We start from the raw sequence: 226,114 nt of genomic DNA on the forward strand, positions 1-226,114 counted from the left end.
GGTGGAGCGCTACCTGCAGGCCGGTACCTGGCGCGACGCACTGGGAGGCGGCACGGTGCAGGTCAAGCGCCAGCTGAAGGCTGACGTGCCGGCGCATGGGGTGAAGGTCTACGTGCTGGATGCGCCTGTGCAGCAGCCTGCGCTGCAGGCCGAACTGGACAAGGCGATGGCCGACCAGCAGGCGCGGGACCAGCGGCTGGGGCGTTGATGGGCCTGGCCCAGGCGGCTGTAGGGCCGAGCCCATGCTCGGCTGCGCTTCTGAGGAACGCAGATAGGGGCAGCCGAGCGTGGGCTCGGCTCTACAATAGGAGCCCCTATCTCCCCGCCGTTGCCATGACCGACCTCGCCCCGCAGACCCCGATCGAAACCCTGCTGAAGGCGGCGATGGACGGTGCCGTGCCGATCCGCGCCTTCATGGAGGCCTTCGTTGCCTCCGAGGTGGTGCTGCTGACCGGCAGCCTGGTAACCCCCGACGGCAGCGGCTTCGACCCGTTGCTGTTCGACAAGCAGGGCACCCTGCACGTGGCAGTGTTCACCGACCCGTCGCGGGTCGGCATTTACAGCCAGCAGGTCCCCCACCAGATCCGCTGGCTGATGCTGGACGTGCTGCGCCGCGTACCGGGTGGCTACGGCGTGGTGATCAACCCCGGCACGTCGCTGGGCTTCGAGATCTCGCCCAGCGGTATCGGCGAAATCCTGAAGGACTTCGCCCAGGGCTGATTGTCCTGTAGAGCCGAGCCCATGCTCGGCTGCCTTCCGCGCAATGCCTGATCAGTCGAGCACGGCTCGACGCTACAGAAGGCTTCCTTTCGAACGCCGTCCGTGATCCCCTTGGGCGACATCGGGATCGAGGCTTCGCCATGGAACTCAGAGGACTACCCGCCGACGCGCCGGCACGATCACGCCATTCCCGCTCGGCCCTGATCTTCCTGATCGCGGCCATCGTTGCCGCCCTGGTGGCCATGCCGCTGCTGCGCGCGGTGGGCATGGTGCTGTGGCCGGTGTTCGTCATTGCCTGGCTGATCAACCTGGGCGCTGCCTGGCATCTGGCCCAGTGGGCGCGGCAGCAGGGGCGCTCGGCGTGGGCATTCGGATTGTTGGCGGCGCTGGGTACCGTCGCCTCGATCGTGGTGTACGTACTGCTGGCGTTGCTGGGACCGAAGGCCGCGCGCTGAATCCGCGCGGCCAGTCCGGGCCATGTGCCGAGCATGGCTCGGCACTACAGTAGAGCCGAACCATGCTCGCCTGCTTGGGGCCTCACATCGTCACCTTGCGCCGGTTGTCGTCGCTCACCCGGTCGATCAGCTTGTTGTACGGGTCGAAGCCTGCTTCGTCCGGCTTTTCATCCACGGTCACCGTAATCTTCGGCTCGGCGCTGGTGATGTGGTGGCGCTGCAGGTACAGCACCTTCTGGTCGCGTTCCTTGCCGGAGGGGCCATTGGCGAACACGCCGATCTCGACCCAATCATCCATCTTTCCGTCGCTTTCCTTGCCCTTGCCATCGGCATACTGCTTGGCCGCATGCAGGTCCAGGGTCACGTCGTAGCGGCCGTCCTCACGCTTGCGGGCGCTGGCGGCCATCACCCGGTTGTCGTAGAAGCTGATCTTCTCGAACAGGTCGGTGACCAGCTGCTGGCGGTCGGCCGGGGTCTCGGCGCGGATGTAGCCCAGCAGTTCGCGCGAGGTGGTGTAGGGCGGTTGCTGGTAACCCTTGTCCTGCAGGAATCGCTTCAAGGCGCGGTTCAGGGCCTGCTCGCCGATCTCCTCGCGCAGCCGGTAGAACACCAGCGACCCCTTCTGGTAGTGGATGTACTGCTGGTTCTCCACGCGCTCCAGCGGCTGCTCCTCGATGGCCTCGCCACCGCGCCCGGACAGGTAGCCGTCCAGCTCGCGCTTGAGGAACTGGCGCATGTGCTGGCGGCCGTATTCCTGCTCCATCACCATCAGCGCCGAGTACTGCGACAGCGACTCGGACAGCACCGTGGCGCCCTGCACGTTGGCGCCGATCACCTGGTGTGCCCACCACTGGTGTGCGATCTCGTGCGCGGTCACGTAGAAAACGTAGTCCACCTTGTCCGGATCGCGCAGGTCGGCGATGAAGCCGATCGCTTCGGAATACGGAATGGTGTTGGCGAACGACTGCGCGAAGCGCGCATAGCCCGGGAACTCGATGATGCGTACCTGGCGATGCTGGTACGGCGTGAAATTGGCTTCGTAGTAGGCCAGTGACTTCTGCACCGCCTCGATCATCCGGTCCACGTTGTAGCCGTGTGCCGGGTCGAAGTAGACCTCGATCGGAATGTCCTTGTACTTGCCCTTGCGGACCTCCCAACGCGCCGACAGGTAGGCGTAGAAATTCAGCATCGGGCGGTCCATGGCATAGCTGAAGCAGCGCCGGCCATTGACCGTGGTCTCGTGCTGCAGGTAGCCCGGGGCCAGCGCGACCTGGTCCGGCGCGGTGCAGACCGTGGTGCGGAAATCGAGCCAGTCGGCATCGTTGGAAATGTAGGTGTTGGCGCGCGCGGCTTCATCTTCCAGCTTGGGCATGCGCCGCGGCTCGCCCAGGTCACGCTTGCGCCGCTCGTTGCGGTCGGTGATCTCCGCGCCCTCGTTGTAGCCGAACGAGGGCAGCACGCGGCTGTTGAAGAACGTGCCGTTGTCCACAAGGTTGCTCGGCGCCTGGCCGGCGGTGATGCCATTGGGCTTCTGCACTACCCGGAAATGTACGCTACGGCTTTCGCCCGGTTGTAGGGGTGTGTCCAGCCGGTAGATGCGGTAGCCGAGATCCTTGTCGTGGAAGGTCAGCTTCTGTCCGCCAAGATCGGCCGCCACCAGCTGCTTGTCGTCACCCATTGAGACATGCAGTTCCGGAATGGGCTGGGCGTGCAGGTTGCGCACCGTCCAGTTCGCATCGATCACCATCGACTGCGATTCGGGGGACAGGTCCACGCGGTTGTCCACCGCCACGACGCGGGGCTGTGGCAGATTTCGGTACTTCGACAATTCGCGTTCGTAGCGGGCCTGCAGGTCCAGCTGTTGATCCGGAGAAAGGAACTCGTTGCGGATGTTGGTGCTCCAGTACAGCCAGCCGCCCACGGCGACGAACGCCACTGCTGCCAGCGCCGCAAAGGCACCGGTCGGGCCGCGCAGGCGGCGGCCGGCCAGGACCAGGCGCTGGCGCAGCCCCTGGCTGACACCGCGCACCCAGAAGGCGGAGGCCACGCACATCAACGCGAGCAGGAACAACGCCCAGTAGCCCTGGAACGCCAGCTGTCCGGTGAGGAAGTGGCCGTAGCCGTTCATGTCCGAATAGGGAGCGATCGGCCAGCTGCCGAAGTTGTAGATGTTCTGCGTGTAGTCGAGCATGCCCAGCACGCCCTGGCCGATCATCACCACGATCAGCAGCGCGTAACCGACGAACTTGTTGTTGGTGAGCACCTGCAGCACCAGCGCCAGGCCCCCCATCAGGATGTAGACCACCGAATCCAGCGCCAGGCTGCGCAGGTAGAGCAGCGGCTCCAGGTGCGTATAGCCCTTGGCCAGCTGCACGCTCATCGCGGCCAGCGCGCCGGCCGCCTGGAAACAGGCGATCACCGCCAGCAGTGCGGTGAACTTGGCCAGCAGCGGTACCCAGTTCGGCACCGGCATGGCGTCGGTCACTTCATTGATGCGCGCGCCGCGTTCCTTCCAGACCAGCTCACCGGCGAAGAACAACACGATGATCACCAGCAGCCAGCTGAAGGCGCCCTGCAGCCCCATGATCATCTGCGAGGTGACCGGCCAGATCGAGGTGCCGTACAGGGTCTGCCGGAACAGCGCGCTGGGCAGGAAGTTGGCCAGGCCCAGTACCAGCAGCACGATGAACGGCACGCTGCGCAGGACGCCGCGTGTATCGAAGCGGACCTGGCGCAGGAACTGCTGCCACGCGGTGGTGGCAGTGAACGCCGGTACCACGCGCGGCAGTGTCGCGCGGCTGGGGCGGATGCCGGCGGCATCGGCAACCGGCTGCGCCGGCCTGCGTCCCCAGCGCCGGCGGCCGCTGCCGCTGCGTTCGGTGCGGAACAGCGCGAACGTGGCGGCGAACAGCACCGCGGCCACGCCCAGCCACAGGGCGCGGTTGGCCAGCAGGTAACCGGCCAGCGCCGGAATGCCGCTGTTGCGTTCGGCGGTGGACCAGTAGCGGATGGTGCGGCCCAGTGCACGCATGCCGAGCGGCTCGCTCAGTACCGCGATCCAGGTGTTGTCGATGTCGCGCAGCAGGGCGGCACTGGCGCCGTACAGCACCAGGTAGGCCACCAGGCCGATGTAGACCCACAGGATCGAGCGGGTCACCGCGGCCAGCAGTGATAGCAGCGCGGTGGTGAACAGCAGGTTGGGAATGACGATGACCGCAAAGGTCCAGGCATAGCCCTGCCAACTGATCGGGCCCATGCGTTCGGGATCGACCCAGGGCATGAACGGCGCCAGCCACAGGCCGAACGCGATCACCACGTAGACCAGCAGTCCAGCCGCCAGTGCTGCGGCGATGCGTCCGGCCAGATAGTCGTGGCGCTTCACTGGGCTGGCGAAGATCAGTTCGGCGGTGCCGAGCTCGAAGTCACGCAGCAGCGCATTGCTGACGAACAGCGCGGTGACCAGCATGCCGAGCAGGGTGAAGATGCCCAGCATCTGCGCGATCACCGTCGGCGCGTTGCTGTGCACGTTGCCGGTGCCGCCACCGATCTGCACGGCGTCGCTGGAGGCCGCGGCGAAGGCGAGCACGGCGAACAGCCCGGCCAGCAGCCACAGCAGCGGGGAACGCAGCTGCTCGCGCAGCTCGAAGCGGAAGAAGTTGAGGATCATGGCGTACTCCGCTCAGGCTGCCGCGCGGGTACGGGCCTGCAGGCGCAGGCGCTGGAAGTACACGTCCTCAAGGTCGGGAGCCACGGCCGCGAAGCCATCGCCGGGATCATTGGCGCTGTGCACGTGGATCACCGGGCGGCCCCCCACCAGACGGGTCGACAGCACCACGTAGCGCGCCTCGTGGTCGGCCAGCTCGGAAGGATCGACCTGCTTGCGCCAGACCTGCTGCTGCAGCGCGTCGATGGCATCGGCCGGGCGCCCGGTCAGCAGCACCTGGCCCTTGTTCATGATCGCCATCGTCGGGCACAGATCGGTCACGTCCTCGACGATATGGGTGGACAGGATGACTGCCACGTTCTCGCCGATGGCCGCCAGCAGATTGAGGAAGCGGTTGCGTTCTTCCGGGTCGAGGCCAGCGGTGGGTTCGTCGACGATCACCAGCCGCGGGTCGCCGAGCAGTGCCTGGGCGATGCCGAAGCGCTGGCGCATGCCGCCGGAGTAGGTGCCGAGCTTGCGCTTGCGCGCGTCCCACAGGTTCACCTGCTGCAGCAGGCCATCGACCATCTCGCGCCGCTGGGCGCGCTGGGTCAGGCCCTTGAGCACCGCGAAATGCTCCAGCAGGTCCAGCGCGCTGACCTTGGGGTAGACGCCGAAATCCTGCGGCAGGTAGCCCTGGCGGCGACGCACCGCGTCCTTGTCGCGCAGTACGTCGATCGGCGCCTCGCCTGGAATGCTGAGGGTGGCCGTGCCACTATCGGCCTCCTGCAGGGTCGACAGCGTGCGCATCAGCGACGACTTGCCAGCGCCGTTCGGGCCGAGCAGGCCGAACATGCCGCGCGGGATGTCCAGGCTGACATTGTTGAGAGCATGCACGCCGTTGGCGTACGTCTTGGACAGCGAATCGATCTTCAGCATGCGACGTACACCTTTCCATGGGCGATGTCTGCGCGTTATCCGCGCATCGGCTTCCGTGCGCATCCGCCGTTGGTCATGGGGGGAGAATTCCGCCGTCGCACGTTGAGGCGTGGCGGGAGGTCTGGTGGCGCTTACCGGCGCAGCGATGATTCCCGCACCACCAGCTTCACCGGGATGCTCTGGCTCTCCACCGGTTGCCGGCCGATCAGCGTCAGCAGGCGCTCCACCAGCAGCTGGCCGGCCTGTTTGGTGTCCTGCTGGACCGTGGTCAGCGCCGGGGATACCGAGGCCGCCAGCGGGATGTCGTCGAAGCCGGTCACCGCCACGTCCTGCGGCACCCGTAGCCCGGCCTCGCGCAGGGCGCGCATCGCACCGATGGCGATCAGGTCGCTGGCGGCGCAGATCGCATCGATCGGTTCGCCGCGCGCCAGCAGCGCCTGGCAGGCCTCCTGGCCGGAAGCCTCGGTGGTGATCGCATCGTGCTGCAGCGCCGGTTGGGCGGCCAGGCCGTGGTCCTGCAGGGCCGCGACATGGCCGCGGTAGCGCTCCTGGAATTCGGGGTAATGGCTGGAGGCATGGCCGAGGAAGGCGATGCGGCGGCAGCCCTGCTGCAGCAGGTGGGTGGTGATGTCATGCCCGCCCTGGAAGTTGTCGCTGCCGATCGACACGCCGGGCTGGCCGGGCAGGGCGGCGCCCCAGCGCACGAAGTGCGTGCCCTGTTCGACCAGCCGCTGCAGGCGGTCGCGCGATTCGTGGTAGTCGCCGTAGCCGAGCAGGATGATGCCGTCGGCCTTGTTGCTGTCCTCGTAATCGGCCTGCCAGTCGGTGGACAGTTGCTGGAACGAGACCAGCAGGTCCTGCCCGTGCAGCGCGCAGGCGCGGGTGATCGAGCCCAGCATCGAATGGAAGAACGGGTTGATCAGCGAGTCGTCGTTGGTCGGGTCCTCGAAGAACAGCAGGGCCAGCGTGCCGGCGTTGCGCAGGCGCAGGCTGGAGGCGTTCTTGTCGACCTTGTAGTTCAGCTCGCGGGCGATGCGCAGGATGCGCTCGCGGGTCTCGGCATTGACCATCGGGCTGCCCCGCAAGGCTCGCGACACGGTCGGCTGGGAGACCCCGGCCAGGTGGGCGATGTCCAGGGAGGTGGCTTTGCCTTTGATCGTCATGGGCACGCGGGAGGGGGCAGGGGGAAGGTGCCTGGGCATGATGCCATGGGTAGGTGCCAATACCCCTCTGGAGGTCCGCCGAAGCGAGGGTAAGTCATTGCCGGACAAGGAAATCAGTTCAATCCCCCTGCGCGGACGGGGTCTTCTGACCGGGCGGATGGCGGTGGCAATGCTAAGATGCATAGTTCTTGCATTCCCCCAAATTTCAACAGGGGCGGCCCAGCCTACTGCACCCCCGCCCGGGGCTGTGCTATCACTGGCGGTCTGCCCTTGGACAACGGACGAAGGTACCTATGGCGCGCGGCATCAACAAAGTCATCCTGGTCGGCAATCTCGGCAACGACCCGGACGTGAAGTACACCCAGGGCGGCATGGCGATCACCCGCATCAGCCTGGCCACCACCAGCGTCCGCAAGGACAAGGACGGCAACCAGCAGGAACGCACCGAATGGCATCGCGTGGTGTTCTTCGGCAAGCTGGGCGAGATCGCTGGCGAATACCTGCGCAAGGGCAGCTCGGTCTACGTCGAAGGCAGCCTGCGTTACGACAAGTACACCGGCCAGGACGGCGTGGAGAAGTACTCCACCGACATCATCGCCGATGAAATGCAGATGCTGGGCGGCCGCGGTGAAGGCGGTGGCGGTGGCGGTGGCGGCGGCGGTGGTGGTGGCAACTACGGCGGCGATCGTCCGCAGCGCCAGCAGGCCCCGCGCCAGGAGTACGGCGGTGGCGGCGGCCAGCGTGGCGGCCAGGGTGGTGGTTATGGCAACCAGGGCGGCAACCAGGGCGGTGGCTACGGCAACCAGGGTGGCAACCAGCGCCCGCAGCCGCAGCAGGCGCCGCCGATGGACGACTTCGCTGACGACGATATTCCGTTCTAAGCGCACCCTCGGTGCATCCCGACAAGGGCTCCTGGCATGTCTGCCTGGGGCCCTTGTCGTTTTTGAGGCCCTGCCGGGATCCTGTTGTCTGACGGCCGGCGATGCGGACGTTCCTCGATGTTGTCACTGATTGCCGAACACACCCTGGTTCAGCAGGCAATCAATGAACGCCCCCAGCAGGGCGGGGCGATGCCGCCTGTTCGGGTAGTAGAGAAAAAGCCCGGGGCGCGAGACCGACCAATCCGCCAGTACCCGTACCAGCAATCCCTGGGCCAGCAGTTCGCCCACGCGATCCTGCTCGAAGTGATAGGCGATTCCAAGGCCGGCAAGTGCCGCCGCAATCCCGACGTCAGCGTGATTGGTGACGACAGGACCGTCCACGGCGACCTCCAGGTGACGGCCTCGCTTCTTGAACTCCCATCGATACTGCCTGCCGTCACTCTGCAGCCGCCAGTTGATGCAGGCATGGTCCTGCAGTTCCGTTGGAGATCGCGGCGTTCCACGGCGTGCGACGTAATCCGGTGACGCCACGGCGACCATGTTCAGGTCGGGAGTGAGGCGGATGGCCACCATGTCCTTCTCGAGCTGCCCGCCCACGCGGATGCCTGCATCAAACCGCCCACTGACGATGTCGCTGAGCGCGTCGTCCACCACAATGTCGACCACGACATCGGGGTAGACCTGATGGAAGCGGGCAAGCCGCGGGGCAATCAGTGTTCTCGCGGCGATGCCCAGCGTATTGATGCGCAGCGTCCCATTCACCCGTCCGGTCGCCTCGCGGGTTTCAGCGACCGCTACGGCCAACTCCTCGAACAGCGGCGCTATGCGTGCGTACAGTCGCCCGCCACTCGCTGATGGCGCGACGCTTCGGGTCGTGCGATTGAGCAGGCGGGTGCCGAGGCGGCCTTCCAGTTGACGGATGGTCTGGCTCAGCGCCGAGGGCGATACCCCCAGATGTTCCGCAGCCCGCGCGAAGCTCTGGCGTTCCACCACCGCCACGAAGGCCTTCAGTTCAGTGAACTCGGATCCGCGCATTAGGTAGGCTTTTCGACATAACCCATTCGGATTATAGGGCATTCACTTAACTGGCCTGCGTGCACATCCTGAGCGCCTCACCACTGCAGAAGCCCAGCAATGAATGCACTGACACTCCCAGAGCCCATTGCCGCGTACTTCGCGGCCGAACATGACCCCGAAGCCCTCGGGCGTTGCTTCACCACCCAGGCGATCCTAAAGGACGACGGGCACACGCTCACCGGCGTCAACGCGATCAAGGTCTTCCTGGCCGAGGCATCGGCCAAGTACCGTGCCACCAGCATGCCATGCGCCATCGCGCGGCAGGAACACTGTCACGTTGTCCGCGCCACTGTCAGTGGCAATTTCCCAGGCAGCCCGATCCAGCTGACCTACCGTTTCGAATTGCAACGAGGCCTGATCGCAGCGCTGGAGATCACGGCATGAGCTTCGATCTTCAACTCGGTGGCCTGCGGGTCGTGGTAACCGGCGGCACGTTGGGTGTGGGGGCTGCGGTGGTCAGGACCCTGGCCGAGGCTGGGGCCCGGGTGATGACGTCTGCGCGCAGCTTGCCGGCGCGGCCGTTCGAAGGGGTCGCGTACGTGGCAGCCGATCTGTCGACGGCCGAGGGCACCGGCATCTTCGCCAACGCCGTGCTGCAGGCGTGGGGCGGCGCAGACATCTTGGTCAATGTGCTGGGGGGATCAAAGACACCCAGCGGCGGCTTCGCGGCGATCAGTGATGCGCACTGGTTTGCCGAGCTGAACCTCAATCTGATGCCAGCGGTTCGTCTGGATCGCGCCTTGCTGCCAGCAATGCTCGCGCAGCGCGCCGGAGTGATCATCCACGTCAGTTCGATCCAGCGCATGCTGCCTCTGCCGGAGTCCACTACCGCTTACGCGGCGGCCAAAGCGGCACTTACGACGTATAGCAAGTCGCTTTCAAGAGAGGTCACCCCCAAGGGCGTGCGCGTGCTGAGTGTTGCGCCGGGCTGGATCGAGACAGAGGCGTCCCGGGAATTTGCAGAACGGATCGCGGCAGAAGCGGGAACCGACTATGAGGATGGCAAGAGGCTGGTCATGGACTGGCTCGGGGGGATCCCGGTGGGGCGTCCCGCGGCTCCGCAGGAGGTGGCCGATCTGATCACGTTCCTGGCGTCTCCCCGGTCTGCGTCGATTTCCGGAACGGAGTATCGGATCGACGGGGGCACGGTCTCGACCCTGTAGCCAACACGCGTCGTCCCGCTGCCACCGCCCAGAAAGAAAGCCCGCCTCATACGGGGCTTTCCTTTGTCCACAATTCCTGCGGAGTTGTGCTTCGCAGCATCAGTTTTCGTGCACCGCGACTTGCAAACAGACAAATTCCTCCCCTATGGTGCAATCGATTGCATTGCTGTGAATCGTTGCGTTTGATACCGGTTGGGAGGCCGGTAGGTGGATGTCCATCCATTCGATCAGACCGGTTCTTTCGAGGGGGCTCACGCGGCGCGATGCGTTGCGCATGGCCGTCGCTAGCAGCGTGGCCCTGTGTACCGCGGGGACGATGCCTGCGTTTGCCGCCACGGCGCAACTCAAGGGCAACCTGAAGCACTCCGTCGCCCGCTGGACCTTCCCGCAGCTGTCCGTCGCCCAACTCTGCGCGACGGTGAAGGACATAGGTTTTGCCGCAATCGACCTGGTCGGCCCGGAAGACTGGCCCACGCTGAAGGCGAATGGTGTCTACAGCTCGATGTGCAACGGCGCGGAGCTGGGCCTGACCAAGGGCTTTGCCGGGCGTGAGTTCCACGACCAGCTGGTGGAGCGCTACACGCGGCACATCGATCTGGTCGCCGATGCCGGTTACCGTAATCTCATCTGCTTCTCCGGCAACCGCAACGGTATGGATCCGCAGGAAGGCATGGCCAATGCGGAGGCTGGCCTCAAGCGCATCCTCGGGCATGCCGAGAAGCGCGGCGTGGTGCTGGTGATGGAGTTGCTGAACTCCAGGGTCGACCATCGCGACTACCTGTGCGACCACTCTGCGTGGGGCGTAGAGCTTTGCCAGCGGCTGGGCTCGGACAACTTCGGCCTGCTCTACGACATCTATCACATGCAGATCATGGAAGGCGACATCATCGCCACCATTGGAAAACACCACGCCTGCTTCAAGCATTACCACACCGCAGGCGTGCCTGGCCGGAACGAGATCGGAGACCAGCAGGAGCTCCACTATCCGGCCATCTGTCGCGCGATCCGCGACACAGGTTTCAAGGGGTATCTGGCGCAGGAGTTCACGCCTGCAGCCCCCGATCCCGTTGCCTCATTGCGCGAGGCGATCCGCCTCTGCGACGTCTGAAACGATATCCACCCAGGTAAGAAACCCATGGCAGATAATCACTACGACGCCATCGTTGTTGGCTCGGGAATCAGTGGCGGTTGGGCGGCGAAGGAGCTGACCGAAAAGGGCCTGAAGGTCCTGATGCTGGAACGCGGTCGCAACATCGAGCACGTCAAGGACTACGTCAACGCGATGAAGGAGGCGTGGGATTTCCCGCATCGCAACCGTCCGACGCAGGCGATGAAGGCCGCGTTCCCGGTGCTGATGCGTGACTACGGCCTGGCCGAGAACCTGGAAGGAATGTGGGCCAACGAACAGGACTCGCCCTACATCGAGACCAGGCGTTTCGACTGGTTCCGTGGCTACCATGTCGGCGGCCGTTCGCTGCTGTGGGGGCGGCAGAGCTATCGCTTCTCCGATCTGGATTTCGAGGCGAACCTCAAGGACGGCATCGCCACCGACTGGCCGATCCGCTATGCCGACATCGCGCCGTGGTACGACCATGTCGAGAAGTTCGCCGGCATCGCCGGTACGCGCGAGGGACTTGATGTGCTGCCGGACGGCGAGTTCCTGCCGCCGATCCCGTTGAACATCGTCGAGAAGGATGTGGCCGCACGTATCAAGAAGGCCTTTGGCGGAACGCGGCACATGATCCACTCGCGCACCGCCAACATCACCAAGCCGATGCCCGAGCAGGGCCGCGTCAACTGCCAGTACCGCAACAAGTGCATCCTGGGCTGTCCCTTCGGTGCCTACTTCTCGACCCAGGCGGCGACGCTGCCAGCGGCGATGAAGACCGGCAACCTGACCTTGCGTCCGTTCTCGATCGTCAAGGAAGTGCTCTATGACAAGGATCGCAAGCGTGCGCGTGGCGTGGAGGTCATCGACGCCGAAACCGGCCAGACCTACCAGTACACCGCCAAGGTGATCTTCCTCAATGCGTCGTCGTTCAACTCGACGTGGCTGCTGATGAATTCGGCGACCGATGTATGGGACGGCGGGCTGGGCTCTTCGTCCGGTGAGTTGGGGCGCAACGTGATGGATCATCATTTCGGTGCGGGTGCCTCGGGCCGGGTCGAGGGCTACGAAGACAAGTACTACTTCGGCCGCCGTCCCTGCGGTTTCTACATTCCGCGCTTCCGCAACGTCGCAGCCGACAAGCGTGGCTACCTGCGCGGGTTCGGCTACCAGGGCGGTGCCAGCCGAAACGGCTGGTCGCGCGAGATCGCCGAGCTGAACATCGGCGCCGACCTGAAGGAAGCGCTGACCGTGCCGGGTGACTGGCGCATCGGCATGACCGGGTTCGGTGAAATGCTGCCGCACCACGACAATACAATCCGCCTGGACCACGACCGCAAGGACAAGTGGGGGCTGCCGGTGCTGGCGATGGACGTTGCCATGCGTGCCAACGAACTGGCGATGCGCAAGGACATGGCCGCCGACGCGGCCGAGATGCTGGAAGCGGCCGGCGTCAAGGACGTGAAGATGCACGACAACGACTACGCCCCGGGCAAGGGCATTCATGAAATGGGAACGGCACGGATGGGACGTGACCGCAGGAGCTCCGTATTGAACGCACACAACCAGGTCTGGGATGCGCCCAACGTCTATGTGACCGACGGCGCCTGCATGACCTCCAGCGCCTGCGTGAATCCGTCGCTGACCTACATGGCGCTGACCGCGCGGGCCGCCGATCATGCCGTGCGCGAACTGAAAGCGGGGAACCTGTGATGGATCGTCGCGAACTGCTGAAGATGATCGTCGCCGCCACCGGCGCGGCCATGGTTGGATTGCCTGCGCTTGTGCAGGGGCAGGCACCGGCGGGCGCCACGAAGATCCATTTCTCCGATGCCGATGTCGGCACGCTGGACGAGATCGCCGAGACCATCCTGCCGCGGACCCGGACACCTGGCGCGAAGGACGCCGGTGCCGGGTTGTTCATGGCGACATTCGTCAGCGATTGCTACACCGCCCGGCAGCAGGCGGCGTTTCGCGCCGGCCTGGCCGACATCGACAAACGCGCAGGTGGCCGCTTCGTATCGCTCACACCGGAAGCCCGCACCGGGTTGCTGCGAACGCTGGACGCTGAAGCGAAGGCACGTCCTGCCGACGTGACCGAGACCGGTACACCAGAAGAGGGCGAAGCGATGCCGCATTACTTCACGATGATCAAGCAGTTGGCCATCTTCGGCTTCTTCACTTCCAAAGTCGGTGCGACCGGCGTGCTGCAGTACGTCGCCGTGCCGGGTCGCTATGACGGCGACCTGGCCTATACCCCCGGCACGCCTGCATGGGGAACCAGCTGATGGAGACCGTGATGATCAGGGCTCTGGTGATCGCCGCTGGCCTTCTGGCTGCTGCACCTGCCCTCGCGCAGGACGCTGCCGATCCTGCACGCGATCCGAAGAAGACCGAGGTGTGGACGCCGGTGCCCGCAGTCGTGGCGACGCCCGCGGGCAAGGCGCCGTCCGACGCCATCGTGCTGTTCGATGGCAGGGATGCCTCCGCATGGGAGGCAGAGCAGGGTGGGCCTGTGCCCTGGAAGATCGCCGATGGCGCGATGACCGTGGTGCCGGGCAGCAAGGGCATCCGCACCCGGCAACGCTTCTGCGACGTCCAGCTGCATGTCGAATGGCGTACCCCCACCGAGACGAAGGGCTTTGACGGCCAGAACCGGGGCAACAGCGGCATCTTCCTGCAGGAACTTTACGAGCTGCAGGTGCTCGACAGCTACAACAACCCCACCTACGCCAATGGACAGGCCGGTTCGATCTACAAGCAGGCCCTGCCACGGGTGAACGCCTCGCGCGCACCGGGCCAGTGGCAGGCCTACGACATCATCTGGAAGGCGCCGCGCTTCTCGCCGGGCGGCGGGCTCGTCTCGCCTGCGCGCATCACGGTGCTGCACAACGGCGTGCTGGTGCAGGATGACACCGTGCTGGCGGGCAGGACCGAGTATATCGGCGCACCGTCGTACTCACCCCACGCGTGCGCGCCGCTCTATCTGCAGGAGCATGATTCCAGGGTCAGCTACCGCAACATCTGGGTGCGCGAGCTGTAACACCCGCCGACTACTTCGCCAGGTAACTGGCGATGTCGTCGATTTCCTGCTGCGAAAGCTGGGGAAAGGGCGGCATCAGTCCGCCGCCCTTCCTGATCTTGTCCTTGATCTGCGCGGCATCCAGGCGCTTGCTGACATCGGTGAGCGCCGGGAACGCACCCGGCATGCCGGCGCGATCAGCGCCGTGGCAGGCCATGCAGTTCGCGCTGTAGAGCTTGGCGCCGGCGGCAGGATCGTCCTTGCACCAGGCAGTGGTGGCAAGCGTCGCGCCACACAGCATCACAGCCAGTTTCAGCATCGTCTTCAAGCGGGGGCTCCTTCGCGGGCTAGCGTTGTGCGCTGGCGTGCGGGCTGACGGTCAGGTGTTCACGCAGGTAGTCCGCACCGGTCTGGATCACCTTGGCCGGATCACGCGGTTGGTCGTGTTCGAGGATGTACCAGTGCACGCCCGCGGCGGCCGCGGCTGGCAGGATCGCGTTCCAGTCCAGCACGCCCTGGCCGACGGCGGCGAATCCACCTTCGTCCCGGGCCTGGCCCTTGGGCGCATTGTCCTTGGCGTGCACCGCGAACAGGCGGTCACGGAACTTGCCCAGCATCACCGCCGGGTCGTGTCCGGAGCGCGCCACCCAGGCCAGGTCCAGTTCGGTCTGCAGGTCGGGGCCGGCAGCAGCGAACAGCAGTTCCAGGCCGGTCCTTCCGTTGAAGTCGACCAGCTCGAAGTCGTGGTTGTGGTAGGCCAGGCGCATGCCCTTGGCGCGCACCTGTTTCGACAGCCGGCCCAGCTCCTGGCCCAGTGCGGTCCAGCCCGCCGCATCGGTGGGCCGGTCCTTCGCGTCCAGGTAGGGCACGACCAGCGTGGTGTTGCCGATCGAGCGGTTGAAGGCCACCACGCCGTCCAGGTCCTTGCGCAGCTCGGCCAGCGCCACGTGCGAGGAGATCGCCTTGATCGAGTACCGGTCCAGCAGCTGCTTGAGTTCGCTGGCGCTGACGCCCTGGGTGCCCACCGTTTCCACCGCGTGCACGCCCGCGTCGTGGACGATCTTCAACTGCTGGTCGAGCGAGCCGGCGTTGCGCAGCGAGTACATCTGCACCGCGATCGGCATCTGCGGCGCGGGGGCTTCGCCGGCAAAGGCGGGCAGCACAGCGAACAACAGGAGTGCGAGGGCTGCGGTTCTGCGAACAGGGGTGTTCATCAAGCGTTCCTCCCGGGATTCAATCGATGGTGGTCCAGGCGCGGGTCCTGGCCGATGCAATGACGCGGTCGACGATCCGTGCCGAGCGCACGCCGTCGTTGAAAGTGGGCAGGCCCTCGGGCCGTTCGCCGTCGATCGCGCGATAGGTGTCGGCGACAAACGCCTCGAAGCAATGCCCGTAGCCCTGCGCGTGACCGGCCGGCAGCACCGACAGCCGCCGTTGTTCGACACCGCCTGCACCAGGACCGCGCACGAAGATCTCCTCGCGCTGGCCAGGTCTTCCGATCCACAGCCGCTCGGCATCCTCCTGGTTGAAGGCCACGCTGGCCCTGGCACCGTCGATCTCGAACCAGAGGCGGTTGTGGCGTCCTGCGGAGACCTGGCTGACCGTCAATGACGCCAGTGTGCCGGCACCGGTCCTGAACATCGCCGCGGCCACGTCTTCGCTGGTGACCGTCTGCATCGCGTCGCTGGCTGTGGGCGTGCTGAAGCTCTGACCGGTGATGGCGCCGCGTTCGGCGATCACCGTCTCGAACGCCGCGTTGACCTCGGCGAAGCGCTCGCCGCTGATCCATTCCACCAGGTCGCACCAGTGCGAGCCGATGTCGGCGAACACGCGCGACGTACCGCCCAGTGCCGGATCCACGCGCCAGTTGTTGCTGGCCGGGTCCAGCAGCCAGTCCTGCAGGTAGCTCCCGTGGATCAGGTGCAGCGGCCCCAGCTCGCCGTGTGCGATGCGTGCGCGCGCCTCGCGCACCACCGGGTGGTAGCGGTAGACGAAGGGTACCGTGGCCACAAGGCCGCGCGAGGCGGCCAGCGCAGCCAACGCCTGTGCATCTTCCAGCGAGGTGGCCAGCGGCTTCTCGCAGATGACGTGCTTGCCGGCTTCCAATGCGGCCTGTGCCATCGGCCGGTGCAGATGATTGGGCGTACAGACGTGCACGACCTGCACCTGCGGATCGGCGATGACCTCGTCGATGTCCCGATAGGCGCGCGGGACATTCCAGGACTGCGCGACCTCATGTGCACGCTGCGCGGACGAGGCGGCCACGCCGCGGATCTGCGCACCGGCCAACAGCGCCGCGCGACGATGCACGGCGCCAATCATGCCGGTGCCGACGATGGCGATTCCAAGCGTCGCCATCTACTGGATTCCTCGGGACGCAGACGGTGCGGCTGCGACCAGCGGCCGGTCGCGGAACAGCAGCAGGAAGGCGATCAGCACGACCAGCGCGACACCGGCCGGGAACAGCCAGATCTGTTGCCAGTCAGGTCCCGCCGCCGTGGTGAAGTGCTCCACCACCGCACCGGACAGGAAGGTGCCGATCAGCATGCCCACGCCATAGGTCGCCAGGGTGATGAAGCCCTGCGCGCTGCTGCGCGCGTCGGGGCCGGCATGCGCATCGGTGTAGATCTGGCCGGTGACGAAGAAGAAGTCGTAGCAGATGCCGTGCAGCACGATGCCGATCACCAGCAGCGAGAAGCCGCTACCGGCATCACCGAAGGCGAACAGGGCATAGCGCAGCACCCACGCAGCCATGCCCACCGCCAGCATCGTCTTCACCCCCAGCCGCACGAACAGGAATGGCATCGCCAGCATCAGCAGCACTTCGGACACCTGGCCCAGCGACTGCAGGCCCGCAGCGCCGCGCACGCCCAGGTCATTGAGGTACGGGTTGGTGAAGTTGTAGTAGAACGACAGCGGGATGCAGATGGCGATGGAGGCCAGGAAGAACACCAGGTACGCGCGTGACTTCAGCAACCGCAGCGAATCCAGCCCCAGAATCTGCCCGAGGCCGGCATCGCGCTGCTTCGCCAGCGGCGGCGTGTGCGGCAGGGTGAACGCGTACAGCCCCAGCACCAGTGATGCCACCGCCGCCATCTGGAAGGTGAGTTCGAGCCGATGCGCCTGTTCCCAGCCCAGCCAGCCGATCAGCACACCGGCCACGATCCAGCCGACGCTGCCGGCCACGCGCACCAGCGGGAACTGCTTCTCCGGCGACTGCATGTGCCGCATTGCCACGCTGTTGGCCAGCGCCAGCGTCGGCATGAACAGCAGCATGTAGCCCATCACGCAGGCGGAGAACGTGCTGAAGCTGTCCGCTGTGGAGGCCATCCAAAGCAGTACTGCGCCGGCCAGGTGCAGGACCGCAAGGATGCGCTGCGCGGCGAAGTAGCGATCGGCAATCAGGCCAACCAGGAAGGGTGCGACGATGGCGCCGATGGACTGGCTGAGGAAGGCCGTCGCCACCTGGCTGGCGCTGGCCTGCAGCGGGCCCTGCACCAGGTAGGTGCCCAAGGTCACGAACCACGCTCCCCAGATGAAGAACTGCAGAAACATCATCGCGCCCAAGCGCGACATGGCGTGCGTCATGGCTTGCCCTCCCGGGGCGGTATCGGCTCAGAGTCCCAGCATGCGGTGCAGTGATGCAGCGTCGGTGCCGCTGTCGGCAAAGTCGTCGAAGGCGCGTTCGGTCACGCGGATGATGTGGTCGCGGATGAAGGCCGCGCCCTCGCGTGCGCCGTCCTCCGGGTGTTTCAGGCAGCACTCCCATTCCAGTACCGCCCAGCCGGGGAAGTCGTACTGCGCGAACTTCGAGAAGATCGACTTGAAGTCGATCTGGCCGTCGCCGAGTGAGCGGAACCTGCCCGGGCGATCGATCCAGTCCTGGTAGCCGCCATACACGCCACTGCTGGCGCTGGCGCGGTACTCCGCGTCCTTGACGTGGAAGATGCCGATGCGCGCGTGGTAGCGGTCGATGAAACCGAGGTAATCCATCTGCTGCAGCAGCAGGTGGCTGGGGTCGTACAGGATCTTCGCGCGCGGATGATGGTCGACCACGTCGAGGAAGCGCTCGAAGGTCGCGCCGTCGTGCAGGTCCTCGCCGGGGTGGATCTCGAAGCACAGGTCCACGCCGGAGTCATCGAAGGCATCGAGGATCGGGCGCCAGCGCCGGCCGAGTTCGGCGAAGGCCTCTTCCACCAGGCCGGGCGGGCGCTGCGGCCAGGGATAGAAGTACGGCCAGGCCAGTGCGCCGGAGAAGGTCGCGTGTGCGGTCAGTCCCAGCCTCTGGCTGGCCTTGGCTGCCAGCAGCAGCTGCTCCACTGCCCAGGCTTGGCGCGCGGCCGGGTCGCCGCGCTTTTCCGGCGGTGCGAATCCGTCGAACAGGCTGTCATAGGCGGGATGGACGGCGACCAGCTGCCCCTGCAGGTGGGTGGACAGTTCGGTGATCTGCACACCCTGCCCGGCCAGCATGCCGGCAAGGTCGTCGCAGTACGCCTGGCTGCGTGCGGCCTCGGCCAGGTCGAACAGGTGGGGCGCGCTGGTCGGCACTTGTACGCCAGAATAGCCCAGGCCCGCGGCCCAGCCGGCCAGCGTGTCCAGCCGATCAAAAGGAGCTGTGTCGCCGATGAACTGCGCCAGGAACAGCGCTGGACCCTTGAGCGTCTTCAACGTGATTCGCCCTCGATGCAATCGATTGCATTATCCTAGCAGGGGCTCACGCAGGACCTGTTGTGCACTGCACAGCGGGCAGGAGAACTAACGCCATGGCCACCATCTACGACATTGCAAAGCACGTCGGCGTCTCTGCCGGCACCGTGTCACGTGCACTTTCGCGGCCGGACAAGGTGCTGCCGGCGACGCGCGCACGCATCGAGCAGGCCGCCGCAGCGCTGGGCTACGTGCCCAATACGGTCGCGCGCACGCTCAAGACCCAGCGCAGCGGCAAGATCCTGGTCACGGTACCGGATATCGCCAACCCGTTCTTCGCCCAGATCCTGCAGGGGGCGGAAGACGCCGCACAGGCTGTCGGCTATGCGGTGCTGCTGGGCGATACCCAGGACCAACCCGACCGCGAGGAGCGCTACGCGCAGATGCTCCGGCGCAACGAGGCCGACGGCATGATCGTGCTCGGCCATCGCCTGCCACCGACGGCGCGCGAGATTGTCCAGCAGAGGGGAGCTGCTGCGCCGGTGGTCAACGGATGCGAGTTCGACCCCGCGCTGGGCCTGCCCAGTGTGCACATCGACAATGCCGCCGCTGCACACGCTGTCATGGAGCATTTGTACGCGTTGGGCCATGAACGGATCGCCGTGGTCGGCGGGCCGCCGGATAATCCTCTGCACCAGCAACGTCTGGAGGGGGTGCGGGCAGCCGGCAAGGCGCGCGGCCGCCTGCGCAAGCTGAGCGTGGTGCCGGGCGACTTTTCGGTGGAATCCGGGCATGCCGCGGTCGTGGCGCTGCTGGCCGATGCGTCGGCACCGACCGCAGTCTTCTGCTTCAGCGACCAGATGGCGCTGGGTGCGCTGGCGGCCTGCCGCGACCGGGGCATCCGCGTGCCGGACGAGCTGTCCATCGTCGGCTTTGACGATCTGGCCTCCTCGCGCTACCTCACGCCGCCGCTGACGACGATCAGGCAGCCGATGCGGGAAATCGGTGAGCGCGCGGTCAACCTGCTGCTTGCCATCATCGAACACGCGGATGTGCCGCTGCAGCAGACGCTGGATTTCAGCCTGATGGTGCGGGGGTCGACGGCGGCGCCTGGGCCCAGGTGAGGCCAGGGACGCTGCAGGTTCGAGTCCTTGATCCCGAATTGACGTAAAGCTGTCAGACTCACGACTGGCAGCCCGGCAGGGGCCGGGGTGGAACGTGCGATCGCGCAGGGGGGTCGGCAATGCCGTTCTTGACTGACTCGACGGAGGTCGCGGTCGAAGGCGTCGGCGCGGCACGGCGCATCGGCTGGATGCGCTTCGTGGGCAATGGCTTGGGCGCGATTCCCATCGGCTCGATCATGCTGGAGCGCCAAGATGGCGCGCTGCCCTGGGTCCTGTTGCTGCTCAATGCGCTGGCATGGCCGGCGCTGGCGCTGGTGCTGACCCAACGCTCGCGCAAGCCGGCTGCGGTCCAGTTCCGCTGCATGGTGGCCGACTCCTTGTTCGGCGGCGGCTGGATCGCGTTCATGGCCCTGAGCGCCGTACCCAGCGCGTTGTTCGCCGCACTGCTGGTGGCCGACAAGATCGCGGCCGGCGGCGTGCGCCTGGCGATGCGGGCCACGCTGGCTCTGGTGGTGGGCTTCGCGCTCACCTGGTGGGCGCTCGGGTTTCCTTACCAACCCGTGTCGTCGCAACGCACGATCGTGCTCAGCGTGCCGTTCCTGTTCGTCTATGGCATCGGGCTCAGCATCCTCAGCTGGCAGCTGGCGCGTCGGGTGAAGTCGCAGAACCGCCAGCTGCAGCGCCTGAGCCGGATGGATCCGCTGGTCGAACTGGCCAATCGCGGCTTCCTGATCCTGCGTGCGCAGCAGGCGCTGGACAAGGCGCAGGGGCAGGGCGGCTTTGCCTGCCTGTTGATGCTCGATGTGGATGACTTCAAGCGCATCAATGATTCGCACGGGCACCGCGCTGGTGATGAAGTACTGCGGCACATCGCCTCGACCCTGCGCGCCTTCGCCCGGCCCGGTGATACACCGGCGCGCCTGGGCGGCGATGAGTTCGTCGTGCTGCTGCACGACTGCGCGCCCGTGGATGCGATGCACGTAGCCGAGCGGGTCCGCCTGCACCTGCTCGAAGCGGCGCGGCAGGCTACGCCAGGGGTGGAGTTCAGCGTGAGCATCGGCATTGCCGCCACGCCGCGCGGCGGCAGCGTGGAGGATTGGCTGGCCTTGGCCGACCGTGCGCTTTACCACGCCAAACGGCAGGGCAAGAACACCGCCAGCTATGGCGAATGAGTCGGCGCGGGCTGCAGCAGTGCTGTCGCAGCACGAGGCCTGATGCCCGTTCATCCTGCACCCGGAATCGTCGCCGCCAATCCTCTACCATGGGCCACCCCGCCCGGACGTGCCCCCATGCAAGACGCCCTCGTTGCCCAGTCCAAGCCCCCTGTTCCGAGGATCGCGGCCTGGTTGATGATGCTGCTGGGCATGTGGCTGGCGCTGAAGCTGGGCCTGGTGGTGACCCTGCTGTCGGGCCTGCTGGTGTTCCAGCTGACCCACGTGCTGGCGTCCACGGTGGAGGGCAAGCTGCCGCCGGGAAGGGCGCGGGCAATCGCGGTGATCGTGCTGTCGGCGATCATCATCAGCGGACTGGTGCTGGCCGGCATTGGCGTGGCGTCGTTCTTCCGCAACGAGACCGGCGGGCCGGACGCGCTGCTGGCGCGGCTGATGGACATCCTCAATTCGTCGCGCCACCAGGTACCGGCGCTGCTGCAGCCGTATATCCCCGAAGACATGCCGGCGCTGCGTGCGGCGCTGAATGACTGGGCCGCCGAACACCAGCGCCAGCTGGGCGTGGCCGGCACGTCGGTGGTGCAGGTGGGCGTGCGCGTACTGATCGGCATGGTGCTGGGGGCGATGATCGCGCTGTACGACGAACTTCCGCTGCCGAAAATGGGGCCGCTGGCGCAGGAACTGATCGGGCGCACCAGCCGCCTGGCCACCGCGTTCCGCCAGGTGGTGTTCGCGCAGGTGAAGATCTCGCTGCTCAACACCGTGTTCACCGCCATCTTCCTGCTGGGCGTGCTGCCCCTGTTCGGCGTGCATCTGCCGCTGTCCAAGACGCTGGTACTGATCACCTTCATCGCCGGCCTGCTGCCAGTGGTGGGCAACATCATCTCCAACACGATCATCACCATCGTCGCGCTGTCAGTCTCGTTCTACGTGGCCGTGGCCGCGCTGCTGTACCTGATCGTGATCCACAAACTGGAATACTTCCTCAACGCGCGCATCGTCGGCGGTGAAATCCAGGCCCGCGCATGGGAGCTGCTGCTGGCCATGCTGGTGATGGAAGCGGCGTTCGGCCTGCCCGGGCTGGTGGCGGCACCGGTGTTCTACGCTTACGTGAAACGCGAACTGGTCGACCAGCGCTGGATCTGACCCGGCGTGACCTGTCGCATCTGACCGGCTGGACGGGGGGCGCCGGCGTTGTCGGCGCGTTCGCGCGCGCTGCGCTATATCCACCCCGGCGGATCGTACGGCGCTGGCTTGGCGCCGCCGGAGCCGCTCGCTACAGTGAGCCGCACTTCAGGGGAATTCTGCATGGCCGGCAAGGCATCGCCCATCAGGTTGCGGACCTGGGTCTGGATCCTGGCTGGGTTGTTCGTGGTGTGCACGCTGCCGTTGATGGCCATCGCCCTGGTCCAGGGCACGCTGCGCTACACCGGCGCCGAAGACAACCTGGCCAGCCTGCGCCAGCTGCGGCAGACCTTCGATCTCGCCAACCTGGCTTCGGCCGAGCGCGGTCCGGCCAACAGCCTGCTGGGGGCTGACCCGGCCGACGCCGCCGAACAGGCGCGGCTGGCCGCGCAGCTGGCGGCCGCGCGCAAGCGGGTCGACACCGCCATGCTGCAGCTGGAGACCGTGTTCAAGAACGACCCGGGCGTGCTGGATGAGCGTGGCCTGCTGGCCGACGCGCAACGTCGCCTGCAGTCGGCGCGGGCTGCGGTGGACCGGGTGGTGGCGCAACCGCACGATGCGCGCCGGGTGGAGGCGGTGGAGCGTGCGATCAGTGGCATGTTCGCCGTGGTTGATCGCCTGCACCTGCTGACCTCGGCACAGATCAACGTGCTGGTCAGCGCCGACCGTGAAGCGGCGATTCCGGCGATGCAGGGCCAGGTGCTGATCGATCTTCGCGAACATGGCGGCCGCCTGGCCTCGAACGTGATGGCGCCGGTCGCGGTACCGGGGGCATGGCGCGAGGAGCAGGCACGCGCTGCACTGCAGACCGAGGGCCGCCTGCTGGAGCTGTGGCGGTTGGCGGGCAGCCATGAGTCGGTGTTCCGCAGCGACGCGGAACTGTCATGGCACTGGGACATGGCACGACGGCAGTTCTTCGGCGAATCGCTGCCGATGATCGAGCAGTTGATCGAGGATGGCCGCCGTGGTGTACCACCGCCGTGGACCGCTGCCGAGTTCACCACGCGCTACGTGCCTACCCTGCAGTCGCTGGAAGCCCTGCGTGATGGCTACCTGAGCGTGTCCATCGCCCGCTACGAACGCACCCGCAACCGCGAGGCCATGCGCCTGGCTGTGCTGGTGGCGACCGCGCTGGGCACGCTGGTGGTGCTGGGCGTGGCCCTGCGCATCGCCCACCTGCAGATCCTGCAGCCACTGCTGCAGGCGCAGAAGCAGGTGATCCAGCTCGCCACGGATGCACCTGGCCCGGAGCAGCATGTCACCCATCCGCTGGCCGAGATGCAGCGCCTGTTCGACGCCATCGAAGTACTGCGTGAGAAATCGCGCGAGCGCTCGGCACTGACCAGCGAGCTGCGCCAGCTCGCCGGCACCGACGAGCTGACCGGACTGTTGAACAGGCGCGCGCTGGATGAGGTGGTGCAGCAGAGACACGCCGGAGGCGATGCAAGCGCCGTGGTGATCCTGCTGGATGTGGATCGCTTCAAGGCGATCAACGATGGCCATGGCCATGAAGCCGGCGACGAAGTGCTGGTGCAGGTGGCGCAGTTGCTGCAGCACCACCTGCGCCGCAGCGACAGCATCGCCCGCTATGGTGGTGAGGAGTTCCTGGTGCTGCTGGCCGACGGTGATCTGGCCGGTGGCCGCCAGCTGGCCGAGTCATTGCGATTGGCCCTGCAGCAGATGGACATCGCGCTGGCCGGTGGCACCGTGCTGCGGGTGACCGCCAGTTTCGGCGTGGCCGAGGGCGGCACCGACGCGCTGGGCTGGCGCACCCTGCTGCGTGCCGCCGATGCGGCCATGTACCGGGCCAAGGCGCAGGGGCGCGATCGGGTACGGGTCGCGGGTGGCGGTCGCATCACGCGCTGATGGCACGCGTCAGCCAATGCGTGCATGCACCCGTCGCAGCGTCTGCAGGATCGCCCGGCGCGCGATGGGGCGTGCAGCTGCTGCAAACGCAGGTGGGGTGGTGAGCAGCGCGTCACGCACGCGCCACGCGCCCTATCTCGCTTTCTGTGAAGAAGCCGACATTGACCTTCCACGCTTCGGTCACCACTCTGCGCAGACGCTGGGATTTCACTTGATGAAGGACGACACCATGACCCAGCTCACACTGCCCGAACTGGCCAAGAAGATGGCCGACATCGATTTCACCATGCTGCAGACCCGCGCCGGCGGAGAAATTGCCGGTCGTCCGATGAGCAACAACGGTGACGTGGACTACGACGGTGACAGCTGGTTCTTCACCACAGAAGACACCGACATGGTGCACGAGATTGAGGCTGACCCCGCCGTTGCGCTGGGTTTTTCCGGCAGCAGGTCACTGCTGGGCAAGCCGCCGTTGTTCGTGCACGTGCAGGGAAGGGCGGCGCTGGTTCGCGATCGCGCTGTGATGCGCGCGCACTGGGTGAAGGATCTTGAGCGCTGGTTCGAGCAGGGCGTGGATACACCGGGGCTGGTACTGATTCACGTGCGCGCCAGCCGCATCCACTATTGGGATGGCGAGGACCAGGGTGAAATGGCAGTCTGACCCGGCAGCGGGAGGCTGGTGGCCATCGCGGCCATTGCGCGGCGCGCCAGGCCTTTGCCATCCTCCCTGCTGTTTTCCGTAGCGTGGAATCCCGATGCGTCCTGCGTTCTTCTGGCTGGCTTTGGCCCTGCTGCCCACCCTGGCGGTGGCGCAACCCGCGCGTACGCCCAAGGCCAAGGCCCCGGCGCAGGATCCCTTCAGCGAGCTGTTCGATACCGCCTGCATGCAGCACATCGGCGCGCCAGCACGGTTGCAGTCGCTGATGGAATCCAACGGGCTGTCACCGCTGCAGCCCGCCGAGGCTGCAACGTTGCTGCAGGGCCAGCCGGGTGTGGCCTGGATGGTGCCGCTGGCCAGCGGGCGCTATGCGGTCAGCTGGGCCGACGATGGCACCTGCTCGGTGTATGCGGAGAAGGCCGAGGCGGCGGTGGTGCAGAAGGGGTTCGCGCGGCTGGTGCAGGCGGCACCAAAGCCGTTGCAGGTACGCTCGTTGCCGGGCCGCGGGCCGCTGTCGGCTGATCAGGTGGCGATCCAGTACGGCTGGGCCACGCCGGGGCAGGCCAAGCTGCAGGTGCGCTTCCGGCTGGTCACGCGGCAGGCGGCCGAGGCCGGCGTGCAGGCGATGGCCTCGGCCACGCCCGGTGAAGCGATGCTGGAGCCCGCTGCGCCCGGGCCCTGACCGACGGAAGGGGCAGGCTTGCGATTCAGCCTTTCACGCGGGATGTGGTATATCGTTTATCGATAAATCCACTCCGGGGCGGCGAGGCCACCCCAATGCCGGAGGCCGCTTGACCGCTCGTCCCGCCCGCGCCAGACCCGCGCGAGGCCTGTTCACCCTGGCCCAGGCCGCCGTACAGGCCGTCCGGGCGATGTGCTGGCTGGGCATCCTGGCCGCACTGCTGGCCGTGCCGCTGGTCGCCCATGACCGCCGCTGGCTACTCGACAGCGTCCATGATGCCGGTGCTGTTGCCGCGCACGGCAACGACCTGTTCCTGCACTTCTGCCTCGGCCTGGGCGCGATCGTCGCGCTGCTGGTGCTGTGCCTGCTGTTCCTGCGCCATCTGCTGCGGCTGCTGAAGTCGGCGGCGCGCGAGCGGCCGTTCACCCACGCCAACGCGCAGCGCCTGCAACGCATGGCGTGGTTGATGCTGGCGATGGAGCTGCTGTCGATCCTGATCGGCGCTTACGCGGCCTGGATGGGGCCCGACTTCACCTGGATGGAGGTGGGCGGCGGCATGTCGATCACCGGCCTGGTGGCGGTGCTGATGCTGTTCGTGCTGGCACGCGTGTTTGCCGTGGGTGCGGCGATGCGCGATGACCTCGACGGTGTCATCTGATGGCGATCGTCATCACCCTGGACCGCATGCTGCAGGAACGGGGCATGACCCTGTCCGAACTGGCCGGGCGCATCGACATCACCCTGGCCAACCTGTCGATCCTGAAGACCGGCAAGGCGCGCGCCATCCGCTTTTCCACCCTTGATGCGATCTGCCGCGAGCTGCAGTGCACGCCCGGCGACCTGCTCGGGCATGACCCGGCGCAGGCACAGGACGCTGACTGAGTGGTCGCTTTTTTCCCTTACCTACTGACGAAACGGACCTGAAATGGAATGGTTGGCTGACCCCTCGATATGGATGGGCCTTGCAACCCTGGTCGTGCTGGAGATCGTTCTCGGCATCGACAACCTGGTGTTCATCGCGATCCTTGCCGACAAGCTTCCGCCGCACCAGCGCGACCGCGCGCGCGTGATCGGCCTGGCGCTGGCCCTGCTGATGCGGCTGGTGCTGCTGGCGGCGCTGGCGTGGATCATGAAGCTGACCGAGCCACTGCTGACGCTCTTCGACCACAGTTTCTCCGGGCGTGACCTGATCCTGCTGGGCGGCGGCCTGTTCCTGCTGTTCAAGGGCACCATGGAGCTGCACGAGCGGCTGGAAGGCCGCCAGCATGAGGACAATGGCAAGAAGGTCTACGCCAGCTTCGCGATGGTCGTGGCACAGATCGTGGTACTCGATGCGGTGTTCTCGCTGGACTCGGTGATCACTGCGGTCGGCATGGTCGACAACCTGGGCGTGATGTACGCCGCGGTGACCATCGCGATGGCATTGATGCTGGTGGCCAGCAAGCCGCTGACCCGCTTCGTCAACAAGCATCCCACGGTGGTGGTGCTGTGCCTGGGCTTCCTCCTGATGATCGGTTTCAGCCTGGTGGCCGAGGGCCTGGGCTACAAGATCCCGAAGGGCTACCTGTACGCGGCCATCGCCTTCTCGATCCTGGTCGAGGCATTCAACCAGTGGGTACGTTTCAACCGCGAGCGCAACGAGCGCCGCCAGCCGTTCCGCCAACGTACTGCGGATGCGGTGCTGCGCATGCTGGGCGCGCGCCCGACCAATGGCCACGACGACGAAAGTGCTGACGAACACGTCGATGCCGAAGAGCGCCTGCAGCCGGCCGAGCACGAGATGATCCGCAGCGTGCTGGGGCTGGCGGATCGCCCGGTGTCGAGCGTGATGACCGTGCGCGCCGACGTGCAGTGGATCGACCTGGCGCGTGGACAGGACGACGTGGTGGCACGCCTGGTGGCATCGCCGCACACCCGCCTGCTGGTCGGCGATGGTGATCTGGACAGCCTGTGCGGTGTGGTGCAGAGCCGCGACCTGCTGGCCGACCTGCTGCAGGGCAAGCCGCTGCAGCTGGAAGGCAACCTGCGTGAGCCGCAGTACGTGCTGTCCAGCGCCAGTGCGCTGCAGGCGCTGGAACTGATCCGCCAGCACCCGGTGCCGTTGGCGGTGGCGGTGGACGAGTACGGCAGCGTGGAAGGCCTGGTGACGGCCAACGACCTGCTGGCGGCGATTGCTGGTGATCTGGTCGATACCCAGGGCGAGCGCTATGGCGTGGTCGCGCAGGGGGAAGGCCAGTGGGAGGCCGATGGTGCCTTGACCCTGGACGACCTGCAGCGACTGGCCGGCGTGTCGCTGCCGCGCAGTACCGACTACATGACCATCTCCGGCCTGGTGCTGGAACAGTTGGGTCGCCTGCCGGACATCGGTGATGCGGTGGACGTGGCCGGCGTGCGCATCACCGTGCTGGCGATGGAAAAGCGCCGCATCGCCCGCCTGCGGTTGGAGCGCCTCGACCAGCCGTTGTAGAGCCGAGCCCATGCTCGGCTCCGCGGATGTAGCCGGGCATGCGCTCGGCTCTACATTCAAAGCAGCGCAGCATGGCGCGGCTCTACACAACATGGCCCGCAGCCGTCACCATGGCGGGCCCGCTTTCTGTCATGGATGGTTGCAGTGCTGAGTACGATCGGTTTGTTGATGGGCCTGTATGTGGCCTGGCGCCTGTTCTGGCCGCTGCGCATGCCCATCGGGTTGAAGGTCGTGCTGTCGCTGCTGGTGGTGGCCGTGGCCGTGCAGCTGCGCATCGTGGCCACCTTCTGGGGCACGATGGCGTCGCCGGAAATTCCGAAAATGGCGATCGCCGTGTTGGCGACCTGCTCCACTGCCGTGCTGCTGCTGGCGTTGGTGATGCTGGTACTGGACGCCGGCCTGCTGGTTTCGCGCCTGCTGCGTTGGCCGCGCATGGTATCGGCGCTGCGTGCACCGCAGCTGCGGCCGCTGGCCGGCCTGCTGGCCCTGCTTGTGAGTGGCTATGGGATCAGCCAGGGCATGGCCGTACCCAAGCCCCGGCAGATCGACGTGGCAATCAAGGATCTGCCGGCCGCATTCGACGGCTATCGCGTGCTGCAGCTGACCGACATCCACGCCAGCCGTCTGCTGACCGGCGAGTGGGTGCGCAGGGTGGTGGCCGAGAGCAACGCGCTGAAGCCGGACCTGATCGTGATCACTGGCGATCTGATCGACGGCAGCGTCGAGGCCCGCCGCGACGACGCGCGACCGTTGGCCGATCTGCAGGCTCCGGATGGCGTCATCGCCATCACTGGCAACCACGAGTACTACGCGCAGTACCAGGACTGGATGCAGGCGTTCCGCACGCTGCACATGCAGGTGCTGGAGAACAGCCACCTGCAGGTACGACGCGGTGATGCGGCGCTGACCATCGCCGGTGTCACCGACCCGGTGGCGGCACGCTACGGCCTGCCGTTGCCGGATCTGGATGCCGCGTTGGCCGGTGCTAATCCGTCCGCACCGGTGATCCTGCTCGATCATCGCCCACGCAATGCGCGTGAGGCGGCCGCGCGCGGCGTGAAGCTGCAGTTGTCCGGGCATACCCACGGGGGGCAGATCATCGGCATGGACCAGCTGGTGAAGCGGGCGAACGGCGGCTACGTCTCCGGCCGCTACGAGGTGGACGGGATGACACTGTACGTGAGCAATGGCGCTGGCCTGTGGGGCGGATTCCCGGCACGCATCGGCGTGCCTTCGGAAATCACCCTGATCACCCTGCGCCGCGCCCCGTGATCTGAAGTGGGGTCAGATCCCTTTCCGCGAGGAATTCGCTGTCTATCGTGCTGGGATCCCTCTGTAGAGCCGGGCCCATGCTCGGCTGAACCAGAGGCAGCCAAGCATGGGTTCGGCTCTACAGGTAACCGCGTCCTCAAGAACTCCGCAGCGGCGGCCGCGCATGCGTATTGCGCCGCAGCGACTGCGCCCGCTTGGCGATCGCGCGCACCACGACAGCGGTGAAGAGCAACGCGGAGGGCACCGCGTACCCGAAGTTGCCGGGCACGCGCTTGAAGTACGAATAGGTGAACACTGCGGCGATGATCCACATGCCGGTCACGTGCAGGCGACGCCACGCGGTGGGGCCCATGCGGCGGGCGATGCCACGATGCGAGGTGATGGCCAGGGCGAGGATGGCTACATAGCCGATCGTGCCCGGCAGGTTGGCCAGGGCCGAGCGCGCCGGCCAGAACGCGGGGTTGAGGATGCCGAAGGCGGTGATCGCCACCGCATGCAGCAGGTGCGAGAACGCGAACGACAGGCCGACGATGCGACGCTCGCGCAACAGGAAGCGGGTGACCAGGCCGGGCAGCAGGCTGGCGAACGAGGAGGCGGTGAAGGCGGCCAGGAACAGCAGGAACGATGTGCGTGCCGTCACCCGGATCGCCGTGCGGCTGCCCTCGACCACGTCGGGCTGCAGGGTGAATGCCGCCAGTGCGAATGCGATCAGGACCACGGCGATGGCCACGAACAGGCGCCAGCCGTGCAGGAAGGAGGTATTGGAAACAGCCATGATCAGACCTCGAAGAATGGAGATGGGGGGGCACTGGCCTCTGGCCGGCCAAGGAGTGGGTAGTGCCGGCCGCTGGCCGGCACCTTCAACAGTCGCTAGGCACCACCAGCACGCCGGCCGCGCACAGCTCGCCCAGCAGCGGAATGCAGGCTGTGCGCAGTTCGTCGGCGGCCACGCCATGCAGATCGGCCAGTACCTGCAGCGCGTCTTCCGCACGGGCGCCGTCATCGCCGAACGCCGACAGCAGCGCATATGCCAGCGGTGAAAGTTCCTGCACCTGCAGGCTGAAGTCACCCAGGCGTCGCAGCAGCAGCAACGTCGGCATCGCGGTAGGCGCGCCGTTCTGGCCGGCGTCCTCATGCACAGGCCACTGGTAGCCCAGCACCCGCACCAGTGGAGACAGCGCCAGCACGCTGCCTGCCTGTGGCGCATGCAATGGCTGCTGGCCGGTGTCCCGCGCTTCAATGTGCAGTGCCTGCTGCGTGCTTTCGTAATGCGCCAGTTCCGCCACCCAGCCCGGCAGCGCGAGGTCTGCCTGCACGCCCAGCCACGCGGCGAATTCGCCGGCGATCTGCGGGAACAGTGGGGTATGGCAGGCATGCCGCGCGTAGTAGTGCTCCACGGTGTCGCGCCAGCAGGCATCACCCAGTTGCGCCTGCAGGCGCGGCAGGCTGCCTGCCAGCAGGCTGTCCAGGCTGTCGATGCAGAGGCGGCGGTAGACCGCCATCCGCCGTGCATCGATGCCCTCAGGCGCGGGCATCGATGGGTCGCGTACATGGTCGGCCCAGCGCTGCTGCAGGGTGGCCAGCGGCTCAGCCATGGGCCACCTCGGGCAGCAGCACATCGGCCTGCGCGTGGCGGATCTGCTCGACCTCGGCCAGCAGCTCGGCCAAAGGCGGGAAGTTGAAATCGCGCTCCAGCAGGGTGGGGTGGACGCCGACACGTGCATAGGCCTCACGCAGCAGCGCCCAGACCACGCCTTTCACTGGCGCACCGTGGGTATCGATCTTGAAGCCATCGTCCTCGTCGAAGTGGCCGGCCACGTGCAGCGAGGCGACGCGATGCGCCGGCACGCGGGCCAGGAAATCGAAGGCGTCGTAACCGTTGTTGCAGGCGTTGACGAAGACGTTGTTGACGTCCAGCAGCAGGTCGCAGTCGGCTTCGGCGAGTACGGCGTTGATGAAGTCGATCTCGCTCATGTCCGCACCGGCAACGGCGTAGTAGGAGATGTTCTCCACGGCGATGCGTCGGCCCAGCATGTCCTGCACCTGGCGGATGCGAGCGGCAACATGGTGCACGGCCTCGGTGGTGAACGGCAGCGGCAGCAGGTCGTAGACATGGCCGCCGGCGGCGCAGTAGCTCAGGTGTTCGCTGTACAGCTGCACCTGGTGCAGATCGAGGAAGGCGCGCGTCTGTCCCAGCAGCGTGCGATCCAGCGGGTCCGGACCGCCCAGCGACAGCGACAGGCCGTGGCAGGTCAGGCGATGGCGCTCACTCAACTGGCGCAGCGCCGCGCCGTGGGCACCGCCAACCCCGATCCAGTTGTCCGGCGACACTTCGAGGAAGTCGATGGCATTGGCCGGCATCGCCAGCAGTTCATCGATCAGGCCACGGCGCAGGCCGAGACCAGCGCTGGCGGAAGACAGGGGCAGGGACATGCGACGGTACTCCAGGGCAGTGGCGCCGCCGCAAGGGCGGCGCCGGGTGGGGAACGATCAGTCGTTGACGCGGGAGAACAGGCCCTTCGGCATCGGCTTGCCGTTGGCGGTGTAGACACTGCGCAGGTAGTCGTGCGCTTCCTGTTCGCTGATGTAGCCGTCGTGGTCGGTGTCGATGCGGTCGAATTCGGCGGCGCGCTTGGCCGCCACGGCGTTGAACTCGGCACGCGAGACCCGGCCGTCGTGATCTCGGTCGGTGCGGGCAAACGAGGCGTCGCCGCACTTGCCTTCGCCACACTGGCCTTCGACCACCTTGGCCTTGCCGGCAGGCTTGCCGGTGGCAGCCTTGTTGGCGCCGCACTTGCCTTCACCACACTTGCCTTCGGCGGCGGCGCTCATCGCCACGGCACCGATGGCCATTGGCTGGATCGCGGCGGCCTGGCCAGCCAGCAGCAGGCCACCGGCCAGGGCGATGCCGATGGCGCCGATGCGCGGCAGGCGGGAGGAGGGGGTGTTCTTGGTCGAGACGGACATGATGATGACTCCTTGGGATTGGCACGCAGGGCGTGCGGGATGGACGCCGCCTGAAGGCGACGGAAACGAAGGGAAGAAGCGCGGGAAGGGGCGATGCGGATCAGGCGTTGCGGCGACGGCGCAGTACGTAGCCCAACAGCAGGGCGCCGCCGAGCAGCGCGCCACCGAAGCCGACGCCGGGCAGCAGCGCGGCGACCGGCAGCAGCAGGGCGATCAGGCTCACGCCCCAGCCGAGACCGTCGTTGCCCGCCGTGGGGCGCTGCGGGCCGGCCAGCAGGTGGTCCAGGCTGAGCGCACCGCCGCCGTTGAGGATCAGTGGGAGCAGCATGGCCAGGAAGAGCAGCGGCAGCTTGAAGTTGCCGTAGCCCTGGTCGGTGATCGCATAGCCCTGCCAGAGTTCGCCCAGGCCGTTCCACTGGTCGGGCCAGTGCACAGCGGCGATGGCAACAAGGGTCAGCACCCAGAAGATGTAGGCCACCGAGCGCGTGGCCAGGCCCAGCAGCAGCATTACAGCGCCCACCAGTTCCAGCCAGGTGGCCAGCTGCCAGTTGAGTGACGCAGGCAGGGTGGAGAACGGGAACGGGAAACGCCCTTCCAGGTCGGCGAACCAGTTCTGGCCGGCCAGCTTCTCGCGGCCGGATTCAAAGAACTCCCAAGCCAGCAGGATGCGCAGCGCCAATGGCGAGAGCCAGCGGCCGACGGCGTCCAGGCGGGGGGTAACGACGGAAGAGGCAGTGCTGATCATGGTGGTGTCCTGCGGGCCAGTGGTCGATGGAGGCCATTTCAGTCGGCGCAGGTATCGGCAACGTGTGCCGTTGCCCGGGGTTTTGTCAGCGACTGTGGCCGCAGCCCGGGTTTCGTACAGTCGGATACAAAGACGATGCCTGGATGCACATCGGGGCGTTGCGCGCACGCGTGCGGGGAGCCTGATCCACCCGGTAGCACCCAGCAAGGACCGGCGCGCGAATGTATCCCACTGTAGAAACCCGCCTGCGCCCTACAGTCCGGTACAACTCCGCGCCGTGGAGAAACAGCGCCGATACACCGGCAGATGGAAATGGCCACTCCCAACACCGGAGTGCCACCCATGATCCGTACCTCGTTGCTTGCCGCTGCTCTCGCCCTTGCCGGCGCCGCCGCCCCCGCCTTCGCTACCCAGGCCGATACCGCTGCACCGCCCACCGTCATCCTGGTGCACGGCGCCTTCGCCGATGGCTCCAGCTGGAGCAAGGTCATCAGTACCCTGCATGACTGGAAGCTGCCGGCGGTGGCCGTACAGAATCCACTCACCTCGTTGGCCGACGATGTCGCCGCCACCCGCCGCGCGATTGCCGCCGCGCCCGGCAAGGTGGTGCTGGTCGGCCACAGCTGGGGTGGCACGGTCATCACCGAAGCGGGCAATGACCCGAAGGTGCAGGCGCTGGTGTACGTGGCGGCCTTCGCGCCGGATGCAGGGCAGTCTTCGGCGCAACAGGGCGAAGGTTTCCCGGTCGGTCCGGGCTTGGCGCGACTGCAGGAAAGGGATGGCTACCTGACCTTGCCGGCGGATGCCATCGCCCAGGACTTCGCGCCGGACGTGATGAAAAAATCGGCCGCATTGCTGTACAGCACGCAGGTCCCGTTGAAGGCCAGTGCACTGGGCGAGGCGGTGAACGTTGCGGCGTGGCGCAGCAAGCCGAGCTGGTACGTGCTCAGCCGCGATGACCGCATGCTGTCGCCACAGCTGCAGGCCGCGACCGCACGTCGCATCGGTGCACAGCTGCAATCGATCGGCAGCAGCCATGTGTCGCTGCTTTCGCATCCGGCGCAGGTGGCCGACAGCATTCTGGAAGCGGCAGGGGTGAAGCCGGCGGAACTGCCGCTGGCCGAGCAGGGTGGCTGAGCGATGGCCGCACTGCGAGGGTACGCATTGCCGCTGTTGTTGGGCCTGCTGGGCGGAGCGGCGCTGTTGCTGGCATGGCCCGGCGCGGATGCCGGTGCGCAGCCGCTCGCTGCAGCACCGATGGCGGGGTTCGACGGTGGCGGACCCTGGCACAACAGCCCACCGCTCACACTGAAGCAGTTGCAGGGGCAGGTGGTGCTGGTCGAGTTCTGGACCTACACCTGCAGCAACTGCCTCAACGTGGCGCCCTACGTCCACCAGTGGCATACGCGATACGCGCCGCAGGGCCTGAAGGTGATCGGCGTGCACACGCCGGAATTTGCCTATGAAGGGCTGCCCAGCAACGTGCGCAGGGCCATCACACGGTTGGATATCACCTGGCCGGTGGTGCAGGATAACCAGTACCGGATCTGGAATGCCTGGGGCAACCGCTTCTGGCCGGCGCTGTACCTGCTCGACGGGCAGGGGCGGGTGGTCTACCGCCATTACGGCGAGGGCGACTACGCACGTACCGAAAGCGAGATCCAGCGCCTGCTGCCCAGCCCCTGAGCCGCGCTACCATGGCCGCGCAGCGCGGCCCTGACCGCCGTCTTCATCGAGAACGCAATGAACCACGTACCGCACATCCTGGTCGTCGACGATGACAGCGAGATCCGCCAGATGCTGGCCGACTACCTGCAACGCAGCGGCCTGCGTGTCAGCCAGGCCGATGGCGGCCGTGCGATGCGCGCGCTGATGGATACCCACGCGGTGGATCTGGTGGTGCTGGACGTGATGATGCCCGGCGAGGACGGGCTGAGCCTGTGCCGCAACCTGCGTGCCGGCAAGCATCGCGCGGTGCCGGTGGTGCTGCTGACCGCCCGCGACGATGAAACCGACCGCATCATCGGCCTTGAAATGGGCGCCGATGACTACGTGACCAAGCCGTTCTCCTCACGCGAACTACTGGCGCGCATCAATGCGGTGATCCGACGCACGCAGATGCTGCCGCCGAACCTGCAGGTGAGCGAAGCCGGCCGCCAGTTGGCCTTCGGCGACTGGCGCCTGGATACCACCGCCCGCCACCTGCTGGATGCGCAGGACACCGCCTATCCGCTCAGCGGTGCGGAATTCCGCCTGCTGCGCGTGTTTCTCGACCACGCCAACCGCGTGCTCAGCCGCGACCAGCTGCTCAGCCTTACCCAGGGCCGTGATGCAGAACTGTTCGATCGTTCCATCGATCTGCTGGTCAGCCGCGTGCGCCAGCGCCTGGGCGATGACGCGCGTGAGCCCACCTACATCAAGACCGTGCGCAGCGAAGGCTACGTGTTCAGCGTGCCGGTGCAGTTGCTGGGGCCGGACGAATGAATATCACCGCACGCCGCCCACGCTGGCCGCGCACGCTGTCGGCGCGGCTGCTGCTGGTGCTGCTGGGCGGACTGGCGCTGGCCCACGCACTGTCGTTCGGCCTGCTGTTCTTCGAACGCGACCAGTCCACCCGCAGCATGATGCTGCGCAACCTCGACGAGGATGTGGCCGTGAGCGTCGCGTTGCTGGAACACCTGCCCGCAGACCAGCGCGCGGCCTGGGTGCCGCGGCTGGAGCGGCGCACCTACCGTTACCTGCTGCGCCCGGTTGCGGCCGGACCCGGGCTGCAGACCGATCGCGCACGCCAGGTCACCACGGTCATCGATGACAGCCTGCAGCACCGCTATCCGTTGCAGGCGCGCCAGGTGGCTCGCCTGCCGGAGCGGTTCGAGGTGGAACTGCGCCTGCACGACGGCACCCCCGTGACCATTGAAGTCACGCCGTCGGGGCTGCCGCTGGCGCGTTGGTTGCCCGCCGTGCTGCTGGTGCAGCTGGCGCTGCTGCTGGTGTGCGCGTGGCTGGCGGTGCGCCTGGCCATGCGGCCGCTGCAGCAGCTCTCGCATGCGGTGGAGCATCTGCAGCCGGGCAAGGACGGGCCGGCACTGCCTGAAGATGGCCCTGCGGAAGTGGGCGGCGCGGCGGCCGCGCTCAACGCACTGCAGGCACGCATTCGTGGCCATGTCAGTGAGCGCCTGCAGATCCTGGCCGCGATCTCGCATGACCTGCAGACCCCCATCACGCGCATGAAGCTGCGGGTGGAGGCCCTGCCTGAAGACAGCACCCAGCAGCGGCTGCTGGCCGACCTCGACCACCTGGGGCAACTGGTGCGTGAGGGCGTGGCCTATGCGCGCAGCAGCCACGTCGCCAGTGGCGAGCCAGTGGCGATGGACCTGGGCGCATTCCTGGCCAGTGTGGTCGGCGACTACGAGGACATGGGCAAGCCGGTCAGTGGCGGTGCGCCCGCTGGACTGGTCGTGCAGACCTGGCCGCAGCCGCTGCGACGGGTGGTCGGCAATCTGGTCGACAACGCACTCCGCTACGCCGGTGCCGCCGAGATCGAGGCCGGCCGTGATGACGCCGGCAGAGTGTGGATCTGCATTTCCGACCGTGGCCCTGGCATTCCCGAGGACCAGCTGCAGGCAGTGCTGGCGCCGTTCCACCGGCTGGAAAGCTCACGCAATCGCGATACCGGCGGCACTGGCTTGGGCCTGGCCATCGCGGTGCAGCTGGCGCAGTCGCTGGGCGGCTCGCTGCGGTTGCACAACCGCGAGGGTGGCGGCCTGCGGGCGGAGCTGCAGCTGCCGGGGTAACTGGCGGGACCAGAGCATCCACACATAACGCGGATCCATGGCAATCCTGCACGGCTCCGGGATCGGCGATCATCTGCAGGGAGTGTCGAAATCAGGAAACACGCAATGCAGGGAACGCAGCATTCAATCCGGCGTCCGCGCCACGTCGCGCTGCTGGCAGGTCTACTCGTGCTGGCGGCCTGCCAGCGCACACCGGATGCACCAATCGAGGCACCCGTAGCGGGCACAACCCTTGCCGCCCCGGCCACCGCAACAGACCTCTCTCCGTTGCTGGATGCGCTGCCGACCTGTGCGCTGGACGGCTGGTATATCGACCCTCAGGCCGATCGCCCGGTCCATCCCTGGCTGGCCGCGAACGCGCCGAAACCCTGCAAGGTGGACGAGGAAAACGAGATCGCCACGTTCTGCATGCGTGGGCAATGGAAGGGATTGCCGGTGGAGGAGGTGATCCTGCCGACGATGACGCTCGTTTCGTTCCGCGGGGCGAAGATCGGCCTGCCGTTGGAGACCGCGCGCGTGATCGTTCACCAGCGCTTCGGCCGGGACTTTCCGGGTGGTACGGCTTACGAGCAGGGCAGGGAGCCGAAGCTGATGGCCGATCCCGAGGATGCACAGCGCTCGTGGCTGCTGTGCAGCACACCGGAACCGGGAGACGACCTGGGCAGCCAGGCAGGCGTGAGCTATTCGGGCATGAACCTGCCCTACGACCACAACGGGTGCAGCTATCGCTACAGCCCGGTCGATTTCTGCGATGCGCAGCACGTGGCGCGCATCGAGGAAGCCCTCAGGAACGAGACACCCAACTTCAACCAGCACTACCTGCTGGTGCAGGTCGATGATCGCCCCGAGTTCTTCCAGCGCTCGGTGGTACTGATCGACACCCGTACCGGACGCGCCACGCCATTGCCGATCGATGCTTTCACCGGGCCGGCGGGGAAGGGCGGAGACGCTACCCGCTATGGGACCCTGGACACGGGCGTGGACCAGCAGCAGTTCTGCCTGGATGGCGCGTTGCTTGTCTATCGCGCGTTTGAGGAGGGGCGGTTCTGCTTCGGCTTTGACGGTGAGCGCTTCACCGGGCATGAAACCCAGTACATGCAGCCGATGGATGGCCGATGACCGGCATTTCACCCCGGCCGTGACACCCTGCCTGGCACCTGCACCCACGGGAACGAGGCTGTTGAAGGCGAACACGCAATGACCGCGGCGCGGCAGCGCTCGATGTGGGTGGCCGGCCTGTCCACGGTAGTGGAGTGGTACGACTTCACCCTGTACCTGTACTTCGCCACGGTGCTGTCGCGGGTGTTCTTCGGCGGTGGCGAGCAGGCGCTGCTGGTGACACTGGCCGGCTTTGCGGTGTCCTACCTGATGCGCCCGCTGGGCGCGCTGTGTTTTGGCCATCTGGGCGATCGGCTCGGCCGGCGCTGGATGCTGCTGGCGTCGATGGCGTTGATGGCAGCGGCGATGCTGGCTACCGCGCTGCTGCCGACCGCCGCCACCGCCGGCGCCACCGCCGGCGTGCTGCTGCTGGTGCTGCGCTGCGTGATGGCGTTTTCGGTGGGCGGCGAATACACCGGCGTGGTGGCCTACCTGCTGGAAAGCGCACCCGTGCGGCGACGAGGCCTGGTGACCTCGCTGGCATCGGCCGCCAGTGAAGTGGGCGCGCTGCTGGCGGTGGCGATTTCCGCGCTCACGGTCGCGCTGCTGCCCGCCGCGCAGCTGGACAGCTGGGGGTGGCGCATTCCGTTCTTCGTCGGTGCCGCGCTGGCGCTGGTGATCCTGGTCGCGCGCTCGGGCATGCACGAATCGCCCGAGTTCGAGCGCCAGCGGCGCGAGGGCAGCATTCCCGCCACGCCGTTGCGGCATGTGCTGCGCAACCATCCGGCAGCAGTGGCGCGCACCTTCGCGATCTCGGCGCTGGGTTCGATCACCTACTACGTGGGCATCACCTACGTGCCGGCATTCCTGCATGCGCAGGGCCACGACGAAGGCGACGCGCTCTGGTTGTCGACGATTGCGGCGGTGGCGGTGATTGCGATCACCCCGCTGTGCGGCGCCTTGTCCGACCGCGTGGGGCGCCGGCCGATGCTGCTGGGCCTGACGTTGCTGGCGGCGCTGCTGCCGCTGTCGCTGTTTGCGTGGATGGCGCAGGCTTCGGTGTGGGGCATCGCGCTGGCCGCGGTGCTGCTGGCCTGCGTGGCCGGTGGTGTAAGTGCGGTCGCGGCCCCGGCCACGGCCGAGCAGTTCCCGGGCGAAGGCCGGGTCAGCGGGTTGGCACTGGGCGTGACCATGGCCACCGCGGTGTTCGGCGGCGCGACACCGTGGCTGGCGCAATGGTGGGTGGAACGCAGCGGCTGGGCGGCGGCGCCGGGCGCGATGATCGCGCTGGTGGCGGTGCTGGTGCTGCCGGTGCTGTGGACCCTGCCCGAGACCGTCCCGGGCAGGGCCAGACGCTAGCCGATCAGACCTTCAGGGTCTGCTCGATGTCGGCCAGTACCGCGGCCGCATCCACGCCGATGGCGACGGACTGCAGCACGTGGCCATCCCACACGCTGGGGCCGAAGCCCATGCCTTCCGGCTTCGGAATGGTCATGCCACGGGCAACGCCGTCGGTGGCCACGCGCACGCTGGCACGTTCGAACTGGAACAGCTCCGGGCGGGTCAGCGCGATGCAGGCGCAGCAGTCGTGCACGACCATGCCCTTGTGGCCAGCCTGCAGGTAGAAGTCCACGTAGTCCTGCGACAGCGCACGCACCAGCTCGGCGTCGGTACCGCCGAGGGCGGCCAGCTTGTCCAGGCCGTCGCGGTCCATTTCCACGCGGGTGGTCACGTCCAGGCCGATCGCGGTGACCGGCCAATCGGTGGTGAACACCACATCGGCCGCTTCGGCATCGCCCCAGATGTTGGCCTCGGCGGCCGGGGTGATGTTGCCGTTGACGTGGAAGGCGCCGCCCATGATCACCACGCCACGTACAAGCCCGGCGATGTCCGGCGCCTGCTGCAGGGCCAGGGCCAGGTTGGTCATGCGGCCCACGGCGACCAGGGTCACTTCGCCCGGATGGGCGCGGACCAGGTCGATGATCAGCTGCGCGGCGGAGCGCGCATCAGCGGCCACGTCCAGGCTGGCCGGCACCGGGTGGTTGCCCAGGCCGTTGTGGCCGTGGATGTGCACCGGCCAGGCTTCCGGGGTGGCTTCCGGCTGCAGCGGGCCTGCGGCGCCGCGTGCGACCGGGGCGGCAAAGCCCCAGGCCTGCTTCAGGTACAGCGCGTTGTGCGTGGTCGACTCCACCGAGGCGTTGCCGAAGGTGGTGGTGACGCCGATCAGGTCGATCTGCGGGTGCTTGTGCAGGTACAGCAGGGCCAGGGCGTCGTCGACGCCCGGGTCGGTATCGAAAATGACTTTCAGCATGTTGTTGTTCTTCTTCTTCCGTGTGGTGCGGGGGGCGCCGGCGGCCCGGAGACAGGCCGGCGCGCCCTACATTGTCCCATCTTCATGACAGGCAGGGCCAATGCCGGCGCGGCGGGCCATAATGCCCCCAGGTCCTGGCACGGAACTGCCGCATGCTGATCGTTGCCCTTCTGCTGGTCCTGCTGGTGCTGGGCCTGAACGTGGTAGCCACCGTGGTCATCATCAGGCGCGACGGGCTTTCGGCGGGCGGCCGGACGGTGCAGCTGTTGCTGGTCTGGTTGTTGCCGCTGGTGGGCGCAATCCTGTGCATGGCGGTAGCCACCGCCGATGGCTCGGGAAGCCGCGGGGAGGGGGGCGCAAGCTACGACAGCTCCGGTGGGTATTCCGGTGACAACTACAGCCATCACAGCCACGGCAGCTCCGACTGCAGCAGTGATGGGGGGAGTAGTGACAGCGGCAGCTGCGGCGATTGAAGCCCGGCGCCCGGCTGTAGCGCCGAACCATGCTCGGCGGCTTCTACCGCTCGCGTCGGGTGCCAGCCGAGCATGGCTCGGCTCTACAGAAGCCTGCTCAGCCGCCGCCCTCGGTCGGCAACGGCGCTGGCACGTTCAACAGGCCTCCCGCGGCCACATAGGCGGCCAGCGCCTGGCCCTGGCTGAGCAGGTGGCGCTCCATGGTGCGTTCGGCCGCGGCGGCATCGCGCTTGCGGAAGCATTCCATCAGTTCGCGGTGCTCGGCCAGCGACTGCGCGGTACGGCCCGGGGTCAGCAACTGGCGGCCACGGTGCATCTTCAGGATGCGGTGCAGGTCGTGGGTGATGCGGATCAGCCACGGGTTGCCGGCATAGTGCTGCACGGTTTCGTGGATGAGGTAGTTGTTGCGGTAGTACTCGGCGATATTGCCCTCGGCCGCAGCCGTTTCCATCGCCGAATGCAGGTCTTCCAGCCGCTGTACCCCAGCATGATCGATATGCCTGACCGCTTCATGCGCGCAGCGGCCTTCCAGCATCGCCATCACCGGGAACAGCTGGTTGAGATCTTCCAGCGTAAGCCGGGTGACCCGCGCGCCACGACCGGCATCGATCTGCACCAGGCCTTCGGCGGCCAGCAGCTTCAGCGCTTCGCGCAGCGGCGTGCGGCTGATGCCCAGTTCCTCGCACAGCGCGGGCTCGTCAATCCACTCGCCCGGCGGCAGCCGGTAATCGTAGATGTGCTCGCGCACGTGTTCGGCCACCTCTTCATACAAAGGGGCGCGCTTCTTCGGGGACCGTGGAGCAGGGGCAATGGCCATGCGCAGAGTGTAACGCCAGGTCGCGCCGGCCAGCGGCCGGCACGACCGGGTAGCGGCTACATCCAGCCCGGTACCACGAACACCAGCCAGGCCAGCAGCGGCCCCAGCGCGACCACCAGCCCGCTGTAGACCAGGAAACGACGGAACAGGGTTTCGCGCTCTTCCTTCGCTGCCGATGCCACCACCAGGGCGCCATTGGTCGAGAACGGGCTGACATCGACGATGGTGGACGACACTGCCAGTGCACAGATCACGCCGGCCGCGCTGAGGTGGCCCTGCATCAGGAACGGCACCGCCAACGGAATCGTGGCGCCCAGTACTGCGGCCGATGAAGCGAATGCAGAGACGATGCCGCCGACGTAGCAGACCAGCAGCGCACCGAGCAGCGGGATTCCGATGTCGGACACGCCGTTGCCGATGAAATCCACCGCGCCGGCATGTTCCAGCACGCCGATGTAGGTCACCACGCCGCAGATCAGCAGCACGGTGGACCAGCTGATGCCATCGACCGCGCCCTTCTGGCTCTGCGGTGACAGCAGCGCCAGCGCCACCGCCACGGTGATCGAGACCAGGCCAACGTTGAGGTTGTAGATCAGCGCAGCAACGCCCAGGCCCAGCAGGCCGATCAAGGTGAACAGCCGCTCGCGGGTCAGGTTCACTGCATCCAGCGCCGCCGGATCATTGGACAGGGTGCCCCCGCCAGCGGCAACCAGCGCGCCGTGGCCTTCGATGGCGAACTGGCGTGACGATGCCTGCGGGCCGCCGGCCATTGCCAGTTCGGCAGTGCCGATCGTTCCGGCCGCGGTGATCGAGCCACGCCGCAGCAGGGCAATACCGCCGAACGCGAAGAAGCAGATCGTGGCCATCATGAAGTTGAAGCCCAGGCTGGTCAGGAACACCGCCATCTCAGTCACTTCCAGCCCGGCTTTCTGCACCACGCCGTTGGTGATGCTGCCGTACACGCTGATCGGCGAGAAGCCGCCGGCCTGCGCACCGTGGATCACCAGCAGGCCCATCATCAGCGGGTTGATGTTGTATTGCTTGGCAAAGCGCAGCGCGACCGGCCCGATGATCGCCACCGCGGCGGGACCGAGTGCGCCGAAGGCAGTGAGGACCGCGGTGATGACGAACATCACCCACGGAATGGCCACGATATGGCCACGTACCGCTTTCACCGCCCAGTGCACCAGCAGGTCGATGATGCCGTTCTTCTGCGCGATGGCGAACAGGTAGGTGATACCGACCAGGGTCAGGAACAGATCGCCGGGGAATCCGGCCAGGACCTCCTTGCCCCCCATGTCGACCCACAGCCCGCCGATGATGAAGGCCAGCGCGAAGGCGACAGCACCCATGTTGATCGGCATCGCGGTGGCGACGATGAACATGATCACCAGGCCGATGATCGTTGCGATTTGTGGACTCATGCGCCCTCCCAGACACGTGACTCACTTACAGCGCGGATGGAGACCCGCCATCCCGGGGTAAGGCGACGTACTGCGTGTTGCGTGATACGTACTGCTCGAACCCGTTACTGCAGCCGTTCCAGCGCGCTGCGGACCCATGCCGCGGCGCCGTCCAGGCTCTGGAACTCTTCCACCGCGCGCACTTCACAGCACGGATAGTCGGACGCGACCATGCGCGCCAATGCGTTGCCCGGGCCCAGCTGCAGGAACACCCGCGCGCCGCGCTCGAAGGCCTGGCGCATCACCTGCGCCCATTCGATGGTCTGGGCCAGCTGTGCCGACAGGGTGTGCACCGCTGCGGCGCGATCACGTACCGGTCGTGCATCGATACCGGCCAGCAGCGGCAGGCGCGGGGCCTGCAGCGCGGAGGCATCAAGGGCCGCAGCGAACGGTGCGACCGCCGCTGCCAGCAGCGGTGTGTGCGCCGGAACGTGCACCGGCAGCGGGCGGATGTCCGCCCCCTGTGCACGCGCTGCATCGGCAAGGCCCTGCAGCGAGGCGGCCCTGCCGCCGACGATGAAATGATCCTGGCCGTTGGCGATGGCCACGTATGCGCCCTGCGCATCGCAGAGTGCCTGCAGGCTGCGGCGGTCCAGGCCGAGCACCGCCTGCAGGCCTGCATCGGCGGGACTGGCGCTATCCATCAACTGCGCGCGCCGAGCTGCGAGGGCCAGGCAGGTGGCGGCATCAACGCTGCTGGCGATCGCATGCGCGGCCAGTTCACCGATGCTGTAGCCGGCCACCAGCACCGGTGCTGGCACCGCCTCGCGAAGTCCCAGCCAGTGCGCGAGGCTGGCTGCACACAGCAGGGGCTGCGCGAGTGCATTGTCGAAGCGCGATTCGTCAGCGGCCGCCGCGAACACGTCGCGTCCAAGCAGTGTGCTGGCAGCCTCAAGTACGTTGCTCGCGGCAGGCAGCTCGCGCACGCGCTCGAACATCGCGGCGTGCTGCGCGCCTTGTCCGGGGCAGAGCAGGGCAAGGCTCATACGCCCTCCTGTTGCAGCAGGAACCAGCTGCAGGCCAGCAGATCAGCACTGCCACCGGGGCTCAGGCGGCGTGCGACGAAGCGCTCACCGATGCCGTGAAGGCGTGCCTGCCAACCGACTGCGAAGGCACCGCCGCTTTCCAGAAAGCCACGTGCCTGCTGCTGGGCCCAGTGCAGGCCTTCGGCGCCGCCACGGTGCAGCAGGTTGAGGTCATCGATCTGCGCGACCAGCTGCATCAGGGTCTGGCATAGCGCCGCATCGTGCGTCAGGCCTTCCTCCAGTGCATGACGCAGCGTGGGCATCGCCAGCTCGCGCAGCACCGGGTAGCCGGCCGCCGCCTGCTCGCGTACGCCCGGCACGCGGTGGCGCATACGTGCCCGCTGGCCCGGGCTGCTGGCATCCAGTGGCGCGCTGGCGAAGTCGGCTGCCCAGTGCGGCACGGCCAGGCACACCTGTGCAGCCGAACCCGCATGGCCGTGCAGTTGGCGGTAGCGTGCCGATGCAGCGACCAGCAGGCCCAGGCTGAAGATTGCACCACGATGGGTATTGATGCCGCCGGTGGCCCGCAGCATCGCGGCCTCGGCGGCCAGCCCATGCATGCGCAGGACCGCGAAGGGCGCATCGTCGACGCCAGCATGGGCGATCGCGGTGAAGTAGTGGCGCAGGGCAAACAGGCTGCGCAGGAAGGTGCCGGCGTCCATGTCGTCATGGCTGCCGGTATCAAAGGGGGTGACCAGCCCAGGCTTGGGTGTGCAGGCCAGTTCGGCGTGCAGGCTGGCGATGGCCAGGCGGCCCAGTCGCGCGCTGTCCACGGGGGGGCGACAGGGCCGCTCGGCGTGGACGACGGCGTTCATGCGGCCACCCCGTTGGCGATGAACAAGCGATCGCGGGCTTCCAGCGCAGCACCATCCACACGCTTGACCAGTACCTCGCGGCTGCATCCGGCGTACTCGCGCCAGTTCACCGCGCCACCGTCGGCCAGGCACAGCTCGCCATCGACGCGGCGCGCGTGCGTGCGTTCCCAGTCCTGCAGGCGCTCGACCAGGGCATCGGCCTGGCCTGCGGCCCTTATCTGCCACAACAGATCGATGTCCGAGCGCGGATGCACATACGGCAAACCGCTCAGATGCTGCCAGGCGAATGCACCGAACACGCGTGCCGGTGCCAGCCGCTGCATCGCCTGCAGTGCGCTTCGCCAGTCGTCGGGTACGCCGCTGGCAACGACCTCGTCCAGCGCGGGCGGTGGCTGCAGTCGACGTGCCTCGTGCGGAGCCACGCGCAGCGCCAGCCGCAGCTTGCCCTCGCTCGGCGGCAGCGGCACCCCCAGGCGCAGGCGCGGGTCGGGGTCATCCGCGGCGCGGCGCGCCACCATTGCAGGCAGGCCCTGCGCGAACCACGCCGCCAGGCGGGGTTCCTGCGCAGCCACGTCGGCGCGCCAGTCGGCGTGGGCCGACAACCAGGCCAGGGTGTGGCGGGCGGGCTGCTCAGGCATCGCCGCGGGCCACCGCATCGGCAACATCCGCCGCCAGTGCACGACCGCCGCGCTGTGCAGCCAGCGCGGCGCGCGCATCGCCGTCGCTGGGTGTGCGCAGCGCCTGCAGCAGGTGCTGGGCACGATCGCCATCCCACAGCGATTCCACCGCACCCATCGCCACGTAGTTGGCCACACCCGGTGCGAACACCGGTGAGCTCTGGCTGAGCGCCTGCAGTTTTTCCAGCGGCTGCTTGGTCACTCGCGCCATCGCACGTATGTCCATCACGCGTACCTGTGCATCGGGCAGGGCATGGATGTGGTCGGCCATCAGGCCGAAGGACAGGAATCCGCCGCTTACCGATTCGCCGTACACCAGGGTGACCAGGCGCGCGCCACGGCGGCGGGCCAGGTCGAGGGTTTGAGCCAGGTGCGCGAAGTAGCCATTGATGCCCAGCAGTTCATCGCGACGGGCCAGGCGCTGGCCGGCGGTGTCGACCAGCATCACGATCGGCCGCTGCGGGTGCGCGGCGGTGCTGGCAAGCACGGTCCCGGCCAGCGCCAGCGCGTGGTCGACGCCGACCTCGATGCGGTCGGTGGTGCCGATCACGGTCACCTCGCCATCCTCGGTGGTGGCCGTGCCGGTCAGTACCGAGTCGTGGATGTCGATGTGGTGGCCGCGCGGGAAGAGTGCATCGAGCAGGGACTGCAGCGGTGCGCTCATGGCAGCCTCCGGTCGGCGGTGGCGGCAAGGAAGGCGTCGGTGTCCAGTAGAGGCAGTCGTTCGGGCTCGGCGATGCCCTGCCAGGCCCAGATTTCCAGCCCATCACGGCAATCGCCCCAGGCCTGCACGCGGGCTTTCAATGCCGCATGGCGTTCCTGCAGCGCGGCCAGTGCAGCCTCGGTATCGGTGCTGGCGGCATCGGGCTGCAGCGCATCGCCTGCGGCCTGTGCGAAGGCTTCGATGGCGTCGGGTACCAGCACCTGCGCCTGGTCGATCAGATAGCGGTGCTTGCCACCGGTCACGCGCCAGACCAGCGCGCGGTCACGCGAGTCGAATTCCTCCACGCCGCGTACGGTCTCGATCACTTCCGGCCCGGACAGCGACAGCCGGCCTTCCTCGGACATGATCACCGTGGTGCAGCAGCGGGCGACGATGCCCATGCCGCCGAATGCGCCGTTGCCGCTGCCGATCAGCGCGACGACCGGTACGCCGGCCGCGCGTGCGCCAAAGGTCGCACGCATGATTTCGGAGATCGCGATCAGCCCGGCATTGGCTTCATGCAGGCGCACGCCACCGGTATCGAGTAGCAGCAGCACGCCATCGGGGCGGGTTTCCGCCGCGCGACGCAGCAATCCGGTCAGCTTGGCACCGTGTACTTCGCCCACGCCACCGCCCATGAACTGCCCCTGCTGCGCGGCCAGCAGTACGCGCTTGCCGCGCAGCGTGGCTTCGCCCACCACGACGCCATCGTCGAACGCGGCCGGCTGGTCCAGCTGGGCCAGGTGCGGGCTCATCGTCCTCCGCGCCGGGCCAAGGAATTCGCGGAACGAACCGGCGTCGACCAGTCCGGCGATGCGCTCGCGCGCATCGGCTTCGTAATAGCTGTGGCGCTGTACGTGGCTCATGGCGTGCCCCCGGCCAGCAGGGTTTCCACGGCCTGGTCCAGGCGCAGGCTGACTACCGCCGGGGTCGCACCGGCATCGTTGATGGATACGCGCACGTCGCGCAGCGGATGGCGCTGGGCGAAATCGGCGATCACCGCCTGCCAGATGGTGCCGAAGCCCTGCGCGGCGGTGATGATGCGCACGGTCATTGCGCCGTCCAGATCATCCGGTTCCAGCAGGATTTCCAGGTTGCCCGAGGCCAGCACGCCCACCAGCACCGCATCGCGCGGGAAGTGCACAGCGGTGCGGCCGTCGAATCGATAGTCGAGGGTTTCCATGCTCTTTCCCTTACCAGTTGCGGAAGCGCTTGGGCGGGTCGTACAGGCCGCCGGACCAGCGCACCAGGTCCTTCACCGAGCGCGCGGCCAGCAGGTCGCGGCTGGCATCGCGCGGCGAAATGCCCAGATCTTCCGGGCGGCGGATCACGCCACGGTCGCGCAGGTTTTCCACCATCGCGCGGTCGCGGCCAAGGCCGACGGCGGTGTAGCCGGATACGCCGCGGATCGCCTGTTCGCGTTCTTCCGGCGTGCGGCACAGCAGCAGGTTGGCGATGCCTTCCTCGGTCAGTACGTGGCTGACGTCGTCGCCGTAGATCATTACCGGCGGCAGCGGCATCTGTGCGCGCTCGGCCAGTTCCCAGGCGTCAAGACGTTCAACGAAGGCCGGTGCCATGTGCTCGCGGAAGGTTTCCACCATCTGCACCACCAGCTTGCGCCCGCGCGGCATTTCGCCAGGGCGGGCGGCCTGCTGGCCGGCCTTGGTCCAGGCATCGCTGGCGTGGCGGCGACCGCGTGCATCCGAGCCCATGTTCGGCGCGCCGCCAAAGCCGGCGATGCGGTCGCGGGTGGCGGTGGAGCTGTTGCCCTGCAGGTCGATCTGCAGGGTGGAGCCGATGAACATGTCGCAGGCGTACAGGCCGGCAGTCTGCGAGAACGCGCGGTTGGAACGCATCGAGCCATCGGCGCCGGTGAAGAACACATCGCCACGGGCAGCGATGTACTTCTCCATGCCCAGTTCCGAACCGAACGAGTGCACCGACTTCACGAACCCGGATTCAATGGCCGGAATCAGCGCCGGATGCGGGTTCAGTGCCCAGTGCTGGCAGATTTTTCCCTTCAGGCCGAGTGACTCGGCGTAGGTGGGCAGCAGCAGTTCGATCGCGGCGGTGTCGAAGCCGATGCCATGGTTCAGGCGGTTCACGCCGTACTCGGCGTAGATGCCCTTGATCGCCATCATCGCCATCAACACCTGGATCTCGGAAATCTGCGCCGGATCGCGGGTGAACAACGGCTCGATATGGTTCGGCTTCGGTGCCTGCACCACGAAGTTGACCCAGTCGGCGGGTATATCGACGCGGGGCAGGGTGTCGACGATCTCGTTGACCTGGGCGATGACGATGCCGCCCCGGAACGCAGTGGCTTCGACGATCACCGGGGTGTCCTCGGTGTTCGGGCCGGTGTAGAGGTTGCCGTGGCGGTCGGCGGCCTGCGCCGCCACCAGGGCCACGCGCGGGGTCAGGTCGATGAAGTACCGGCCGAACAGCTCCAGGTAGGTGTGGATGGCGCCGATCTGGATGCGCCCTTCGGCCACCAGGTTGGCCAGCCGCACCGACTGCGGACCGGAGAAGGAGAAATCGAGCCTGGAGGCGACGCCGCGCTCGAACACATCCAGGTGCGAGGGCAGCGACAGCACCGACTGCACCATGTGCAGGTCGTGCACCCGTGCCGGGTCGAGGCCGGCCAGCACCTGGGCCAGGAAGTCGGCCTGCTTCTGGTTGTTGCCCTCCAGACAGACCTTGTCACCCGGCTCCAGCAGCGCGTGCAGCAGTTCGCGCACGTCGTCGGCCGCGACCTGGTGCCCGCGCGCCCACGGCACGGCACGTTCCAGGCGCGCCTGGCGGCTGCGTTCCAACGTATCCCAGCTCGGGTTCATCGACCGGCGTCCGATTGGCGTTGTAATAATTACGGCATAATTACGACGTGGGGTGCAACTCGCAGTGCAGCAAAAGGAAGGGCCCGCGCGGAGGCGGGCCCTTTCGTGTTGCCTGGGGTCAGAGCCCTTTTCTGCGGAAAGGGATCCGACCCCGGGGCGCATCTACCGTGTCGACCAAGGTCGACACCTACCGGCGGCAGCGCGGATCTGCGGCCGGTAGTCCGGCCGCCTCGCAGCTGCCTCAGAACGTCCAGCGCAGGCTGGCCGACACGAATCGCGGCTCGCCGAAGTTGTTGTAGTCCAGGTTGGCCCAGTAGGTCTTGTCCAGCGCATTGCGCACGCTCAGCGTCGCCGTCCAGTTGTCGCTGATGCGGTAGTTGGCGTTGAACTGCACCAGCGAGTACGCCGGCTGGTTGACCGTGACCGTGCCGCCCAGCGGGTAGGCGATGTTGTAGCCCTGTACCTTGCTCTGCCACTGCACGCCGCCACCGATGCTCAGCCGTTCCAGCGCGCCGCGCAGCTGCAGCTGCGTGTTGAGCTGCAGCAGATCCTTGGGCGGGTTGGCGTACAGCAGGTCGGTGGCGGCGCGGGTCACTTTGACGTGGGTGTAGCCGGCGTTGACCGTCCAGCCCGGCAGGATCTCGCCGTTGACGTCCATCTCCCAGCCGCGCGCCTTGGTGCCGTTGACGCCGATGTAGGCCGAGGTGCCATCGCTCAGCGAGCCTTCCGGCACGCCCATGTCACGCACCGCGTAGTTGTCCTGCTTGGCTTCGAACACGGCGGCATTGGCGGTCAGGCGGCCATCGAACCACTGCGTCTTGATGCCCGCCTCCAGGTTCGAGCCCTGTACCGGTGCCAGCAGGTTCTCGTTGCGGTCCTTGTAGTTCTGCGGATTGAAGATCTCGGTGTAGCTGGCGTAGGCCGACACGTTGGGGGTGATGTCGTAGACCAGGCCCACGTACGGAGTGACTTCATCGCTCACCTTGTAGGCGCCGCTGGTGCCGGTATATGCGCCTGCCGCGTTGTAGGAGCGGCTGAGGGTTTCCCAGCGGCTCAGCCGCGCACCGGCAATCAGCGACAGCGGATCGGCCAGGCGCAGGCGGGTGGCCAGGTAGACGCCACTCTGCGTGGTCTTGGCGACGCGACGTGCGCCGGTGCGACGGTAGGTCACTTCGGAGATGTCGCCGTTCCAGCTGTACACATTGGGGATGTAGTAGCAGCGTTCGCTGCCACAGCGCGCCCAGTCGGTCGGGTAGTTCAGCGCCAGGGTGTTGGTGGTGCCTTCCAGGTCCGACCACTGTGCGCCGAGGGTCACGTCGTGATCACGGCCGAACAGATCGAAACTGCCGGCCAGGTAGGCATCGACATTACGGCGGGTGTCCTTGGAATCACCGGCGGCCGCGCGCAGGAAGATGCCCGAGCCGGTCACCGGGTCCGGGTTGCCGGTGCCGTACAGGCGCACGTTCTGTACGTTGCCACGGGTGTAGGCGGTGTTGATCTTCAGCAGCCAGTTGTCACCGAAGCGCTGTTCGAGGTTGGCGAACGCGGTGTTGCTCTCGCGCTTCCAGTAGCTCCACTTCGGCGACAGGTTGGTCGAACGCGGCAGGTGGGCGAAGTTGCCCTGGTTGTCGAAGAACGGCACGGTGCCCCAGGTCGAGCCGGTCGGGTTGTTGTCCTGGCTCTGGTAACCGAGGGTGATCGTCGTGCTGTCGGTGACGTCGCCCTCCAGCACCGCCATGCCGGCCATCTTGTTCTCGTCGTAGCGGTCGTAATACAGGCCACGATCGGTATAGGCGGTGACCACGCGGCTGCGGAAACGGCCGTCATCCGTCAGCGGTGCGGTCACGTCCGCCTCCATGCGCCGATAGTCCCAGCTGCCGGCGCTGACCGCGAACGAGGCATCGAACTCCTTGCCCGGGCGCTTGCGCAGCAGGTTCACCGTGGCCGACGGCACGCCGGCGCCACTGAGCAGGCCGTTGGCGCCGCGGATCACTTCGATGCGGTCGTAGAAGGCGGTGTCGTATTCCTGGTTGGTCGAACCGCTGTAGGTCGGGATGCCGTCGACCTGGAAGTCAGTGATGGCGAAGCCGCGTGCGTAGTACAGCGGGCGCTGGGTGTCATAGAAGGACACGCTGACGCCGGTGACGTTGCGCATCACGTCGTTGATGCTGAACAGCGATTCGTCCTGCAGGCGCTTCAGGCTGATCGCAGTGGCCGACTGCGGGGTTTCCTGCAGCGTGATCGGCAGGCGGGTGGTGCTGGATGGCGGAGCGGACTGCTCGGCATGGACGCTGACCCGGTCCAGGGTCTTGGCATCGGCGGCGCCATCGGCCGCAGCGAACGCACTGGCTGCGGCCAGCAGGGACAGCGACGAAAGCAGGGCAGCCGGCAGCAGCGCGCGGCGGGGCAGGCGGTTGGGCAGGGTCGGAAACATGGTGGGCTCGAAGCTCGGAAGCGGGGGAAGGGCGGCAACAGTCGTCAAGCACCCGGGGCGGCGGCTTCGGGCACATCAGGTCCATCTGGGAGGGGCGCGGTCACTGCGCAGGGTGCAAATGTAAATACTTCTTAACAACATTACAATTCGCGTTATTGTGCGCAGGGTTCCCGGCACGGGGCATCGCTTTCTGTAGAGCCGAGATCCTATGTTCGCGGTCAAGCCTGCTGGAAGCAGGCTTGACCCACTTTCAGCATGGCTGGGTCAAAGTCCCGACCGCTTTTGAAGACCCCCCAGGCGATCCTGGCCAGCTTTCTGGCCAGGATGTTAAAACTGGCGGTACTGCTGTGGCCACGTTCGCGGATGGCCGTATAAAGGGCTTTGCCGCCTTTGGATCGGGTCAGGCCCATGGCCGCCATGTAGAGGATCTGGCGCAGGCTGGCGTTACCACGCTTGGACAGGCGCCGTCTGCCGATCCGCGCACCGGATTCGTTGGGTCGCGGATCCAGACCGCTGCAAGCAATCCAAGCGTCTGAGCTGGTCAAGGGCCAGCGCGTGATGTGATGGGTGATGAAGGCCGCAACCGTCGGTCCGATCCCCGGGATGGTCATGATCCGCCGATACAGGTCGCGCTGTTCACCGCTGCGGCACAGTTGCTGAATCTGTTGGTCGAGCATGGCAATGGCCTCTTTCAGACCAACGAAGATGCGCCCAAAGATGGCCGACTCCGACGCTCCCGCGCCTAGCGAGAGATTCAACTTCGCCTTGCTCCGGACCAGGCTGTCGCGTTGCTGGAGTAGCACATGCAGCTGCTCCTGGGCAGGTGAACGGGCGACATGCTCATGCAGATTGTCGGCCTCCTTAGCGATGTAACGCGCGATAACCTGCGCGTCACCTGAGTCGGTTTTGCCGCGGCAGGCCACGCCCTTGGCGTAATGTTTGATGTCGCGCGGATTGAGCACAAAGACGGCGTGCCCGGCCTTCTGGGCAGCTTGAACCACAAGCTCGTGGTAGCGATTGGTTGCCTCCACTCCAATGCGAGATCTGGCCGGCAGGCCGGACACCCACTTAGTGATGGCCGACGCTGAATTGGTGATGCGGGCGCTGCCCTTGGTGCCGTGACAGGCCACCACAAGGGTCTTTGAATCGGCATCGATGCCGACGGCCAAACGATCTGACATCTGAGCAACTCCCAGCTATTGTTGAGGGGCTGGGGTGGTACCGCACCACGTTGCCTTGCCTACATCGGCGGTCCTCAAAGGCCGCTAGATCCTTTATCGACGTTAAGGTGCGGGATGGGGATCGCTCGGCTCGTCTGTCGGCTGGTACCCGCAGATATCATGTTGACGGTCCCTCCACCCTGGCTCCTACATACCTCGTAGGAGCCGGGAGGAACATACAAGCCATGCTCGGCTGCTTTTTGCCGGAGCCGAGCATGGGCTCGGCTCTACAGGCGGTGGCCCGCCCAAACGCAAACGGCCACCCGAAGGTGGCCGTCCGTCTGCATCTCAAGGAACGCGCAGGCTTACAGTGCCTGCAGTTCCTCATTGGCGTTGCGCTTTTCCTTGGCCGGCGTCGGAACCGGGGCCGGAACTGCGGCCGGTGCAGGCGCTGCCGCGTTGCCATCCACCGGTACTTCAAGGTAGGGCAGGTGCAGGGTCTGGCTGGTCAGTGTGCGGATCTCGTTCACCAGCGCCGCGCTGTCGTTGAGCTTGCGCCCGTACGACGGCACGATCTCGCGCAGGCGGGTCTCCCAGCCGGCCTTCATCTGGTCCGGGAAGGCCTTGGCCATCAGGTCCAGCATGATCGGCGGCGAGGTCGACGCACCCGGCGAAGCGCCGAGCAGGGCGGCGAGGGTGTGGTCCTTGTCGGTCACGATCTCGGTACCGAACTGCAGCACCGCGCCCTTCAGCGGGTCACGCTTGATGATCTGCACGCGCTGGCCGGCGGTGACCAGCTTCCAGTCGCCCGGCTTGGCGTTGGGGAAGTACTTGACCAGCTCGGCCTGGCGATCGGCATCGTTCAGGCGCGCCTGGCCCATCAGGTACTGCACCAGGTCCAGGTTGTCCTTGCCCACTTCCAGCATCGGGCCGACGTTGTTGTGGGTGACCGACGAGTACAGGTCCCACCACGAGCCGTGCTTGAGGAACTTGGTGCTGTACAGCGCGAACGGCCCGAACAGGACCACCGGCTTGCCATCCAGCTTGCGCGCATCCAGGTGCGGCACCGACATCGGCGGCGAACCGGTTTCGGCCATGCCGTAGGCCTTCACGCCGTGGCGCGAAGTCACGTCCTGGCCCTGGAAGGCGAGGAACTGGCCACCGACCGGGAAGCCGGCGTAGTCCTTCGATTCCGGGATGCCCGACATCTGCAGCAGCTTCAGCGCGGCGCCACCGGCACCGATGAACACGAAGCGGGCGTGGGTCGTGGACTCGGTGCCGGCCTTGAGGTCCTTCACCGTTACGTTCCAGCTCTTGTCGGCGTTCTGCCGCAGCGCGCTCACTTCATGGTTCAGGTGCAGGCTGAAGTTCGGGCTGCGCTGCAGGCCGGTGGTCAGCTGGCGGGTGATCACACCGAAGTTGACGTCGGTGCCGAGCGGCATCCAGGTCGCGGCAACCTTCTGCTTCGGGTCACGGCCTTCCATCAGCAGCGGGGCCCACTGCTTGATCTGCGCCGGATCTTCCGAGTACTGCATGCCGTAGAACAGCGGATTCTTCACCAGGGCCTGCTGGCGCTTGTGCAGGTAGGCGATGTTGTCATCGCCCCAGACGAAGCTCATGTGCGGGGTCGGGTTGATGAAGTCGCTGGGCTGGCTCAGCCGGCCTTGCTTGACCTGGTGCGACCAGAACTGGCGCGAGACCTCGAACGATTCGGCGATGCCGACCGCGCGCTTGGTCTCGATGCTGCCGTCGGGCAGTTCCGGGGTGTAGTTCAGTTCGGCGAACGCCGAGTGGCCGGTGCCGGCGTTGTTCCAGCCATCGGAGCTTTCACCGGCGACGCCGTCGAGGCGTTCGTAGACCTGGATGTTCCAGTCCGGCTGCAGTTCCTGCAGGTAGGTGGCCAGGGTGATGCTCATGATGCCGGCGCCGACCAGCACAACGTCGACGGGCTTGTCGTTGCTGGCGGCGGGCACCGAGCGCTGGGTCAGCGGCCAGTACAGGAACAGCGCGGCGGCCAGCAACAGCAGCACGAGCAGGGCGAGAAGAGCCTTGCCAAATTTCTTCATGGGGGCGGGATCGTTGGCGGAGGGGAGGAGTTCAGGATGCGCATGCAGCAGGGAAAGGGCGTGAAGAAACAACGCCTTGCAGCATCCAGACGCGATTCTAACCGGTTCCGGTCCTTTTTTGATGCAACGCAGCATCCGGCGCTTCGCGCCATCCTCACCCGGTAGCGCCGGGCGATGCCTGGCGGCGCCGTCAATCAAACCAACTCAAGAATCTCGTCACCGGCCTCGTCGATGTCTCCGGTCGGGCGCCAGCCCAGGCGCCGATAGAAGCCGTGCGAGCGCGATCGCGGGTCGGCCGAGCAGGCCAGGAACAGGCGCCGGTGGCCGGCGTCGCGGGTCAGGCTGACCACCTCCTGCAGCAGCTGGCGGCCGATGCCACGGCCTTCGTAATCCGGCAGCAGGGCCAGCACCAGCACTTCACCGCTGTCGCGGTCGGCGAAGCAGTAGCCGGCCATGCGCTCGCCGTCCCAGGCGATGCGGCCGATGAAATCGCCACCGGAGATGCCTTCGGCCCATGTCTGCGCGGTGATGCCCAGCTCCGCCAGCTGCAAGGCACTGAAGGCGTTTTCGCGGGTACGCCCACGCAGGTCGATGCAGGCGGCAGCGTCTTCAGGGCGCGCATCGCGGACGAATACAGGCATGCAGGGCTTCCTTGCAGTGATCGGCCGGCCAGTATCCGCATCACGCATGGACCTGGTGTGTAGGGCGCATGGAGATTGGATGGAGAAAAAGGGGACGGAGGGGATTAAGTCGTTTAAGGCCCAAACGTCATACAGGGCAAAGACGAATTAATCCCCTCCGTCCCCTTTTTCTCAGCGCTTGCGCCGGATCAGCGCGGAGGACGCGTCCAGCACCGCGCGGGTCAGCAGCGCCATGGTCTGCACGTCGCCTTTCCAGTGCTGCCAGTACAGCGGTACGTCTTCCCACGCGCGCTGGCGCACATAGACCAGGCGTCCAGCATCCAGGTGCCGCTTGACCAGCGGCAGGGGGTTCATGGTCCAACCCATGCCGCCCAGGTTGGCCTGCACGAAAGCGCGGGTGGACGGGATCCACCAGGTCGGCGCGGTGCTGGGCAGATCGTCGCCGGCCATGCGCCGGGCAAAGCGCGACTGCATGTCGTCCTTGCGGTTGAACACCAGCACCGGGGCCTGTGCCAACGCCTGCGCGGTCACGCCCTTGGCGAAGTGGCGCTCGCGGAACTCGGGCGTACAGGTCGCTGCGTAGCGGATGCTGCCCAGCGCGTGGATCTGGCAACCCTGCACCGGCTCGTCCAGCGTCGTCACCGCGCCCAGCACCGTGCCCTGGCGCAGCAGTTCGACGGTGTGGTCCTGGTCCTCCACGCGCAGGTCCAGGGTGGTGCCGGTGGTCTGCGCGAACTGGTAGGCCGCCTGCGGGAACCAGGTTTCCAGGCTGTCGTGGTTCACCGCCACCGGGATGCTGGCCTGTGGCAGATCCTCGTCGGCCAGGCCCATCCGGTGCAGTGCATCATGCTCGAGCAGGGCGGTCTGCTCGGCCAGCTGCACCAGCAGCTGCCCCTCCGCGGTGGCGGTGGCCGGGGTGCCGCGCTTGACCAGCAGCCGGCCGATCCGATCTTCCAGCGCTTTGACCCGCTGCGAGATGGCCGAGGGCGTGACATTCAGCGACTGCGCGGCGCGGTCGAAGCTGCCTTCGCGGATCACCGCGGCCAGGGCGCGCAGCTGGGCATGATCGATACGCATCGAATTAAGCTCCGCTAATGTTGGTTTAGAAAGTTTAGCTCGTCTTTTTCATGTTGCGGCGCGACAATGGCGCTCGTTCCGGTGCTGTCCGCCTTCGCGAGGCACCGTCCCCCAAGCAAGTAAAGGCAGTGAATCCCATGTTCTCGGTCATCTCCGCCAGCACCGGCCTCGGTGCCTGGTTCTCTGGTGCAGCTACCGGCATCGGCCTGTTCGCCGTGGTCGGGGCCCAGAGCGCCTTCATCCTGCGCCAGGGCATCCTGCGCAAGCACATCGTGCCGGTGGTCGCCACCTGTGCGGCCATCGATGCGATCTTCATCTTCGCCAGCGTGGCCGGCCTGCGCACGCTCACCTCGGCGCTGCCGTGGCTGACCACTGCCGTGCTGTGGACCGGTGTGGCGTTCCTGGCCTGGTACGCGATGAAGTCGGCGCGCCGTGCGATCGCCGGTGGCGGCGGCATGGGCGAGGCCGACAGCGACGACGGCAGCCGCCGCGCGGTGCTGATGGCCGCGGTCGGTTTCTCGCTGATCAACCCGCACTTCTGGCTGGACATGATGGTGATCGGTTCGATCGCCGAGAACTTCGGCAATGCCCGCATGGCCTTCGCTGCCGGCGTGGTCACCGCCAGCTGCCTGTGGCTGACCGCGCAGGGCCTGGGCGCGCGCCTGCTGGCGCCGCTGTTCACCAAGCCCAGCACCTGGCGCGTGCTCGACGGCACCATCGCGGTGATCCTCAGCATCCTGGCCCTCACGTTGGCGGTGCGCGGGGTCCATTGACCTGGCGCACGCCCCCCGAACCCACGTCCTGACTCTCTCTCCAAGGTAGTGGTAACGACGGCACCGGCAACGGTGCCGTCGTTTTTTGTGCGCCAGTGGCGGGCCGGGCACCGGCCTGCCTAGAATCGGCCAGCCGGGACAAGGGGTCCAGGCAGGGGAGAGAAGGATGCACAAGCGCTGGCTGGCCGCCCTCATCGTGGCGGGATTGTGGTGTGGAACCGCTGCTGCGATCGATCTGGGCGCCTATGTGCGGGCGGACAAGTTCGGCGATGTCGTGCTGTCTCCCGGGGGCGACTATCTGGCCGCGACCGTGCCTGCGGACGGCTTCACCGCTGTGATCATCCTTCGTACGGACGACAACACGCCGGTGGGCAACCTGCGCCCACCCCTCAATTCGCATGTCTTCAACATGCACTGGGTCAACAACGATCAGGTGATGTTCGGTCTGGCGCAGAAGTTCGGCACCCGCGATGCGCCCTTGGCCACCGGCGAACTGCTGACACTCGATGCGCGCACCGGGCGACCGGAACTACTGGTGGGCTACCGCGATCTTGGCCTGCGCGTGCGGCCCAAGTACCGGACGTCGGCTGCGGCGTTCCTCAGTGACGCCCTGCCCGGCGATGATGCCCACGTGGTCATCGCGGTAGGCGGATCGCGGCTGGATGCCAACGGCTATGCGGCCCAGCTGGAACTGGCAAGCGGCAAGCAGCGGCTGCTGGCCCGCGCGCCGATGCCGGGTGCCTCCTATGTGGTGGATGCCCGAGGCGACGTGCGTTTCGTCCAGGGCGCCGGTACCGATAATGTCCATCGGCTCTACCACCGCAACGGTGGTGACTGGGTGCTGGTCAATGATGAGAAACGCAGCGGCCGCGCCGAGGCGGCGCTGGGCTTTTCCGCCGACGGCCAGTTGGCCTACCTGCTCAGTGAGCAGGCCAGCGGCCCCGATGCCATCGTCAGCTGGAACCCGGCCACGCAGGAGCGCAAGGTCGTGCTGCGCGACGAGGTCGTCGATCCAGCGCGACTGATCCGCCGCCCGGGCAGCACCGTGCCGGTCGGCGCACTGTTCCAGGGAAACACACCGCATACCCGGTTCTTCGACGAAAGCTCGGACGAGGCGCGCCTGTACCGCAGCCTGGAAGCAGCCTTCCCCGGCCGTGCAGTGTTCATCACTTCCAGTACCCGCGACGGTCGCCGCCTGCTGGTGGAAACCGGGTCCGGTTCCAATCCGGGCGAGTTCTACCTGTACGACCGCGACCGCAACCAGGCGCGCTTCCTGATGGCGCGCAGCGAATGGATTGACCCGGAGACCACTGCGTCGGTGCGGCCGGTCCTGCTGAAGGCGCGCGATGGGTTGGAGCTCCATGGATTCCTGACAGTCCCGCATGGCAGTACCGGCCGTGACCTGCCGATGGTGGTGGTGCCGCATGGTGGGCCGATCGGGATATTCGACAACGGCAGTTTCGATCACGAGAACCAGTTGCTGGCCGCTGCCGGCTACGCCGTGCTGCAGATCAATTTCCGCGGCTCGGGCAACTATGGCCGTGCCCACAGCCGGGCAGCACTGAAACAGTGGGGTGGCGCGATGCAGGACGACGTGACCGACGCGACGCGATGGGCAATCAGCGAAGGCATTGCCGATCCCCGGCGCATCTGCATCTACGGTGCCAGCTACGGGGCCTACTCGGCGATGATGGGTGCTGCCCGCGAGCCAGGGCTGTACCGGTGCGCGGCCGGCTATGTGGGCGTCTACGACCTGCCGCTGATGTTCACCGGCGGCGATATCCAGGGCCGGAACTCCGGGATGAGCTACCTGCGCGAGTGGCTGGGTGATCCAGCCACGTTGGGCGCGGTCTCGCCGGTCAACCTGGCCGGTCAGATCAAGGTTCCAGTGTTCCTGGCGGCCGGTGGTCAAGACAAGCGCGCCCCGATCCAGCATACCGAGCGCATGGAAGCGGCGCTCAAGCGTGCCGGTACGCCGGTGGAAAGCCTGTACTACAAGACCGAAGGGCACGGCTTCTATACCGAAGCCCATCGCAGCGAGTACTACGGCAAGCTGCTGGCGTTCCTGTCACGCAGCCTGGGTGGCAAGACCGCCACGACTGCGGCTGCGGACGGCAAGGGCAAGGCGCCGTAACGCAAAGGGCGGCGGATGGTTCCTCCGCCGCCCCGGTTCCTGCCTCTGCGTGGGCTTACTTCACCCCGTGCATCATCTTCTTCAGCAGCGGAGCGGCGATGAAGGCGGCCAGCGCGCAGCCGAGGCCGATCCACATCAGCAGCCAGAACAGGTGCGCATAGGCACCAGCCGCGGCGACCATGTCCAGCGATTCGCCTTCCGGCACCTCGATCGCGGCCAGCTTGCCGAACAGTGCGGCCAGCGTTTCCGAGAATGCAGTGGCCAGGAACCAGGTGCCCATCATCAGGCTCATCACCCGCGGCACCGCCAACTGGGTCACCGCCGACAGGCCGACCGGCGACAGGCACATTTCACCGCTGGCCAGCAGGAAGTAGGCCAGCACCAGCCACCACACGCTGGCCATCTCGCCGGTGGCGCCAACCTGCTGTGCAGCCAGTGCCAGTGGGACGAATGAAAGCGCGCCGATCACCAGGCCCCAGGCCGACTTCACCGGCTTGCCCGGCTCCCAGCCACGGCGGTCCATCCAGGTCCACAGTGCGGCGAAGGCCGGGGCCAGCAGCACCAGGAACAGGCCGCCGAGATAGGTGAGCGAGCCGGCGGTCTGCGGAATCACCAGGCAGTCGCGCACCAGCAGCACCAGCATCAGTACGACGATGGCGGCGAAGAAGGTGCGCGGCGCCGACGACCCCGGACGGCGCTCGGACAACCGCGCGCTGACCACGAAGCCGAGCGGTGCCAGCAGCAGCGAGATGATCGACCACGGCAGCGGCGTGCCACCGGTGATCACCAGCGACGGCACGATGTCCTTGGTCAGCAGGCGGTCGGTGAAGGTCACCCACGAGCCATAGGACTGCTCGTACATCGTGAAGAACACCAGCGCCATGAAGATCAGCACCATCAGCGCGATCATCTGCTGGCGCTGCACCGGCGTGCACTTCGTGCCGGTGAACCAGGCGAACCAGACCAGCACGCCGCCCAGCACCACCAGCATCAGCATCAGCGCCAGGCTGATTTCGCCGCCCAGCGCGAACGCGCCGTTGCCGGCCGCCCACATCAGCCACGCCACTGGCAGTACACCGAGCACCGCGCACAGATAAATGAGCCATTCGCGCGGCAGTCCCAGCACCTTCTGCTTCAGCGCGGCCGGCTGTGGCGGTTCGGCATGGCCCTGCAGGTACTTCTGGCCCCACAGGAACATCGCCAGGCCGGCCAGCATGCCGATGCCGGCGGCGCCGAAGCCGTATTTCCAGCCATAGGCCTCGCCAAGGAAGCCGCACACCAGCGAGGAGAACAATGCGCCGAGGTTGATGCCGGCGTAGAACAGCGAGAAGCCCGAATCGCGGCGCGGGTCGTCCTTGGCGTACAGCTTGCCGACGATGGTGGAGATGTTCGGCTTCAGGAAGCCCACGCCCATGATGATCAGCGCCAGCGACAGGTAGGTCACCGCCAGCGCGGAGGTATCGCGCACCACTTCGCCGTTGACCCGGTAGGCCGCGTGGCCCTCGAAGGCCATGCCCAGATGGCCGAGCACCAGCAGGATGCCGCCGAACAGCACCGCCCGGCGCATGCCCAGCCAGCGGTCGGCCAGCATGCCGCCGAACACCGGGATGCAGTACACCAGGCCACCGTAGGCGCCAAGCAGGTCCAGGCCGGCCTTGTCGCCGAACAGGTGGTACTTGGTCAGGTACAGCAGCAGCAGCGCCTTCATGCCGTAGAAGGAGAAGCGCTCCCACATCTCGGTGAAGAAGCAGACGTAGACACCCTTGGGATGGCCCAGGAAATCGTCGGAAGCGATAGCGGTGGAATTCATCGCGGAATTATAGGCCTGTGGCACGATCCGCTTTCAGTGGATCCACGCCATGCGTGGATTGCCGGACTGGTCTGGGCGATCACAGGTATCGCAACCACGGCAGATCGCGCCTTCGCGCTTTGAACCGCGCGAAGGCCCGCGTCGGCGGGTACAGCACCACCGCCAGCGCACAGGCCACCAGCAGCAGGCCGGCCACCGAATCCAGTGCGTACAGGTCACCGTGCGTCGGTCCCCAGATCGCCAGCGCGGCCAGGTACAGCCCCTTCAGCACATACAGGTGCAGCAGGTAGAAGAACATCGGCGCGGCGCCAATATCTGCCAGCGGGCGCAGCGCACGCGCCAGAGGTGGCCATTCGTACAGGCGCAGCAGCAACAGGCCCACGCCCAGGGTCAGCAGCAGGAACTGCAATGACGGCGGATACTTGGTGATGTTGAGGATGCTCAGCCAGGTGCGCAGCGTCGTGGTCTGGTACTGCCACGGTGCATCCCCGTACTGGTTGGCGAATCGCAGCAGTGCGAACAGGGCCAGCGCGCCGATGCCTGCCCACAGCAGCCAGCGCTGGCGCTGCTCTGGCGCGCGCTCGCGACCGAACCACGGCCCCATCAGGTAGCCCAGTGCGATCACCCCGATCCACGGCAGCAGCGGATAGGACGTGCGCAGGCGCAGCGCACCGGCCTCGATCCAGTCGCGCTGGTGCAGCACTTTCCACAGCACCGGCAGCAGGCCATTGCCTTGCACCCGTAAGCCGTCGAACAGGTTGTGCCCGGCCACCACCGCGATTGCCAGCACCAGCAGGGCCGGGCGTGGCAGCCAAAGCAGCCCGGCCAGCGCGATCATGCTCAGCCCGATGGCCCAGATCACCTGCAGGTACAGCGTGTCCGGCGGCAGCTGGAAGGTCCAGGCGAAATTCACCAGGGTCAGTTCCAGCACGACCAGGAACAGCCCGCGCTTGAGCAGGAAGGCTGCGGTGGCCCGGCGCGGATCCGCCTGGCGCTGGCCGTACAGCCAGGCCGACAGGCCGGTCAACAGGACGAACACGGGCGCACACAGGTGCGCCAGCAGACGGCAGGTGAACAGCGCAGGGGAGACCGTCGCCGCGTCCATCGGGTCGCTTACCTGGTGCTGCAGGAAGAAGGTCTCGCGCACGTGGTCGAGCAACATCAACAGCATCACGGTGCCGCGCAGCTGGTCGATGGAGGCCAGGCGGAGGGAGGGGGAAGGGACCACGTGGGATGCTCGACCGGCGTGACAGGATATAACATAACGTTCTGCCGCGTAGCCCGTCAGGGTTGGCAGACAGCTGCGCTCCAACCCGTCCGCTTGTCGTACCTGATGGGGATCACCCGAGTCGATCCGTCAGGCGCAGCTTTCAGGCAGAACTTCGCCGTGTAGCCCCTGATTGGGCCATTGGTGGGAGCGTTGAGGTAGACCTCATACAAGGTTGCAGGAATCAATGGCTGTGGAGAGGTGCGCAGCGTGGCCGAGGCTGGCAGATCACCGTAGACGATGCACTGGCCCGGCGCCAAAGGCTCTGCGGGAGTCAGGTCGTACATGAACGACCATGCCTTCACCGTGTCGTGGTGATAGACCATCACCGCTTGCAGGATACGGGGCGATCGGACCCATTCCAGTGCCCGCGGAGGCAGGCCGAAACAAGGTATTCCTTCCCGATCCTCGATCACCGCGGTGCCAAACCCGCTGTAGGCGTTGACGTTGCCTATACCCAGCAGCAGGCACAGCATCGCGCCCGCTGCAACGAGGAAGGCTCGCATCATCGTGATCAATGGTGCGTCTGCCATGCGGTCTCCTTGCCGACGATGTGTTGGTGGCAGTGCACGGTGTTGGATTCCGGGAATCGACTCAAGCAGGCGCTGAGCCGCAAACCCCATCGCCTGGCACGCATCGCCCGGTGGGCCGGGGGCGTCGGGGGATTGGGGTCAAGGGACCCCCGCTCCGACAAACCGGTGCACTGTGCACAACTTGGTCAAACACGACACATCTGAAGGGGCCAAGGGCCTGCTGGGGCGCAGTGCTGGGCGAGGGCTTGCCAGCCGGTACCAACCGCACTGGACTTGCCGCCCCCTGAACGCTAGCGTGGCAGGGATTTTTTGCCAGCAGGGGCTTCCATGAACCACGACGCTGCGCCCAAGCAGCTCACCTTCCGCGCAGTGGCCCTGGCCATCGTGCTGGCGGTGGTGCTGTCGGCCGCAAACGCCTACCTCGGTCTGTTCGCAGGCCTGACCATCGCCACCGCCATTCCCGCCGCGGTGATTTCCATGGGCGTGCTGCGCCTGCTGGGCGGTGGCTCCATCCTTGAAAACAACATCGTGCAGACCGGTGCCTCGGCCGGCTCGTCGATCGCCGCGGGTGTGATCTTTACGATTCCGGCGCTGGTGATCATGGGCTACTGGCCGGACTTCAAGTACTGGTGGGTGCTGGGCATCGCCGGCCTGGGCGGCCTGCTGGGCGTGCTGTTCTCGGTGCCTCTGCGCCGTTCGATGATCGTCGAAGACCCGCTGCCGTTCCCGGAAGGCAAGGCCGCGGCCGAAGTGCTCAAGGCCGGTGAGAACCCGGGCCCGGGCCTGAAGATCCTCGGCCTGTCGGCGGTGATCGGTGCGTTCGTGAAGCTGGCCGCGGAAAGCGGCATGCGCCTGATCCCGGACGCCTGGGCCACCTCGGCCTATGTCGGCAGCTCCAAGGTCACCGCCTTCATCGGCACCAACCTGTCGCCGGCGCTGCTGGGCGTGGGCTACATCGTCGGCCTCAACGTCGGCATCGTGGTGGTGTCCGGCTCGATCCTGACCTGGCACATCGCCATCCCGATCTACCAGGCGTTCTTCATGAACACCGATCCGGCATTGGCCGCGTCGGTTGCCGCAGCGTCCTCCACCGAAGCCGCGTTCGCCATCTGGGGCGCGAAGATGCGTTACCTGGGCGTTGGCGCCATGCTGATCGGTGGCATCTGGACCCTGATCTCGCTGCGCAAGTCGCTGCTGAACGGCGTCAAGAGTGGCTTCGCCGCTGCCCGCAAGAGCGGTGGCCCGGTGCTGGCGCACACCGAGCGCGACCTGCCGATGAAGTGGATGCTGGTCGCCCTGGTGGCCTTCGTGCTGCCGCTGCTGGCCCTGTACCAGGCCATCGTCGGCCAGTGGCACGTGTCGATCCCGATGACCCTCATCATGATCGTCGCCGGCTTCCTGTTCGTGTCGGTCTCGGCCTACCTGGCCGGCCTGATCGGTTCGTCCAACAACCCGGTTTCGGGCATCACCATCTCCACCATCCTGTTCGCCTCGGCCGTGCTGGTCGTGCTGCTCGGTGCCGATGGCCTGAAGCCGGTCGGTGCCGGCGGTGCGCCGCTGGGTGCGGTGGCCGCGATCATGATCGGTGCGGTGGTGTGCTGCGCCGCCGCGGTCGGCGGTGACAACCTGCAGGACCTCAAGGCCGGCTACATCGTCGGTGCCACCCCGTGGAAGCAGCAGCTGATGCTGGGCATCGGTGCGTTCTCGTGCGCGCTGATCATGGCCCCGGTGCTGAACCTGCTGGCCACCGCCTACGGCATCGGCGTGAAGTCCGAGCTGCATCCGAACGCGCTGGCTGCGCCGCAGGCCAACCTGATGGCCTCGGTGGCCAAGGGCCTGTTCGGTGGCGAACTGCCGTGGACCTTCATCGGCATCGGTGCCGTGGTCGGCGCCGCCATCATCGCCTTCGACAGCTGGCTGAAGGCGCGCAACGCCCGCTTCCGCGTGCCGGTGCTGGCCGCCGCCATCGGTATCTACCTGCCGCTGGAGCTGATGGTGCCGATCTTCCTTGGTGGCCTGATCGCCTACCTGGTCGAGCGCTTCCACAAGGTGCGTGCCGATGACGAGGAAGGCCGCGACCGCGTGCACAAGCCAGGCGTGCTGTTCGCCGCCGGCCTGATCACCGGCGAGGCGCTGATGGGCATCGCCATCGCGATTCCGATCGTGGTCAGCAGCCGCGCCGACGTGCTGGCCGTGCCGTTCCACCTGCCGGGCGCACAGTGGATCGGCCTGGCCGTGCTGTTCCTGGTCGGCTGGCTGATCTACCGCACCGGCAAGCGCGCAGTCGCGTAAGCAATGCGGTCGGATCCCTTCCCGCAGGAAGGGCTCTGACCCCGCGCTGACAGCGTCTGGGGTCAGAGCCGATTCCGCCGGAATCGGATCCGACCCCGGTGTCCCCGCAAACCCCGCCCCGGCGGGGTTTGCTGTTTCTGGCGGCTGCCCGCCCGCAGCCATGACCGATGGCCTTGGCAGCCCCGGCCGCACGGGCCTAACATCGGTTTTTTGCCGTCCTGCGGAGACTCCGATGAAACTGCGTCATGCCCTGCTGCCACTGAGCCTGCTGGCCGCCCTTCCCAGCGTTGCCGCTGCCCGTGGCCTGGAAGTCCGCGACATGGTGGCGATGGACCGCGTCTCCGCGCCGGTGCTGACCGCGGACGGTGGCATCGTGGTGTTCGCCAAGCGCAGCGTGGACGCCAACCTGAAGGCCTCCACCGCGCTGTTCGCGCGCAACCTGCGTACCCGCGACGCGGCACCGCCGAAGCAGATCACCCCGGCCGGCTGGAACGTCAATTCCGCCTCGCTGTCTGCTGATGGCCAGACCGTGTACTTCCTCAGCGCGAAGAACGGCAGCCAGCAGCTGTACGCCCAGCCGCTCAGCGGTGGCACCCCGCGCCAGCTGACCGATTTCGCGGTCGACGTGGACAGCTACCACGTGTCGCCACAGGACGACCGCGTGCTGTTCAGCGCCGGCGTGTTCCAGGCCTGCGCCTCGGACCTGGCCTGCACCGAGAAGAAGCTGAAGGATGTGGCCGGCGCCAAGGCCAGCGGCAAGGTCTTCGATTCGCTGTTCGTGCGCCACTGGGATACCTGGAACGACGGCCGCCGCAACACCCTGTTCGTGGCGCCGCTGCCGGTCGCCAAGGCCGGTCCGGTCAAGGGCGCTTCGGCGCTGAGCGCCACCATCGATGGTGATGCGCCGTCCAAGCCGTTCGGTGGCAATGACGATTTCGCTTGGTCGCCGGATGGCGCCAGCGTGGTGGCCAGCATCCGCGTGGCCGGCAAGCAGGAACCGTGGTCGACCAATTTCGATCTGTACCGCTTCGACGCTGCCGGCAAGCAGGCGCCGGTCAACCTGACCGCGTCCAATCCCGCCTGGGATGCCGGCCCGGTGTTCAGTGCGGACGGCAAGACCCTGTTCTACCGTGCGATGAAGCGCCCGGGCTTCGAGGCCGACCGCTTCGGCCTGATGGCGATGGACCTGGCCAGCGGCAAGACCCGCGAGATCGCCCCGCAGTGGGATCGTTCGGCCGGTGGCATCGCCCTGTCCGCCGACGGCGCCAGCATCTACACCACCGCCGATGACCTTGGCGAGCACCCGCTGTTCCAGATCGACGTGGCCAGCGGCAAGGCTACCAGGCTGATCGGCGACGGCAGCGTGACCTCGGTCGACGTGGCCGGCACCAGCGTGGCCATCACCCGCAACAGCCTGAAGAGCAACGACCAGGTGCTGGTCGGCCTGCTCCCGGCCGCGGGCCAGCCGATCGGCGAGCTGCGCGCGCTGACCCCAGCCGCTGGCGACGTACTGAAGGACGTGTCCTTCGGCGACTACGAGCAGTTCGAGTTCAAGGGCTGGAACAACGACACCGTGCACGGCTACGTGGTCAAGCCGCACAACTACCAGGAAGGCAAGTCCTACCCGGTCGCATTCCTGATCCACGGCGGTCCGCAGGGCAGTTTCGGCAACGGCTGGAGCTATCGCTGGAACCCGCAGACCTACGCGGGCCAGGGCTACGCGGTGGTGATGATCGACTTCCACGGTTCCACTGGCTACGGCCAGGCCTTCACCGATGCGATCAGCCAGCACTGGGGCGACCGCCCGCTGGAAGACCTGCAGAAGGGCTGGGACGCGGCGCTGAAGAAGTATTCCTTCCTCAACGGTGAAAAGGCCTGTGCGCTGGGCGCCAGCTACGGCGGCTTCATGGTCAACTGGATCGCCGGCAACTGGAACAGCCCGTTCAAGTGCCTGGTCAACCATGACGGCGTGTTCGACCAGCGCATGATGGGTTACGCCACCGAAGAACTGTGGTTCACCGAGTGGGAGCAGGGCGGTACGCCGTACCAGAAGGCCGCGAACTATGAGAAGTTCAACCCGGTCAACCACGTGGCCGACTGGAAGAAGCCGATCCTGGTGATCCACGGCCAGCAGGACTTCCGCATTCCGGTCGAGCAGGGCCTGGCTGCGTTCACCGCTGCCCAGCGCCAGGGCATCGAATCGAAGTTCCTGTACTTCCCGGATGAGAACCACTGGGTGCTGAAGCCGAACAACAGCATCCTGTGGCACGACACCGTCAATGCCTGGCTGAGGCAGCACATCGGCGAATAAGCCGGTCCAGCGCCGCCCCCCGGGGCGGCGCTCTGCTTGTTGTAGAGCCGAGCCATGCTCGGCTGCTCTGTGCCTCCTTTCCCGCCAACAGCAGCCGAGCATGGCTCGGCTCTACATGAGCGCATGCATGCCTTCGACTGCTCTGATCCAGAACGACATCGTCGTCTTCGGTTTGATCGCCGCCACCCTCGGCGCCGTGTTCTGGACCGCCTCGCGCGAGCAGGGCCTGTGGAAACGCTTCTACACCTTCGTGCCGGCGCTGCTGCTGTGCTACCTGATTCCCGGCATCTACAACACCGTCGGCCTGATCGACGGGCAGAACACCAGGCTCTACAACCCGATCGCGCGCGACATCCTGCTGCCGGCGGCGCTGATCCTGCTCACCCTGGCGGTGGACATCAAGGGCATCCTGCGGCTCGGCCCGAAGCTGGTGCTGATGTACCTCGGCGCTTCGGCCAGCATCATGCTCGGCGCGGTAGTGGCTTTCCTGCTGATGCGCGCCGTACATCCGGAAACCGTGGCCGGTGACACCTGGGCCGGCATGGCCGCGTTGGCGGGCAGCTGGATCGGTGGCGGCGCCAACATGCTGGCGATGCGCGAAGTGTTCGACGTCAACGCCACCACGTTCGGCCAGTTCGCGGTGGTCGACGTGGGTGTCGGCTACGTGTGGATGGCCGCTCTGATCTTCCTGGCCGGGCGTGCCGCGAAGATCGATGCACGCAGCGGCGCAGATACCTCGGCCATCGATGAGCTGAAGGAGCGCATCGCGCGCTTCCAGGCTGAGCATGAACGCATTCCCAGCCTCACCGACCTGATGTTGATCGTGGCGGTGGCCTTTGGCGGTGTCGGGCTGGCCCACGCCATTGGCGCGCCGCTGGCGGCGTGGTTCAAGGCCAATGTCAGCTGGGCTGCGCAGTTCAGCCTGGATGCGCCGTTCGTGTGGGTGGTGGTGCTGTCGACCACGTTGGGCCTCAGCCTCAGTTTCACCCGTGCACGCAATCTCGAAGGCGCGGGCGCATCGCGCCTGGGCTCGCTGCTGCTGTACTTCCTGATCGCCTGCATCGGCATGCAGATGGATCTGCTGGCGCTGCTGGACCGTCCGTGGCTGTTCCTGCTGGGCATCATCTGGATCAGCGTGCACATCGTGCTGCTGTGGTGCCTGGGCAAGCTGCTGAAAGTGCCGTTCTTCTACTTCGCCATCGGCTCGCAATCGAACATCGGTGGGCCAGCCTCGGCACCGGTGGTGGCCGCGGCGTTCCATCCGGCGCTGGCGCCGGTGGGCGTGCTGCTGGGCACGATGGGCTACGCCACCGGCACCTATCTGGCCTACATCGTCGGCATCACCCTGCGCGCGCTGGCCGGGCAGGGTTGATCCTGTAGAGCCGAGCCCATGCTCGGCTGCTCTTCGTCGTCACCTGCACGAATGCAAAAGCAGCCGAGCATGGGCTCGGCTCTACAGTAGATCCTCGCCATGCGTGGATGGTGCGGACCACGGTCCGCACCCACCAGCGGCGGTTACGCCGCCTGCAGCAACCCGCGTTCGATCAACCAGGCTCTGGCGTCTTCGGCATCCTGCTCGAACCACGCCTTCGTAGACCCCAGCCGATACGTATACCCCCAGGCATCCATGTCGGCCATCAGCCGCGCACTGCCGACACCCGGCAACCGCCCGGCCAGCACGATCTGCAGGTAGCAGGTGGCATCTTCCTCGGCCACCGAGTCGGTGGCGTCGGTGTGCACCTGCGCGCGCCGCTCCGGCGGCAATACGATCAGGTGGCAGGCTTCGTGCAGCATCGAGTGCACGGGGGTGTCATCGCGCACATAGACATTGCTGGCGATGATGCCCGCCTCGGGCTCGCCCCAGTAGCTGCCGGGAATCGGTTCGCCGGCCGCCACGTGGTGCAGCAGCAGGCCATGCGCGGCGAGCAGGCACTGCGCGTCGGCGAAGGCGATGTCGCCCACGCAGGTGATGTCCTCGGCGGTCGTCGTATCGGTCATGCAGGTCACGCAGCCCCGCCCATGCAGGCACGGGCGGGGCGGGGCATCAGGGTTTGTCCGGGCCTTCAGGCAGCGCCACGGAGATGTCCAGCACATCGTGCTGGCCATCCTTCACCAGGTCGACCTTCACTGCATCGACGTCGATGTTCACGTACTTCTTGATCACTTCCAGCAGCTCGCGCTGCAGCAGCGGCAGGTAGTCCGGGCCACCGCGGTGGCTGCGTTCCTGCGCGATGATGATCTGCAGGCGGTTCTTTGCGGTTTCGGCGGTGGTCTTCTTCGCTTTGAGGAAATCGAACAGGCCCATGCTTACCCTCCGAACAGCTTGCTGAAGAAGCCCTTCTTCTCGACGTTGGTGAAGCGCATCGGGCGATCTTCGCCGAGGATGCGCGCGACGGCGTCGTCATAGGCCTGGCCGGCAGCGGATTCGACATCCAGGATCACCGGTTCGCCCTTGTTGGACGCGTTGAGCACGTCGCCCGATTCCGGAATCACGCCGATGGCCTTCAGGCCAAGGACTTCCTCGACGTCGGCGATGCTGAGCATCTCGCCGGTTTCCACGCGCAGCGGGGTGTAGCGGGTCAGCAGCAGGAACGCGGGCACGTTCTGCCCGGATTCGGCCTTGTGGGTCTTCGAGTCCAGCAGGCCGATGATGCGGTCGGAGTCGCGCACCGAGGACACTTCCGGGTTCACCACCACCACGGCGCGGTCGGCGAAATACATCGCCAGGAACGCACCCTTCTCGATGCCGGCCGGCGAGTCGCAGATGATGTAGTCGAAGCCATCGGCGGCCAGGTCCTTCAGTACCTTGCCCACGCCTTCCTGGGTCAGTGCATCCTTGTCGCGGGTCTGCGAGGCGGCCAGCACGTACAGGTTGTCGAAGCGCTTGTCCTTGATCAGGGCCTGCTTGAGGGTGGCTTCGCCGTGCACGACGTTGACGAAGTCGTACACCACGCGGCGTTCGCAGCCCATGATCAGGTCGAGGTTGCGCAGGCCGACGTCGAAGTCGATCACCGCCACCTTCTTGCCGCGCCGCGCCAGGCCACAGGCCAGGCTTGCGCTGGAAGTGGTCTTGCCCACGCCGCCCTTGCCGGAGGTGACTACGATGATTTCAGCCAAAGGACTTCTCCTGGTTCTGCATTAGTTTGGGGCTGCGTCAGTCCAGCGCAGCGATCTTGATCTGGTCCTGTTCCAGCCACACCTGCACGGCCTTGCCGCGCAGGTTGTCCGGTACATCGTCCAGTACCTTGTAGTGGCCTGCAATGGCCACCAGTTCCGCATGGAAATCACGGCAGAAGATGCGTGCCGCGGTGTTGCCCTGGGCCCCTGCCAGCGCGCGGCCGCGCAGGGTGCCGTAGATATGGATGCTGCCATCGGCGATGACCTCGGCGCCGGCGCCGACGGTGGCCATCACGGTCAGGTCGCAGTTCTCCGCGTACAGCTGCTGGCCCGAACGCACGTTGCCCAGCTGCATGCGGCCCGGTTGCGGTGCGGCTGCATCGGCGACCTTGGCCACCGGTGCGGCCGGGGCCGGCTTCGGCTCGGCACGAACGGCGCGGCGCGGTTCCGGCGCGGGCGGCGGGGCCGGTTCGGCCTCGGCACGCTCGTACTGGGCGCGGAACTTGGCCAGCAGCGGCAGGCCGAGCTGCTGCGAGAGCAGGTCGACCGCGCTGGTGCCATAGGCCAGCGCCACCGGCAGCACGCCGGCGCTGCGCAGGCCATCGACCAGCGCCTGCGCGGTGGCCACGTCCGGCACCTGGCTCAGGCCGCCGAAATCGAGGATCACCGCCGCGCGGCCGAACAGCTTCGGCGCGCGGGTCACGCGCTCGCGCATTTCCTGCACGAGGCGTTCGACATCAAGGGTACGGATGCGCAGGTTGGCGATGCCCACCTGGCCGATCTTCAGTTCACCGGCCTGTTCGTAATCGAAATTCACCGCCACGCTCAGGTCCCCGTCGGCCGCTGTGCCTGCGCCGGCAGCTGCCGGGCGCGTGTCCATGCCACATCCGGCAGCTTGCCGCCGTAGGTCTCCTGGACCCACGGGTAGCTGCACAGTTCCTTGGCCAGCATGCTGGCACGCACATCGACCTGGGCCATGGTGTTCTGGCCCAGCTCGCGGAAGCCGAAGCTGCCGTGGAAGAGCAGGGCGGCATCGGCGCCATGGTCGAGGAAGACTTCGCAGGTCATCTGCGGGTAGCGCAGCTCGGCAAAGCTCTGCGCGTCGGCATAGAACGCACGGCCGACGCCACCGCCGCGGCGGCGGCTGGCGACCACGATGCGGTCGATGTAGAAGAACGGGGTGTCCAGATGCTGCTTGAACCAGGCGAAGTTGCTGCTGTCGTGCTGGCTGTCGCTGCCGAAGCCGATCAGGAAGCCGGCCAGGTTGCCGTCGCGCTCGGCGACGCGGAAATACTCAGCGGTTTCATAGAACAGGCGCAGGCGGGCCGCATCCAGGGGAAGGATGGCCAGGCCAGCGTTGTTGTTCAAAGCCAGGACGGAATCGAGCTCGTGCTCGCGCACGTCGCGGATGACAATCGACATTGTGACTCCGTGGGGTAACGCGGTTGGTCCATCAAGGGACCCTGCGCACGATTATTGCATGCCCGGGGTGGGCTGCGGCATGAACAGGCGACCGCGGAGGCATGACTTCCGTGGGAGTGCGTGACGCAGGCCGGCCCCGTAGAGTGCTGGCATGTTGGGAGTCCTCAGCCATACCCGCGTCCTCCGCCTGGCCGGCCTGTTCACCTGGGTCATGGTCGGCCTGCCCCTGGCGTACTCGCAGTTCGAGAACCTGCACAGCCGCAGCGACATGGGCGGCTGGGCGATCCTGCTGTTCGTCGCCTACCTGTCCTTCGGTACGGCCTACTACTGGTTGACCCGCATCCTGCGCAGCGACAGCCACACCAGCTGGCTGGACCGCGGCCTGCTGTTGTTGCTGACAGCCTCGGCGCTGGGGGTCAGCTTCCTCAGCGGTTCGGGCCTGGGCAGCATCCTGATGATGGTGGCCGCCGGGGTCATTCCGTGGATGTTGTCGGTACGGCTGGGGGTGCTGTGGCTGCTGGTCAGCCAGTTGGCGGTCGCTCCGGTCTATTACATGCTGCTGCGCTTCCCGCTGTTCGAAGCGGTGATGCAGTCGCTGCTGTACGGCGGCTTCTCCATGTTCATCTTCGTGACCAGCCTGGTGGCGCGGCAGCAGACCGAGGCCCGCGACGAACAGCGTCGGCTCAATTCAGAGCTGCGTGCCACCCGCGCCCTGCTGGCCGAGAGTGCCCGCGTCAACGAGCGCACCCGTATCTCGCGCGAGCTGCATGACCTGCTGGGCCATCAACTGACCGCGCTGACCCTGAACCTGGAAGTGGCCGGGCACCTGGCCGAAGGGCAGGCGCTGGAGCATGTGAAGCGCTCCCACGCCCTGGCCAAACTGCTGCTGGGCAACGTGCGCGAGGTGGTCAGCCAGCTGCGCGAGACCGGCGCGATCGATCTGGCCGCGGCGCTGCGCCCGCTGACCGAGAACGTGCCTTCGCTGGACATCCAGCTGGACATCGAGGATCCGCTGAACGTGGAGGACCCGCAGCGGGCCCACGTGCTGCTGCGCTGCACCCAGGAGATCATCACCAACGCGGTGCGCCACGCCGGTGCCCGCCACCTGTGGATCAAGGTGTACCGTGAAGCCCCGGACCGTGTGGTGGTGGAGGCCCGCGACGACGGTGTCGGCGCGGACATGGTCAACGTGGGCAATGGCTTGCGCGGCATGCGCGAGCGCCTGCAACAATGTGGCGGCCAGCTGCAGATCGAGACCCGTCCCGGCGAAGGCTTCCGCCTGCGGGCGACGGTGCCGGCAACGGTGCTGGTGGCCGCCCTTACCAAGGTTCCTGAAGGAGTACGTTGATGATTCGCGTCTGCCTGGTTGATGACCAAACCCTGGTGCGGCAGGGAATCCGCTCCCTGCTGGCACTCGACGATGGCATCGAGGTGGTGGCCGAGGCCGGCGATGGCCGGCAGGCGGTGGAGCTGATCCCGCAGGTGCGCCCTGACGTGGTCCTGATGGACATGCGCATGCCGGTGATGTCCGGACTGGAAGCGCTGCAGGTGCTGTCGCGGCAGGAACAGCTGCCGCCGACCATCATCCTCACCACCTTCGACGACGATCAGCTGGTGCTGGCCGGCCTCAAGGCCGGTGCCAAGGGCTACCTGCTCAAGGATGTGACCCTGGCACAGCTGGTTGGTGCCATCCGTACCGTGGCCGAAGGCGGTTCGCTGGTGCAGCCGGCGGTCACCCAGCGCCTGTTGTCGGGCCTGGAGCACATGCGCAACGAGTTCGTCAGCCTGGACCGCCCGGACCCGCTGACCGACCGCGAGACCGAGATCCTGCGGCTGATGGCCAGCGGTTTCTCCAACAAGGAGATCGCCAACTCGCTGGGCGTAGCGGAGGGAACCATCAAGAACCACGTGTCCAACATCCTCTCCAAGCTGGGTGTGCGCGACCGTACGCGCGCGGTACTGAAGGCGTTCGAACTCCAGCTGGTCTGAGGAAAACCGTTTCGGTACAAAGACTTGGGTGGTAGCTGGGGGTTCCGGCCAAGGTTGCCCCCTACTTGCCGGGTAGCGGTATGCGTTACCCTTCGAATTCTTTGTCCATACAAATACGCAGCCGGCAGGGAAACCGGTGCGCCAATCCCGATAAACAATGCCCGCGAAGCCTGCTAGGATTGGCGCTTCGCTTCAATCAACCCGGCCGTGGGATCGGCCCCGGAGACTCTCTGAATGACCCGTATTATCGAGTTCCTGATCGCCTTGGGGATCGTGGCTGGCCTGTTCGTCATCATTGGCGTATGTCTGCCGGGCGAGCGTCACATCACCGAAAGCATCGAGACCAACCGCAAGATGACGATCGTGTACGACACGGTCAGCAGCCTGCGCCGCTTCAAGGACTGGAACCCGCTGGTACTGCGCGATCCCGCCGTTGAACTGAAGCTGTCCGGCCCGGCCTCCGGCAAGGGCGCCACCCTCGACTTCACCTCCAAGGATCTGGGCACCGGTTCCTGGAAGATCACCGACGCCGAAGAGAACAAGCGCGTTGCGATCGCCATCGAAGACGGCACCAAGGGTCACGACAAGGTCACCACCTTCACCCTGGAGCCGACCGGCAAGGGCGGCCGTAACGTCAAGATCACCCAGGACTACTCGGTGAAGTACGGCTTCGACCTGTTCGGCCGTTACGCCGGCCTGTATGTCAGCCGCCAGATCGGCGACGACATCAAGATGGGTCTGTCGCGCATGGCCAACATGCTCGCCAGCGTGCCGAACGTCGACTACCGCACCCCGGAAGCGCCGCTGACCGATCTGGCCATCGTCGATGTGCCGGCCGAGGACCTGCTGGTCGTCAACGCCGGTAACGTGGATCGCGGTCAGGACACGATCACCAAGTCCATCAAGGACAACCAGGAATGGATCAAGCGCGTGATGGAGGCCAATGGCCTTGAAGCCGCCGGTCCGTTCCGCATCATCACCACCGACTTCGGTCAGGAGAAGTACGCCTTCGACATCGCCCAGCCGGTGAAGAAGAAGGGTGCCGAAGGCGCTGCTGCTGAAGCCCTGACCGTCAAGATCGACGGTGGCGCTCCGGTCAAGTACGTGCACGTCGCTCCGCACCGCTCGGCACATGCGGCCTACACCGGCCACATGGCGGGTCTGGACGTGGCCCGCAACGGCCTGCGCGCCTGGGCTGTGACGGCGGGCAACGAAGTGATCGACCGTCCGTATGAATCCTGGAAGGACGGCATCGACAAGTCGTTCACCCCGGAAGGTACCTACGACATCTACTGGGCCGTCAAGTAAGCCTCGGCTGACCCATGTAATGTTGGACACGAAAACGCGCCGCTCACTGCGGCGCGTTTTTTTTCATCTGGCGCCCGGCAAGGGGCGCTGCGCAAGGAGCCCTCATGTTCAACCTGGAACGTCGCGCACGTAAGCCTTCCCTGCTAGCCTGTCTCGGCGCGCTGCTGGCGGCCGCCTCGATCGGCCTGTCCGCCTACGCATCGCACGGTGTGGCCGACCCGCTGGCGCAGCAGCATCTGAACATGGCGGCGCTGTACGCGTTCGCACATGGTGCGGTGCTGGTGGCGCTCGGGCCGCGCGCGCAGGGCGCGATCGCGCATCTGGCGCTGTACGTGCTGCTGCTGGGCGTGCTGCTGTTCTCCGGCAGCCTGGTGGGTGGCGCGCTGTGGCAGTGGCCGACGCGGATGGCACCGATCGGTGGCACCAGCATGATGGCCGGATGGGTGTTGCTGGCGATCAATGCGTTGAGGCGGTAACGGTAGCAGGGCCTTTGCTTCGATCCATGACAATGCGATCGTGAGGGTTCACGGGCGTTACTTTTCCTTTCGCGCGAAAAGAAAAGCAACCAAAGGAAACGCGCCGCCGGCCGCGAGCCGGTGCTGCGCACCGGTCCCCTGTGCTCCTGTGCCCGTCGAGGGACGGTGCGGAGAGCAGCCGAGCATGGCTCGGCGCTAGAGAATCGCAGGCACCTCTTCGCCCTCGCCGGACCTGCGGTGCTCGGCTCGCTTGAAGGCGGACCCAACAGCCGCGCGCTGATCCGTTGCAGGGTCTCGGAGTGAAGCGACCCGCTCTTGCCTTTGTTCTGTTGTTCCATCCCGGGGCGGACGCGCGCGGAAACTCTCCGTGGCCGGGCGGGTGGGTTGCGCAGGTGCGTAAGCGCCACGGATGGCGCGCCCGGGCCTACAAGGACGTATTTACGGCGTCCCCTGCCACCGGACCCCCCCCGCCATCCCACGGAATGCACGCTGTTGCTGTTGTCGTTGCGTCGGCCGTTGCCTCTGCAGGTGCAGGGCTGCAAGCCCTGCCAAACAAGCCTCAACTCTCGCAGTTGGCGAACAGGTCGCGGTCGCGCTCGTACAGCGAGGTCTTCACCTGCATCAGGCCCAGCACCGACGGGAACAAATTGTCATGGTCGGTATAGGCCGCCGACCGCTTGCGCACGCACTGCAGGTCCAGCCCGCGGCTGCTGGCGAAGCCCGGCGAGAACCACATCGTCATCGGAACGCGGGTCTGCTCGGCCGGGGCGATCGCATACGGCACGCCGTGCAGGAACAGGCCCTTCTCGCCCAGCGATTCGCCATGGTCGGACAGGTAGATCATCGCCGTGTCGTAATCCTCCATGCCCTGCAGCGTGCCGATGGTCTTGCTCAGGAAATGATCGGTGTACAGCACGGCATTGTCGTAGCTGTTGGTGATCTCTTCGCGCGAGCAGCGGCCGATGTCACGGGTGTCGCAGGTTGGCTTGAAGCGGGCGAAGGCGGCCGGGTAGCGCTCGAAATACGCGGGGCCGTGGTTGCCAAGCTGATGCAGCACCACCACCCGGTCGCCGGGTTTGGCCCGCACCTGGGTGGCCAGGTCCTGCAGCAGGATCTCGTCCATGCAGCGGCCATCGGCACACAGCCCCGGTGTGGTCGCATCGGACAGCGACTGGAACTCCAGGCCTTCGCACACACCCTTGCAGCCGGACTGGTTGTCACGCCACAGCGGTGCGATGCCTGCACGGTTCAGTACGTGCAGCAGCGACTGGTGCGCGCGTATTTTCTTTTCGTCGTAGTCGTGGCGCCCCCACGGCGAGAACAGGCACGGCAGCGACACTTCGGTGCTGGTGCCGCAGGAGTGCATGTCGGGGAAGTTGATCACCGGCGCCTGGGCCAGTTCCGGGGTGGTGTTGCGGCCACCGTTGAGGCCCCAGTTCTGCGCGCGCACGGTCTCGCCCATGACGATCACCAGCAGGCGAGGCTTGCTGGCCGCACCGCGCGGCGTAGCCTTGGCATCGGTGCCGATCGGCAGCTTCGGCGCGCGCTGCACCGGGTTGTCGCCACGCAATGCACGCGGCAGGCCCAGCAGCACATTTGCAGGCGTAGCGAGGTAACGCACTTCGCGCTGGTTGCGCATCAGTGCCGAGACATCCTGGAACGAGATCAACGCACCGCCCACGGCGGTCACTGCCGCCACCACCAGGAAGCCGACGCGCCAGAGCAGGCTGCGGCCCCAGCTGCGCCGGCGCAGCTGCACACGCCACAGCACCACCATCGGCAGCACTGCCAGCAACAGCACCGGCCACAGCAGCGACACGGTCATCAACTCGCGGCTTTCCTTGGGGTCGGTCGCCAGCACGTTGCGCAGCATGTCCGCATCCAGGTAGATGTGGTAGCGGCTCATGTAGTGCGCGGCGAATGCGGTCACCAGCAGCAACAGGCTGATCACCACCTTGGCATTCCAGCGCCAGACCAGGATGCCCAGCAGTACGCCGTGTGCACCCAGCAGCAACAGCAGCAGCGAAAGCCCGTAGCGCAGGCTGCCCGGATGGCTGGCCATTGCGCTGTGCCAGAACAGGCCGTTGCCGGCCACCGCGAAGAACAGGCTGGTCAGCGCGATCAGTGCTTCGGTGGAAAGCTGCGGCCGCCAGTGGCGAAGACCCGCAAGGGCGGGGAGGCGGGCGGGGCGTTGGACCGATGCACTCATGCGTTTGCCTCCTGGCGGTTGGGACGGTCCAGCTGACGGCGGATCAGAACATACAGGCCCAGCGAAAGCAGCCAACATATCAACGCAGTGGCAACGTCATGCGAAAGGAAATGGGCGCCCCGCAGCTGCTGGCTGATGCCGAACACCAGGCCGGTGCCGAGGCCGATCCACAGCCCGGCCCAGCGCCAGGACGGGCGCCACAGCAGCGCGAAGAAGTACAGGCAGAGCCACGCGTAGCCTGCGCTGGCATGCCCCGCCGGGAAGCAGGCTTGCGCGGCCATGCCTGCGGGGCGCGCCGTGAAAAGCCCGATGAAAGGCTGGTGGCCGCCGTAGCGGAGCAGGTCCCACGGGCATTCCATCGGTACCAGCGACTTCAGCAGGGAGATCACGCCGGTGCCCAGCGCCATGGCAATCACGACATAAAGCAGCGCCCATTGCAGGGTGCGATCACGTCCTTTGCGCCAGTGGTGGAAGCACAGCAGGATCACGACCAGCGCCGCTGCCGTGCTCAGCCATTTGCCGGCCTTGTGCACGACGCTGCGGGTGATCCAGGCGTCCTGCAACGCCCAGTGGCCGCCTTCAAGGCGAAACAGATGATCGGCCACCCATTGATCGCCGCCGAAGCCCATCAGCAGCGTAAACAACGGCAGACCGATTGCGACAGGCAGCCAGAGGTGAATTACGGCAAATCGAGACGCCAGTGGCGATGTCGCAAGCGGCGCTACCGAATCAAGGGGACGGACGGGCATGCTGGGAAGGGGCGGTTCGGGAATCCGCGGTCATGCTCGTCACCTGGATGTCGGAGAAGGGTCGGACGCTCGTTCGTGCCGGGTTAATGTTCGTCCTGCACGTGTCAACGTTCAGTCTTCTTCGGCGGTCGATCCTGTCCGCTCGGCGTGGCATTCCGGGTTCCAAGCGGTACCGGGAAGCAGTTGCCAACGGTTCCTGTTGGCAACACCGATGTCGATCACCTTGGCCGGATCCACGCAGGGGCTCATCGCGTCGTCCAGCACCAGCAGCCAGCGCTTGTCTGGCGCCTCGGCCAGCCACGGGCCGGCGTCATGCCATTGCTCGGCCCAGGGGCGCTTGAAGCCGAACTCGCGTACCGGGCGGTCGGCCTGCAGCAGGTTCTGTTCGCGCCAGGCCACCAGCGCCAGTTCGGCGTCTGGTCCGATCCGCGCGCCGACCCGGCGCATCAGCGCCGACGCCGAGGCGTAGGGGTCCAGCGCCGGGATCAGCACCAGGCCGTAGAGCATCCACAGCATGCCGTGGGTCAGCAGCACCAGCGTTGCCGCGCGGCGTACCCGCAGCCACACGATCAGCGTGGCCAGGGCAATGGCAAAGGTCAGCAGGCCATCCCCCAGCACTGGCAGCAGGGTGTCGGGCATCGCCCGGCGTTCCAGCTGGGCTACCGCCCAGGGGTGTTCGGTCATCAGCATCACGCCCAGCGTGCCGGTGGCCAGCATCAGCACCACGCTGTAGCCGAACAGGTAGCGGCGCACGCACAGCCGCCGCAACAGGCCGGGCAGCAGCGGTGCCACGGCCAGCGCCATGGCCGGCAGCATCGGCAGCAGGTACACCTCGCGCTTGCCCGGGCTGGCGCTGAAGAACACCAGCACCAGCACGGCCCAGCCCAGCAGCAGCCACTGGCGGCGGTCGCCTCGGCGGATACGGCGCCACCAGGGCTTGAACAGCATCGGCAGCAGCAGGCTGCCCGGCAGCCACAGGGTCAGGATCACCTGCAGGTAGTACCAGGCGGGCTGCCGGTGGTGCCAGGCATTGGCGTAACGGGTACCGGTCTGCTTGAACAACAGCTCATGCGCGTAGGCCTGCAGTTCGGCCGTGGGCGTGTGCAGCAGGGCCCAGCCCAGCGGCGCCAGCCACACCCCTACCCCCAGCAGGAAGGCCGGGATCAGCCACAGCAGGGTGGCCGGATGCGGGCCTTCCACCGTGTACCCCCGGCGACGCTGGTACAGCCACCAGCCAAACCAGGGCAGCACCATCAGCAGCGGCAGGAAGCCCACGCCCTTGGTCACGGTACCCACGCCGGCGGCAAAGCCGGCCAGCCACAGGGCGGGCAGATTGCGGCGTTCGCACAGGTGGCGCATCAGGCCCCACAGGGCCACGGTGGTCATGCCCACCAGCACCATGTCGATCTGCGCGCGCTTGGCCATCAGCCCGAACTGCAGGGTGCAGAACAGCGCCGCCAGGGCGTAGATGGAATGCCGTGGCGACCACAGCCGCCGTGCCAGGTCCGACACCAGCCACAGGCTGAGCAGGGCGCCCAGCAACGACGGCAGCAGGAACGACCACTGCCAGCTGCCGACGATCTCGTAGGCGGCCGCCTGCAGCCACATGAAGACCGGCGGCTTCTCCGCATACAGCTCCACGCCGCGGTGCGGCAGCAGCCATTGTCCGCTCTCGACCATGGTCCTCGCCGCCAGCACGAAGCGCGGCTCGTCCGGCGGCTGCGGTTGCCGAAGGCCGATCCCCGCTGCCAGCGCAGCAATGATCAGCAGCCACAACAGGGGCAGGCGCCAACGGCGGGGCAGGGCTACGGGCACGGCAGGCTCCGGGAGCAAAACGGCCATTCTGAGGTGGCAGGGGTGGGAAAAGCGTCAGAGCGGCGCCGGGGCGACCGCATTCCGACATGTGCGGCGCTACCATGGTACGAACTTCCGTGGATGTTTCGTGCATGCGTCTGTTGGTGATCGAGGACAACCGCCAGCTGGTGGCCAACCTGTTCGACTATTTCGAGTCGCGCGGGCACGTGCTCGACGTGGCGCCGGATGGCATCACCGGACTGCACCTGGCCGGAAGCCATCCATATGACGCGGTCATCCTGGACTGGATGCTGCCGCGCATGGAGGGCCCGGAGGTGCTGCGCCGGCTGCGCACCGAGCATGCATCGGAAGTGCCGGTGATCATGCTGACCGCGCGTGACGAGCTGCCGGACAAGATTGCCGGCTTCCGTGCCGGCGCCGACGACTACCTGACCAAGCCGTTCGCGCTGCCGGAACTGGAGGTGCGGCTGGAAGCGCTGCTGCTGCGCGCGCAGGGCCGCAACCCGCGCAAGCGCCTGCAGGTGGGCGACCTGGTGCTGGATCTGGCCACCCTGGAAGCCCAGCGCGGCAACCAGGTGCTGCACCTGTACCCGGCCTGCCGCAAACTGCTGGAGGTGTTGATGCGCGCCAGCCCGGGCGCGGTCACCCGCCAGCAGCTGGAATTCGCCCTGTGGGGCGACGAACCGCCGGATGGCGATCTGCTGCGTTCGCATGTCTACGAACTGCGCCGCAGCGTCGATGGTCCGTTCGCCGAGAAACTGATCCATACCCTGCCGCGGGTGGGCTACCGGCTGGCGGTGACCACCGCCAGCGATGCGAGCAAGGATGGCGATGAAGGCGCGTAAGCCGGGGCCGCTGTACCGGCGCGTGGTGTGGTGGTTGCTGGGCTATCTGGCGCTGCTGTCGATCGCGGTGTTCAGCGTCGGCAACTATGTGCATGAACATGCCGAGCATGCCGCCTGGCGCGCACTGCTCAATTCCGAACTGGACAGCATCGTCGAGCACGTCGAGCACGAGCCGCATTACCGCTGGCAGGATTCGGACACGCTCAGCCTGTACCGCTTCGATGCGGTCAACCTGCCCCAGGGCCTGCGCACATTGCATCCGGGGCTGCATGACGGCGTGATGGTCAAGGGGCGTGAGACGGCGGTGATGGTGCGCGAAACCGAGTCGATGGGCCGGGTCGCGCTGGTTCTGGACATCTCCGACTTCCATGACCTGGAACAGTTCGCCACGCGCTGGGTGATGCTGGCCGGGGTGATCATGATCTTCGTCACCGTGCTGATGGCGTCGTTCGGCATGGAACGCATGGTGCGTCCGTTGAGCCTGCTGGCGCAGCACATCGCCGCGCTGCGGCCGGGCGTTCAGGGCCAGCGCGTCGAGGTCGATCCGCGTGGCAGCTCGGAGCTGCACACCATCGCCGATGCGCTGAACGACTATCTGGACCGCAACGAGCAGTTCGTCGAACGCGAGCGGGTCTTCATCAGCACCGCCAGCCATGAACTGCGCACGCCGATCGCGGTGATGACCGGCGCTGCCGAGCTGGCGCTGGAGCAGCCGGGGCTGCCCGAGCGTGCACGTCAGCAGATGCAGCGCGTGCTGCGCACCGCGCAGAGCGTGGAGCAGCTGATCGAACTGTTGCTGGTGCTGGCCCGTGATCCGGCGCGCCTGGCCGCGCGCGCCGAGCGCATCGCGCTGGACCAGCTGTTGCCGGAAATCGTTGACGACCATCGTCACCTGCTCGGCGACAAGGACCTGAGCATCGGCATCCAGGCTGCGCCGGTGGACATCGTCGCGCCGCTGGCCGTTGTGCAGGCGGCGATCGGCAACCTGCTGCGCAATGCCATCGAGAACAGTGGGCGCGGCCATATCGAACTGCGGCTGAGTTCGTCGGCGGTGTTGACCCTGCAGGATCCGGGGCATGGCATGAGCCCGGAGGAGATTGCGGCGATCCACGCGCGCATGGCCCGTGGTGAACGCGCGGACCGTGGCGGCGGCATCGGCCTGGATCTGATCGCACGACTGTGTGAACACCTGGGCTGGACCCTGCAGCTGCATCCCTGTGACCCGCGCGGAACGCGCGCCACGCTCGATTTCAGCGCCTCACGTCCGGCCTGAACCGGCCGTCCTGCGGGATGCCAACCTCGGTTGGCATGCCGTCCATCGACCAAGGTCGACGCCTACCCACGCAATGGCTGTCCGCATCAACGCCCGTTTGGCCGCGCCACGTGCTGGTCGATCAGGATCACATTGCCATCAGGATCGGCCAGCTGCAGATAGCCGGTGCCCTGCCCATCAGGGTCGGTGCGCACCGCCAGTTCGATGCCCTTCGCATCCAGTTCCGCCTGTAGCTCGCGCACGTCCTGGAAGTGGGGCAGTTCCTGCTTGTGCTGGTCCCAGCCCGGGTTGAAGGTGAGCAGGTTGCCTTCGAACATGCCCTGGAACAGGCCGATGACAATGCCGTTGTTGCGCATCACCAGCCAGTTCTGCGCCGGCTCGCCGCCGGTCACCGAGAAGCCCAGTGCTTCGTAGAAGGTGCGGGAGGCCGACAGGTCCCGGACCGAGAGGCTGACGGAGAAGGCGCCGAGCTGCATGGGAGAGGTTCCGGCAAAGGGCAGCCGGCACTGCAGCATGACCCGGCGTGAAGACAATGTTAATCTGCGGATGCGCCGCTTTATGCGGCGCTTTTTTTTCCCGCTCTTTCGATCGACAGAGGATCCCATGCCGACCGAACCCGCTACTGCCCTGATCAGCAACGACATCGTTGGCCTGGGCCTGATTGCCGCCACCCTGGCCCTGATCTTCTGGGCTGCCAGTGGCCCGACCCCTCTGCTGAAGAAGATCTTCGCCTGGGTGCCGGCGCTGCTGCTGTGCTACTTCATCCCCGCCATCTACAACACCGCCGGTGTCATCGATGGCCACAACACCTCGCTGTACAACCCGGTTGCACGCGACGTGCTGCTGCCGGCCGCGCTGGTGCTGCTGACCCTGTCGATCGACCTGAAAGGGGTCATCAAGCTCGGGCCGAAGCTGCTGCTCGTGTTCTGCGCCGGTACCGCCGGCATCATGCTCGGCGCCATCGTCTCGTTCCAGCTGATGAAGCTGATCCACCCGGAAACCGTGGCCGGTGATACCTGGGCCGGCATGGCCGCATTGGCAGGCAGCTGGATCGGTGGCGGCGCCAACATGGTCGCCATGCGCGAGGTGTTCGGCACCGATGCCACCACCTTCGGCCAGTTCGCGGTGGTCGACGTGGCCTGCGCCAGCCTCTGGATGGCCATCCTGTTGTTCCTGGCCAACCGCGCACAGCAGATCGACACCCGCAACGGTGCCGATACCCGTGCCATCGACGAGATGAAGGCGCGCATCAGTGCCTACGAGGCGCAGAACGCACGCATTCCGAGCATGACCGACCTGATGGTGATCGTCGGCGTGGCACTGGGCGGTGTCGGCCTGGCCCACGCCATCGCTGCGCCGCTGTCCGGCTGGTTCAAGGCCAACGTCAGCTGGGCAAGCCAGTTCAGCCTGGACAGCCAGTTCGTGTGGGTGATCCTGCTGTCCACCGCGATGGGCCTGGGCCTGAGCTTCACCCGCGCGCGGCGGCTGGAAGCGGCCGGTGCGTCGCGGCTGGGCACAGTGTTCCTGTACTTCCTGATCGCCTGCATCGGCATGCAGATGAACCTGCTGTCGCTGCTGGATCGGCCGTGGCTGTTCCTGCTCGGCGCGATCTGGATGGCCACGCACGTGCTGGTGCTGTGGGTGGTGGCCAAGCTGCTGCGCGCGCCGTTGTTCTTCTTTGCCATCGGTTCGCAGGGCAACATCGGTGCGGCGGCGTCGGCACCGGTGGTGGCGGCGGCGTTCCACCCGACGCTGGCGCCGGTGGGCGTGCTGCTCGGCACGGTGGGCTATGCCACCGGCACCGGGCTGGCCTATGTCACTGGCTTGATCCTGAAGTGGATGGCCAACGGCTGAGTCCGGGCCTCCGTGGGATCGCATTCCCGTATGGAGCCGAGCCCATGCTCGGCTCTTTTTTTGCCGGCCGCAGGTGGAACTGTGCAGTACATACCGGCACGCATGGTGTCAGCGTCGTAGCGTAGGCAGCACCTGTCGCTCATCCGCAGCGACGTTGCCGGGGGGCTGGAATGACGCAACGACAGATGATTCGCGGGGTTGCAGTACTGGCGCTGCTGCTGGCCAGTGCGGGGGCAACTGCACAAGGTGCTGCAACTGCGCGTGGCGCCCAGGTTCAGGCCGTGACCGAGGCGAGCGCGCGCGAGGTGGCTTCGCTGATCACGCAACCGGGCTTTGCCGAGATCGTGCGCGGCACGCTGGTGGCATCGCCCGAGCATGCCGTGGCCCTGGATGCGGTGATGGAGCGCTTTGACCCGGATGTTCGTACCCGGGCCAGTGCCGCCTTGGCCAGCAACGATCAACGGTTGCGCCAGGCCAAGGGATTGTCGGAGCAGGGTGAGGGCCTGCTGCAGCTGCGCGCCTATGTTCCTGAGGGCCAGTCGCTGGCGGACACCGCTCCGCAACAGCTGTGGGTGGCCAGCCTGCCGCGCGGCAATGACCGGGACTGGACCACCTTGACCGCCTACGACGCGCAGGGCCGCGCGCATGTGCTGGATGCGAAGCGTGCGCCGTCATTTCCGGTGCTGATCGTCGATATCGATACCCGCCGTTCGGTGCAGGAGGGCATGGCGCTGGTCAACGCCGGGTTGCGCGCACGGGGCCTGCAGTCACCCGAGCGCATCCAGCTGTCGGCCGATGGCGCGCGCGCGTCGCTGGATATCACCCGTCTCGACCGCATCCGCCTGGCCGATGACCAGGAGCCGTGGGCATTGGGCGCGGCCGAGGTGTTCGCAGTGGTGTCCGGGCTGCAGGTCGGCAAGGCCGAGCCGGAAATGGCTACGGTCGACATGCCCTACCTGGACTATGACAAGACCGACTACACCCCCCGGCAGGCGCTGATCCTGTGGGGCAACTACCGCTTCAACGCGGCCAATGTCCAGCTGTTCGAGGATGACGGCGACACCAACTACCAGGACCTGTTGGTGGCGCTGAGCAACGGTGTGAAGGCGGCACTGGGCGCGTTTGCGCCGGAGTATTCGGTGATCGCCGATATCGCAGGTGCGATTCTGAAGGCGATGCCAACGTCGTGGTTCTCCAACGACATCGATTACGTGGACAGCTTCTACCTGGTACAGCGTGGCCAGGCGTACACCGATCGCATGGGCGCGGCGAACAACGCCAGGGTCACGCTGACGCCGATCACACTGGTGGAGTAGGCCAGCAGGGCTTGCAGCCCTGCACCCGCTCAGTGCAACGGCAACAGCAACGGCTACAGCGGGCATTCCGTGGGATGGCGGGGTGGGTCCGGCTGCGGGGGACGCCGTAAATACGTCCATGTAGGCTCGGTCGCGCCATCCATGGCGCTCACGCCCCCGCAACCGGACCCACCCCGCCTTCGACAGGTTCACGCGGCTGTGGGTAACGGCGACTGCTGGCACGCGTGGCTTTGGATAGGTGTCGACCTTGGTCGACAAGATTTTTCTGTCAGATATCGATAAACAAAATGGGGTCAGATCCGTTTTCCTTCGGAAAATGGATCTGACCCCGCATGTGTGTCGCCGTCACCGGCAATCTGTCGAAGGTGGGGCGGTGTGGGCTTGCAGGACCGTTGGCGGCATGGATGGCGCCATCGAGCCCCCATGGACGGGTTTACGGCGTGTCCTGCAAGCCCACACCGCCCCGCCAAACCCACAGAAAGCCAGAGCAGACGCTCCCGCAGTTGCAGTTGCTCCGGCCTCTGCGGGCGCCGGGCTGCAAGCCCGGCACCCACCCAGAACCTCAACAGCAACGACCACCGTTGCGTCCGCCGTAGCGCGCTTCCTGGCGCTCGCGGAAGAACGTCTTGTAGTCCATCGGCTCCTGGTCCGGATGCTTCTCCAGCATGTGCCGGACGTAGTTGTCGTAATCAGGAATGCCACAGCACAGCCGTGCGGTCTGCACCAGGCGCCGCCAGATGCGGCGGTGCGCCTGGTACTGGCCGGCGGGAACCAGTTGCGTGCTCATCACAGGTCCACCATTTCATGCGGCTTCAGCGCCACGTACGGGGTCTCGCGGTCGCTGCGCTGCGGGTTGCGGCGTGCCGCCAGGATGGTCTTGATTGAATACACCAGCACTGCGCCCACCACCATCAGGAACAGCGCGGTCAGGCCGGTGTTGACGTAAGCGTTGACCACGATCTGCTTCATCTGCGCCACCGACTTGGCCGGTGCGGTGATGGTGTCGCTGGCGAGGGCGGCCTGGAACTTGTGTGCCTGCGCCAGGAAGCCCTGTGCCGGGTTGCTGTCGAAGATCTTGATGAAGCCGGCGTAGGTGGTGCAGATCAGCAGCCAGATCGCTGGCACCGCCGTCACCCACGCATAGCGGTCACGCTTCATCTTGAACAGCACCACCGTGCCCAGCATCAGCGCGATACCGGCCAGCATCTGGTTGGAGATGCCGAACAGCGGCCACAGCGTCTGGATGCCACCGAACGGATCGACCACGCCGGTGTAGAGCAGGTAGCCCCACAGCGCCACGCAGCCGGCGGTACCGATGATGTTGGCGGTCCACGACTCGGTCTTCTTCAGCGCCGGCACGAAGTTGCCCAGCAGGTCCTGCAGCATGAAGCGACCGGCACGGGTGCCAGCGTCGACTGCAGTGAGGATGAACAACGCTTCGAACAGGATCGCGAAGTGGTACCAGAACGCCATCATCGCGTCGCTGCCACTGGGAATCGCTTCGTGCAGGATCTGCGCGATGCCCACCGCCAGTGTCGGTGCGCCCCCTGCGCGATGCAGGATGGTCGGTTCACCAATCGCCGCCGCAGTCGCGGTCAGCTGTTCGGGGGTGATGGTGAAGCCCCAGGTGTTGGTGATGTAGTGCGCCGCCGATGCAGCATCGGCACCGATCACTGCCGCCGGGCTGTTCATCGCGAAGTAGATGCCCGGATCGATGATCGAGGCCGCGACCAGTGCCATCACCGCCACGAACGATTCCATCAGCATGCCGCCGTAGCCGATGTAGCGCATGTGTGCTTCATTGGCCAGCAGCTTCGGCGTGGTGCCCGAGGAGATCAGCGCGTGGAAGCCGGACACCGCACCGCAGGCAATGGTGATGAACAGGAACGGGAACATGCCGCCCTTCCACACCGGGCCATCACCGCTGGCGGCGAACTGGGTCAGCGCCGGCATCTTCAGTTCCGGCATCACCACCAGGATGCCGATGGCCAGCGCGATGATGGTGCCGATCTTGAGGAAGGTCGACAGGTAGTCGCGCGGTGCCAGCAGCAGCCACACCGGCAGCACCGAGGCGACGAAGCCGTAGCCGATCAGCATCCAGGTGATCTGGGTGCCGGTGAAGGTGAACGCAGGGCCCCACACCGGATCGGCGGCGACCTTGCCGCCGTACCAGATCGCGGCCAGCAGCAGGATCAGGCCGACCACGGAGATCTCGCCGATCTTGCCGGGGCGGATGTAGCGCATGTACACGCCCATCAGGATCGCGATGGGCATCGTCGCGATCACCGTGAACATGCCCCACGGGCTTTCGGCCAGTGCCTTGACCACCACCATCGCCAGCACTGCCAGGATGATGATCATGATCAGGAACGCGCCGAACAACGCGATCGTTCCAGGCACCTGGCCCATTTCCTCGCGCACCAGATCACCCAGCGAACGACCGTTGCGGCGGCTGGACAGGAACAGGACCATGAAGTCCTGCACCGCGCCGGCCAGCACCACGCCCACCACCAGCCACAGCAGGCCGGGCAGGTAGCCCATCTGCGCGGCCAGCACCGGGCCGACCAGCGGGCCGGCACCGGCAATGGCGGCGAAATGGTGGCCGAACAGCACGTGCTTGTTGGTCGGCACGTAGTCCAGGCCATCGTTGTTGATCACCGCCGGGGTGGCCCGGGTCGGGTCCAGCTGCATCACCTTGTTGGCGATGAACAGGCTGTAGAAGCGGTAGGCCACCAGGTACAGCGAAACCGCGGCGACGACGATCCACAACGCATTGATGTGTTCGCCGCGGCGCAGGGCCACGGTGCCCAGACAGAAGGCGCCGAGCAGGGCGAGGGCCGCCCAGCCTATTTTGGAAAACCCTTTCATGAGGTGCTCTCTCCCGGAAAGACAGTCAAAGAGTCCCGCGTGCCCTCGGCAGGGTCAATTGGCACAGGACGAATCGGCGGTAGTACTTTGGTCGTACGCTTGTTGTGCTGACGTGCAGCGAACATCAGGGATGGAACAATCGGTTGCGGCGCCGTCCATTGGCACGCAGCCGTGTGGCGTCCATCTTCAGTGGCATCCATCCAACAGGAGTCGCCATGAGCTTTCCCGAACCGGCCCGCGTGCTGCGGACCATCCGTGGCATGCCCACCTCCGACGGTGCCGGCGTGCGCCTGACCCGCGTCATCGGCGGCCCCACGCTGCCGGACCTGGATCCGTTCCTGCTGCTCGACGAATTCGGCACGGACCGTGCCGAGGACTACATCGCCGGCTTCCCGGAGCATCCGCATCGTGGTTTCGAGACCGTCACCTACATGCTCGACGGGCGCATGCGGCATCGCGACAACCACGGCAACGAGGGCCTGCTGACCCCGGGCAGCGTGCAGTGGATGACCGCAGGCCGCGGCCTGGTGCATTCGGAAATGCCCGAGCAGGAAAGCGGGCAGATGCGCGGCTTCCAGCTGTGGGTGAACCTGCCGGCGAAGGAGAAGATGACGGATCCGAAGTACCAGGAATTCGCCCCTGAGCGGATTCCGGTGGTGCATCCGGAAGCGGGCGTGGACGTAAAGGTCATTGCCGGCACCGTGGATGGCACGCAGGGCCCGATCGTGCAGCCGGCCACCGATCCGCTGTACCTGGACATCACGCTGGCGCCGGATCGCGCCTGGACCTATGCCTTGCCGGAAGGGCACAACGCGTTTGCGTATGTGTTCGAAGGTGCGGTGACGGTGGGTGAGCAGGATGCGGCGCGCGACGTCGCCCGACAGGAACTGGCGGTGCTGGGCGGTGGCGAGCAGCTGCATCTGTCGGCAGGCAGCGAGGGTGCGCGGCTGATCCTCGTGGCCGGTCGTCCGCTGCGCGAACCGGTGATGCGCCATGGCCCGTTCGTGATGAACACGCGGCAGGAACTGATGCAGGCCTTCGTCGATTTCCAGGAAGGCAAGTTCTGAGGGATTGCGCCGGGCATGGCCCGGCGAAAGAAGCCGGTAACGCCGCCGGGCCATGCCCGGCGGACGTCCCGCGCGTCGGATCCTGCGGGGATGCTGCCAGGCAGTCATCCCCGCCATCGTCAGTTCCCGGCAGCCACGGCCGACGGGGTCAGGCTCATGCCCTGCGCCAGCTGCTGCAGCGAGCCCAGTTCCTGCGCGCTGTCCGGATACAGCGAAATCTGCGCGTAACGTCCTTTGTCGAGCTTGACCACGCTGATGCGGCGCTCGGCATAGCCGGGCGGCTGCTGGCCTCCCAGGTCGGGCTGGTACCAGTACAGCGATTCACCGCCGAAACTGCCCTTTTCCTGGCGCAGCGAGCGGTTCAATGGAAGGTTGGGATCGCGCGTACTGAGCATCAGGCTCAATACCTCGCGGCCATCGCCGGTGCTGGCGCGGCAGACCAGGAAATCGGCCTGTGCCTGCTGTTGCCACTGCAGGCCGCTGCTGGCCGGCAATGAAGGACATTCGGTAGGAGCCTGCGCGGCGGCCTGGGCCGCAGCGAACAGCAGGCTCGACAACACTACAGGCGCGAACTTCATGCATCCCCCAAGGTGGTGTGTCGTTGGCTCCGCCGGATGGACCGGCAGCCTTGGCATCCCATCCCCGGATGCCACCCCGGCCGGCATGTGCACGGACGGTCAACTCAACCTTAACGGAACGTGAGCGATCGCACAAATTGCGGTTACAAGCGTAACCATTGCGGCCGAAGATCGGCCGCAATGGTCCGCACAGGCCTCAGCGGTCGTTGCCGATCCACTTGTAGATGATGCCGCCGATCGCGCCGCCCAGCAGCGGAGCGACCCAGAACAGCCACAGCTGGCTGACCGCACCGCTGCCGGCGAAGAAGGCCACGGCGGTGGAGCGGGCCGGGTTCACCGAGGTGTTGGTGACCGGGATGCTGATCAGGTGGATCAGGGTCAGCGACAGGCCGATCGCCAGCGGCGCGAAGCCAGCCGGTGCCTTGCCATGGGTGGAGCCCATGATCACGATCAGGAACACGGCGGTCAGCACCACTTCGCACAGGAAGGCCGCGGCCACGCTGTAACCGCCGGGCGACAGCGCGCCATAACCATTGCTGGCGAACGCACCGGCCTGGCTGCCATCGATGGCGAAGCCGCTGGCCCCGGAGGCGATCTGCAGCAGGATGAAGCCGGCCAGCAGGCCGCCAGCCACCTGGGCGATGATGTACGGCACGAGGTCCTTGGTCGGGAAGCGGCCGCCGGCCCACAGGCCGACGCTGACCGCCGGATTGAAGTGCGCGCCGGAGATATGGCCGAACGCATAGGCGCCGGTCACCACGGTCAGGCCGAAGGCCAGGGCGACGCCGAGGAACCCGATACCCAGCGGATTGCCATCACCGCCGAACTTGGCGGCCAGCACCGCACTGCCGCAGCCACCCAGAACCAGCCAGAACGTGCCGAGGAATTCGGCGGACAAGCGTTTACCCATGCTCATGTGTTGCACTCCTTTGACGGTGAAAGTGTGATTTATGTCACATTTCAGTGATCAGCGGGTGACTGTAGCGTCAACGCCGGGTGCAGGGATACACCCTCGGATGTGTGCAACACGCGATGTTCAGTACTGCGGCAGCGGGATGAATTCCTTGTCGTCGCCCGGAATGGTGCCGAAGCGGCCGGCCTCCCAATCGTGCTTGGCCTGCTCGATACGCTCCTTCGAGCTGGATACGAAGTTCCACCACAGATGACGCGGGCCATCCAGCGGCTCGCCGCCGAACAGCATGGCCTTCACCGGCGTCTTCGCGCGCAGGCGGCCACGTGCGCCGGCTTCCGGAATCACCAGGTGCTGTGCGGGGATGTCCACGCCATCCAGCTGCGCCTCGCCCTCGAGGATGTACAACGCGCGTTCGCGATGGCCGTCGTCGATGTCGATCTCCGCATCCGGGTCGAGATCGATCGCCACGTTGAGGGTGTCGGCGAACACCTTCACCGGCGATTCCTCGCCATAGGCGCGGCCGGCGATCACGCGCAGCCAGGCACCGTTGCGGCGCTGCTCGGGCAGGGTGGCCGCCGCGTGGTGGTAGAACGCCGGTTCGATTTCCTCGTGCGACTTCGGCAGCGCCACCCAGGTCTGCATGCCGTGGATCGGGTTGTCATGGTCGCGGTCCGGTTGCGGCGTGCGCTCGGAATGAGCGATGCCGCGGCCGGCGGTCATCCAGTTGACGTCACCGGGACGGATCACCTGGTCCGAGCCGAGCGTATCGCGGTGTCCGATCGCACCCGACCACAGGTAGGTCACGGTGGCCAGGCCGATATGCGGATGGGGGCGCACGTCGATGGCGGTGCCGGGGTGCATGAGTGCCGGGCCCATCTGGTCGACGAACACGAACGAGCCGATGCTGCGGGCCTGCAGGGTGGGAACGGCGCGACGGACTTCGAGGCCGCCGATGTCGTGCACGCGCGGGGCGATGATGGTGGTCATGCGGGCGTTCTCGCTGGCAGGGATAAGGGGGGCAGCATCGCATGCAGCTGTGACGGGCACATGCCCCGTATGGGTAACAGGTTGTTCCAGCCAACGGCGCAGCCCCTCGTGGCTGGCTGCTTGGTCGCTGAAGGCAGAAGCAAAAGCAAAAGCAGAAGCAGAAGCAGAAGCCGCGCTTGGCCGGGCGGGTGGGTGGCGCAGGGGACGCTGCAAGTACGTCCATGTAAACTCGATCGCCGCATCCATGCGGCTCACGCCCCTGCGCCACCCACCCGCCCGGCCTCTGACAGTTTCCGTGTGCGTCCAGCCACGGAGAAGAAAAAAGAAAATAAAAATCAAACGCCGGTCGCTTCGCTCCTGGTGGCAACCAAGGTAGCCACCCACCAGTTCGCAGTAGCCATCAACCAGATTCGCGGTTCACCGACCGTCACCGGGAAGCTGTCAGGGGCGGGGCGGTGTCGGGTTGCGGGGTGTCCGCGGCATGGATGCCGCGGCCAAGCCCCCAAGGACGGGTTGTGGTGGTCCAGTATTTTTGGACACTCCCAAAGGGAGTTCAGGCCACCTGCTCTTCACAAAGCGCAGGTGGCACAAGGCCGTTGGCACTGTGTAGCCGACGGTGGTTGTACCAGTCCACGAACTGCTCGATGTCTGCTGCCGCCTCCTGTCGAGTGGGGTATTTGGAGTAAAGCCATTCCCCTTTGAGGGTGGCGAAAACCCGTTCCACCACCGCGTTGTCCCAGCAGTTGCCCTTCCGGCTCATGCTCTGGGTGATGCCGTTGTCACGCAGGATTTCGGCCATGGCATGGCTGGTGTACTGCCGACCTTGATCCGAGTGGAAAAGTAGTCGCCCGTTGGGACGACGCTGTTTCAGCGCCCCGCGCAGGGCTCTGACGGCCAGCCAGGCATCCCCTTCGTGAGAGTGAGCCCAGCCCACGATCCGGCGGGCAAACAGATCCACCACGATGGCCAGATAGAGCCAGCCTTGCTGGGTCGGGATGTAGGTGATATCCCCTGCCCAGACCTGGTTGGGGGCCGCCGGGTTGAATTGGCGTTCCAACACGTTGGGCGCCGTCAGTGCCTGCGGCCCAAGGCTGTGGTACTTGTGCCGCCGGTGCTGTCGCGCCCTGACACCGGCTCGGCGCATCAGCGTCCGGGCGCGGTAGCGCCCCATGGGTAGGCCGCAGTTGGTCAGCTCCCTGGCCATCTTGCGAGAGCCACAGCTCCCCCGATGGGACTGATGAATGCGACGAACCAGATCAACCTGGGCCAGCAGCGCCCGGTCAATCCGGGGCTCCCGGTGCAGCCAGGCGTAGTAGCTGCTACGGGGATAGTCCATCAACTGACACACCAACCGGATCGGAGCGACCTTCCCCAATTCCTGGATCACCTGTTCCGGTGATCGCTGTCCCGAATGAAGAAGGCGATGGATTTTTTTAGCAGGTCGCGCTCCTCCTTGAGCCTGCGATTCTGGGCCTCCAGCTCGGCGATTCTGACCTGGGCATCCACCGGCGGTGCCTCGGCCTGAGGGTCATGCTTTCGCCGCCATTGCTCGATCCAGCGCCTCAGCGCCGTCGGGCCGACATCCATCAGCTGGCAGACGTCCCTGACTGTCTGCCCCTCCACAACGACAAGGCGAACCGCCTCATCCCTCATGCCCTGAGTGATCTGTTTTGCCATGGGTCTACCTCGATGCTCGAAATTGATCCTATCGAGTGTCCAAGTTGATTAGACCACCACAGGTTTACGGCGTCCCCGCAACCCGACACCGCCCCGCCCAACAAACAGAAAAGCCAGAGCCGGCTGTTGCTCCGGCTCTGGCTCTGGCTTTTGCTTCGGCGGCTGCCTCTGCGGGTGCCGGGCCGCAGGCCCGGCCGATAAAACCCCTTACACCACCGGTTCGCGCAGGGCGGGGTTGTCCCAGCCCGGGCGCGGGGCGAAACGGTCACCGTGGCGCTGCTGCAGCGCCTTCAACCGCTCGACGATCGCATCGGCACCCACCGCACGGATGTGCTGGATCGGACCGCCACGGAACGGTGCAAAGCCGGTACCGAAGATCACGCCCGCATCCAGCAGGTCCGCATCGGCCACCACGCCTTCGTGCAGGCACGCCACGGCTTCGTTCAACAGCGGCAGGATCAGGCGGTCTTCCAGATCGGCCGGGGCCTGGTAATCGCTGGCCACGTCCGGCTTCTTCGGCTTGCCGTTTTCCCAGGTGTAGATGCCCTGGCCATCCTTCTTGCCACGCTTGTCCGGCTCCACCGTCTGCAAGGCCGCCGGAATCTGCAGGCCGAGGAACGGCGCCAGTTCACGGCCCACGCCCGCCGCCACGTCCAGGCCCACGGTGTCGATCAGTTCGATCGGGCCCATCGGCATGCCGAACTTCACGGCGGCCTTGTCGATCACCGGGCCTGGAATGCCTTCGGCGTACGCAGTGGCTGCTTCCAGCATGTACGGGAACAGCACGCGGTTGACCAGGAAGCCCGGGCTGCCGGCCACCGGTACCGGAAACTTGCCCAGCGCCTTGCAGAACGCGGCGAGGCGTCGCTCGGTCTCCGGCGCCATGCCGTCGTGATGGATGATCTCCACCAGCGGCATCTGCGCCACCGGGTTGAAGTAGTGCAGGCCGGCGAACTGCGCCGGGCGCTGGATGTGGTCGCGCAGCTCCACCAGCGGGATCGACGAGGTGTTGGTGGTCAGCAGCGCGTCCAGCTTCATCTTCGGTTCCAGCGTCTGGTACAGCGCGCGCTTGGCTTCCGGATTCTCGATGATCGCTTCGATCACCAGGTCGGCTTCGGCCACCCCGTTGCCTTCCAGGTCGGCACGCAGGCGTGCGGCCACGGCGGAGCGCTTGCTCTCGTCGCGCACCTTCTTGGCGAACAGCGCCTGCGCGCGTTCCATGGCAGGTTCGATGAAGCGCTGCTCGCGGTCCTGCAGCGTCACCTCGAAGCCCTTGTAAGCGGCCCATGCGGCGATGTCGCCACCCATCACGCCGGCGCCGACCACGTGCACATGGCGGATGCCGGAATCACCGCCGCCCAGACCCTTCAGGCGCTCGGTCAGGAAGAAAATGCGGATCAGGTTGCGCGCGGTCGGCGTGCTGGCCAACTTCACCACCGCACGGCGTTCGGCGTCCAGGCGGGCCTGGATCGGCTTGCCGCCGCTGCGCTGCCAGGTGCTGATCAGCGCATACGGCGCCGGATACTGGTCCTTCTTCGCCTTGCGCGCGACCTGCTTGACCATCTGCGGCGCCAGCAGGGTGCGGGCCAGCCAAGTGTTGGTCGCCCACGCCGTGGTGCGCTGCTTGAACGGGCGGGTGGTGCCGGACAGGGCCAGCGCCACGGCGGTATCGAGCACCACTGCCGGTGCCACCACCTTGTCGACCAGGCCGATGCCACGCGCGGCCGAGGCCGACAGGGTGCGGCCGGTCAGCATCATGTCCATCGCCGCCGGGGCGCCCACCAGCTGCGGCAGGCGCGCGCTTCCGCCCCAGCCGGGGAAGATGCCGAGCTGGGTTTCCGGCAGCCCGATGCGGGTGCTGCTGTCATTGGAAGCCACGCGGTAGCGGCAGGCCAGTGCCAGCTCGGTGCCGCCGCCCAGGCAGTGGCCGTGGATGGCCGCCACGGTCGGGCAGGGCAGCTCGGCCAACTTCTGGTAGGTGGCCTGGCCGCGGCGGATGGCATCGTTGACGGTGCCGCGACGATCGAATTCCTGGAACTCCTTCAGATCCGCGCCGGCAATGAACCCGGCCTTCTTCAACGACTGGATCACCACGCCCTTGGGTGGGTCCAGTGCGATGCGTTCCAGCAGGTCCCCCAGTTCCAGCAGCACGTCCTGCGACATCGCATTGACGCTGCTGTCCTGACGATCCAGGGAGAGAACCACCACGCCGTCGTCGCGGATCTCGGGGTGCCAGTGGCTGAAGCGGAGACCATCGAAGCCTGAGAGCATGGACGTTCCATCCGGTTGTGTATGGAGAAGCGGCTATGATCCAGAGGTTGTTTCCCCCGCGTCAAATCCCAATAGCAGGGGAGTGGCGACCCCGGATCCATGGCCGTGGACCGGGACGCTAACGGAACGGTGGTTAAAAGCTGGTGCGGCGCCAAGTGATCGGCGACTGAACTTTTCCCGGGATTGGCAGTCTCATTGCCCGACGTCGGTTGGGCTGACAGGAGTGCGGCCCCTCATGGCCGATGTTGATACACCTCAGGAGCTGGACCTGGAGCTGGTCCGGCGCGTGCAGCACGGCGAGAGCGCCGCGTTCGATGTCCTGGTGCGCAAGTACCAGCATCGCGTGGTGGCCCTGGTCGGTCGCTACATCGCCGACTGGAGCGAATGTCAGGACGTCGCCCAGGACACTTTCATCCGTGCCTACCGCGCGATCGGAAGTTTCCGTGGCGATGCCCAGTTCTCAACCTGGTTGCATCGAATCGCCGTGAATACCGCCAAAAACTACCTGGCTTCACACAATCGACGGCCACCGACCGATGACATCGACATCGGCGATGCCGAACAGTTCGACAGCGGTACGCGCCTGCGCGACACCGACACGCCCGAACGCGAGTTGATGCGCCAGGAGCTGGAACAGACGGTGATGAAGGCCGTCAACGCGCTGCCGGAAGAGCTCCGGTCGGCGATCACCCTGCGCGAGGTCGAAGGCCTGAGCTACGAGGAAATCGCGCAGAAAATGGGGTGCCCGATCGGCACCGTGCGTTCACGGATCTTCCGGGCGCGCGAGGCGATCGACACCGAACTCCGGCCGCTGTTGGACATCGGCAGCGCCACCCGTGAGAAGAGCCGCGTATGACCAGTAATCCGTTCAACGAATCGCAGAACCATCAATCGCCCGCCGGGCAGCGCCTGGACCAGCGCCATCGCGAGCAGCTGTCGGCCCTGGTCGATGGCGAGCTGGGCGCTGATGAAGCGCGCTTCCTGCTGCGCCGGATGGAGCATGACCCCGAACTGGCCGGCTGCCAGGAGCGCTGGCAGCTGCTGGGCGATGTGATGCGCGGGCAGGCGTCGGCACTGGCGCCTGCCGGGTTCAGTGCCGCCGTGGCTGCCGCCATCGCCGCCGAGCCTTCGCCGCAGGCCGAGCCGCGCCGTCAAGTGCGTCGCAGTGGCTGGCGGGCTTGGGGCGGTGGTGCCGCACTGGCCGCTTCGGTGGCGGCGGTGGCGCTGTTCATGGGCGGTGAGAAGCTGAAGGAAGCCACCCCGGGCGAGCCGCTGGCACCGCAGGTGATCGCCAGCCAGGCAGAGCTTCCGGCCGCACCGACCGATCCTGCCCCGGTGACCGAGGCCTCTGCAGACACTGCGGCGATGGCCGTGGCGGCGGCTCCCGCCCTGGCGATGGCCGCTGCCAGTCGCCGCCAGGACAGCCGCCGCGCCAGTGCCACCCGCAGCCAGCAGGCCGCGCGTGCCGCCCAGCGCGAGGACGTGCCACAGCGCACGGTGGCTGCTGCGCAGGCGCCGCTGATCCCGACCGTACCGGCCAGTGCCGGCCGCGACATGCCGTTTGGTGAGGTCAGTGGGCTGCAGGCCCGGCCGTGGCCGCGTTCCAGCCTGGCGCCTGCCGCCGGCGGCGCGCTCAATGCCAGTTTCCCGGCCCATACCGGTGGCGCCGCGTTCTACCCGTTCGAGCCGCGCCTGCAGGACGACCTGCCGGTGCCGCCGCGCCCGCGCGACTGAGCCGGGCGCCTTCACGCCCCGCCATCGGCGGGGCCCGTATTCCTCTTTCCATCCGATCCGGAGGTTGCCGTCCGATGACTCCCCGACTCCGCACGCAGGCCATGGGCCTGCTGGCCCTGACCCTGCCGCTGATGGCCTGCGCGCAGGCCCCGGCTCCGGCCGCCCCGACCCAGGCTGCGCCGGCCGCCGCGCCGAGGGTACCGGCGCAGCCGCTGGTCAGCGGCCTGCCCGATTTCACCAACCTTGTTGAACAGGTCGGGCCGGGTGTGGTCAACGTCGACACGACCATTGTCCGCAACAACCGTCAGGCTTCGCGGGGCCCGATGGGCGGTGACGACGACATGCCGGAGTTCTTCCGCCGCTTCTTTGGCCCGGACTTCCCGATGCCGGGGCAGGGACCAGGTGGGCAGGACGGCGGCCCCAGCATCAAGGGCCGTGGCATGGGCTCGGGCTTCATCATTTCGCCCGATGGCTACGTGCTGACCAACTACCACGTGGTGGCCGATGCCAGTGACGTGAAGGTCAAGCTGGGCGATAGCCGTGAGTTCAACGCCAAGGTGGTGGGCAGCGACCAGCAGTACGACGTGGCGCTGCTGAAGATCGATGGCAAGAACCTGCCGACCGTGCGCGTGGGCGATTCCAACACGCTGAAGCCGGGTCAGTGGGTTGTCGCGATCGGCTCGCCGTTCGGCCTCGACCATTCCGTCACCGCCGGCATCGTCAGCGCACTGGGCCGCAGCACCGGCGGTGCCGACCAGCGCTACGTGCCTTTCATCCAGACCGACGTGGCGATCAACCAGGGCAATTCCGGTGGTCCGTTGCTGAACACCCGCGGTGAGGTGGTCGGCATCAATTCGCAGATCTTCTCCGCCTCCGGCGGCTACATGGGCATCAGCTTCGCGATCCCGATCGACCTGGCGATGAGCGCGGTCGAGCAGATCAAGAAGAGTGGCAAGGTCACCCGCGGCCAGCTCGGCGCGGTGGTCGAACCGATCGATGCGCTGAAGGCGCAGGGCCTGGGCCTGCCGGACAGCCGTGGTGCGCTGGTCAACCAGATCGTGCCGGGCAGTGCCGCGGAGAAGGCCGGTGTGCAGATCGGCGACGTGGTGCGTTCGGTCAATGGCAGTCCGGTCAACAGCTGGTCCGACCTGCCGCCGCTGATCGGCGCGATGGCGCCGGGCAGCCGGGTCACCCTGGGCGTGATCCGCGACGGCAAGCAGCGCGATCTCAGCGCCACCCTTACGGCGCTGAACGAAGACGGGCAGGGCAATGTTCGTGCGGCCGCTGCCGCCAAGCCCGATGCGGCACCGCAGGCCGGCGCCAATGCCCTGCTGGGTCTGGACGTGAGCGACCTGACCGCGCCGCAGCGCAAGCAGCTCGGCCTGGATGGCAACGAAGGCGTGCGCATCACCGGGGTCAAGGGCCAGGCAGCGCGTGATGCCGGCCTGTCTCCGGGCATGGTGATCCTGCAGGTCGGCCGCACCCCGGTTGGCAGCATGGAGGCCCTGAACCGGGCGCTGTCCAGCTACAAGAAGGACGATGTGGTGATGCTGCTGGTGCGCACAGGCAACGGCAACAGCGCCTTCGTGGCGGTGAAGGCCGGCCAGTAAGGCTCGCCCGGGGCCGCCCACGCGGCCCTTGTTCGTCCCCCGAAGCCCCGCCCTGGCGGGGCTTCGGCCGTTCCGGGCCCACCCCCGATGAGACCGCTTTCGCGGCGGGGCGCCGGGCATGCGATAATCGACCGTTACCCTGACGACGCCGCGCGCCGCCGCCACCTATGTCTTCTGATTCGATGCGGAACATCCGCAACTTCTCCATCATCGCCCATGTCGACCACGGCAAGTCCACGCTGGCCGACCGCATCATCCAGCTTTGTGGTGGCCTGCAGGCCCGCGAGATGGAAGCGCAGGTGCTCGACTCCAACCCGATCGAACGCGAGCGTGGCATCACGATCAAGGCGCAGTCGGTGTCGCTGCCGTACCTGGCCAAGGACGGGCAGACCTACCACCTGAACTTCATCGACACCCCCGGCCACGTCGACTTCTCCTATGAAGTCAGCCGTTCGCTGGCCGCCTGCGAAGGCGCGCTGCTGGTGGTCGATGCGGCCCAGGGCGTGGAAGCGCAGTCGGTGGCCAACTGCTACACCGCGGTGGAGCAGGGCCTGGAAGTGGTGCCGGTGATCAACAAGATCGACCTGCCGACCGCCGACATCGAGCGTGCCAAGGCCGAGATCGAGGCCGTGATCGGCATCGACGCCTCCGATGCCGTGCCGGTCAGCGCCAAGACCGGCCTGAACGTGCAGGACGTGCTGGAAGCGATCGTGCATCGCATCCCGCCGCCGACGCCGCGCGACACCGAGAAGCTGCAGGCGCTGATCATCGACTCGTGGTTCGACAACTACCTGGGCGTAGTCTCGCTGGTGCGCGTGATGCAGGGCGAGATCAAGGCCGGTGACAAGCTGCAGGTGATGTCCACCGGCCGCAACCACCAGGTCGACAACGTCGGCGTGTTCACGCCGAAGCGGAAAGTGCTGTCCGCGCTGCGTGCCGGTGAAGTGGGTTGGGTCACCGCCAGCATCAAGGACGTGCACGGTGCGCCGGTCGGCGACACCCTGACCCTGGCCGGCGACCCCGCACCGAAGCCGCTGCCCGGCTTCCAGGAAATGCAGCCGCGCGTGTTCGCCGGCCTGTTCCCGGTCGACGCCGAGGACTACCCGGACCTTCGCGAAGCGCTGGACAAGCTGCGCCTGAACGATGCCGCGCTGCGCTTCGAGCCGGAAAGTTCCGAGGCGATGGGCTTCGGCTTCCGCTGCGGCTTCCTGGGCATGCTGCACATGGAAATCGTGCAGGAGCGCCTGGAGCGCGAATACAACCTGGACCTGATCAGCACCGCGCCGACGGTGGTGTATGAAGTCCTGAAGACCGATGGCTCGATCATCAACATGGACAACCCGGCCAAGCTGCCGCCGGTGAACCAGGTCGAGGAGATCCGCGAGCCGATCATCCGTGCCAACGTGCTCACCCCCGAGGAGTACATCGGCAACATCATCAAGCTGTGCGAAGAAAAGCGCGGCAGCCAGATTGGCATCAACTACCTGGGCAGCCAGGTGCAGATCAGCTATGAGCTGCCGATGGCCGAGGTGGTGCTGGACTTCTTTGACAAGCTGAAGTCGGTCAGCCGTGGCTATGCCTCGCTGGACTACCACTTCGTGCGCTTCGACGCCGGCCCGTTCGTGCGCGTGGATGTGTTGATCAACGGCGACAAGGTCGATGCGCTGTCGCTGATCGTGCACCGCAGCCATGCCGACCGCCGTGGCCGCGAGCTGTGCGAGAAGATGAAGGACCTGATCCCGCGCCAGATGTTCGACGTCGCCATCCAGGCCGCCGTCGGCTCGCAGATCATCGCCCGTACCACGGTCAAGGCCATGCGCAAGAACGTGCTGGCCAAGTGCTATGGTGGCGACGTTTCGCGCAAGAAGAAGCTTCTGGAAAAGCAGAAGGAAGGCAAGAAGCGCATGAAGCAGGTCGGTCGTGTGGAGATCCCGCAGGAAGCGTTCCTGGCCGTGCTGCAGATGGACAACAAGTAATCCCGCACCGGCCCTGCGGGGCCGGTCGTCCGGTGACGTTGCAAAGGACCCTGAATGAAACTGTTTGAGATCCTCCTGGTCGTGCTGACCCTGGCCTCGGGCCTGATCCTGCTTGCGGACAAGCTGTACCTCGCCAAGCGTCGCGCCCAGCGCGCCGGCCTGCTCGACTCCGAGCCGGTGCTGGTGGATTACTCGCGTGCGTTCTTCCCGGTGCTGGCGATCGTGCTGATCGTGCGCAGCTTCATTGCCGAACCGTACAAGATCCCGTCCAGCTCGATGATGCCGAACCTGCTGATCGGCGATTTCATCCTGGTCAACAAGTTCTCTTACGGCCTGCGCCTGCCGATCAGCAACACCAAGATCGTGCCGTTCGGCGAGCCTTCGCGTGGCGACGTGGTGGTGTTCCACTTCCCCGGCCACAGCGACAACGACCCGGCCAAGGGCGAGAACTTCATCAAGCGCGTGATCGGCGTGCCGGGTGACACCGTGGTCTTCGAAGGCGACGGCGTGACCCTCAATGGCGAGCCGCTGAAGTACGACAACAAGGGCATCTACGCCGGCCACAAGGGCCAGGGCGAAGGCGCCAACCTCCTGGTCGAGCACCTGCCGGGCCGCACCCACACGGTGCTGGAGACCGACTACCCGCGTGGCCAGGGCCAGTGGACCGTGCCGGCCGGCAAGTACCTGGTGATGGGCGACAACCGCGACAACAGTGACGACGGCCGTTTCTGGGGCCTGTTGCCGGAAGAGAACCTGCGCGGCAAGGCCTTCCTGATCTGGCTGAACTGCCAGGGCTGGTTCTGCAAGGATGGCTTCGAGCCGTCGCGGATCGGCTCGAGCATCAACTGACCGGGCATCAACCGAGTACCTTCACATCCAGCGCGTATCTGGGGAGAACGCAATGAAGACGATGAACACGCAGCGTGGCATGACCCTGACCTCGTTCCTGACGGTCCTGATCGTGGTGGGTTTCTTCCTCTACATCGGCATGAAGCTGTTCCCGATGTACCAGGAGTACTACGCCGTGCGCTCGGCGATGAAGAGCCTGGCCAACGAGCCGGGCGTGGGCAGCATGGAGCCGTCGCGCATCCAGGACCTGTTCTTCAAGCGCCTGTACATCAACTACTCGGACAATGTGAAGCCGGCCAACGTGAAGTTCGACCGTCGCGACAATGGCTGGACCCTCAAGGTCAACTACGAAGTGCGTCGCCAGCTGATCGGCAACCTCGATGTGGTTGGCAAATTCGATTCTTCTCAGGACCTGACACGAAGCGGTGCCCAGTAAATTCATCCAACGCGGCGACCTCATCGGTCATCCCTTCGGCGATCCGGCCCTGCTCAAGCAGGCGCTGACCCATCGCAGTGCCGGTGCGCCGCACAACGAGCGTCTGGAGTTCCTCGGTGACAGCATCGTCAACATGATGGCGGCCGAGGCGCTGTACCGACGCTGGCCCAAGGCCGACGAAGGGGCGATGACCCGTGCCCGTGCCGAGCTGGTGCGTGAAGGCGCGCTGGCGGTGATCGCGCGCACCCTGCAGCTGGGCGAGCGGCTGACCCTGGGCCCGGGCGAAATGAAGTCCGGCGGCCATCGCCGCGACTCGATCCTGGCCGACGCGGTGGAAGCCGTGGTGGCTGCGATCTACCTGGATGCCGGCTTCGAGGCCTGCCGGGCGGTGGTACTGCCCTGGTTCAGCGCTTCGATCGAGGCGCTGCCGGCCTCCGGCCGCCCCGAGAAGGACCCCAAGACCCGCCTGCAGGAATGGCTGCAGGCCCGACAAAAGGCGTTGCCGCAGTATGAACTGGTGTCAGAATCCGGTGACGACCACGCCAAGCACTTCCGGGTACGCTGCAACGTAGCCGACCCGGCCGCCAGCACCGAGGGCGAAGGCGCCTCGCGGCGGCTTGCCGAACAACAGGCGGCTGCGGCCGTCCTAGAACAACTGGATTCCAAGTGAGCGAACAAACTCCCCATCATTGCGGCAGCGTGGCCGTCATCGGCCGCCCGAACGTGGGCAAGTCGACCTTGACCAATGCCCTGGTCGGCGCCAAGGTCAGCATCGTTTCCAACCGCCCGCAGACCACGCGCCATCGCCTGCTGGGTATCGCCACCTATCCGGAAGGCCAGCTCGTGCTGGTCGACACCCCCGGCCTGCACAAGGTGCAGAAGCGGGCGATGAACCGGGTGATGAACCGTGCCGCGCGCGGCTCGCTGGAGGGTGTCGATGCCGGCCTGCTGGTGATCGAGGCCGGTCGCTGGGATGAAGAAGACAGCTTGGCCTTCAATGTGCTGCGCGATGCCGGCATTCCGGTGGTGCTGGTGGTCAACAAGATCGACCGTCTGAAGGAAAAAGGCGCGCTGCTGCCGTTCCTGCAGCAGGTGACCGAGGGCCGTGATTTCGCTGCCGTGCATCCGATCTCGGCGCAGAAGCGCAACGGCCTGGAAGCACTGGTGCGCGACGTACTGAAGCTGCTGCCGGAAGCGCCGCCGATGTTTGGCGAGGACGAGATCACCGACCGCAGCCAGCGTTTCCTGGCCGGCGAACTGGTACGTGAGCAGCTGATGCGCCAGCTCGGCGAAGAGCTGCCGTACGCCACCACCGTTGAGATCGAACGCTTCACCGAGGACGGCAACCTGTTGCGCATCGGTGCGGTGATCTGGGTCGAGCGCGAAGGCCAGAAGGCGATCGTAATCGGCAAGGGCGGCGCCCGCCTCAAGGAGATCGGTGCCAAGTCCCGCCTGCAGATGGAGCGTCTGTTCGGGGCCAAGGTGTTCCTTGAGACCTGGGTGCGCGTGCGCGAAGGCTGGTCCGATGACGAGGCCGCGCTGAAGGCCTTCGGTTACGAGTAAGTCATTGCGGTCGCTTCGATGATGATCGAGGACGACACCGGCTTCGTGCTGCATGCACGGGCCTACCGCGAGACCAGCCTGCTGGTTGAGCTGTTGAGCGCGCAGCATGGCCGCATCGGCCTGCTCGCGCGTGGTGTTTCAACCGCGAAGGGGCAGGTGCTGCGTGCCGCCCTGCAGCCGCTGCAGTGGATCCGTTTCAGTGCCCAGCAGCGCGGTGAACTGGCCCAGCTGCGTGGCGCCGAGGCGCTGGATGCCGCACCGCGGCTGGTCGGCCAGGCGATGCTGGCCGGCTTCTACCTGAGTGAACTGACCCTGCGCTTGGCCCCTCGCCAGGACCCGTTGCCTGAGTTGTATCTGGCCTATGGCGAAGCGCGCGCGCGGTTGGCGGTGGGTGCCGGCCTGGCCTGGACCCTGCGTCGCTTCGAGCGCGAACTGCTGGCCGCACTGGGCCTGGGCTTCGAACTGGACAGTTCGAGCGACGGCCAGCCGATCGACCCGGCGGCACGTTACGAACTGGACCCGCAGGAAGGGCCGCAACGACTGCTCAGCGAGCGCGGCGGCGAGCGCCGCGCCGCCGCCACCGGCTCGGCATTGCTGGCGTTGGCGGCCGACGAGGAGCCCGATGCGGCCGACCTGGCCAGCCTGCGCCTGCCGATGCGGCGGGTGCTGGCCCATCATCTGGGGGCCAAGGGCCTGAAGTCCTGGGAACTGCTGGAGCAGCTGGCTCCCCGGCGGTAGGGGGTGTTCGGCAGGGCTTGCAGCCCTGCACCTGCCGAAACCGAAGCCGAAGCCGAAGCAACAGCAAAAGCTGGCTATCCGTGGGTAGGCGGGGTGGGTCCGGTTGAGGGGGACGCTGCAAGTACGTCCATGTAAGCTCGGTCGCCGCATCCATGCGGCTCACGCCCCCTCAACCGGACCCACCCCGCCTTCGACAGTTCTCCGCGAGTTGTCGGAATGGCACGGGGTCAGATCCGTTTTCCCTCGGAAAACGGATCTGACCCCAGATTGATTTCGACATCTGACAGAAATTCATCCACGCATGGCGTGGATCTACCAGCCGTCACCGGAAATCTGTCGGGGGTGGGGCGGTGTGGGTGGGCAGGACCGTTGGCGCCATGGATGGCGCCATCGAGCCCCCAGGGATGGGTTTACGGCGTGTCCTGCCCACCCACACCGGCCCGCCCAACAAGCAGAAGGCCAGAGCCGCTCTGGCTCTGGCCTTTGGTGTTGCTCTGGCTTGAAGCCTCTGCAGGTGCAGGGCGCAGCCCTGCCGACCAACCCTCAATGCAGGAGCGCTGCCACCGCGGCGCGGAACCCGTCCTGGGCCTGCCCGGACTCCGGCGCATGATGCAGCTGCCGCACCGCGCGGCCCAGCCGTGCCGCGCCGACGAAGCCACAACTGGCCTGCAACCGGTGCAGCTGGCTGCGCAGCTGGCGCTCGTCGTGCTGGTCCACGGCCTGCTCGACCGCGTCGCGCACGCCCGGCAACTCGGCCAGGAACAGCTCACGCAGTGCGATCAGGTGCTTGCGCTCGCCATTGAGCGCAGCCAGTGCCGCAGTCTCGTCCCAGTCCTGCACCTGCAGCTCGACCGCTGCCGGGGCCTGAGCAACGAAGATCCCCGCCGGGCTGTTCACCAGCGCGCGCCGCACCGCCTTCAGCAGCTGGTCGCGGCCCAACGGCTTGACCAGCGTGTCGCTGAAGCCGGCTTCACGCAGGCGTGCATGGATGGAGGTATCGCCGTCGGCGGTATGCGCCAAAGCTGGAGTATCGGGGTGCGAACGGCGCAGTTCACGCAGCAGTTGCGCGCCGTTGCCGTCAGGCAGGTTGACGTCGATCAGCCACAGGTCATGCGCGCCGGGCTCGGCGCTGGCCAGCGCACTGGCCAATGAATCTGCGGTGTCCACGTCCGCCGGTAACGTTTCCAACGCCGCTTTGAAAAAACCGCGGCTGATGATGTCGTCCTCGACAAGCAGGAAGCGGGGCCGGCTGGCCCGCGGGGTCATCTGCATCAGGGCTGCCTCCATGTCAGCTGCTGCAATCATCAAGCACGGCGGCGGCGGGCGCAAGCGGGTCCGGACCCTGCCAGTCAGGATCTGCGACAATGTGCCCCCATTTTTGCCCGCAGCCTGTTGCCACGTGGCCCGATCCCGCTCCCGCATCGACCGTACCCCGTTCCAGACCGAGATCCTCGACCTCAGCCATGATGGTCGCGGCGTCGCCCGCCGTGAAGGCGAGGGTGGCAAGGTCACCTTCGTCAGCGGCGCCCTGCCGGGGGAGGTGGTGATGGCCGAACAGACCGCCCGCAGCCGCCATTTCGACGAGGCACGCACCGTGGAGGTGCTGCAGGCCTCGCCGCAGCGCGTGACCCCGAAGTGCCCGCACTTCGGTACCTGCGCCGGCTGCGTGCTGCAGCATCTGGACGAAGACCAGCAGATCGTCGCCAAGCAGCGCGTGCTGATGGACAACCTGGAACGCATCGGTCATGTGAAGCCGGGCGCCGTGCTGCCGCCGCTGGTGGGTGACAGCTGGGGCTACCGTCGCAAAGGCCGGTTCTCGGTGCGCCGGGTCGAAAAGAAGGACAAGACCTTGGTCGGCTTCCGTGAACAGGATCCGCGCTTCGTCGCCGACCTCAGCCAGTGCCTGACCGTGATCCCCGAGATCGGCACCAAGGTCGAGGCGCTGTCCACCTTCATCGAGTCGCTCGATGGCAAGCGTGACATCCCGCAGATCGAGTTCATCGCCGGCGATCAGGCCGTGGTGCTGACCGTGCGCCACCTGCAGCCGCTCAGCGAGGCCGACCGCGCCGCCTGGGCTGCCTTTGGCCAGCAGCATGGTTTCGTGATCTACCTGCAGTCCGGCGGCGTGGACACCGTGCAGCCGCTGGACGGGCAGGGCGTGCCGCTGTCGTTCCGGCTGGCGCCGTGGGATGTGGAACTGGCGTTCCGCCCGCTGGACTTCATCCAGGTCAACGCCAAGCTCAACGAGAAGATGATCGCCCACGCCCTGGACCTGCTGGAACCAGGTGAGGACGAGCGCGTGCTGGACCTGTTCTGCGGCCTGGGCAACTTCACCCTGCCGCTGGCCCGCCGCGTGCGCGAAGTGGTCGGCGTGGAAGGCGATGCCGGCCTGGTCGCGCGTGCACGTGAGAACGCCGAGCGCAATGGCCTGGCCAACGCGCAGTTCTTCAGTGCCGACCTGACCCAGGACCAGCGCAGCACCGCGTGGATGCGCCAGGGCTTCGACAAGCTGCTGCTGGACCCGCCGCGCTCGGGCGCGATCGAAGTGCTGCAGCAGCTGCCGCTGAAGCAGTTCAAGCGCATCGTCTATGTCAGCTGCCATCCGGGCTCGCTGGCGCGCGATGCCGGCTATCTGGTCAACGAGCAGGGCTTCACCCTGGTCAGTGCCGGCGCCATGGACATGTTCCCGCACACCGCACATGTGGAAAGCATCGCGGTGTTCGAGAAGCGCTGACCGGCTGTCATGCCCATCGCGCATAATGGCGCGATGGGCATCGAAATCGAACGCAAATTCCTGGTCAGCAGTGACGGCTGGCGCACCGCCGCGCACCGGGTGATCCCGATGGCGCAGGGCTACATCAACGACATGGGCGCGCTCGATCGCGGCACCCAGAACGCATCGGTGCGGGTGCGCATCGAAGGCGATCACGCCGCGCTGAACCTGAAGTCGCGCACCATCGGCCACACCCGCCAGGAGTTCGACTACCCGATCCCGGTGGACGATGCGCGTGCATTGCTCGCGCTGTGTGTCGGCGGCCTGATCGACAAGCGCCGGTATCTGGTCGAACACGCCGGCCTGACCTGGGAAGTGGATGAGTTCCTGGGCGACAACGCCGGCCTGGTGGTGGCCGAGGTCGAGCTGGACAGCGCTGACCAGGTCATCGACCTGCCGGACTGGGTGGGCGCGGAAGTGACCGACGAAGCCCGCTACTACAATGTCGCGCTCGCCAGCCACCCCTATTCACAGTGGTGAACCCTGAAAAGGGGACGGAGGGGGTTAAGTCGTCTTTACCCCGCCTGTGCGGAAAGCGACTTAATCCCCTCCGTCCCCTTTTTTCGGCGGGAGCGGGCCCCATGTCGGTGGTATGAGAATCGACATCTACTCCGATGTGGTCTGTCCCTGGTGCTGGATCGGCAAGCATCGTTTCCAGCAGGGCGTACAGTTGTTGGGCGCCGACGCGCCTGAGCTCGACGTCCATTGGCAGCCGTTCCAGCTGGATCCGGACGCGGACGCCACACCGGTACCGCTGCGCGAGGCCTACGTGCGCAAGTTCGGCGGCGCTGAACGTACCGAGCAGATCCTCAGCCAGACCCAGACCACCGCGCGCGCCGAAGGCCTGCCGATGGACTTCAGCCAGGGCCAGGTGCGGGTGACCACGCTGCCGGCGCACCGGGTGCTGTGGCTGGCCGGGCAGCACGACGTGCAGGACGCAGTGGGCGAGGCGCTGTTCCGCGCCCACTTCGAGCAGGGCCAGAACCTGGCCGACCCGCAGGTGCTGATCAAGGCCGGCGTCGCTGGCGGTCTCAATGCGGGTGAAGTCGCGCAGATGCTGGCCTCCGATCGCGGTCTGGCCGAGGTCGAAGCCGCGCTGGCGCAGGCCCATGCGCTGGGCATTTCCTCGGTGCCGACCTTCGTCATCGATGGAAAATGGGCCATTTCCGGCGCGCAGCCACCGGAGGCGTTCGCCAACGCCCTGCGCCAGATTGCCGCCGAACAAGGCGCCCCGGCCACCCCGGCTGGCGACGACGAGGCCTGCGGCCCGGACGGCTGCAAGGTCTGAGCAGATCGGGGTCAGGGCCCCTGCGGGGATCCGGCCCCGGGGTCGGATCCCCGCAGGGGCTCTGACCCCACACTCCCCTTTTTCTGACCACTGCGCCTGTCGGCCGGTTCTGCGACAATGCGGCACTGCGCCATGCGGGCGCGCGTTGTGGAGATCGACCATGCTGCTGATCGGCGTTGCCGGCACCGAACTGACCGCCCAGGAACGTGACTGGCTGCAGCACGATGCCGTGGCCGGGGTCGTGCTGTTCAAGCGCAACTTCGCCTCGCGCCAGCAGGTGACCGATCTGAGCGCGGCCATCCGCGCCGACGCGCCGCGCCCGCAGCTGATCTGCGTGGACCAGGAAGGTGGCCGCGTACAGCGCTTCCGTGAGGGCTACAGCGATCTGCCGCCACTGCAGGACATTGGTGCGCTGTATGCCACCGACCCGCAGCAGGCCTTGGCATCGGCCGAACGGCACGCCTGGCTGATGGCCAGCGAAGTGCGTGCCAGCGGCGTGGACCTGAGCTTCGCGCCGGTGGTCGACCTTGGCCGTGGCAACCGTGCCATCGGCAACCGCGCCTTCAGTGAAGACCCGCAGGTGGTGGCCGCGTTCACCGCCGCCTACGTGCATGGCATGCATTCGGTCGGCATGGCCGCCACGCTCAAGCATTTCCCCGGCCACGGCACCGTGCTGGAAGACACCCACGTCGATACCGCGATCGACCCGCGCGCACTGGACGAGCTGCGCGCGCAGGACCTGGTGCCGTTCCAGGCCGGCATCGCCGCCGGTGCCGACGCGGTGATGATGGCACACGTGATCTACCCGCAGGTGGCGCCGGAACCGGCCGGTTACTCGCCGCGCTGGATCCAGGACATCCTGCGCGGCGAGCTCGGCTTCCGTGGCGTGGTGTTCTCCGACGACATCGGCATGGCCGCCTCGCACAGTGCCGGCGGCGTACCGGCGCGCGTGCACGCCCATCTGGACGCCGGTTGCGACGTGGTGCTGGTCTGCCACCCGGAGCTGGTTGATGAAGCCCTGCACGCGGTGCAGGGGCGCTCCCTCAATACCGCTGCGCTGCTGGGCCTGGTCGGCCGCGGCGCGCTTGGCTGGGATGGCCTGCTGGCCGATGCTCGCCATGGCGACACCCAAACCCGTCTGCTTGAAACCCTTGGAAGAACCGTCTGATGCCCAACCTCACCATTTCCCAGGCCCTGGCCCAGGCTGACCTGCTGGTCGACCGTCCCACCATCGACAAGGCCATCGCCGGCATCGCCGACGCCATCGCGCGCGATTACAAGGGCGAGGTGCCGCTGTTCCTGTCGATCATGCACGGTGCGCTGCCGTTCGCCGGCCAGCTGGCGCTGGAACTGGGCGCACGCGGGCAGGACGTGCAGTTCGATTACCTGCACGCCACCCGCTACCGTGGCGAAACCACCGGCGGCGACCTGGTCTGGAAGCACAAGCCGGCCACCTCGCTGTTCGGTCGCCGCGTGCTGCTGGTCGACGACATCCTGGACGAGGGCTACACCCTGCAGGGCGTGCGCACCTGGTGCCTGGAGCAGGGCGCAACCGACGTGCGCATCGCCGCGATGACGGTGAAGAAGCACGACCGCGCGCTGCCGGACGTGACCGCCGACTATGCCGGCATCGAACTGCCGGACCGCTACGTGTTCGGCTTCGGCATGGACGTCAACGAAACCCTGCGCTGCGTACCGGCCATCTACGCAATGAAGGAATAACGGCGCAGCCGCCCGCGGCGCGTCCTTTCCACCGCCGGCATCCTCGGGTGCCGGCGTTCGTCTTTTCATGGAGTGCTTCGAATGCAACAGATCGCCCTGGCCGTGATCGGCGGTACCGGTGTCTACAACCTGGCCAAGCTCGACGACGTGCAGACCCACGAGGTTGATACGCGCTTCGGCCGCCCGTCCGGCCCGGTACGCGTGGGCACGCTGCTGGGCCATCGCGTCGCGTTCCTGGCGCGGCATGGTGAAGGTCACTCGCTGCCGCCGCACAAGATCAACTACCGCGCCAACCTGGCCGCGCTGCAGCAGCTGGGCGCGCAGCGCGTGCTGGCGTTGAACACGGTCGGCGGCATCACCGAGCACTTTGGTCCGCGCGTGCTGGCCTGCCCGGACCAGATCATCGACTACACCTGGGGCCGCATCAGCACCATCTGTGAAGAAGAAGGCACCGACGTGGTCCACGTCGATTTCGGCCACCCCTACACGCCGATGCTGCGCAGCAAGATCCTGGCCGCAGCCAAAGTGACCGGTGTCACGGTCCACGACGGTGGCTGCTACGGCGCAACCCAGGGCCCGCGCCTGGAAACCATCGCTGAAATCGCCCGCATGCGTCGTGACGGCTGCGACCTGGTGGGCATGACCGGCATGCCCGAAGCCGCGCTGGCACGGGAGCTGGGCCTGGATTACGCCTGCCTGGCGATCATCGCCAACTGGGCCGCCGGTTGCGGTGATGGCGAGGAGATTACGATGGCCGAAGTGCTGGCCAACGTGCAGGCGGCCAGCAACGGACTTCCGGAACTGGTGGGCGAATTGGCGCGGGGGTGATTGTCTTCCCCGAGCAAGCTTTGCATACTCAGCTTGTGCGCGGGTTCAGCGTACACCACCCATTCATTGCATAAGGTCTCGCATCACCATGCCGAACGGTACCGTCAAGTGGTTCAACGACGCCAAGGGATTTGGCTTCATCTCGCCGGAGGATGGCAGCGCCGACGTGTTCGCGCACTTCTCCGCCATCAACTCCAAGGGCTTCCGCAGCCTGCAGGAAGGCCAGCGTGTCACCTATGACGTGACCCAGGGCCCGAAGGGTGCCCAGGCTTCGAACATCACGCCGGCCGAGTGATCCACTCGACAGTGCGTTGAAAACCCCGCTCCGGCGGGGTTTTTTTTGCGTGGCATGCCCGCGGCCCGTTCGCGATTCCACCCGCCTCGGGCACAATGCAGCCATGACGGAACGACTGCGTATCGCCGTGATCGGCTACGGCACCGCTGGACAGGCAGTGGCCATCCTGCTCACCCGTGATGGCCACGAGGTGGAGATCTTCGAACGCGTGCCCGCGCCGGGGCCGGTGGGCGCCGGCTTCCTGCTGCAGCCCAGCGGCCTGCAGGTGCTGTGGCAGATGGGGCTGCTGGATGCGGTACGCGCGCATGCCGCGCCGGTGCACCGCCTGTATGGCGACACGCCGTGCGAGCGCGCGGTGATGGACATGCGCTACGGCGGCCTGGATGCGCGCCTGCACGGATTCGGCATGCAGCGTGGGGCGCTGTTCTCGCTGCTGGATGATGCCCGTGGTGGGCTTGGCCTGCTGCATGCCGGTACCGCCATCACCGAGGTGGATGCTGTGCACGGGCGCCTGCGCGACAGTGAAGGGCGCGCGCACGGCCCGTTCGATCTGGTGGTGGCCGCCGATGGCGCCGCTTCTACGCTGCGCGGCACGATCGCCGGTGGTGCCGGACTGGATCGCGTGTACCCCTGGGGGGCGCTGTGGTGCCTGTTGCCGGCCGAAGACTGGCCACATGTGCAGGAGCTGCGGCAGCGCTACGTGGCCGCGCGCAAGATGATCGGCCTGCTGCCGGTCGGTACGCGCCCGGGCGATGACACGCCGCGCCTGAGCTTCTTCTGGAGCTTGCCACGTGCCGACTTCGAGCGCTGGCAGGCCGATGGCATGACGCCTTGGCTGGATGAGCTGCATGCACTGTGGCCGCAGGCCAGTGCGCGCTTTACCCACCTGCGCGATGCCGGCCAGCTGGCACGTGCGGTCTATCGCGATGCAGTGATGACGCGCTGGCACCAGGGCCGCATGGTGCTGGCAGGTGATGCCGCGCACGCGATGAGCCCGCAGCTGGGGCAGGGCGTGAACATGGCGCTGCTCGATGCGTTGGCATTGCGCGATGCCGTTCGCACGCATGGCGGTGGTGCCGAAGCGTTGCAGGTGTACCAGGCGCAACGCAGGGCGCACGTTGCGGTGTACCAGCGTTGGAGCCGTTGGCTGACGCCGCTGTTCCAGTCAGACCGCGATGCCTGGGCGAAGGCGCGCGATGTGCTGCTGGGCCCGATGGGGCGCCTGCCCGGAGGCCGTGGCCACATGCTGCGCGTGCTCAGTGGCACACAGCAGGGCTGGTTCGGTTCGCTCGCGCTGGATCCTGACTTCATCGAGGCAATGGCCATGGTGGCGACGCCTCGCATCCGCACGAGCACCGCAAGTGCGTGAGGCGTGCCGTCACGTGAATTAACGGTTGCCTCACCGCAGATATGCGAGAAGTAGGTTGCACGCGACTGCGCGTCGCCCGTTTTCCTTTCCGTGATCAACATCGCGCGTGGCCCGGGCGGCGCTGCCGTTGTGGCCTGTTGCGGCCCGGACGTGCCGCCTGATGTTGAAGAGGAGGATGCCATGTTGTTCGCGGTCCAGGAGCTGGAATCGGAAATCTGCAAGCTGCGCGGTCTGCTGCAGATGCTGCACGAGGACCAGCCCGACGTACTGGAAGACGTGTTCGAGTTCCATGTCGGCAGCCTGATCAGCCATGCGTCACCGGAACACCACGCGCGCATCCGCACCTGCGCGCAGGAGATGCTGGCGACGGTCCAGGCCTTGCCGCGGCGGCGCGAGGATGACACGCCTGATTTCCAGTTGATGCCGCAGCTGGGCATCCGCCCAGCCTGAGTCAGGCGACCGGCAGTTCCACCAGGCTGCTTTCCACGCAGGCGATCATCTGTTCGCCGCGAGCGGGCACAGGCACGATTCCGGCAGTGAATGCGGAGAATGCCGGCAGGATCGTCGTCCGGTCACGCAACCAGAATGCGGGGAAGCGCCTTCGCAGGGGCGCCAGAGCGATCTGCGGGTGCAGATGTCCTGCGATCACGTGCAACGCTGCATCGGGCGCCGGCTCATGGCGAAGCAGGAACGGTGGCAGCTGTACGTCATCGTGGATCTGAACCTGCAGATGTGCATGCGGTAGCTGCCGGTCGTGGTTGCCGCGAATGACGTGCACGTCCAGCGATGCGTTGCGTTCGCGCCATCCCAGCCACTGCTGGTACCACGCGGCGCGATGCGCCGGTCCATGCAGGATGTCGCCCAGGATCCACAATTCGCGGCAGGCATGCAGATCCAGAAGCCGCTGCAGGCGTTGCAGGTCTTCGCCGGTGCCGCCGCTGGGCAGCGCGATGCCGGCACGGCGGAACACATCGGCCTTGCCCAGGTGCAGGTCTGCGATCAGCAGTGCCTGCCGCGCGGGCCAGTACAGCGCACGCGCGCCAAGCAGAACCACGGACTCTCCGGCAAGCCGCAGCGGCAGTTCATCGGCCATGGCGGCGCTCCAGCTGCTGCGCCGCGCGTTGTACGCGTGTACGCCAGTCTTCGTTGCTGAACTGGCCGCGCAGGCGTTCGGCCCACAGCGGAAAGCCCAGTGGCGTGAGTGATGAAGGGCGCTGCACCGACAACCGTTGCGTGCCGATGCGCTCCAGTACCTGCTGCAGCCCCGGCAGGTCGAGGCTGTCGTACAGCACTTCACGTTCCGCCAGCGCCAGCAGCAGGTGATCCGGATCGTGTTCGCGCAGCACGTCGTACAGCAGGCCGGCGGACGCCTGCAGCTGGCGCAGTGACCGTGGCATGCCACCGGGAAGGCTGGGTACCAGCAGGCCCGCCACGCGCGCAATGCCGCGGAACTGGCGTCGCGCCAGTTCGCCCAGGTTCACCGCCGTGCGCAGGTCATCCAGCAACCGGTCGTTGCTGAACAACGCGCGCCATTGCGCCGTATCCAGATCGATGGTCTGCGCCGGCGCCAGCACCAGGCCGTGATCGTTCACCGCATAGCCGATGCTGTTGCGTTGCTGGCGGGTGCAGCGCAGCGCCAACAGTGCCGCCAACGCTTCGTGCACGTGGCGGCCGGCAAAGGGATAGACGAACAGGTACTGACCGTCGCGGCGCCTCACGTCTTCCAGCAGCAGATGATCCGCACCGGGCCGTGCCGACAGGCGTGCCTGCAATGCCAGCAGTGGCGCCAGCCAGCGCGATTCCGCGCTGTCATCGCAACCGGACAGTACCGCTTCCAGTTCGCGGCCGAGCGCCTTCGACAGCGGCAGCTGGCCCCCTTGCCAGCGCGGCACCGCACCGTCACCGCGTCCGCGCGCCAGCCGCACGAACGCAGTCATGTCGCGCAGCTGCACCAGTTCAAGCAGGCGTCCTGCGAACTGGAAGCGGTCGCCGCGACGCAGGCGGCTGGCGAACTGCTCCTCCACCGCGCCCAGGCCGCCCCCACGCAGGAACTGCACGCGCACGCTGCCATCGCTGCTGATGGTCCCGATCGACAACCGGTGCCGCAGCGCCTGCCGACGGTCGTGCATACGGTAGCAGCCATCGGCGTCACGCACGACTTTGTGGAAATCGGGGTACTGGGCCAGGGCCTGGCCGCCTTGCACGATGAACGTCAGCACGGCCTGCCATGAGACATCGCTGAGCGACGCGAAGGCATGCGTACGCCGCACCTGGGCCAGCAGCGCGTCACCGTCGAAGCCGCCGGCCAGTGCGCGGCTGACCGCATGTTGGGCCAGTACATCCAGCGACAGCGTCGGCGGCCTGCGTGCTTCGACCACGCCTTCGGCCATTGCGCGGCGCACCGCGGCGTACTCGGCCAGCTCCAGCGCATGGCTGGGGATGCACAGGATGGCGCCGCGGGCGCCGGGGCGGTGGCGTGCACGCCCGGCACGCTGGCGCAGCCGTGCAACGCCCTTCGGGCTACCCAGCTGCAGCACCTGGTCGACCTCCGGGAAGTCGACGCCCAGGTCGAGGCTGGACGTGGCGACGACGCAACGCAGCCTGCCTGCGCGCAGGCCATCCTCCACCTGTTGGCGCAGTGCCGGGTCCAGCGAGCCGTGATGCAGTGCCAGCGTATCGGCGTCTTCTGGCCAGACCGCCGCCAATGCCTGGTGCCACAACTCGGCCTGGGCACGGGTATTGGTGAACAGCAGGCTGCTGCGCGCCTGCATCAGCGCATCCAGCACGCGCGACAGCTGTGCCAGCCCCAGGTGCCCGGCCCACGGGAAACGTTCGCCGGGTTCCGGCAGCAGGCTGCGCACGGTGATCGCGCGCGGGCGAACGCCCTGCACGATCGGTGCGTCCGGCTGGTCAGGCAGCAGCACGTCGCGGGCCTGGGGCAGATTGCCCAGGGTGGCCGACAGCCCCCATAGCTGCAACGAAGTTGCGGTATCGCGCAGCACCGCCAGGTTCAACTGCAGCAGCACCCCACGCTTGTTGCCCAACAGTTCGTGCCATTCGTCCACCACTACGCAGCGCAACTGGCGCATGCGGGGCAGCGTATCGGGATAGCTCAGCAGCAGCGCCAGCGATTCCGGCGTGGTCACCAGCACGTCGACGCGCCCCTCGCGTGCCTGTCGTCGCTCGCGGCTGCTGGCATCGCCGCTGCGCAGGCCGACCCGCCAGCCCAGTCCCAGTCCGTCGACCACCGCCTGCAGTGCGCGCGCGGTGTCGCTGGCCAGTGCGCGCAGCGGCGTCACCCAGAGCACCTGCAGTGGCCGCACTGCACTGGCGCGGCGAGGGGACGGCAGCGGATCGATCATCGCCTGCAGCAGCGGCCCACCGAACATCGCCAGTGTCTTGCCGCTGCCCGTAGGCGTATGCAGCAAGCCGGATTCGCCAGCGAGATAGTGACGCCACATCGCGCGCTGGAACGGCAGCGAACGCCAGCCGCGAGCGGCGAACCAGTCCTCCAGCCTGCGCAGCGCCTGGTTGCGGGTCATCGCGCCAGGGCCTGCAGGGCGGCGAGCTGGTCGGCCTCGCTGGCCGGCTTGTCGTGGCGCCAGCGCAGGATGCGTGGAAAGCGCACGGCGATGCCTGACTTGTGCCGTGAGCTGCGGTTGACCGCCTCGAAGCCCAGCTCGAACACCTGCTCGGCACGCACGCTGCGCACCGGGCCGAAGCGCTCGCGGGTATTGGCGCGGATCCAGCGGTCGAGCGCGAGGATCTCCTTGTCATCCAGGCCCGAGTAGGCCTTGGCGACCGGCACCAGCGTGTCGCCGTCCCAGACCCCGAAGGTGTAGTCGGTGTACAGCGTGCTGCGCCGCCCATGGCCGGCCTGTGCGTACAGCAGCACCGCATCGAGGGTGAGCGGATCGACCTTCCATTTCCACCAGTCACCGCGGCGGCGTCCGGACTGGTAGGGGGACGTGCGCCTTTTCAGCATCAACCCCTCCACGCCGCGTTCGCGTGCGACATCGCGCATCGCGGCGGCCTGCAGCCAGTCGTCCGCTGCGACGTCGGGGGAAATCTGGATCCGCGCATCATCCAGCGCACCGATGACCTCGGCGAGGTGGGCGCGCCGTTGCTGCAGCGGCAGCCCGCGCAGATCCTCGCCCTCGCGTTCCAGCAGGTCGTACGCCAGTACGCGCACCGGCGTATTGCGCAACGTCGCCGCGCCCGGCTTGCGGCGCTGGATGCGGGTCTGCAGCGCGGTGAACGCGCGCGGCAGGTTGCCGGCTTCGTCCCATGCCAGCAGCTCACCGTCCAGCACGCAGCCCTCCGGCAGCGCCAGCGCTGCGTGCTCGATCTCGGGGAAGCGGCCATCCAGTCGTTCCTCGCCGCGGGACCACAGCGCCACCTCGCCACGACGGCGCAGCAGCTGCAGGCGGATGCCGTCCCATTTCCACTCCAGCAGCCAATCGTCGATGGGCCCGAGGCGCTCGGCAGGGTCGCCTTCGAGCGGCGAGGCGAGGAAGAACGGGTAGGGCTGCTGCCGGTCCGATGGCAGCTCGTCCGGCGACAGCAGCTCGGACAGCACACCCGGCGAGGGCACCCACTCGCCGAGCATGCGCTGGGCAATGCGTGCGATGTCCAGACCAGACCATTCGGCCAGCGCCTGCTGTACCAGACGTTGCGAAACACCCACCCGCAGGGCGCCTGTCAGCAGCTTGTTGAACACCAGTCGTTCGCTGGCCGGCAATTGTCGCCACCCCGCGAGCACGGCGGCCCGGCGTTCCTCCTCCGGCCGGTTGGCGACGGCCAGCAGGTGCTGTTCGATCCAGTCGGCCAGCGGGCGGTCGGGGGCAACCTGCGCCGGGTCATCCAGCAGCAGGGTCAACGTTTCGGCCAGGTCGCCCACCTGCGCATAGCTGTCCTCCACCAACCATGGCGGCAGGCCCGATTCCTCGCTCACCCACGCGCGCAGTTCGCCGCTGGCGGCGATCTTCCGGCGTGCGCCGCCCACCTTGCCGCCGCTGAGCAGGTACAGCGCCCACGCCGCGTCATGCGCGCGCGCCTGGCGGAAGTAGTCGACCAGCGCCGCACGCTTGTCCAGCGTGGCGGTGCTGCGGTCCAGGCGCTGGTAGAGCGCGGCGAAGCTCTTCATTCCTCGCTCCCGAAATCGGTGCGGAAGGCTTCAGCCGCCACGCCGCGCTCGCGCAGGAACGGAATCAACGCATCGGTATTGCCATGGGTGGCGATGACCCGCCGCGCGCCGGTCTGTTCGATGGTCTGCAGCAGCGCGGGCCAATCAGCGTGATCGGAAATGACGAAGCCACGGTCGACGTTGCGTCGCCGCCGATTGCCGCGCAGCTGCATCCAGCCCGAGGCAAAGCCGAGCTGATGGCGGCCGAAGCGGCGCATCCACGGCGTGCCGGCCGCCGAAGGAGGGGCGAGGATCAATTGGCCTGCGGCATCGGGTTGGCGCCCCTGCTCGGCGACGGTGAGCGTCTCCAGCATCGGAATGCTGGCCTGCCGGTAGACGGCCACGCCATTGGCGATCGCGCCATGCAGCCAGGCCGGGCGGTCGTCCAGTGGCAACAGCTCGGCCAGCACCCGCTGCGCCTTGCCGAGTGCATAGCACAGCAGGATCGCCGCTTCGCCACGTTGTTCGCATTCGCGGCGCCACGCCACGATTTCCGCAGCCACCGCAGGCGTGTCCGGCCAGCGGTAGATCGGCAGGGCGAACGTTGCTTCGGTGATGAACGTATCGCAGGGCACCACTTCGAAGGGCGTGCAGGTCGGGTCCGGTTGGCGCTTGTAGTCACCGGACGCCACCCAGACCTGTTCGCCATCGTCGATGCGCACCTGCGACGAGCCGAGCACATGGCCGGCAGGATGCAGCGATACCTGCACCTGGCCCAGGCGGAAGGGCACGCCTTCGGCATGCGCCTGCACCGGCACATCACCCAGGCGCCAGCGCAGGATGGGCAGGCTGCGTGCGCTGCAGTGGTACTCGCCCATGCCCGGGCGCGCGTGATCGCCGTGGCCATGGGTGATGACCGCGCGCGGGACCGGGCGCCACGGATCGATATGGAAATCGCCAGCTGCGCAGTACAGCCCTTCCGGGCGCAGCACCACCAGATCATCATTGCCTGCCATGCGGCCACTGTGGCGTGCGTCTCGTGCACGCGGTGAGAACCGGCCTGAACACGGGCTTGGCGGGGCATGCGGCACAATCGGACCGCATACTTCTTGCCGCCAGGATGGACCGGATGAGTGGACCCAGCTTCAGCAGCAGCGCGCCGTTTGAAACCCATGTGGTGCTGAACCAACCGCCCCCGTTCGCGGGCCGCCAGCTGTGGACCGACGATGTGGCGTTGATGGAGGCGGTGCAGCGCGAGGTTGCGGGTGCCTTCGCGCCACGCCTGGCGGTGTACGGGGCCTTGGCCGGCGACGAGTTGTACCGGCTTGGCTTCGACGCCAACCGTGATCGCCCGCGGCTGCGCACGCACGATGCGCAGGGCCATCGCATCGACACGGTGGAGTTCCACCCTGCGTACCACCAGCTGATGGCCGCCGCGAAGCAGCATGGCGTGGCGGGATTGTCCTGGCACGAGCCGCAGCCCGGCGCGCACGTGGCGCGTGCGGTACTGAGCTATCTGCACCACCAGGCCGAAGCCGGCACCAGTTGCCCCTTGACCATGACTCATGCGGCAGTGGCGGTGCTGCAGTCGCAGCCGCACCTGGCCGAATGGGCGCGCAAGGCCGCCACGCCGGTCTACGACCCGCGTGATGTTCCCGTGGCGGACAAGGCCGGCATCACGCTGGGCATGGGCATGACCGAGAAGCAGGGCGGTTCGGATGTACGTGCGAACAGCACGCGCGCCGAGCCGATCGATGGCGAACGCTATCGCCTGGTCGGCCACAAGTGGTTCTTCTCCGCGCCGATGTGCGATGGCTTCCTGGTGCTGGCGCAGGCGCCGGGCGGGCTGACCTGCCTGTTGATGCCGCGCCGGTTGGCCGACGGCGACCGCAACGCATTCCGGCTGATGCGGCTGAAGGACAAGCTGGGCGACTGGGCCAATGCGTCCAGCGAGGTCGAGTTCTGTGGCGCGCAGGCATGGCGTGTGGGCGAAGAAGGGCGTGGCGTGACGACCATCATCGGCATGGTGATGATGACCCGCCTGGACTGCATGCTGGGTGCGGCCGCGGAAATGCGCATGGCGCTGGTGCAGGCGCTGCATCATGCACGCCATCGGCGTACCTTCGGCAAGTTGCTGGTGGAGCATGCGCTGATGGCCAACGTGCTGGCCGATCTGGCGCTGGAGTCGGAAGCGGCAACCGTGTTGGCGATGCGCATCGCGCGGGCGGTGGATCGCGCCGGCGAGGATGCCAGCGAAGCCGCGTTGGCGCGGCTGGGGACTGCACTGGGCAAGTACTGGTTGTGCAAGCGCGCGCCGTCCTTCGTCAACGAAGCGCAGGAATGCCTGGGCGGTGCGGGTTACGTTGAGGAGTCGATGCTGCCGAGGCTGTACCGCCAGGCGCCGTTGAATTCGATCTGGGAAGGCAGCGGTAACATCCAGTGCCTGGACGTCCTGCGCGCGATGTCACGCGAGCCGGAAGCAATGGCGGCATTGCGCAGCGAGCTGGCCGCGGTGGCTGATCTCGATGCGCGTTATGCAGCTGCATTTCAGCGTTGGGCAGCGGCGCCAGCGCCTGAGGAATCGCAGGCGCGGCTGTTCTGCGAGCGCACTGCGCTGCTGCTGCAGGCGGCGCTGCTGCTGCGTGCGCGCAGTCCAATGGCGGAGGCGTTCGTGCGCAGCCGGTTGGACGGGGAGCACGGGCTGGCATTCGGAACGCTGCCGGCGGGATTGGATCTGTCGGTGATGCTGGCGCGCGCGCTGCCGTAGGGAGCGGCCAACGGCGGAGCCCCTCGTGGTGGGCGCTGATATCGGCGGTGGCCGCGCGAGTGGGTCGCGCAGGGGCCGCCGTGAATACGTCCTTGGGGGCTTGGCCGCGGCATCCATGCCGCGGACACCCCTGCGCAACCCACCCGCGTGGCCTTGGACGGTTTCCGTGCCGTGCACCACGGAATCAACAGAAAAAGCGGAGAGCGAAAAGCGAAAAGCCGCGGCAGTGCCGCGGCTTTTCCTGTGGCGCCGAGCCAGTGCCGCGGCTTTTCCTGTGGCGCCGAGCCGATGCATGCTCGGCTGGCTGGTAGCGCCGGGTGATACCCGGCGAACGCGGAGGCCTCAGTGCTTGGCTTCTTCCTTGGCGGCGTTGGCCTTGGCGTCATTGGCGACATCACGGGCCTTGTCGGCGACCTTCTGCGCGGCGTTGGCGGTGGCGTCGCTGGCATGCGCAGCGGCGTCGGTCGCGGCGTCCTTGGCTTTGTCGGCGGCGTTGGCAGTGGCGTCTGCGGCCTTGTCCAGCGCCTGCTGGGTATCGGCGGCGGCCTGCTCGGAAGCGGCGGCAGTCTTGTCGGCGGCTTCGCGGGTGGCGGCAGCAGCCTTGTCGACGGCGTCGCGGGCGGCAGCGCCGGCGCTGTCAGCGGCCTGCTGCGCGTCCTGCTTGGCCTGTTCAGCTTCCGGGCCCTTGCAGGCGGCCAGGGCCAGCAGCAGGGAGGCGGCCAGCAGGGTGGTGGTGATCGGACGAATCTTCATGGCGGTCTCCGGCACTGCAATGGATGGGGACGCCAGCCTATTCATGCCGTTGTGAAGACCGGGTCGCGATGCAGGGGCTTGATCGCCGGCGTCCACGCAAAGAAAAAGCCGCTGGCGAACCAGCGGCTTTTCCAGAACAGCGTGAAGAAAGAAGTTATTACTTCTTGGCTTCTTCAGCAGCGTCCTTGGCCTTCTCAGCGGTGCCTTCAGCAGCCTTGGCAGCGTCAGCGGCAGCGCCGGCAGCAGCGTCGGTGGCAGCACCGGCGGTCTGGGCAGCGGCGTCGGTGGCAGCGTCAGCAGCGGTGGCGGCGGTGTCAGCGGCCTGCTGGGCAGCGTCGGCGGTCTGGGCGCCAGCAGCGGCGGCCTGGTCGGCAGCAGCCTGGGCTTCGGTGGCGGCTTCGTTGGCCGAAGCAGCGGCGTCCTGGGCAGCTTCCTGCTTCGAGCAGGCGGCCAGGGCCAGAGCCAGGGACATCGCGACCAGCAGCTTGTTGATGCTCATTGTGTAAATCCTCGTCGTTAGAATTAGGCAACGCGCATGCTGCGCGCCGACAACATGATGACAAGCCAATATTGGGTGTCAAGCGATCCCGCATTCATTTTTGCGAAATCATCGTTAAATCTTTTTAAATCAATTCGATGGCGATTGCCGTTGCTTCGCCGCCGCCGATGCAGAGGGTGGCAATGCCGCGCTTGCCACCACGCGTGCGCAGAGCGTTGACCAAGGTCACCACAAGACGTGCGCCGGAGGCACCGATGGGATGACCCAGTGCGCAGGCGCCGCCATTCACGTTGAGCTTGTCGTGCGGGATGCCCAGTTCGCGCATCGGGGCCATCGCCACCACAGCGAAGGCTTCGTTGATTTCGAACAGATCGACCTGGTCCAGCGTCCAGCCGGTCTTGTCCAGCAGCTTGTGCAGCGCGCCGATCGGGGCGGTGGTGAACCACTCCGGTTCCTGCGAGTGAGTGGCGTGGCCGACGATGCGGGCCAGCGGCGTGATGCCTCGCGCGGCAGCGTCCTCTTCGGTCAGCAGCACCACCGCGGCGGCGCCGTCGGAGATGCTGGAGGAACTGGCGGCGGTCACGCTGCCATCCTTCTTGAAGGCCGGACGCAGGGTCGGGATCTTGGCGATGTCGGAGCGCCCTGGCTGCTCGTCGGTAGCGACCTCGACCTCACCCTTGCGGGTGGCGACCTTCACCGCGACGATTTCATCGGCAAACGCACCATTGGCCTGGGCATCCTGCGCACGCTTGACCGACTCGATCGCATAGGCGTCCTGCTCTTCGCGGCTGAACTGGTACTTGTCCACCGCGCACTCGGCGAATTCGCCCATTGCCTTGCCGTCGTAGGCGTTGACCAGGCCATCGTGGGCCATGTGGTCGACCGCCTGGAAGTTGCCGAAACGGTTGCCGGTACGGGAGTTCGGCAGCATGTGCGGGGCGTTGGACATCGATTCCATGCCGCCGGCGACCACGATGCTGGCCGAGCCGGCCTTGATCAGATCATGGCCGAGCATGATGGTCTTCATGCCCGAGCCGCACACCTTGTTCAGCGTGGTGGCACCGGCCGACAGCGGAATGCCGGCGGCGATCGCCGCCTGGCGGGCGGGCGCCTGGCCGAGGTTGGCCGGCAGCACGCAGCCCATCAGGACTTCAGAAACGTCGCTGGCCGGGACACCCGATTGTTCCAGGGCGGCGGCGATGGCGGCCGCGCCGAGGGTCGGGGTCGGCACGCCGTTGAACTGGCCGAGGAAGGAGCCGATGGCGGTGCGCTTGGCGGCGGCGATGACGATGTTGGACATGGCAATCTCGTTGATGCGTAAGCAATGTTCGGAAAGGAGACCGGAGGCCGTTGGATGCGCCCCGGTTTCCCGGCAGACTGCGTGGGGGTCGGCCCAAGTATAGAGGGTCGGGGAGGGCTGCCAGTGTGCGGCGCCGAACGCCTGCCGGGATGAAGGCAGGCCAACGTTCACGGGAAGGAATCGATGGAACGCAAGATGATGGTGAGGTCTGTGCTTGCAACCGCGCTGGCGATGGCGCTGACGGCCTGTGGTGGAGGCGGCGGAGGCGGCAGCAACGTGCGTGTCGACCCGCCCCCGACCACGCCGACACCTCCGACCACGCCTCCCCCGACGACACCACCGCCGGCCAAGCCGCAGGAGCCGGCCTTTGATGCGCATCTTTCAGTCACCAACGCGCGTGCCGCACAGGCCGCCGGCCTGACCGGGCGGGGCGTGCGCATCGGCATCGTCGATTCGGGCGTGCAGCGCAATGCGGTGGCCTTGAATGGTCGCGTGCTGGCCAACTTCAATTACATCGATCCGGCCAGGAACAACCTGGGGGTTGATGACGTGGTCGGGCATGGCACCGCCGTGGCCAGCCTCGCTGCTGGTGCAGCAGTGGGAAGCTGGCCGGGCGGTATCGCGCCAGGGGCTCAGATCGTCTCGGCACGGATCATTTCCGACAAGCCGCCGACCGATGACGGCAGTGGCCAGGGCAATGCCTTCAGTGGGCCGCTGGGTGTGGCCCAGGTCCACCAGGACCTGATCAGCTACAACGTGAAGGTGATGAACAACTCGTGGGGTGGCCTGTACTGGACCGACCTGCCCACCACCGCGCAGGTGGCCGCCGAGTACCGGCCGTTCGTGATCAACCACGGCGGCCTGGTGGTGTTCGCCGCCGGCAATGACGGCCGCAGCGAGCCGAGCAGCCTGGCCGCGCTGCCCAGCCAGAAGGGTGTGGCAGGCACGCTTCCGGCAGCCGACCTGGAGCGCGGCTGGCTGGTGGCCACGGCGGTGGATCCGTATACGCCGGGCGCGCTGGCCAGCTATTCGAATGCCTGCGGCCAGGCGGCCCGCTACTGCCTGGCGGCGCCGGGCAGCGCGGTCTACCCGGATGCCAACGGTGGCAGCTACTACTGGAACTACGGTACGTCGTTCGCCGCGCCGCTGGTCTCCGGTGCGGCGGCGCTGGTCTGGCAGCGCTTCCCCTACTTCAACAACGATCTGGTGCGGCAGACCCTGCTGGGTACCGCCAAGGACATCGGCGCGCCCGGTGTGGATCCGGTGTTCGGCTATGGCCTGCTCGATATCGGTCGCGCGATCAATGGTCCCGGCCGCTTCGACTGGGGTGATGTGGCCACCAATGTGGATGCGGGTTCGACCGGTTCGACGTGGAGCAACGACATCACCGGCAGCGGTGGCCTGGTCAAGCAGGGGGACGGCAAGCTGGTGCTGACCGGCAACAACGGTTACACCGGTGCCACCCGTGTCGAGCGCGGCATCCTGACGCTGCAGAACGGTGGCGTGATCCGTTCCAACGTGACGATCCTCGCCCAGCCCGACCCGGATTCCACCGGTCTGCAGTTCAACGGTGGCACGCCGCGGGTGATTGGCAACGTGGTCAACGGCGGCAGCGTGTTCCTCACCACCGGCAACACCACCGGCACCATCGAGGGCAACTACACCCAGCAGCCCGGCGCGCAGCTGATGATCGCGCTCGGTGCCAACGCGTTGCAGGTCACCGGCAACGCCACGATCAATGGTGGTGTGCGTGTGCATGGCTTCGTCTCCGGTTATGTGCCGCAGAACGGAACGCGCCAGGATCTCATCCACGCCGCGGGGGGCCTGAACGGCACCTTCAATACCCAAGCCACTTCCACCGGCCTGCAGGGGCTGACCCTGGTGTCACCCACGTATGGCTACGACAGCAACAACGCGTGGTTGAACGTGATCCAGGTCAGCGTCACCGCCGCGGCCAGCGGCCTGAGCGCATCTGCGCAGGGGGCCGCGCAGCGCCTGGAAGGCGCATTCGCAGTGCTCGACGGCAACACCGGCCTGCAGGGATCGCCCTTCGGTGCCGCGGCCGGTGCGCTGCAATGGGCCGGAGGGGGCCAGCAGGGCCTGGCCGACAGCCTGCAGAGCCTGTCCGGCCAGGCGCATGCGCGCGCCGAGGCCGCCACCTTCGACAGCATCGACATGTCGCGGCGTGCGATTGCCGAGCGCTTCGACCGCGTACAGTCCACCCCGCGCCTGCGGGGTACCTGGCAGAGCGCGTTGGGCGAGGCCGGGCAGGGCAGCTTTGCCGGCAACAGCGCAGACAGCCGTGGCTGGATGGCCGGACAGGATCTGCCGCTGGGCGGCAACGGCCTGATGGGCGTTGCCTTCGGCGAGACCCGCAGCAATGGTGGCAGCAGTTTCGGCGGTGATCGTGGGCGTGACCGCCAGGCGCAGGCACAGTTGTACGCTGGCTGGAGCCAGGGGCGAGGCTATGCGCTGGCCCAGTTCGGCAGTGGCCAGTTCACCCGCGCGCTGGATCGCCAGCTGCTGCTGGGTGCGGGCGTCTACGGTGTCTCGGCGCGTTACGGCGGGCGTTTCAGCAGCGCCAGCGTGGAAGGCGGATATCGGCTGGGCCGCGCAGGCGCTTCGTTGACGCCCTACCTCGGTGCAAGCACCACGCGTGTCGATACCGATGCGTTCAATGAGCTGGGCGGTTTCGGCTTCGGCCTGCGTGGTGATGCCACCCGGGTGCAGCGCAGCCAGATGCTGGCCGGCATCCGCGGCGAGCGTGGATGGGGGCGGTGGACCCTGCGCGGACACGCCGAGTGGCAGCAGCGGCTGGACGGCGGTGGCGCCGATTGGCAAGCCAGTTTTGTCGGCGTGGATGCATGGGCGCCGCTGGCAGGCTGGAATGCGCCGCGTAGCAGTGCGCTGATCGGCCTGGCGCTGGAATCGTGGTGGGGCCGCAATGGCCGCTTGAGCCTGGGCTTTGACCAGCGTATTGGTGGCGAGGGCGCGCGGCAGGCTGCGTTGCGCTACAGCACCGGGTTCTGAGGAATCGGTCGCGCCGGGAAGACTCCCGGCGCGACGTCTGCAGCCTCAGCCGCCGCGCAGGTTGCCCAGGCGTGGGGTGCTGCGGCCCAGCGGCATCTTCAGCTTGCCGATCGACAGGATGCGGCTTTCCGCAATGCGGTCGGCTGCGCGCTGCGGCGCGATGTTCTCGCGCTGCGACAGTTCGAAGATGCGGGTGAGGTTGTGGTAGATGCTGCGGATCAGGCGCATCGCACGTTCGCGGTTGTAGCCGTCGATTTCCAGCGACACGTTCATCACGCCGCCTGCGTTGACCGCGTAGTCCGGCGCGTAGAGGATGCCGCGCGCATGCAGTTCGTCGCCGATCTCCAGGCTCGACAGCTGGTTGTTGGCGGTGCCGCAGATGATCTTCGCCTTGATCCGCGGCAGGGTATCGGCGTTGATGGCGCCTTCCAGCGCGCACGGTGCGAACACGTCGGCGTTCACTTCGTGGATCTCGTCCGGCTTGACCGCCTCGGCACCGAAATCGCTGACTGCACGATCAACCAGCGCACTGTCCAGGTCGGTGACATACAGCTTGGCGCCGCGGTCACGCAGCAGTTTCACCAGTTCCATGCCGATGTGGCCCAGGCCCTGCACCGCGATGCTGGTCTTGCCCACTTCCTCATGGCCGAACTTGAAGCGCATCGACGCCATCAGTGCCTGCAGCGCACCGTAGGCCGTGAACGGCGCCGGATCGCCGGAGCCACCATGGACCTGGTGCACGCCGGTCACGAACTGGCTCTCCAGGTAGATGTTCTCCATGTCGTTGACGTCGGTGCCAACGTCCTCGGCGGTGATGTAGCGGCCGCTCAGCGAATCGACGTAGCGGCCGAAGGCGCGGAACAGCACTTCGGTTTTGTCCGTCTTCGGGTCGCCGATGATCACCGCCTTGCCGCCGCCCACGTTGAGGCCGGCCAGGGCATTCTTGTAGGTCATCGTCCGGCTCAGCCGCAGCACATCGGCCAGCGCCTCGTCGGTGCTGGCGTAAGGGCGCATGCGCACGCCGCCCAGGGCCGGGCCCAGAGTGGTGTTGTGGATGGCGATGATCGCCTTCAGGCCGGCATCGTGGTTGTGGCAGAACACCACTTGTTCGTGGCCGGTGGTGGCGAGGGTTTCGAATAGCATGGCGTCTCCGATGGCGCGAACGGCGGGGAACTGCAACGAACGGCCAGTGAACGGTAGGGTCCCAAAACAAAAAAAGCGACGTCGTCAGTGCAGGGGGACGGGTCGCGCGGCGCCATTCTAGTCCATTCCCCCGGCCGCTGCCGTCGACTTCGGCGGCCTTCCGGTTAAAGAAGATGAAAGTGCGGCCGATGCTGCGACGACGGCGGGTGGCCGGATTCGCGTGAAGAGGCAGGCGGTCAGTGACGGCAAGGGCACCACAACGACAGGGCGGGCGGCGATGACGCCGGCCTGGTGGCGATCGCTGCGCGCCTGGCTGGCGCGGTCGACCGGGGCGGCTCCGCTGCGCCTGGCGGCCGTATCGCGACAGGCCGTCGCTGCTGCCGCAGCCAGCCTGCAGGGCGAGGCCCTGCAGGCCGGTGAGATCGCCGCGCACCTGCAGCGCGGCCTGCACGCACTGGCCCTGTACCCACGGCTGGCCGGCGAGCCTGCCCCCGTCCAGGATCCGGCACTGGGCGAAGCGGTGGCGCGCGCGCTGCAGGACCGCGACTGGGCGACCCGGCAGTTGCCCCGGCGCCCGCAGCTGCTGCCGCAGCTGATCCAGACCGTCAACGACGATGCGGCTTCGGCGCGGGTGATGGCAGCCATCATCGGCCAGGACCCGGTGCTGACTGGCAACCTGCTGCGCATCGCCAACAGCCCGGCCTACAAGGTGCATGAGCGGCCGGTGGAAAGCCTGCAGCGGGCGGTGACCCTGGTCGGTACCGAAGGCGTGCGCCAGATCATCAGCGCGGTGCTGGTGCAGCCGGTGATGCAGGTGCAGTGCGACGTGTTCCCGCAGTTCAGCACGATCGTCTGGGAACACGCATTGCTGGCGTCGCGTGCAGCGGCCGATCACGCGCGCACGGTCACTTTCGGTGACGCCTTCGCCGCGCAGTGGCTGGGGCTGGTGCAGGGGCTGGGCTCTGCGCTGGTGATGCGCCAGCTGCTGCAGGAAGCGCAGGCGCGCGGTGAAACCGTAGAGCCGGCGCTGGCCCTGCAGCTGCTGCAGCAGTGGTCGTTGCCGCTGGCACAACGCGTGGCTGCAGCCTGGGAGCTGCCCGAGCCGGTGCACCAGGCACTGGCGCCGGAGGCCGATGGCCCACTGGCCGACAGCCTGCGTCTGGCCAGCGCCGCAGCGGCGGCCAGCCTGCTGTGCCGGCATGGACATGCCAGCCAGAGCCGCATGCTGGCCCTGCTCGAACAACTGCCGTCGGCGCCGCCGCATGCGCTGCGCTGGATCTGGCGGCGCCTGCACGGTCGCAGCGTGGAAACGCTGGACGAAGCCGGACAGGATCAGGGCGGTCCGGCACCGTGAGGATTACAGCTGCGATTCCACCGGCAGCCAGCTGATCACCCGTGCGGTCCAGCGCTTGCCGAGGCTGGCACCGGGCTCGGTCTCCACCCAGTGCGGGGGCGGCTGCCGTTCCAGCCAGCGCAGCGCGTCGTTCTGTCCCAGGGCAAGCCACCAGCTGTACTCGGGGCTGGCCAGGCGCAGGTACTCGTCGCGCAGCTGCGCGCCCAGCACCGGGTCATCGAACAGCGCGCCCATTTCGGTGTTCAGATAGGCCGAGCGCGGATCGAGATTGAACGAGCCGACGAAGCCACGGCGGTTGTCGACCACGAACGCCTTGGTGTGCAGGCTGGCGCCACTGCTGCCGAACAGGCTGGTATCGGGCCGGCCATGCGCCTTCAGTTCGTACAGCTTCACGCCGGCCTGCAGTAGCGGCACGCGGTAGCCCATGTAGCCGCCGTGCACGGCAGCCACGTCGTTGGCAGCCAGCGAATTGGTGACCACGCCAACCTGCGCGCCCCGTGCGGCCAGCGTCGAAAGCGCCTCGACGCCATCGTGGCCGGGCACGAAATAGGGTGAGATCAACAGTGCACTGCGGCGGGTGCTGCGCAGTTCCTCGCTGAGCGTGCTGACCAGCCAGCCGCGGCGATCATCGTCGCGGTGCTTCATCGGTGGATCGGATGCGATCTGCACGTCCGCGCTCCAGTGCAACGGTTCCGGACTGGGCCGTTGCCGCTGGCGTGATTCGGCCACGCGCTGCAGGTACGGCTGCGCCTTGGCATGCATCGCATCCAGGTCCGACTGCCGCACCAGCTGCCGCAGCTGTGCATCGGTGTAGGACGCCAGCGCGGAAATCGGGATGGCCGCGCCGCTGTTCCAGTAGTCGTCGAAGATCCGGTTGGCCTGCTGCACGGCCGGCCCGGCCACGACCAGGTCCAGATCCTGGAAGTTCACGTCGTCGCGCGCGCTGAAGTACTCCTCGCCGATGTTGCGGCCACCGACGATCGCAATGCGGCCATCGGCGATCCAGCTCTTGTTGTGCATGCGGTGGTTCACGCTGAAGGCGCGTTGCACCAGCTCCAGGGTGCGCGCGATGCCGCTGCGGTTGCGGAACGGGTTGTACAGACGCAGCTCGATGTTCGGATGCGCATCGAGCGCCATCATCAAGGCGTCCTTGTCCTTGGCGTTCATGTCGTCGAGCAGGATGCGCACGCGCACGCCGCGCTCTGCGGCGTCGTACAGCGCCTTGGCCATCAGGTGGCCGACCAGGTCGTCGTGCCAGATGTAGTACTGCAGGTCCAGGCTGCGGCCAGCCTGTGCGGTGATCATCGCGCGTGCGGCGAAGGCATCCATGCCATCACTGAGGAAAGCCACGCCGGACTGGCCGGGATGGGCCTCCTGCAATGGCACGATCTGCTGGTCGATGCGGGTCTGCGCCGGCTGCAGTGGCAGCACCAGCGAGGGTGTGCCCCGTGCCTGCGGGGTGAGATGGTCGGCCAGCAGCAGGCCGGACAGGACCAGCAGCAACAGCGCGGCGAGAATGATTGCAGCGATGCGCAGCAGGCGTCGCCAGAAGGGCTTGGACAGGCTCATGCCCCGATGGTAGATCCACGTCATGCGTGGAAGAAGATCTGCAGGATCAATCCGGGTCAGAGCCCTTGCCTGCGGCAAGGGATCCGACCCCGGCGGGCGTCACGGATGGGGTCGGACCCCTTTCCACGGGAAAGGGCTCTGACCCCGGAGCCTCAGAAGCGCTCGTCGCTGCCCAGGTAGCGCCACTGGCCCGGCGGCAGCGGCCCCAGCGCCACGCGGCCAATGCGCAGCCGACGCACCCCGGTTACCTGCAGCCCGGCGGTTGTCACCGCCGCACGCAGGCCCTTGGCGGTGAGCCCCTTGCCGGCGAACCGCAGCCGCTGTTCGCTCTGCCAGCTGACCTTGCCGCCGCCGGCCTCCTGCTGCAAACGCGCCATCAGCCATGGCCCACGCTCCGGGCCGCCCTCGGCCACTTCGATCAGGTATTCCTGCTCAGTGCGGCCCAGATTGCGCTGCAGATGCGCCAGCGTGGCCGGATCCTGGCTGACCACGACCAGGCCGCTATCAGCCGCAGGCAGTGATGCGGCCAGCTGCAGGCCGTGGAAATGCCGCTGCAGTGGACGGATATCGCTGGCGTCGAGTTCGCTGCGGCTGTCACTGCTGACCAGCGTGCACAGGGTTTCGGCGGCGACACCGGCCGGCTTGTTCAACAGCATGCTTACCCGCTCGGCCTTTTCATCGCTGGCCTGCTCCGCCACTACGATCACCGCGCTGTCATCGACCGGGCGCTGCGGTTGTTCCACCACCTCGCCGTTGACCGACACCCAGCCACCTTCAATGTAGCGCCGTGCTTCGCCGCGCGGGATGCCGAGCAGGGCGGACAGGTGTTTGTCGAGACGGATCGGTTCCATGGCGGGCAGGTCGGGCAGGGGGCGCGCAGTGTAGCTGCTGCGGCCGGTCAGCGCTGGCCGCGGTTGGCCAGCTCGGTCAGGTACAGGCGGGTATCGAATTCCAGCTGCAGGTAATCCGGTTCCATGTGCTGGCACAGCTGGTAGAAGGCCTTGTTGTGGTCGGCTTCCTTCAGGTGGGCCAGTTCGTGCACCACGATCATGCGCAGGAAGGCCGCCGGTGCCTGGCGGAACACGGTGGCGATGCGGATCTCGCGGCTGGCCTTGAGGCGGCCACCGTGCACGCGGGAAATGGCGGTATGGGTGCCCAGGGCGTGCTTGATCACTTCCAGCGTGTTGTCGTAGCAGACCTTGTTGAGCGGCACCGACTTGCGCAGGTAGCGGTCCTTCAGCTCCTGGGTGTAGTCGTACAGCTGGCGGTCGCTGCGCACCTCGTGCGGGTCGGGGTAGCGCTGCTGCAGCCAAGGGCCGAGCTTGCCCTGCGCCAGCAGGTCGCTGACCTGGGCGACCAGGGGTTCAGGATAGCCGGTGAGGTACTTCAGGACTGCCATGCAGGGGCGGCGGGGCGTCGGTAGAATGGGGCATCCAAGATTACACGCGGTACGCATCGACCATGGCAAAGCCCAACGCGCTGCAGGAACAATTGCTCAAGGCCGGCCTGGCCAAGAAGTCGCAGGCCAGCGCTGCCGCGAGCGCGCAGGCCAAGGCCCGCCAGGGCAAGGCCGAATCGACCTCGGGCGAGGTCCAGCGCGAGGCTGAACGCGCCCGCGCCGAGAAGGTCGAGCGCGACCGCGCGCTGGCCGCCGAGCGTAACGCCCAGGCCCGCCAGGCTGAACAGAAGGCCCAGGCCCGGCAGATCATCAGTGCCCACGCCGTGCCCCACAAGGGCGACGATGAGTACCGGTTCAGTGACGGCGCCGCGATCCGCACCCTGCTGATCGACCCCAAGCTGCGCAAGGCGCTGTCGGTCGGTGTGCTCGTCATCGTTGCCCACGGCGACGGCTACGCCCTGCTGCCGCGCGCTGCGGCAGAGAAGGTGCGTGAACGCGCGCCGGAAGCGATCATCGTCGATCACGGCCAGCCGGGCTCGACCGCCGAGATCTCCACCGGCAATGCCGAGGACGATGCCTACTACGCCCAGTTCCAGGTACCCGACGACCTGGTCTGGTAAACAAAAAAGGGGACGGAGGGGATTAAGTCGCAATCGGCTTGATCGAACCCGTTCGCGTTCTGTTTGGCATCCTGAAGAGCAGCCGAGCATGGCTCGGCTCTACACGAAGGCCTGTCTTTTTGCTGGGGTGTATCGTCTCCATATCAGGCGACACACCTGCGGAGGATGGCCATGGCCACCGGTTGGGCGGGAGACGGCGCGGTCCAGGACCAGATTGACGCCACCGTCGACGATGCGATCGCCCGCGCACGGCGCCAGCTGCGCGAGGGCCCCGGTCTGGAACACTGTGAGGAATGCGACGCGCCGATCCCGTTGGCGCGGCGCCGGGCTGTACCCGGTGTTCGGCTCTGCGTGGCGTGCCAGCAGGCGCACGACGACGAAGAGCAGGCGCACAGTGGCTACAACCGGCGCGGCAGCAAGGACAGCCAGCTGAGGTAAAGGGGGTTTTTATTGCAGGGCTGCGCCCTGCACCTGCCGAAGCCAGAGCTAGAGCCAGAGCAACGTCAAAAGCCTGCATTCCGTGGGATGGCGGGGCGGTGTGGGTGGTCAGGACACGCCGTAAACCCATCCATGGGGGCTCGATGGCGCCATCCATGGCGCCAACGGTCCTGCCCACCCAAACCGCCCCGCCTCTGACAGATTCCGTGCGCTGTTGGCGGGTGCCGACCGTTAGTCGGCACATCTGTCAGATATCGAATGAATTCATTCGTGCCGACCAACGGTCGGCACACACCAAAGCAGAACGCCGTTCCGACAGTTCGCGGAAAACTGTCGAAGGCGGGGTGGGTCTGGTTGAGGGGGCGTGAGCCGCATGGATGCGGCGACCGAGCTTACATGGACGTACTTGCAGCGTCCCCCTCAACCGGACCCACCCCGCCAACCCACGGAATGCCCGCCTTTGACGTTGACGTTGCTTCGGCAGGTGCAGGGCGCAGCCCTGCAAAGAAAAACCCACCCTCAGCCGTCGCCCTGGATGCCGCCCGGTGCCTGTGCCGGGTCGCGCCAGCGGCGCACCGTGCGCTGGAAGAACAGGTTGTTCGGCAGCTGCAGCACCGTGCCTTCGTGGCCGTCGCCGGTCTCCTGCAGCGTGGTGTAGATCAGGTTCACGTCGATCACCCGGCCCTTCAGGCCCGGCTTCTCGCCGTTCTCCAGCACTTCGATGTAGTCATGCAGGCGGAACGGGCGGGTGGTGAAGATCAGCAGCGTGCAGAAGATGTTGGAGAGCACGCTCCAGGCCGCGAAGAAGGCCACTGCGCCCACGGCCGCGAAGCCGGTGAACGCGGTCCACAGTACCGAAGGCGATGCGCCGAGCAGGCTGAGGATGTACAGCAGGGCGCTGAAATAGACCACGAAACTGCTGATCCGGCGTGCGCCCATCGCCATCTCCGGCGGGAGCGTGTAGTGCTCGGCGAAGCGGCGGATCAAGCGCCGTGCCAGCACTCGCAGCAGCCACGCGGCCAGCAGGGTGAGCAGGATCTTCCCGGCGATACCGGCGTCGTGGAGCCAAGGGTAGGTCCAGGCCGGCAGGTGATCCTTCAGCGACAACATCATGGGGGCGACGACAGGTGGCAATAACGGCCTTCGATGTTACCCGGCGCGTGCAGCGGATTCGACCGCTGGGGTCCAGGCCAGGCAGACCAGCTCCTGGCGGTGCTGCTGCAGGCAGGCGCGGCCGTTGTCTGGACGCAGCTGCAAGGACAGGCCCAATGCCTGCAGCAGTACGCAGGCGGCGATCACCAGCAGGGCGGCGCAGGATGGGCTGGACATGGCAGAACTCCTGGACGGCAAATTCGCGAAGGACCTTCCATGGATGCAGCAGCCGTCGAAAAGGTTGCATGGCATCGGCCGTCGATCAGCTCTAAACCTTTTTCCGGGTCGCGGCATCCAAGGGATATGCTCGACACCACCATGCCCGCGCCGCCTGCCGCCAACGACGCCGTCGACGAACCCGCTCTGGTGCGGGCGGCGGCCGCGGGCGATACCGCTGCCTATGAACTGCTGTACCGGCGTCACGCGCCGCGTGTATTCGCTGTCCTGTGGCGGTTGTGTGGCGGCCAGCAGGCACGTGCCGAGGATGCGCTGCAGGAAGCGTTCCTGCAGGCGTGGAAGGCGCTGCCGGGGTTCCGGTTCGAAAGCAGCTTGTCCACCTGGCTGCATCGGTTGGGCGTCAACGCCGCGCTGATGGAACTGCGCGGGCGTGCTGCCGGGCAGGACCACGACAGCCTCGACGAAGTGGACGGGGGGTTGCAGGAACTGGCGGTACACGACCGCTGTGCCGGCACCGAACGCGACCTCGAACGGGCGCTGTCGACACTGCCGCCACGGGCACGTGCGGTACTGGTACTGCACGACATCGAAGGCTGGAAACACCAGGAAATCGCCGAACAGCTGCAGATGGCCGTCGGCAGTTCCAAGGCACAGTTGCATCGTGCGCGCGGCCTGTTGCGCGCACGGCTGGGAGACATGACATGAATACACACGACCACGATTCCGACCACGATCTACTGGCACGGCTGCGCGCGCTGCCAAGCGAGCGCGACGTACCCACCGATGGCTGGGCACGCCTTTCGGCCCAGCTGCCGCCGCGTGAGCCGCAGGCGGCACCTGCGCCGGGCGACAACGTGGTGGCCCTGCCGAACCGTTCGCGTCGGCGTTGGTGGTTGCCGGTGGGTGCGGTGTTGGCGGCCAGCCTGGCGGTCTACGCCGTGGCGCCGTGGCGCCATGCGCAGCCAGAGGTGCCGGTACCTTCAGCACTGCAGCTGCAGGCTGCGGCGATGACCGAGCAGTACCAGCAGGCCGTGGCCGCGCTGCCCGATGGACGGGCGCCGGAATGGCAGCCGGCCCTGCATGAACTGGATGAAAGCGCGGCGCAGATCCGTGCCGCCCTGGCGCAGGACCCGCGTGCGCCGCACCTGCTTGGCCAGCTCAAGCGTACCTACACGCTGCGGCTGGAACTGACCCGGCAGGCGGCCTATGCCGCCGAGTCCGGCTTGACGACCTGAGGAGACCCCCATGACCCGAACCATGATTTCCTGCTGTGTCGCGCTGCTGCTGGCCCCTGCCGTGGCGCTGGCCGATACCCGCATCGACGAGCGCCATACCCTGGCCGCGGGCGGTCGCATCGAGCTGAGCAACGTCGCCGGCAAGGTGACCGTGCGTGGCTGGGACCGCAATGACGTGCAGCTGACCGGCACGCTCAGCGACGGCCTGCAGCTGCGCCAGGAGAAAAGCGCCAATCGCGTTCGCTGGGAGATCGAATACCCGCGCCGCAACAACAACGGTGGGGCCACGCTGGTGCTGAACGTGCCGCGCTCGGTGGAACTGTTGCTGAGCACGGTCAGCGCCAGCCAGGACATCAGCGGCATCGACGTGCGACGGCTGCAGGCCGACACGGTCAGCGGCAGCCTGAGCGCGGCTGGCCGCAGTGGCGACAGCAAGCTCAACACGGTCAGTGGCAGCGTCAGCGCACGCCTGCAGACGCCGAAGCTGGATGTGAACACCGTCAGTGGCCGGATCGAGGCCGGCGGCGGTGTGTCCGGTGATATCGGTGCGCAGACGGTGTCCGGACGGGTCGAGGTCGACGCCGGGCGCGTGCAGCGGTTGGCGGTGGAAACCGTCTCGGGCAGCATCGACCTGGCAGCAGCCGGATTGGCTCCCGGCGGCCGCATCAATGTCGAATCGGTCAGTGCCTCGGTCACGCTGAGCCTGCCGCGCACGGTGTCGGCACAGCTGTCGGTGAACAGCTTCAGCGGCTCGATCAACAGCGATGCCGGTCAGGTGGAGCGGCCGCGCTATGGGCCGGGCAGCCATCTCGATACACGTCTGGGCGGCGGTGATGGAGACATCCGCATCCAGTCGCATTCGGGCAGTGTGCGGGTGCGGCTGGACCGCTGAGCACGGTCCGGCAGGCCGCGGCGGCAGCGCCGCCGCGGTCGGAGCTGGCTCAGCTGGCTTTCTTCAGCGCCCAGGTGGTGCCGAGGACTTCGATCTTGCCACCGGCCTTGCGGAACGCTGCCAGGTCCGAAGCGATCGAATCGCTGCTGACCAAGGTGCTGGCGGCCGCGCCCTTGCGTTCGCTGCGGATGCTGTTGCTGGCCTTCGCGGGGGTCTTTGCCTTGCGGGGCATGGTTGCTCCTGTCAGGTGGAAGGGGAGGAAAGCGCCCAGGCATCGGCCTGGCGCAGGTAGTCCTGCCGCTCGCGGCGGCAGTCATCGCCGCCCATCGAAAACTGGCGGCAGATCGCCGGGCGCTGCGAATAGATCGTGCAGCGCAGGTGATAGGGATCGATCGCCGCGCACCAGCCTTCCTCGTTGCGCGCCATCACGGCACGGCCGTGCGCGTCGCGCGAGAGGAACTGGCCGGGCACGTGGTCGCCGGGCTGCAGCAGCACGGGCAACCGGCAACAGACCGCGTCACAACGGCGGCAGTCGATGGGTGCAGGTGCTGCGTCAGGTTGTAAGGCCTCAGGGGCCTGGCGGGTGCCCAAAGCGGGTCTCGATGGCGGCTCCGGTAGTACGCGGACCATGAACGAGCCAGGAAGGCATGGCCGCTAGGCCCGCAGGGCGGGCCAGGCTGCACCGTGGACACACACCGGCGTGGCCGGTGGAAGGTGCAGCTGGGATCTAGCCGACCAAGAGTAACTTAGACCGCGTAACGTTTTGTTAATCCTGGCTGGCTGCCGCCAGTGCCAGGCCCTGGACCACGCCCAGCGAGGGCTCGCCCTGGACCATGCGGGCGCCCGGGAAGGCCTCGGCCACGGCCTGGCGCAGGTAGCCTGCACGGGACATGCCGCCGGTCAGGAACACCGCATCCGGATCGCCACCGATGTCGCTGCGGACCTGGGCCAGCAGTTCGCGGATCTGCTCAAGGTAGCCATGGGCGGCGGCGGCCAGGCCGTCGGCGCTGCTGTCGGCATGCAGATCGCGGGCGATGTAGTCCAGCGTGCTGCGGTGCTCGCTGGCAGCGCTCAGGGCGATCTTGGCGCGTTCGACATCGCGGTACAGGCGGGCGGTATTGCCGGTGTCCTGCAGCGCCTGCAGGCGGTCGCCCCACGGTGCGTCCACATGGTCGTACTTGTGCAGGCGGAACTCGCGCTGGCGGGTCATGTCCTGCACAGTGGCCGCTTCCACATAGTGGTGGGCCGGCACGCGGGTGATGCCGCGGCCGAACAGCGGCATGTAGCTGGACAGGCTCAGCGCCAGGTCGATGTCGGTACCGCCGCGGGCGATACCCCAGGCACGGTGGATGCGCGGGGCATCGTCCCCGCCGACTTCGGCATGCGCGATATCGGTGGTTCCGCCGCCGATGTCGACGATCACCGCCTGGTGCCGCTCGCGGCTTTCGGCGTGGTAGTGCATGGCCGCCGCGGCGGGTTCTTCGAGGAAATCGATCTGGTCGAAGCCGGCCTGGGTGGCGGCCTCGCGCAGGATGTCCAGCGCCTGGTCGTTGCCGGCCGCGCCGATCGAGCTGCGGAACTGCACCGGGCGCCCGAGCAGGGCCGAGCGCAGCGGTTGGCCGAGCTGGGCGCTGGCGGTCAGGCGGATGTGTTCGAGGATGTGCGCGGCGATGCCGGTGATGGTCTGCTTGGCGCGTGGGTGCAGGTTGTAGCCGAGCATCGACTTCGGGCTCTGCACCAGGTTGCCTTCGTGTTCCTCGAAATAGGCTTCCAGCGCTTCGTCGCCGTAGACCGCGTTCTGCAGCAGGTCGCTGGCGCTGCGTTCCTGGCCGGCGCGGGCCTCCATCCATTCACGGCGCAGGGCGCGCAGGGCTTCACGGCGCAGCGCCTGCGGCGTGCGTTCCTGGCCGGCGGCACGGGCTGCACGCGCGGCGCTGTCGATCATCTGCTGCAGCTGGTGTTCCTGGCCGTCATCGAGCTGGAAGTCGTCCGGGTCGGGCACCACGCCAGGGAAGTACACGCTGGTGCGGAACTGCTCGGCGTCGCCGAAACGGATCGGCAGCAGCTTCCCCTCATGCACGATGGCGGCGGCGGAGTTGCTGGTACCGAAGTCGATGCCGAGGCGCATGGGGAGTTCCGGGGGCGATCAGGGGCCGCGCACTCTGCTGCAGTTCGCGACCGACTGCAAGTTCCAGCGTCATGGCTGCTCCAGCTGCGGCCATGGCGGCGGCCGGGCATCTGCCAGGGAACTGGGGCCCCGGACCGGGCGGTTACAATGGCCGCTGTTGATTCACTTTGAGGTACTTGCCGATGTCGTCCGTTCCCGCCTGCCCGCAGTGCACCCTGGAAAACACCTATGCCGATGGCGCGCTGTGGATCTGCGCCGATTGCGGTTTCGAATGGACCGCCGAGGAAAGCGCCGGTTCGACCCTGATCGTGCGTGACAGCAACGGCAATACCCTGCAGGCCGGGGACACCGTCACCGTGATCAAGGACCTGAAGGTGAAGGGGTCTTCGATCCCGCTCAAGCAGGGCACCGTGATCCGCAACATCCGCCTGGTCGAAGATGATGCCGAGCACATCGAAGGCAACTCGGACAAGATCAAGGGCCTGGTCCTGAAGACCTGCTTCCTCAAGAAGGCCTGATCGGTCTCAGCGCCTGGCCTGCTGCTGCGCGCGCCAGCGGGCCAGGCTGTCCAGCTTGGCCTGGTAGCGTGCCTGCTCCGGTGCACCGCCCAGAAGCTGCGCGCGGGTCAGTTCACGGTCGGCGCGCTCGAGCTGGCCGGACAGGAAATACACGCGCGCCAGTCCGAAGTGGAACTGGTGCGCGGTGTCATAGAGGCGCACGGCCTGCCGGTAGTAGCGGATGGCTTCGGCCAGCCTTCCGGCCTGCTCGGCCTGCGTGCCCAGCATGTACTGCGCGAACGGGTCCTCACGCTGCACCGACTTCAGGCGTCGCTCCAGGGCCTTGGCCTGTGCCTCCAGCCCAAGCTGCCGATACAGCGCGCTGGCATTGGTCAGCGCTGCATCCTGGCGGCCGTCCAGGCGCAGGGCGCGGTCCAGTGCCTGCCGCGCCGCATCGGTGTCGCCCTCGCGGTTGTCGAGCACGCCCAGGTTGTTCCAGACCGAGGGGAACGCGCGGTCCTGCACGACCGAGGCATCGAAGAACGCGCGGGCGCCGACGAGGTCTCCTTCGGCCATGCGTTCGGCACCACGATTGTTGTAGAAGTGGGCCAGTGCACGCGCGCGGCTGACCGGCTGCGGGCCGTGGCGGTCGTAGAGCACGTTGCGATCGAGGTCGACCGTGGCGTAACGCCCCGCGATCTCCACGCCTGCGTTGACGTGGCCCACGCTGTAGACCACGCCGGCGTCCTGGTCCTGGTACCAGGACACGACCTGGCCGACTTCCTGCACGCGGGCCTGGATGCCAGCCTCACGCGCCAGTGCCACGAACATGAGCGTGAAGGCGAGGCAGTTGGCGCGGCGCTGCTGCCAGACTTCGCCCACGGTGTAGGTCGCGTTCGCGTCGTACTGCAGGTCCAGCCCCTGGCGGCCGAAGATCATTTCCACCAGGGCCTGCAGCCGCTGTTCGCGCGATGAACTGCGGTCCATCACCTGCGCCTGCAGCATGGCGCGCATCGCAGGAGGAATGGCGAAGACCTGTTCCGGCGAGGGGATATCCGCGGCGGCGGTGATGCCGGCCGGAGGCGGTGCGTCGATGCGGGGGCGGTCCTGTGCGCAGAGCGGCGCGGCCATCAAGGCGGCCAGGACCACGACGGGGATGCGGGCGGCAGGGCGGTGCATGACAGTTCCCGGCAGCGGCGGGCGCTCCCGCCTGCAGCGAGTGTAGACCCGGTGGCGCCGCGCCGCAGTGACCGTTGGTCGGCGCGTGGCCGGCACGGCGTTTCATCCACAACCGATGTGGACCAGCGCTCGACAAAGCTGTGGACAACCTCCTCCAGGCCTCACCAGGCAAGCGTTGTGAGTGCGTGGTGAAAAAACAACCAGCTTGCCGCAGGGCAACGCAGGCGGGATGATCCGGGCATGGATTTCTCTCCACTGACGCTGGCTCCGGCGCGGTGGCAGGCGCTGCAGGACAGTTACGCAACGCCGCCCCGCGCCTACCACCACTTCGGACACGTACGCGCGGTGCTGCAGCACTGCCAGGACGTGGCTGACGGCCCGGGCTGGCAGCAGCCGGCCGAGGTCTACCTGGCTGTGCTCTACCATGACGCGATCTATGTGGCGGGGCGCAAGGACAACGAAGTGCGTTCGGCGGCGCTGGCCCTGCAGGCGATCGCACGGGACCCGGAACTGGCCGGCGTCGACGCCGCGCGGGTCGAGCAGTTGATCCTGCTGACCGCCCACCATGGCGATCTGGGCCCAGACGACGTTGATGCCGAGGCGGCCCTGTTCCTGGACTGCGACATGGCGATCCTGGCCGCGCCCAAGCCGGTGTTCGCCGCTTACGATCGTGGCGTGGCCGAAGAGTACAAGGGGGTCGTGCCGGGCTTCCTGTACCGCGCCGGGCGTCGCCGTTTCCTGCAGGGGCTGCTGCGTGCGCCGCGCATCTTCCTCAGCGACTTCTTCCACCAGCGCCTGGACGCGGCCGCGCGGGAAAACCTGCGCCGGCAGCTGGCCCGCTGAGCCGGCCCGGTACACTGGGGCCTGCTTCCACCGATTGCCGCTTCCGACTGTGTCCGTCCCTGATCCCGATCCCCGCCCGCTGCCCCCCGAAGAGCCCGGTCCCAACGAGTGCTGTGGCAGCGGTTGTCCGCTGTGCGTGCTGGATCTGTATGCCGATGAGCTGCAGCGCTATCGCAAGGCGCTGGCCGAATGGAAGGCACGGCATCCGGAGGCAACGCCATGAGCCGCGCACGCCCGGCGGCAGTGCTGGCACTGGTGGCGTTGCTGCTGTTCGTCGCCACCGCGCTGTGGACCCAGTTCGCACGCAGCGATCTGGACTGGGTGCGGGCCACGCTCAGCCTCTACCTGCACGGGCCGTGGGGGTTGGCGCTGCGCGCTGCATACTGCCTGCTGGCGTTGGCCATCGCGGTTCTCGGCATTGCGCTGTATCGCGGCAGCATCGGCCCTCGGCGCAGTGCGGCGGCGCCGCTGTTGTTCACTGTCTCTGCACTGGGGCTGGCGACGGTCGCCATCGGTGACAGCTGGCTGCCTGAAGCGACTCCGCTGCTTGCACCGTTCATCCATGGGGTGGCGGCCAACACCGCGTTCCTGTGTGCCAGCGTGGGCATGCTGCTGCAGGCCTGGTACCTGCGCCGTGAACCGGGCTGGCAATCCGCCGCCGGCCTGCTCTGGGGCTGGGCCTGGCTGGCGTTCGTACTGCTGTGGCTGCACGTGTTGTGGCGCGCCGGCCCGCCGCGCGGGCTGGGCCAGAAGGCGGTGATCGTCGTGATCGTGGGCTGGCTGTTGTACCTGGCCCTGGCGCTGTACCGCCGCGGTCGCCGTACCGCGGCCCACTGAATCCCCAACGGCCTGCGCCGGTACGTGCCGTGCACGCGGCGGCGGCGTATCGTGTGCGCATTCCATCGGGGATGCGATATGAAGCGTGCAGGGCTGGGCAGGGCAATGGGTGTGGTTCTGGCGCTGGCAGCGCTGCCGGCAATGGCGGCGGCCAACGTGCAGCAGTTCAGCCATGGGCGGTTCGAGCAGATTCCGGTACACATGCCGGCCGGTACGCCGCAGCGGGTGGTGATCTGGTTCCATGAACCCACCGCCGGTGGTGATACCAGCCGCCTTCCGATCGAGGCCCTGCGTGCCGATGGCGCGATGGTCGCTGCGGTGGACATCGCGCACCTGCGCAGCGTGCTCGAGCGCGAGGGTGATCCGACCTGTTCGTTCGGTTCCGGCGACGTCGAGAACTTCTCGCGCTGGTTGCAGGCCTCCCTGCATCTGCCCGGCTACCACCTGCCGCTGGTCGGTGGTGATGGCGAAGGCGCCGAGATGGCCTACACGCTGGCCGCACAGGCCGACACCCAAGTGTTCGCTGGCCTGCTGACCACCGGCTTCTGCCCGGAGCACAGCCACGAGCGCATGGTCTGCGGCGACGGTGTGAAGCACAACAAGCTGCAGCCTGCCGAGTTGAATTTCCCGTGGCTGAGCGCCGCCGGCGGCCATGGCTGCAAGGTTGGCGAGGCCAGCCGCTTCGTGCAGCAGGTGGCGATGGCACGCGAGTTCAAGCGCACCGCACGCGGCGATGCTTCACCGGGCCTGGTGGCGGCGGCGCGGGTGATGGGCGCGCAGGTGGGCGTCAGCCTGGCACCGCCTCCGGCCGCGCTGAAGGGCCTGCCCGTGGTGGAGGTGCCTGCCGCCGGTAATGGCGACACGCTGGCCGTGTTCGTTTCCGGCGATGGCGGCTGGGCCGGCCTGGACAAGGACGTGGCGTCGTCGCTCAACGAGCATGGCGTGGCCGTGGTCGGCATCGACTCGCTGCGCTACTTCTGGAGCGAGCGCACGCCGAAGGGCTTCGCCACTGACCTGCAGAAGATCATCGATCACTACCGCCAGCAGTGGCATCGCGACAAGGTGATGCTGATTGGTTTCTCGCAGGGCGCCGACGTGCTGCCGGCCACCATCAACCAGCTTGATGCCGGCACCCGTGACGCGCTGGACCGTATCGTGCTGCTGTCGGTGGGCAGGAAGGCTGACTTCGAATTCCATGTCAGCAACTGGCTGGGGGGGGGCGGCGACGGCCTGCCGATCGCGCCGGAAGTGGCGAAGCTGCCGGCGGCGAAGACCCTCTGCGTGTATGGCGACAAGGATGACGACGCGCTGTGCCCCGGCCTGCCGGCCAACGACGGCGTGCAGAAGGTGAAGCTGCCGGGCGACCATCACTTCAATGGTGATTACGACCGCCTGGCCGAAGTGATCCTCAAGGGCGGCGCGTAAAGCGGAGGGCGTGCGAACCAACGGTTCGCACCCACCAGAGCGAGCCGGTTGCGCCGGGCCATGCCCGGCGGGTCGGGGCGTCAGTTCCGCCTCGGGTCCAGCGAGATCAGCCGCGTGGCATCCAGCAGCGCCGCCGGCAGGTGCATGCCGCCCGGCGCAGCCAGATAGCGCGGTCGCCACTGCGGGTCGAACTTCGACTTGAAGCGGCGCAGGCCACTGAATCCATAGAAGCGTTCGCCATGCCGCGCCAGCAGGCCGGCCAGCCGGTTCCAGCGCCCAGCCAGGCGGTGCTGGGCCAGCCCGGACAGGGGCGCCATGCCCAGCGAGAAACGCGCATAGCCCTGTGCACGACCCCACAGGAACAGCTCGATGAACAGGAAGTCCATCGTGCCCTTCGGGGCCTCGTTGACGTGGCGCATGAGGTCCACCGACAGCTCGGCACCGGCCGGTGCCTGCCACAGGTTGGCGAATGCCACGATCTGGCCCTCGGCTTCGACCAGTGCCACCGGGAAGCGCGCCAGGTAATCCGGATCGTAGCTGCCCAGCGAGAAACCCTTCTCGTCGCCGGCCTTGTCTTCCAGCCACGCGTTGGAGATCGCGTGCAGGCGCGGAAGCAGGCTGGGAACCTCTTCCACCGGTGCCACGCGGAACGACAGGCCGCCGCGCTTGCCGCGGTTCCAGGCCTGGCGCAGGTCGGCGCGTTCGCGGCCTTCCAGGCCGAAGTCGTGCAATGGCACGATCGCTTCCTCGCCCAGCTTGACCAGGCCCAGGCCCAGGTCGAGATAGGTCTGCCAGTAGGTCTCGCCGATCTGGTAGAACACGGGGCGCAGGCCGAGCCGGTCGGCTTCCTCGCGGAAGCGCCAGATCAGCGCGCGCGCGACCTCGGGCGGGCCGACCGGATCGCCCATCGCGATCAGCGATCCGCCGTAGCGCTGCATCATCACGAAGCCCTGCTTCGCGTCATCGCGCAGCACCGCCTTGTCGGCGGTCAGCACCAGGCAGGCCTGGGTGTCGGTGGCACCGGCCAGGACCGGGGCCAGTGACCGCAACGTGGCTTCGTCGGCCGGTGGCAGCGGGCTGCGGGTGCTGTGCAGCAGGCGCGCCAGGCCGAACATCACCAGCGCGATGGCCACCACCAGCAGCGCACGCAGTGCGCGCGGTGCGTTGCCGGATATCGCAAACTGCCACCACAGCTCGTTCTGGTATTCGACATGGCTGTAGGTGAAGAACAACAGCCAGGTGACTGCCACCAGTACCAGGCCGAGGTTGCGCAGCCATGGCCACGACCAGGCTTCATCCAGCAGCGCGCCCTGGCGATAGAACTCGCGGCGCGCGGCCCACAGCGCCATCGCCACCAGCAGGGCGGAGACCGCGATCAGCGGTTGGCCACCGCGCAGCCACAGTGGCAACGGGGTGATCACGCACACGGCCATCGCCAGCATCCATGCGGCATGGCTGCGCCGGGCCAGGCCCTGGCCGATCAGCAACAGGGCGACGCCGCTGAGGCTGCCGATCAGATGGGACGTCTCCAGGATCGGCAGTGATGCGTTGACCAGGTGGCGGCGCGGCGTGGGCAAGGTGCCGTCGATGACCAGTGCAGCACCGATGCTGAACACTGCCAGCGCGATGATCTGCGGAAGCCACGGCCGCAATGCGTTCCAGCCGGCACGGGTTGCACCGGCACTGGCCTGCAGCGGTTGCCGCAGCGCCGGAGCCAGCGCGAGCAGGGTCGCCAACAGCAGCGGCAGCACGTAGTAAGTGACGCGGTAGATCAACGCCGCAGCCAGCACCGCAGCCGGTGCGACCTGTGGCAGCAGCTTCAGCAGGCTCCATTCGAACACGCCGAGTCCGGCGGGCACGGTCGAAACCAGTCCGGCCAGCACCGCGACCAGGTACAGGCCAACGAAGCCGGGCAGGCCGGTCGGCGTCGAGTCCGGCAGCAGTACGTAGAACGCGGCGCTGGCCAGCACCAGTTCGATCACGCTGAGCACGGTGACGCCGATCATGGTGCGGCGGTCGGGCAGCCACAGCGCATGGCCGAACACGCTGAACTGACGCCCATCGCGGCCGACCAGCAGCAGGGTGGCCGCATAGGCCAGCAGCGCGACGATGCCGACCACGCGCACCGCATCCGGGTCCAGTGGCAGTGCAAGTGCCGCGGCCGCCGGTTCCATGCACAGCGCCACGCTGATCAGCAGCCAGGCGCCGAACACGAAGCCGAGCGTGCTCATCAGCACGACCTGGCCGATCTGCGCCAGGTCCAGGCCGGCGGTGCGGTAGCCGCGCAGGCGCACCGCACCGCCGGTGAGCGCGGCAAAGCCCACGGTCTGGCCGAGCGTGTGCGCCAGGAACGCCGTAATGCCGATGCGCGCCGGATGCACGCGGATGCCGCTGCGGCGCAGGCCGATGGCATCAAAACCGATCAGGCAGGCATAGCTGGCCAGGCCCAGCACGACAGTAAGCGCGATCTGCGTGCCACTGAGCTGGTGGAAGGCATGGCGGATGGCGCGGTAGCCGTTCTCATCGAACTCGTTGGCCAGGCCGTGCAGCGCCAGCGCAAGGATCAGCAGCGGGACGACGATGGTGAGGACCCGCTTCCATGCCGGGGTGGAGGGAGCGGTGGCGGGAGCGGTGGTTTCGGTCATCGGCGCAAGCGTGCGTCAGGGAGGGCGAGGGTGGTGTCAATGCAGCCGTGGCGCATCGTGCGCCTGTCGCTGGCATTTGACCAGCGCCGCTGTCGGAAGCCGGTAGTGAGCGTGCGTGGACGGCTGCCCTGCACCCATCGTTGACCGGTTTGGAGGACAATGCAGGCCTGATCACCCGCAGGAGCCACGCCCATGATGGAGCGTTACGACGTCGGACCGCGCATGTCCGAAATGACCGTGTACAACAAGGTCGCCTACCTCTCCGGCCAGATTCCGGAAGACACCAGCCAGGACATCACCGGGCAGACCCGGCAGGTGCTGGCGGAGATCGACAAGCTGCTGGCGCTGGTGGCCAGTGATCGCCAGCATGTGCTGCGCGCCGAAGTGTTCCTGGCCGACATGGCCGACTTCGACGGCATGAACAAGGCATGGGATGAGTGGGTGGTGGAGGGTGCGACCCCGGCGCGCGCCACGGTCGAGGCCAAGCTGGCCCACGCCGAGTGGAAGGTCGAGATCGTAGTGACGGCGGCAGTGCCGTAACGGCAGGCAGGGGCCCCCCCACCAGCGGAGGGGGGGTGTAGAGTCGACTGTTAGTCGACTGCTCTTGGCTTCCGGGATTGAAAATCCCGCGCTGCGCGCGACAGTCGACTAACAGTCGACTCTACACCCGCACACCGTCGGCTGGTCCGGTGGCTACGCTGGTACCAGCTCGATGCAGTCCACCGGGCAAGGCGGGATGCACAGCTCGCAGCCGGTGCACAGATCGGCGATCACCGTGTGCATGTACCTGGCGCCGCCGACGATGGCGTCCACCGGGCAGGCCTGGATGCACTTGGTGCAACCGATGCAGTCGGCTTCCACGATCAACGCCACCTGCGGCGCCTTGTGCTCGCCGCGCGAGCGATCGAATGGAATCGCCGGTATGCCCAACACCTGGGCCAGCGCGCGTGCACCGGCATCGCCACCCGGTGGGCAGCGGTCCACGCCTGCCTCGCCACGCGCCATCGCCTGCGCATACGGGCGGCAACCGTCGTAGCCGCATTGCCCGCATTGGGTCTGTGGCAGCAGGCGGTCGAGGCGTTCGGTCAGGGGCGGGATCAGGCTCATGCGTGGCGAAGGCTGCGCGTTGGGTTACTTCAGGGGTTTGCCGCGGAACCAGCGCTCGTGGGCCAGCGCCAGCATCGGCTTGTCTTCGGAACTGTCACCGTAGGCATGGATGCGCACGTAGCGCGACAGATCGAACTGGCGACGGATGTGCTCGACCTTGCGTGGGCCGCAGTCGCCACCGGCATAGCGACCGGTCAGGCGGCCGTCCTGGCTTTCCAGCCGGTTGCAGATCAACTGCAGGCCCAGCTGCTCGCACCACGGCCGCAGGTACAGGTCCAGCGAGCCGGACACGATGACCACGGTGTGCTGCTGTTCCTTGTGCCAGCGGATCTGCTCCAGCATTTCCGGGCGCACCACGTCGGGCAGGAACTCGCGCGAGAAGCCGGCGGCCAGGGTGGCGATGTCGTCACTGTGGCGGTCGCTGAAGGTCAGGCGGGTGACGCGCGCGCGGATGCGTTCGGCCGAGATCAGCTTCAGCTTGTACGCGAGCAGCCACGGGCCGACCTTCCACCACGCCTGCGCCAGTTGTTCGGCGGTGGCCACGCGGCGCAGGAAACGGCCGTAGGTATCGCAGGTGGTCACGGTGTGGTCGAAGTCGAACAGCGCCAGTTCCATTCCGTTGCCTCCCATCGCGTTGCCCCGTGGCCGGTGCCGCCGGCGGGCGCGGCCGCAACCACGCCCGCTGCAGGCTTCAGCGGACCGGCATGCCCGGCTGTGCGCCGCTGTCGGCGTCCAGCAGCGCCAGCGCGCCACCGTCGAAACCGGCCGACAGGATCATGCCTTCGCTCAGGCCGAAGCGCATCTTGCGCGGGGCCAGGTTGGCGATGAACACCACGCTGCGGCCGACCAGCTTCTCCGGCTCGCCGTAGCTGCCACGGATGCCGGAGAAGATCTGGCGCTTGCCCAGTTCACCGGCATCCAGTTCGAAGCGCAGCAGCTTGTCCGAACCGTCCACGAACTCGCAGACCAGCACCTTGCCGATGCGCAGGTCGAGCTTGGCGAAATCGTCGATGCCGATGTAGGTCGGGGCGTCGGCGCCCTTGGCTTCTTCCTTGGCCGGTGCCGGTGCGGCCGGCTTGACCGCTTCGGTCTTGGCGGCGGGGGCGGCGGCAGCGGCCGGCTGCAGGGTGTCCTTGGAGGCGTCGATCATGGCGTCAATCTTCTTCGGGTCGATACGGGTGAACAGCGGGGTGTAGTCGGTGATGCGGTGGCCCAGCAGCGGCTGCGCCAGTTCGGTCCAGTCGTTCACCGGCGCGGCCAGGAAGGCCTCGGCCTGCGCGGCGGTGGCCGGCAGCACCGGTTTCAGCGCGGTGACCAGCACGCGGAACAGATTCAGGCCCTGACTGCACACCGCTTGCAGCTGCGCGTCGGCGCCTTCCTGCTTGGCGATCACCCACGGCTTGACGTCGTCGATGTAGCGGTTGGCTTCGTCGGCCAGGGTCATGGTCAGGCGGATCGCTGCAGCCGGGTCATTGCGCTCGTAGGCTTCACGGATCGGCGCCAGACCGTCGACGAAGCGCTGGTACTGCGCCGCATCGGGGAGCTGCGCGGCCAGCTGGCCGTCGAAGCGCTTGCTGATGAAGCCGGCGCAGCGGCTGGCCAGGTTGACGAACTTGCCGACCAGGTCGGCGTTGACGCGGGCGATGAAGTCACCCAGGTTCAGGTCGAGATCGTCGACGCCACCGCCGGACTTGGCGGCGTAGTAGTAACGCAGCGCTTCCGGTTCCAGCCCGGCGTCGAGGAAGGTGCGCGCCATCACGAAGGTGCCGCGCGACTTGCTCATCTTGGCGCCGTCCACGGTCAGGTAGCCGTTGACGTGCAGGCGGGTCGGCGCGCGGTGGCCGGTGCCGTGCAGCACCGCCGGCCAGAACAGGCCGTGGAAGTTGACGATGTCCTTGCCGATGAAGTGGTGCAGCTCGGTGCTGGTACCGGCGCGCAGGTGCGCTTCGAAGTCCTCGCCGAGCCTGCCGCACAGGGTCTGGAAGCTGGACAGGTAGCCGATCGGCGCGTCCAGCCAGACATAGAAGTACTTGCCCGGCTGGCCGGGAATCTGGAAGCCGAAGTACGGCGCATCGCGCGAGATGTCCCACGCGCGCAGGCCACCTTCGGCATTGAGCCATTCTCCGAGCTTGGCCTTCACGCCCGGCAGGGCGACGTCGCCGGCCAGCCATTCGCGCAGGAACGCGTCGAAGTGGCCCACCTCGAAGAAGAAGTGCTCCGAATCGCGCATTTCCGGCGTGGCACCGGAGATCACCGAACGCGGCTCCTTCAGGTCGGTCGGCGCATAGGTGGCGCCGCACACTTCGCAGTTGTCGCCGTACTGGTCGGGGCTGCCGCAGTTCGGGCAGATGCCCTTGACGTAGCGGTCGGGCAGGAACATGCCCTTGGCCGGGTCGTAGAACTGCGCCACCGAACGACGGCTGATGTGGCCGGCCGCTTCCAGCTTCAGGTAGAACTGCTCGGTCAGCGCCTTGTTGGCCGCCGAATTGGTCGAGTCGTAATGGTCGAAGGCGACGCCGAACGCGGCGAAGTCACGTTCGTGGCTGGCCTGGATGTTGGCGATGAAGGTTTCCGGGGTGACCCCGGCCTTTTCCGCAGCCAGCATGATCGGCGTGCCGTGGGTGTCGTCGGCGCAGACGAACCAGGCCTTGCCGCCGCTCATTCGCCGCGCACGCACCCAGATGTCGGCCTGGATGTAGCCGACCAGATGGCCCAGGTGCAGCGGGCCGTTGGCGTAGGGCAGGGCGGTGGTGACGAGCGCGGTACGGGTCATGGTCGCGGGGTGAAGCCGAGGGGAACCGCAGAGTATCGCATGCCCGCAACGAGGTGACCCGGCCGGGGCCGGGTCACGGGGATGAAGCGGGGGCCGGGGCGCTTATTCGCGCTGCCAGGTCTGCGCGCGGCAGATGAAGGCGATGCAGCCGGACACGTCAAGCCTGGTGCCGCCGGGCTGCAATTCCATCTTCGACTTGTAGGTCTTGCCATTGGCCGGATCGAGGATGGTGCCGCCGGACCACTTGTTGGCGCCGTCGGCCTTCAAGTTCCAGAGGATGGTCATGCCCTTCACCGGCTTGTTCTTGTTGGCGCCTTCACAGCCGTCACAGACCGGGTTCGGGCCCTTGTCCGAGTGCAGGATGTCGACCACCTTGCCGGTCAGGGTGCCGTTGGCGGCCTGGGTGATCTCGACGATCGACTTCACCTTGCCGGTCTTGTCGTCGATGGTCTTCCAGCGGCCGGCGGCGCCATCGGCGGCCTGCGCCGAGAGCGCGGCCAGGCACAGCGGCAATGCCAGCAGCAGGGTCTTGAAGGTCTTGCGCATGGTCCCCTCCCAGGGTTCATTCCGGCACGATGCCGGTACGGGTCGACTGTATACCCATTCGGCGGGGTATGGGGAAGGGGGGGGCTTTGCAGGGCTGCGCCCTGCACCCGCAGAGGCAACGGCAACAGCCGAAGCAACAGCAAAAGCGGACTTGCTGGGGGATGGCGGGGCACTGTGGGTTTGCGGGGCCGCCGTAAACCCGTCCCTGGGGGCTTGGTCGCCGCATCCATGCGGCTCACACCCCGCAAACCCACAGTGCCCCGCCTTCGACAGGTCTCCGCAATCTGTCGGAATGGCTCGGCCTGCTCTTGGTGGGTGTCGACCTTGGTCGACACGTAGATCCACGCCATGCGTGGATGGCGTTTCCGGTGGCGGCGGCGGGATCAGATCCCTTTTCCGTCGGAAAAGGGATCTGACCCCCGAGGGGCGTCAATCGACTTCGTACAGCTCCAGCGGCAGGCCGTCGGGGTCGGCGAAGAAGGTGAAGCGGGCGCCGGTGTATTCATCCACGCGGATCGGTTCGCAGTCCACGCCGTGGCTGGCCAGGCGTTCGATGAACGGCTCCAGCGCAGCGACCCGGAACGCGAGGTGGCGCAGGCCCTGGGCTTCGGGGCGGCTGGGCCGGGGCGGCGGCGCGGGGAAGGAGAACAATTCCAGCTGGCTGCCATCGGGCAGCGCGAGGTCCAGCTTCCAGGAGTCGCGCGCGGCGCGGTGGTTCTCGGCCAGTACGCGCAGGCCGAGGATCCGCACGTAGAAGTCTTTCGAACGCGCGTAGTCGCTGCAGATCAGTGCGGCGTGGTGGATGCCCAGCAGGGCGTCGGAAGCGGCAGTCATTGCAGGGTGTCCAGCCAGCGCTGGGCAATCTTCAGCGCCAGCGGATAGGGTTCGGGGTCGTTGCGGTTGGTCAGCACGATCACGGTCAGGTGCTTTTCCGGGTGGCGCACGATCACGTTGCGGAAGCCGATGCTCTCGCCGCTGTGCCATTGCACCGGGCCGTTCAGGCGCCAGCCGAAGCCGTAATGCGGCACGTCCGGTTCCGATGTGGTCGTGGCCGGGCTGAACATCGCGCGACGCGATGCCTTCGACAGCAGGCGGTCGTCATACAGCGCGGCATCCCAGCGGGCGAGATCGTCCAGCGAGGAATAGATGCCGCCGTCGCCGAGCACGGCGCTGGTGGTGCTCTGGTCGGTGCGCTGCCAGCGGCCGTCGATCCAGCTGTAGCCATAGGCACGTGCGGCCACCGTATCAATACCGTCCTGGTGGGCCACGGTGTGGGCCATGCCCAGCGGCGCGAAGATGCGCCGCTGCAGGAAGGCGGCGAAATCCTGGCCGGAAGCGCGCCCCACGATCAGTGCCAGCAGTGCATATCCGCTGTTGCTGTAGCGGTACTGCGTACCGGGTGCGAAGTTCAGGCGGTTCTCGCGCGACAGCAGGGCCAGCACATCGGCATCGTGTACCTGCCGTGTGTCCGCCGGGTCCATCAGGTCTTCGTAGTCGAGCAGGCCGCTGGTGTGCGACAGCAGCTGGCGCAGGGTAATGGCCGCTGCGGCCTGCGGCAGTTCCGGAAGCCAGCGCCGCGCCGGCTGGTCCAGCCCGAGCCGGCCGTCTTCCACCAGCAGCAGCACCGCCGCAGCGGTGAACTGCTTGCTGACCGAGGCCAGCCGGAAGTTGCTGGCGGCGGTCACGGCAGTACCGTCTTCCACCACCGCCAGGCCATAGCCGCGACGGAACACCGGTTGCCCGTCGTGCAGTACCAGCACTGCGGCGCCGGGTACCTGGCCATCGTAGGCCTGCATCAGGCCGTCGATACCCGCATCCGGTGGGGTCAGCACCGGTGCGGGGGAGGTGGCCAGCGGCAGCAGGCCCAGCACGACGGCGAACAGGACGACGGCAGGGCGCATGGCGGCTCCGGAAGGGTCAGGGTGAAGGGGTGGGTGCAGCGCTGGCCGGCTGCGCCATCCAGCGCTCCATCTTGCGGTCCAGCACGTCCAGCGGCATTGAGCCGTCCTTCAGCAGTTCGGCATGGAACCGGCGCAGATCGAAGGCTGCACCCTGGCGTGCCTTGGCCTTGTCGCGCAGGGCAACGATGGTGGTCAGGCCAGCGACGTTCGACAGTGCCTGCCCGGGCTGGGCCATGATCCGCTCGACTTCAGCGTTGGCATCATCGCTGCTCATGTCGACCGTCTTCTGCAGGTAGGCCACGGCCTGCTGCTTGCTCCAGCCCTGTGCATTGACGCCGGTGTCGGCGACGACGCGCGCGGCGCGCAGCAGGCGTGAGTACAGGTAGCCGATACGGTCGTAGGGATCGGTGTAGACGCCGAGGTCTTCACCCAGCGTCTCGGCGTACAGGCCCCAGCCTTCGACGAACGCAAGATCGCCACCGAGGCGACGGAAGCGTGGCAGCTTGGCCAGTTCCTGCTGCAGGCCCAGTTGCACGTGATGGCCGGGAATCGCTTCATGCAGGTACTGCACCGGCACGCTCCAGCGCTTGCGGCTGGGCAGGTCGCGGGTGTTGATGTACAGCACGCCCGGCTGCCCGGCCGGCGACGGCTGATAGGCTGCCGCGGCGGCGGTGAGCGCACGTTCCGGTTCCACCGCACGCACTTCCAGTGCGGACTTCGGCAGCGTATCGAGCACCTGAGGCAGACGCGCGTTGACCTGCTGCTGCACCTGGCGGTAGCGGCTGATCAGGGCATTGGCATCGCTGTACTGGAACTGGCGATCGTTACGCATGCTGCGCAGCAGCTTGGTCGGCGTGCCGCGCAGCTTCGCGTCCTTCATCACCGTGGCGATCTGTGCCTGCAGTTCCTGTACGCGTTGTTCGCCCAGCGCGTGCAGCTGTGCGGCGGTCTGGTCGCTGGCGGTGGTCTGCACGATCAGGTTGGCATACCAGGCCTGGCCGTCGGGCAGCGCGCCCATGCCGCTGCTGGCGCGCGTGGCCGGCAGGTACTCGGTGGCGATGAAGCCGCGCAGGGCGCGGTAGGCCGGCATGATGCGCAGCTCGATCATGCGCTTGTATTCGGCGCTGATGCGCGCCTTGTCTTCGGCTGCAATCGTGTTCGGCATCGTGCGGATCGGCGACCAGAAGATGCTCTCTTCAGCGGTCGGCGTGATCACCGCATCCAGCTGCGGCAGCACCTTTTCCATCAGGTCGCGCGGCTGCACCACGCCGGCCTTCATGCCCTGGCGCATGTTGTCGATGGCCTGGTCGAACAGTTCGGGAATGCCGAGCGAGCGGCGCGACCAGGTGTCGTAGTCCTGCACGGTGTTGAACGGCTGCGCGCCGGCGCCGGAGCCGAGGATCGCCATGATGCTGCCGATGTTGTAGTACTGGCTGATCGGCATCATCCAGCTTGGGTAACGCTCGGCAGCCAGCGAGGCGCGCGCGTCACGTACGAAGATCTCGTAGCTGAGCAGGTCCTGGCCCTGCAGGCCGTCGCTGCCGAGTTTTTCGACCTTGCCCAGCCACTGTGTGGTGAAGTCGTGCGACTGCTGGCGCCAGGTGGCGGACAGGATGTTGGGCAGCTGGTCGTTGTAGCGCGGTTCGCCCTGGAACGTGGCCTGCAGCGGGTTCAACCGCATCGAGGCATCCCAGTACTCGTCGTACAGGCGCTCCAGCTGTACCTGCTTGGGCACGGCACGGGCTGGTGCGACCGGACGCGGCGCAGCGCGGCGCGTCGAACTGCCACGGGCCGGTGCGGTGGCACGGGTGGGCCTGGCCTTGGGCTTGGCGGCTTGGCGGGTCTGCGCAGCGGCAGGGCGGCTGGCCTTCTTCTTCGCTGCTTCGGCCGGCGGCACGGCACTGAACAGGAACAACGCAGCAATGGCAGCGGCCAGCACGCGGGGGGAATACGGCATCAAGAAGCTTCCGTGGAACACAGACCGTGGAGCTTGCACGATCCGCGCGCGTACGGCCAGCGTGAAGGCGCAGTCAGCTTGGTGGCGCTGGGGCTTCAGTCAGCCGCGGCGGCGGCCCGCAGCGCGGCCGCCCTGTCTGCGCCCAGATAGCGGGTGATCGCACGCCGCATCAGGTACAGCAGCGGAATCAAGGCAATCGCAAAACCCATCTTGTAGATGTAGTTGACGCTGCTGACGGCCAGGAACAGCGAGGTCGGCCAGTGCTGCGGGCCGAGCACGAAGGCGATCCAGATCACCACGAAGCTGTCCACCACCTGCGAGATCGCGGTGGATCCGGTCGCACGCAGCCACACGTGGCGCTCGCCGGTGGCCTGGCGGATGCGGTGGAACACTGCCACGTCGATCAGCTGGCCGAGCAGGAAGGCCACCAGCGAACCGGCAATGGTCCACATGCCCTGGCCGAACACGGCGGCAAACGCGGCCTGGTAGTCCGGAACGCCGTGGCGGTCCATCGAGGTGACCCACCAGCTGGCCGGCGCCAGCGAGATCGCAGCGAAGGCGAATAGGAAGCCATAGGCGATCAGGACCACGGCCAGCCACGAGATGAAGCGCACGCCGCGCTTGCCGAAAAACTCGTTGATGGTGTCGGTCATGATGAACACCACCGGCCACAGCAGGGTGCCGGCGGTGAAGCTGAGCGAGCCGGTCTGGCCGAACAGGTTCCAGTTCAGCGGATCGATGCCGAGGGTATCTTCCAGCGCGAAGATCTTCACGCCGATCAGCTCGGCCAGCACCGCATTGCCGCAGAAGAACGCGGCCAGCACGATGAACAGCAGCACCGCGCGGTCCTGCAGCGGGCGCTCGATCGGCGCTGCGGTCATTCGGCGCGTTCGCCGGCGCGGGTGAACGGCACGCTGGACGGTGCGACGGCGCCGCCGGAAATGATGAAGCTCATCGCCTGGTCAACGGTCCAGTCGGTGGGCGTCAGCAGCTCCACCGGCACGATTTCCAGGTAGCCCGAGGTCGGGTTCGGCGTGGTCGGCACATACACCGCGGCCAGCTCGCGGTCGGTGCCGTGTTCCTTGATCACGCGGGTGACCAGACCGACCGACTTCATGTCGCGGTGCGGGAAGTCGATCAGCACCACGCGCTGGGTGCTGCCCGGCTCGGTCTGCAGCATGTCCAGCAGTTTCTTGGCGCTGTCGTAGATGATGCTGGCCAGCGGGATGCGCTTGATCACCGCGCCGACCCAGCGCAGCAGGCGCTGGCCCAGCACGCGGCGGCTGGCCACGCCCACCGCCAGGATCACCAGCAGGGTGGCCAGCAGGGCGATGGTGTCCTGGATCCACTCGGCGCGGACCCAGCCCAGATAGTGCGGGAAACTGGTTGCGATCTGTTCGGACAGCGGCACCACCAGCGGGCTGGAGATGCCCGACAGCAGTACGAACACGAACTTGACCACGACCCAGGTGAGCCAGATCGGCAGCAGGGTCAGCAGGCCGGTCAGGAACAGGCGCTGCAGGGAAGGGCGGGGCACCAGGGCGGGGGCTTCGAGCGACATGTGCGCATTGTAGCGGTCACTGCCGGTCGATTACGCTGGCGGATCGACTGCGGCAACGAGCCATGGAAGGGAAGCTGTGTTGAAGATTCTGCGCGGACTGGGGTGGACCCTGGCGGGCCTGCTGGTGCTGGCCATCGTGGTGTGGTGTGCCTCACGCATGTGGCCGGTGCCGGAATCGCGATTGCAGGCGCAGCAACGGCTGGAGGCGCGGCTGCCGGCGAACGGGCGCAATGGCTATCCGCTGTTGTGGACACTGGCCTTTGACGACCTGGATGCCGGTCAGCGCGAGCAGGCGCTGGCCGAGGATGTGCGGCGCTGGGAGGCCGGCCCGCGCGGTGGCAACCTCACCCCGTCTCACCTTGCGGCGAACCACGCCGAACTGCGCGCGCGGGCGTCCGCCAGCTGCGGGCCCAGCGCCCGCGACTGCCTGGCACAGGTGCGGGCCGATCCGCAGCGGTTTGCCGAGGCCCATGCCGGCCATCGCCAGCTGCACGCACGGCTGGACGCGCTGGCCGAAGCGGACCACTTCGTGTCGCCGTTCAGGCCGAAGGGCGACGGCATCATGGTGCCGCTGCCGACCTACGGGTTGATGCTCGATGCCACCAGTGCACGCGCACTGGCCTATGTGCAGGGGGACATCGATGGCGCGCTGCGTGGCAGCTGCCGTGGCCTGCAGCTGGGTCGTCGGCTGGTGCCCGGTGGCAGCTATCTGGTCGAGAGCATCATCGGCGCCAGCCTGGTGCAGGCCAATGCGCAGCTGCTGGCCGACATGCTGGTGGAACTGCCTGCCGACCACCCGCTGCCGGCCGAATGCGAACGCGCCATGCAGCCGATGCGGGCCGACGAGCAGAGCCTGTGCCGTGCAATGCAGGGCGAGTACGCGATGAGCCGCGCGGCAATCGCGTCTTCGGCCCAGGAATTTGGCGGGGTCCTGGTGCTGGACCGCAGTAGTACGCTGGCGCGCGTGGCGGGCAATCTGGGCTGGGCCTGTGGGGCGGCAGCGACCGCGGCACTGGAGGCGGACCGCCCGCTGCCGGTAGCGGCGCCGCTGCAGCATGACTTCGGGTGCCTGTCGAACGTGATGGGCTGCGTGCTGACCGACATTGCTGGCCCGGTCTATCCCGCCTATTCGTCGCGCACCCAGGATGCCGCGGCGATGCTGCGCCTGCTGGGCGCGCAACGCTGGCTGCGGCAGCAGGCGGGGGACCCGGTGGAGGCGCTGCAACGGTTGCCGGCGCAGTTTGCCTCGCCGGTGCGGGCGCCACAGCTGTCCGCCAACGGGCGTTTCCTGCAGGTACCGCGTCGCTCGCCCACCCGCGGCAACGACGAAAGCCCGTGGCTGTCGGTGCCGTTGGCGGCCGGCGCCGCCCCAACCGCCGCTGCCCGCGACTGAGCGGCGGGTCAGTCGCCGCCGGCCTGCGGATCGAACACCCCGCCATCACCAACGGTCTGCAGCGTCCAGCGGCGGCTGCCGCGCAGTGGCTGCCAGCGCACGCTTTCCTTGTCGTCCTCGATGCTGCCCTCGGTCCGCTTCACCTTGCGCGTGGAAAAATTCACGCTCACCGAGGTGGCCTGTCCTGAATTGCGCATCACCGAGTTCTGGTCATAGCCGATCAGCGCGAAGGCATCGTCCTGCCAGCGGAAGGTGAAGGCGGTGGTACCCATCGACCAGCTTCCCGCGCTGGAGAAGGAAAACAGCGCCACCCTCAACGTGCCGCGCTGGATGCTGACACCGCCATCTTCAAGCGGGTCGCTCATCACCGGGTTGTCCGGCCGAGGAATCAGATGGTGGTCCTGCACCGCCAGCACATAGCCGGCCGGGCGTGACCACGCCACGGCGAGAATGCGCGGGTTGCTGTCGTAAGGCGATGGGCCGAAGCCATCGTGCTCGATGACATTGCGCGGATCCTGCTGGCGCAGCACCAGCACCAGGTCCGCGCGGCCATCCCGGTCGAGATCGCCTTCGATGCTGGACTCCAGCGTCCAGCCCTCGGGCACGAAGCCGGTGGCAGTGGCCGCCTGGGCCGGCAGCGTCGGGTATTGCACCGGCGGCAGGTCGAGTGCATGGGCCGCGCAGGGCAGGGGGCTCAGCAGTGCTGCAAGGGTGTAGGGACGCATCGGAGCCTCCATGGCAGGGGGCCAGAGGATAGCGCCTGTGCGGAGAATCAGCGCGCGTGCGGCTTCAGGCGCAGGTACACCTGCTTGCGGACCTGTGCGACCACCTCGCCGCTTTCATCCACCACGTCGTTGCTGAACCAGCGCAGCACCTTGTCGCCGCTGGCGGCCTCGGCGCGAAGTTCGTCCAGCAGCGCGTCATCGATGCGGAATGATGTGCGTACGGTGCCACGGCCGGGCTTGAGGAAGTCGATGGCGCCTGCGCGGTCCCACACGTAGTAGTCGCGGCCGAGGATGTGCAGCAGGCCGAGCATCCAGAACGGATCGGTCATCGCGAAAAGGCTGCCGCCGAAGTGGGTACCAACGTAGTTGCGGTTCCATGGCCGCAGGCGCAGCTCGACATCGATCTGCCGGTAGTCGGGGGTGATGCGGGTGACGTGGATGCCGGTGAACAGGAAGGGCGGCCAGAGGTTGATGCCGAAGCGGAACAGGCGGGCGTTCATGCGGATCCGGGGGGCGCTGGGCGAGGTGTCCAGTCTAACCATTCGCATGCGTATGTTGCACCCCGGTGGCGCCGGTCACGCGCTGCCGTCGATCACATACCCGTCGCGCCCATTCGCTTTGGCCTGGTACAGCGCGGTGTCGGCCCCTTCGACGAAATGATGCGGTTGCAGCTCGCCGTCCGGTACACGGGTGAACACGCCGATGGTGAGCGTGACCCGGTCGTCGCTGCCATCACCATGTGCCGGCAACGCACGCACGCAGTCGATCAGGTCCTGGATCACGGGCCGCGCGCCCTCGGCCGGGGTATCGGGCAATACCAGCGCGAATTCATCGCCACCGTAACGCGCGGCCATGTCGCGCGGGCGCCGAGCATGCGCGCCGATCAACCGGGCGACGTCCCGCAGCACGCGGTCGCCGAGCTGGTGACCATGGCGGTCGTTGTGGCGCTTGAAGTGGTCGACGTCGATCAGCGCCAGGCTCAGTGGCTTGCCGTTGCGTCGCGCGGCGTCGCATTCCTGCTGCAACGCCTGTTCGAAGCGCAGGCGATTGCCAAGGCCGGTCAGTGCGTCGCGGTTGGCCTGCCGGTGCCAGGCCGAAATCCGCCAGATCGCCCAGGCCAGCAGTACCAGCAGGATGCCCAGCAGGGCGGTGGCCGGCGCCCACCAGAGGTTGCTGGTGCGCAACAGCAGCCAGCTCAGCAGAGGGGCAAGCGGCAGCGAACACAACGCCGCCAGCCACGGCAGGCGCAGGCCGAGCAGGATCACGCACAGCGCCACCAGCACAGCACTGATGGCGTGTTGCCAGATGCGGGGCAGCACCTCGATCTGCTTGTGCTGCAGCAGCATCGAGGCGATGTTGGCCTGGTACTCGCTGCCGCTCATCCAGAACTCGCGGGTGGTCGGGGTCAGCAGGCGCGGCGCGATACCGCTGGCGGTCATGCCGACGATGATGCGGCGACCATGCAGCATCGCCATGTCCACGTGGCCATCGAGTACGTCTGCGTAGGAAACCTGCGGCAACTGCTCGGGGGGGCCGGCATAGCGCACCCGCACGTAGTCGTTGCGCCGCCATTGGTAGGGCGAACCCACCTCGGGATCAGGGTCGGGCAGGCCGCGCACTGCGCCCGCGGGCAGGCCGGTCAGGGCCAGCCCGAGCGCTGGCCAATGCGCCTTGCCGATGCCTGCATGCAGGTAGATGCCGCGGGCGACGCCGTCACTGTCCACCTCAACATCGGTGTGGCCGATGGCGGCGGCACTGGCCGCGATCTGCGGAACCGGCAGCATTTCCTCGGCCATGCGATCACCGGCTGCCGGTGCGGCCAGCACCGGTAGCACCACCCGGCCATTGCGACGGATGGCCGCGGCCAGCGCCTCGTCCTGGCGGCTGTCGCGGCGGTCCGGCTCGGACAGCATCAGGTCCAGCGCGACCCGTTCTGCACCGGCATCGGTCAGGCGGTCCAGCAACCGGGCGTGGACCGAGCGCGGCCACGGCCATTGGCCGATGCGTTGCAGGCTGCCTTCGTCGATGGCCACGATCAGAACGCTCGGGTCGGGTCGATAGTCCCAGTTGCCGACCATCGCGTCGTAGGAGGCCTCGTCCTGCCGCCACAGCCATTGGCCCTGGCTGGCGACGATGGTCAGTATCCCGGCCAGCATGGCCAGCAGGATCCGCTTCGACCAAGGCAGCGGCGAGCGCCTCACAACAGCAGCCACAGCAGCAGGGCACCACCGCCGGTGCCATAGCAGAGGCGACACGGCAGGGCGATCTGCTGGGCAGGCGAAAACTCGCCGGCATGGCCGTCATCGTCGATGTACTGCACGCGCACGTGGAGGGTGCCGCGCCACGGACGCTTGAAGCTGACCTGCGGTTCGGCCACGGTTTCGTCGACCAGCGGTGCCTTGAAGTCGCCGCGGCGGTCGACCTGGACGCGATAGCGCTGGCCTTCGCTGCCGGCCTGCCAGCGCAGGGTCAGTTCACCATGCGCGGCCTCGGGCGGTTGCAGCGCAGGATCGACCGGTTCATTGCTGAGTTGCAGCGGCAGCGCCTGGCCATAGCGTCCCTGGTGGCCGTTGGCATCGCGCGAGGCGACCCGCCAGAAGTAGTGGCCCGGCGGCAATGGCTGCGCCAGGCGCAGATCGGTGCCGGTGCTGGTCAGTTCCTGCAGTGGCTGTACGAAGCTGGAATCAGCCGCGATCTGCAGCACGCTGCTGCGCGCACCGGGGGCCTGGCTCCAGCGGAAACGCGGGCGGTCGCTGTTGATTGTCTGTCCATGCAGCGGGGCCAGTGTCAGCGGCGGTGGCGGCTGGTCGCTGAGTTCGAAGTCGGCGCTGGCATCGATGCCTTCCACACCCTGAGCATCGACCGCGCGCAGCAGGATGCGCAGCTGGCCCGGCGGCAGGTCACCGATGGCCAGGCGGGTATCGGTGGTGGTGGCAGCGAACAGCAGGATCTCCGGCGTGGCGGCCTGTACCACTTCAACGCGGTAATGCGCGGCGCCGGTGACCGGAGACCATGCCAGCAGCGTCGGCAACGGGGCCAGGCGCAGTTCATCGTTGCGCAGCTGCGGTGCCGGCAGCAGTGCGGAGACTGCGTCCGGTGCGGCGTCTGCACTGCCGCTGCGGGTGGCCTGTCCCGGTTGGACCATGCGCTGGCCGTGGGTATTGCCGACCTGCACCTTGCCCTGCAGGACCTCGGTGGCCGCGACATCACGACCGTCGCCGGCACTGACCCGGAAGACGGTGCCGCGCACGCTGCTGGTGGCGGTGGGCGCATCGATGATGTAGCGCGATGCCGGGCCGCGCGCGGGCGTCACCCGATTGCTGGCGCGGCCCTGCTGCAGGCGCAGGCGAGTGTCCACCATGCCGGTGTGGCCATAGCGGCTGAGCTGGTCCAGGCGCAGGCGCGAGTACTCACGCAGCTGCAGGCGCGAGGCATCGGCAAATTCCAGCGTGACGCTGGATTCGCCCTCGGTCTGCACGGTGTCACCGATGTGCAGCTGCTCGCCGGCCTGGATGGCGCGGCTGGCGCTGCCGTCGCCACCGGACAGTTCGACCTTGCCGCGGACCGAGAGCACCCGCGCCGGCGCCGGTTCGGTGCGCAGCCAGCTGATGGGAAAGCGCAGCAGCTGGCCGGGCGGCAGCCGGTAGGGGTTATCGATGCGGTTGTGCTGCTGGAGCTGTTGCCAGCGCACCGAGGGTTTCAGATACACGCCACCCAGGTCCCACAGGGTGTCGCCGGGACGGACCCGGTAGTTCCAGTCCTGCGCGGCGGCGATGGCCGGCAGCAGGAGGAGGGCACAGAACAGGGCGCCCTTGGAGCGCATGGCAGACGACAGCGAGCGGACGAAGGTCACAGTTTTGCAATCCCGGCAATGCGGGGGTGCAGCTGCAAGACCCCATGGCCCCGACCTCATCCCCCCGAACGGATCGTGGCGGCCGTACGGCCGCCATCGCGCGCATTATTGCCTGCGTCCAGTGCAGGGATTCTGAACGAACCCGGCTCCCGTTCAGAACAGCAGGGAGGCCATCCTGCGGCGGTACTGGCCGACCAGGTCCTCGTCGGAGATCACATTGAAGGCGTCGATCAGCGCCTTGCGCGGCAGGCCTTCCTCGAAACTCCGGTCGATCCGCAGCATTTCCAGGAACTGCGCCAGCGCGGCTTCGTCATGGCCGCCGAGCAGCAGCTGCACGCCGCGCAGGTGGCGGGCCTTGAGGTCCTTGCCATCGGCGGCGATACGCGCGTCCAGCACCTCGGCGGCCGGGGCGTCCTTCAGCGCGGCGGCAAAGGACAGGCGGGCGCGGGCGCGCACGGCGCGGTCGTCGGTGGCCAGGTTGGCGGGCAGGCCGTCGATCAGCGTGCCGGCTTCGTCCACGCCGCCGATCTGCAGCAGGGCCAGGGCCAGGTCAAGCTTCAGCTCGTCCTTGTCCGGCTCGGCGGCGATCTGCGCACGCAGCACGTCAACTTGCGCCTGCGGGTCCAGCGGTGCTTCATCCTCGGTGGCAGTGTCACCAATGTCGGCCGGCACGATGCCGTGCTGGGCCAGGAATTCACGCAGCTGGCCTTCCGGAATGGCACCCGGGAAGCCGTCCACCAGCTGGCCGCCCTTGACCAGGAACACGGTCGGCACCGACCGGATCTGGAAGGCGGCCGCGATCTGCTGTTCCTTGTCGACATCGACCTTGGCCAGCTCGAAGGCGCCGTTGTATTCGGCGGCCAGCTTTTCCAGCATCGGGCCCAGGGTCTTGCAGGGGCCGCACCACGTGGCCCAGAAGTCGACCAGCACCGGCGTCTGCAGCGACTTCTGCAGGACTTCGGCCTCGAAGGTCGCAGTGGTGGCGTCGAATACGTAGGTCGTCTCGGTCATGGGGGAGGCATCGATTGGCATCTGGAGACCGATTCTATGGTGACGATCGCTGCCGGTCTCAACCCGGACTGCGGCAAATGCCCGACAATGCGTCGTTCCCGCCGTCGTTGCTCCCGGAGCCTGCATGACCTCCCCGCCTTCCCTGTTGCGCCTGTCCGGCCTCGCCGCCGCACTGCTGTTCGTGCTGGCGGTGCTGGGCTTCGGCGCCGGCCTGGACGGCTATGCACAGGCCCGCCACCCGGTGGCCCTGCTGGGCGCACACGGCGTGCCGCACGCGCTGGCCTTCAATCTGCTGGGCTTCGTGTTGCCGGGCCTGCTGGCGGGGGTGGTGGCCGAGTGCCTGCGCCGGCGGTTGCCTGCCACGGCTGGCTGGGCACCGCGGGTCGGCAGCCAGATGCTGCTGCTGGCCGGGCTCGCATTCGCTGCGATGGGCCTGCTGCCGCTGGATGTGGACGACCTGCACGGGCCGGCCAGCCAGCTGCATGCCAGCGCCTGGATGATCTGGGTGCTGGGCTTCGTCGCCGGTACCCTGCTGCTGGGCATATTCAACGTGCGCCAGGTGCACGGGCGTGTCCAGGGGGGATTGTTGGTGGCCTGCGGGGTGCTTGCGGCACTGGCCGCCTTCGCCCTGCAGGGCCTGGTGCCGGCACCCCTGGCACAGCGCGTGGCCTTCGCCTGCTGGGCGCTGTGGCTGGTGGTTGGGCTGCCGCTGTCGCGACCGCGCTGAGACGGATCGTGGGGGCCGGCGGCGGCACTGGCCGGCGGCCGGGTTTGGAGCCCCATGCCGCACTGCGGTACGCTGTACCGCTTTGCCGCCGCATCCGCGTGTTCCATGACCAGCGCTGAAACCAACGCCTACGACCCGCAGCAGGTTGAATCCGCCGCCCAGCAGTACTGGGACGCCACCCGTGCCTTCGAAGTGGACGAGACTTCGGACAAGCCGAAGTACTACTGCCTGTCGATGCTTCCGTACCCGTCCGGTGCGCTGCACATGGGCCACGTGCGCAACTACACGATCGGCGACGTGATCAGCCGCTACAAGCGCATGACTGGGCACAACGTGCTGCAGCCGATGGGCTGGGACGCGTTCGGCCTGCCGGCGGAGAACGCGGCAATCAAGAACAAGACCGCACCGGCGGCCTGGACCTACAAGAACATCGAGCACATGCGTGGCCAGTTCAAGGCCATGGGCTATGCGGTGGACTGGTCGCGCGAATTCGCCACCTGCCGCCCGGACTACTATGTCCACGAGCAGCGCATGTTCACCCGCCTGATGCGCAAGGGCCTGGCCTACCGCCGCAATGCGGTGGTGAACTGGGATCCGGTCGACCAGACCGTGCTGGCCAACGAGCAGGTCATCGACGGCCGTGGTTGGCGTTCCGGCGCGTTGGTCGAGAAGCGCGAGATCCCGCAGTGGTTCCTGCGCATCACCGATTACGCCCAGGAACTGCTGGACGGCCTGGATGAACTGGACGGCTGGCCGGACTCGGTCAAGACCATGCAGCGCAACTGGATCGGCCGCTCGGAGGGCCTGGAAATCCAGTTCGACGTGCGTGACGTCGACGGCGGCGTGCTGGATCCGCTGCGCGTGTTCACCACCCGTCCGGATACCGTGATGGGCGTGACCTTCGTGTCGATCGCCGCCGAACATCCGCTGGCGCTGCATGCAGCGAAGAACAACCCGGAACTGGCCGCGCTGCTGTCGGAAATGAAGCAGGGCGGCGTGTCCGAGGCCGAGCTGGAGACCCAGGAAAAGCGCGGCATGGATACCGGCCTGCGTGCCATCCATCCGGTCACCGGCGAGAAGGTGCCGGTGTGGGTCGCCAACTTCGTGCTGATGGGCTACGGCACCGGTGCGGTGATGGCTGTTCCGGGCCATGACCAGCGCGACAACGAAGTGGCCAACAAGTACGGCCTGCCGATCGTGCAGGTCATCGCCCTGAAGGACCCGCGCAACGACGACGAGCGCACCTGGGACGGTGCCCGCTGGCAGGACTGGTACAGCGACAAGAGCCGCCAGACCGAACTGGTCAACTCGGCCGAATTCGATGGGCTGGATTTCCAGGGCGCCTTCGAAGCGCTGGCCGAACGTTTCGAGCGCAAGGCCCAAGGCCAGCGCCGCGTCAACTATCGCCTGCGCGACTGGGGCGTGAGCCGCCAGCGCTACTGGGGCTGCCCGATTCCGGTGATCTACTGCGACAAGTGCGGTGCGGTGCCGGTGCCGGAAGAGCAGCTGCCGGTGGTGCTGCCGGAGGACGTGGCGTTCTCGGGGACCGGTTCGCCGATCAAGACCGATCCGGAATGGCGCAAGACCACCTGCCCGGAATGCGGCGGCGCGGCCGAGCGCGAGACCGACACCTTCGACACCTTCATGGAGTCGAGCTGGTACTACGCCCGCTACACCTCGCCGGGTGCCCGTGATGCGGTCGACAAGCGTGGCAACTACTGGCTGCCGGTCGACCAGTACATCGGTGGCATCGAGCACGCGATTCTGCACCTCATGTATTTCCGCTTCTACCACAAGCTGCTGCGTGACGCGCGGATGGTGGACAGCAACGAACCGGCACGCAACCTGCTGTGCCAGGGCATGGTGATCGCCGAGACCTACTACCGCCCGAACCCGGACGGCTCGAAGGACTGGATCAACCCGGCCGACGTGGAAGTGCAGCGCGACGAGCGCGGCCGCATCACCGGCGCCACGCTGATCGCCGATGGCCAGCCGGTGGTGGTCGGTGGCACCGAGAAGATGTCCAAGTCGAAGAACAATGGTGTTGACCCGCAGGCGATGGTCGACAAGTACGGTGCCGACACCGTGCGCCTGTTCTCGATGTTCGCTGCGCCGCCGGAACAGTCGCTGGAGTGGAACGAGGCCGGCGTGGACGGCATGGCGCGCTTCCTGCGCCGCCTGTGGGCCCAGGTGCAAAAGCACGCGGCCGATGGCGCCGCCCCGGCGCTGGACGTGGCCGCGCTGGACGCCAACCAGAAGGCGCTGCGCCGCAAGACCCACGAGACCATCGGCAAGGTCGGTGACGACTATGGCCGCCGCCACAGCTTCAACACCGCCATCGCGGCGGTGATGGAACTGATGAACGCGCTGGCCAAGTTCGAGGACAGCAGCGAGCAGGGGCGTGCGGTGCGCCAGGAAGCGCTGCAGGCCATCGTGCTGCTGCTGAACCCGATCACCCCGCATGCCAGCCACGCCCTGTGGCAGGTGCTGGGCCATGGCGAAACGCTGCTGGAAGACCAGCCGTTCCCGCAGGCCGACGCCGGTGCGCTGGTGCGCGACGCGCTGACCCTGGCCGTGCAGGTCAACGGCAAGCTGCGTGGCACCATCGAGGTGGCCGCCGATGCTGCACGCGAGCAGGTCGAAGCACTGGCCCTGGCCGAACCGAATGCGGCCAAGTTCATGGAAGGCCTGACGGTGCGCAAGATCATCATCGTGCCGGGCAAGATCGTGAACATCGTCGCTGCCTGATGCATCCTGGGCCGGCCACCCCCGCGGTGGCCGGTACCTTCCCGGTGCGGGGCCATGCACTTGATGGCCCTGCATTCACGCGGCTTCGGGCAGGCTGTGTGTTGCCGTGATCGCCCGGCTCCGCCAGACTGTCTCCATGACCCGAATCCTGCTTGCCCTCGTTCTTGTCCTCGGCCTTGCCGGCTGCGGTTTCCATCTGCGCAACAAGCTGATGCTGCCGACCGATACGGCGCCGGTGAAGGTGGTCTCCACCGCGCCTTACAGTGAACTGGTCAAGCTGCTCAATCGCAGCCTGCTGGCATCCGGTGCCAAGCTGGCCGCCGAGGACAGCAAGGGGCCCAGCACCCAGCTTCAGGTGCTGTCCGAACGCTGGGGTGACCTGCCGATCGCCATCGACTCGCAGGGCCGTGCGCAGGAGTACAGCCTGCGCTATGCGGTGATCTTCATCTTCCGTCGCGAGGATGGCAGCGAGCTGGTGCCGCAGCAGGTGATCGAACTGTCGCGCGACTACGTGTCGCCGCCGACCGACGCCACCGGTACCACCACCGAACGCGAAATCCTGGCCGATGAGCTGCGACGGGAAATGTCTGCGTCGATCATCCGCCGCATCGACAGCGTGGTGCGTGCCGAGATCGAGAAGGGCGGCAGCCTGACGGCGCCGAAGGCCAAGCCGGTTGAAGGCGCGGAGCCGGCCGAGCCGGTTCCCGCAGCCAAGCACTGAGTCGCGACGATGGAACTGCGTCCGGAGCAGCTGGCCAGCCAGGGCGCTGACACTCCGCTGGCGCCGGTCTACCTGATTGCCGGCCCGGAAACCCTGCGCGTGCTCGAGGCAGCCGACGCCATCCGCGCGCGCGCGCGCGCCGCCGGTATCGGCGAGCGCGAGGTGTTCGACGCCGATGGCCGCGATTTCGACTGGAACCAGCTCGACGCCAGTTTCAATGCGCCCAGCCTGTTCAGTGCCCGCCGCCTGGTCGAGGTACGCCTGCCCAGTGGCAAGCCGGGCAAGGATGGCGCCGAGGTGATCAGCCAGTTCTGCGCCAACCCGGCACCGGACGTGGTGCTGATGATTACCGCCAACGAATGGAGCAAGGCCCACCAGGGCAAGTGGGCCGAGGCGGTCAATCGCATCGGTGTGCTGTCGGTGGCCTGGGCGATCAAGCCGCACGAACTGCCGGACTGGATCGAGCGCCGCCTGCGTGGCAAGGGCCTGCGTGCCGACCCTGCCGCGGTGCAGCGGTTGGCCGAGCGGGTGGAAGGCAACCTGCTGGCCGCCGCGCAGGAAATCGACAAGCTGGCGCTGCTGGCCGACGGCCAGCCACTGGACGTGGAACGGATGGAAGCGCTGGTGGCCGACGCCGCGCGCTATGACGTCTTCCGGCTGCTGGAGGCCACGTTCTCCGGCCAGCCGCCGGCGGTGCTGCGCATGCTGGCCGGCCTGCGTGGCGAAGGCGAGGCGGTGGCCGCACTGATGCCGATGGTGATCCGCGAGCTGTTGGCCGGTGCCGGCCTGGCCCGGGTACAGGCGCGCGGCGGCAATCTGGCCGCCGAAATGAAATCGCGCGGCATCTGGGAATCGCGACAAGCGCCCTACAAGCGTGCGCTGCAGCGGCACCCCGAGGGCAAGCGCTGGGAACGTTTCGTGGCCGAGGCCGGACTGGTCGACCGTATCGCCAAGGGGCGCGCCGACGGCGACGCCTGGCTGGCGCTGGAACGCCTGCTGGTAGCCGTGGCCGAACCGCGTGCCGTGCGCCTGCTGGTGCGGGCCTGAGTGATGAGCCTGCGGATCTATTACGGGGGCACCTTCGATCCGGTGCACCTCGGGCACCTCGCCATCGCGCGTGCTGCCCGTGACGAACTGCAGGTCGCTGTACGCATGCTGCCAGCGGCTGATCCGCCGCATCGCGCGGTGCCGGGTGCAACCGCTGACCAGCGCTTCACCATGCTCTCGCTGGCCATCGGCGATGAACCCGGCCTGCTGCTGGATCATCGCGAGCTGGACCGGGCGCTGCGTTTCCCGGGCCGCCCGTCCTACACCGTCGACACCCTGCGCGAGCTGCGCGGTGAACTGGGCCCCAGCCGGCCGCTGGCCTGGCTGGTCGGTGCCGACAGCCTGCTGGGCCTGACCCGCTGGCACGAATGGGAGGCGCTGTTCGGGCTGGCCCATTTCGTGGTGGCCGAGCGCCCGGGCAGTCCCCTGCAGGCCTCGGTGGATGGCGAACTGGGCCGCGCGCTGGAAGGACGCTGGGCCGACAACGAGCAGGCCCTGTTTGCCAGTCCGGCCGGGCGCATCCTGCGCCTGCATCACCCGCTGCGCGAGGAATCGGCCAGTGCCGTGCGTGCGCAGATCGCCGCCGGTGGCCCCTGGCGGGCGTTGCTGCCACCGGCCGTGGCCGACTACGTGGCCGCGCATGGCCTGTACCGCTCCCCTACGCCGTGAATGCCGCCGCCCCGGCTTGCCCGTATAATCGCCCCCACGTTTATCGAGTCGATCCACTTTGAGCAACCAGACCCAGCCCCAGACCATCAAGGTCGATCTGCCCAGCCCGCCGCCTTCCGTGCCGGAACTGCTGGCCAGCGTCCGCCAAGCCACCGAAGACCTGAAGGCCAAGGACCTGGTCGAGATCGACGTGCGCGGCCGGTCCAGCGTTGCCGATTACATGATCGTCGTTTCGGGCACCTCGACCCGCCACGTCAAGTCGATCGCCGATGAAGTCGTGCGCTTCGCCAAGAATCTCGACGTGATGCCGCTGGGTGTTGAAGGCGAGCGCGAAGCCGAGTGGGTGCTGGTCGACCTGGGCGACGTGATCGTGCATGTGATGCTGCCGCGCGTGCGTGAGTTCTACGCACTTGAGCGCCTGTGGACCGTTGGCGACCAGCCGCCGTCCAGCGACGACGAAGTGGCCTGAGCCTCACGTTGATGCATCCCTTCGACGGCGCCGATGGCGCCGTCGACGTTTTGGAGGACCGTTGATGAAAGCCCGCCTGATTGCTACCGGTGAACGCGCACCCAGCTGGGTGGCGCAGGGTTTCGCCGAGTACCAGAAGCGGCTGTCGCACTGGCTGCCGTTCGAGCTGGTGGAAATCGAGCCCGGCCTGCGTGGCAAGGGCCGTGATCCGCGCCGCGCCACTGAAGACGAAGGCAAGCGCGTGATCGCCGCACTGCCGAAGAATGCCTACGTGGTCGCGCTGGATGTGCCGGGTCGCCAGCTCAGTTCCGAGCAGCTGGCACAGCGCCTGGAGCATTGGCGCGGGCAGGGCAGGGACCTTGCCTTCCTGATCGGCGGCCCGGAAGGGCATTCGCCGGAAGTCTCCGCGTTGGCCGATGAGAAGTGGTCGATCGGACCGTTGACGCTGCCCCATATGCTGGTGCGTCTGGTGGTGGCCGAGCAGTTGTACCGGGCCGCCGCAATGATTGCGAATCACCCCTACCATCGCGCGTGAAGAGTGGTTATACTAGTCGTCTGCCCGAATAGCTCAGCCGGTTAGAGCACTTGACTGTTAATCAGGGGGTCGTTGGTTCGAGTCCAACTTCGGGCGCCACCTTGAAGAGATCTGCATCGCAGGATGCAGGTCTTTTTTTTTTGCCGTGTTGTAGAGCCGAGCCCATGCTCGGCTTCGAGAATGTAGCCGAGCATGGGCTCGGCTCTACAATCTGCTGCATCCAACCACGGATGTTGATCGTGCGCGCACTCCTGTCCCTGGGTTCTCTGCTGCTTGCGATGTTGCTGTTCGCTGAAGCGAACGCAGCCCCACCAACCTGGCATCCGCCGCAGGGCACCACCGAGCTGCCGTTGTGGCCGCAGGGCACGGTGAAGGCGCCGCCAAAACTGAAAGGTCCCGAGCAGGTTGGCGAAGCAGTTTCCAAGGCCAGCGGAGAACGCTGGACGATGCTGCAGAACGTGGCCGTGCCGACCCTCACCGTGTTTCCGCCGAAGGGACCGGCCAATGGCGCCGCGGTGATGGTGGTGCCCGGTGGTGGTTACCGGGTGCTGGCGATGGACCTGGAAGGCAGCGAAATCTGCGATTGGTTGAGCGCACAGGGCATCACCTGCGCGCTGCTGAAATACCGCGTGCCGGCGTCCGGCCCGAACTGGGATCCCGACTGCAACTGTCGCGACAACCCGACGGTGCCGATGGCCTTGCAGGACGCGCAACGTGCCATGGGCCTGCTGCGCGCGCAGGCACAGCGCTGGAACATCGACCCGAAGCGGGTGGGGGTGATCGGTTTTTCGGCGGGTGGTCACGTGGTGGCGGGATTGAGCACGCACGCACGTCGCAGCTACACAGCGGTCGACGCGGCCGACTCGCAGTCCAGCCGTCCGGATTTCGCGATGGTGATGTACTCCGGCCATCTGTGGGCCGGGCATGGCAAGGGACTCTCGCTGGTCAGGGACATCGTCGTGGATGACGCGATGCCGCCGACGTTCATTGCGCAGGCCACCGATGATCGCACCGATGATGTGCGCGAATCACTCGCCTACTACCAGGCGCTGATCGATGCAGGCGTGCCCGTCGAAATGCATCTGTTCGCCCGCGGAGGCCACGCGTTCGGGCTGCGCATGAAGGATGCACCGGTCACTGCGTGGCCGCGGCTGGCCGAGCGCTGGATGCAGGATATCGGCATGCTGCCGGAACGCCAGCGGTAGAGCCGAGCCATGCTTGGCTGCCCGTGCCAAGCCGAGCGTGGGCTCGGCTCTACAGTGCCAGCTCACCTCTGGAGAACGCCACCAGCGTAGCGATGGCCACCACCAGAATGGCGCCGAACAGCACCCATTCCCAACGCGTAAATACCTGCTCACCGCGTTGGAGCCGGGTCAGTGCGAACACCACCACACCGGGCACATAGAGCAGGACCGACAGCAGCAGGTTGTCGAGGCCGCCGGCATACACCAGCCACAATGCATAGGCACTGGCCAGCAGGGCAACGACGAAATCGCGCCAGCGCACACCCGGTTCACCCGCATAGGCCTGGCCACGCCAGGCCAGCTGCACGCCGAACGCGGTCGACAGGAAGTAGGGCACCAGGCTCATCGACGCAGCCAGCAGCACCAGGCCGGTGTAGCTGCCGGAGTTGACCAGCACCAGCAGCAGGAACAGCTGGATCAGCCCGTTGCTGAGCCAGAGCGCGTTGGCCGGCACGCCGCGCGCATTCTCGCGCCCCAGGAAGGCCGGCATGGTGCCGTCGCCCGCAGCGGCGTACAGCACTTCGGCACACAGCAGCACCCAGGCCAGCAGCGCGCCGAGTACCGAAATGATCGAGCCGACGATGATCACCGTCGCGCCCCACTCGCCAACGATGGCGCGCAGCACGTAAGCCATCGACGGATTGGGCAACCCCGCCAGTTCGGCCTGCGACAGCACGCCCATCGACAGCAGGCTGACCAGCACCAGCAGCAGCCAGACGCCGAGGAAGCCGATCACCGTGGCGCGGCCGACATCGGCGCGACGGGCCGCGCGCCGCGAGTAGATGCTGGCACCTTCGATGCCGATGAATACCCACACGGTCACCAGCATCATGCCGCGCAGCTGCTGGCCGAGGTCGCCAAGTGCGGGGGTGCCCAGGAAATCGGCACGGAACACATCCATGCGGAACGCGCCGGCGGCCAGGATCAGGAACAACGTGATCGGCAGCAGCTTGGCCACCGTCACCAGGCCGTTGACGATGGCGGCGGTGCGCAGGCCGCGCAGCACCAGCAGGTGCACGGTCCAGAGGAGTAGCGACGAAGCGGCCACGGCGGCCGGGGTATTGCCTTCACCGAAGACCGGCATGAAGTGGCCGAGGCCACTGAAGATCAGCACGAAGAAGCTGGCGTTGCCGAGCACCGAGGCAACCCAGTAGCCCCACGCAGCGGAGAAGCCGATGTAGTTGCCGAAGCCTTCGCGCGCGTATGCGTAGATGCCGGTATCGAGGTCCGGCCGGCGGTTGGCCAGGGCCTGGAAGACGAAGGCCAGCATCAGCATGCCGGCGCCACTGACCGCCCAGCCGAGCAGCGCCGCCGCCGGCCCGGCGCTGCGCGCCACGTTCTGCGGCAATGAAAAGATGCCTGCGCCGACCATCGAGCCGACCACCAGTGCGGTCAACGCGGGCAGCCCGAGGCGTTGTGAGGTCGCGGCCATGATGTCCCCTGCGGCGGTGATGCCGCTGCCCCACGGTAGCGGTGTGCCCGTGAACATGAACGCAAGGGGCCGCAACGACGAAGGCCCGGGCAGGTGCCCGGGCCTTCGAAGGTGGTGCGTTGAACGGTATTACTTGAAGGTGTACTTGGCGCCGACGGTGAAGTAACGGCCGATGGCGCCGCTGAAGTGCAGCGGGTTGTAGTTCACGCCACCGTAGGTGGTGGGGTCGAGCGGAGCGATGCGATCAAACACGTTCTGCACCGAGGCATTCAGCTCGAAGGCTTCGGTGATGTTCCAGCGGCCGGACAGGTCGAAGGTGGTGAACGAGGAGATCTTGGTGACGTCGGTACCATCGGCGTACGAGAACTGGTACGAGCCCTCCGGACCACGGAAATCCTTGTTCTCCATCTTGGAGATGTAGTTGGCAACGCCGCTCACGCTCCACGGACCCTGCTTCCAGGTGGTGCCGAAGTTGATGCGGTCCCTCGGCGTGCCGATGCAGTTGGTCACGTCACAGTTGCCGTGGGTGCCGGCGTAGTCGCGGGTGACGTCGGCATCGGTGCGCTCGAACTTGAGCACATGGCTCCACTGCAGGTCCATTTCCAGCTGGCCCGGGCCGATATCGAAGGTCTGGCGGATATCGGTATCGATACCGCGGACGCGAGTCGATGCGGCATTGATGTACGCAGTGTTGACGGCCAGGATGCTGCCGGTGCCCGGGACGCCGTTGAGCAGGTTGTTGTCACGCAGCACATTGCCCGCCGCGATCGCCGCACCCGTATCGCCCTGGGCGATTTCGTTGGTGCGCTTGATCTGCCATGCATCCACGGTCAGCGAGGTGGTGGAGGTCGGCTGCAGCACGATGCCCACCGAGTAGCTCTTCGACTCTTCCGGCTTCAGGTCCTTGTTCGGACGGGTGATGATCGCGACCGGCAGAGCGCCGCAATCGTCGGGGGTCGCGCCTGGTGCAGGGTTGCCGCCCGGGCAGCGCACCGGGTCGGCAGCATTGGAGAAGGCAGCCAGTCCACCATCGCCGTTCTCGGCCGGGTTGGGCGCGCGGAAGCCTTCGGCGTAGCTGGCGCGCAGGGCGATCCAGTCAGCCGGTGTCCACTTGATGCCCAGCTTCGGCGTCGCCTTGCCTTCGCCGCTTTCGTACTTGTCGTAACGCAGTGCGCCGGACAGTTCCAGTTGTTCCAGTACCGGTGCCGACAGTTCCACATAGCCGGCGTAGACGTTCTGGGTGCCGTCGTAGGCCGAATAGCCCAGGCCGATGATCTGGCCCTGGTCGGTGAAGGTCTGCGGGGTCAGGCTGTTGCTGGTCTTGCGCCACTCGGTACCGATCGCCAGGCCCAGCGGACCACCCTTCAGGTCCATCAGGCTGCGCGACACGGTGAAGTCGAACATGTCCAGGGTCGACTTGGCACGTGCACTGATCCGTGGCGAGATGAAGTCGTACAGCGCCTGCGAATTGAGGTTGGCGTTGTCGCCGATGCGCCACACACCACCGGCACAGTTCGGATTGGCCAGGGCGCAACGCACGTTGTCGTAGTTGAGGAAGCCGGTGCGCTTGTTGACCAGGTCGGTGCCGGAGTGCAGGTAGGCGGTATCGTAGCTCCAGTCACCCCAGTTGCCCTTGACGCCGACCAGGAAGCGGGTGAACTCGTTGGAGTTGTCGGTCACGCGCGGGCCGACATCCCAGGCCGAGTAGCGCAGGCGCGAGGCCTGGCCCGGGATTGGGTTGTCCGGATGGTTCGGGCCCAGCACTGTGGCGCCATCGCCACTGTTGGCGTTGATCGGGCCACCGGGGTAGCCCCAGCCACCGGAAACACCGGACGGCGTGTTGCTGAAGGTGGTGTCCTTCTTCGAGTAGCCGATCTCGGTGTAGATCTCGCCGCCTTCGCCGAAGGCGAAGCTGGCGCGACCGAACACGTTGACGTACTTCTCTTCCGGGGTCAGGTCACGGTACAGCTGGTTCGGATCCCAGAGGCAGCCGTGTGCCTGGGCGGTCGCGTCGTTCTGGCCGGGAATGGTGGTCAGGCCGGCACAGCCCGGCAGGGCGACCAGGTGGCCGGTGCTGTCGTACACCGAACCATTCGGACCCACGCCGCCGCGGGTACCGCCGCTGAGGAAGGCGCCGCCCAGGAACTGCGCGTTGTTGCCGTAGCCCCACGGGCGGGTGTCGCCGGTGCCGATCCACTTGCGGTTCTTGCGATCGCTGATCTTGATCGCGTCGGTCTTGCCGACGTCGAGGCTGAAGAAGGCATTCCAGCCGTCGGTTGCGAGGTCGCCAGTACCCGCGGTCAGGGTCGCCTTCTTCGCGTCGCCATCGCCGTCGCCGGAGACACCGTAGGAACCGCGAAGGATCGCACCCTGGAAGTCACTGCGCAGGATGATGTTGACCACGCCGGCGATGGCATCGGAGCCATAGATCGCCGAGGCGCCATCCTTCAGCACTTCCACGCGTTCAACGGCGTCAAGCGGAATGGTGCTCAGGTCGGTGAAGACCTTCTGGCCGTCATCGGCCAGGCCGTAGGTGGCCATGCGGCGGCCGTTCAACAGGACCAGGGTCGATCCCGCGCCCAGGCCACGCAGCGAAATGCCGGCACCACCGCCGGCGAAGCCGTTGCCGAAGGTCTTGGGAATGGAGCCGGAACCATCAGCAGTCAGGGTCTGCAGGTATTCGGCAACCGTGGTCTTGCCGGTGCGGTCGATTTCCTGACGGGTCACCACCTGCACCGGGGACGGTGTTTCGGTGTTGGTGCGCGGAATGTTCGAACCGGTAACCGTGATGCGGTCCAGGTTGGTGGCCTTTTCCTGCGCGAACGCTGAGGTGGGAGCCACGGCGCCAACCAGCAGCAGGGTGCCGCCGGTAAGGATGTGGGTGATGGACGATGCCAGGGTGCAGCGGCGGCGGCTGGCGGGCCGTTGGATCAGGTGTTTCACAGCTTCTCTCCTAACTGGAAAACCGTAGCGTTGAGGGCTGTCTCCGGAGTGTCCGGGACGGGCCAATCTAGGTTTCCGACGGGTGACGAAGTCGTGAAATTTTGCTTAATCCGTAACGTTTGAGGTTGAACTTTGCCGAGTTTGGCATTTCAACTCCGGAGGCCGGTCCGACAGGCGGTCGGACCGGCCCCGGATCGTCAGTCCGGCAACGAGAACTGCACCGGCACCAGGCCGATGGCCGGTACCGCTATGCCATCACGCTGGGCCGGTTCAAAGCGCCAGCGCTTGAGCACCTGCTGGCGTGCGGCCTGGTCCAGGTGGCGCGAGCCACTGCTGCGCTCGATGCTGACCGCGACCGGCTGACCGCTGCTGTCAACCTCCACCCGCAGCAGCACCGTGCCCTGCTCATGGTTGCGCAGGGCCGGCACCGGATAGGCCGGCGGCGGTGCACTGCGGTACTGCAGCTGGGCGCCGGCCAACGGCGTGCTGGTGTCGATGCTTGGTGCGAGTGGCGGCGCGGCCTGCTCGGCAGCCGGCAGCGCGATGCCCTGGGTTTCTTCTGCGGTCGCGGTAGGGGCGGGCAGTGGCGGTGTCGCCGGCTGTGCCTGTGGTTTCGGCACGACCCGGGCGACTTCCTTCGGTTCCTGCAGCACCGGCGGGGGCGGCGTTGGCGGGATCTTCTCGATCAGCCGGACCGTGGTCTTGTCACGCGGGACCTGCACGGCCTGGTAGGTCGCCGGAATCAGCAGCAACAGGAACGCGAGCAGGTGCAGGGCGATGGCCGCGCTCCAAGCGGCAACGCGGGCGGGGTCGAAGTGCGGGGATGCAACGGGATACGTACGAACCATGGTCCACCTCCATGCCAGTGACGAAGTCCTCAACGCACCAGGGCCCGTGGCGGGGTTGCCGCACGCGGCTGGCAGTCAATCATTAACGCCAGGGCCCGGCCACTGCCTAGAGGCAGGGGCAGGATCGTTGGGCTGGCCTTCAGCCAGCCGCCCCGGCTCACATGAAAAAGGCGGGCCCCCTGCGGGACCCGCCTCTGTCCAACGGAAGGGATGGGATCAGCGACCCAGTTCGAACACCACGTCCAGGTTGACCGAGACGGTCGATTCACCCGGAGCGACCGGGGTGGCCTTGTCCATCGCCGCGCCGGCGGCCATCGCACGCATCATCGGCATCGGTCGGTAACCACCACCGGCGTTCTCGGAGATGCTGACGATGCGGCGCACCTGCAGGCCCAGCGACTTGGCATAGGTCTGGGCGCGGGCCTGGGCCTTCTTCAGTGCGGCGAGGCGGGCTTCGTCATAGACCGGTTCCGGCTGGTCGATCTCGAAGCTGGGGCCGTTGATCTGGTTGGCGCCCTGTGCGGCCAGCGCATCGAGTACCTTGCCGAGCTTGGCGATGTCACGCACCTTCAGGCTGACCGTGTTGCTGGCCTGGTAGCCGGTGATCTTCGGCGCTTCGTTGTCCGCATAGCGGTATTGCGGGTTGAGGCTGACGCCGCTGGTCTGCACGTCGCGCTCGGCGATGCCGGCGGCCTTGATCGCGGCCAGTACCTTGTCCATCTGCTGGGCGTTCTGGCGCATGGCGCTGTTGCCATCGGCGGCCTGGGTGACCACGCCTGCCGACAGGGTGGCGACATCCGGCACGCGGGTGGCCTCGGCGTTGGCCGAGATGTTCAGCAGGGTGCCTTCGGCCGCGGCGGCGATCGACGGCGACGACGGGGCGGCATGGGCGGTCATCGAGGTTCCAAGGGCGAGGGACAGGGCGAGCAGCAGCGGGGTGGCGGTCAGGCGCATGGGATCTCCTTGTTGTGCGGATGAGGGTGGTGTCGCAGCGATGAACGCGCTGTGAGCCCGTTCGGGGTTGTGTGCGTTCCTCGACAGGTTGCCGACGATTCAGGTGACGGGCTCAGGTTATGCTGTGCCGATGCTCTATCTTGCTTCCCGCTCCCCCCGACGCAACCAGTTGCTGGCCCGACTCGGACGCCACTTCCAGGCCCTGGACCTGGAGGTCGTCGAGCAGCGCGCCGCGACCGAGAGTGCCGAACAGTATGTGTGCCGGGTCGCCGCCGACAAGGCACGCGCCGGGCTGGCCCGGGTGCTGGCCGAAGACCCGCAGGCGCAGGTGCTCGGTTCGGACACCGAGGTGGTGCTGGACGGTGAAGTGTTCGGCAAGCCGGCCAACGCCGCCGACGCGCGCGCGATGCTGGCGCGACTGGCCGGGCGCACCCATCAGGTAATGACCGCCGTGGTGGTGGTCGGTGCGGATGGTCTGGACAGCGAACTGGTCATTTCCGAAGTGACCTTCGCGCCGATCGACGACGCTGACATCGCCGCCTACGTGGCCACCGGTGAGCCGCTGGACAAGGCCGGCGCCTACGCCATCCAGGGCGGGGCCGAACGCTGGATCGAACATCTTTCCGGCAGCTACTCCGGCGTGATGGGACTGCCGCTGCTGCACACCGATCGTCTGCTGGCGCGCTGCGGCGTGCCGGCCCCAACTGCTGATGCCGCCAGGGAGGCTGCCGATGTCTGAGGAAATCCTGGTCAATGTGACCCCGCGCGAAACCCGGGTCGCGGTGATCGAAAACGGCATGCTGCAGGAACTGCACATCGAGCGCGGCTGGCGCCGTGGCGTGGTCGGCAACATCTACAAGGGCAAGGTGCAGCGGGTCATGCCCGGCATGCAGGCCGCGTTCGTCGAAGTGGGGCTGGAGCGCGCCGCGTTCCTGCACGCCAACGACGTGGTGCGCCCGGCGCCGGTAGCCAGCGCCGACACCGAGAACACGACCCTGCCGCCGCCGGCCAGCGTGCCCATCGTCGAGCTGCTGCGTGACGGCCAGGACATCGTGGTGCAGGTGGTGAAGGACCCGATCGGCACCAAGGGGGCACGCCTGACCACGCAGATCAGCATTCCGTCGCGCTACATGGTGCTGCTGCCGCAATCCAAGGTCGTGGGCGTGTCCGCGCGCATCGAGGATGAGGCCGAGCGCGCCCGCCTGAAGGCCCTGGTGACCGAGCTGTCTGCGCAGCATGGCGGCTACGGCTACATCGTGCGTACCAACGCCGAAGGCCAGCCGGCCGAGGCCATCGCCGAGGACATCGCTTACCTGTCGCGGGTCTGGAACGTGGTCGAGCGCCGCGGCCGCGAAGCGGCCTCGTGCAGCAACATCTATGAAGACCTGAGCCTGCCGCTGCGTTCGGTGCGCGACCTGATCCGCAAGGATGTGGACAAGGTGAAGGTGGATTCGAAGGAGACCTTCGGCCAGCTGCAGGCCTTCGTTGCCAAGTACATGCCGGTGCTGGCCGAGAAGCTGGAGCTGTACGCCGGTGATCGCCCGATCTTCGACATGTTCGGGGTGGAGGACGAGATCGGCCGTGCGCTGGACAAGCAGGTGCCGCTGAAATCCGGTGGCTACCTGGTGATCGACCAGACCGAGGCGATGACCACCATCGACGTCAACACCGGTTCGTTCCTCGGCCAGCGCAACCTGGAAGAGACCGTGTTCCGCACCAACCTGGAAGCGGCGCAGGCAGTGGCGCGGCAGCTGCGGCTGCGCAACCTGGGCGGCATCATCATCATCGACTTCATCGACATGGATGATGCCGAGCATCGCCGCCAGGTGCTGCGCACGCTGGAAAAGGCGCTGGCCCGCGACCATGCCAAGACCACGGTGTACGACTTCTCGCCGCTGGGCCTGGTGGAAATGACCCGCAAGCGCACGGTCGAAAGCCTGGAGCGCCAGCTGTCGGAAACCTGCCCGCAGTGCAGCGGCCGTGGCAGCATCAAGACCACCGAAACGGTGACCTACGAGATCTTCCGCGAGATCACCCGTGCCGTGCGCCAGTTCGATGCCGCGCGCCTGCTGGTGATCGCCTCGACCAAGGTGGTCGCGCGCATCACCGACGAGGAATCCTCGGCGGTGGCCGAGCTGGAGGAATTCCTCGGCAAGAGCATCCGCTTCCAGGCGGACGAGCAGTACCTGCAGGAGCAATTCGATGTCGTTCTGCTCTGATCCTCGCCGGCCGCAGGCCGGCGGTGGCCGATGAGCGCGCCGCCGCGCCTGCGACTGCGAAGGATCCGCCGTCATTTCATTGCCGCCTGCGCGGTGGGCCTGGTCGGGCTGGCACTGCTGGTGGGCACTCTCAGCCAGCTGCTGCCGCTGGCCGAGCGCCATCCCGACAGGATTGCCGCCTGGTTGAGTGAACGCGCCGGCCAGCCGGTGCATTTCGATCAGCTGCAGACGGCCTGGACCCGGCGCGGTCCGCTGCTGCAGCTGAAGGGCCTGCGCATCGGCGCCGGCCAGGGCCTGGCCATCGGCGAGGCCGAGGTGCTGGTGTCGATGTACAGCGGGCTGCTGCCCGGCCGCTCGTTGACCGAACTGCGCCTGCGTGGCCTGGCACTGGACCTGCAGCAGGGCGAGGACGGCCGCTGGTCGGTGCGTGGCCTGCCGCAGTCCAACACCGGCGGCGATCCGCTGGACGCGTTGCGCCGGCTGGGCGAACTGCAGGTGATCGGTGGCCGCCTGGGCGTGCATGCGCCGGGCCTGGGCATCGACACCACGCTGCCGCGCATCGACCTCCGCCTGCGCGTCAACGGCCAGCGCCTGCGGGTGGGCGTACGGGCATGGGCACAGGCCGATGCGCTGCCTTTGACCGCGGTACTGGACGTAGACCGCGCAGGCGGCAACGGCCAGGCCTGGCTTGGCGCAGACCCCGTTGATTTCCACGCCTGGTCGCCGCTGCTGGCGGCCGGGGGCATCCGCGTGCGCGAGGGCAAGGGCGAACTGAACCTGTGGCTGACCCTGCGCGATTTCGCGCCGGTGGCCCTGACCACTGATTCGGACCTGCGTGACGTCCGCATCGATGGCGCACCGATGCCCGACGTGGCTGCTCCGCAGCTGCAGCTGCAGCGCGTGCAGGCCCGCCTGCGCTGGCAGCGCCAGGCCGATGGCTGGGCGTTGCAGGTGCCGCGCCTGCGCCTGAAGTCGGCGGACGGTGAACAACAGCTCGATGGCCTGCACCTGCAGGTCGGCAAGCAGTTGCGGGTTGGTTCCGGCGAGGTACAGGCCGGTACCGCGCTGCGCGCCCTGGCGCTGAGTGATCGCCTCGACCCCGGCCTGCGCCATTGGCTGTTCCTGTCCAAACCGCAGCTGGATGTGCGTGAGCTGCAGCTGGCCGGCGAACGTGATGGCCCGTTGTGGGTCCAGGGTGAGCTGCAGTCGCTGGGCTTCGCCAGCGTGGGTCACTCGCCGGGCCTGCGTGGCCTGGGGGGACGCTTCGAGGGCGATGCCGATGGCTTCAGCCTGCAGCTGCAGCCGCAACGTCAGCTGCAGTTCGATTGGCCGACGGGCTTCGGCGTGCGCCACGACCTGCATCTGGCCGGGCAGGTGGTGGGCTGGCGCGACGAGGCCGGTGGCTGGCGCATCGGCACTGCGGCGATGCGGGTGGAAGGGACCGATTACGCGGCCGATGTGCGTGGCGGCGTCTGGTTCCAGGGTGACGGCACGCGGCCGTGGCTGCAGCTGGCGGCCAAGCTGGACGATGTGCCGATGACCGCGGCCAAGCGGTTCTGGATCCATTCCAAGATGAGCAAAGGTGCTACCGACTGGCTGGACATGGCACTGGCCGGTGGGCAGGTGCGCAACGGTGTCGGCCTGGTCAGTGGTGACCTGGATGACTGGCCGTTCGACAACCATGATGGCCGCTTCGAGGCCACCGGACACATCACCAACGGCGAGATCCGCTTCCAGCACGATTGGCCGCTGATGCGCCAGGTCGATGCCGATATCGCCTTCATCGGCCCCGGCTTCGATATGCGTGGGCGCGGCGATCTGGCCGGCGTGGCGGTACAGGCATTCGAAGCGGGCATTCCGGACTTCGGCCAGCAGCCGCTGTATGTGCGCGCGGATGCGCCCAGCGATGCGGGCAAGCTGCTTGCGATGCTGCGGCAGAGCCCGCTGCACAAGGACTATGGCGATACCCTGGACAACCTGGTCGCCAGCGGCCCGGCGCATGTGACCTTCGACCTGCTGCAGCCGCTGCACCACGATGAAGGCGGCGGTCACCTGCAGGGCACGGTCGACCTCAATGGTGTGAAGCTGGTGGACAAGCGCTTCCAGCTGGCCTTCGACAACATGCATGGGCAGGCGCGCTACAGCAATGGCGGCTTCGGTGCCGAGGAACTGGCGGTGCGCCACCTTGGTCAGGACGGCCGCTTGAGCCTGCGCGCCGGCGGCTACGTGCACGACAGTAGGCTGGCGTTCGAGTCGCAGCTGGCGGCCAACCTCGACGCCGGCGTGCTGATTGACCGCGCCCCGGAAATGGCGTGGCTCAAGCCCTATATCGCCGGTACCTCGCCATGGACCATTGCGGTCAACCTCCCCAAAGTGGCACCGGGAGCGCCCGCACCGCCCAGCGAGCTGCGCCTGAGTTCGGATCTGGTGGGAACCCGCCTGGACCTGCCGGCGCCCTTGGACAAGCCGGCCGCCGAGCCGCTGGCGACCACGGTGGCCGCGCAGCTGCCGATGGGCGCTGGTCGCATCGATGTGGCCTTTGGCCAGCGCCTGGCCCTGGCCGCGCGCAGCCACAACAACCGCACCGGTGTGCAGGTCACCCTGGGCAGCGACCATGCCGATCGCGAGCCGCCGCCGAGCGGACTGTCCGTCAATGGTCGCAGCCTGACCCTGGATGCGCTGGAGTGGATCGGCCTGGCCCGTGGTGGCAATGACGATGACGGCATGCCGCTGCGCGCGGTGGACGTGCAGGTTGGCAAGCTGATGCTGATCGGTGGCGTCTTCGAACAGACCCGCCTGCAGCTGCAGCCGGGCCCGCAGGCACTGGATGTGCGGCTGGACGGACCTTCGCTGGCCGGTCGCCTGACCGTACCCAATGCCGAAGGGGGCACCATCAGCGGCCAACTCGACCGCGTGCACTGGCAGTCGCTGCCGCCGGCACCGGGCGCGGCCGCGCCAGTGCGGGTGCAGGCGGGCGCCAATGACATGGATCCGGCCAAGCTGCCGCCGTTCGCGCTGGACATCGCCGACCTGCAGTTCGGCAAGGTCGTGCTCGGCCAGGCGGTGCTGCGCACGCGGCCGCTGGCCAACGGATTGAACGTGGACGAGCTGCGCTTCCGTGCACCGGACCAGGAGATTGACATCAGTGGCCGCTGGCTGGGCCGCACCGGTGGCGCCCGCACCGAGCTGACCGCGCAGGTGCGCAGTGAAGACCTGGGGGGCCTGATGCAGAACCTCGACTACGGTGGCCAGCTGCGGGGCGGTTCCGGCCAGGCACAGCTGCAGGCGTCGTGGAGCGGGGGGCCCTCGGACTTCCAGCTGGCCAACCTGCAAGGGCGCCTGGACCTGCACGCACGCAACGGCCAGCTGCTGGAACTGGAGCCCGGCGCTGGCCGCGTGCTCGGCCTGCTCAGCGTGGCCCAGCTGCCGCGTCGCCTGATGTTCGACTTCCGCGACTTCTTCTCCAAGGGCTTCGCGTTCAACCAGGTGGATGGCAGCGTGCAGTTCGGGCAGGGCATGGCGCGCACCGACAAGGTACTGATCGAGGGTCCGGCGGCGAACATCACCATCCGTGGCCAGGCCGACCTGCGCAACCAGCAGTTCGACCAGACCATCGATGTCAACCCGCGCGCCGGCAACCTGCTGACCGTGGTCGGCGCGGTGGCAGGTGGCCCGGTGGGCGCGGCGCTCGGCGCGGCCACCAATGCGGTATTGTCCAAGCCGCTCGGCGAGATCGGCGCCCGCACCTACAAGGTGACCGGCCCATGGAAGGAGCCGAAGGTGGAAGTGATTGAACGCAGCCGCGACAAGACCCCGCCAGCGCCCGTGCCGAGCCCGGTCCCGGCCGTTCCGCCGACCGTTACCGACCTGCCACGCTCGCGCTGAGCGTGGACCTCCTGTTCACGGGGCTTGCCTGAGCGCCCCCGCACCCCCAGATCGAGACCATGACTGATATCGCCCTGACGCTTGCCCAAGACCGCCTGCTGCGCCCCGGTGGCCTGGATACCGCTGGCCTGGAGCGCACCTTCGGGCAGTTGCTCGGCCCCGGAGTCGACTTCGGCGACCTTTATTTCCAGCATGCTCGCCGCGAGAGCTGGAGCGTGGAGGATGGCATCGTCAAGGACGGTGCCCACTCCATCGAGCAAGGCGTGGGTGTCCGCGCGATTTCCGGCGAGAAGACCGGTTTCGCCTATTCCGATGACATCCATGCCGACGCGCTGCTGGCCGCGGCGCAGTCGGCGCGCGCGATCTCGCGCGAAGGTGGCGCGCAGGCCGGGCGCTCGCTGCTGCGCGGCAATGCACGCGCGCTGTACCCGGCGCTGGATCCCATCGATGGCGTCGGCAACGAGGCCAAGGTCGAGGTGCTCAAGCGCCTGGACGGCTACCTGCGTGCCGCCGACCCGCGCGTGAAGCAGGTGATGGTCAGCCTGTCCGGTGGCGTGGATACGGTGCTGATCGCCCGTAGCGACGGCGTGCTGGGCGCTGACGTGCGCCCGCTGGTGCGCCTGAACGTGCAGGTGATCGTCGAACACAACGGTCGCCGCGAGTCGGGCTATGCCGGCGGCGGTGGCCGCTATGGCTATGAGGAACTGTTCGCGGATGGCCGCCCGGAAGCGTTCGCGCGCGAGGCCCTGCGCCAGGCGCTGGTGAACCTGGACGCCGTGCCGGCACCGGCCGGCGTGATGCCTGTGGTACTGGGCCCGGGCTGGCCCGGCGTGCTGCTGCACGAGGCGGTCGGCCATGGCCTGGAAGGCGATTTCAACCGCAAGGGCACCAGCGTCTACGCTGGCCGCATTGGCGAACGCGTGGCGGCACCAGGCGTGACCATCGTCGACGATGGCACCCTCGACGGGCGTCGCGGTTCGCTCAACATCGACGACGAAGGCCACCCGAGCCAGTGCACCACGCTGATCGAGGACGGCATCCTGGTCGGCTACATGCAGGACAGCCTCAATGCACGCCTGATGGGCATGGCACCGACCGGCAACGGGCGCCGCGAATCGTTCGCGCACCTGACCATGCCGCGCATGACCAATACCTACATGCGTGCCGGTCAGCACGATCCGCAGGAAATGATCCGTTCGGTGAAGAAAGGCCTGTATGCGGTCAACTTCGGCGGCGGCCAGGTCGACATCACCAGCGGCAAGTACGTGTTCTCGGCCACCGAGGCCTACCTGATCGAGGATGGCCGCATCACCGCGCCGGTGAAGGGCGCGACCCTGATCGGCAACGGTCCGGAGACCATGCAGAAGGTACGCATGGTCGGCAACGACCTGGCCCTGGATGAGGGCGTGGGTATCTGTGGCAAGGACGGGCAGAGTGTGCCGGTGGGTGTCGGCCAGCCGTCGCTGTTGATCGAGGGCATCACCGTCGGCGGTACCCAGGCCTGAGCCGGGCGATGGCCAGCGCCACCGCCCGCGCCGGCGCGGACTCAGTCCTCGTCGGCTTCGTCGGTCTCGATGTGGCCGGCGTCTTCGGCGCTGGCCTTCAGGCCGAGCGCCGCCGGCAGCATCAGTGCGCGCAGCACCTGGTAGATCTCGCGGTAGGCACGCGGCGGCTTGTTCTTCGCCTTCTCGGCCTGCGCATTGCGCACCAGCGTGCGCAGCTGCTGGCGGTCGGCCTGCGGGTAGTCGTCCAGCAGGGCGGCCAGCGCCTTGTCACCTTCGGCCAGCAGGCGCTCGCGCCAGTCTTCCACGCGGTGCATCATCGCCACCTCGCGGCGGCCGGTTTCGCTGTTGGCATCCAGCGCATCGCGGATCGCATCCAGCGTGGCGTCTTCTTCGCGGCGCATGTGCTTGGCCAGGAACGCCAGCTGGCGCTTGTGGGCGATGTGGGCGGTGATGCGCTTGCACTCGGCGATGTGCGGCAGCAGGTCTTCCGGGATCGGCAGGCGCGCCAGCTGGGCCGGTGTCAGCGACACCAGTTTTTCGCCCAGGGCCAGGACGTCGAGCGCGTCGCGCCGGTTCTGGCTGCGGCTCTTGTCGTGGAATTCACCGGTTTCTTCGTCGCGTCCGCGCATCGTCCATACCTGATTTCAAAAAAAGTCGCCCGGCGTGATGCCGGGCCCAACCCGTACAGGATAAAGCATTGAACGTGATCGCCCCTGAAGCCGCTGTCGGCGACGACAGCCCGGCCCGGCTGGAACGGCTGGCCGACCTCTCCCAGCAGCTGCTTGACCGCGCCCGCGCGCTGGGCGCCAGCCAGGCCGAAGTCAGCTGCAGCGAAGACCGTGGGCTGGAGGTCAATGTCCGCCTCGGCGAGGTCGAAACCGTGCAGTCCACCCGCGACCGCGGCATCGCCGTCACCGTGTACTTCGGCCAACGCAAGGGCAGCGCCAGCACCGGCGACCTGAACGAGGCCAGCCTGGCGGCCACGGTCGAGCAGGCCTGCGCCATCGCCCGGCATACCGAGGACGACCCGGCCGCCGGCCTGGCCGAGGCGGACCTGATGGCCACCCACTTCCCGGACCTGGATGGCTGGCACCCGTGGGCGCTGCAGGCCGACGAGGCGGTGGACCTGGCCCTGGCCTGCGAAGCCGCAGGCCGTGAGGCCGATGCGCAGATCCGCAATTCCGACGGCGCCTCGGTGTCGAGCATGCAGAGCCTGTCGGTCTATGCCAATTCGCATGGCTTCACCGGCCGTGAGCGCGGCACCCACCATTCGGTCGGTTGTGCGCTGATCGCCGGGCAGGGCGATGGCATGCAGCGTGACGGCTGGTACACCAGTGCGCTGGCTCGCGAGGACCTGGAGGACGTCGGCCTGGTCGGTCGTCGTGCCGCCGAGCGCACTGTCGCCCGCCTGCAGCCGCGATCGCTGGCCACCGGCAGCATGCCGGTGCTGTTCGCCCCGGAAGTGGCGCGCAGCCTGGTCGGGCATCTGCTGTCGGCGGTGTCCGGTGGTGCCCTGTACCGCCAGGCCAGCTTCCTGCTGGACAGCGTTGGCCAGCGCCTGTTCCCGGAATGGATGCAGATCGAGGAGCTGCCGCACCTGCGCCGCGGCCTGCGCTCGGCAGCCTTCGACGGCGATGGCGTCGCCACCCGGGCCTCGGCGCTGGTCCGCGACGGCGTGCTGCAGCGCTATGTGCTGGGCAGCTACTCGGCACGCAAGCTGGGCCTGCAGACCACCGCCAACGCCGGCGGCGTGCACAACCTGCAGCTGGCGGCCAACGCCGGCTCCCTGCAGGACATCGCGCGGCAGATGGGCGACGGCCTGCTGGTGACCGAGCTGATGGGGCAGGGCGTGAACGGCGTGACCGGCGACTATTCGCGTGGCGCGGGTGGCTTCCGGGTCGAGAACGGCGAGATCCAGTACCCGGTGGACGGGATCACCATCGCCGGCAACCTGCGCGAGATGTTCAGCAGCATCGAGGCGGTCGGCAGCGACGTCGATCCCCGCTCGCACATCCGGACCGGTTCGATCCTGTTGGGGCGGATGACCATCGCAGGTAATGATTGATGCCGTCGATGGCGTAAGCTATGCGCGCCTGACGCAATCAGCTGGGTGCTGGTTGGTCAAGACCACCCAATGAAAAGGAGTTTTGTCGTGAGTGAATTCGATAACGTCCCGCCGCCGCCGGCCACCACCGACGTCCCGGCCGACCAGCGCACCATGGCCCTGGCCGCGCACCTGCTGGGCATCTTCACCGGCTTCATCGGCGCGCTGATCATCTGGCTGATCAACAAGGATGACGCGGGCAAGGCCTTCGTGACCGACCAGGCCAAGGAAGCCCTGAACTTCCAGATCACCGTGACCATCGCCATGATCATCAGCATGATCCTGATGATCGTGATCATCGGCGGCATCCTGGCGCCGATCGTCGGCATCATCAGCCTGGTGTTCAGCATCATCGCTGCGGTCAAGGCCAACAACGGCGAAGCCTACCGCTACCCGTTCGCGCTGCGCCTGATCAAGTAAGATCGTCCGCACGCGGAACTGAAAACGCCCGGCATTGCCGGGCGTTTTCGTGTGCGGGAAATGCCGGGCCGCGTGCAGCGATCAGTGATCGCGTTCCACCGCCAGCGTCGCCAGTGCGCGCAGCGCATCGGCCTCGTCGCCATACCCGGCCAGCAGGGCCTGCATGCGTGCCGCCAGTTCCTGCAGCTGCGCCTTCGCACCGTCCATGCCGAGCAGGGCGGGGAAGGTGCTCTTGTCCTGTGCCTGGTCCTTGCCGGCGGTCTTGCCCAGCTGTTCGGAACTGGCTTCGACATCGAGGATGTCATCGCGCACCTGGAAGGCCAGGCCGAGCGCATCGGCGAAGCTGTCCAGCTGGGCCAGCTGCGGTTCGTGGGCCTGGCCGCACAGCGCGCCCATGCGTACCGCCGCCCGGATCAACGCACCGGTCTTCAGGGCATGCATGCGGGTCAATGCTGCCAGTGTCTGCTGCTGGCCGGTGGCATCGATGTCCAGCGCCTGGCCGCCGCACATGCCGGAGGCACCGGACGCGTGGGCCAGGGTCTGCAGGCAGGCCACGCGCAGCGTGGCGGGCAGTGGCGCATCGGCCAGCAGGCCGAAGGCACGGGTCTGCAGTGCGTCGCCGGCCAGGATCGCGGTGGCTTCGTCGAAGGCGATGTGGGTGGTCGGCTTGCCGCGGCGCAGGGCATCGTCGTCCATTGCCGGCAGGTCGTCATGCACCAGTGAATAGGCGTGGATCAGCTCGACGGACATGGCCGCTGCGTCCAGGCTTTCAGGCTGCGCGCCGAACAGGTGCCCGCTGGCATACACCAGCAGCGGGCGCATGCGCTTGCCACCGCCCAGCACCGAATAGCGCATGGCCTGGTGCAGGCGCTGCGGCGCTTCGGCAGGCGAGGGCAGGGCAGCGTCGAGCTGGCTTTCGATACGGTCGCGCCAGCGCGCGAACAGAACCTCAGCCGTCATTGCTGGGCGGATCGAAAGGCTCGGAGGCTTCCGGCTGCGCCGGATCGCTGAGCAGGCGTACACGCAGTTCGGCCTGCTCCAGTGCCTGCTGGCACTGGCGGTACAGACCGACGCCACGTTCGTAAGCACTGAGCGACGCTTCCAGGCTCAGCTCGCCGGTTTCCATCTGCTCCACCAGCTGCTCCAGCGATTCGAGCGACTGCTCGAACTGGGCGACCGGGGAGGCGTTTTCAGGGGACTTCTTGGCCATGCGGCAAGTGTGGACGGGCCGCGCGCGGGGGTCAATTCACCAGCCGCCGGGACGCCACTGGAGCTGTGCCTCGTTGGCCTGCAACCAGGCCTGCAAGGGCGCGGCGATGACCACGTCGGCGGCGGCCAGCAACTGCGGGCCATCGAAGATCAACGGCAGCTGGGCGCGTCGCCAGGGGGCAAGATGTTCGCGTTGCAGGCAGTCCTTCAGCGCATGCGAATGCTGGCGACCCGGCAGCAGGATGCGCTCACCGCCCACGCGTGCACGGACCTGCAGTGGTTGTTCGAAAGCGCTGGCGCCAAGCAGGCTCAGCTGGCCACCGTCGGGCAATGGCAGCGGTGCTCGGCCATCCCAGGCGGCCTGCCAGTCGAGGGGCAGCGAGGGCAGCCGGGCCGGCAGCAGGTAGGCATGGTCACGCCATTGCTGGATCACGTGATCCTGCCAGCGCACACGCGCCTGGCGGTCGATGTCGGCCGGCAACAGCTCCTCCAGCGCCTGCTGCAACACCGAGGCCGGCAACGGTGCCGCATCATGGCCCAGCACCCACGCGCGCAGCACGCGTGCTGCGCGGCGCGGCGACATCTGGCGCAGCAGTTCCAGTGACAGCACGCGCGGTGCCACTTCCAGATGCGCGATCAGCTCGGCGTCTTCCTCGTCCAGCATTTCGCGGGTCTGCCGGCAATGCGTCGCGCTGCCCACCAATGCTGCAGCCGCATGGGGCCAGCGCTGGTGCAGCAACGGCAACACCTGCAGGCGCAGGAAGTTGCGATCGGCGTGGTCTTCGGCGTTGCTGGGGTCTTCGATCCATTGCAGCGCGTGCTGCTGGGCGTAGTCGAGCAGCGCGGTGCGCGGCGTCGACAGCAGTGGTCGCCACAGGTGATGTTCGCCAAGACGGCTGCGTGCGGACATCGCTGCAAGGCCATCGACGCCCGAACCGCGCAGCGCGCGCAGCAGGAAGGTCTCGGCCTGGTCGTCCTGGTGCTGCGCCAGTGCCAGCGTTTCACCTTCGCGCAGCTCGGCCGCGAAGGCGGCACGTCGTGCCTGGCGCGCCGCGCCTTCGAGGCCCAGGCCTGTGGTGTCGTCGACCTGTACGTGGTGCACGGCCAGCTCGATACCGAGGGCCGCGCACTGCTGCTGGCAATGCCGTACCCAGTCGTCGGCGGCTGGCTGCAGACCGTGGTGTACGTGCATCGCACGCAGCGGAGTGCCGGAGGCCTGGGCGCAGCGCCACAGCCAGTGCAGCAGCACGGTGGAGTCGACACCGCCGCTGTAACCCACCAGCAGCGGCGCATCCAGCGGAACGAGGGCGGGGAAGGCAGTCACGGCGGCAAGTATAGGGTGGGGTTTACTTGGCAGGGCTGCGCCCTGCACCCGCTACGAGCCAGAGCAACAGCAACAGCAACAGCAACAGCTGGTCAGCTGAGGGATGGCGGGGTGGGTCCGGTTGCGGGAGACGCCGTAAACCCATCCTTGGGGGCTTGGCCGCGGCATCCATGCCGCGGACACTCCCGCAACCGGACCCACCCCGCCTTCGACAGTTTCCTGCGAACTGTCGGAATTGCTCTTGGGGTCAGATCCGTTTTCCGCAGGAAAACGGATCTGACCCCGGATTCAATTCGATATCTGACAGATTTCATCCACGCATGGCGTGGATCCACTGGCCACCAGCCAACTGTCGAAGGTGGGGCACTGTGGGTTTGCGGGGTGTGAGCCGCATGGATGCGGCGACCAAGCCCCCATGGTGAAGTGACCCCCGGGAGTTGGACGCCAGATCCAACCCCGAGGGATACATGAACAGATACGACGCGCGTTTCAAACTGCAGGTCGCCAAAGAGGCCTGCAAGACCTCCACATCGGTCAAAGCCGTTGCTCGTCGCCACAGCCTGGAGTTCTCCACGGTCAGACGCTGGGTGGCGACCTATCGGCTGCACGGTTGGCGCGGGTTTCACCGCCAGGCCCGGTCCTATGACCTCGCGTTCAAGCTGGCTGTCCTGGAGAAGATGAGCCAGGACGGCATGTCCGGGCGCGAGGCCACCACCTACTTTCAGATTGGTGATGCCGGCGCAGTGGGGCAGTGGCGGCGCCTGTATGCTCAGGGCGGTGCCCAAGCGTTGGCACCGCCCCTGCCGCCGCCCCGAAAGCCGATGAAAAAGACCCGTTCGTCCAAGCCACCTGAGGATATGAGCCGCGATGAGCTGCTCAAGGAAGTCGCCTATCTGCGCGCGGAGACCGACTACCTAAAAAAACTCGATGCCTTGATCCGGGAAGAGCAGGCGGCGCAAGACGCAAAGCGCAAGCCATCCAAGGATTGAGGCAGGTTCATACGCTGTCGCTTCTGCTCGAAGCGGCAGGGCTGTCGCGCAGTACGTTCTATTACCAGAACCATGTCCTGGCCCATCCGGATCAGGACGAGGCAGACCTGCGTGAGCGTATCCGTGCAATCTACGATCAGAGCCAAGGGCGCTATGGCTATCGCACGGTGACGCTGGAACTGGCCAATCAGGGCCATCGGACCAATCACAAGCGGGTACAGCGCCTGATGGGGGAGATGGGCCTGAAATCGCGCGTGCGCGTCAAGCGCTATCGGGCCTTCAAGGGGGCGGCCAATATTGTGGTTGGCAACGATCTCAATCGTGAGTTCCAGGCCGAGCGACCCAATCAGAAGTGGGTGACCGACGTCACCGAGTTCAAGGTGCAGGGCATGAAGCTGTACCTGTCGCCGATCATGGACCTCTACAACGGTGAAATCGTGGCTTATCAGATCAAGCGCCAGCCCGTGTTCGATCTGGTGGGTCAGATGCTGGAGGAGGCCATCAGCAAGCTTTCCCCGGATGAGCGCCCCATGATCCATTCTGACCAGGGCTGGCAGTACCAGCATGAAAACTACCGGCACATGCTGGAAAAGCACTCGTTGAAGCAAAGCATGTCCCGGCGTGGCAACTGTTTGGACAATGCGGCAATGGAGAGCTTTTTCGGAACGTTGAAGTCGGAGTTCTTCTATCTGAACAGCTTTGACAGCATCGAGAGTCTGGAGGCTGGGCTGGTGGAATACATCCAGTACTACAACGAAGAGCGCATCAAACTGAAACTGAAAGGTCTGAGCCCGGTAAAGTACCGGGAGCAGGCCCAATCGGCCGCCTGACCCCGTCCAAGTCTCGGGGGGCACTTCATGGATGGGTTTACGGCGTCCCCGCAAACCCACAGTGCCCCGCCATCCCACGGAATGCACGCTGTTGCTGTTGCTTCGGCCGTTGCCGTTGCGTCTGCAGGTGCAGGGCGCAGCCCTGCCGAAAACCCTACTTCACCCGACGACCCGAGCGGTCGATCCGGAACCACTCGCCGCCTTCCATCGGCGTGTGGCCATCGCCATCCGGCGTGCCGCGACGGCAGCCGTTGCAGACCTCGGCCACGCCATCGCGGAATGGCCAGGCGAAATCGAAGGTGCCCGGCACTACCTGGCGGAATGTCAGATCGAAGTAGCCCACGCGATTGCCGACGCGCCCGCGCAGCAGGCCTTCCTCCGGTGTCTCCGGGCCGTTGTCCCAGGTCAGCACCGGCAGGCTGCGGCCCTTGCGGTCGATGTAGTGGAAGCCCTGATCGGCATATACCACGGCCAGGCCGTGGTCGTCGTAGTTCAGGTCCTTCAGCGTATCGGCGCTGATCTTCGGCCGGTGATCGACCACCTCGCAGTTGGGCAGCGGCCACAACCCGTGTTCGTCGGTCAGCAGCTTGCAGGCCGGTGCCTGCGCCAGCGCGCTGGAACTGGCCAGCGCGCCGAGCAGGGCCAGCGACCGCGCGAAACGGCCGCGGGCGGGGGCAGGGCGGGCCTGCGGCACGATCACTTGGCCTCGGCCTTGCGTTCGAAGGCCGTCGGTGCCGGCAGCTGCACCGGTACGCCCTTGTCATCGCAGGTGCCGGCCTGGCACAGGCGCTCGCGCAGGGCCGGGGTGGCCTGCACGATCATGTGGTAGATCGCGTTCTGTTCCAGCGTGCCGCGGATCGCCTTGCTGCCCGGGCCACGCGCCCAGATGCCGACGTCTTCACCACCATGCGATTCGGACTTCATCGGCACCAGTGCTTCCTGCATGTAGTCCGGATGCTCGGTGTCGACCTCGCGCAGGTTCGGGCGGCCGTTGGCCGGTTCGAAGCTGCTCGGGTTGTGCGGGTAGCGCTTCGGGCCGGCCGGCTGCTGGTTGCTGCTGCCGGTATGGCCCGGGCCATTGGCGTAGCTCAACGTGGTGTAGGGCTGGCCGGTGCCGTCCAGCGCGTAGTCCAGCTTGCCGGCACCATCTTCGCCGCCCTTGTCCTTCACCTTGCCCAGGATCGGATTGCCGCGTGCCGGGTAGCCGACGAAGTTCAGCGTGTGCGAGTGGTCGGCGGTGACGATGATCAGGGTGTCGTCGGCCGAGGTCAGCTCGTTGGCCACGCGCACCGCGTCGGACAGCGCCACGGTCTCGGTCAGGGCACGGTAGGCGTTGCCGCTGTGGTTGGCGTGGTCGATGCGCGCGCCTTCGATCATCAGCACGTAGCCTTCCTGGTGCTTGGCCAGATTCTTGATGGCTGCCGCCGTCAGTTCGGCCAGGCTCGGCTCACCGCCCGGATCCTGCGGGCGCTCGTACTCGTAGCGCATGTGGTCCGGTTCGAACAGGCCAAGGATGGCCGGCGCATCCGCGGCGGCGGCCAGCTGCTTGCTGTTCCACACGTAGGCGCCCTGCGGGTGCGCCTGCTGCCATTCCTGCACCAGGCTGCGGCCATCCAGGCGCTGGCCGACCTTGTCGTCGTACTCCGGGTCGCGCTCTTCCACCGTGGTGAACTCACCACGGCCGCCGCCGAGGGCGACCAGCGGGCCACGGCCATAGCGCGAGGTCGACAGCAGCTGCTGGGCGATGTCCTTGCAGCCTGCGGCCTTGGCCGCGTCGGTCAGGTCGGTGTCGTTTTCCCAGTTGCGCTCGGGCGAGTGCGCATAGGTGGCGGCCGGGGTGGCATGGGTCAGGCGCGCGGTGGATACCACGCCGGTAGCCAGGCCGGCGCTGTCGGCCAGCTGCAGCCAGGTCAGCAGGCCCTTGGACAGGCTGTCGGCACAGTCGGTGCGGCTGCCGGCACTGACGCCGATCGCACCCATGTGGGTCTTCACGCCGGTGGTGATGGCGGTCATGGTGCCGGCCGAATCGGGGGTCTGCGAATCTGTGTTGTAGGTCTTGCTGAACGCCGTGGCCGGGAAGCGCTCCCAGGACAGCAGGTTCTCTTCGCCGGAGCCGCCCTTCTGCTGGCCTTCGTAGATGCGCGAGGCGGCCACGGTGGTCAGGCTCATGCCGTCACCGAGGAACAGGATGACGTTCCTGGCCTTGCCGGACATCGCGCCGTTGGCGGCGGCCTGGGCGGCGCCGCTGCGGTACCACCACTGCGGTGTCTCGCCGGCCGGGTGGGCGACGGGATCGACGGCGACCTTCAGGCCGGCCGGAGCGGACGCGGGTGCGGTGCTGGCGCAGGCGCCCAGCAGCAGGGTGGTGGCGCAGGCGGCCAACAGGGAGACGGAACGGCGCATGGACGCTGGGATCTCACAAACTGTAACGGGACGTTCATTATGCCCGCCCTCGCAAGGCACGCCGATGACACACTGATTTGCCGGCCGGGCGGTCGTTCCCCAGCCGTTGTTGGGCTATCGTGCCAGCATCCCTTCCTTCCCTCTGGATTGCCTATGAAGCTGGTCTCTGCCTGGCTGCGGATTCCATTCTGGCAGCGCGTGGTCGGTGGCTTCGTGCTCGGCGCGCTGGCCGGCTGGGCGCTCGGCCCGGCCGCGGAAACGTGGTTCGGCCCGCTCGGCGAGCTGTACGTCACCCTGATCAAGATGATCGCGGTGCCGCTGGTGTTCTTCGCGGTCATCAATGCGATCTCGTCGCTGCACGGCCAGAAGTCGATCGCCGCGCTCAGTGGCCGCACCTTCCTGTGGTTCGTGATCACCGCCGCGCTGGCGGTGTGCGTTGGCCTGGCCGTAGGCACGGTGCTGCAGCCCGGCGCGGGTGGCCTGCAGTTGGCGATGGCCAGCAACTATGTGCCGCGCGAAGTGCCCAGCGTGGTACAGGTATTGCTGGACGTGGTGCCGGCCAATGTCTTCTATGCGCTGTCCGGCATCGGCACCAAGGTCAATGCCGCGGGTGAAACCGTGCTGGCCGCCGGCCGTGGCTCGATCCTGCCGGTGATCTTCTTTGCTGGTCTGGTCGGTTTCGCCATCGTCAAGCTGGGCGAGAAGGTGACCGAGGCGCGCAAGCTGGTCGGCCAGATGAGCGACATCATGATCCAGGTGACCCGCTTCGTGCTGGAAGTCACCCCGATCGGTACCTTCGGGCTGATCGCCGGTCTGGTCGGCAGCTACGGGTTCGAGAAGCTGCTGCCGCTGGGTCATTTCGTGCTGGCCCTGTACGTGGCCTGTGCCCTGCACATCGTGGTGGTCTACAGCGCACTGCTGCTGGCGCATGGTCTGAATCCGCTGAAGTTCTTCCGCGGCGCGGCGCCGGGCATGCAGGTGGCCTTCGTCAGCTCGTCCAGCTTCGCCGCGATGCCGGTGGCGCTGCGTTCGATCACCCACAACCTGGGCGTTAACAAGGACTACGGTTCGTTCGCGGTGCCGCTGGGCGCCAGCATCAAGATGGACGGCTGTGGTGCGATCTATCCGGCGCTGTGCGCGGTGTTCATCGCGCAGTACAGCGGTGTGCCGCTGACCCCGGAACAGTACGTGGTGGTGCTGATCGCCTCGGTGCTGGGCAGCTTCGGTACGGCCGGCGTGCCAGGTACCGCGGTGATCATGGCTACGGTGGTGCTGAGCGCGGCCAACCTGCCGCTGGAGACGATCGGCTACCTGTATGCCATCGACCGCATCCTGGACATGATGCGCACGATGACGAACGTGACGGGCCAGATGCTGGTGCCGGTGATCGTGGCCAAGGAGACCGGGCTGCTCGACCAGGCGGTGTATGACAACCCGTCCAGCAACGTGGGCGTGGATGATCCCGACCCGACACCGCCACGCGGCTGAGGTTGCGTGGTGGTGATGGAAGGCCCGCCCTGACCGGCGGGCCTTTTGTTTTGTTCCGGTAGATCCACGCCACGAGGATGGTGGCGGTGCCGACCAAGGTCGGCACCCACCAGGGCAGATGGCGCTGTGCCGACCAAGGTCGGCACCTACCGGGGGCGCAAACAAAAAAGCCGCTGCAGGGCAGCGGCTTCTCGCATCAGGCGGCTCGGTGGCGCCAACCGGTCAGAGGTCGACCCGGCGGGCCTGCATGAACTTGTTGCCCCAGTAGCCACTGAGCAGGGTGTCCACGCGGACGTCCTTGCCGGAGCTCGGTGCGTGCAGGAAGCGGCCATCGCCCACATAGATGCCCACGTGGTCGACGCGGCCCTTGCGGCCGAAGAACACCAGGTCACCAGCGGCCAGCGCGGTGCGGTCGTTGATCAGTTCGGCGTTGTCGTCGTGCGCCATTTCGCGCGAGACGCGCGGCAGCTCGATACCCAGGGCCGAGCGGAACACGTAACCGACCAGGCCACTGCAGTCGAAGCCGCTGTCCGGGTTGCTGCCACCCCAACGGTACGGGGTGCCCAGCAGCGTCATTGCACGGCGCAGCAGCGACTGCACCTTGCCGTTGTCGGCCGCGGTGCCGACAACGCTGCCATTGGCAGCGCTGCTGGTGTCGTAGTTGGCGAGGAGGCGGCTGAGGTCACCGGCCACCACGGCCGAGCGGTCCATCAGCGGAATGGTGTCGTTGGCGGCCAGGTGCGGCAGCAGGGCGGCCAGGGTAGCGCTGGCGGCGGCGTCGACGCGGCTGCGCTGCGGAGCGGCAGCCTCGGCCTTGGCGGCCGGTCGGGCGGTACTCTCGGCCACCGGGGCCGGGGTTGCATCGGAACGGTTCGGAGCAGTCTGCGACCAGGCCGGGAGGCTGGTCAGACACAGTGCCAGGCCAAGCAACAACGGGCGGGCACTGCGTGAAGATACGGAAGTCTGGCCTTCGCTTTTCAGGTCGTCAGTCGTCACGCGTCGGTCACAGGAAAAAAACGATGGGGCATCATGCCCTGTAAAAGCGCGGATAAGTTAAAAATTCCGTTAGTAATCCGTTAGTTTCAAGGTGATGTGCGTCACAGTTTTGAACATATCGCCTGTTCATCTTAGCGAAGGACACGTTTCGCGCCTGTGTAGTGGTCCTTCCAGTAGGGACCGCTGAGCGAGTCCAGCCGCACGGTGCCACCGGTACTCGGCGCGTGCACGAAACGCCCTTCACCTACATAAATGCCAACGTGGGTGACGCTGCCGCGGCTGCCGAAGAACACCAGATCGCCGGTGGCCAGGCGCTGCGGATCGATCTTCGGGCCCTGTACCGCCGCGAGATCGCGCGAAGTACGTGGCAGCTTCAGGTCCAGCATCTCGCGGTAGACATAGGCGACCAGGCCGCTGCAGTCGAAGCCCGAATCGGGGGTGTTGCCGCCATAGCGGTAGGGGGTGCCGACCAGGCTGATGGCGCGCATCAGCACCGAGTTGGCCGCCTCCGGGTTGTCCGGCACGGTCTTCGGCCAGTTCGCCGTAGGCGGGGGAGGTGCAGGTCGGGTGGCCTTGCCACCGCCGCAGGCGGTCATCAGCAGGGGCAGGGCCAGCAGCAGGGCCGGGGCGAGAAGCCGGCGGAGGCCGGACGAAACTGGCGTGATGTGCATGATCTCCGGATAATGCGCCACCTTGGATTGGCCGTCATGATGGCGGCGTCCCCGCCGGGCGACAACCCGCCCCAACCCGCCTGCCTCCGGCAGATCCAGACAGAGTTGCGCATGAAGATCGAAAAAGACCGCGTTGTCCGCTTCCACTACACCGTTTCCGAAGTCGGCCAGGAGCCGATCGAATCGTCCAAGGACCGCGGCGAGCCGCTGGCGATCCTGATCGGCCACGGCAACATCATCCCGGGCCTGGAAAACGCCATGATGGACAAGGAAGCCGGCGCGACCTTCAGCGTCGATGTCAATGCTGCCGACGCCTACGGCGAGCGCCGTGAGGGCCTGTCCCAGCGCGTGCCGAAGAAGCACTTCGGCAACACCAAGCTGGCTCCGGGCCAGCAGGTCGTGCTGCAGACCAACTTCGGCCCGCGTGCGGTGACCGTGCAGAAGGTCGGCATGAGCGTCGTCGACGTTGACCTGAACCACCCGATGGCTGGCAAGGACCTGCACTTCGACGTGGAAATCGTCGATGTGCGCGAAGCCGGCCAGGAAGAGATCGATCACGGCCACGTCCACGGCGACGGTGGTCACCACCACTGATCGCAGCGCGATCGTGATGTCAGCAACGGCCCGCTTCGGCGGGCCGTTGCGTTTCTGGAACACGGCGCGCCCATCCACGGCGTGCGGGCCGACGGCATAATGACGGACCTGCCCGACGGATGCCCCGTGAACGCCGCTTCTCCTTCCCTGCAGCCGATGGCCTCCGGCGAACGCATCGCCGTGCTGGACGTGCTGCGCGGTGCCGCGCTGCTGGGCATCCTGCTGATGAACATCGAGGCCTTCAGCGGGCCGCTGGACCTGGCGTTCACCGGCATCGACGTGCACTGGCATGGCATTGACTACTGGGCCGATGCCTTTGTCTATGTGTTCGTGCAGGGTAAGTTCTTCACGCTGTTCTCGCTGTTGTTCGGCGCCGGCTTTGCGGTGATGGCGCAACGCGCCGAGCTGGCTGCGCGTGATTTCACCCCGTTCTACCTGCGTCGCAGTGCCGGTCTGCTGCTGATCGGCCTGTGCCATGCAGTGCTGGTCTGGTCGGGCGACATCCTGGTGCTGTACGCGCTGATCTCGCTGCCGCTGCTGGCCTGCCGGGAGGCGCCGCGCAGCTGGCTGCCGTGGATGGGCGCGACGGTCTACCTCGGCGGTGTGGCGATGATGCTGCTGGTCGGCGCGATGGTGTCGATGGCCTCTGCGGACGAGGTGCGGGAAATGCTCACCGAGGCGCAGCAGGGCATCGATCTGCAGCGCCAGGTGTACGGGCACGGCAGCTGGATGCAGGCCACCGTCCAGCGGGTGAATGAGTTCGGCGCGTCGATGGGGGCGCTGCTGATCACCGGTCCGGAGGTGCTTGGCATGTTCCTGATCGGCAGCTGGTTTGCCGGCAGCGGCGCGTTGGCCACACCGGAGCGCTTCCCGCGGTTGTACGCGGTGTTGCGTTGGGTGGCGCTGCCCCTCGGCCTGCTGGTCACGCTGCTGGGTGTTGCCTGGAAACCGTATCTGGCGCCGGGCGCCTACGATCTGCCGGTGACGGCGGCGATGGCGCTGGTGACGATCGGCGGCCTGCCGATGTGCCTGGGCTACCTGGCCTGGATCGTGCACTGGCGCGCGCGGCTGGGCTGGCTGGCGCCGGTCGGGCGCATGGCGTTGACCCATTACCTCGGCCAGTCCCTGCTGTGCACCTGGTTGTTCTATCACTACGGCCTGGGCGCGTTCGAAATGATGCCACGCAGCGTGCAGCTGCTGTTCGCGCTGCTGCTGTTCACCGTGCAGCTGGGCATCTCGCACGCTTGGCTGCGCCACTTCCGCTTTGGGCCGATGGAATGGCTGTGGCGCGCGATGACCTACCGGCAGTGGCCGCCGATGCGGCGCGGAGCCGGGCAGGGCTGATCGATGCTGGGCGCGCGCGAGGATGTGATCGTGGTGGGCGCCGGTGCCATCGGTCTGGCCGCCGCGCTCGCACTGCGTGCGCAGGGGCGGCAGGTGCGTGTGATCGATCGTGGCCGCATTGGTGCGGCAACCTCGCACGGCAACTGCGGCACCGTTACTCCCAGCCATGCACCTCCACTGGCTGCGCCTGGCGTGCCACTGCGCGCATTGCGCTGGATGCTCGATCCGCGTGCGCCGCTGTATGTGCGCACCCGCCTGGATCCGGTGCTGTGGCGCTGGTTGCTGCAGTTCGGTGCACGCTGCAACACGCGTGACTGGCTGCAATCCACGCGGGCACGGGGTGCATTGCTGAACGACTCGCGGCTGCGCCTGGCCGATTGGGTGCATGCGCATGCACTGGAGTGCGAGTTCGATACGCGCGGGCTGGACTATGTGTTCGGCGATGCGCGCAACTTCGACCACTACGCGGCCGAGTGCGAAGCACTGAACAGGCAGGGTATCGCCACGGCCTGCATCGACGGGGCCGGCTACGCACGTGCCAATCCGGCCTTCCACGACCGCCTGGCCGGCGCGATCCACTTTCCCGGTGATGCGCAGCTGCGGCCGGACCGCTACACCGCGGAGCTGGCACGTGTACTGCGCGCGCAGGGCGTGGTGATCGACGAGCAGAAGGACGTGCAGGGCTTCAGCGACGATGCACACGGGGTACGCGTGCAGGTCGGTGGGCAGGCCCTGCGGGCACGTGAGCTGGTGCTGGCCACCGGCCCGTGGTCGCGCGACTGGGCACGTCAACTGGATCTGCGCGTGCCGATCCAGCCCGGCAAAGGCTATTCGCTGACCTGGTCGCGACCGGCGCAGGTGCCACAGCGCCCGGTGGTGCTGAAAGACCATTCCGTGTTCGTGATCGCCTGGCGCGAAGCGCTGCGGCTGGGCGGCACCATGGAATTCGCCGGTGCCGATCCGCAGCTGCGCATGGGCCGCCTGCAGGCTTTGCAGCAGGCCGCCGACCATTACCTGCGCGCGCCACGCGGTGCGCAGCTGCAGGAGCAGTGGTGCGGGTGGCGCCCCATGAGCGTGGACGATGTGCCGTTGATCGGCCGCGCACCCGCGCATCCTCACGTCTGGCTTGCAGCGGGGCATGGCATGCTCGGCATCAGCATGAGCGCCGGCACCGGCCAGCTGATCGCCGATCTCGTCTGCGGCCGCACGCCAGCGATCGATCCTGCCCCTTACCGACCCGAGCGATTCCGATGAGCACTGCTCCCTATGATTACGACCTGATCGTCCTTGGCGGCGGCTCCGCCGGCCTGGCCGGTGCGATCCGCGCGGCGCAGCATGGCAAGCGCGTGGCGATGCTGGAGCCCGGCGAGCTGGGCGGTACCTGTGTCAATGTTGGCTGCGTGCCGAAGAAGGCGATGTGGCTGGCGGCTGACCTGCACGAGCGCATTGGCCTGGCCAATGCGATGGGCTTCGATGTCGAGGCACGCCCGTCGCTGTCGTGGAAGGAACTGGTGATCCATCGCCAGGCCTACATCAGCAACATCCACACCAGCTACCACAAGCGCCTGGATGAAACCGGCGTGGTGCGCATCCCGGCACGCGGCCATCTGCTCGATGCGCACACCGTGGCCTGCAGCGATGGCGTGCGTTACAGCGCCGAACACATCCTGATCGCCACCGGCGCGCACCCGCTGCGCCCGGACATTCCCGGCGCGGAACTGGGCCTGGTCTCCGATGATTTCTTCGATCTGCGTGCGGCACCGGCCGAAGTGGCGATCATCGGTGGTGGTTACATCGCGGTGGAGCTGGCGGGGTTGCTGCAGGCACTGGGCAGCCGGGTGAGCCTGCTGGTGCGCGGCAAGCGGCTGCTGGAGCGCTTCGACTACGAGCTGACCGACCAGCTGGCCGAGAACCTGAAGCAGCAGGGCGTGCGCATCCATTTCGACTACCGCCTGCGCGAACTGCAGCGCGAGGGCGAACGCGTGCGTGCGTTCGGCCATGACGGCCCGCTCGACAGCGTGTTCGACGCGGTGTTCTTTGCCACCGGCCGGCGCGGCAACAGCCGTGACCTGGGCCTGGAAGCGCTCGGCATCGGCATCGGCGAACACCAGCAGGTGCAGGTGGACGAATGGCAGACCACGAGCGTGCCGAGCGTGCATGCGGTGGGTGACATCGCTGGCAAGGTCGGCCTGACGCCGGTGGCGGTGGCCGCGTCGCGGCGGCTGATGGACCGCCTGTTCGGTGGCCGGCCGCAGTCGAAGATGGATTATGAGAACGTGGCCAGCGTGGTGTTCTCGCACCCGCCACTGGGCGCGGTGGGCATGAGCGAAGAAGAAGCGCGTGCACGTTTCGACCAGGTGAGCGTCTACCACAGCCGTTTCCGCCCGATGCTGCAGGCACTGGCCAATGGCACCCAGCGCAGCCTGTTCAAGATGGTCTGCGCCGGCCCGGAAGAACGGGTGGTGGGCATTCATCTGCTGGGCGAAGCGGCCGACGAGATCCTGCAGGGCTTCGCGGTGGCGGTGAAGATGGGCGCGACCAAGGCCCAGTTCGACGATACCGTGGCGATCCACCCGACCTCGGCCGAGGAAGTGGTGCTGATGCGCTGAGCCCGCAGTTGTAGAGCCGAGCCTATGCTCGGCTGCATTCCGTGCAGGCATGGTGCAGCCGAGCGCAGGCTCGGCTCTACAGGGCACCGGGCGCCTCCATGCGACAATGACGGCCCCCACGCCTTTCCGGGCCGCCCTATGCGGCCCGCCGTCGTCCTGATGTCCAGCCCCACTTCCCGTATCGCAACCGCTTCCCCACGCATCGCGCTGAGTGGAATCGGCCTGGCCGCGATCGGTGCCATCACCGCCTCCGGCAAGGCGATCATCGTCAAGCTCGGCCTGCGTCATGGCGTCGATGCCACCACGCTGCTCGCGCTGCGCATGCTGATGGCGCTGCCGCTGTTCGTACTGATGGCACTGTGGGCCGCGCGCCGGGCCACGCCGCTGTCCTGGGCCGACCGCGCCCGCGTGCTGTGGCTGGGCTTCACCGGCTACTACTTGTCCAGCCTTCTCGATTTCCAGGGCTTGCAGTACATCAGCGTGACCCTTGAACGGCTGATCCTTTACTTGAACCCTACCCTGGTGCTGCTGATCAATGTGCTGCTGGCGCGCCAGCGGCCCGGACGCTGGCAGATCGGTGCGTTGGTGCTGAGCTATCTGGGCGTGCTGCTGGCCTTCGGGCATGACCTGCAGCGCGAGGGCGGGCAGATCATCGTCGGCAGCCTGCTGGTGCTGGGCAGTGCGCTCAGCTACGCGCTGTACCTGTTCGGCAGTGGGCAGGTGGTCGCGCGCATCGGTGCGGTACGCCTGACCGCCTACGCCAGCTGCGTGGCCAGCGTGCTGGTGCTGCTGCACTTCGCGGTGACCCATCCACTGCCGCTGCTGTGGCAGGCGCCGGCGCCAGTGCAGTGGCTGTCGCTGGTCAATGCCACCGTGTGCACGGTGCTGCCGGTACTGGCGATCATGCTGGCGGTGCAGCGCGTGGGTTCGTCGCTGGCCGCGCAGGTCGGTATGCTGGGCCCTGTTTCCACCATCGTGATGAGCCTATGGCTGCTCGACGAACCGATGGGGCCGGCGCAGATCGCCGGCACCGTGCTGGTGCTGATCGGCGTACTGCTGGTGACCCGCCTGCGGCGCTGACGCCGGAGCAGGCGCGTGCGCGCATCCTGGCGGTGATCCGCGCGATCCCGGCGGGGCAGGTGATGGGCTATGGCCAGGTGGCGATGCGTGCCGGCCTGCCGGGGCGTGCGCGCTTGACCGCACGCATCCTCGGCCAGAACGACGATCCCGACCTGCCCTGGCATCGCGTGCTGCGTTCGGATGGGCGAATTGCCATGGAAGAAGGGTCGGCCGGCTGGCGCGAGCAGTCACAGCGGCTGCGCGCCGAGGGCGTGGTGGTGGAGAACGGCCGGGTGCGGATGCCGGCCACCGATCCAGCCGCGGCGCTGGATGCTGCCGTGTGGGGCCCGGGCTGAGCACCGCTGGCGACTGAACAGGCCACGCCTGCGGGTCGCCAACAAGACACGGTGCTGCGGCTATGATGGAGGCCGTTCCATGCCGGTGCTCCCATGTTCCCGCGACTGCCTACCGTCACCAAGGCCCTGCTGATCGCCAACGCGATCCTGTTCCTGCTGCAGCAGCCGTTCCTGCTCGGCATGCAGACCTTCGAGCCGTTCATGCTGCAACCGCTGCAGCAGGGCTTCGATGCGTTCTCGCCGGGCGGCAACTTCCAGCCGTGGCAGCTGCTGACCTATGGCTTCCTGCATGGCAGCTTCGGCCACCTGTTCTTCAACATGCTGGCAGTCTTCATGTTCGGCGCGCCGCTGGAGCAGACCTGGGGCGAGAAACGCTTCCTGCTGTACTACCTGGTCTGCGTGGCCGGTGCCGGTGTCTGCCAGTTGCTGGTGGGTACGTTGCTGGAGAATCCGGCCACGGTGCTGGGCGCTTCCGGCGGAGTGTTCGGCCTGTTGCTGGCCTACGGCATGCTGTTCCCGAACCAGCGGGTGATGCTGCTGTTCCCACCGATCCCGATGAAGGCGCGAACCTTCGTGATCCTGTTCGGCGTGGGTGAGCTGGTGCTGGGCATGACCGGCTGGCAGCCGGGCGTGGCCCACTTCGCGCATCTGGGCGGCATGCTGTTCGGCTGGCTGCTGATCCGCTACTGGCGAGGGCAATCGCCGTTCAACAAGCGCCGACCGCCCGGCCCGCCGAAGCGCCCGAACCATCTGCGCAGCGTCAAATGATCCGAAGGATCATTTGACGCTGTAGGTGCCAACCTTGGTTGGCACGCCTTGTCCCACGCGGGTAGGTGCCAACCTTGGTTGGCACGAAACGAGAGGGATGATTGCCAACCCCGGTCGGTACCCACCAACGGCAGGTCATGCATGCGGCGGGTACGTGCGCATCCAAGCACGGCGTGGATCTACAGATCCTGCAACACCACCTGCGCGGCATTGTGCCCGGGCGCACCCGTGACGCCACCACCGGGGTGGGTACCCGAACCACACAGGTACAACCCGGGCAGGGCACCGCGATAGCCGGCCTGGCCAACCATCGGCCGTGCCGAGAACAACTGGTGGGCACTGAGCGCGCCGTGGAAGATGTCGCCACCGACCAGGCCGAAGGTGCGCTCCAGATCAAGCGGCGACAACACCTGCCGACCGAGGATGCTGACAGCGAAACCCGGCGCATACCGTTCAACGGTAGCGATCATCAGATCGGCGACTGCTTCACGATGATCATCCCAGTGACGCCCGTCGGGCAGCACCGGCGCCACGTGCTGGCAGAACAGGCTGGCCACATGCTGTCCGGGCGGCGCCAGCGAATCGTCCAGCGTGCTGGGAATCAGCATTTCCACGATCGGCTCGCGTGACCAGCCATCGCGGCGCGCATCCAGCCAGGCGCGGTCCATGTAGTCCAGGCTGGGCGCCATGATGATGCCGGCGCTGAGGTGATCGCCGGGGCCGGGCAGGGCGCGGAAGTCCGGCAGCCGCGACAGCGCGAGGTTCATCCGGAACGTCCCGGAGCCGCAGCGCCAGTGTGCCATCCGCTCGCGCGTCGCCGCCGGTACCTGCGCCGGTTCCAGCAACTGCTCGTACAGCAGCTTGGGGTTGACGTTGGCGACTACGGCGCGTGCGCGCAGGATTTCGCCGTTGGCCAGGTCCACTCCCACGACGCGGCCCTGTTCGGTCAGTACCCGTTGCACGCCGGCATCCACGCGCAGTTCGGCTCCGGCCTCGCGCGCCGCGCTGGCAATCGCCTGGCTGATCGCGCCCATGCCGCCGATTGCATGGCCCCAGGCACCCTTCACGCCATTGCACTGGCCGAACACGTGGTGCAGCAGCACGTAGGCGCTTCCGGGCGTGTAGGGGCTGGCATAGTTGCCGACGATGCCATCGAAGCCGAACAGCGCCTTGATCGGCGCGCTCTCGAACCAGCGGTCCAGGTACTCAGCCGCTGAAAGCGTGAACAGGTCCAGCAGTTCCTGGCGCAGCGAAGCATCCAGCGTTGCCAGTTCGCGGCCGAGACGGCCCATCTGCCACAGCGCGGGCAGGGCACGCCAGCCGCCGGCCACGCCGACGTCCGGGGGGGCGCGCAGGGCCCACGCACGCAGCACGTCGGCGAAGATCTCCAGGCGTGCTTCATACGCTGGCAGCGCCTGCGCATCGCGTTCGGAGAATTTCGCGACCTCGGCCTGGGTGCGGCCGGGCGCCGACAACAGGTAGCGGCCGTCCGGCAATGGCAGGAAGTTGTTGACCGGGCGCGCGACAATGCGCAGCCCATGCGCCTGCAACTGCAGGTCGTCGATCACCTTCGGCTGCAGCAACGACACCGTGTACGACGCCACCGAGTTGCGGAAGCCGGGATGGAATTCCTCGGTGACCGCGGCGCCGCCGAGCACGCCACGCCGTTCGAGCACCAGCACCTGTTTGCCGGCGCGTGCCAGATAGGCTGCACAGACCAACCCGTTGTGGCCGCCGCCGACGATGAGTGCATCCCAGGTCATCAGCACCTCTGAAGAAAGCGGGCGGAGGGGATTGCGTTGCAATCAGCATCTGATCACAGACCCGTGCGGGAAGCGATTTAATTCCCTCCGCCCCCTTTTTGGATCGCGGCTTCGATGGTGGCGATGTCGATCTTCTTCATCGGCATCATCGCGTTGAAGGCGCGCTTGGCCAGTGCCTTGTCCTTGCTGGTCACTGCTTCGATCAGCATGCGCGGGCTGATCTGCCAGGAGATGCCCCAACGGTCCTTGCACCAGCCGCATTGGCTCTCCTGGCCCCCGTTGCCGACGATCGCGTTCCACAGGCGGTCGGTCTCGGCCTGATCCTCGGTCTGGATCTGGAAGGAGAACGCTTCGCTGTGCTTGAACGCGCTGCCGCCGTTGAGGCCGACGCAGGGAACGCCGCAGACAGTGAATTCGATGGTCAGAACGTTGCCTTCCTTGCCGTCGGGGTAGTCGCCCGGCGCGTGATGCACGGCGGTGACCGCGCTGTCGGGCAGGAGGCTGGCATAGAAGGTGGCGGCCTCGAGCGCGCCATTGTCGTACCAGACACAGATCGTGTTCTTGTGTGCCATGTCGGGGCTCTACGTTGGACGAAGCCACAGCGATAGCACGGCCGCTGTTAACCCGGGATCTGTATCACGGCCAACGGAGACAGGGTGGGGGAGCCGGCCGAAAGCGGCTGCAAGTCTCTGATTGTTAAATAAAACATGAATGAGCTTCATGTTTGTGTCGAAATTTTTCCTTTAATTTCAATTGGTTGTTTTTGTTCAGCTGCCATTGCAAATTAAGAATTGATGAAATTAATATTTGATTCAGCTGCAAGGAACTGTCGCTTCCATGTAGCAATTCTGCAATCGCAGCCTGATCTTCACCGAATCAAGGAAACTCCATGACCAGCAGCAAGCACGTCGCAAGGCTGAAGCGCACCGCCTTGGCGGTCGTCCTGACTTCTTTCATTGGCGCCGCCGCCGCTCAGAGCACGACCGGTTCGTTGTACGGCAGCGCGCCCGCCGGTACGACCATCGTGGTTCAGAGCGACACGGGCCTGAAGCGCTCGGCGACCGTCGACAGCAATGGCCGCTACAACCTCGGCTCGCTGCCGGTGGGCAAGTACACCATCATCCAGCAGCGTGACGGCCAGACTGTCGAGCAGCGCGAGAATGTGCTGTTGAAGGTTGGCGTTGGCACCGAGGTGTCGTTTGCCGGTGGCGCCAGCGCCGCCACCACACTGGAGGCAGTGAACGTCGTTGCAGCGAATGTGCCGAAGATCGATGTCACCAACACAGTATCCAAGTCGGTCATCACATCCGAGCAGCTGGACGTGTTGCCTTTGGGGCGCAGTGCCGAAGCCATCGCACTGCTGGCGCCAGGTGTTGTCTCGGGCAGTGGCGCGTTCAGCAATGGCTCGCGTTCGGTGCTGTCCTTCGGCGGCTCCAGTGTCACTGAGAATGCCTACTATCTGAACGGCTTTCTGGCCAACAATCCGCTCAGCAATCTGGGTGGTATCAGCCTGCCATACGGGTCGATCGACCAGCAGGAAACGTTCATGGGCGGTTACGGAGCGGGATACGGGCGCTCCACCGGCGGCGTGATCAACCAGCTCGGCAAGCGCGGCACCAATGAATGGCATTTCGGCGTGCAGGCTACCTGGGCGCCGGATTCGCTGTCGGCTTCTGCGGCCACTGTCATCTATCCCAATCGCCAGCTGCCCAATGGATACAGCTACACCGATGACTCGTTGCCTGGCTCGCTCTATCGCTACCGCAAGGATGATGTCGCCACGCGTACCACCTACAGTGGCTACGCCAGTGGCCCGCTGATCGAGGATCGCCTGTTCATCCACCTGGCTGCGGAAAAGGACCGCACCGAAGGTGTGTCCACGAACAGCTCTGCAGCAACGCAGCAGGTGCGCAACCACTACACCATCGATGCGCCGAAGTTCTATGGAAAGATCGACTGGAACATCAACGATAGCAACACGCTGGAATACACCCGTGTGCAGAACACCGATCGCAACGGTGGCTACTACCGATCGTTCGATTACGAGGACCTGGCCGAAGGTGATCGCACCGGCACGTTCCCGAACACCACGAAGCTCAAGGACGACTTTGACATCTTCAAGTACACCGGCTACCTGAACGATGACCTGACCCTGAGTGCGGTATGGGGTCGTAGCAAGGAGAGCAATCTGGAGTCGAATCCGCTGGATACGGCCAACCCCTATCTCAGCAGCCCGGGCAATCAGGATCCGTCCATTACCGGTGGCCGCCCCATCCGCAATGACCAGTCGGCGCTCTATACCAAGTCGTCCGATGCGGGCAGCAAGACCCGAGGTCTGCGTGTAGACCTGCAGTACCGTATCGGCAACCACGAGCTGACTGGTGGCATCGACAACATGTACTTCCAGGGGCATAACGAAGGCCAGGCGATGACCGGGCCGGGGTACGCCTGGATCTATGGCCGTGTCGATCCGGCCTCGTCGCCGAATCCGGGCTTTGACATCACCCCGCCGGGCGGCAATGGCTACTTCGTGCAGAAGTACATCTTCTCCACGACCACCAGCATGTCGGTCAAGCAGAAGGCCTACTATCTGGAGGACCGTTGGCAGGTCACGCCGAACTGGTTGGTGACCCTCGGCATCCGCAATGACAAGTTCACCAACTACAACAGCGCGGCCAAGCCTTACGTCGACAGCGGTGACCAGTGGGCGCCGCGTCTGGGCGCGAGCTGGGACGTGTTTGGCGATTCGTCGCTGAAGGTGTTCGCCAACCTGGGCCGTTACTACCTGGCGTTGCCCAACAGCGTTGCCATTCGTGGTGCGTCCGCCTCGACGTTCACCCGCGAGTACTTCACCTATAGCGGAATTGATGCCAACGGCAACCCGACCGGGTTGACCGCTCTGGGCCCGGGCCCGGTGTCAGCCAACAATGAATATGGCCAGACCCCTGATCCGTTGTCGATTGCGCCCACCGACCTGAAGTCGCAGTACCAGGACGAGCTGATCCTTGGCTTCGAGAAGACGCTGGGCGAGCGCTGGAGCTCCGGTGCCAAGTTCACCTATCGTCGCCTGCAGACGGCCATCGACGATACCTGTGACTCCGATCGCATCCATGACAAGCTTGCCGCGATGGGCGTCGACGACAGCAATCTCGATGTCCCGGGCTGTGTGATCTTCAATCCGGGCAAGACCAATACCTTCATGATCCGGCACGCGGATGGTTCGGGTTACACGCCGGTGCAGATGAGCTCCGCCGACTGGGGTTACGGCAACAAGAAGGCCAAGCGTGACTACATCGCCGTCGATCTGTTCATCGAGCACCCGCTGAGCGACAAGTGGTACGGACGTCTGGATTACACCTGGTCGCGCAGCTTCGGCAATACCGAAGGCCAGGTGAAGTCGGATATCGGCCAGGATGACGTCTCCAAGACCCAGGACTGGGATGCCGCGGCACTGATGGAATACGCGGGCGGCTATCTGGCGAACGACCGTCGTCACCAGCTGAAGGGCTATGGCGCCTATATGTTCAACGACGAGTGGTCGGCGTCGGCCACCCTGCGGATCATGTCGGGAGCGCCGAAGAGCTGCCTGGGCTACTACGGCACCGATGAGAGTGATCCGCTGGGCTACGACGCTGCCTATCACTATTGCGGTGGCAAGCCGTCGCGCCCGGGTGACGCAGGCCGGCAGCCCTGGACGACCCGCCTGGATCTGGGCGTGATGTATCGCCCTTCGTTTGCCGATCACAAGCTGGCTTTCAGCCTGGATGTTTTCAATGTGCTGAACCAGCGTCGTGCCGTGCAGTCTGACGCGGTCTATGAAGATGGCCCCTATACGGTGTCCAACACCTACGGCATGGGTACCTACTTCAGCGCACCTCGTTCGGTTCGTGTCAGTGCGTCCTACGACTTCTGATCGCAGCACCTGATCGATCTCTCCAGAAAACGACCTGGACCCCGGCCATGCCGGGGTTCCTTTTTTGGGTCGCCAGGCGAAAAAAAGGGCGCCCGAAGGCGCCCTCTGCATTACCCGTTGCAGCAGCTAGCTCAGCGCCAGACCTTGATCTGCTCGGCTTCGCTGCGCTGCATCGGCTGGCCGGCCTTGCAGCTGAAGGTGGCACCGAATGCCGGCAGGTTGGCCAGCGTGCCGTTGCTGCGCCACAGGCCCGGCGCACGGATGTCGGCGGTCAGGCGACGCACGGCCTCGTTCGGCGACAGCTGCTGCGCCCACAACGCCGACCACGCGCGGAAGAAGCCCTGCTGCTGTGCCTGCTTGGCTTTCGGCTCCTGCGCGGTGTACGCGGCCCAGGCCAGTTCCAGGCCGGCGATGTCGGCCAGGTTCTCTTCCTGGGTGAGCGTGCCGTTGACCTTGGCACCCTTCACGCCCGGGAAGTCGTAGGCGCTGTACTGCGCGGCCACGCGATTGCCGAGCAGGGTCCAAGCGGTCTTGTCTGCCGGAGTCCACCAGCTGCGCAGTTCGCCCTTGGCGTCGACCAGCGCGCCCTTGGCATCGATCGCGCGGGTCAGCTCATGGCCGACCAGGCCACCGAAGCTGCCGAACTTGTCGGCGGCGTCGGCCTTGGCGTTGAACACCGGGCCCTGCAGGATTGCAGCGGTGACGATCAGGCGGTTCTGCGCCAGGTCATAGGCCAGCGACGGCTGCTGCGGCAGCACGTCCCAGCGACGGTCAGCGTTGCCCTTGCCGATGCGCTTCATTTCCTCGCGATGGCGCCAGGTCGAAGCAATCAGCATGTTGCCGCCGAAGGAACCACGGCCCATCGGCTGCACGCTGTAGTCCAGGTCGCGCAGCGGGGTGCCGATCTCGATCTTCAGCGCGGCCAGCTTGGCCTGCGCTTCGGTCTTGGCTTCGGCACTCATCCAGCTGCTGTTCTTGACCGCCTCGATCTGCACTTCGCGCACCTTGTCGACGATCCATGCGGCCTGGCGACGATCTTCTGCCGACAGGTAACGGGCGGCGTATTCGCGGCCGAGCATCGGGCCGGCGGCCACGTTGATCGCCTCCAGCACATCTTCCCAACGCTGCGGCGGCAGCGTTTCGCCACGCAGCACGCGGCCACGGAATTCAAACTCGGCGTCGCGGTAGGCCTTGGACAGATACGGCGCCATCGAGTCGCCCACGCGCCAGCGCAGGTAGGCCTTCCACTGGTCCGGCTTGAGCTTGGTGACCATGCCGTCGAGCTGCTTGAACAGGCCCGGGTCGGCCAGCGAGACCAGGTCGTCGTCCACGCCCTGGGCCTTCAGGAAGGCATCCAGCTGCAGGTTGCGGTAGCGGCTGTTGAGCTCCTTGGTGGAGATCGGTGCGTAGTTGTTGAACGGGTTGTTGATGCCGGCCAGCGACTGCGCGTTGCGCGCCAGTTCGGTTTCCAGCGCGATCACCGATTGCGACTCGGCATCCAGCTTGGCGGCCGGAGTGCCGGTCAGTGCCAGGATCTGCTTGACGTAATTGCGGTAGCGGCCCATCAGCGCGACGGTGTCGGCGTCGGTGCGGGTATAGAACGCCGGGTCCGGCAGGCCCATGCCACCCTGCATGAAGTAGCCGATGTGGCGGTCCAGCGCCTTCAGGTCCACGTCCGGGCCGAAGTTGAAGGCCACCGGGATGCCGACCTGGTGCAGCGCGGCGATCGAGGCCGGCACGTCCTTGGCTTTCTTGATGGCGTTGATGCGGGTCAGCAGCGGGGCGATCGGATTGGAACCGTCGGCTTCCACGGCGGCTTCGTCCAGGCCGCTGGCCCAGAAGTCGCCCAGTAGTTTCTGCACGTTGCCCTGCGGCGCCTTCATCGCTGCGTCGAGCAGTTCACGCTGCTGCTGACGGCTGCGGTCGACCAGCTGGCCGAGCGCGGTGGTGGCACCGGTCTGTGGCACCGGATTGGCCTTCAGCCAGCCTGCGTTGGTGGCGTCATAGAAGTCGCTGCACTGGGCACTGACAGCCGGGGCGCGGGCGGCCTTCTTCTTGGCGGCGGCGAACGCATCGTGGGTCGGGACCAGGGTCGCCAGGCTGATGCCCAGGGCGATGGCAAGCGGACGGAAATTGGGCATGTGGAACGAATCCGTGATGGATTGAGGGCGCGCGCACTATAGCAAGCCGGGCATGGACGCGGCATGCACGCATCACGCTGCTTTCGCCGGCCAGGGTCGGCCGCTACCGGGGAGCGCCGAGATCAGTGGATCCACGCCATGCGTGGATGAAAAGCACCCCGGAAAAACAAAGGCCCGGGAATTCCCGGGCCTCTGCAGGTCTGCAACAGCGTCAGCCGTGGCTTACCAGATCACCACCTGCTGGTCGCCGCTGCGGGCCATCGGCGAACCGGCCTTGCACTGGAAGGCGGCCGCGAAGGTCGGCAGGTTCGACGGCGCACCCATGGCGCGGAACTGCGCCGGGGCGTGCGGGTCGGTCGCCAGGCGGACCTTGGCGTTTTCCGGGGTGTACTTGGTGCGCCACACGGTGGCCCAGTTGAAGAAGAAGCGCTGGTCGCGGGTGAAGCCGTCCACCTTCGCGTCTTCCTTGCCTGCGCTGGCCTTCTGCAGTGCGTCGTAAGCGGTGGCCAGGCCGCCCAGGTCGGCGATGTTCTCGCCCAGGGTCAGGTGGCCGTTCACCGCCTGGCCGTCGACCTTGTACTGGTCGAACTGCTTGACCAGCTTGCCGGTCAGGCCTTCGAAGTTCTTCTTGTCAGCGGCGGTCCACCAGTCTTCCATGTTGCCGGTCGGCCCGAATCGTGCACCCTGGTCGTCGTAACCGTGGGTCATTTCGTGGCCGATCACCGCGCCGATGCCGCCGTAGTTCAGCGCGTCGTCGGCCTTCGGATCGAAGAACGGCGGCTGCAGGATGGCGGCCGGGAACACGATCTCGTTCTGCAGCGGGTTGTAGTAGGCGTTGACCGTCTGCGGGGTCATGCCCCACTCGGTCTTGTCCACCGGCTTGCCGATCTTGGACAGGTTGAACTTGTAGTTGAACTCGTTGGCCGCGCGCACGTTGCCCAGGAAGCTGTCGCGCTGGGTCTGCAGGCCCGACCAGTCACGCCACTTGTCCGGATAGCCGATCTTCGGGGTGAAGGTTTCCCACTTGGCGATGGCCTTGGCCTTGGTTTCATCGCTCATCCAGCTCAGGCCCTGGATGCGTTCCTTCAGCGAGGCGGCCAGGTTCTTCACCAGTTCTTCCATCTTCGCCTTGGCTTCCGGCGAGAAGGCCACCTTCACGTACAGCTGGCCGAAGGCTTCACCTGCGTCGTTCTCGATGGTGCCCAGCACGCGCTTCCAGCGCGGCTTCTGTTCCTTCTGGCCGTTGAGGGTCTTGCCGTAGAACTCGTAGTTCTCCTGCACGAAGGCGTCGGCCAGGTACGGCGAGGCGCTGTCCACGGTGTGGAAGCGCAGGTAGGCACGCCACACAGACGGATCGGTGTCGCCCAGCGCCTTGCTCACTTCCTCATGGAAGGCCGGCATGGCCAGCGAGAACTTCTCCGGTGCGGCCACGCCCTGCGACTTGAAGAACTCGGTCCAGCTGAAGTTCGGGGTCAGCTTGTCGGCGTCGGCCAGGGTGACCGGGTTGTAGTACAGCTCGACGTTGCGCGACAGTTCGACGCGCGACTTGGAGGCCTTGGCCAGGCGGGTCTCGAACCTGACCACTTCCTCGGCCTGCTTGGCAGCGTCGGCAGCGGCAACACCAGACAGCTCCAGCACCTTGGCGACGTGTGCCTGGTAGGCCTTCAGCTTGTCGGCGTTCTTGGCGTCGGTGTAGTAGGTGCTGTCCGGCAGGCCCAGGCCGCCCTGGCTGGCGTAGGCCATGTTGACGGCCGAGTTCTTGAAGTCGGCTTCAGCGCCGAAGCCGAACAGGACGTTGTCACCCTTGGCGGCGCTGGTGCGCAGGTAGTTGGCAATGGCCGCCTTGTCCTGCAGCCCATCGATCGCGGTCAGGTCGGCCTTCAGCGGCTCGATGCCCTGGGCGTTGATCTTGGCCTCGTCCATGCCGGTGGCCCACAGGTCGCCGACGATCTTCTCGATGTGGTTCGGGGTCTTCACCTGTGCCACCTGCTCGGCCAGCTGGTGCTGCACGGCCACCGAGCGCTCGTCGAGGATGGTGAAGGCGCCCCAGCTGGTGCGGTCGCCCGGGATTTCATTGGCGGCCAGCCACTTGCTGTTGACGTAGTCGCCGAAGGCGCCGCAGGCGTCCTTGCTGGTATCGAGGTCGCTGGGCTGGAAGGCGTTGTAGGCCGGCAGCTTGCTCTCGTCCAGGGTGTAATTGGTGGCTTCGGCGGCAGTCGGCGTGGAGGCGGTGGCGTCCTTGGCCGGGGTTTCGTTCTTGCCGCAGCCAACCAGCGCGGCCGAAACGGCCAGGGTCAGCAGCACGATCTTGGGAGTACGGGTCACTTTGATGGCCTCCAGGCCGAGTGAGTCAGGGAAGGGCCGCAGGGACGGCCGTGGGCCGAACGATACGCCGCCGGCCTGCCCTGCAAGGGTGTCGAAGGTCATGGCCGGGCGCAAGGGCCAGAACGAGCAAGGGCGCCCGGTGGGGCGCCCTTGCCTGGGCAACGCATCGATTACAGGCCGCCGCCGCCGCAGCCCTTGCCCAGGTAGTCGTCGATCAACCTGAGCTGGTCGCCCATGATCGCGCGGGTCCAGGCCGGCCCATGCGCATAGTCGGCGATGGCGTGGAACTCGACCGGCTGCCCCGAGCCCTTGGCCTTGTTCACGAACCACTCCGACTGCTCGATGGGAACCGTACGATCGCGGTCACCGTGGTAGACCATCAGCGGAATCTTCATCTCTCTCGCCTTGTCCAGCGGGTTCAGGCCCGCCACGGTCGGTGCCTGTGCCTGGCGGAAGAACGGATTGGTATAGAAGCGCGACCAGATCTTCTTGATGTCCGAGACGCCGGCACCGGCAATGGCGCATTTGTACAGGCCGTTCGGGCGCACCGAGGCCGCAAACGCCGAGTAGCCGCCATAGGAGAAGCCGAACATGGCGATGTGGCCGGGGCGGGCGATCTTCTGGTCGATCATCCACTGCGCGCCGTCGTCCTTGTCATCCTGCATCTTCTGGCCCCACTCGGCGTCACCGGCCATCCACAGCTTGCGGCCCCAGTCGGCCGAGCCGCGGAACTGCGGGCGCAGTACGGCCATGCAGCGCGATGCCATCAGCGGCACCCACATCGAGCCGTCGAAGTCCATGCCATCGCGGGCCCACGGACCGCCATGCGGGTGCACGACCGCCTTCCAGGGACCGGCACCACACAGTTCGGTGTTGGGCGTGGTCAGGAATGCCGGAATGTCCAGCCCGTCGCGGGCCTTGTAATAGACCAGTTTGGTGTCGCCCAGGGCTGCAGGCTGGATGTCCGGATAGGCCTTGGCCAGCAGGGTCAGCTTGCCGTTGCGCAGCAGGTGGTACTCGGGCGGGTTGGACGGGCCCGACGTGGCCACCAGCACGGTGGACAGGTCGGGGGTGTAGTCCACCACCTGGTAGCTGCGGCCAGTGTCGTAATTGGTGGTGAAGCGCTGGCCATTGGCGGTGTCGACCATTTCCAGCGGTTGCTGCTGGATGCCCAGGGCCTGGCGAAGGCCCTGGTCCAGCGCCTTCATCCGCGGCGACGTCCACTGCAGGTCGTCACCGCGCGGGCCCGCATAGCGGATGCCGAGGATCTCGCCGAACGGAATCGCGCCGTTGCGATAGCGGTTGATCGACATCGAGCTGGCGTTGAACAGCTTGTGTTCGTACAGCACTTCCTTCTGCTTGCGTGCGGCGATGTCGTACTCGTACACGATCGCCTTGTCACGGCCGACGTTGCTCAGCACGAAGGCGATGTTCGGGTCATCGGCAAAGCCGATCACCTGGTTGACGTCGCGGTTCTTCACATAGGAGCGGAAGTGCTCTTCCCACGCACCGCTGCCGGTGTTGCGGAACTCGGTAGCGACGTAGGCGCCGGTTCCGTCCACGTCCTGGCGCAGGCGTGCACGCAGTTCGCTGTCCAGGTCGGTGACATAGCCGGCCACACGCTCTTCGGTCTTCTGCACGCGCTGCGAGGTGAAGCTGCGCAGGTCGACCTTGTAGACATCGCCGGAGCTGCCGCCGCTGCCGTTGATCACCAGGATGTGGTCCGGATCATTGGGGAGCGTGTCCAGCACCGTCGGGTTGGACAGCGCCTGCTCGAGTTCCTCGCTGCGGCTGCTGGCACGCGGCGGCGTAATGGGCTCCTTCCACTGCTTGCCCTCGATGTCGGTGATGAAGAACTTGCTGACGAAGGTCTTGGTGACACGGTCGGCGCGCAGGTCGAAAGGCTGCCATAGCACCACGGCGAGCTGCCCATTCTTGATGAACGATACGCTCTGGAACTTCATCCGGTTGGCACCGATCACCGTGGGCGCCTTGTCCAGCGCATCGGTGCGCCAGACCACGATCACGCGTTCTTCGCCGTTGGCGCGCAGGCCGGCGATGTGCTGCCCATCCGGAGACAGTGACAGGCTGGAGATGGCAGGGAAGGCCGCCAGCTGTTCAATGGTGGGGGCGACAGGCTTGGCATGCAGCCAGGGGGAAATGCTGGCCAGGGCTGCCAGCAACAGGGTTCGCTTCATTGCTTGCCTCGATCTCAGGGCGATCCCGGCGCAAGGCCGGGGCCGGAAACGAAACCGCCGCCCCGAAGGGCGGCGGTGGGTAACGACTGGATCAGAATGACCGTGTGATGTTCACGAAGTACGTACGGCCGAAGTAATCGAAGCCGCTGTACAGGGGCGCGTTGCCAACCGTGCTCAGCACGCCCTGCGAAATGGTAGGCGGCTTCTTGTTGGCGAGGTTGCGCACGCCACCGGTGACCGACCACTTGTCCGCTTCATACTGCAGCGAGGCTGCCTGGATGAAGTAGTTCGGGGTGTACATTTTGTACTGGCTGGTGGCCGGATCGAACAGGCCCGGGTTGCGCTCCTCGTAGTAGGCGTAACTGTCCATCTTGTCGATCCAGTCCAGACCGTAACGGACTCGCCAGTTCTTCCACTTGTAGTTCAGGTCCAGGGTGGCGGTATTTTCCGGCGAGCCGATCATGCCGGCCGAGTCGACCTTCGGATCGTCCGAGAACAGCTGGCTGGTCTGCTCGAAGTAGTGCGTGCCCTGCAGGGTGGCACGGAACTCGCCCGGGCCGATGTCACGCACATAGCGCAGGGTGAAGTCCAGGCCGCGGACCTTGTTGGTGGAGACGTTGATGAAGCCGTTGGTGACCGTCAGCTGGTTGGTCTGCGGGTTGCGCTGGATCAGGCGGCACAGGCCGTTGCCCGCAGTGAAGTCCGCGGTGGAGCTGCCGTAGCAGTTGCGCAGGATGGCGGCGCCGCCTGCGTCCTGCACACCGTTCTCGACCTTGATGTCGAAGTAGTCCAGGGCCAGCGACAGATCGCCGAAGGCCGGGCCAAATTCCGGCTGCAGGACCACGCCGAAGGTTTTGGCGGTGGAGGTTTCAGCCTTCAGGTTGTTTTCCGCGCCGCCCTGGGTGTAGACGGTGATGCCCTGCAGCTGGGTGAACTCCGGATCCAGGCCCAGCGACGCGCAGTTCTGGTAGCGCATCGATTCCGGGCGGGCCTCAATGTAGTTGTCGCAGGGGTCGGACGACTGCGGCAGGAAGCCGGTGGTGGCGCCCAGGAACTGTTCGAACAGGGCGGGTGCGCGGTACGAGGTGCCGTAGGATGCGCGGAACGACAGCCACTTCACCGGGGTCCACAGGGTGCCGATCTTGTAGGTCTCGTCGGAACCATAGGACTTGTAGTCGGTATAGCGGCCGGACAGGTTGACCGACAGCTCCTCAGCGCCGGTGACGCCGGACAGCAGCGGCAGTTCCAATTCGCCGTAGGCTTCGAACACCGAGTCGCTGCCGCGGGTCGGCGAGGAAGCGGTCAGGTTGTACAGGTCCTGGTCAATGGAGTACTGCGACGGGCTGTCGTCGATGCGGGCCTTGCGGTACTCCACACCGAACGCGCCACCGGCCGAACCATAAGGCATGTCGAACAGCGGGCCGTTGACGTTGAAGTTGACCGTGGTTTCCTTGTACAGCGTGTTGCCGGTGACCGGGACGAACACCCAGTCCTTCCAGTCCTGCGGCAGACGGCCGCCGATCGTGTTGTTGTTCACCGGGGGGGCGGCGACGCAGCCGTTGGAGGCATCACGGCAGACGAAGCCACCGGCGCCGTTGGAGACCACATCCAGGCTCTGCGCCAGGCGGCTGGTCAGGAAGCTCTGGAAGGTGTAGTCCGCATCGCTGCGCGAATGCATGATGTTGAAGTCGTAATTCCATTCCGAGCTCAGGTGGCCGCGAAGGCCAGCGTTGAAGCGCAGGAAGTCGACCTTCTGCTTACTCTGGTCGTTGCCGAAACCAATGAAGGCACGTACGCCCATCGGCACGCCATTGGTCTGGTCGGTGGCCGGGCCCGCAACGCTGTCGCGGAGGTTGGCCGGGATAAGCGGATTGCCCACTGCATAGTCCAGGGTCAGCTGGCGATAGCCGGTCTGGGTCGACTTGCGGTGGTTGCCGAGGAACTCGTAGTACAGCTCAGCGTCGCCCAGCGCGTTCAGGTCGAAGCCGCCCTGGAAGTAGGCGGTGTGGGTCTTGACCGGGGAGATCAGCGACTGATTGAGCATCTGCGGGTCGAAGGTGTCGCGGTTCAGCGCACCCACGCCTTCGTAGCCGACCAGGCCGGTGGTGACCGACGAATTCGGGCGCCAGCGGTTGAAGCGGGTGCCGCTGCCTCCCGGCGCGGCGACGCCGGTACGGGTGTTGGTGCCAAGCGTGTTGATGGTCACGCCGCCGCCGTCGAGGGTGTAGCACTTGGACTTGCCGGTCAGCGGATCGATGAAGTCGCCGCTGCCCCAGTAGTCGCCGGCCTCGATGTCGCGATACTTGTCGGTGGCGCAGCGGGTCCAGTCGCGGTCGCCGAGGTTAAGTGCGTTGCGCACCGTGTACTCGTACGAACCGGAGAAGTGCGAGCGCTCGCCGGTGCTGCCGAAGGTCAGCGCATAGCGACGCTCATCGCCGCCGCCGCCGTCGGTCGCGTTGTGCTGACCTTCGAAGGTGACACCGTCGACCTTCTTCTTGGTGATGATGTTGATCACGCCCGCGACCGCGTCGGAGCCGTAGATCGAGGACGCGCCGTCCTTCAGGATTTCGACGCGGTCGACGATCGAGTTCGGCAGCACGTTCAGGTCGGTCGAGCCGACCGAGCCGCGCGAGCCGGCCGGCGAAACGCGGCGGCCGTTGAGCAGGATCAGGGTACGGGTCGGGCCGAGGCCACGCAGGCCCAGGGTGTTGGCGCCGGGGCCGCCGTCGGTGACGTAGCCACCGTAGGCGTTGTTGATCTGCGATGCACCTGCGGTCACCGCGGTGCTCTGCAGTGCGGCGGTGGTCGAGTTGAAGCCGGCCAGCGTGGTTTCCTCACGGGTCACGACCTGGACCGGGGACACCGAGTTGAACACGTCGCGGCTGATGCGCGAGCCGGTGACGGTCACCGTGTCCAGATTGGTTGCCTTCGACTTGGCCGCTTCCTCGGCCGTCTGCGTCGAACCCGCGTCCTGGGCGAATGCCGGAGCGGCTGCGATGAGCAGCACGGCAGAAGCGAGGGCAAAGCTCAGCGGATGCCTGCCGAGCGACTTGCGATTGATCATCTGAAATCCCCTTGAATCCAATGATTGCGTCGTACACCGGGGACATTGCCTCGCGGGCGTCTCCGTGTGCCCCTTGCCCGGTGTTGGCAGTGGTTATGCCCCCGGTTGCACCGGCTTCACGGGCCGGTAACTCGAGATTAACACGGCATTAACTGATGCTGTCAAACGTTCATAAGGGAGTCATCAAGCTGTGGTCTGGAGCCTCCTCGCTCTCCGTGTAGTTCGATCCAAATTCATACAACTTATTGATTTTATTTATTTTACTCGAGAGGTGCGAAACATGTCTGGATGCTGAATGATTCCTGCAGGCCCGACGCGGCCGCAAAAAAAGGCCCCGCCGAAGCGGGGCCTGGTCCAGATACAACGTCCGGAAAACGACGGGATCAGAAGTTGTACTTGACCTGGGCCGAAATCTGGCGGCCGTAGACGCTGTAGAAGCCGTCATTGAACGGGGTCGATTCGTTGCCCGGGTAGTTGTAGCGCTGGCCTTCCGGCAGCTTATTGAACACGTTGTTGACCATCAGCGACAGGACCAGATCGTCCTGTGCCTGGTAGTTCATGCTCAGGTTGTACGTGGTGTACGAACCCCACTTGCCGGCCTTGGCGCCGGAAGAGTGGACATAGCCGTAGCTGCGGCCGGTGTAGGCCAGGTAGTTCGGGGTGCTGCCGACGTAGTTGGCGTACACGGTGGTGGTGAACTTGGCGATGTTCCAGGCCACCGACAGATCGCCACGGACCTTGGCGAAGTTGTCGTAGTACCACATGTTGTACGGATCGCTCAGCAGGTCGAGCTTGGCGGCGCCCGGCATCGGCTGCACTTCACGCTTCAGCATGTTCGTGTAGTTGCCGGAGAACATCAGCGAGCCGAAGCGACCGATATCCTGCTGGTACTTGGCAGCCACCGTCACCGCTTCCAGGTTCTGGCTGGCGACGTTGAGCTTCGGCGTGTACACGCGGGTCAGGTTGCCGCCGGCATCGCGCGACACCCAGTCGGTGACGTTCTGGCAGCTGGCCGAGGTATTGTTCGGCAGGCCGTTGTGGCACTGGTACTCGGCCAGCAGCAGCTGGTCGGTGCTAAGGGTCTTGACCTCGTTCTTGATCTTCCAGTTGTAGTAGTCGGCCGACAGCGAGAAGTTACTCACCGGGGCCCACACCACGCCTGCGCTCCACACGTCGGCGGTGATCGGCTTCAGGTCCGGGTTGCCGGACTTTTCGCTGTACACCGAGGTGTTCTTGTAGAACGCGCACTTCTCGTCGCGCAGGCCGTAGCCCAGCTGGCTGCAACGGTAGTAGTCGTTCTGGCCGGACGAGTACGAGCCGCTCATGCCCTGGAAGGCATCGGACAGGGTCGGTGCACGGAAGGCGGTGCCGTACTTGCCGCGCAGCAGCAGGCTCTCGATCGGGCGGAATTCCAGACCGATGCTGTAGGTGGCCTTGTCGACGGTCTTGTCTGCGATCTTGAACGCGTCATAGCGGCCAGAGGCGCTGACGGTCAGCTTCTCGAGCAGCGGCATGCGCAGTTCGCTGGTGACCGCGTAGTTGCTGCGGTGGCCGGCGCCGGCGACGGCGGTGGTGCCCCACACGTTGCCGTCGACGAAGGCCTGGTCCGGCGAGTAGTCCCAACCTTCGCTGCCACCTTCCAGGACGACGGCAAGGCCGGCGTCACCGCCCGGCAGGCTGAACAGCGAGCCGTTGGTCACCTGCACGCGACCCAGGTTCTGCCAGGTCTTGCTGCGGTGGGTACCGTAGCCGGTGAAGCTGGCGAACTGGTCCGGGGTGATCGGCGAGTAGAAGGCAGCGTAGTTCGGGTTGTAGATGCCGAACGTGGCGGTCGGGTCCTTCGGATCGGTGTAGGTGCCCAGGCGCGGGCCCAGCACGGTCTGGCCGAAGAAGTCCTCGATCTTGTCCTTCCAGCGCACGAAGCGGTTCTGGTCCAGGCGGTACTCGCCACGGGTGAAGCTGGCGCTGTAATCCCAGTCGCCGACCATGCCCTTGCCGCCCAGGGTGACCTGGTAGGCGCGGCTCTCGTCGGAGTTCAGGATGTTGTTGTAGTCGCCCGCGCCGATCTCCTCCGGCGCGAAGGCGCGCTGCAGGTTCACGACCTTGCCGGCGCCCTGGTCGTAGAAGCCACCCATGACTGACTTGGTGCCCCACCACAGGGCGCTGGAGCCGGAGGTGAACTCGGTCTTTTCCTTGCTGTACAACACGTCGGCGAACAGCTGGAAGTTGTCGTTCACGTCGAAGGTCATCGACGAGTAGAACTGGCCGCTGTTCTTGCCGTTCTTCAGGGTCTTGTAGCCAGCGCTGTATACCGAACCGCAGGACTCGCCCGAAGCGCGCTGGCCAACGACGGTGGTGCCGTCGTACAGGCCTGCCACGTTGGCGCAGCGGCTCGGGTCCATCATCAGCAGCTTGTTGTCTGCGTTGGTGATGACTGCGAAGTCGTTCGACGGCACCTGTGCGGTATAGCCAACCGGGTTGTTCTGCTTGGTGATGTCACGCTGGTAGCCCCAGATCGGGCTGCCGTTTTCGATCTGCACGTTGACCAGCGCATGGAAGCGATCGTCGAACGCGTTGAAGCCCTTGGCTGCGCTGAAGCGGATGTTGCTGCCGCCGCCTTCGGTGTAGGTGCCGCCACGGACGGTCATCGTGCCGCCGTCCATGCGCTCCTTCAGGATGATATTGACCACACCGGCGATCGCATCCGAACCGTACAGCGAGGACTGGCCGCCCGGCAGCACTTCGATGCGCTCGACGATGTCGATCGGAATGCCGCTGATGTTGTTGAAGGTGTCGCTACCGTTGTACAGCGCCGGATACGAGAGCATCGGGCGGCCGTTGATCAGATACTTGGTGTAGCCCGGGTTCAGGCCGAACATGCCGGCCGCTTCGGCGCCCTGGGTGAACGAACCCGAGGTCTGGCCGCCCTGCAGGCCGCCAGTGGTCAGCGACGACTGCTGCAGTACTTCAGCAACGCTGCTGAAGCCACGGGTCTGGATGTCTTCGGCGGTGATGGACATCACCGGGGTCTGGGTTTCAACCTGGGTCTGCGGGATCAGCGAACCGGTGACGGTGATCTTGTCCAGGTTGGTCGCCTTGTCCTGGGCCATTGCCGGGGCGGCGGCCATCAGGGCGGAAATCAGGGCGACGGCGAGCGTGTTGCGACGTGCGGTGTTGCTTACGTATTTCATGTAGTTCCAATAGAGAGCAAAAACAAAAACGGCACTGCGCATGCGCCATCGTGCGCGCTGGGAACCAGCTTCGCAGCCCAAAACAGTGCTTCAGGAACGTAACATGAACTTAACAATCTGTGCACGAATCTGTAGCAATCCTGAATTTCAGTCAGGCTACGTCCAGCTTGTATGATGTTGGGTTATTCCCCCTGATACAGCTGGTGCCCGTTGTGAACAGTTCCCCCCGCCGTCCCCATGCCAGCCAGGTCCAGAAGGGACTGACGCCACATGCCCGCATCCGCAATGTCATCGCGGTCGGCTCCGGCAAGGGCGGCGTGGGCAAGTCGACCACCGCGGTCAATCTGGCCGTCGCGCTGCAGCAGCTGGGCGCACGTGTTGGCGTGCTGGACGCGGACATCTACGGCCCCAGCGTGCCCGCCATGCTGGGCTTGTCCGGGCGGCCGGAAAGCCCCGACAACAAGAGCATCGAACCGCTTCGCGCGTTCGGCGTGGACACCATGTCGATCGGCTACCTGATCGAAGAGGACACGCCGATGATCTGGCGCGGTCCGATGGCCACCTCGGCAATGACCCAGCTGTTCAACGACACGCTGTGGGATGACCTGGATTTTCTGCTGATCGACCTGCCGCCGGGCACCGGCGACATCCAGCTGACCCTGACCCAGAAGATTCCGCTGGCCGGTGCAGTGATCGTCACCACGCCGCAGGACATCGCCACGCTGGACGCAAAGAAGGCGTTGAAGATGTTCGAGAAGGTCGAGGTGCCGGTACTGGGCATCGTCGAGAACATGGCGGTGCATACCTGCAGCAACTGCGGGCATGTCGAGCACCTGTTCGGTGAAGGCGGCGGTGAGCGCATGGCGGCCCAGTACGGCGTACCGCTGCTGGGTTCGTTGCCGCTGCAGATCGGCATCCGCGAGCAGGGCGATAGTGGTACCCCGATCACCGTGGCGCAGCCCGATTCGGTACCGGCCCAGGCGTACCGCCATGCCGCACAGCGCCTGATCGAGGAAGTGGGCAAGCGCCCGCGGGCCTCGATCCCGATCCTGTCGTCGCTGCTGTAAGCACCTCGGCGGGGGCCGCCGGCGACGCCCGGCCCCCTGCTAGAATCCTCGCGCCCCCTCGTACCCCCAGGACAAAGCATGAGCATCAAGAGTGACCGTTGGATCCGCCGCATGTCCGAGCAGCACGGCATGATCGAGCCGTTCGAGGCAGGGCAGGTCAAGCAGGCCAACGGCGAGCGCATCGTCAGCTACGGCACCTCCAGCTACGGCTACGACGTGCGCTGCTCGCGTGAGTTCAAGGTGTTCACCAACATCAACTCGACCATCGTCGATCCCAAGCATTTCGACTCGGGAAGCTTCGTCGACATCACTGCCGACGAGTGCATCATCCCGCCCAACAGCTTCGCGCTGGCGCGCACCGTGGAGTACTTCCGCATCCCCCGCGACACCCTGGTGGTGTGCCTGGGCAAGAGCACCTACGCGCGTTGCGGCATCATCGTCAACGTGACGCCGCTGGAACCGGAATGGGAAGGCCACGTCACCCTGGAGTTCAGCAACACCACGCCGCTGCCGGCGCGCATCTATGCCAATGAGGGCGTCGCGCAGATGCTGTTCTTCCAGGCCGCGGCCGATGACATCTGCGAGACCTCGTACCGCGATCGTGGCGGCAAGTACCAGGGCCAGACCGGTGTGACCCTGCCACGGACCTGATCGCCCGCGTCATCGCACGACGAAAACGCCGGGCATGCCCGGCGTTTTCGTTTGTAGCGCGCGCCCGGGCATGGCCGGGCGCTACCTTACTTCCCGCGCCCGAACAGCATCGCGATGCCGACACCCACCAGCGCCACCGGCCACCAGGTCAGCAGCAGCTTGGACAGGTTCAGGTGCGTCCAGCCGAGATTGCTGGCGAGCATGAACAGGCCGATCAGGATCAGCAGGATGGCGGCAACGAGGTTGAATCGCATCGGGTCGGCGAAGGCTCAGGAGTGGGCCGGATATCCTAGCCGTTCCTTCCAGTAGGCGACATGCTGGTCCAGCGTGCCTGGCTCGTAGCGGTGCGCGGGACCGCTGCCCCAGACCGGGCCCGGCCAGGCCGGATCTCCGTCATGGCGGCCGATCACGTGGAAGTGCAGCTGGCGCACGATGTTGCCCAGCGCGCCGATGTTGATCTTCTCCACCCCGTCGGAGCCCTTCAGGGCCTTGCAGGCGCGGTTGAGCTCGGTGCGCAGCTTGTCCTGCTGCTCGCCGTCCAGCTCGATCCACTCGGTGACCCCGGCCAGGCGCGGTACCAGTACCAGCCACGGGAATCGTTCGTCGTTCATCAGCCGCACTTGCGACAACGGTCCTTCGGCCACCAGCACGCTATCGGTGGCCAGGCGTGAATCGAGTTCGAATTCGCTCATCCAAGATGCTCCGAGAAGAAGTCCAGGGTGCGTTGCAGCGCCAGGGCGGCGCTGTCTGGATCATACGCATGTCCGACCTCCCGGTTGAAGGCGTGGTCGGCCGGATAGACGAAGGTGGCCATCCGCGGCAGCTTTTCGCGGTGGGCCTGGACGGCCTCCGGCGGGATGCTCCTGTCCTGGGCGCCGAAGTGGAAGATCACCGGCGCCTTCGGCGTCTCATCGAGGAACTGGACGTTGCGCGCACCGTAGTAGCTGACAGAAGGCAGGCCCAGGCGCACTGCGGACAGCATCGCCACCGTACCGCCCCAGCAATAGCCGACGGTGCCGACCTTGCCGTAGGGGGCCAAGCGGGTGGCCGCCGCGCGGACCACTTCCAGCGCCCGTTCCATGCCCAGCGCGGCTACCCGTTCCAGCCCCTGCTTCACGCCGTCGGCGTCGTAGGGCAGGGCATCCGGATCGGCCCCGGGTCCATCGACCAGGTCGAAGAACGAAGGTGCCAGCACCGCATAGCCTTCGGCGGCGAAGCGCTCGGCCACGCTGCGGATATGCGGGTTGGCGCCGAAGATTTCCTGCACCACCACCAGCCCGCCGCGCGGGGTGCCCTCGGGGAGTGCCTGCCAGGCCCGTACCGCGCCGTGGTGCGTATCCAGGGTGATCCACTCGGCCATCGTCATCTACTCTCGTTGCAGGGGACAGGGCTGCATTGTCGGTGCTGCGCGGGTTAGCGCGGTGTCAGCGGCTGTGCGTGATCGGGCGGCTGGCCGTTCAGAGCGAGGCCGCCAACCC

General features: G+C 66.8%; 205 protein-coding genes and 1 tRNA gene (1 of these 206 cut by a window edge). 101 read left to right on the forward strand and 105 right to left on the reverse strand.

The genetic code is table 11. The annotated features are described in order from the left end of the window. The 3 genes from ACZK0Z_RS05730 to ACZK0Z_RS05740 form a co-directional block, all read left to right on the forward strand. Positions 1–208 carry the end of an alpha-amylase family glycosyl hydrolase gene (locus ACZK0Z_RS05730; protein ID WP_197632836.1) on the forward strand. Its footprint begins 1,508 nt before the window's first position, so only the last 208 of its 1,716 coding nucleotides appear in the window; its start codon lies off the left edge, out of view; its stop codon occupies positions 206–208. A 125-nt stretch (positions 209–333) separates the two neighbouring features. Further along, positions 334–720: an SseB family protein gene (locus ACZK0Z_RS05735; RefSeq protein ID WP_049430032.1), complete on the forward strand. Its 387-nt coding sequence runs from the start codon at positions 334–336 to the stop codon at positions 718–720. A gap of 140 nt (positions 721–860) precedes the next feature. Beyond that, entirely contained in the window at positions 861–1,175 is a 315-nt protein-coding gene (locus tag ACZK0Z_RS05740) for a hypothetical protein (protein WP_049430031.1), read from the forward strand. Positions 1,176–1,257: 82 nt separating this feature from the next. On the opposite strand, the gene ACZK0Z_RS05745 is transcribed toward ACZK0Z_RS05740, so the two are convergent. The 3 genes from ACZK0Z_RS05745 to ACZK0Z_RS05755 form a co-directional block, all read right to left on the reverse strand. Beyond that, positions 1,258–4,842: an ABC transporter permease/M1 family aminopeptidase gene (locus ACZK0Z_RS05745; protein ID WP_336339885.1), complete on the reverse strand. Its 3,585-nt coding sequence runs from the start codon at positions 4,840–4,842 to the stop codon at positions 1,258–1,260. Between the two features lie 12 nt (positions 4,843–4,854). Next, on the reverse strand, positions 4,855–5,757 hold the full coding sequence (locus ACZK0Z_RS05750) for an ABC transporter ATP-binding protein (protein ID WP_478449475.1): 903 nt from the start codon (positions 5,755–5,757) through the stop codon (positions 4,855–4,857). A gap of 131 nt (positions 5,758–5,888) precedes the next feature. After that, positions 5,889–6,920 carry a substrate-binding domain-containing protein gene (locus tag ACZK0Z_RS05755; protein WP_197632832.1) on the reverse strand — a complete coding sequence of 344 codons (1,032 nt, stop codon included), beginning with the start codon at positions 6,918–6,920 and terminating at the stop codon, positions 5,889–5,891. A 293-nt stretch (positions 6,921–7,213) separates the two neighbouring features. Here ACZK0Z_RS05755 and ACZK0Z_RS05760 point away from each other — a divergent pair, with 293 nt between their 5' ends. Then, positions 7,214–7,801, forward strand: coding sequence for a single-stranded DNA-binding protein (locus tag ACZK0Z_RS05760; protein ID WP_197632830.1), 588 nt, complete (start codon positions 7,214–7,216; stop codon positions 7,799–7,801). 123 nt (positions 7,802–7,924) lie between these two features. Here the strand turns inward: ACZK0Z_RS05760 and ACZK0Z_RS05765 are convergent, their stop codons facing one another. Next, positions 7,925–8,878, reverse strand: coding sequence for a LysR family transcriptional regulator (locus tag ACZK0Z_RS05765; protein ID WP_414489319.1), 954 nt, complete (start codon positions 8,876–8,878; stop codon positions 7,925–7,927). 57 nt (positions 8,879–8,935) lie between these two features. Here ACZK0Z_RS05765 and ACZK0Z_RS05770 point away from each other — a divergent pair, with 57 nt between their 5' ends. From ACZK0Z_RS05770 to ACZK0Z_RS05795, 6 genes are all read left to right on the forward strand, one after another. Then, on the forward strand, positions 8,936–9,262 hold the full coding sequence (locus ACZK0Z_RS05770; protein WP_197632829.1) for a nuclear transport factor 2 family protein: 327 nt from the start codon (positions 8,936–8,938) through the stop codon (positions 9,260–9,262). Then, a complete protein-coding gene (locus ACZK0Z_RS05775) occupies positions 9,259–10,041 on the forward strand; it encodes an oxidoreductase (RefSeq protein WP_197632827.1) in 783 nt (260 codons plus the stop codon). Before ACZK0Z_RS05770 ends, ACZK0Z_RS05775 begins: the two co-directional genes overlap by 4 nt. Before the next feature lie 211 nt (positions 10,042–10,252). Beyond that, complete coding sequence (locus ACZK0Z_RS05780; RefSeq protein ID WP_197632826.1) at positions 10,253–11,149, forward strand: TIM barrel protein; 897 nt, start codon at positions 10,253–10,255, stop codon at positions 11,147–11,149. Positions 11,150–11,176: 27 nt separating this feature from the next. Further along, positions 11,177–12,862: a GMC oxidoreductase gene (locus tag ACZK0Z_RS05785; RefSeq protein ID WP_197632824.1), complete on the forward strand. Its 1,686-nt coding sequence runs from the start codon at positions 11,177–11,179 to the stop codon at positions 12,860–12,862. Beyond that, the gene (locus tag ACZK0Z_RS05790; RefSeq protein WP_197632822.1) at positions 12,862–13,437 is read left to right on the forward strand and encodes a gluconate 2-dehydrogenase subunit 3 family protein; all 576 of its coding nucleotides are present in this window, start codon (positions 12,862–12,864) and stop codon (positions 13,435–13,437) included. Before ACZK0Z_RS05785 ends, ACZK0Z_RS05790 begins: the two co-directional genes overlap by 1 nt. Further along, the gene (locus ACZK0Z_RS05795) at positions 13,422–14,192 is read left to right on the forward strand and encodes a 3-keto-alpha-glucoside-1,2-lyase-like domain-containing protein (protein WP_197632821.1); all 771 of its coding nucleotides are present in this window, start codon (positions 13,422–13,424) and stop codon (positions 14,190–14,192) included. Before ACZK0Z_RS05790 ends, ACZK0Z_RS05795 begins: the two co-directional genes overlap by 16 nt. A gap of 10 nt (positions 14,193–14,202) precedes the next feature. On the opposite strand, the gene ACZK0Z_RS05800 is transcribed toward ACZK0Z_RS05795, so the two are convergent. Genes ACZK0Z_RS05800 through ACZK0Z_RS05820 form a run of 5 tightly spaced genes read right to left on the reverse strand, consistent with a single transcriptional unit; the run spans position 14,203 to position 18,839 of the window. Next, complete coding sequence (locus tag ACZK0Z_RS05800) at positions 14,203–14,490, reverse strand: c-type cytochrome (protein WP_404830725.1); 288 nt, start codon at positions 14,488–14,490, stop codon at positions 14,203–14,205. A gap of 28 nt (positions 14,491–14,518) precedes the next feature. Next, positions 14,519–15,385 (reverse strand): TIM barrel protein, encoded by an 867-nt coding sequence (locus ACZK0Z_RS05805; RefSeq protein WP_197632817.1) that lies wholly within the window; start codon positions 15,383–15,385, stop codon positions 14,519–14,521. 19 nt (positions 15,386–15,404) lie between these two features. Next, entirely contained in the window at positions 15,405–16,529 is a 1,125-nt protein-coding gene (locus ACZK0Z_RS05810) for a Gfo/Idh/MocA family oxidoreductase (RefSeq protein WP_197632815.1), read from the reverse strand. Continuing rightward, positions 16,530–17,759: a nucleoside permease gene (locus ACZK0Z_RS05815; RefSeq protein WP_100443778.1), complete on the reverse strand. Its 1,230-nt coding sequence runs from the start codon at positions 17,757–17,759 to the stop codon at positions 16,530–16,532. A 27-nt stretch (positions 17,760–17,786) separates the two neighbouring features. Further along, complete coding sequence (locus ACZK0Z_RS05820) at positions 17,787–18,839, reverse strand: TIM barrel protein (RefSeq protein ID WP_197632813.1); 1,053 nt, start codon at positions 18,837–18,839, stop codon at positions 17,787–17,789. A 95-nt stretch (positions 18,840–18,934) separates the two neighbouring features. On the opposite strand from ACZK0Z_RS05820, the gene ACZK0Z_RS05825 reads away from it, so the two are divergent. The 3 genes from ACZK0Z_RS05825 (at position 18,935) to ACZK0Z_RS05835 (ending at position 22,257) form a co-directional block, all read left to right on the forward strand. After that, the gene (locus tag ACZK0Z_RS05825; protein WP_197632811.1) at positions 18,935–19,942 is read left to right on the forward strand and encodes a LacI family DNA-binding transcriptional regulator; all 1,008 of its coding nucleotides are present in this window, start codon (positions 18,935–18,937) and stop codon (positions 19,940–19,942) included. A gap of 119 nt (positions 19,943–20,061) precedes the next feature. Continuing rightward, complete coding sequence (locus ACZK0Z_RS05830) at positions 20,062–21,114, forward strand: diguanylate cyclase (protein WP_197632810.1); 1,053 nt, start codon at positions 20,062–20,064, stop codon at positions 21,112–21,114. A gap of 117 nt (positions 21,115–21,231) precedes the next feature. Then, the gene (locus ACZK0Z_RS05835) at positions 21,232–22,257 is read left to right on the forward strand and encodes an AI-2E family transporter (protein ID WP_197632809.1); all 1,026 of its coding nucleotides are present in this window, start codon (positions 21,232–21,234) and stop codon (positions 22,255–22,257) included. Between the two features lie 74 nt (positions 22,258–22,331). Here the strand turns inward: ACZK0Z_RS05835 and ACZK0Z_RS05840 are convergent, their stop codons facing one another. Next, complete coding sequence (locus ACZK0Z_RS05840; protein WP_336339846.1) at positions 22,332–22,511, reverse strand: hypothetical protein; 180 nt, start codon at positions 22,509–22,511, stop codon at positions 22,332–22,334. On the opposite strand from ACZK0Z_RS05840, the gene ACZK0Z_RS05845 reads away from it, so the two are divergent. The 7 genes from ACZK0Z_RS05845 to ACZK0Z_RS05875 all read left to right on the forward strand — a co-directional run bounded on the left by ACZK0Z_RS05845 (position 22,504) and on the right by ACZK0Z_RS05875 (position 29,241). Further along, on the forward strand, positions 22,504–24,162 hold the full coding sequence (locus ACZK0Z_RS05845) for a GGDEF domain-containing protein (protein WP_336339847.1): 1,659 nt from the start codon (positions 22,504–22,506) through the stop codon (positions 24,160–24,162). The genes ACZK0Z_RS05840 and ACZK0Z_RS05845 overlap by 8 nt on opposite strands. Positions 24,163–24,391: 229 nt before the next feature. Next, positions 24,392–24,823 carry a pyridoxamine 5'-phosphate oxidase family protein gene (locus tag ACZK0Z_RS05850; protein ID WP_180849188.1) on the forward strand — a complete coding sequence of 144 codons (432 nt, stop codon included), beginning with the start codon at positions 24,392–24,394 and terminating at the stop codon, positions 24,821–24,823. A 94-nt stretch (positions 24,824–24,917) separates the two neighbouring features. After that, positions 24,918–25,502 (forward strand): NMCC_0638 family (lipo)protein, encoded by a 585-nt coding sequence (locus tag ACZK0Z_RS05855; RefSeq protein ID WP_197632808.1) that lies wholly within the window; start codon positions 24,918–24,920, stop codon positions 25,500–25,502. Positions 25,503–25,692: 190 nt separating this feature from the next. After that, positions 25,693–26,160: a DUF2975 domain-containing protein gene (locus ACZK0Z_RS05860; protein WP_010483460.1), complete on the forward strand. Its 468-nt coding sequence runs from the start codon at positions 25,693–25,695 to the stop codon at positions 26,158–26,160. Continuing rightward, positions 26,160–26,384, forward strand: a complete 225-nt coding sequence (locus ACZK0Z_RS05865) for a helix-turn-helix domain-containing protein (protein ID WP_005408494.1) — start codon at positions 26,160–26,162, stop codon at positions 26,382–26,384. Before ACZK0Z_RS05860 ends, ACZK0Z_RS05865 begins: the two co-directional genes overlap by 1 nt. 43 nt (positions 26,385–26,427) lie before the next feature. Next, positions 26,428–27,969, forward strand: coding sequence for a TerC family protein (locus tag ACZK0Z_RS05870; RefSeq protein WP_197632807.1), 1,542 nt, complete (start codon positions 26,428–26,430; stop codon positions 27,967–27,969). 135 nt (positions 27,970–28,104) lie between these two features. Beyond that, entirely contained in the window at positions 28,105–29,241 is a 1,137-nt protein-coding gene (locus tag ACZK0Z_RS05875; protein ID WP_197632806.1) for a metallophosphoesterase, read from the forward strand. 136 nt (positions 29,242–29,377) lie between these two features. On the opposite strand, the gene ACZK0Z_RS05880 is transcribed toward ACZK0Z_RS05875, so the two are convergent. The 5 genes from ACZK0Z_RS05880 to ACZK0Z_RS05900 form a co-directional block, all read right to left on the reverse strand. Next, on the reverse strand, positions 29,378–30,016 hold the full coding sequence (locus ACZK0Z_RS05880) for a ferric reductase-like transmembrane domain-containing protein (RefSeq protein ID WP_197632805.1): 639 nt from the start codon (positions 30,014–30,016) through the stop codon (positions 29,378–29,380). Positions 30,017–30,101: 85 nt separating this feature from the next. Next, on the reverse strand, positions 30,102–30,836 hold the full coding sequence (locus ACZK0Z_RS05885) for an HvfC family RiPP maturation protein (protein ID WP_049430010.1): 735 nt from the start codon (positions 30,834–30,836) through the stop codon (positions 30,102–30,104). Beyond that, complete coding sequence (locus tag ACZK0Z_RS05890; RefSeq protein ID WP_049430009.1) at positions 30,829–31,674, reverse strand: HvfB family MNIO-type RiPP peptide maturase; 846 nt, start codon at positions 31,672–31,674, stop codon at positions 30,829–30,831. The genes ACZK0Z_RS05885 and ACZK0Z_RS05890 overlap by 8 nt, the downstream gene beginning before the upstream one ends. Positions 31,675–31,731: 57 nt before the next feature. Continuing rightward, positions 31,732–32,208 carry an HvfA family oxazolone/thioamide-modified RiPP metallophore gene (locus ACZK0Z_RS05895; RefSeq protein ID WP_197633752.1) on the reverse strand — a complete coding sequence of 159 codons (477 nt, stop codon included), beginning with the start codon at positions 32,206–32,208 and terminating at the stop codon, positions 31,732–31,734. 100 nt (positions 32,209–32,308) lie between these two features. Then, a complete protein-coding gene (locus ACZK0Z_RS05900) occupies positions 32,309–32,953 on the reverse strand; it encodes an HvfX family Cu-binding RiPP maturation protein (RefSeq protein ID WP_049430007.1) in 645 nt (214 codons plus the stop codon). Positions 32,954–33,295: 342 nt separating this feature from the next. Here ACZK0Z_RS05900 and ACZK0Z_RS05905 point away from each other — a divergent pair, with 342 nt between their 5' ends. From ACZK0Z_RS05905 to ACZK0Z_RS05930, 6 genes are all read left to right on the forward strand, one after another. Further along, a complete protein-coding gene (locus ACZK0Z_RS05905) occupies positions 33,296–34,090 on the forward strand; it encodes an alpha/beta fold hydrolase (protein WP_049430006.1) in 795 nt (264 codons plus the stop codon). A 3-nt stretch (positions 34,091–34,093) separates the two neighbouring features. Further along, complete coding sequence (locus ACZK0Z_RS05910; RefSeq protein ID WP_197633751.1) at positions 34,094–34,639, forward strand: redoxin family protein; 546 nt, start codon at positions 34,094–34,096, stop codon at positions 34,637–34,639. A gap of 57 nt (positions 34,640–34,696) precedes the next feature. Beyond that, positions 34,697–35,437, forward strand: a complete 741-nt coding sequence (locus ACZK0Z_RS05915) for a response regulator (RefSeq protein ID WP_049430004.1) — start codon at positions 34,697–34,699, stop codon at positions 35,435–35,437. Further along, complete coding sequence (locus ACZK0Z_RS05920) at positions 35,434–36,747, forward strand: sensor histidine kinase (RefSeq protein ID WP_049430003.1); 1,314 nt, start codon at positions 35,434–35,436, stop codon at positions 36,745–36,747. Before ACZK0Z_RS05915 ends, ACZK0Z_RS05920 begins: the two co-directional genes overlap by 4 nt. 105 nt (positions 36,748–36,852) lie before the next feature. Next, entirely contained in the window at positions 36,853–37,866 is a 1,014-nt protein-coding gene (locus tag ACZK0Z_RS05925) for a hypothetical protein (RefSeq protein WP_049430002.1), read from the forward strand. 78 nt (positions 37,867–37,944) lie between these two features. Continuing rightward, positions 37,945–39,204, forward strand: a complete 1,260-nt coding sequence (locus ACZK0Z_RS05930) for an MFS transporter (protein ID WP_049430001.1) — start codon at positions 37,945–37,947, stop codon at positions 39,202–39,204. 4 nt (positions 39,205–39,208) lie between these two features. Here the strand turns inward: ACZK0Z_RS05930 and ACZK0Z_RS05935 are convergent, their stop codons facing one another. Further along, positions 39,209–40,156: a nucleoside hydrolase gene (locus ACZK0Z_RS05935; protein ID WP_049430000.1), complete on the reverse strand. Its 948-nt coding sequence runs from the start codon at positions 40,154–40,156 to the stop codon at positions 39,209–39,211. A gap of 152 nt (positions 40,157–40,308) precedes the next feature. Between ACZK0Z_RS05935 and ACZK0Z_RS05940 the strand changes: the two genes are divergently transcribed. After that, positions 40,309–40,629: a hypothetical protein gene (locus ACZK0Z_RS05940; RefSeq protein WP_049429999.1), complete on the forward strand. Its 321-nt coding sequence runs from the start codon at positions 40,309–40,311 to the stop codon at positions 40,627–40,629. 97 nt (positions 40,630–40,726) lie between these two features. Here the strand turns inward: ACZK0Z_RS05940 and ACZK0Z_RS05945 are convergent, their stop codons facing one another. From ACZK0Z_RS05945 to ACZK0Z_RS06010, 14 genes are all read right to left on the reverse strand, one after another. Further along, positions 40,727–41,446, reverse strand: coding sequence for a GntR family transcriptional regulator (locus ACZK0Z_RS05945; protein WP_049429998.1), 720 nt, complete (start codon positions 41,444–41,446; stop codon positions 40,727–40,729). A 56-nt stretch (positions 41,447–41,502) separates the two neighbouring features. Continuing rightward, entirely contained in the window at positions 41,503–42,870 is a 1,368-nt protein-coding gene (locus tag ACZK0Z_RS05950; RefSeq protein WP_197632987.1) for an SLC13 family permease, read from the reverse strand. A 104-nt stretch (positions 42,871–42,974) separates the two neighbouring features. Further along, a complete protein-coding gene (gene mdcH, locus ACZK0Z_RS05955; RefSeq protein ID WP_197632985.1) occupies positions 42,975–43,895 on the reverse strand; it encodes a malonate decarboxylase subunit epsilon in 921 nt (306 codons plus the stop codon). Then, a complete protein-coding gene (gene mdcB / locus ACZK0Z_RS05960) occupies positions 43,892–44,749 on the reverse strand; it encodes a triphosphoribosyl-dephospho-CoA synthase MdcB (RefSeq protein WP_197632983.1) in 858 nt (285 codons plus the stop codon). The genes mdcH and mdcB overlap by 4 nt, the downstream gene beginning before the upstream one ends. Beyond that, positions 44,746–45,387: a malonate decarboxylase holo-[acyl-carrier-protein] synthase gene (gene mdcG / locus ACZK0Z_RS05965; RefSeq protein ID WP_049430052.1), complete on the reverse strand. Its 642-nt coding sequence runs from the start codon at positions 45,385–45,387 to the stop codon at positions 44,746–44,748. Before mdcG ends, mdcB begins: the two co-directional genes overlap by 4 nt. After that, positions 45,380–46,090 (reverse strand): biotin-independent malonate decarboxylase subunit gamma, encoded by a 711-nt coding sequence (mdcE, locus tag ACZK0Z_RS05970; protein ID WP_197632981.1) that lies wholly within the window; start codon positions 46,088–46,090, stop codon positions 45,380–45,382. Before mdcE ends, mdcG begins: the two co-directional genes overlap by 8 nt. Then, on the reverse strand, positions 46,087–46,995 hold the full coding sequence (locus ACZK0Z_RS05975) for a biotin-independent malonate decarboxylase subunit beta (protein ID WP_197619885.1): 909 nt from the start codon (positions 46,993–46,995) through the stop codon (positions 46,087–46,089). The genes mdcE and ACZK0Z_RS05975 overlap by 4 nt, the downstream gene beginning before the upstream one ends. After that, on the reverse strand, positions 46,992–47,312 hold the full coding sequence (mdcC, locus tag ACZK0Z_RS05980; RefSeq protein ID WP_049429992.1) for a malonate decarboxylase acyl carrier protein: 321 nt from the start codon (positions 47,310–47,312) through the stop codon (positions 46,992–46,994). Before mdcC ends, ACZK0Z_RS05975 begins: the two co-directional genes overlap by 4 nt. 10 nt (positions 47,313–47,322) lie before the next feature. Beyond that, on the reverse strand, positions 47,323–48,966 hold the full coding sequence (gene mdcA / locus ACZK0Z_RS05985; protein WP_197632979.1) for a malonate decarboxylase subunit alpha: 1,644 nt from the start codon (positions 48,964–48,966) through the stop codon (positions 47,323–47,325). Between the two features lie 241 nt (positions 48,967–49,207). Continuing rightward, positions 49,208–51,400, reverse strand: coding sequence for a TonB-dependent siderophore receptor (locus ACZK0Z_RS05990; RefSeq protein WP_197632978.1), 2,193 nt, complete (start codon positions 51,398–51,400; stop codon positions 49,208–49,210). Positions 51,401–51,618: 218 nt separating this feature from the next. Continuing rightward, positions 51,619–52,581 carry an IS110 family transposase gene (locus tag ACZK0Z_RS05995; protein WP_197632976.1) on the reverse strand — a complete coding sequence of 321 codons (963 nt, stop codon included), beginning with the start codon at positions 52,579–52,581 and terminating at the stop codon, positions 51,619–51,621. Positions 52,582–52,925: 344 nt separating this feature from the next. Next, positions 52,926–54,626 (reverse strand): malate dehydrogenase (quinone), encoded by a 1,701-nt coding sequence (mqo, locus tag ACZK0Z_RS06000; RefSeq protein ID WP_197619888.1) that lies wholly within the window; start codon positions 54,624–54,626, stop codon positions 52,926–52,928. Positions 54,627–54,820: 194 nt separating this feature from the next. After that, on the reverse strand, positions 54,821–55,267 hold the full coding sequence (locus ACZK0Z_RS06005; RefSeq protein ID WP_049429988.1) for a GNAT family N-acetyltransferase: 447 nt from the start codon (positions 55,265–55,267) through the stop codon (positions 54,821–54,823). A gap of 171 nt (positions 55,268–55,438) precedes the next feature. Continuing rightward, positions 55,439–56,344, reverse strand: coding sequence for a LysR family transcriptional regulator ArgP (locus ACZK0Z_RS06010; RefSeq protein ID WP_005412604.1), 906 nt, complete (start codon positions 56,342–56,344; stop codon positions 55,439–55,441). A gap of 137 nt (positions 56,345–56,481) precedes the next feature. Here ACZK0Z_RS06010 and ACZK0Z_RS06015 point away from each other — a divergent pair, with 137 nt between their 5' ends. Both ACZK0Z_RS06015 and ACZK0Z_RS06020 read left to right on the forward strand, forming a co-directional pair. Then, the gene (locus tag ACZK0Z_RS06015; RefSeq protein ID WP_005408523.1) at positions 56,482–57,117 is read left to right on the forward strand and encodes a LysE/ArgO family amino acid transporter; all 636 of its coding nucleotides are present in this window, start codon (positions 56,482–56,484) and stop codon (positions 57,115–57,117) included. Positions 57,118–57,283: 166 nt separating this feature from the next. Further along, complete coding sequence (locus ACZK0Z_RS06020; RefSeq protein ID WP_197632974.1) at positions 57,284–59,251, forward strand: prolyl oligopeptidase family serine peptidase; 1,968 nt, start codon at positions 57,284–57,286, stop codon at positions 59,249–59,251. Between the two features lie 55 nt (positions 59,252–59,306). On the opposite strand, the gene ACZK0Z_RS06025 is transcribed toward ACZK0Z_RS06020, so the two are convergent. The 3 genes from ACZK0Z_RS06025 to ACZK0Z_RS06035 form a co-directional block, all read right to left on the reverse strand. Beyond that, entirely contained in the window at positions 59,307–61,061 is a 1,755-nt protein-coding gene (locus ACZK0Z_RS06025; RefSeq protein WP_049429986.1) for a peptide MFS transporter, read from the reverse strand. Between the two features lie 79 nt (positions 61,062–61,140). Then, positions 61,141–62,289: an acetyltransferase domain-containing protein gene (locus tag ACZK0Z_RS06030; protein WP_106549411.1), complete on the reverse strand. Its 1,149-nt coding sequence runs from the start codon at positions 62,287–62,289 to the stop codon at positions 61,141–61,143. A 56-nt stretch (positions 62,290–62,345) separates the two neighbouring features. Further along, positions 62,346–62,861, reverse strand: a complete 516-nt coding sequence (locus tag ACZK0Z_RS06035; RefSeq protein ID WP_049429984.1) for a hypothetical protein — start codon at positions 62,859–62,861, stop codon at positions 62,346–62,348. Positions 62,862–63,188: 327 nt separating this feature from the next. Here ACZK0Z_RS06035 and ACZK0Z_RS06040 point away from each other — a divergent pair, with 327 nt between their 5' ends. The 3 genes from ACZK0Z_RS06040 (at position 63,189) to ACZK0Z_RS06050 (ending at position 68,836) form a co-directional block, all read left to right on the forward strand. Beyond that, positions 63,189–65,153, forward strand: a complete 1,965-nt coding sequence (locus ACZK0Z_RS06040) for an OPT family oligopeptide transporter (protein ID WP_100443783.1) — start codon at positions 63,189–63,191, stop codon at positions 65,151–65,153. 232 nt (positions 65,154–65,385) lie between these two features. Next, a complete protein-coding gene (locus ACZK0Z_RS06045) occupies positions 65,386–67,464 on the forward strand; it encodes a prolyl oligopeptidase family serine peptidase (protein WP_197632972.1) in 2,079 nt (692 codons plus the stop codon). Positions 67,465–67,591: 127 nt separating this feature from the next. Next, entirely contained in the window at positions 67,592–68,836 is a 1,245-nt protein-coding gene (locus ACZK0Z_RS06050; RefSeq protein WP_197632970.1) for a DUF819 family protein, read from the forward strand. 143 nt (positions 68,837–68,979) lie between these two features. Here ACZK0Z_RS06050 and ACZK0Z_RS06055 read toward each other — a convergent pair whose 3' ends face one another. Genes ACZK0Z_RS06055 through ACZK0Z_RS06075 form a run of 5 tightly spaced genes read right to left on the reverse strand, consistent with a single transcriptional unit; the run spans position 68,980 to position 72,003 of the window. Continuing rightward, the gene (locus ACZK0Z_RS06055; RefSeq protein ID WP_197632968.1) at positions 68,980–69,462 is read right to left on the reverse strand and encodes a hypothetical protein; all 483 of its coding nucleotides are present in this window, start codon (positions 69,460–69,462) and stop codon (positions 68,980–68,982) included. Positions 69,463–69,508: 46 nt separating this feature from the next. Beyond that, positions 69,509–69,769 (reverse strand): cell division topological specificity factor MinE, encoded by a 261-nt coding sequence (minE, locus tag ACZK0Z_RS06060; RefSeq protein WP_005408532.1) that lies wholly within the window; start codon positions 69,767–69,769, stop codon positions 69,509–69,511. A 2-nt stretch (positions 69,770–69,771) separates the two neighbouring features. After that, on the reverse strand, positions 69,772–70,581 hold the full coding sequence (minD, locus tag ACZK0Z_RS06065) for a septum site-determining protein MinD (RefSeq protein ID WP_057496225.1): 810 nt from the start codon (positions 70,579–70,581) through the stop codon (positions 69,772–69,774). 37 nt (positions 70,582–70,618) lie between these two features. Beyond that, positions 70,619–71,461 (reverse strand): septum site-determining protein MinC, encoded by an 843-nt coding sequence (minC, locus tag ACZK0Z_RS06070; protein ID WP_106549416.1) that lies wholly within the window; start codon positions 71,459–71,461, stop codon positions 70,619–70,621. Continuing rightward, a complete protein-coding gene (locus ACZK0Z_RS06075) occupies positions 71,407–72,003 on the reverse strand; it encodes a GNAT family N-acetyltransferase (protein ID WP_049429979.1) in 597 nt (198 codons plus the stop codon). Before ACZK0Z_RS06075 ends, minC begins: the two co-directional genes overlap by 55 nt. Before the next feature lie 151 nt (positions 72,004–72,154). On the opposite strand from ACZK0Z_RS06075, the gene ACZK0Z_RS06080 reads away from it, so the two are divergent. The 4 genes from ACZK0Z_RS06080 to ACZK0Z_RS06095 all read left to right on the forward strand — a co-directional run bounded on the left by ACZK0Z_RS06080 (position 72,155) and on the right by ACZK0Z_RS06095 (position 75,776). Continuing rightward, on the forward strand, positions 72,155–73,351 hold the full coding sequence (locus ACZK0Z_RS06080; RefSeq protein ID WP_197619893.1) for a sensor histidine kinase: 1,197 nt from the start codon (positions 72,155–72,157) through the stop codon (positions 73,349–73,351). Continuing rightward, positions 73,351–73,992: a response regulator gene (locus ACZK0Z_RS06085; protein WP_005408537.1), complete on the forward strand. Its 642-nt coding sequence runs from the start codon at positions 73,351–73,353 to the stop codon at positions 73,990–73,992. The genes ACZK0Z_RS06080 and ACZK0Z_RS06085 overlap by 1 nt, the downstream gene beginning before the upstream one ends. 234 nt (positions 73,993–74,226) lie before the next feature. After that, positions 74,227–75,300 (forward strand): polyketide cyclase, encoded by a 1,074-nt coding sequence (locus ACZK0Z_RS06090; RefSeq protein ID WP_049429977.1) that lies wholly within the window; start codon positions 74,227–74,229, stop codon positions 75,298–75,300. 104 nt (positions 75,301–75,404) lie between these two features. After that, complete coding sequence (locus tag ACZK0Z_RS06095) at positions 75,405–75,776, forward strand: DUF423 domain-containing protein (RefSeq protein WP_019659313.1); 372 nt, start codon at positions 75,405–75,407, stop codon at positions 75,774–75,776. Positions 75,777–76,335: 559 nt separating this feature from the next. Here the strand turns inward: ACZK0Z_RS06095 and ACZK0Z_RS06100 are convergent. The 3 genes from ACZK0Z_RS06100 to ACZK0Z_RS06110 all read right to left on the reverse strand — a co-directional run bounded on the left by ACZK0Z_RS06100 (position 76,336) and on the right by ACZK0Z_RS06110 (position 80,549). Beyond that, the gene (locus tag ACZK0Z_RS06100; protein ID WP_197632966.1) at positions 76,336–77,985 is read right to left on the reverse strand and encodes a phosphoethanolamine transferase; all 1,650 of its coding nucleotides are present in this window, start codon (positions 77,983–77,985) and stop codon (positions 76,336–76,338) included. Next, positions 77,982–78,734, reverse strand: coding sequence for a phosphatase PAP2 family protein (locus tag ACZK0Z_RS06105; protein ID WP_049429975.1), 753 nt, complete (start codon positions 78,732–78,734; stop codon positions 77,982–77,984). The genes ACZK0Z_RS06100 and ACZK0Z_RS06105 overlap by 4 nt, the downstream gene beginning before the upstream one ends. Positions 78,735–78,845: 111 nt before the next feature. Continuing rightward, the gene (locus ACZK0Z_RS06110) at positions 78,846–80,549 is read right to left on the reverse strand and encodes an ArnT family glycosyltransferase (RefSeq protein WP_049429974.1); all 1,704 of its coding nucleotides are present in this window, start codon (positions 80,547–80,549) and stop codon (positions 78,846–78,848) included. A 131-nt stretch (positions 80,550–80,680) separates the two neighbouring features. On the opposite strand from ACZK0Z_RS06110, the gene ACZK0Z_RS06115 reads away from it, so the two are divergent. Together ACZK0Z_RS06115 and ACZK0Z_RS06120 are read left to right on the forward strand one after the other, a co-directional pair. After that, the gene (locus tag ACZK0Z_RS06115; RefSeq protein ID WP_111205303.1) at positions 80,681–81,394 is read left to right on the forward strand and encodes a response regulator transcription factor; all 714 of its coding nucleotides are present in this window, start codon (positions 80,681–80,683) and stop codon (positions 81,392–81,394) included. Further along, a complete protein-coding gene (locus tag ACZK0Z_RS06120; RefSeq protein WP_197632964.1) occupies positions 81,381–82,667 on the forward strand; it encodes a sensor histidine kinase in 1,287 nt (428 codons plus the stop codon). The genes ACZK0Z_RS06115 and ACZK0Z_RS06120 overlap by 14 nt, the downstream gene beginning before the upstream one ends. Before the next feature lie 86 nt (positions 82,668–82,753). On the opposite strand, the gene ACZK0Z_RS06125 is transcribed toward ACZK0Z_RS06120, so the two are convergent. Then, the gene (locus ACZK0Z_RS06125; protein ID WP_197632989.1) at positions 82,754–83,143 is read right to left on the reverse strand and encodes a VOC family protein; all 390 of its coding nucleotides are present in this window, start codon (positions 83,141–83,143) and stop codon (positions 82,754–82,756) included. A 127-nt stretch (positions 83,144–83,270) separates the two neighbouring features. Here ACZK0Z_RS06125 and ACZK0Z_RS06130 point away from each other — a divergent pair, with 127 nt between their 5' ends. Beyond that, positions 83,271–84,521, forward strand: a complete 1,251-nt coding sequence (locus ACZK0Z_RS06130) for a DUF819 family protein (protein ID WP_049429970.1) — start codon at positions 83,271–83,273, stop codon at positions 84,519–84,521. Between the two features lie 185 nt (positions 84,522–84,706). Further along, entirely contained in the window at positions 84,707–85,837 is a 1,131-nt protein-coding gene (locus ACZK0Z_RS06135; RefSeq protein ID WP_197632962.1) for a DUF3103 family protein, read from the forward strand. Positions 85,838–86,399: 562 nt separating this feature from the next. On the opposite strand, the gene ACZK0Z_RS06140 is transcribed toward ACZK0Z_RS06135, so the two are convergent. Then, a complete protein-coding gene (locus ACZK0Z_RS06140) occupies positions 86,400–86,624 on the reverse strand; it encodes a YbdD/YjiX family protein (RefSeq protein ID WP_005410613.1) in 225 nt (74 codons plus the stop codon). Further along, entirely contained in the window at positions 86,624–88,705 is a 2,082-nt protein-coding gene (locus ACZK0Z_RS06145; protein WP_197632960.1) for a carbon starvation CstA family protein, read from the reverse strand. Before ACZK0Z_RS06145 ends, ACZK0Z_RS06140 begins: the two co-directional genes overlap by 1 nt. A gap of 215 nt (positions 88,706–88,920) precedes the next feature. Here ACZK0Z_RS06145 and ACZK0Z_RS06150 point away from each other — a divergent pair, with 215 nt between their 5' ends. Further along, positions 88,921–89,772, forward strand: coding sequence for a pirin family protein (locus ACZK0Z_RS06150; RefSeq protein ID WP_049427670.1), 852 nt, complete (start codon positions 88,921–88,923; stop codon positions 89,770–89,772). A gap of 119 nt (positions 89,773–89,891) precedes the next feature. On the opposite strand, the gene ACZK0Z_RS06155 is transcribed toward ACZK0Z_RS06150, so the two are convergent. From ACZK0Z_RS06155 to ACZK0Z_RS06180, 6 genes are all read right to left on the reverse strand, one after another. Beyond that, entirely contained in the window at positions 89,892–90,350 is a 459-nt protein-coding gene (locus ACZK0Z_RS06155) for a hypothetical protein (RefSeq protein WP_049427671.1), read from the reverse strand. Between the two features lie 196 nt (positions 90,351–90,546). Beyond that, on the reverse strand, positions 90,547–91,266 hold the full coding sequence (aqpZ, locus tag ACZK0Z_RS06160) for an aquaporin Z (RefSeq protein WP_006462519.1): 720 nt from the start codon (positions 91,264–91,266) through the stop codon (positions 90,547–90,549). Between the two features lie 120 nt (positions 91,267–91,386). Next, entirely contained in the window at positions 91,387–92,250 is an 864-nt protein-coding gene (locus ACZK0Z_RS06165) for a pirin family protein (protein ID WP_049427674.1), read from the reverse strand. Positions 92,251–92,803: 553 nt separating this feature from the next. Next, positions 92,804–93,637, reverse strand: coding sequence for an IS3 family transposase (locus ACZK0Z_RS06170; protein WP_404830271.1), 834 nt, complete (start codon positions 93,635–93,637; stop codon positions 92,804–92,806). Next, a complete protein-coding gene (locus ACZK0Z_RS06175; RefSeq protein WP_019338990.1) occupies positions 93,634–93,927 on the reverse strand; it encodes a transposase in 294 nt (97 codons plus the stop codon). The genes ACZK0Z_RS06170 and ACZK0Z_RS06175 overlap by 4 nt, the downstream gene beginning before the upstream one ends. A 207-nt stretch (positions 93,928–94,134) precedes the next feature. Further along, a complete protein-coding gene (locus ACZK0Z_RS06180; RefSeq protein ID WP_197633738.1) occupies positions 94,135–96,198 on the reverse strand; it encodes a 3-hydroxyacyl-CoA dehydrogenase NAD-binding domain-containing protein in 2,064 nt (687 codons plus the stop codon). Between the two features lie 235 nt (positions 96,199–96,433). On the opposite strand from ACZK0Z_RS06180, the gene rpoE reads away from it, so the two are divergent. The 9 genes from rpoE (at position 96,434) to recO (ending at position 105,104) form a co-directional block, all read left to right on the forward strand. Further along, positions 96,434–97,054, forward strand: coding sequence for an RNA polymerase sigma factor RpoE (rpoE, locus tag ACZK0Z_RS06185; RefSeq protein WP_005410606.1), 621 nt, complete (start codon positions 96,434–96,436; stop codon positions 97,052–97,054). Beyond that, positions 97,051–97,932, forward strand: coding sequence for an RseA family anti-sigma factor (locus ACZK0Z_RS06190; protein WP_197633737.1), 882 nt, complete (start codon positions 97,051–97,053; stop codon positions 97,930–97,932). The genes rpoE and ACZK0Z_RS06190 overlap by 4 nt, the downstream gene beginning before the upstream one ends. 74 nt (positions 97,933–98,006) lie before the next feature. Beyond that, positions 98,007–99,542 (forward strand): DegQ family serine endoprotease, encoded by a 1,536-nt coding sequence (locus ACZK0Z_RS06195; protein ID WP_049429925.1) that lies wholly within the window; start codon positions 98,007–98,009, stop codon positions 99,540–99,542. Between the two features lie 182 nt (positions 99,543–99,724). Continuing rightward, complete coding sequence (gene lepA, locus ACZK0Z_RS06200) at positions 99,725–101,518, forward strand: translation elongation factor 4 (RefSeq protein ID WP_197633739.1); 1,794 nt, start codon at positions 99,725–99,727, stop codon at positions 101,516–101,518. A 54-nt stretch (positions 101,519–101,572) separates the two neighbouring features. Then, positions 101,573–102,367 (forward strand): signal peptidase I, encoded by a 795-nt coding sequence (gene lepB / locus ACZK0Z_RS06205; protein ID WP_049429924.1) that lies wholly within the window; start codon positions 101,573–101,575, stop codon positions 102,365–102,367. Positions 102,368–102,419: 52 nt separating this feature from the next. Continuing rightward, complete coding sequence (locus tag ACZK0Z_RS06210) at positions 102,420–102,803, forward strand: DUF4845 domain-containing protein (RefSeq protein WP_005410601.1); 384 nt, start codon at positions 102,420–102,422, stop codon at positions 102,801–102,803. Beyond that, positions 102,793–103,473: a ribonuclease III gene (gene rnc, locus ACZK0Z_RS06215; RefSeq protein ID WP_049429923.1), complete on the forward strand. Its 681-nt coding sequence runs from the start codon at positions 102,793–102,795 to the stop codon at positions 103,471–103,473. The genes ACZK0Z_RS06210 and rnc overlap by 11 nt, the downstream gene beginning before the upstream one ends. After that, complete coding sequence (gene era, locus ACZK0Z_RS06220; RefSeq protein WP_005410599.1) at positions 103,470–104,366, forward strand: GTPase Era; 897 nt, start codon at positions 103,470–103,472, stop codon at positions 104,364–104,366. The genes rnc and era overlap by 4 nt, the downstream gene beginning before the upstream one ends. 18 nt (positions 104,367–104,384) lie before the next feature. Then, positions 104,385–105,104: a DNA repair protein RecO gene (gene recO / locus ACZK0Z_RS06225; RefSeq protein ID WP_049429921.1), complete on the forward strand. Its 720-nt coding sequence runs from the start codon at positions 104,385–104,387 to the stop codon at positions 105,102–105,104. Positions 105,105–105,647: 543 nt separating this feature from the next. On the opposite strand, the gene ACZK0Z_RS06230 is transcribed toward recO, so the two are convergent. Next, the gene (locus ACZK0Z_RS06230) at positions 105,648–106,376 is read right to left on the reverse strand and encodes a response regulator (protein WP_049430541.1); all 729 of its coding nucleotides are present in this window, start codon (positions 106,374–106,376) and stop codon (positions 105,648–105,650) included. Positions 106,377–106,503: 127 nt separating this feature from the next. Here ACZK0Z_RS06230 and rlmD point away from each other — a divergent pair, with 127 nt between their 5' ends. From rlmD to ACZK0Z_RS06275, 9 genes are all read left to right on the forward strand, one after another. Continuing rightward, positions 106,504–107,838 carry a 23S rRNA (uracil(1939)-C(5))-methyltransferase RlmD gene (rlmD, locus tag ACZK0Z_RS06235; RefSeq protein WP_049430536.1) on the forward strand — a complete coding sequence of 445 codons (1,335 nt, stop codon included), beginning with the start codon at positions 106,504–106,506 and terminating at the stop codon, positions 107,836–107,838. Positions 107,839–107,871: 33 nt separating this feature from the next. Next, entirely contained in the window at positions 107,872–108,357 is a 486-nt protein-coding gene (locus tag ACZK0Z_RS06240) for a CYTH domain-containing protein (protein WP_049430540.1), read from the forward strand. Positions 108,358–108,469: 112 nt separating this feature from the next. Beyond that, positions 108,470–109,165, forward strand: a complete 696-nt coding sequence (locus tag ACZK0Z_RS06245; protein WP_197633802.1) for a DsbA family protein — start codon at positions 108,470–108,472, stop codon at positions 109,163–109,165. Positions 109,166–109,325: 160 nt separating this feature from the next. After that, entirely contained in the window at positions 109,326–110,333 is a 1,008-nt protein-coding gene (gene nagZ / locus ACZK0Z_RS06250; protein ID WP_197633568.1) for a beta-N-acetylhexosaminidase, read from the forward strand. Further along, positions 110,333–110,887 carry a hypoxanthine-guanine phosphoribosyltransferase gene (locus tag ACZK0Z_RS06255; RefSeq protein ID WP_005410592.1) on the forward strand — a complete coding sequence of 185 codons (555 nt, stop codon included), beginning with the start codon at positions 110,333–110,335 and terminating at the stop codon, positions 110,885–110,887. Before nagZ ends, ACZK0Z_RS06255 begins: the two co-directional genes overlap by 1 nt. A gap of 81 nt (positions 110,888–110,968) precedes the next feature. Beyond that, positions 110,969–111,715: an S-methyl-5'-thioinosine phosphorylase gene (locus ACZK0Z_RS06260; RefSeq protein WP_049430529.1), complete on the forward strand. Its 747-nt coding sequence runs from the start codon at positions 110,969–110,971 to the stop codon at positions 111,713–111,715. 88 nt (positions 111,716–111,803) lie between these two features. Further along, the gene (locus ACZK0Z_RS06265) at positions 111,804–112,010 is read left to right on the forward strand and encodes a cold-shock protein (protein WP_005410590.1); all 207 of its coding nucleotides are present in this window, start codon (positions 111,804–111,806) and stop codon (positions 112,008–112,010) included. Positions 112,011–112,113: 103 nt separating this feature from the next. After that, entirely contained in the window at positions 112,114–113,379 is a 1,266-nt protein-coding gene (locus ACZK0Z_RS06270) for an FAD-dependent monooxygenase (RefSeq protein ID WP_197633569.1), read from the forward strand. A 180-nt stretch (positions 113,380–113,559) separates the two neighbouring features. Then, a complete protein-coding gene (locus ACZK0Z_RS06275) occupies positions 113,560–113,829 on the forward strand; it encodes a hypothetical protein (protein WP_049430539.1) in 270 nt (89 codons plus the stop codon). Between the two features lies 1 nt (position 113,830). Here the strand turns inward: ACZK0Z_RS06275 and pdeM are convergent, their stop codons facing one another. From pdeM to ACZK0Z_RS06295, 4 genes are read right to left on the reverse strand one after another with little or no spacing between them, the layout of a single operon-like run. Next, a complete protein-coding gene (gene pdeM, locus ACZK0Z_RS06280; protein WP_049430526.1) occupies positions 113,831–114,472 on the reverse strand; it encodes a ligase-associated DNA damage response endonuclease PdeM in 642 nt (213 codons plus the stop codon). Further along, a complete protein-coding gene (locus ACZK0Z_RS06285) occupies positions 114,462–116,921 on the reverse strand; it encodes a ligase-associated DNA damage response DEXH box helicase (protein ID WP_197633570.1) in 2,460 nt (819 codons plus the stop codon). The genes pdeM and ACZK0Z_RS06285 overlap by 11 nt, the downstream gene beginning before the upstream one ends. Next, positions 116,918–118,525 (reverse strand): ATP-dependent DNA ligase, encoded by a 1,608-nt coding sequence (locus ACZK0Z_RS06290; RefSeq protein ID WP_197633571.1) that lies wholly within the window; start codon positions 118,523–118,525, stop codon positions 116,918–116,920. Before ACZK0Z_RS06290 ends, ACZK0Z_RS06285 begins: the two co-directional genes overlap by 4 nt. Then, on the reverse strand, positions 118,522–119,520 hold the full coding sequence (locus tag ACZK0Z_RS06295) for a ligase-associated DNA damage response exonuclease (protein WP_197633572.1): 999 nt from the start codon (positions 119,518–119,520) through the stop codon (positions 118,522–118,524). Before ACZK0Z_RS06295 ends, ACZK0Z_RS06290 begins: the two co-directional genes overlap by 4 nt. Positions 119,521–119,633: 113 nt before the next feature. Between ACZK0Z_RS06295 and ACZK0Z_RS06300 the strand changes: the two genes are divergently transcribed. Continuing rightward, positions 119,634–121,271 carry an acyl-CoA dehydrogenase family protein gene (locus tag ACZK0Z_RS06300; RefSeq protein WP_197633573.1) on the forward strand — a complete coding sequence of 546 codons (1,638 nt, stop codon included), beginning with the start codon at positions 119,634–119,636 and terminating at the stop codon, positions 121,269–121,271. Between the two features lie 342 nt (positions 121,272–121,613). Here ACZK0Z_RS06300 and ACZK0Z_RS06305 read toward each other — a convergent pair whose 3' ends face one another. From ACZK0Z_RS06305 to ACZK0Z_RS06315, 3 genes are all read right to left on the reverse strand, one after another. After that, positions 121,614–122,024 (reverse strand): hypothetical protein, encoded by a 411-nt coding sequence (locus tag ACZK0Z_RS06305; RefSeq protein ID WP_006461120.1) that lies wholly within the window; start codon positions 122,022–122,024, stop codon positions 121,614–121,616. Positions 122,025–122,181: 157 nt separating this feature from the next. Next, on the reverse strand, positions 122,182–122,523 hold the full coding sequence (locus ACZK0Z_RS06310; protein WP_005410581.1) for a hypothetical protein: 342 nt from the start codon (positions 122,521–122,523) through the stop codon (positions 122,182–122,184). 124 nt (positions 122,524–122,647) lie between these two features. Further along, the gene (locus ACZK0Z_RS06315) at positions 122,648–123,823 is read right to left on the reverse strand and encodes a thiolase family protein (protein ID WP_049430515.1); all 1,176 of its coding nucleotides are present in this window, start codon (positions 123,821–123,823) and stop codon (positions 122,648–122,650) included. A 183-nt stretch (positions 123,824–124,006) separates the two neighbouring features. Between ACZK0Z_RS06315 and ACZK0Z_RS06320 the strand changes: the two genes are divergently transcribed. Next, positions 124,007–126,853, forward strand: coding sequence for a S8 family serine peptidase (locus ACZK0Z_RS06320; RefSeq protein ID WP_197633574.1), 2,847 nt, complete (start codon positions 124,007–124,009; stop codon positions 126,851–126,853). Positions 126,854–126,898: 45 nt separating this feature from the next. Here the strand turns inward: ACZK0Z_RS06320 and ACZK0Z_RS06325 are convergent, their stop codons facing one another. Next, positions 126,899–127,996: a Glu/Leu/Phe/Val dehydrogenase dimerization domain-containing protein gene (locus tag ACZK0Z_RS06325; RefSeq protein ID WP_049430511.1), complete on the reverse strand. Its 1,098-nt coding sequence runs from the start codon at positions 127,994–127,996 to the stop codon at positions 126,899–126,901. A 277-nt stretch (positions 127,997–128,273) separates the two neighbouring features. Here ACZK0Z_RS06325 and ACZK0Z_RS06330 point away from each other — a divergent pair, with 277 nt between their 5' ends. Continuing rightward, positions 128,274–129,350 (forward strand): HDOD domain-containing protein, encoded by a 1,077-nt coding sequence (locus ACZK0Z_RS06330; RefSeq protein WP_049430509.1) that lies wholly within the window; start codon positions 128,274–128,276, stop codon positions 129,348–129,350. 3 nt (positions 129,351–129,353) lie between these two features. Here ACZK0Z_RS06330 and ACZK0Z_RS06335 read toward each other — a convergent pair whose 3' ends face one another. From ACZK0Z_RS06335 to ACZK0Z_RS06345, 3 genes are all read right to left on the reverse strand, one after another. After that, positions 129,354–130,943: a phospholipase D-like domain-containing protein gene (locus tag ACZK0Z_RS06335; protein ID WP_197633575.1), complete on the reverse strand. Its 1,590-nt coding sequence runs from the start codon at positions 130,941–130,943 to the stop codon at positions 129,354–129,356. Between the two features lie 128 nt (positions 130,944–131,071). Beyond that, positions 131,072–131,770 carry an RNA pseudouridine synthase gene (locus ACZK0Z_RS06340; protein WP_049430505.1) on the reverse strand — a complete coding sequence of 233 codons (699 nt, stop codon included), beginning with the start codon at positions 131,768–131,770 and terminating at the stop codon, positions 131,072–131,074. A gap of 47 nt (positions 131,771–131,817) precedes the next feature. Beyond that, positions 131,818–132,318 (reverse strand): M48 metallopeptidase family protein, encoded by a 501-nt coding sequence (locus ACZK0Z_RS06345; RefSeq protein WP_049430504.1) that lies wholly within the window; start codon positions 132,316–132,318, stop codon positions 131,818–131,820. Between the two features lie 62 nt (positions 132,319–132,380). Here ACZK0Z_RS06345 and ACZK0Z_RS06350 point away from each other — a divergent pair, with 62 nt between their 5' ends. Beyond that, complete coding sequence (locus ACZK0Z_RS06350; RefSeq protein WP_049430503.1) at positions 132,381–132,938, forward strand: DUF2058 domain-containing protein; 558 nt, start codon at positions 132,381–132,383, stop codon at positions 132,936–132,938. Between the two features lie 171 nt (positions 132,939–133,109). Then, a complete protein-coding gene (locus tag ACZK0Z_RS06355; RefSeq protein WP_049430538.1) occupies positions 133,110–133,376 on the forward strand; it encodes a DksA/TraR family C4-type zinc finger protein in 267 nt (88 codons plus the stop codon). Between the two features lie 519 nt (positions 133,377–133,895). Here the strand turns inward: ACZK0Z_RS06355 and ACZK0Z_RS06360 are convergent. Both ACZK0Z_RS06360 and ACZK0Z_RS06365 read right to left on the reverse strand, forming a co-directional pair. Continuing rightward, positions 133,896–134,489, reverse strand: a complete 594-nt coding sequence (locus ACZK0Z_RS06360) for a mechanosensitive ion channel domain-containing protein (protein ID WP_100443786.1) — start codon at positions 134,487–134,489, stop codon at positions 133,896–133,898. A 36-nt stretch (positions 134,490–134,525) separates the two neighbouring features. Beyond that, entirely contained in the window at positions 134,526–134,705 is a 180-nt protein-coding gene (locus ACZK0Z_RS06365) for a hypothetical protein (protein WP_049426785.1), read from the reverse strand. A gap of 126 nt (positions 134,706–134,831) precedes the next feature. Here ACZK0Z_RS06365 and ACZK0Z_RS06370 point away from each other — a divergent pair, with 126 nt between their 5' ends. From ACZK0Z_RS06370 to ACZK0Z_RS06380, 3 genes are read left to right on the forward strand one after another with little or no spacing between them, the layout of a single operon-like run. Continuing rightward, the gene (locus ACZK0Z_RS06370; RefSeq protein ID WP_012511790.1) at positions 134,832–135,410 is read left to right on the forward strand and encodes an RNA polymerase sigma factor; all 579 of its coding nucleotides are present in this window, start codon (positions 134,832–134,834) and stop codon (positions 135,408–135,410) included. After that, complete coding sequence (locus tag ACZK0Z_RS06375) at positions 135,407–135,940, forward strand: hypothetical protein (RefSeq protein WP_049426786.1); 534 nt, start codon at positions 135,407–135,409, stop codon at positions 135,938–135,940. Before ACZK0Z_RS06370 ends, ACZK0Z_RS06375 begins: the two co-directional genes overlap by 4 nt. Positions 135,941–135,950: 10 nt before the next feature. Further along, a complete protein-coding gene (locus ACZK0Z_RS06380) occupies positions 135,951–136,832 on the forward strand; it encodes a DUF4097 family beta strand repeat-containing protein (RefSeq protein ID WP_197633465.1) in 882 nt (293 codons plus the stop codon). A 49-nt stretch (positions 136,833–136,881) separates the two neighbouring features. Here the strand turns inward: ACZK0Z_RS06380 and ACZK0Z_RS06385 are convergent, their stop codons facing one another. From ACZK0Z_RS06385 to ACZK0Z_RS06395, 3 genes are all read right to left on the reverse strand, one after another. Then, entirely contained in the window at positions 136,882–137,064 is a 183-nt protein-coding gene (locus tag ACZK0Z_RS06385) for a hypothetical protein (RefSeq protein ID WP_197633463.1), read from the reverse strand. A gap of 11 nt (positions 137,065–137,075) precedes the next feature. Continuing rightward, the gene (locus ACZK0Z_RS06390) at positions 137,076–137,327 is read right to left on the reverse strand and encodes a YkgJ family cysteine cluster protein (RefSeq protein ID WP_008268341.1); all 252 of its coding nucleotides are present in this window, start codon (positions 137,325–137,327) and stop codon (positions 137,076–137,078) included. Positions 137,328–137,598: 271 nt separating this feature from the next. Next, positions 137,599–138,960 carry an Hsp70 family protein gene (locus tag ACZK0Z_RS06395; protein ID WP_049426788.1) on the reverse strand — a complete coding sequence of 454 codons (1,362 nt, stop codon included), beginning with the start codon at positions 138,958–138,960 and terminating at the stop codon, positions 137,599–137,601. A 182-nt stretch (positions 138,961–139,142) separates the two neighbouring features. On the opposite strand from ACZK0Z_RS06395, the gene ACZK0Z_RS06400 reads away from it, so the two are divergent. Then, a complete protein-coding gene (locus ACZK0Z_RS06400; protein WP_049426789.1) occupies positions 139,143–139,478 on the forward strand; it encodes a zinc ribbon domain-containing protein YjdM in 336 nt (111 codons plus the stop codon). A 6-nt stretch (positions 139,479–139,484) separates the two neighbouring features. On the opposite strand, the gene ACZK0Z_RS06405 is transcribed toward ACZK0Z_RS06400, so the two are convergent. Next, on the reverse strand, positions 139,485–140,636 hold the full coding sequence (locus tag ACZK0Z_RS06405) for a tetratricopeptide repeat protein (RefSeq protein ID WP_197620137.1): 1,152 nt from the start codon (positions 140,634–140,636) through the stop codon (positions 139,485–139,487). 240 nt (positions 140,637–140,876) lie between these two features. On the opposite strand from ACZK0Z_RS06405, the gene ACZK0Z_RS06410 reads away from it, so the two are divergent. The 4 genes from ACZK0Z_RS06410 (at position 140,877) to ACZK0Z_RS06425 (ending at position 143,741) form a co-directional block, all read left to right on the forward strand. Beyond that, the gene (locus ACZK0Z_RS06410) at positions 140,877–141,479 is read left to right on the forward strand and encodes a hypothetical protein (RefSeq protein ID WP_197633461.1); all 603 of its coding nucleotides are present in this window, start codon (positions 140,877–140,879) and stop codon (positions 141,477–141,479) included. 49 nt (positions 141,480–141,528) lie between these two features. Continuing rightward, positions 141,529–141,702, forward strand: coding sequence for an oxidoreductase-like domain-containing protein (locus ACZK0Z_RS06415; protein ID WP_049402330.1), 174 nt, complete (start codon positions 141,529–141,531; stop codon positions 141,700–141,702). Continuing rightward, complete coding sequence (locus ACZK0Z_RS06420) at positions 141,699–142,316, forward strand: DUF998 domain-containing protein (protein ID WP_197633459.1); 618 nt, start codon at positions 141,699–141,701, stop codon at positions 142,314–142,316. Before ACZK0Z_RS06415 ends, ACZK0Z_RS06420 begins: the two co-directional genes overlap by 4 nt. A 78-nt stretch (positions 142,317–142,394) precedes the next feature. After that, positions 142,395–143,741: a virulence factor family protein gene (locus ACZK0Z_RS06425; RefSeq protein WP_336339877.1), complete on the forward strand. Its 1,347-nt coding sequence runs from the start codon at positions 142,395–142,397 to the stop codon at positions 143,739–143,741. An 80-nt stretch (positions 143,742–143,821) separates the two neighbouring features. On the opposite strand, the gene mprF is transcribed toward ACZK0Z_RS06425, so the two are convergent. After that, entirely contained in the window at positions 143,822–146,386 is a 2,565-nt protein-coding gene (gene mprF / locus ACZK0Z_RS06430; protein ID WP_197633457.1) for a bifunctional lysylphosphatidylglycerol flippase/synthetase MprF, read from the reverse strand. 192 nt (positions 146,387–146,578) lie between these two features. Between mprF and ACZK0Z_RS06435 the strand changes: the two genes are divergently transcribed. Beyond that, a complete protein-coding gene (locus ACZK0Z_RS06435) occupies positions 146,579–146,926 on the forward strand; it encodes a RidA family protein (RefSeq protein WP_049426796.1) in 348 nt (115 codons plus the stop codon). 153 nt (positions 146,927–147,079) lie between these two features. Here ACZK0Z_RS06435 and rnfB read toward each other — a convergent pair whose 3' ends face one another. From rnfB to ACZK0Z_RS06480, 9 genes are all read right to left on the reverse strand, one after another. Further along, positions 147,080–147,493, reverse strand: coding sequence for an Rnf electron transport complex subunit RnfB (gene rnfB, locus ACZK0Z_RS06440; protein WP_197633455.1), 414 nt, complete (start codon positions 147,491–147,493; stop codon positions 147,080–147,082). Between the two features lie 24 nt (positions 147,494–147,517). Then, complete coding sequence (locus ACZK0Z_RS06445) at positions 147,518–148,108, reverse strand: HAD family hydrolase (RefSeq protein WP_049426797.1); 591 nt, start codon at positions 148,106–148,108, stop codon at positions 147,518–147,520. 76 nt (positions 148,109–148,184) lie between these two features. Next, entirely contained in the window at positions 148,185–150,266 is a 2,082-nt protein-coding gene (metG, locus tag ACZK0Z_RS06450; RefSeq protein WP_049426798.1) for a methionine--tRNA ligase, read from the reverse strand. Positions 150,267–150,368: 102 nt separating this feature from the next. Then, positions 150,369–150,812, reverse strand: coding sequence for a DUF2147 domain-containing protein (locus tag ACZK0Z_RS06455; protein WP_049426799.1), 444 nt, complete (start codon positions 150,810–150,812; stop codon positions 150,369–150,371). A 429-nt stretch (positions 150,813–151,241) separates the two neighbouring features. Beyond that, entirely contained in the window at positions 151,242–151,646 is a 405-nt protein-coding gene (gloA2, locus tag ACZK0Z_RS06460) for an SMU1112c/YaeR family gloxylase I-like metalloprotein (RefSeq protein WP_197620133.1), read from the reverse strand. Further along, positions 151,643–152,713, reverse strand: coding sequence for a serine hydrolase domain-containing protein (locus ACZK0Z_RS06465; protein ID WP_049427713.1), 1,071 nt, complete (start codon positions 152,711–152,713; stop codon positions 151,643–151,645). The genes gloA2 and ACZK0Z_RS06465 overlap by 4 nt, the downstream gene beginning before the upstream one ends. A gap of 16 nt (positions 152,714–152,729) precedes the next feature. Continuing rightward, entirely contained in the window at positions 152,730–154,670 is a 1,941-nt protein-coding gene (locus ACZK0Z_RS06470) for a DUF885 domain-containing protein (RefSeq protein WP_049427716.1), read from the reverse strand. 95 nt (positions 154,671–154,765) lie between these two features. After that, the gene (locus ACZK0Z_RS06475; RefSeq protein ID WP_197633453.1) at positions 154,766–155,551 is read right to left on the reverse strand and encodes a queuosine precursor transporter; all 786 of its coding nucleotides are present in this window, start codon (positions 155,549–155,551) and stop codon (positions 154,766–154,768) included. Beyond that, the gene (locus ACZK0Z_RS06480) at positions 155,548–156,231 is read right to left on the reverse strand and encodes a DUF502 domain-containing protein (RefSeq protein WP_049427719.1); all 684 of its coding nucleotides are present in this window, start codon (positions 156,229–156,231) and stop codon (positions 155,548–155,550) included. The genes ACZK0Z_RS06475 and ACZK0Z_RS06480 overlap by 4 nt, the downstream gene beginning before the upstream one ends. A 76-nt stretch (positions 156,232–156,307) precedes the next feature. Between ACZK0Z_RS06480 and ACZK0Z_RS06485 the strand changes: the two genes are divergently transcribed. After that, positions 156,308–157,624: a hypothetical protein gene (locus tag ACZK0Z_RS06485; RefSeq protein WP_295551285.1), complete on the forward strand. Its 1,317-nt coding sequence runs from the start codon at positions 156,308–156,310 to the stop codon at positions 157,622–157,624. A gap of 8 nt (positions 157,625–157,632) precedes the next feature. Here the strand turns inward: ACZK0Z_RS06485 and ACZK0Z_RS06490 are convergent, their stop codons facing one another. From ACZK0Z_RS06490 to trxA, 5 genes are all read right to left on the reverse strand, one after another. After that, positions 157,633–158,349: a hypothetical protein gene (locus tag ACZK0Z_RS06490; protein WP_197633450.1), complete on the reverse strand. Its 717-nt coding sequence runs from the start codon at positions 158,347–158,349 to the stop codon at positions 157,633–157,635. Between the two features lie 47 nt (positions 158,350–158,396). Continuing rightward, positions 158,397–158,849: a DUF4442 domain-containing protein gene (locus ACZK0Z_RS06495; protein ID WP_049427725.1), complete on the reverse strand. Its 453-nt coding sequence runs from the start codon at positions 158,847–158,849 to the stop codon at positions 158,397–158,399. A gap of 75 nt (positions 158,850–158,924) precedes the next feature. After that, positions 158,925–160,550 (reverse strand): CHASE2 domain-containing protein, encoded by a 1,626-nt coding sequence (locus ACZK0Z_RS06500; RefSeq protein ID WP_197633448.1) that lies wholly within the window; start codon positions 160,548–160,550, stop codon positions 158,925–158,927. Next, positions 160,547–162,202 carry a FecR family protein gene (locus tag ACZK0Z_RS06505; RefSeq protein WP_049427729.1) on the reverse strand — a complete coding sequence of 552 codons (1,656 nt, stop codon included), beginning with the start codon at positions 162,200–162,202 and terminating at the stop codon, positions 160,547–160,549. Before ACZK0Z_RS06505 ends, ACZK0Z_RS06500 begins: the two co-directional genes overlap by 4 nt. A gap of 153 nt (positions 162,203–162,355) precedes the next feature. After that, a complete protein-coding gene (gene trxA, locus ACZK0Z_RS06510; RefSeq protein ID WP_197620128.1) occupies positions 162,356–163,213 on the reverse strand; it encodes a thioredoxin in 858 nt (285 codons plus the stop codon). 124 nt (positions 163,214–163,337) lie between these two features. Here trxA and ACZK0Z_RS06515 point away from each other — a divergent pair, with 124 nt between their 5' ends. The 9 genes from ACZK0Z_RS06515 to ACZK0Z_RS06555 all read left to right on the forward strand — a co-directional run bounded on the left by ACZK0Z_RS06515 (position 163,338) and on the right by ACZK0Z_RS06555 (position 171,334). Continuing rightward, positions 163,338–163,940 carry a DUF998 domain-containing protein gene (locus tag ACZK0Z_RS06515; protein WP_049427734.1) on the forward strand — a complete coding sequence of 201 codons (603 nt, stop codon included), beginning with the start codon at positions 163,338–163,340 and terminating at the stop codon, positions 163,938–163,940. 105 nt (positions 163,941–164,045) lie between these two features. Then, complete coding sequence (gene leuS / locus ACZK0Z_RS06520) at positions 164,046–166,688, forward strand: leucine--tRNA ligase (RefSeq protein ID WP_197633447.1); 2,643 nt, start codon at positions 164,046–164,048, stop codon at positions 166,686–166,688. A 136-nt stretch (positions 166,689–166,824) separates the two neighbouring features. Next, a complete protein-coding gene (locus ACZK0Z_RS06525; protein WP_049427736.1) occupies positions 166,825–167,409 on the forward strand; it encodes an LPS-assembly lipoprotein LptE in 585 nt (194 codons plus the stop codon). A gap of 9 nt (positions 167,410–167,418) precedes the next feature. Continuing rightward, positions 167,419–168,456 (forward strand): DNA polymerase III subunit delta, encoded by a 1,038-nt coding sequence (gene holA, locus ACZK0Z_RS06530; protein ID WP_197633445.1) that lies wholly within the window; start codon positions 167,419–167,421, stop codon positions 168,454–168,456. Next, on the forward strand, positions 168,457–169,125 hold the full coding sequence (gene nadD, locus ACZK0Z_RS06535) for a nicotinate-nucleotide adenylyltransferase (protein WP_180848985.1): 669 nt from the start codon (positions 168,457–168,459) through the stop codon (positions 169,123–169,125). Between the two features lie 58 nt (positions 169,126–169,183). Further along, entirely contained in the window at positions 169,184–169,594 is a 411-nt protein-coding gene (gene rsfS / locus ACZK0Z_RS06540; protein ID WP_005410536.1) for a ribosome silencing factor, read from the forward strand. 64 nt (positions 169,595–169,658) lie between these two features. Next, a complete protein-coding gene (gene rlmH, locus ACZK0Z_RS06545) occupies positions 169,659–170,129 on the forward strand; it encodes a 23S rRNA (pseudouridine(1915)-N(3))-methyltransferase RlmH (RefSeq protein WP_005418108.1) in 471 nt (156 codons plus the stop codon). A 22-nt stretch (positions 170,130–170,151) separates the two neighbouring features. After that, a tRNA-Asn gene (locus ACZK0Z_RS06550) sits at positions 170,152–170,228 on the forward strand. 2 nt (positions 170,229–170,230) lie between these two features. After that, positions 170,231–171,334 carry an alpha/beta hydrolase gene (locus ACZK0Z_RS06555; protein WP_458998519.1) on the forward strand — a complete coding sequence of 368 codons (1,104 nt, stop codon included), beginning with the start codon at positions 170,231–170,233 and terminating at the stop codon, positions 171,332–171,334. A gap of 49 nt (positions 171,335–171,383) precedes the next feature. Here ACZK0Z_RS06555 and ACZK0Z_RS06560 read toward each other — a convergent pair whose 3' ends face one another. From ACZK0Z_RS06560 to ACZK0Z_RS06575, 4 genes are all read right to left on the reverse strand, one after another. Further along, positions 171,384–172,805 carry a basic amino acid/polyamine antiporter gene (locus tag ACZK0Z_RS06560; protein ID WP_049428959.1) on the reverse strand — a complete coding sequence of 474 codons (1,422 nt, stop codon included), beginning with the start codon at positions 172,803–172,805 and terminating at the stop codon, positions 171,384–171,386. Positions 172,806–172,934: 129 nt separating this feature from the next. Then, positions 172,935–175,748, reverse strand: a complete 2,814-nt coding sequence (locus ACZK0Z_RS06565; RefSeq protein WP_459004728.1) for a TonB-dependent receptor — start codon at positions 175,746–175,748, stop codon at positions 172,935–172,937. A gap of 197 nt (positions 175,749–175,945) precedes the next feature. Next, a complete protein-coding gene (locus ACZK0Z_RS06570) occupies positions 175,946–176,596 on the reverse strand; it encodes an energy transducer TonB (protein ID WP_197620122.1) in 651 nt (216 codons plus the stop codon). A 216-nt stretch (positions 176,597–176,812) separates the two neighbouring features. Then, the gene (locus tag ACZK0Z_RS06575; RefSeq protein WP_197620121.1) at positions 176,813–177,550 is read right to left on the reverse strand and encodes an SIMPL domain-containing protein; all 738 of its coding nucleotides are present in this window, start codon (positions 177,548–177,550) and stop codon (positions 176,813–176,815) included. A gap of 130 nt (positions 177,551–177,680) precedes the next feature. Here ACZK0Z_RS06575 and ACZK0Z_RS06580 point away from each other — a divergent pair, with 130 nt between their 5' ends. From ACZK0Z_RS06580 to tldD, 4 genes are read left to right on the forward strand one after another with little or no spacing between them, the layout of a single operon-like run. Then, the gene (locus ACZK0Z_RS06580; RefSeq protein ID WP_197633647.1) at positions 177,681–178,289 is read left to right on the forward strand and encodes a Maf family nucleotide pyrophosphatase; all 609 of its coding nucleotides are present in this window, start codon (positions 177,681–177,683) and stop codon (positions 178,287–178,289) included. Continuing rightward, entirely contained in the window at positions 178,282–179,769 is a 1,488-nt protein-coding gene (rng, locus tag ACZK0Z_RS06585) for a ribonuclease G (RefSeq protein WP_049428958.1), read from the forward strand. Before ACZK0Z_RS06580 ends, rng begins: the two co-directional genes overlap by 8 nt. Positions 179,770–179,799: 30 nt before the next feature. Then, positions 179,800–183,654, forward strand: coding sequence for a YhdP family protein (locus ACZK0Z_RS06590; protein WP_197633648.1), 3,855 nt, complete (start codon positions 179,800–179,802; stop codon positions 183,652–183,654). Between the two features lie 59 nt (positions 183,655–183,713). Beyond that, positions 183,714–185,159, forward strand: a complete 1,446-nt coding sequence (gene tldD / locus ACZK0Z_RS06595) for a metalloprotease TldD (RefSeq protein ID WP_106550599.1) — start codon at positions 183,714–183,716, stop codon at positions 185,157–185,159. Between the two features lie 41 nt (positions 185,160–185,200). Here the strand turns inward: tldD and yjgA are convergent, their stop codons facing one another. Then, the gene (yjgA, locus tag ACZK0Z_RS06600) at positions 185,201–185,788 is read right to left on the reverse strand and encodes a ribosome biogenesis factor YjgA (protein WP_049428313.1); all 588 of its coding nucleotides are present in this window, start codon (positions 185,786–185,788) and stop codon (positions 185,201–185,203) included. A gap of 68 nt (positions 185,789–185,856) precedes the next feature. Between yjgA and pmbA the strand changes: the two genes are divergently transcribed. Beyond that, positions 185,857–187,224 (forward strand): metalloprotease PmbA, encoded by a 1,368-nt coding sequence (gene pmbA, locus ACZK0Z_RS06605; protein WP_197633649.1) that lies wholly within the window; start codon positions 185,857–185,859, stop codon positions 187,222–187,224. Positions 187,225–187,311: 87 nt separating this feature from the next. After that, positions 187,312–187,683 (forward strand): DUF4870 domain-containing protein, encoded by a 372-nt coding sequence (locus ACZK0Z_RS06610; protein WP_049428316.1) that lies wholly within the window; start codon positions 187,312–187,314, stop codon positions 187,681–187,683. An 81-nt stretch (positions 187,684–187,764) separates the two neighbouring features. Here the strand turns inward: ACZK0Z_RS06610 and ACZK0Z_RS06615 are convergent, their stop codons facing one another. Genes ACZK0Z_RS06615 through tilS form a run of 3 tightly spaced genes read right to left on the reverse strand, consistent with a single transcriptional unit; the run spans position 187,765 to position 190,216 of the window. Further along, positions 187,765–188,643, reverse strand: coding sequence for a farnesyl diphosphate synthase (locus ACZK0Z_RS06615; RefSeq protein WP_197633650.1), 879 nt, complete (start codon positions 188,641–188,643; stop codon positions 187,765–187,767). Beyond that, a complete protein-coding gene (locus tag ACZK0Z_RS06620; protein ID WP_197633651.1) occupies positions 188,633–188,893 on the reverse strand; it encodes an exodeoxyribonuclease VII small subunit in 261 nt (86 codons plus the stop codon). The genes ACZK0Z_RS06615 and ACZK0Z_RS06620 overlap by 11 nt, the downstream gene beginning before the upstream one ends. 36 nt (positions 188,894–188,929) lie before the next feature. Then, positions 188,930–190,216, reverse strand: a complete 1,287-nt coding sequence (gene tilS, locus ACZK0Z_RS06625; protein WP_197633652.1) for a tRNA lysidine(34) synthetase TilS — start codon at positions 190,214–190,216, stop codon at positions 188,930–188,932. A gap of 467 nt (positions 190,217–190,683) precedes the next feature. Between tilS and ACZK0Z_RS06630 the strand changes: the two genes are divergently transcribed. Further along, a protein-coding gene (locus tag ACZK0Z_RS06630; protein ID WP_197633811.1) for an IS3 family transposase occupies positions 190,684–192,035 on the forward strand; the annotation gives its coding sequence in 2 pieces (ribosomal slippage) (positions 190,684–191,131 and positions 191,131–192,035; 1,353 coding nt in all). 154 nt (positions 192,036–192,189) lie between these two features. Here ACZK0Z_RS06630 and ACZK0Z_RS06635 read toward each other — a convergent pair. Both ACZK0Z_RS06635 and ACZK0Z_RS06640 read right to left on the reverse strand, forming a co-directional pair. Then, entirely contained in the window at positions 192,190–192,735 is a 546-nt protein-coding gene (locus tag ACZK0Z_RS06635) for a WG repeat-containing protein (RefSeq protein WP_197633351.1), read from the reverse strand. Continuing rightward, positions 192,732–194,438 (reverse strand): alkaline phosphatase, encoded by a 1,707-nt coding sequence (locus ACZK0Z_RS06640; RefSeq protein WP_049430109.1) that lies wholly within the window; start codon positions 194,436–194,438, stop codon positions 192,732–192,734. The genes ACZK0Z_RS06635 and ACZK0Z_RS06640 overlap by 4 nt, the downstream gene beginning before the upstream one ends. A gap of 153 nt (positions 194,439–194,591) precedes the next feature. Here ACZK0Z_RS06640 and ACZK0Z_RS06645 point away from each other — a divergent pair, with 153 nt between their 5' ends. Continuing rightward, the gene (locus tag ACZK0Z_RS06645; RefSeq protein WP_049430111.1) at positions 194,592–195,926 is read left to right on the forward strand and encodes a dicarboxylate/amino acid:cation symporter; all 1,335 of its coding nucleotides are present in this window, start codon (positions 194,592–194,594) and stop codon (positions 195,924–195,926) included. Positions 195,927–196,148: 222 nt separating this feature from the next. Here the strand turns inward: ACZK0Z_RS06645 and ACZK0Z_RS06650 are convergent, their stop codons facing one another. Together ACZK0Z_RS06650 and ACZK0Z_RS06655 are read right to left on the reverse strand one after the other, a co-directional pair. Then, entirely contained in the window at positions 196,149–196,922 is a 774-nt protein-coding gene (locus ACZK0Z_RS06650) for a C40 family peptidase (protein ID WP_053091939.1), read from the reverse strand. Positions 196,923–197,053: 131 nt separating this feature from the next. Continuing rightward, positions 197,054–197,593 (reverse strand): C40 family peptidase, encoded by a 540-nt coding sequence (locus ACZK0Z_RS06655; protein ID WP_049430125.1) that lies wholly within the window; start codon positions 197,591–197,593, stop codon positions 197,054–197,056. A 111-nt stretch (positions 197,594–197,704) separates the two neighbouring features. On the opposite strand from ACZK0Z_RS06655, the gene ACZK0Z_RS06660 reads away from it, so the two are divergent. The 7 genes from ACZK0Z_RS06660 to ACZK0Z_RS06690 all read left to right on the forward strand — a co-directional run bounded on the left by ACZK0Z_RS06660 (position 197,705) and on the right by ACZK0Z_RS06690 (position 204,323). After that, the gene (locus tag ACZK0Z_RS06660; protein WP_099554997.1) at positions 197,705–198,187 is read left to right on the forward strand and encodes an FKBP-type peptidyl-prolyl cis-trans isomerase; all 483 of its coding nucleotides are present in this window, start codon (positions 197,705–197,707) and stop codon (positions 198,185–198,187) included. Between the two features lie 99 nt (positions 198,188–198,286). Beyond that, entirely contained in the window at positions 198,287–199,531 is a 1,245-nt protein-coding gene (locus ACZK0Z_RS06665) for a DUF418 domain-containing protein (RefSeq protein WP_049430113.1), read from the forward strand. A gap of 3 nt (positions 199,532–199,534) precedes the next feature. Then, the gene (locus tag ACZK0Z_RS06670; RefSeq protein ID WP_197633349.1) at positions 199,535–200,785 is read left to right on the forward strand and encodes an FAD-dependent oxidoreductase; all 1,251 of its coding nucleotides are present in this window, start codon (positions 199,535–199,537) and stop codon (positions 200,783–200,785) included. Further along, entirely contained in the window at positions 200,782–202,140 is a 1,359-nt protein-coding gene (gene gorA / locus ACZK0Z_RS06675) for a glutathione-disulfide reductase (protein WP_197633347.1), read from the forward strand. Before ACZK0Z_RS06670 ends, gorA begins: the two co-directional genes overlap by 4 nt. Before the next feature lie 159 nt (positions 202,141–202,299). After that, complete coding sequence (locus ACZK0Z_RS06680) at positions 202,300–203,220, forward strand: DMT family transporter (protein ID WP_049430127.1); 921 nt, start codon at positions 202,300–202,302, stop codon at positions 203,218–203,220. Then, on the forward strand, positions 203,217–203,555 hold the full coding sequence (locus ACZK0Z_RS06685) for an MGMT family protein (RefSeq protein WP_224329410.1): 339 nt from the start codon (positions 203,217–203,219) through the stop codon (positions 203,553–203,555). Before ACZK0Z_RS06680 ends, ACZK0Z_RS06685 begins: the two co-directional genes overlap by 4 nt. 93 nt (positions 203,556–203,648) lie before the next feature. Next, positions 203,649–204,323, forward strand: a complete 675-nt coding sequence (locus ACZK0Z_RS06690; RefSeq protein WP_032128229.1) for a rhomboid family intramembrane serine protease — start codon at positions 203,649–203,651, stop codon at positions 204,321–204,323. Positions 204,324–204,502: 179 nt separating this feature from the next. Here the strand turns inward: ACZK0Z_RS06690 and ACZK0Z_RS06695 are convergent, their stop codons facing one another. After that, positions 204,503–206,086, reverse strand: coding sequence for an FAD-dependent oxidoreductase (locus ACZK0Z_RS06695; RefSeq protein ID WP_197633345.1), 1,584 nt, complete (start codon positions 206,084–206,086; stop codon positions 204,503–204,505). A 77-nt stretch (positions 206,087–206,163) separates the two neighbouring features. Then, positions 206,164–206,658, reverse strand: coding sequence for a VOC family protein (locus tag ACZK0Z_RS06700; protein WP_197633343.1), 495 nt, complete (start codon positions 206,656–206,658; stop codon positions 206,164–206,166). A 317-nt stretch (positions 206,659–206,975) separates the two neighbouring features. On the opposite strand from ACZK0Z_RS06700, the gene ACZK0Z_RS06705 reads away from it, so the two are divergent. Continuing rightward, on the forward strand, positions 206,976–209,999 hold the full coding sequence (locus ACZK0Z_RS06705) for a TonB-dependent receptor (protein WP_049430121.1): 3,024 nt from the start codon (positions 206,976–206,978) through the stop codon (positions 209,997–209,999). A 131-nt stretch (positions 210,000–210,130) separates the two neighbouring features. On the opposite strand, the gene ACZK0Z_RS06710 is transcribed toward ACZK0Z_RS06705, so the two are convergent. The 5 genes from ACZK0Z_RS06710 to ACZK0Z_RS06730 all read right to left on the reverse strand — a co-directional run bounded on the left by ACZK0Z_RS06710 (position 210,131) and on the right by ACZK0Z_RS06730 (position 222,918). Then, positions 210,131–212,140, reverse strand: coding sequence for a M13 family metallopeptidase (locus ACZK0Z_RS06710; RefSeq protein WP_049430122.1), 2,010 nt, complete (start codon positions 212,138–212,140; stop codon positions 210,131–210,133). A 222-nt stretch (positions 212,141–212,362) separates the two neighbouring features. Further along, complete coding sequence (locus tag ACZK0Z_RS06715; RefSeq protein ID WP_197633341.1) at positions 212,363–214,465, reverse strand: M13-type metalloendopeptidase; 2,103 nt, start codon at positions 214,463–214,465, stop codon at positions 212,363–212,365. A 170-nt stretch (positions 214,466–214,635) separates the two neighbouring features. Beyond that, on the reverse strand, positions 214,636–216,663 hold the full coding sequence (locus tag ACZK0Z_RS06720) for an alpha/beta hydrolase family protein (protein ID WP_049427108.1): 2,028 nt from the start codon (positions 216,661–216,663) through the stop codon (positions 214,636–214,638). A gap of 91 nt (positions 216,664–216,754) precedes the next feature. Further along, a complete protein-coding gene (locus tag ACZK0Z_RS06725; RefSeq protein WP_049427105.1) occupies positions 216,755–219,727 on the reverse strand; it encodes a TonB-dependent receptor plug domain-containing protein in 2,973 nt (990 codons plus the stop codon). 383 nt (positions 219,728–220,110) lie between these two features. After that, the gene (locus ACZK0Z_RS06730; RefSeq protein WP_049427103.1) at positions 220,111–222,918 is read right to left on the reverse strand and encodes a TonB-dependent receptor plug domain-containing protein; all 2,808 of its coding nucleotides are present in this window, start codon (positions 222,916–222,918) and stop codon (positions 220,111–220,113) included. A 212-nt stretch (positions 222,919–223,130) separates the two neighbouring features. Here ACZK0Z_RS06730 and apbC point away from each other — a divergent pair, with 212 nt between their 5' ends. Then, positions 223,131–223,985, forward strand: a complete 855-nt coding sequence (gene apbC, locus ACZK0Z_RS06735; protein ID WP_005414099.1) for an iron-sulfur cluster carrier protein ApbC — start codon at positions 223,131–223,133, stop codon at positions 223,983–223,985. A 78-nt stretch (positions 223,986–224,063) separates the two neighbouring features. Next, a complete protein-coding gene (gene dcd, locus ACZK0Z_RS06740; protein ID WP_005410499.1) occupies positions 224,064–224,636 on the forward strand; it encodes a dCTP deaminase in 573 nt (190 codons plus the stop codon). An 86-nt stretch (positions 224,637–224,722) separates the two neighbouring features. Here dcd and ACZK0Z_RS06745 read toward each other — a convergent pair whose 3' ends face one another. From ACZK0Z_RS06745 to ACZK0Z_RS06755, 3 genes are read right to left on the reverse strand one after another with little or no spacing between them, the layout of a single operon-like run. Then, positions 224,723–224,890, reverse strand: coding sequence for a LiaI-LiaF-like domain-containing protein (locus ACZK0Z_RS06745; RefSeq protein ID WP_005410498.1), 168 nt, complete (start codon positions 224,888–224,890; stop codon positions 224,723–224,725). Between the two features lie 15 nt (positions 224,891–224,905). Then, the gene (locus tag ACZK0Z_RS06750) at positions 224,906–225,328 is read right to left on the reverse strand and encodes an HIT domain-containing protein (protein ID WP_049427102.1); all 423 of its coding nucleotides are present in this window, start codon (positions 225,326–225,328) and stop codon (positions 224,906–224,908) included. After that, entirely contained in the window at positions 225,325–225,996 is a 672-nt protein-coding gene (locus ACZK0Z_RS06755; protein WP_414489375.1) for a dienelactone hydrolase family protein, read from the reverse strand. Before ACZK0Z_RS06755 ends, ACZK0Z_RS06750 begins: the two co-directional genes overlap by 4 nt. Positions 225,997–226,114: the final 118 nt, after the last annotated feature.

The organism is Stenotrophomonas sp. 116085_Sma, assembly GCF_056479585.1.

Coding starts and splice junctions, on each gene's coding strand:
- ACZK0Z_RS06175 (WP_019338990.1), bottom strand. CDS start 93,927: ATGGCAAAACAGATCACTCAGGGCATGAGGGATGAGGCGGTTCGCCTT.
- ACZK0Z_RS06480 (WP_049427719.1), bottom strand. CDS start 156,231: ATGTCGCTCGAAGCCCCCGCCCTGGTGCCCCGCCCTTCCCTGCAGCGC.
- ACZK0Z_RS05735 (WP_049430032.1), top strand. CDS start 334: ATGACCGACCTCGCCCCGCAGACCCCGATCGAAACCCTGCTGAAGGCG.
- ACZK0Z_RS06025 (WP_049429986.1), bottom strand. CDS start 61,061: ATGAATTCCACCGCTATCGCTTCCGACGATTTCCTGGGCCATCCCAAG.
- ACZK0Z_RS06320 (WP_197633574.1), top strand. CDS start 124,007: ATGGAACGCAAGATGATGGTGAGGTCTGTGCTTGCAACCGCGCTGGCG.
- mdcB (WP_197632983.1), bottom strand. CDS start 44,749: ATGAACGCCGTCGTCCACGCCGAGCGGCCCTGTCGCCCCCCCGTGGAC.
- ACZK0Z_RS05975 (WP_197619885.1), bottom strand. CDS start 46,995: ATGAGCCACGTACAGCGCCACAGCTATTACGAAGCCGATGCGCGCGAG.
- leuS (WP_197633447.1), top strand. CDS start 164,046: ATGACCAGCGCTGAAACCAACGCCTACGACCCGCAGCAGGTTGAATCC.
- ACZK0Z_RS06620 (WP_197633651.1), bottom strand. CDS start 188,893: ATGGCCAAGAAGTCCCCTGAAAACGCCTCCCCGGTCGCCCAGTTCGAG.
- nagZ (WP_197633568.1), top strand. CDS start 109,326: ATGCTGCTGATCGGCGTTGCCGGCACCGAACTGACCGCCCAGGAACGT.
- ACZK0Z_RS05875 (WP_197632806.1), top strand. CDS start 28,105: ATGGTTGCAGTGCTGAGTACGATCGGTTTGTTGATGGGCCTGTATGTG.
- ACZK0Z_RS06315 (WP_049430515.1), bottom strand. CDS start 123,823: ATGTCCAACATCGTCATCGCCGCCGCCAAGCGCACCGCCATCGGCTCC.
- gloA2 (WP_197620133.1), bottom strand. CDS start 151,646: ATGACTGCCGCTTCCGACGCCCTGCTGGGCATCCACCACGCCGCACTG.
- ACZK0Z_RS05940 (WP_049429999.1), top strand. CDS start 40,309: ATGCTGATCGTTGCCCTTCTGCTGGTCCTGCTGGTGCTGGGCCTGAAC.
- ACZK0Z_RS06255 (WP_005410592.1), top strand. CDS start 110,333: ATGCCCAACCTCACCATTTCCCAGGCCCTGGCCCAGGCTGACCTGCTG.
- ACZK0Z_RS05830 (WP_197632810.1), top strand. CDS start 20,062: ATGCCGTTCTTGACTGACTCGACGGAGGTCGCGGTCGAAGGCGTCGGC.
- ACZK0Z_RS05945 (WP_049429998.1), bottom strand. CDS start 41,446: ATGGCCATTGCCCCTGCTCCACGGTCCCCGAAGAAGCGCGCCCCTTTG.
- ACZK0Z_RS06470 (WP_049427716.1), bottom strand. CDS start 154,670: ATGCCGTATTCCCCCCGCGTGCTGGCCGCTGCCATTGCTGCGTTGTTC.
- metG (WP_049426798.1), bottom strand. CDS start 150,266: ATGACCCGTACCGCGCTCGTCACCACCGCCCTGCCCTACGCCAACGGC.
- ACZK0Z_RS06365 (WP_049426785.1), bottom strand. CDS start 134,705: ATGTCCAGCCCATCCTGCGCCGCCCTGCTGGTGATCGCCGCCTGCGTA.
- ACZK0Z_RS05770 (WP_197632829.1), top strand. CDS start 8,936: ATGAATGCACTGACACTCCCAGAGCCCATTGCCGCGTACTTCGCGGCC.
- ACZK0Z_RS05800 (WP_404830725.1), bottom strand. CDS start 14,490: ATGCTGAAACTGGCTGTGATGCTGTGTGGCGCGACGCTTGCCACCACT.
- ACZK0Z_RS06090 (WP_049429977.1), top strand. CDS start 74,227: ATGACCCGTATTATCGAGTTCCTGATCGCCTTGGGGATCGTGGCTGGC.
- ACZK0Z_RS06150 (WP_049427670.1), top strand. CDS start 88,921: ATGAGCTTTCCCGAACCGGCCCGCGTGCTGCGGACCATCCGTGGCATG.
- ACZK0Z_RS05920 (WP_049430003.1), top strand. CDS start 35,434: ATGAATATCACCGCACGCCGCCCACGCTGGCCGCGCACGCTGTCGGCG.
- ACZK0Z_RS06670 (WP_197633349.1), top strand. CDS start 199,535: ATGCTGGGCGCGCGCGAGGATGTGATCGTGGTGGGCGCCGGTGCCATC.
- ACZK0Z_RS06495 (WP_049427725.1), bottom strand. CDS start 158,849: ATGAACGCCCGCCTGTTCCGCTTCGGCATCAACCTCTGGCCGCCCTTC.
- ACZK0Z_RS05925 (WP_049430002.1), top strand. CDS start 36,853: ATGCAGGGAACGCAGCATTCAATCCGGCGTCCGCGCCACGTCGCGCTG.
- ACZK0Z_RS05780 (WP_197632826.1), top strand. CDS start 10,253: ATGTCCATCCATTCGATCAGACCGGTTCTTTCGAGGGGGCTCACGCGG.
- lepA (WP_197633739.1), top strand. CDS start 99,725: ATGCGGAACATCCGCAACTTCTCCATCATCGCCCATGTCGACCACGGC.
- ACZK0Z_RS06465 (WP_049427713.1), bottom strand. CDS start 152,713: ATGCGCCCTGCCGTCGTCCTGTTCGCCGTCGTGCTGGGCCTGCTGCCG.
- mqo (WP_197619888.1), bottom strand. CDS start 54,626: ATGAAGAAATTTGGCAAGGCTCTTCTCGCCCTGCTCGTGCTGCTGTTG.
- ACZK0Z_RS06700 (WP_197633343.1), bottom strand. CDS start 206,658: ATGGCACACAAGAACACGATCTGTGTCTGGTACGACAATGGCGCGCTC.
- ACZK0Z_RS06105 (WP_049429975.1), bottom strand. CDS start 78,734: ATGCCCGTCCGTCCCCTTGATTCGGTAGCGCCGCTTGCGACATCGCCA.
- ACZK0Z_RS05890 (WP_049430009.1), bottom strand. CDS start 31,674: ATGTCCCTGCCCCTGTCTTCCGCCAGCGCTGGTCTCGGCCTGCGCCGT.
- ACZK0Z_RS05885 (WP_049430010.1), bottom strand. CDS start 30,836: ATGGCTGAGCCGCTGGCCACCCTGCAGCAGCGCTGGGCCGACCATGTA.
- ACZK0Z_RS06730 (WP_049427103.1), bottom strand. CDS start 222,918: ATGAAATACGTAAGCAACACCGCACGTCGCAACACGCTCGCCGTCGCC.
- ACZK0Z_RS06680 (WP_049430127.1), top strand. CDS start 202,300: ATGTCCAGCCCCACTTCCCGTATCGCAACCGCTTCCCCACGCATCGCG.
- ACZK0Z_RS06285 (WP_197633570.1), bottom strand. CDS start 116,921: ATGACCCGCAACCAGGCGCTGCGCAGGCTGGAGGACTGGTTCGCCGCT.
- ACZK0Z_RS06645 (WP_049430111.1), top strand. CDS start 194,592: ATGAAGCTGGTCTCTGCCTGGCTGCGGATTCCATTCTGGCAGCGCGTG.
- ACZK0Z_RS05790 (WP_197632822.1), top strand. CDS start 12,862: ATGGATCGTCGCGAACTGCTGAAGATGATCGTCGCCGCCACCGGCGCG.
- ACZK0Z_RS06410 (WP_197633461.1), top strand. CDS start 140,877: ATGGATTTCTCTCCACTGACGCTGGCTCCGGCGCGGTGGCAGGCGCTG.
- ACZK0Z_RS06570 (WP_197620122.1), bottom strand. CDS start 176,596: ATGGTTCGTACGTATCCCGTTGCATCCCCGCACTTCGACCCCGCCCGC.
- recO (WP_049429921.1), top strand. CDS start 104,385: ATGATGATCGAGGACGACACCGGCTTCGTGCTGCATGCACGGGCCTAC.
- holA (WP_197633445.1), top strand. CDS start 167,419: ATGGAACTGCGTCCGGAGCAGCTGGCCAGCCAGGGCGCTGACACTCCG.
- ACZK0Z_RS06375 (WP_049426786.1), top strand. CDS start 135,407: ATGAATACACACGACCACGATTCCGACCACGATCTACTGGCACGGCTG.
- ACZK0Z_RS06095 (WP_019659313.1), top strand. CDS start 75,405: ATGTTCAACCTGGAACGTCGCGCACGTAAGCCTTCCCTGCTAGCCTGT.
- ACZK0Z_RS05910 (WP_197633751.1), top strand. CDS start 34,094: ATGGCCGCACTGCGAGGGTACGCATTGCCGCTGTTGTTGGGCCTGCTG.
- mprF (WP_197633457.1), bottom strand. CDS start 146,386: ATGACCGAAACCACCGCTCCCGCCACCGCTCCCTCCACCCCGGCATGG.
- ACZK0Z_RS06300 (WP_197633573.1), top strand. CDS start 119,634: ATGAGTGGACCCAGCTTCAGCAGCAGCGCGCCGTTTGAAACCCATGTG.
- ACZK0Z_RS06400 (WP_049426789.1), top strand. CDS start 139,143: ATGTCGTCCGTTCCCGCCTGCCCGCAGTGCACCCTGGAAAACACCTAT.
- ACZK0Z_RS06325 (WP_049430511.1), bottom strand. CDS start 127,996: ATGCTATTCGAAACCCTCGCCACCACCGGCCACGAACAAGTGGTGTTC.
- ACZK0Z_RS06230 (WP_049430541.1), bottom strand. CDS start 106,376: ATGCAGATGACCCCGCGGGCCAGCCGGCCCCGCTTCCTGCTTGTCGAG.
- ACZK0Z_RS06075 (WP_049429979.1), bottom strand. CDS start 72,003: ATGTCGATTGTCATCCGCGACGTGCGCGAGCACGAGCTCGATTCCGTC.
- ACZK0Z_RS05950 (WP_197632987.1), bottom strand. CDS start 42,870: ATGAGTCCACAAATCGCAACGATCATCGGCCTGGTGATCATGTTCATC.
- ACZK0Z_RS05870 (WP_197632807.1), top strand. CDS start 26,428: ATGGAATGGTTGGCTGACCCCTCGATATGGATGGGCCTTGCAACCCTG.
- ACZK0Z_RS06155 (WP_049427671.1), bottom strand. CDS start 90,350: ATGAAGTTCGCGCCTGTAGTGTTGTCGAGCCTGCTGTTCGCTGCGGCC.
- ACZK0Z_RS05905 (WP_049430006.1), top strand. CDS start 33,296: ATGATCCGTACCTCGTTGCTTGCCGCTGCTCTCGCCCTTGCCGGCGCC.
- ACZK0Z_RS05775 (WP_197632827.1), top strand. CDS start 9,259: ATGAGCTTCGATCTTCAACTCGGTGGCCTGCGGGTCGTGGTAACCGGC.
- ACZK0Z_RS05930 (WP_049430001.1), top strand. CDS start 37,945: ATGACCGCGGCGCGGCAGCGCTCGATGTGGGTGGCCGGCCTGTCCACG.
- ACZK0Z_RS06745 (WP_005410498.1), bottom strand. CDS start 224,890: ATGCGATTCAACCTCGTTGCCGCCATCCTGCTGATCCTGATCGGCCTG.
- ACZK0Z_RS06380 (WP_197633465.1), top strand. CDS start 135,951: ATGACCCGAACCATGATTTCCTGCTGTGTCGCGCTGCTGCTGGCCCCT.
- ACZK0Z_RS06425 (WP_336339877.1), top strand. CDS start 142,395: ATGAAGCGTGCAGGGCTGGGCAGGGCAATGGGTGTGGTTCTGGCGCTG.
- ACZK0Z_RS06135 (WP_197632962.1), top strand. CDS start 84,707: ATGATTCGCGGGGTTGCAGTACTGGCGCTGCTGCTGGCCAGTGCGGGG.
- ACZK0Z_RS06350 (WP_049430503.1), top strand. CDS start 132,381: ATGGCAAAGCCCAACGCGCTGCAGGAACAATTGCTCAAGGCCGGCCTG.
- ACZK0Z_RS06475 (WP_197633453.1), bottom strand. CDS start 155,551: ATGACCGCAGCGCCGATCGAGCGCCCGCTGCAGGACCGCGCGGTGCTG.
- rnfB (WP_197633455.1), bottom strand. CDS start 147,493: ATGAGCCTGATCCCGCCCCTGACCGAACGCCTCGACCGCCTGCTGCCA.
- pdeM (WP_049430526.1), bottom strand. CDS start 114,472: ATGGCCGATGAACTGCCGCTGCGGCTTGCCGGAGAGTCCGTGGTTCTG.
- ACZK0Z_RS06190 (WP_197633737.1), top strand. CDS start 97,051: ATGACCAGTAATCCGTTCAACGAATCGCAGAACCATCAATCGCCCGCC.
- ACZK0Z_RS06180 (WP_197633738.1), bottom strand. CDS start 96,198: ATGCTCTCAGGCTTCGATGGTCTCCGCTTCAGCCACTGGCACCCCGAG.
- ACZK0Z_RS06560 (WP_049428959.1), bottom strand. CDS start 172,805: ATGGCCGCGACCTCACAACGCCTCGGGCTGCCCGCGTTGACCGCACTG.
- ACZK0Z_RS05840 (WP_336339846.1), bottom strand. CDS start 22,511: ATGGCCATCAACGGCAGCGTGCACACCACGAACAACCCAGCCAGGATC.
- minC (WP_106549416.1), bottom strand. CDS start 71,461: ATGGACACGCGCCCGGCAGCTGCCGGCGCAGGCACAGCGGCCGACGGG.
- ACZK0Z_RS06370 (WP_012511790.1), top strand. CDS start 134,832: ATGCTCGACACCACCATGCCCGCGCCGCCTGCCGCCAACGACGCCGTC.
- ACZK0Z_RS06575 (WP_197620121.1), bottom strand. CDS start 177,550: ATGCGCCTGACCGCCACCCCGCTGCTGCTCGCCCTGTCCCTCGCCCTT.
- ACZK0Z_RS05760 (WP_197632830.1), top strand. CDS start 7,214: ATGGCGCGCGGCATCAACAAAGTCATCCTGGTCGGCAATCTCGGCAAC.
- ACZK0Z_RS06340 (WP_049430505.1), bottom strand. CDS start 131,770: ATGGAACCGATCCGTCTCGACAAACACCTGTCCGCCCTGCTCGGCATC.
- ACZK0Z_RS05755 (WP_197632832.1), bottom strand. CDS start 6,920: ATGACGATCAAAGGCAAAGCCACCTCCCTGGACATCGCCCACCTGGCC.
- ACZK0Z_RS06035 (WP_049429984.1), bottom strand. CDS start 62,861: ATGGCAGACGCACCATTGATCACGATGATGCGAGCCTTCCTCGTTGCA.
- ACZK0Z_RS06355 (WP_049430538.1), top strand. CDS start 133,110: ATGGCCACCGGTTGGGCGGGAGACGGCGCGGTCCAGGACCAGATTGAC.
- ACZK0Z_RS06590 (WP_197633648.1), top strand. CDS start 179,800: ATGAGCGCGCCGCCGCGCCTGCGACTGCGAAGGATCCGCCGTCATTTC.
- ACZK0Z_RS06050 (WP_197632970.1), top strand. CDS start 67,592: ATGCCTTCGACTGCTCTGATCCAGAACGACATCGTCGTCTTCGGTTTG.
- ACZK0Z_RS06040 (WP_100443783.1), top strand. CDS start 63,189: ATGAACCACGACGCTGCGCCCAAGCAGCTCACCTTCCGCGCAGTGGCC.
- ACZK0Z_RS06245 (WP_197633802.1), top strand. CDS start 108,470: ATGAGAATCGACATCTACTCCGATGTGGTCTGTCCCTGGTGCTGGATC.
- ACZK0Z_RS05935 (WP_049430000.1), bottom strand. CDS start 40,156: ATGCTGAAAGTCATTTTCGATACCGACCCGGGCGTCGACGACGCCCTG.
- ACZK0Z_RS06145 (WP_197632960.1), bottom strand. CDS start 88,705: ATGAAAGGGTTTTCCAAAATAGGCTGGGCGGCCCTCGCCCTGCTCGGC.
- ACZK0Z_RS06130 (WP_049429970.1), top strand. CDS start 83,271: ATGCCGACCGAACCCGCTACTGCCCTGATCAGCAACGACATCGTTGGC.
- ACZK0Z_RS05795 (WP_197632821.1), top strand. CDS start 13,422: ATGGGGAACCAGCTGATGGAGACCGTGATGATCAGGGCTCTGGTGATC.
- ACZK0Z_RS06690 (WP_032128229.1), top strand. CDS start 203,649: ATGTTCCCGCGACTGCCTACCGTCACCAAGGCCCTGCTGATCGCCAAC.
- mdcA (WP_197632979.1), bottom strand. CDS start 48,966: ATGAACCCGAGCTGGGATACGTTGGAACGCAGCCGCCAGGCGCGCCTG.
- ACZK0Z_RS06455 (WP_049426799.1), bottom strand. CDS start 150,812: ATGCGCAAGACCTTCAAGACCCTGCTGCTGGCATTGCCGCTGTGCCTG.
- ACZK0Z_RS05740 (WP_049430031.1), top strand. CDS start 861: ATGGAACTCAGAGGACTACCCGCCGACGCGCCGGCACGATCACGCCAT.
- ACZK0Z_RS06395 (WP_049426788.1), bottom strand. CDS start 138,960: ATGCGCCTCGGCATCGACTTCGGTACCAGCAACTCCGCCGCCGCCATC.
- ACZK0Z_RS05810 (WP_197632815.1), bottom strand. CDS start 16,529: ATGGCGACGCTTGGAATCGCCATCGTCGGCACCGGCATGATTGGCGCC.
- ACZK0Z_RS05895 (WP_197633752.1), bottom strand. CDS start 32,208: ATGTCCGTCTCGACCAAGAACACCCCCTCCTCCCGCCTGCCGCGCATC.
- ACZK0Z_RS05880 (WP_197632805.1), bottom strand. CDS start 30,016: ATGGCTGTTTCCAATACCTCCTTCCTGCACGGCTGGCGCCTGTTCGTG.
- ACZK0Z_RS06305 (WP_006461120.1), bottom strand. CDS start 122,024: ATGAAGATTCGTCCGATCACCACCACCCTGCTGGCCGCCTCCCTGCTG.
- ACZK0Z_RS06405 (WP_197620137.1), bottom strand. CDS start 140,636: ATGCACCGCCCTGCCGCCCGCATCCCCGTCGTGGTCCTGGCCGCCTTG.
- mdcC (WP_049429992.1), bottom strand. CDS start 47,312: ATGGAAACCCTCGACTATCGATTCGACGGCCGCACCGCTGTGCACTTC.
- ACZK0Z_RS06120 (WP_197632964.1), top strand. CDS start 81,381: ATGAAGGCGCGTAAGCCGGGGCCGCTGTACCGGCGCGTGGTGTGGTGG.
- ACZK0Z_RS06045 (WP_197632972.1), top strand. CDS start 65,386: ATGAAACTGCGTCATGCCCTGCTGCCACTGAGCCTGCTGGCCGCCCTT.
- ACZK0Z_RS06345 (WP_049430504.1), bottom strand. CDS start 132,318: ATGGCAGTCCTGAAGTACCTCACCGGCTATCCTGAACCCCTGGTCGCC.
- ACZK0Z_RS05860 (WP_010483460.1), top strand. CDS start 25,693: ATGTGCTGGCTGGGCATCCTGGCCGCACTGCTGGCCGTGCCGCTGGTC.
- dcd (WP_005410499.1), top strand. CDS start 224,064: ATGAGCATCAAGAGTGACCGTTGGATCCGCCGCATGTCCGAGCAGCAC.
- ACZK0Z_RS06290 (WP_197633571.1), bottom strand. CDS start 118,525: ATGAAGAGCTTCGCCGCGCTCTACCAGCGCCTGGACCGCAGCACCGCC.
- ACZK0Z_RS06330 (WP_049430509.1), top strand. CDS start 128,274: ATGACGCCGGCCTGGTGGCGATCGCTGCGCGCCTGGCTGGCGCGGTCG.
- ACZK0Z_RS05865 (WP_005408494.1), top strand. CDS start 26,160: ATGGCGATCGTCATCACCCTGGACCGCATGCTGCAGGAACGGGGCATG.
- ACZK0Z_RS06695 (WP_197633345.1), bottom strand. CDS start 206,086: ATGACCTGGGATGCACTCATCGTCGGCGGCGGCCACAACGGGTTGGTC.
- ACZK0Z_RS06015 (WP_005408523.1), top strand. CDS start 56,482: ATGTTCTCGGTCATCTCCGCCAGCACCGGCCTCGGTGCCTGGTTCTCT.
- ACZK0Z_RS06615 (WP_197633650.1), bottom strand. CDS start 188,643: ATGACGGCTGAGGTTCTGTTCGCGCGCTGGCGCGACCGTATCGAAAGC.
- ACZK0Z_RS06010 (WP_005412604.1), bottom strand. CDS start 56,344: ATGCGTATCGATCATGCCCAGCTGCGCGCCCTGGCCGCGGTGATCCGC.
- ACZK0Z_RS06335 (WP_197633575.1), bottom strand. CDS start 130,943: ATGACGTGGATCTACCATCGGGGCATGAGCCTGTCCAAGCCCTTCTGG.
- ACZK0Z_RS05750 (WP_478449475.1), bottom strand. CDS start 5,757: ATGCTGAAGATCGATTCGCTGTCCAAGACGTACGCCAACGGCGTGCAT.
- ACZK0Z_RS06750 (WP_049427102.1), bottom strand. CDS start 225,328: ATGAGCGAATTCGAACTCGATTCACGCCTGGCCACCGATAGCGTGCTG.
- ACZK0Z_RS06660 (WP_099554997.1), top strand. CDS start 197,705: ATGAAGATCGAAAAAGACCGCGTTGTCCGCTTCCACTACACCGTTTCC.
- ACZK0Z_RS06125 (WP_197632989.1), bottom strand. CDS start 83,143: ATGCAGCTCGGCGCCTTCTCCGTCAGCCTCTCGGTCCGGGACCTGTCG.
- ACZK0Z_RS06655 (WP_049430125.1), bottom strand. CDS start 197,593: ATGCACATCACGCCAGTTTCGTCCGGCCTCCGCCGGCTTCTCGCCCCG.
- ACZK0Z_RS06445 (WP_049426797.1), bottom strand. CDS start 148,108: ATGGAACTGGCGCTGTTCGACTTCGACCACACCGTGACCACCTGCGAT.
- ACZK0Z_RS06720 (WP_049427108.1), bottom strand. CDS start 216,663: ATGAAGCGAACCCTGTTGCTGGCAGCCCTGGCCAGCATTTCCCCCTGG.
- ACZK0Z_RS06140 (WP_005410613.1), bottom strand. CDS start 86,624: ATGAGCACGCAACTGGTTCCCGCCGGCCAGTACCAGGCGCACCGCCGC.
- ACZK0Z_RS06005 (WP_049429988.1), bottom strand. CDS start 55,267: ATGCCTGTATTCGTCCGCGATGCGCGCCCTGAAGACGCTGCCGCCTGC.
- mdcG (WP_049430052.1), bottom strand. CDS start 45,387: ATGCCTGAGCAGCCCGCCCGCCACACCCTGGCCTGGTTGTCGGCCCAC.
- tldD (WP_106550599.1), top strand. CDS start 183,714: ATGACTGATATCGCCCTGACGCTTGCCCAAGACCGCCTGCTGCGCCCC.
- gorA (WP_197633347.1), top strand. CDS start 200,782: ATGAGCACTGCTCCCTATGATTACGACCTGATCGTCCTTGGCGGCGGC.
- ACZK0Z_RS06275 (WP_049430539.1), top strand. CDS start 113,560: ATGTTGTTCGCGGTCCAGGAGCTGGAATCGGAAATCTGCAAGCTGCGC.
- ACZK0Z_RS05825 (WP_197632811.1), top strand. CDS start 18,935: ATGGCCACCATCTACGACATTGCAAAGCACGTCGGCGTCTCTGCCGGC.
- ACZK0Z_RS06295 (WP_197633572.1), bottom strand. CDS start 119,520: ATGGCAGGCAATGATGATCTGGTGGTGCTGCGCCCGGAAGGGCTGTAC.
- ACZK0Z_RS05995 (WP_197632976.1), bottom strand. CDS start 52,581: ATGTCAGATCGTTTGGCCGTCGGCATCGATGCCGATTCAAAGACCCTT.
- ACZK0Z_RS05785 (WP_197632824.1), top strand. CDS start 11,177: ATGGCAGATAATCACTACGACGCCATCGTTGTTGGCTCGGGAATCAGT.
- ACZK0Z_RS06435 (WP_049426796.1), top strand. CDS start 146,579: ATGATGGAGCGTTACGACGTCGGACCGCGCATGTCCGAAATGACCGTG.
- ACZK0Z_RS06100 (WP_197632966.1), bottom strand. CDS start 77,985: ATGAGTGCATCGGTCCAACGCCCCGCCCGCCTCCCCGCCCTTGCGGGT.
- ACZK0Z_RS05835 (WP_197632809.1), top strand. CDS start 21,232: ATGCAAGACGCCCTCGTTGCCCAGTCCAAGCCCCCTGTTCCGAGGATC.
- ACZK0Z_RS05845 (WP_336339847.1), top strand. CDS start 22,504: ATGGCCATCGCCCTGGTCCAGGGCACGCTGCGCTACACCGGCGCCGAA.
- ACZK0Z_RS05805 (WP_197632817.1), bottom strand. CDS start 15,385: ATGAACACCCCTGTTCGCAGAACCGCAGCCCTCGCACTCCTGTTGTTC.
- ACZK0Z_RS06705 (WP_049430121.1), top strand. CDS start 206,976: ATGACCAGCAGCAAGCACGTCGCAAGGCTGAAGCGCACCGCCTTGGCG.
- rng (WP_049428958.1), top strand. CDS start 178,282: ATGTCTGAGGAAATCCTGGTCAATGTGACCCCGCGCGAAACCCGGGTC.
- lepB (WP_049429924.1), top strand. CDS start 101,573: ATGAAACTGTTTGAGATCCTCCTGGTCGTGCTGACCCTGGCCTCGGGC.
- ACZK0Z_RS06710 (WP_049430122.1), bottom strand. CDS start 212,140: ATGCCCAATTTCCGTCCGCTTGCCATCGCCCTGGGCATCAGCCTGGCG.
- aqpZ (WP_006462519.1), bottom strand. CDS start 91,266: ATGAGCATGGGTAAACGCTTGTCCGCCGAATTCCTCGGCACGTTCTGG.
- mdcE (WP_197632981.1), bottom strand. CDS start 46,090: ATGAGCGCACCGCTGCAGTCCCTGCTCGATGCACTCTTCCCGCGCGGC.
- ACZK0Z_RS06580 (WP_197633647.1), top strand. CDS start 177,681: ATGCTCTATCTTGCTTCCCGCTCCCCCCGACGCAACCAGTTGCTGGCC.
- ACZK0Z_RS06310 (WP_005410581.1), bottom strand. CDS start 122,523: ATGAGCATCAACAAGCTGCTGGTCGCGATGTCCCTGGCTCTGGCCCTG.
- mdcH (WP_197632985.1), bottom strand. CDS start 43,895: ATGAGCCTTGCCCTGCTCTGCCCCGGACAAGGCGCGCAGCACGCCGCG.
- ACZK0Z_RS06115 (WP_111205303.1), top strand. CDS start 80,681: ATGCGTCTGTTGGTGATCGAGGACAACCGCCAGCTGGTGGCCAACCTG.
- trxA (WP_197620128.1), bottom strand. CDS start 163,213: ATGACCGAGACGACCTACGTATTCGACGCCACCACTGCGACCTTCGAG.
- ACZK0Z_RS06055 (WP_197632968.1), bottom strand. CDS start 69,462: ATGACCGATACGACGACCGCCGAGGACATCACCTGCGTGGGCGACATC.
- ACZK0Z_RS05745 (WP_336339885.1), bottom strand. CDS start 4,842: ATGATCCTCAACTTCTTCCGCTTCGAGCTGCGCGAGCAGCTGCGTTCC.
- ACZK0Z_RS06420 (WP_197633459.1), top strand. CDS start 141,699: ATGAGCCGCGCACGCCCGGCGGCAGTGCTGGCACTGGTGGCGTTGCTG.
- ACZK0Z_RS06755 (WP_414489375.1), bottom strand. CDS start 225,996: ATGGCCGAGTGGATCACCCTGGATACGCACCACGGCGCGGTACGGGCC.
- ACZK0Z_RS06210 (WP_005410601.1), top strand. CDS start 102,420: ATGAAGACGATGAACACGCAGCGTGGCATGACCCTGACCTCGTTCCTG.
- ACZK0Z_RS05850 (WP_180849188.1), top strand. CDS start 24,392: ATGACCCAGCTCACACTGCCCGAACTGGCCAAGAAGATGGCCGACATC.
- ACZK0Z_RS06665 (WP_049430113.1), top strand. CDS start 198,287: ATGACGGACCTGCCCGACGGATGCCCCGTGAACGCCGCTTCTCCTTCC.
- ACZK0Z_RS06490 (WP_197633450.1), bottom strand. CDS start 158,349: ATGCGTCCCTACACCCTTGCAGCACTGCTGAGCCCCCTGCCCTGCGCG.
- yjgA (WP_049428313.1), bottom strand. CDS start 185,788: ATGCGCGGACGCGACGAAGAAACCGGTGAATTCCACGACAAGAGCCGC.
- ACZK0Z_RS06260 (WP_049430529.1), top strand. CDS start 110,969: ATGCAACAGATCGCCCTGGCCGTGATCGGCGGTACCGGTGTCTACAAC.
- ACZK0Z_RS06270 (WP_197633569.1), top strand. CDS start 112,114: ATGACGGAACGACTGCGTATCGCCGTGATCGGCTACGGCACCGCTGGA.
- ACZK0Z_RS06265 (WP_005410590.1), top strand. CDS start 111,804: ATGCCGAACGGTACCGTCAAGTGGTTCAACGACGCCAAGGGATTTGGC.
- ACZK0Z_RS06020 (WP_197632974.1), top strand. CDS start 57,284: ATGCACAAGCGCTGGCTGGCCGCCCTCATCGTGGCGGGATTGTGGTGT.
- rlmH (WP_005418108.1), top strand. CDS start 169,659: ATGAAAGCCCGCCTGATTGCTACCGGTGAACGCGCACCCAGCTGGGTG.
- ACZK0Z_RS05855 (WP_197632808.1), top strand. CDS start 24,918: ATGCGTCCTGCGTTCTTCTGGCTGGCTTTGGCCCTGCTGCCCACCCTG.
- rpoE (WP_005410606.1), top strand. CDS start 96,434: ATGGCCGATGTTGATACACCTCAGGAGCTGGACCTGGAGCTGGTCCGG.
- ACZK0Z_RS06080 (WP_197619893.1), top strand. CDS start 72,155: ATGTTGGGAGTCCTCAGCCATACCCGCGTCCTCCGCCTGGCCGGCCTG.
- ACZK0Z_RS06085 (WP_005408537.1), top strand. CDS start 73,351: ATGATTCGCGTCTGCCTGGTTGATGACCAAACCCTGGTGCGGCAGGGA.
- ACZK0Z_RS06165 (WP_049427674.1), bottom strand. CDS start 92,250: ATGACCACCATCATCGCCCCGCGCGTGCACGACATCGGCGGCCTCGAA.
- ACZK0Z_RS06525 (WP_049427736.1), top strand. CDS start 166,825: ATGACCCGAATCCTGCTTGCCCTCGTTCTTGTCCTCGGCCTTGCCGGC.
- ACZK0Z_RS06385 (WP_197633463.1), bottom strand. CDS start 137,064: ATGCCCCGCAAGGCAAAGACCCCCGCGAAGGCCAGCAACAGCATCCGC.
- minE (WP_005408532.1), bottom strand. CDS start 69,769: ATGGGCCTGTTCGATTTCCTCAAAGCGAAGAAGACCACCGCCGAAACC.
- ACZK0Z_RS06515 (WP_049427734.1), top strand. CDS start 163,338: ATGACCTCCCCGCCTTCCCTGTTGCGCCTGTCCGGCCTCGCCGCCGCA.
- ACZK0Z_RS06195 (WP_049429925.1), top strand. CDS start 98,007: ATGACTCCCCGACTCCGCACGCAGGCCATGGGCCTGCTGGCCCTGACC.
- ACZK0Z_RS05915 (WP_049430004.1), top strand. CDS start 34,697: ATGAACCACGTACCGCACATCCTGGTCGTCGACGATGACAGCGAGATC.
- ACZK0Z_RS06360 (WP_100443786.1), bottom strand. CDS start 134,489: ATGATGTTGTCGCTGAAGGATCACCTGCCGGCCTGGACCTACCCTTGG.
- ACZK0Z_RS05815 (WP_100443778.1), bottom strand. CDS start 17,759: ATGACGCACGCCATGTCGCGCTTGGGCGCGATGATGTTTCTGCAGTTC.
- ACZK0Z_RS05990 (WP_197632978.1), bottom strand. CDS start 51,400: ATGTTTCCGACCCTGCCCAACCGCCTGCCCCGCCGCGCGCTGCTGCCG.
- ACZK0Z_RS05765 (WP_414489319.1), bottom strand. CDS start 8,878: ATGCCCTATAATCCGAATGGGTTATGTCGAAAAGCCTACCTAATGCGC.
- ACZK0Z_RS06725 (WP_049427105.1), bottom strand. CDS start 219,727: ATGATCAATCGCAAGTCGCTCGGCAGGCATCCGCTGAGCTTTGCCCTC.
- ACZK0Z_RS06640 (WP_049430109.1), bottom strand. CDS start 194,438: ATGCGCCGTTCCGTCTCCCTGTTGGCCGCCTGCGCCACCACCCTGCTG.
- ACZK0Z_RS06240 (WP_049430540.1), top strand. CDS start 107,872: ATGGGCATCGAAATCGAACGCAAATTCCTGGTCAGCAGTGACGGCTGG.
- ACZK0Z_RS05900 (WP_049430007.1), bottom strand. CDS start 32,953: ATGATCAGCACTGCCTCTTCCGTCGTTACCCCCCGCCTGGACGCCGTC.